This is a genomic window from Melghirimyces thermohalophilus, from assembly GCF_900102685.1.
GTDB classification, from domain to species: Bacteria; Bacillota; Bacilli; order Thermoactinomycetales; family DSM-45169; genus Melghirimyces; species Melghirimyces thermohalophilus.
In genome coordinates, this window is record NZ_FMZA01000006.1 from 1 (window position 1) to 179766 (window position 179766).

The 179766-nt window shown below is 52.8% G+C and carries 179 protein-coding genes, 9 tRNA genes, 2 rRNA genes, 3 pseudogenes, 1 riboswitch and 1 other annotated feature; of the genes and pseudogenes, 127 read left to right on the forward strand and 66 right to left on the reverse strand.

Features of this window, described 5'->3' with window-relative positions; translation table 11 throughout:
* The 6 genes from BLP91_RS05350 to BLP91_RS05375 all read left to right on the forward strand — a co-directional run.
* Window positions 1-150 (forward strand): 23S ribosomal RNA (locus BLP91_RS05350); the annotation flags it as partial.
* Between the two features lie 71 nt (window positions 151-221).
* Window positions 222-338, forward strand: a 5S ribosomal RNA gene (rrf, locus tag BLP91_RS05355).
* A 358-nt stretch (window positions 339-696) separates the two neighbouring features.
* A tRNA-Ser gene (locus tag BLP91_RS05360) sits at window positions 697-787 on the forward strand.
* A gap of 92 nt (window positions 788-879) precedes the next feature.
* Window positions 880-955, forward strand: a tRNA-Phe gene (locus BLP91_RS05365).
* Window positions 956-965: 10 nt separating this feature from the next.
* A tRNA-Thr gene (locus BLP91_RS05370) sits at window positions 966-1041 on the forward strand.
* Between the two features lie 10 nt (window positions 1042-1051).
* Window positions 1052-1125: transfer RNA gene (locus BLP91_RS05375), tRNA-Trp, on the forward strand.
* A gap of 7 nt (window positions 1126-1132) precedes the next feature.
* Here BLP91_RS05375 and BLP91_RS05380 read toward each other — a convergent pair.
* The gene (locus BLP91_RS05380) at window positions 1133-1561 is read right to left on the reverse strand and encodes a YugN family protein (protein ID WP_091567457.1); all 429 of its coding nucleotides are present in this window, start codon (window positions 1559-1561) and stop codon (window positions 1133-1135) included.
* A 62-nt stretch (window positions 1562-1623) separates the two neighbouring features.
* On the opposite strand from BLP91_RS05380, the gene BLP91_RS05385 reads away from it, so the two are divergent.
* The 5 genes from BLP91_RS05385 (at window position 1624) to BLP91_RS05405 (ending at window position 2188) form a co-directional block, all read left to right on the forward strand.
* Window positions 1624-1697 (forward strand) — tRNA-Cys (locus BLP91_RS05385).
* Between the two features lie 30 nt (window positions 1698-1727).
* Window positions 1728-1815 (forward strand) — tRNA-Leu (locus tag BLP91_RS05390).
* A gap of 6 nt (window positions 1816-1821) precedes the next feature.
* Window positions 1822-1898 (forward strand) — tRNA-Arg (locus BLP91_RS05395).
* A 119-nt stretch (window positions 1899-2017) separates the two neighbouring features.
* Window positions 2018-2105: transfer RNA gene (locus BLP91_RS05400), tRNA-Leu, on the forward strand.
* A gap of 6 nt (window positions 2106-2111) precedes the next feature.
* Window positions 2112-2188, forward strand: a tRNA-Arg gene (locus BLP91_RS05405).
* A 125-nt stretch (window positions 2189-2313) separates the two neighbouring features.
* On the opposite strand, the gene BLP91_RS05410 is transcribed toward BLP91_RS05405, so the two are convergent.
* Window positions 2314-3777, reverse strand: coding sequence for a glycosyl hydrolase family 18 protein (locus BLP91_RS05410; RefSeq protein ID WP_176757839.1), 1464 nt, complete (start codon window positions 3775-3777; stop codon window positions 2314-2316).
* 191 nt (window positions 3778-3968) lie between these two features.
* Window positions 3969-5054: a tRNA 2-thiouridine(34) synthase MnmA gene (mnmA, locus tag BLP91_RS05415; protein WP_143003469.1), complete on the reverse strand. Its 1086-nt coding sequence runs from the start codon at window positions 5052-5054 to the stop codon at window positions 3969-3971.
* 164 nt (window positions 5055-5218) lie between these two features.
* Here mnmA and BLP91_RS05420 point away from each other — a divergent pair, with 164 nt between their 5' ends.
* The 5 genes from BLP91_RS05420 to BLP91_RS05440 all read left to right on the forward strand — a co-directional run bounded on the left by BLP91_RS05420 (window position 5219) and on the right by BLP91_RS05440 (window position 10089).
* The gene (locus BLP91_RS05420) at window positions 5219-6568 is read left to right on the forward strand and encodes a TrkH family potassium uptake protein (protein ID WP_091567461.1); all 1350 of its coding nucleotides are present in this window, start codon (window positions 5219-5221) and stop codon (window positions 6566-6568) included.
* 288 nt (window positions 6569-6856) lie between these two features.
* The gene (locus tag BLP91_RS05425) at window positions 6857-7765 is read left to right on the forward strand and encodes a tetratricopeptide repeat protein (RefSeq protein WP_091567463.1); all 909 of its coding nucleotides are present in this window, start codon (window positions 6857-6859) and stop codon (window positions 7763-7765) included.
* A 102-nt stretch (window positions 7766-7867) separates the two neighbouring features.
* Window positions 7868-8194: a hypothetical protein gene (locus BLP91_RS05430; protein ID WP_091567465.1), complete on the forward strand. Its 327-nt coding sequence runs from the start codon at window positions 7868-7870 to the stop codon at window positions 8192-8194.
* A 289-nt stretch (window positions 8195-8483) separates the two neighbouring features.
* Window positions 8484-9104, forward strand: a complete 621-nt coding sequence (locus BLP91_RS05435; protein WP_091567467.1) for a DUF47 domain-containing protein — start codon at window positions 8484-8486, stop codon at window positions 9102-9104.
* Window positions 9097-10089 carry an inorganic phosphate transporter gene (locus tag BLP91_RS05440; protein WP_091567469.1) on the forward strand — a complete coding sequence of 331 codons (993 nt, stop codon included), beginning with the start codon at window positions 9097-9099 and terminating at the stop codon, window positions 10087-10089. The genes BLP91_RS05435 and BLP91_RS05440 overlap by 8 nt, the downstream gene beginning before the upstream one ends.
* 49 nt (window positions 10090-10138) lie before the next feature.
* Here BLP91_RS05440 and BLP91_RS05445 read toward each other — a convergent pair whose 3' ends face one another.
* A complete protein-coding gene (locus BLP91_RS05445) occupies window positions 10139-11044 on the reverse strand; it encodes a zinc dependent phospholipase C family protein (protein WP_176757840.1) in 906 nt (301 codons plus the stop codon).
* 178 nt (window positions 11045-11222) lie between these two features.
* Here BLP91_RS05445 and BLP91_RS05450 point away from each other — a divergent pair, with 178 nt between their 5' ends.
* The 4 genes from BLP91_RS05450 (at window position 11223) to BLP91_RS05460 (ending at window position 14760) form a co-directional block, all read left to right on the forward strand.
* Window positions 11223-12053 carry an inositol monophosphatase family protein gene (locus BLP91_RS05450; RefSeq protein WP_245662135.1) on the forward strand — a complete coding sequence of 277 codons (831 nt, stop codon included), beginning with the start codon at window positions 11223-11225 and terminating at the stop codon, window positions 12051-12053.
* Window positions 12054-12082: 29 nt separating this feature from the next.
* Entirely contained in the window at window positions 12083-13507 is a 1425-nt protein-coding gene (gene pepV, locus BLP91_RS05455; RefSeq protein ID WP_425412182.1) for a dipeptidase PepV, read from the forward strand.
* Window positions 13508-13800: 293 nt separating this feature from the next.
* Window positions 13801-13968 (forward strand): hypothetical protein, encoded by a 168-nt coding sequence (locus BLP91_RS16635; RefSeq protein ID WP_176757841.1) that lies wholly within the window; start codon window positions 13801-13803, stop codon window positions 13966-13968.
* A 150-nt stretch (window positions 13969-14118) separates the two neighbouring features.
* Window positions 14119-14760, forward strand: coding sequence for an NUDIX hydrolase (locus BLP91_RS05460; protein ID WP_176757842.1), 642 nt, complete (start codon window positions 14119-14121; stop codon window positions 14758-14760).
* A 502-nt stretch (window positions 14761-15262) separates the two neighbouring features.
* On the opposite strand, the gene BLP91_RS05465 is transcribed toward BLP91_RS05460, so the two are convergent.
* Genes BLP91_RS05465 through BLP91_RS05480 form a run of 4 tightly spaced genes read right to left on the reverse strand, consistent with a single transcriptional unit; the run spans window position 15263 to window position 18676 of the window.
* Window positions 15263-15916 carry an ABC transporter permease gene (locus BLP91_RS05465; RefSeq protein ID WP_091567477.1) on the reverse strand — a complete coding sequence of 218 codons (654 nt, stop codon included), beginning with the start codon at window positions 15914-15916 and terminating at the stop codon, window positions 15263-15265.
* On the reverse strand, window positions 15916-16842 hold the full coding sequence (locus tag BLP91_RS05470; protein WP_091567479.1) for an osmoprotectant ABC transporter substrate-binding protein: 927 nt from the start codon (window positions 16840-16842) through the stop codon (window positions 15916-15918). Before BLP91_RS05470 ends, BLP91_RS05465 begins: the two co-directional genes overlap by 1 nt.
* 18 nt (window positions 16843-16860) lie before the next feature.
* Complete coding sequence (locus BLP91_RS05475; RefSeq protein ID WP_091567481.1) at window positions 16861-17505, reverse strand: ABC transporter permease; 645 nt, start codon at window positions 17503-17505, stop codon at window positions 16861-16863.
* A gap of 13 nt (window positions 17506-17518) precedes the next feature.
* Complete coding sequence (locus BLP91_RS05480; RefSeq protein WP_091567483.1) at window positions 17519-18676, reverse strand: betaine/proline/choline family ABC transporter ATP-binding protein; 1158 nt, start codon at window positions 18674-18676, stop codon at window positions 17519-17521.
* A 256-nt stretch (window positions 18677-18932) separates the two neighbouring features.
* On the opposite strand from BLP91_RS05480, the gene BLP91_RS05485 reads away from it, so the two are divergent.
* The 4 genes from BLP91_RS05485 to BLP91_RS05500 are packed head-to-tail and all read left to right on the forward strand — an operon-like array spanning window position 18933 to window position 21847.
* Window positions 18933-19529 (forward strand): GbsR/MarR family transcriptional regulator, encoded by a 597-nt coding sequence (locus BLP91_RS05485; RefSeq protein WP_245662136.1) that lies wholly within the window; start codon window positions 18933-18935, stop codon window positions 19527-19529.
* The gene (locus BLP91_RS05490; protein ID WP_091567487.1) at window positions 19526-20407 is read left to right on the forward strand and encodes a beta-keto acid cleavage family enzyme; all 882 of its coding nucleotides are present in this window, start codon (window positions 19526-19528) and stop codon (window positions 20405-20407) included. The genes BLP91_RS05485 and BLP91_RS05490 overlap by 4 nt, the downstream gene beginning before the upstream one ends.
* Window positions 20408-20424: 17 nt before the next feature.
* Window positions 20425-21390 carry a 3-hydroxyacyl-CoA dehydrogenase NAD-binding domain-containing protein gene (locus tag BLP91_RS05495; protein WP_091567488.1) on the forward strand — a complete coding sequence of 322 codons (966 nt, stop codon included), beginning with the start codon at window positions 20425-20427 and terminating at the stop codon, window positions 21388-21390.
* Entirely contained in the window at window positions 21383-21847 is a 465-nt protein-coding gene (locus BLP91_RS05500; protein WP_091567490.1) for a thioesterase family protein, read from the forward strand. The genes BLP91_RS05495 and BLP91_RS05500 overlap by 8 nt, the downstream gene beginning before the upstream one ends.
* A 107-nt stretch (window positions 21848-21954) precedes the next feature.
* Here BLP91_RS05500 and BLP91_RS05505 read toward each other — a convergent pair whose 3' ends face one another.
* From BLP91_RS05505 to BLP91_RS05520, 4 genes are all read right to left on the reverse strand, one after another.
* The gene (locus tag BLP91_RS05505; protein ID WP_091567492.1) at window positions 21955-22266 is read right to left on the reverse strand and encodes a DMT family transporter; all 312 of its coding nucleotides are present in this window, start codon (window positions 22264-22266) and stop codon (window positions 21955-21957) included.
* A 318-nt stretch (window positions 22267-22584) separates the two neighbouring features.
* Window positions 22585-23682, reverse strand: coding sequence for an AI-2E family transporter (locus BLP91_RS05510; protein WP_091567494.1), 1098 nt, complete (start codon window positions 23680-23682; stop codon window positions 22585-22587).
* Between the two features lie 162 nt (window positions 23683-23844).
* On the reverse strand, window positions 23845-24525 hold the full coding sequence (locus BLP91_RS05515) for a hypothetical protein (protein ID WP_091567496.1): 681 nt from the start codon (window positions 24523-24525) through the stop codon (window positions 23845-23847).
* A 142-nt stretch (window positions 24526-24667) separates the two neighbouring features.
* The gene (locus BLP91_RS05520; protein WP_091567498.1) at window positions 24668-25822 is read right to left on the reverse strand and encodes a cysteine desulfurase family protein; all 1155 of its coding nucleotides are present in this window, start codon (window positions 25820-25822) and stop codon (window positions 24668-24670) included.
* Between the two features lie 162 nt (window positions 25823-25984).
* Between BLP91_RS05520 and BLP91_RS05525 the strand changes: the two genes are divergently transcribed.
* From BLP91_RS05525 to BLP91_RS05555, 7 genes are all read left to right on the forward strand, one after another.
* A complete protein-coding gene (locus tag BLP91_RS05525) occupies window positions 25985-27535 on the forward strand; it encodes an L-aspartate oxidase (RefSeq protein ID WP_091567500.1) in 1551 nt (516 codons plus the stop codon).
* Window positions 27501-28349 carry a carboxylating nicotinate-nucleotide diphosphorylase gene (gene nadC / locus BLP91_RS05530; protein WP_091567502.1) on the forward strand — a complete coding sequence of 283 codons (849 nt, stop codon included), beginning with the start codon at window positions 27501-27503 and terminating at the stop codon, window positions 28347-28349. The genes BLP91_RS05525 and nadC overlap by 35 nt, the downstream gene beginning before the upstream one ends.
* Window positions 28346-29452: a quinolinate synthase NadA gene (gene nadA, locus BLP91_RS05535; protein WP_091567504.1), complete on the forward strand. Its 1107-nt coding sequence runs from the start codon at window positions 28346-28348 to the stop codon at window positions 29450-29452. Before nadC ends, nadA begins: the two co-directional genes overlap by 4 nt.
* Window positions 29453-30022: 570 nt before the next feature.
* Complete coding sequence (gene pilM, locus BLP91_RS05540; RefSeq protein ID WP_091567506.1) at window positions 30023-31087, forward strand: type IV pilus biogenesis protein PilM; 1065 nt, start codon at window positions 30023-30025, stop codon at window positions 31085-31087.
* Window positions 31018-31719 (forward strand): hypothetical protein, encoded by a 702-nt coding sequence (locus BLP91_RS05545; RefSeq protein WP_143003470.1) that lies wholly within the window; start codon window positions 31018-31020, stop codon window positions 31717-31719. Before pilM ends, BLP91_RS05545 begins: the two co-directional genes overlap by 70 nt.
* Window positions 31706-32401: a hypothetical protein gene (locus tag BLP91_RS05550; protein WP_091567510.1), complete on the forward strand. Its 696-nt coding sequence runs from the start codon at window positions 31706-31708 to the stop codon at window positions 32399-32401. Before BLP91_RS05545 ends, BLP91_RS05550 begins: the two co-directional genes overlap by 14 nt.
* An 85-nt stretch (window positions 32402-32486) precedes the next feature.
* Entirely contained in the window at window positions 32487-32708 is a 222-nt protein-coding gene (locus tag BLP91_RS05555; RefSeq protein WP_091567512.1) for a YciI family protein, read from the forward strand.
* Here the strand turns inward: BLP91_RS05555 and BLP91_RS05560 are convergent, their stop codons facing one another.
* Together BLP91_RS05560 and BLP91_RS05565 are read right to left on the reverse strand one after the other, a co-directional pair.
* A complete protein-coding gene (locus tag BLP91_RS05560) occupies window positions 32709-33395 on the reverse strand; it encodes a DUF1295 domain-containing protein (protein ID WP_091567514.1) in 687 nt (228 codons plus the stop codon).
* A gap of 110 nt (window positions 33396-33505) precedes the next feature.
* Window positions 33506-34069, reverse strand: coding sequence for an N-acetylmuramoyl-L-alanine amidase family protein (locus BLP91_RS05565; protein WP_176757843.1), 564 nt, complete (start codon window positions 34067-34069; stop codon window positions 33506-33508).
* A 186-nt stretch (window positions 34070-34255) separates the two neighbouring features.
* Here BLP91_RS05565 and BLP91_RS05570 point away from each other — a divergent pair, with 186 nt between their 5' ends.
* The 4 genes from BLP91_RS05570 (at window position 34256) to BLP91_RS05585 (ending at window position 45066) form a co-directional block, all read left to right on the forward strand.
* Complete coding sequence (locus tag BLP91_RS05570; protein ID WP_091567517.1) at window positions 34256-35389, forward strand: metallophosphoesterase family protein; 1134 nt, start codon at window positions 34256-34258, stop codon at window positions 35387-35389.
* The gene (locus tag BLP91_RS05575) at window positions 35386-38154 is read left to right on the forward strand and encodes an AAA family ATPase (protein WP_091567519.1); all 2769 of its coding nucleotides are present in this window, start codon (window positions 35386-35388) and stop codon (window positions 38152-38154) included. Before BLP91_RS05570 ends, BLP91_RS05575 begins: the two co-directional genes overlap by 4 nt.
* 127 nt (window positions 38155-38281) lie before the next feature.
* Window positions 38282-41524, forward strand: a complete 3243-nt coding sequence (locus BLP91_RS05580) for a PD-(D/E)XK nuclease family protein (protein WP_143003471.1) — start codon at window positions 38282-38284, stop codon at window positions 41522-41524.
* The gene (locus tag BLP91_RS05585; protein WP_176757844.1) at window positions 41521-45066 is read left to right on the forward strand and encodes a UvrD-helicase domain-containing protein; all 3546 of its coding nucleotides are present in this window, start codon (window positions 41521-41523) and stop codon (window positions 45064-45066) included. The genes BLP91_RS05580 and BLP91_RS05585 overlap by 4 nt, the downstream gene beginning before the upstream one ends.
* Before the next feature lie 88 nt (window positions 45067-45154).
* Here BLP91_RS05585 and BLP91_RS16640 read toward each other — a convergent pair whose 3' ends face one another.
* Together BLP91_RS16640 and BLP91_RS05590 are read right to left on the reverse strand one after the other, a co-directional pair.
* The gene (locus tag BLP91_RS16640) at window positions 45155-45295 is read right to left on the reverse strand and encodes a hypothetical protein (RefSeq protein ID WP_176757845.1); all 141 of its coding nucleotides are present in this window, start codon (window positions 45293-45295) and stop codon (window positions 45155-45157) included.
* Window positions 45296-45589: 294 nt separating this feature from the next.
* Window positions 45590-46540, reverse strand: coding sequence for a helix-turn-helix domain-containing protein (locus tag BLP91_RS05590; protein WP_091567523.1), 951 nt, complete (start codon window positions 46538-46540; stop codon window positions 45590-45592).
* A 237-nt stretch (window positions 46541-46777) separates the two neighbouring features.
* Here BLP91_RS05590 and BLP91_RS05595 point away from each other — a divergent pair, with 237 nt between their 5' ends.
* The 9 genes from BLP91_RS05595 (at window position 46778) to BLP91_RS05630 (ending at window position 54735) form a co-directional block, all read left to right on the forward strand.
* Window positions 46778-47998, forward strand: coding sequence for a M15 family metallopeptidase (locus BLP91_RS05595; RefSeq protein ID WP_245662138.1), 1221 nt, complete (start codon window positions 46778-46780; stop codon window positions 47996-47998).
* Window positions 47999-48455: 457 nt separating this feature from the next.
* On the forward strand, window positions 48456-48917 hold the full coding sequence (locus BLP91_RS05600) for a hypothetical protein (protein ID WP_143003473.1): 462 nt from the start codon (window positions 48456-48458) through the stop codon (window positions 48915-48917).
* Window positions 48889-49038 (forward strand): hypothetical protein, encoded by a 150-nt coding sequence (locus BLP91_RS16645; RefSeq protein WP_176757846.1) that lies wholly within the window; start codon window positions 48889-48891, stop codon window positions 49036-49038. The genes BLP91_RS05600 and BLP91_RS16645 overlap by 29 nt, the downstream gene beginning before the upstream one ends.
* 127 nt (window positions 49039-49165) lie before the next feature.
* Window positions 49166-50356: an HAD family hydrolase gene (locus BLP91_RS05605; RefSeq protein WP_176757847.1), complete on the forward strand. Its 1191-nt coding sequence runs from the start codon at window positions 49166-49168 to the stop codon at window positions 50354-50356.
* A gap of 147 nt (window positions 50357-50503) precedes the next feature.
* A complete protein-coding gene (locus BLP91_RS05610; protein ID WP_091567529.1) occupies window positions 50504-51121 on the forward strand; it encodes a superoxide dismutase in 618 nt (205 codons plus the stop codon).
* A gap of 235 nt (window positions 51122-51356) precedes the next feature.
* Entirely contained in the window at window positions 51357-52055 is a 699-nt protein-coding gene (gene sleB, locus BLP91_RS05615; protein ID WP_091567819.1) for a spore cortex-lytic enzyme, read from the forward strand.
* Between the two features lie 67 nt (window positions 52056-52122).
* Window positions 52123-52410, forward strand: coding sequence for an alpha/beta-type small acid-soluble spore protein (locus BLP91_RS16650; RefSeq protein ID WP_091567531.1), 288 nt, complete (start codon window positions 52123-52125; stop codon window positions 52408-52410).
* Between the two features lie 82 nt (window positions 52411-52492).
* Window positions 52493-53614 carry an MGDG synthase family glycosyltransferase gene (locus tag BLP91_RS05625; protein WP_176757848.1) on the forward strand — a complete coding sequence of 374 codons (1122 nt, stop codon included), beginning with the start codon at window positions 52493-52495 and terminating at the stop codon, window positions 53612-53614.
* 98 nt (window positions 53615-53712) lie between these two features.
* A complete protein-coding gene (locus BLP91_RS05630) occupies window positions 53713-54735 on the forward strand; it encodes a fumarylacetoacetate hydrolase family protein (protein WP_425412179.1) in 1023 nt (340 codons plus the stop codon).
* Here BLP91_RS05630 and BLP91_RS05635 read toward each other — a convergent pair.
* Together BLP91_RS05635 and BLP91_RS05640 are read right to left on the reverse strand one after the other, a co-directional pair.
* Window positions 54729-54917: a hypothetical protein gene (locus tag BLP91_RS05635; RefSeq protein ID WP_091567535.1), complete on the reverse strand. Its 189-nt coding sequence runs from the start codon at window positions 54915-54917 to the stop codon at window positions 54729-54731. The genes BLP91_RS05630 and BLP91_RS05635 overlap by 7 nt on opposite strands.
* A 114-nt stretch (window positions 54918-55031) precedes the next feature.
* Window positions 55032-55250 (reverse strand): hypothetical protein, encoded by a 219-nt coding sequence (locus BLP91_RS05640; RefSeq protein WP_143003475.1) that lies wholly within the window; start codon window positions 55248-55250, stop codon window positions 55032-55034.
* 1792 nt (window positions 55251-57042) lie between these two features.
* Here BLP91_RS05640 and BLP91_RS16655 point away from each other — a divergent pair.
* From BLP91_RS16655 to BLP91_RS05665, 6 genes and pseudogenes are all read left to right on the forward strand, one after another.
* The gene (locus BLP91_RS16655; protein ID WP_176757849.1) at window positions 57043-57195 is read left to right on the forward strand and encodes a hypothetical protein; all 153 of its coding nucleotides are present in this window, start codon (window positions 57043-57045) and stop codon (window positions 57193-57195) included.
* 265 nt (window positions 57196-57460) lie between these two features.
* Complete coding sequence (locus BLP91_RS05645) at window positions 57461-57778, forward strand: hypothetical protein (RefSeq protein WP_091567539.1); 318 nt, start codon at window positions 57461-57463, stop codon at window positions 57776-57778.
* Between the two features lie 216 nt (window positions 57779-57994).
* Window positions 57995-58106: riboswitch (SAM riboswitch) on the forward strand.
* 86 nt (window positions 58107-58192) lie between these two features.
* Complete coding sequence (locus BLP91_RS05650; protein WP_091567541.1) at window positions 58193-59488, forward strand: homoserine dehydrogenase; 1296 nt, start codon at window positions 58193-58195, stop codon at window positions 59486-59488.
* A gap of 78 nt (window positions 59489-59566) precedes the next feature.
* Complete coding sequence (locus BLP91_RS05655; RefSeq protein WP_091567543.1) at window positions 59567-61165, forward strand: amidohydrolase; 1599 nt, start codon at window positions 59567-59569, stop codon at window positions 61163-61165.
* An 84-nt stretch (window positions 61166-61249) separates the two neighbouring features.
* Window positions 61250-61656, forward strand: a pseudogene (locus BLP91_RS05660) (cell wall hydrolase).
* A gap of 14 nt (window positions 61657-61670) precedes the next feature.
* A complete protein-coding gene (locus BLP91_RS05665) occupies window positions 61671-61850 on the forward strand; it encodes a spore coat protein GerQ (protein WP_091567546.1) in 180 nt (59 codons plus the stop codon).
* Window positions 61851-62032: 182 nt separating this feature from the next.
* Here the strand turns inward: BLP91_RS05665 and BLP91_RS05670 are convergent, their stop codons facing one another.
* The gene (locus tag BLP91_RS05670; RefSeq protein WP_091567548.1) at window positions 62033-62473 is read right to left on the reverse strand and encodes a YtoQ family protein; all 441 of its coding nucleotides are present in this window, start codon (window positions 62471-62473) and stop codon (window positions 62033-62035) included.
* A 191-nt stretch (window positions 62474-62664) separates the two neighbouring features.
* On the opposite strand from BLP91_RS05670, the gene yunB reads away from it, so the two are divergent.
* The 4 genes from yunB (at window position 62665) to BLP91_RS05690 (ending at window position 66521) form a co-directional block, all read left to right on the forward strand.
* A complete protein-coding gene (gene yunB / locus BLP91_RS05675) occupies window positions 62665-63381 on the forward strand; it encodes a sporulation protein YunB (protein WP_176757850.1) in 717 nt (238 codons plus the stop codon).
* Between the two features lie 173 nt (window positions 63382-63554).
* Window positions 63555-64316, forward strand: coding sequence for a phosphoadenylyl-sulfate reductase (locus BLP91_RS05680; RefSeq protein WP_091567554.1), 762 nt, complete (start codon window positions 63555-63557; stop codon window positions 64314-64316).
* On the forward strand, window positions 64313-65473 hold the full coding sequence (gene sat, locus BLP91_RS05685; protein ID WP_091567557.1) for a sulfate adenylyltransferase: 1161 nt from the start codon (window positions 64313-64315) through the stop codon (window positions 65471-65473). Before BLP91_RS05680 ends, sat begins: the two co-directional genes overlap by 4 nt.
* A 157-nt stretch (window positions 65474-65630) precedes the next feature.
* Complete coding sequence (locus tag BLP91_RS05690) at window positions 65631-66521, forward strand: R2-like ligand-binding oxidase (protein ID WP_091567560.1); 891 nt, start codon at window positions 65631-65633, stop codon at window positions 66519-66521.
* Between the two features lie 259 nt (window positions 66522-66780).
* On the opposite strand, the gene BLP91_RS05695 is transcribed toward BLP91_RS05690, so the two are convergent.
* Entirely contained in the window at window positions 66781-67497 is a 717-nt protein-coding gene (locus BLP91_RS05695) for a flavodoxin family protein (RefSeq protein ID WP_091567563.1), read from the reverse strand.
* Between the two features lie 273 nt (window positions 67498-67770).
* Between BLP91_RS05695 and BLP91_RS17245 the strand changes: the two are divergent.
* Window positions 67771-68016, forward strand: a pseudogene (locus BLP91_RS17245) (ATP-binding cassette domain-containing protein); the annotation flags it as partial.
* Between the two features lie 359 nt (window positions 68017-68375).
* Here BLP91_RS17245 and BLP91_RS05705 read toward each other — a convergent pair.
* Both BLP91_RS05705 and BLP91_RS05710 read right to left on the reverse strand, forming a co-directional pair.
* Entirely contained in the window at window positions 68376-70181 is a 1806-nt protein-coding gene (locus BLP91_RS05705) for a coiled-coil domain-containing protein (RefSeq protein WP_091567823.1), read from the reverse strand.
* Between the two features lie 5 nt (window positions 70182-70186).
* Complete coding sequence (locus BLP91_RS05710) at window positions 70187-72133, reverse strand: efflux RND transporter permease subunit (protein WP_091567826.1); 1947 nt, start codon at window positions 72131-72133, stop codon at window positions 70187-70189.
* Between the two features lie 272 nt (window positions 72134-72405).
* Here BLP91_RS05710 and BLP91_RS05715 point away from each other — a divergent pair, with 272 nt between their 5' ends.
* From BLP91_RS05715 to BLP91_RS05725, 3 genes are all read left to right on the forward strand, one after another.
* A complete protein-coding gene (locus tag BLP91_RS05715) occupies window positions 72406-72966 on the forward strand; it encodes a TetR/AcrR family transcriptional regulator (RefSeq protein ID WP_091567566.1) in 561 nt (186 codons plus the stop codon).
* A 192-nt stretch (window positions 72967-73158) separates the two neighbouring features.
* A complete protein-coding gene (locus tag BLP91_RS17495) occupies window positions 73159-73230 on the forward strand; it encodes an excalibur calcium-binding domain-containing protein (protein ID WP_425412183.1) in 72 nt (23 codons plus the stop codon).
* 268 nt (window positions 73231-73498) lie between these two features.
* Window positions 73499-73645, forward strand: coding sequence for a carboxymuconolactone decarboxylase family protein (locus BLP91_RS05725; RefSeq protein WP_245662139.1), 147 nt, complete (start codon window positions 73499-73501; stop codon window positions 73643-73645).
* A 216-nt stretch (window positions 73646-73861) separates the two neighbouring features.
* On the opposite strand, the gene BLP91_RS05730 is transcribed toward BLP91_RS05725, so the two are convergent.
* Together BLP91_RS05730 and BLP91_RS05735 are read right to left on the reverse strand one after the other, a co-directional pair.
* Window positions 73862-74887, reverse strand: coding sequence for a sensor histidine kinase (locus BLP91_RS05730; protein WP_091567568.1), 1026 nt, complete (start codon window positions 74885-74887; stop codon window positions 73862-73864).
* Window positions 74884-75555, reverse strand: coding sequence for a response regulator transcription factor (locus tag BLP91_RS05735; protein ID WP_077718520.1), 672 nt, complete (start codon window positions 75553-75555; stop codon window positions 74884-74886). Before BLP91_RS05735 ends, BLP91_RS05730 begins: the two co-directional genes overlap by 4 nt.
* Before the next feature lie 207 nt (window positions 75556-75762).
* On the opposite strand from BLP91_RS05735, the gene BLP91_RS05740 reads away from it, so the two are divergent.
* The 3 genes from BLP91_RS05740 to BLP91_RS05750 are packed head-to-tail and all read left to right on the forward strand — an operon-like array spanning window position 75763 to window position 78615.
* A complete protein-coding gene (locus tag BLP91_RS05740) occupies window positions 75763-76530 on the forward strand; it encodes an ABC transporter ATP-binding protein (RefSeq protein WP_077718519.1) in 768 nt (255 codons plus the stop codon).
* A complete protein-coding gene (locus BLP91_RS05745) occupies window positions 76517-78442 on the forward strand; it encodes an ABC transporter permease (protein ID WP_091567571.1) in 1926 nt (641 codons plus the stop codon). Before BLP91_RS05740 ends, BLP91_RS05745 begins: the two co-directional genes overlap by 14 nt.
* Window positions 78443-78471: 29 nt before the next feature.
* Complete coding sequence (locus tag BLP91_RS05750; protein WP_281220436.1) at window positions 78472-78615, forward strand: response regulator; 144 nt, start codon at window positions 78472-78474, stop codon at window positions 78613-78615.
* 169 nt (window positions 78616-78784) lie between these two features.
* On the opposite strand, the gene BLP91_RS05755 is transcribed toward BLP91_RS05750, so the two are convergent.
* Window positions 78785-79420 carry a response regulator gene (locus tag BLP91_RS05755; RefSeq protein ID WP_091567575.1) on the reverse strand — a complete coding sequence of 212 codons (636 nt, stop codon included), beginning with the start codon at window positions 79418-79420 and terminating at the stop codon, window positions 78785-78787.
* Between the two features lie 6 nt (window positions 79421-79426).
* Window positions 79427-80575, reverse strand: coding sequence for a GAF domain-containing sensor histidine kinase (locus BLP91_RS05760; RefSeq protein WP_176757851.1), 1149 nt, complete (start codon window positions 80573-80575; stop codon window positions 79427-79429).
* Window positions 80576-80892: 317 nt separating this feature from the next.
* Here BLP91_RS05760 and BLP91_RS05765 point away from each other — a divergent pair, with 317 nt between their 5' ends.
* From BLP91_RS05765 to BLP91_RS05795, 8 genes are all read left to right on the forward strand, one after another.
* The gene (locus BLP91_RS05765; RefSeq protein WP_091567579.1) at window positions 80893-81462 is read left to right on the forward strand and encodes an NADPH-dependent FMN reductase; all 570 of its coding nucleotides are present in this window, start codon (window positions 80893-80895) and stop codon (window positions 81460-81462) included.
* Window positions 81463-81611: 149 nt separating this feature from the next.
* The gene (locus tag BLP91_RS05770; RefSeq protein ID WP_091567581.1) at window positions 81612-83156 is read left to right on the forward strand and encodes an MFS transporter; all 1545 of its coding nucleotides are present in this window, start codon (window positions 81612-81614) and stop codon (window positions 83154-83156) included.
* 258 nt (window positions 83157-83414) lie between these two features.
* Window positions 83415-83534 (forward strand): TetR-like C-terminal domain-containing protein, encoded by a 120-nt coding sequence (locus tag BLP91_RS17500; protein WP_425412180.1) that lies wholly within the window; start codon window positions 83415-83417, stop codon window positions 83532-83534.
* Between the two features lie 192 nt (window positions 83535-83726).
* Window positions 83727-83798: an excalibur calcium-binding domain-containing protein gene (locus BLP91_RS17505; protein ID WP_425412183.1), complete on the forward strand. Its 72-nt coding sequence runs from the start codon at window positions 83727-83729 to the stop codon at window positions 83796-83798.
* Between the two features lie 308 nt (window positions 83799-84106).
* Window positions 84107-84688: a biotin transporter BioY gene (locus BLP91_RS05780; RefSeq protein ID WP_245662146.1), complete on the forward strand. Its 582-nt coding sequence runs from the start codon at window positions 84107-84109 to the stop codon at window positions 84686-84688.
* Between the two features lie 116 nt (window positions 84689-84804).
* A complete protein-coding gene (locus tag BLP91_RS05785) occupies window positions 84805-86382 on the forward strand; it encodes a spore germination protein (RefSeq protein WP_091567583.1) in 1578 nt (525 codons plus the stop codon).
* Complete coding sequence (locus tag BLP91_RS05790; protein WP_091567586.1) at window positions 86375-87580, forward strand: Ger(x)C family spore germination protein; 1206 nt, start codon at window positions 86375-86377, stop codon at window positions 87578-87580. The genes BLP91_RS05785 and BLP91_RS05790 overlap by 8 nt, the downstream gene beginning before the upstream one ends.
* Before the next feature lie 10 nt (window positions 87581-87590).
* Window positions 87591-88724, forward strand: a complete 1134-nt coding sequence (locus tag BLP91_RS05795) for a GerAB/ArcD/ProY family transporter (RefSeq protein WP_091567588.1) — start codon at window positions 87591-87593, stop codon at window positions 88722-88724.
* Window positions 88725-88905: 181 nt separating this feature from the next.
* On the opposite strand, the gene BLP91_RS05800 is transcribed toward BLP91_RS05795, so the two are convergent.
* A complete protein-coding gene (locus BLP91_RS05800; protein WP_091567590.1) occupies window positions 88906-89289 on the reverse strand; it encodes a hypothetical protein in 384 nt (127 codons plus the stop codon).
* Between the two features lie 105 nt (window positions 89290-89394).
* Here BLP91_RS05800 and BLP91_RS05805 point away from each other — a divergent pair, with 105 nt between their 5' ends.
* The gene (locus BLP91_RS05805; protein ID WP_245662148.1) at window positions 89395-89625 is read left to right on the forward strand and encodes a YqgQ family protein; all 231 of its coding nucleotides are present in this window, start codon (window positions 89395-89397) and stop codon (window positions 89623-89625) included.
* Window positions 89626-89920: 295 nt separating this feature from the next.
* Window positions 89921-91387, forward strand: a complete 1467-nt coding sequence (putP, locus tag BLP91_RS05810; protein ID WP_091567593.1) for a sodium/proline symporter PutP — start codon at window positions 89921-89923, stop codon at window positions 91385-91387.
* A gap of 115 nt (window positions 91388-91502) precedes the next feature.
* Here putP and BLP91_RS05815 read toward each other — a convergent pair whose 3' ends face one another.
* Window positions 91503-92036, reverse strand: a complete 534-nt coding sequence (locus BLP91_RS05815; protein ID WP_091567595.1) for a DUF84 family protein — start codon at window positions 92034-92036, stop codon at window positions 91503-91505.
* A gap of 32 nt (window positions 92037-92068) precedes the next feature.
* On the reverse strand, window positions 92069-92722 hold the full coding sequence (locus BLP91_RS05820; protein WP_176757853.1) for a LytR/AlgR family response regulator transcription factor: 654 nt from the start codon (window positions 92720-92722) through the stop codon (window positions 92069-92071).
* A gap of 208 nt (window positions 92723-92930) precedes the next feature.
* On the opposite strand from BLP91_RS05820, the gene scpC reads away from it, so the two are divergent.
* The gene (gene scpC, locus BLP91_RS05825; protein WP_091567601.1) at window positions 92931-94433 is read left to right on the forward strand and encodes a succinyl-CoA:acetate CoA-transferase ScpC; all 1503 of its coding nucleotides are present in this window, start codon (window positions 92931-92933) and stop codon (window positions 94431-94433) included.
* Between the two features lie 102 nt (window positions 94434-94535).
* On the opposite strand, the gene BLP91_RS05830 is transcribed toward scpC, so the two are convergent.
* Window positions 94536-95387: a dimethylarginine dimethylaminohydrolase family protein gene (locus tag BLP91_RS05830; protein WP_245662149.1), complete on the reverse strand. Its 852-nt coding sequence runs from the start codon at window positions 95385-95387 to the stop codon at window positions 94536-94538.
* A gap of 316 nt (window positions 95388-95703) precedes the next feature.
* On the opposite strand from BLP91_RS05830, the gene BLP91_RS05835 reads away from it, so the two are divergent.
* The 5 genes from BLP91_RS05835 to BLP91_RS05855 all read left to right on the forward strand — a co-directional run bounded on the left by BLP91_RS05835 (window position 95704) and on the right by BLP91_RS05855 (window position 100097).
* The gene (locus BLP91_RS05835; protein ID WP_281220420.1) at window positions 95704-96015 is read left to right on the forward strand and encodes a metal-sensing transcriptional repressor; all 312 of its coding nucleotides are present in this window, start codon (window positions 95704-95706) and stop codon (window positions 96013-96015) included.
* An 18-nt stretch (window positions 96016-96033) separates the two neighbouring features.
* Window positions 96034-98427 (forward strand): heavy metal translocating P-type ATPase, encoded by a 2394-nt coding sequence (locus BLP91_RS05840; protein ID WP_091567603.1) that lies wholly within the window; start codon window positions 96034-96036, stop codon window positions 98425-98427.
* 13 nt (window positions 98428-98440) lie between these two features.
* Window positions 98441-98650: a copper chaperone CopZ gene (gene copZ / locus BLP91_RS05845; protein ID WP_091567606.1), complete on the forward strand. Its 210-nt coding sequence runs from the start codon at window positions 98441-98443 to the stop codon at window positions 98648-98650.
* Between the two features lie 146 nt (window positions 98651-98796).
* Window positions 98797-99699, forward strand: a complete 903-nt coding sequence (locus tag BLP91_RS05850) for a class I SAM-dependent methyltransferase (RefSeq protein WP_091567609.1) — start codon at window positions 98797-98799, stop codon at window positions 99697-99699.
* Between the two features lie 14 nt (window positions 99700-99713).
* On the forward strand, window positions 99714-100097 hold the full coding sequence (locus tag BLP91_RS05855; RefSeq protein ID WP_091567612.1) for a VOC family protein: 384 nt from the start codon (window positions 99714-99716) through the stop codon (window positions 100095-100097).
* Between the two features lie 91 nt (window positions 100098-100188).
* On the opposite strand, the gene leuD is transcribed toward BLP91_RS05855, so the two are convergent.
* The 3 genes from leuD to BLP91_RS05870 all read right to left on the reverse strand — a co-directional run bounded on the left by leuD (window position 100189) and on the right by BLP91_RS05870 (window position 103102).
* A complete protein-coding gene (gene leuD, locus BLP91_RS05860) occupies window positions 100189-100809 on the reverse strand; it encodes a 3-isopropylmalate dehydratase small subunit (RefSeq protein ID WP_091567614.1) in 621 nt (206 codons plus the stop codon).
* A gap of 196 nt (window positions 100810-101005) precedes the next feature.
* A complete protein-coding gene (gene leuC / locus BLP91_RS05865) occupies window positions 101006-102418 on the reverse strand; it encodes a 3-isopropylmalate dehydratase large subunit (protein WP_091567617.1) in 1413 nt (470 codons plus the stop codon).
* A gap of 165 nt (window positions 102419-102583) precedes the next feature.
* Window positions 102584-103102 (reverse strand): YfiT family bacillithiol transferase, encoded by a 519-nt coding sequence (locus BLP91_RS05870; protein WP_091567620.1) that lies wholly within the window; start codon window positions 103100-103102, stop codon window positions 102584-102586.
* Window positions 103103-103285: 183 nt separating this feature from the next.
* Here BLP91_RS05870 and BLP91_RS05875 point away from each other — a divergent pair, with 183 nt between their 5' ends.
* Window positions 103286-104230, forward strand: a complete 945-nt coding sequence (locus BLP91_RS05875; protein ID WP_091567622.1) for an SPL family radical SAM protein — start codon at window positions 103286-103288, stop codon at window positions 104228-104230.
* A gap of 557 nt (window positions 104231-104787) precedes the next feature.
* Here the strand turns inward: BLP91_RS05875 and BLP91_RS05880 are convergent.
* Window positions 104788-105153 carry a hypothetical protein gene (locus tag BLP91_RS05880; protein ID WP_091567625.1) on the reverse strand — a complete coding sequence of 122 codons (366 nt, stop codon included), beginning with the start codon at window positions 105151-105153 and terminating at the stop codon, window positions 104788-104790.
* 177 nt (window positions 105154-105330) lie between these two features.
* Here BLP91_RS05880 and BLP91_RS05885 point away from each other — a divergent pair, with 177 nt between their 5' ends.
* The 6 genes from BLP91_RS05885 (at window position 105331) to BLP91_RS05910 (ending at window position 111474) form a co-directional block, all read left to right on the forward strand.
* Window positions 105331-105834, forward strand: coding sequence for a hypothetical protein (locus BLP91_RS05885; protein WP_091567628.1), 504 nt, complete (start codon window positions 105331-105333; stop codon window positions 105832-105834).
* 54 nt (window positions 105835-105888) lie between these two features.
* Window positions 105889-107223 carry a VWA domain-containing protein gene (locus tag BLP91_RS05890; protein ID WP_091567630.1) on the forward strand — a complete coding sequence of 445 codons (1335 nt, stop codon included), beginning with the start codon at window positions 105889-105891 and terminating at the stop codon, window positions 107221-107223.
* A 164-nt stretch (window positions 107224-107387) separates the two neighbouring features.
* Window positions 107388-109013 (forward strand): endonuclease/exonuclease/phosphatase family protein, encoded by a 1626-nt coding sequence (locus tag BLP91_RS05895; protein WP_091567633.1) that lies wholly within the window; start codon window positions 107388-107390, stop codon window positions 109011-109013.
* 470 nt (window positions 109014-109483) lie between these two features.
* On the forward strand, window positions 109484-109873 hold the full coding sequence (locus tag BLP91_RS05900) for a hypothetical protein (protein ID WP_091567636.1): 390 nt from the start codon (window positions 109484-109486) through the stop codon (window positions 109871-109873).
* Window positions 109874-109957: 84 nt separating this feature from the next.
* Complete coding sequence (locus BLP91_RS05905; protein ID WP_091567638.1) at window positions 109958-111247, forward strand: hypothetical protein; 1290 nt, start codon at window positions 109958-109960, stop codon at window positions 111245-111247.
* A gap of 23 nt (window positions 111248-111270) precedes the next feature.
* Window positions 111271-111474 (forward strand): hypothetical protein, encoded by a 204-nt coding sequence (locus tag BLP91_RS05910; protein WP_091567641.1) that lies wholly within the window; start codon window positions 111271-111273, stop codon window positions 111472-111474.
* Window positions 111475-111532: 58 nt separating this feature from the next.
* Here BLP91_RS05910 and BLP91_RS16675 read toward each other — a convergent pair whose 3' ends face one another.
* The 4 genes from BLP91_RS16675 to BLP91_RS05920 all read right to left on the reverse strand — a co-directional run bounded on the left by BLP91_RS16675 (window position 111533) and on the right by BLP91_RS05920 (window position 113861).
* Window positions 111533-111670 carry a hypothetical protein gene (locus BLP91_RS16675; RefSeq protein ID WP_176757854.1) on the reverse strand — a complete coding sequence of 46 codons (138 nt, stop codon included), beginning with the start codon at window positions 111668-111670 and terminating at the stop codon, window positions 111533-111535.
* Window positions 111671-111877: 207 nt separating this feature from the next.
* Window positions 111878-112924 (reverse strand): LCP family protein, encoded by a 1047-nt coding sequence (locus tag BLP91_RS05915; RefSeq protein ID WP_245662151.1) that lies wholly within the window; start codon window positions 112922-112924, stop codon window positions 111878-111880.
* Window positions 112921-113121, reverse strand: coding sequence for a hypothetical protein (locus BLP91_RS16680; protein WP_176757838.1), 201 nt, complete (start codon window positions 113119-113121; stop codon window positions 112921-112923). Before BLP91_RS16680 ends, BLP91_RS05915 begins: the two co-directional genes overlap by 4 nt.
* A 35-nt stretch (window positions 113122-113156) precedes the next feature.
* Entirely contained in the window at window positions 113157-113861 is a 705-nt protein-coding gene (locus BLP91_RS05920) for a DUF3153 domain-containing protein (RefSeq protein WP_091567646.1), read from the reverse strand.
* 330 nt (window positions 113862-114191) lie between these two features.
* Between BLP91_RS05920 and BLP91_RS05925 the strand changes: the two genes are divergently transcribed.
* From BLP91_RS05925 to mraY, 5 genes are all read left to right on the forward strand, one after another.
* The gene (locus BLP91_RS05925; protein WP_091567648.1) at window positions 114192-115160 is read left to right on the forward strand and encodes an alpha/beta hydrolase family protein; all 969 of its coding nucleotides are present in this window, start codon (window positions 114192-114194) and stop codon (window positions 115158-115160) included.
* A gap of 161 nt (window positions 115161-115321) precedes the next feature.
* Window positions 115322-116209 (forward strand): phosphate/phosphite/phosphonate ABC transporter substrate-binding protein, encoded by an 888-nt coding sequence (phnD, locus tag BLP91_RS05930; RefSeq protein WP_091567843.1) that lies wholly within the window; start codon window positions 115322-115324, stop codon window positions 116207-116209.
* 2 nt (window positions 116210-116211) lie between these two features.
* The gene (phnE, locus tag BLP91_RS05935) at window positions 116212-116967 is read left to right on the forward strand and encodes a phosphonate ABC transporter, permease protein PhnE (protein WP_091567650.1); all 756 of its coding nucleotides are present in this window, start codon (window positions 116212-116214) and stop codon (window positions 116965-116967) included.
* A gap of 1 nt (window position 116968) precedes the next feature.
* Window positions 116969-117712, forward strand: a complete 744-nt coding sequence (gene phnC, locus BLP91_RS05940; RefSeq protein WP_091567653.1) for a phosphonate ABC transporter ATP-binding protein — start codon at window positions 116969-116971, stop codon at window positions 117710-117712.
* A gap of 550 nt (window positions 117713-118262) precedes the next feature.
* Complete coding sequence (mraY, locus tag BLP91_RS05945) at window positions 118263-119255, forward strand: phospho-N-acetylmuramoyl-pentapeptide-transferase (RefSeq protein WP_091567656.1); 993 nt, start codon at window positions 118263-118265, stop codon at window positions 119253-119255.
* A 53-nt stretch (window positions 119256-119308) separates the two neighbouring features.
* On the opposite strand, the gene BLP91_RS05950 is transcribed toward mraY, so the two are convergent.
* Together BLP91_RS05950 and BLP91_RS05955 are read right to left on the reverse strand one after the other, a co-directional pair.
* A complete protein-coding gene (locus tag BLP91_RS05950; RefSeq protein WP_091567658.1) occupies window positions 119309-120985 on the reverse strand; it encodes an ABC1 kinase family protein in 1677 nt (558 codons plus the stop codon).
* Between the two features lie 67 nt (window positions 120986-121052).
* Window positions 121053-121397 carry a phasin family protein gene (locus BLP91_RS05955; protein ID WP_091567660.1) on the reverse strand — a complete coding sequence of 115 codons (345 nt, stop codon included), beginning with the start codon at window positions 121395-121397 and terminating at the stop codon, window positions 121053-121055.
* 381 nt (window positions 121398-121778) lie between these two features.
* On the opposite strand from BLP91_RS05955, the gene BLP91_RS05960 reads away from it, so the two are divergent.
* Both BLP91_RS05960 and BLP91_RS05965 read left to right on the forward strand, forming a co-directional pair.
* A complete protein-coding gene (locus BLP91_RS05960; RefSeq protein WP_091567663.1) occupies window positions 121779-122456 on the forward strand; it encodes a hypothetical protein in 678 nt (225 codons plus the stop codon).
* Between the two features lie 333 nt (window positions 122457-122789).
* Complete coding sequence (locus BLP91_RS05965) at window positions 122790-124406, forward strand: FMN-binding glutamate synthase family protein (RefSeq protein WP_091567665.1); 1617 nt, start codon at window positions 122790-122792, stop codon at window positions 124404-124406.
* A gap of 54 nt (window positions 124407-124460) precedes the next feature.
* Here the strand turns inward: BLP91_RS05965 and BLP91_RS05970 are convergent, their stop codons facing one another.
* Window positions 124461-124955 carry a superoxide dismutase family protein gene (locus BLP91_RS05970; protein WP_091567845.1) on the reverse strand — a complete coding sequence of 165 codons (495 nt, stop codon included), beginning with the start codon at window positions 124953-124955 and terminating at the stop codon, window positions 124461-124463.
* A 339-nt stretch (window positions 124956-125294) separates the two neighbouring features.
* On the opposite strand from BLP91_RS05970, the gene BLP91_RS05975 reads away from it, so the two are divergent.
* The 4 genes from BLP91_RS05975 to BLP91_RS05990 all read left to right on the forward strand — a co-directional run bounded on the left by BLP91_RS05975 (window position 125295) and on the right by BLP91_RS05990 (window position 127445).
* Window positions 125295-125516 carry a YaaL family protein gene (locus BLP91_RS05975; protein WP_176757855.1) on the forward strand — a complete coding sequence of 74 codons (222 nt, stop codon included), beginning with the start codon at window positions 125295-125297 and terminating at the stop codon, window positions 125514-125516.
* 236 nt (window positions 125517-125752) lie between these two features.
* A complete protein-coding gene (locus BLP91_RS05980) occupies window positions 125753-126178 on the forward strand; it encodes a CoA-binding protein (RefSeq protein WP_425412181.1) in 426 nt (141 codons plus the stop codon).
* A gap of 132 nt (window positions 126179-126310) precedes the next feature.
* Window positions 126311-126493: a hypothetical protein gene (locus BLP91_RS05985; protein ID WP_091567674.1), complete on the forward strand. Its 183-nt coding sequence runs from the start codon at window positions 126311-126313 to the stop codon at window positions 126491-126493.
* A 100-nt stretch (window positions 126494-126593) separates the two neighbouring features.
* Window positions 126594-127445: an endonuclease/exonuclease/phosphatase family protein gene (locus tag BLP91_RS05990; RefSeq protein ID WP_091567676.1), complete on the forward strand. Its 852-nt coding sequence runs from the start codon at window positions 126594-126596 to the stop codon at window positions 127443-127445.
* Window positions 127446-127609: 164 nt separating this feature from the next.
* On the opposite strand, the gene BLP91_RS17360 is transcribed toward BLP91_RS05990, so the two are convergent.
* On the reverse strand, window positions 127610-127750 hold the full coding sequence (locus BLP91_RS17360; RefSeq protein ID WP_176757856.1) for a hypothetical protein: 141 nt from the start codon (window positions 127748-127750) through the stop codon (window positions 127610-127612).
* Between the two features lie 115 nt (window positions 127751-127865).
* The gene (locus BLP91_RS17365; RefSeq protein ID WP_176757857.1) at window positions 127866-128033 is read right to left on the reverse strand and encodes a hypothetical protein; all 168 of its coding nucleotides are present in this window, start codon (window positions 128031-128033) and stop codon (window positions 127866-127868) included.
* Window positions 128034-128107: 74 nt separating this feature from the next.
* Here BLP91_RS17365 and BLP91_RS06000 point away from each other — a divergent pair, with 74 nt between their 5' ends.
* Window positions 128108-128620, forward strand: coding sequence for a DUF3907 family protein (locus BLP91_RS06000; RefSeq protein ID WP_091567679.1), 513 nt, complete (start codon window positions 128108-128110; stop codon window positions 128618-128620).
* Between the two features lie 50 nt (window positions 128621-128670).
* Here the strand turns inward: BLP91_RS06000 and BLP91_RS06005 are convergent, their stop codons facing one another.
* Window positions 128671-129729 (reverse strand): acyltransferase family protein, encoded by a 1059-nt coding sequence (locus BLP91_RS06005; RefSeq protein ID WP_176757858.1) that lies wholly within the window; start codon window positions 129727-129729, stop codon window positions 128671-128673.
* A 249-nt stretch (window positions 129730-129978) separates the two neighbouring features.
* Here BLP91_RS06005 and BLP91_RS06010 point away from each other — a divergent pair, with 249 nt between their 5' ends.
* The 5 genes from BLP91_RS06010 (at window position 129979) to ytxJ (ending at window position 134025) form a co-directional block, all read left to right on the forward strand.
* Entirely contained in the window at window positions 129979-130653 is a 675-nt protein-coding gene (locus BLP91_RS06010; RefSeq protein ID WP_091567684.1) for a tetratricopeptide repeat protein, read from the forward strand.
* A gap of 346 nt (window positions 130654-130999) precedes the next feature.
* Window positions 131000-132154: an N-acetylglucosamine-6-phosphate deacetylase gene (gene nagA, locus BLP91_RS06015; protein WP_143003478.1), complete on the forward strand. Its 1155-nt coding sequence runs from the start codon at window positions 131000-131002 to the stop codon at window positions 132152-132154.
* A gap of 387 nt (window positions 132155-132541) precedes the next feature.
* Complete coding sequence (locus BLP91_RS17250) at window positions 132542-133132, forward strand: Myb-like DNA-binding domain-containing protein (protein WP_091567692.1); 591 nt, start codon at window positions 132542-132544, stop codon at window positions 133130-133132.
* A 41-nt stretch (window positions 133133-133173) separates the two neighbouring features.
* Window positions 133174-133566 (forward strand): hypothetical protein, encoded by a 393-nt coding sequence (locus tag BLP91_RS16330; RefSeq protein WP_143003479.1) that lies wholly within the window; start codon window positions 133174-133176, stop codon window positions 133564-133566.
* 111 nt (window positions 133567-133677) lie between these two features.
* Entirely contained in the window at window positions 133678-134025 is a 348-nt protein-coding gene (ytxJ, locus tag BLP91_RS06035) for a bacillithiol system redox-active protein YtxJ (RefSeq protein ID WP_091567696.1), read from the forward strand.
* Between the two features lie 54 nt (window positions 134026-134079).
* Here the strand turns inward: ytxJ and BLP91_RS06040 are convergent, their stop codons facing one another.
* From BLP91_RS06040 to BLP91_RS06055, 4 genes are all read right to left on the reverse strand, one after another.
* Window positions 134080-134553: an acyl-CoA thioesterase gene (locus BLP91_RS06040; RefSeq protein ID WP_245662155.1), complete on the reverse strand. Its 474-nt coding sequence runs from the start codon at window positions 134551-134553 to the stop codon at window positions 134080-134082.
* 78 nt (window positions 134554-134631) lie between these two features.
* Complete coding sequence (locus BLP91_RS06045) at window positions 134632-136242, reverse strand: CgeB family protein (protein ID WP_091567701.1); 1611 nt, start codon at window positions 136240-136242, stop codon at window positions 134632-134634.
* Window positions 136243-136254: 12 nt separating this feature from the next.
* A complete protein-coding gene (locus BLP91_RS06050; protein ID WP_218119236.1) occupies window positions 136255-137400 on the reverse strand; it encodes an NAD-dependent epimerase/dehydratase family protein in 1146 nt (381 codons plus the stop codon).
* Entirely contained in the window at window positions 137397-138368 is a 972-nt protein-coding gene (locus BLP91_RS06055) for a Gfo/Idh/MocA family protein (RefSeq protein WP_091567705.1), read from the reverse strand. The genes BLP91_RS06050 and BLP91_RS06055 overlap by 4 nt, the downstream gene beginning before the upstream one ends.
* Window positions 138369-138437: 69 nt before the next feature.
* Between BLP91_RS06055 and BLP91_RS06060 the strand changes: the two genes are divergently transcribed.
* Window positions 138438-139547 carry a DegT/DnrJ/EryC1/StrS family aminotransferase gene (locus BLP91_RS06060; RefSeq protein WP_091567707.1) on the forward strand — a complete coding sequence of 370 codons (1110 nt, stop codon included), beginning with the start codon at window positions 138438-138440 and terminating at the stop codon, window positions 139545-139547.
* Window positions 139544-140272 (forward strand): acyltransferase, encoded by a 729-nt coding sequence (locus BLP91_RS06065; protein WP_091567710.1) that lies wholly within the window; start codon window positions 139544-139546, stop codon window positions 140270-140272. The genes BLP91_RS06060 and BLP91_RS06065 overlap by 4 nt, the downstream gene beginning before the upstream one ends.
* On the opposite strand, the gene BLP91_RS06070 is transcribed toward BLP91_RS06065, so the two are convergent.
* The 4 genes from BLP91_RS06070 to BLP91_RS16930 all read right to left on the reverse strand — a co-directional run bounded on the left by BLP91_RS06070 (window position 140269) and on the right by BLP91_RS16930 (window position 142427).
* Entirely contained in the window at window positions 140269-141177 is a 909-nt protein-coding gene (locus BLP91_RS06070; protein ID WP_091567712.1) for an NAD-dependent epimerase/dehydratase family protein, read from the reverse strand. The two genes, BLP91_RS06065 and BLP91_RS06070, sit on opposite strands and share 4 nt — an antisense overlap.
* Entirely contained in the window at window positions 141174-141395 is a 222-nt protein-coding gene (locus BLP91_RS06075) for an LSm family protein (protein WP_091567715.1), read from the reverse strand. Before BLP91_RS06075 ends, BLP91_RS06070 begins: the two co-directional genes overlap by 4 nt.
* Window position 141396: 1 nt before the next feature.
* Window positions 141397-141660 (reverse strand): DUF2642 domain-containing protein, encoded by a 264-nt coding sequence (locus BLP91_RS16695; RefSeq protein WP_176757859.1) that lies wholly within the window; start codon window positions 141658-141660, stop codon window positions 141397-141399.
* A 656-nt stretch (window positions 141661-142316) separates the two neighbouring features.
* Window positions 142317-142427 carry a sporulation protein YjcZ gene (locus BLP91_RS16930; protein ID WP_218119237.1) on the reverse strand — a complete coding sequence of 37 codons (111 nt, stop codon included), beginning with the start codon at window positions 142425-142427 and terminating at the stop codon, window positions 142317-142319.
* Between the two features lie 756 nt (window positions 142428-143183).
* On the opposite strand from BLP91_RS16930, the gene BLP91_RS06085 reads away from it, so the two are divergent.
* The 4 genes from BLP91_RS06085 (at window position 143184) to BLP91_RS06100 (ending at window position 145545) form a co-directional block, all read left to right on the forward strand.
* Entirely contained in the window at window positions 143184-143471 is a 288-nt protein-coding gene (locus BLP91_RS06085) for a hypothetical protein (protein WP_091567720.1), read from the forward strand.
* 75 nt (window positions 143472-143546) lie between these two features.
* Complete coding sequence (locus BLP91_RS06090; RefSeq protein WP_143003481.1) at window positions 143547-143774, forward strand: hypothetical protein; 228 nt, start codon at window positions 143547-143549, stop codon at window positions 143772-143774.
* Window positions 143775-143792: 18 nt separating this feature from the next.
* A complete protein-coding gene (locus tag BLP91_RS06095) occupies window positions 143793-144089 on the forward strand; it encodes a spore coat protein (RefSeq protein ID WP_176757860.1) in 297 nt (98 codons plus the stop codon).
* A 28-nt stretch (window positions 144090-144117) separates the two neighbouring features.
* Window positions 144118-145545, forward strand: a complete 1428-nt coding sequence (locus BLP91_RS06100) for an FMN-binding glutamate synthase family protein (RefSeq protein ID WP_091567727.1) — start codon at window positions 144118-144120, stop codon at window positions 145543-145545.
* 505 nt (window positions 145546-146050) lie between these two features.
* On the opposite strand, the gene BLP91_RS06105 is transcribed toward BLP91_RS06100, so the two are convergent.
* From BLP91_RS06105 to BLP91_RS06125, 5 genes and pseudogenes are all read right to left on the reverse strand, one after another.
* On the reverse strand, window positions 146051-147154 hold the full coding sequence (locus BLP91_RS06105) for a 5-methyltetrahydropteroyltriglutamate--homocysteine S-methyltransferase (protein WP_091567729.1): 1104 nt from the start codon (window positions 147152-147154) through the stop codon (window positions 146051-146053).
* A 108-nt stretch (window positions 147155-147262) separates the two neighbouring features.
* On the reverse strand, window positions 147263-147457 hold the full coding sequence (locus BLP91_RS17600) for a hypothetical protein (protein ID WP_483819093.1): 195 nt from the start codon (window positions 147455-147457) through the stop codon (window positions 147263-147265).
* 1 nt (window position 147458) lies between these two features.
* Window positions 147459-147668 (reverse strand): annotated as a pseudogene (locus tag BLP91_RS06110) (iron-containing alcohol dehydrogenase); the annotation flags it as partial.
* A gap of 97 nt (window positions 147669-147765) precedes the next feature.
* Window positions 147766-149034, reverse strand: a complete 1269-nt coding sequence (locus BLP91_RS06115; protein WP_091567731.1) for an LPXTG cell wall anchor domain-containing protein — start codon at window positions 149032-149034, stop codon at window positions 147766-147768.
* Between the two features lie 681 nt (window positions 149035-149715).
* Window positions 149716-150315: an alpha/beta fold hydrolase gene (locus tag BLP91_RS06125; protein WP_091567737.1), complete on the reverse strand. Its 600-nt coding sequence runs from the start codon at window positions 150313-150315 to the stop codon at window positions 149716-149718.
* A 189-nt stretch (window positions 150316-150504) separates the two neighbouring features.
* Between BLP91_RS06125 and BLP91_RS06130 the strand changes: the two genes are divergently transcribed.
* From BLP91_RS06130 to BLP91_RS06170, 9 genes are all read left to right on the forward strand, one after another.
* Window positions 150505-151809 (forward strand): acetamidase/formamidase family protein, encoded by a 1305-nt coding sequence (locus tag BLP91_RS06130; protein WP_091567739.1) that lies wholly within the window; start codon window positions 150505-150507, stop codon window positions 151807-151809.
* Window positions 151810-152586: 777 nt separating this feature from the next.
* Window positions 152587-153003 (forward strand): hypothetical protein, encoded by a 417-nt coding sequence (locus BLP91_RS06135; protein ID WP_091567743.1) that lies wholly within the window; start codon window positions 152587-152589, stop codon window positions 153001-153003.
* The gene (locus BLP91_RS06140) at window positions 152972-153337 is read left to right on the forward strand and encodes a DUF2620 domain-containing protein (protein WP_091567745.1); all 366 of its coding nucleotides are present in this window, start codon (window positions 152972-152974) and stop codon (window positions 153335-153337) included. The genes BLP91_RS06135 and BLP91_RS06140 overlap by 32 nt, the downstream gene beginning before the upstream one ends.
* Window positions 153338-153340: 3 nt before the next feature.
* Window positions 153341-154639 (forward strand): YhfT family protein, encoded by a 1299-nt coding sequence (locus tag BLP91_RS06145; RefSeq protein ID WP_091567748.1) that lies wholly within the window; start codon window positions 153341-153343, stop codon window positions 154637-154639.
* A 21-nt stretch (window positions 154640-154660) separates the two neighbouring features.
* Complete coding sequence (locus BLP91_RS06150; RefSeq protein WP_091567750.1) at window positions 154661-155584, forward strand: phosphotriesterase family protein; 924 nt, start codon at window positions 154661-154663, stop codon at window positions 155582-155584.
* Complete coding sequence (locus BLP91_RS06155) at window positions 155581-156702, forward strand: aminotransferase class V-fold PLP-dependent enzyme (RefSeq protein WP_091567753.1); 1122 nt, start codon at window positions 155581-155583, stop codon at window positions 156700-156702. Before BLP91_RS06150 ends, BLP91_RS06155 begins: the two co-directional genes overlap by 4 nt.
* 16 nt (window positions 156703-156718) lie before the next feature.
* Complete coding sequence (locus BLP91_RS06160; protein ID WP_091567756.1) at window positions 156719-157873, forward strand: alanine racemase; 1155 nt, start codon at window positions 156719-156721, stop codon at window positions 157871-157873.
* A 1-nt stretch (window position 157874) separates the two neighbouring features.
* The gene (locus BLP91_RS06165; protein WP_091567758.1) at window positions 157875-159065 is read left to right on the forward strand and encodes a phosphopentomutase; all 1191 of its coding nucleotides are present in this window, start codon (window positions 157875-157877) and stop codon (window positions 159063-159065) included.
* A 197-nt stretch (window positions 159066-159262) separates the two neighbouring features.
* The gene (locus tag BLP91_RS06170; RefSeq protein ID WP_091567761.1) at window positions 159263-159547 is read left to right on the forward strand and encodes a hypothetical protein; all 285 of its coding nucleotides are present in this window, start codon (window positions 159263-159265) and stop codon (window positions 159545-159547) included.
* Between the two features lie 57 nt (window positions 159548-159604).
* On the opposite strand, the gene BLP91_RS06175 is transcribed toward BLP91_RS06170, so the two are convergent.
* Window positions 159605-160309, reverse strand: coding sequence for a hypothetical protein (locus tag BLP91_RS06175; protein WP_091567764.1), 705 nt, complete (start codon window positions 160307-160309; stop codon window positions 159605-159607).
* Between the two features lie 110 nt (window positions 160310-160419).
* Window positions 160420-161535, reverse strand: a complete 1116-nt coding sequence (locus tag BLP91_RS06180; RefSeq protein WP_091567851.1) for an isocitrate/isopropylmalate family dehydrogenase — start codon at window positions 161533-161535, stop codon at window positions 160420-160422.
* Between the two features lie 130 nt (window positions 161536-161665).
* On the opposite strand from BLP91_RS06180, the gene nagZ reads away from it, so the two are divergent.
* From nagZ to ccpA, 8 genes are all read left to right on the forward strand, one after another.
* Window positions 161666-163423, forward strand: a complete 1758-nt coding sequence (gene nagZ, locus BLP91_RS06185; RefSeq protein WP_176757862.1) for a beta-N-acetylhexosaminidase — start codon at window positions 161666-161668, stop codon at window positions 163421-163423.
* A gap of 9 nt (window positions 163424-163432) precedes the next feature.
* Window positions 163433-163882 carry a DUF948 domain-containing protein gene (locus BLP91_RS06190; RefSeq protein ID WP_091567769.1) on the forward strand — a complete coding sequence of 150 codons (450 nt, stop codon included), beginning with the start codon at window positions 163433-163435 and terminating at the stop codon, window positions 163880-163882.
* Window positions 163883-163902: 20 nt separating this feature from the next.
* Window positions 163903-164199 carry a YtxH domain-containing protein gene (locus BLP91_RS06195; protein ID WP_091567772.1) on the forward strand — a complete coding sequence of 99 codons (297 nt, stop codon included), beginning with the start codon at window positions 163903-163905 and terminating at the stop codon, window positions 164197-164199.
* Between the two features lie 116 nt (window positions 164200-164315).
* Window positions 164316-164738 (forward strand): EamA family transporter, encoded by a 423-nt coding sequence (locus BLP91_RS06200; protein ID WP_091567776.1) that lies wholly within the window; start codon window positions 164316-164318, stop codon window positions 164736-164738.
* 285 nt (window positions 164739-165023) lie between these two features.
* Entirely contained in the window at window positions 165024-165557 is a 534-nt protein-coding gene (locus BLP91_RS06205) for an RNA polymerase sigma factor (RefSeq protein ID WP_176757863.1), read from the forward strand.
* A gap of 11 nt (window positions 165558-165568) precedes the next feature.
* Window positions 165569-166315, forward strand: a complete 747-nt coding sequence (locus BLP91_RS06210) for an anti-sigma factor family protein (protein ID WP_091567781.1) — start codon at window positions 165569-165571, stop codon at window positions 166313-166315.
* A 110-nt stretch (window positions 166316-166425) separates the two neighbouring features.
* Window positions 166426-167517 (forward strand): bifunctional 3-deoxy-7-phosphoheptulonate synthase/chorismate mutase, encoded by a 1092-nt coding sequence (locus BLP91_RS06215; protein WP_091567783.1) that lies wholly within the window; start codon window positions 166426-166428, stop codon window positions 167515-167517.
* Between the two features lie 224 nt (window positions 167518-167741).
* Entirely contained in the window at window positions 167742-168770 is a 1029-nt protein-coding gene (gene ccpA, locus BLP91_RS06220) for a catabolite control protein A (protein ID WP_091567785.1), read from the forward strand.
* 177 nt (window positions 168771-168947) lie between these two features.
* Here the strand turns inward: ccpA and BLP91_RS06225 are convergent, their stop codons facing one another.
* Window positions 168948-169343, reverse strand: coding sequence for an acyl-CoA thioesterase (locus tag BLP91_RS06225; RefSeq protein ID WP_091567788.1), 396 nt, complete (start codon window positions 169341-169343; stop codon window positions 168948-168950).
* A 118-nt stretch (window positions 169344-169461) separates the two neighbouring features.
* On the opposite strand from BLP91_RS06225, the gene BLP91_RS06230 reads away from it, so the two are divergent.
* Window positions 169462-169656 carry a hypothetical protein gene (locus BLP91_RS06230; RefSeq protein WP_091567790.1) on the forward strand — a complete coding sequence of 65 codons (195 nt, stop codon included), beginning with the start codon at window positions 169462-169464 and terminating at the stop codon, window positions 169654-169656.
* 64 nt (window positions 169657-169720) lie between these two features.
* Here the strand turns inward: BLP91_RS06230 and BLP91_RS06235 are convergent, their stop codons facing one another.
* The 3 genes from BLP91_RS06235 to BLP91_RS06245 all read right to left on the reverse strand — a co-directional run bounded on the left by BLP91_RS06235 (window position 169721) and on the right by BLP91_RS06245 (window position 171920).
* Complete coding sequence (locus tag BLP91_RS06235) at window positions 169721-170881, reverse strand: acetoin utilization protein AcuC (RefSeq protein WP_091567792.1); 1161 nt, start codon at window positions 170879-170881, stop codon at window positions 169721-169723.
* Between the two features lie 61 nt (window positions 170882-170942).
* On the reverse strand, window positions 170943-171575 hold the full coding sequence (locus BLP91_RS06240; protein ID WP_091567794.1) for a GNAT family N-acetyltransferase: 633 nt from the start codon (window positions 171573-171575) through the stop codon (window positions 170943-170945).
* Between the two features lie 147 nt (window positions 171576-171722).
* Window positions 171723-171920 (reverse strand): hypothetical protein, encoded by a 198-nt coding sequence (locus BLP91_RS06245; protein WP_091567796.1) that lies wholly within the window; start codon window positions 171918-171920, stop codon window positions 171723-171725.
* Window positions 171921-171964: 44 nt separating this feature from the next.
* Here BLP91_RS06245 and acsA point away from each other — a divergent pair, with 44 nt between their 5' ends.
* A complete protein-coding gene (gene acsA / locus BLP91_RS06250; RefSeq protein ID WP_091567853.1) occupies window positions 171965-173659 on the forward strand; it encodes an acetate--CoA ligase in 1695 nt (564 codons plus the stop codon).
* Between the two features lie 89 nt (window positions 173660-173748).
* Here the strand turns inward: acsA and BLP91_RS06255 are convergent, their stop codons facing one another.
* The gene (locus BLP91_RS06255; RefSeq protein ID WP_091567800.1) at window positions 173749-176379 is read right to left on the reverse strand and encodes a transglycosylase domain-containing protein; all 2631 of its coding nucleotides are present in this window, start codon (window positions 176377-176379) and stop codon (window positions 173749-173751) included.
* A 107-nt stretch (window positions 176380-176486) separates the two neighbouring features.
* Window positions 176487-176712 (forward strand) — a binding site (T-box leader).
* Between the two features lie 68 nt (window positions 176713-176780).
* Between BLP91_RS06255 and tyrS the strand changes: the two genes are divergently transcribed.
* Complete coding sequence (gene tyrS / locus BLP91_RS06265; protein WP_091567804.1) at window positions 176781-178037, forward strand: tyrosine--tRNA ligase; 1257 nt, start codon at window positions 176781-176783, stop codon at window positions 178035-178037.
* A gap of 63 nt (window positions 178038-178100) precedes the next feature.
* On the opposite strand, the gene rpsD is transcribed toward tyrS, so the two are convergent.
* A complete protein-coding gene (gene rpsD, locus BLP91_RS06270; protein WP_091567806.1) occupies window positions 178101-178700 on the reverse strand; it encodes a 30S ribosomal protein S4 in 600 nt (199 codons plus the stop codon).
* Window positions 178701-178958: 258 nt separating this feature from the next.
* Complete coding sequence (gene trmB / locus BLP91_RS06275; RefSeq protein ID WP_091567808.1) at window positions 178959-179600, reverse strand: tRNA (guanosine(46)-N7)-methyltransferase TrmB; 642 nt, start codon at window positions 179598-179600, stop codon at window positions 178959-178961.
* Window positions 179601-179766 lie beyond the last annotated feature (166 nt).

Here is a 179766-nt window from a genome sequence, read left to right on the forward strand (position 1 = left end):
GCATCTAAGCGCGAAGCCCCCCTCAAGATGAGATTTCCCACTGGCTAGACCAGGTAAGACCCCTTGTAGATGACAAGGTAGATCGGTCCGAGGTGTAAGCGTGGCAACACGTTCAGCTGACGGATACGAATCGGTCGAGGACTTCTCCTGAGTCGCTTCGACTGGTGACAGGTTCTCATTCCGCATCCGGTTTTCAGGGTGCAACCCTGAATGATATAGGGTCTGGTGATGATGGCGGAGGGGACCCACCCGTTCCCATCCCGAACACGGAAGTTAAGCCCTCCAGCGCCGATGGTACTTGGGGCGAGAGCCCCTGGGAGAGTAGGACATCGCCGGGCAGACCATTGTTTCCCTCGATCCCCACCGGACCGGGGGAAACGTTTTTTTAGGGTTATAAAACTCCTGCCAAATAGACAGGAAGGAGGAGGTTAATGGTCGGCGGCCCGTAATTGTTCCGGCGGTTGGATAAAGAACTGATCGACTGCCCCCTCCTTTTGAATGATATCCGATAGCTTTTGTTCAGCTGATGGGGTCACATGGATATTCAAACGATGTTCACTCCCCCGTATATCCCCGCCCGTATATGATAGCCGTTTTGATTGCAACGCCATAAAGAGAAGAAAAGTCCTTGACAGAAATGCTCATCCATCATATAATAAATGATGTCGCATTCGAAAGCGCTCTTTAAAAATTTATGGAGAGGTGTCCGAGAGGCCGAAGGAGCACGATTGGAAATCGTGTAGGCGGTATCCCCGTCTCGAGGGTTCGAATCCCTCCCTCTCCGCCATATTTACCTTTTTACCTTTTGCAGGTTGAGAGAATGGATCCAAAACAAATCTTGACTGATACGGACTTGTTTGATAAAATCATGGCTGCTGTGGTTCGGTAGCTCAGTCGGTAGAGCAGAGGACTGAAAATCCTCGTGTCGGCGGTTCGATTCCGTCCCGAACCACCACTTGTTTTTCGCCGGTGTAGCTCAACTGGTAGAGCAACTGACTTGTAATCAGTAGGTTGGGGGTTCAAGTCCTCTCGCCGGCACCAAAGAGCTTGTAGGGGCGTAGTTCAATGGTAGAACAGAGGTCTCCAAAACCTCAAATGCGGGTTCGATTCCTGCCGCCCCTGCCATTTATCTTTACCTTTGCTGTAATTCCTTTTGGAACCGCCGCTCCAATTGATTGATCTCGGATTGTGCCCGTTCTGTCCATTTCGCATTAACTTTTGCATCTTTATCGGCAGGTTCAGCAAACTGGTTGACAGAACCTGAAATCAAACCGGCTTGAGCTTGTTGATTGCCTCCATCTTGATAAATATGCTTTAGCACGAAGGGTTGACCGATGCGAAGGGTTGCTGATCGTGTGCCGATGCTTCCTTCAACAGCAGTGACGGGTATGCGGAGATAGATACGGTGTTCCCGGTCGTTTTCCCAATCAAGAGCCTTATCGTAGTAACCGTGATCGTACTCATAACCGCCTCCGAGAACAAACCCTTCTTCATTAAAAAGGCGGTCCAATGGAATGAAGTCACCTTCCTGGTTTTCCAGGCTGGATTGTAAAGGGATCATGTTGTTCACTCCTTTTTCAACTGACTTTATTGTTTGTCTCCTGACTGCATTTCATTCTTTATGGCGGCATAGCCAAGTGGTAAGGCAGAGGACTGCAAATCCTTTATCCCCGGTTCGAATCCGGGTGCCGCCTCCAATCCCTCTTACATTTTAAAATAAATACTGCGCGGACGTGGCGGAATCGGCAGACGCGCTAGATTCAGGATCTAGTGGTCATTGCGACCGTGGAGGTTCAAGTCCTCTCGTCCGCACCATTCTATGCGCCCTTAGCTCAGCTGGACAGAGCGTCTGACTACGGATCAGAAGGTCGGGAGTTCGAATCTTCCAGGGCGCACCAAAGCACCGGCCCATTTGGACCGGTGCTTTTTAGTTTTCCTTGTGTGTGTATAAAAAACCCTTGACTATTCAAGCTAAACATTATAGAATAAGATGTGTTGACGGAAAATAAATTGTTATGCGGACGTGGCGGAATCGGCAGACGCGCTAGATTCAGGATCTAGTGGTCATTGCGACCGTGGAGGTTCAAGTCCTCTCGTCCGCACCATTCTATGCGCCCTTAGCTCAGCTGGACAGAGCGTCTGACTACGGATCAGAAGGTCGGGAGTTCGAATCTTCCAGGGCGCACCAAAGCACCGGCCCATTTGGACCGGTGCTTTTTTGTGTAAGGTTCATGATAACGGGAGAAGGGATGTTTTATCGCTTGTGTAACCTGATCTTATTGGCCCGATCAGTCCTTAGGGGATGTCAGTATTTCATTTCTTTTTTGAAGGTTTTCTGTTTTCCTGTTCGATCATTCGCCAAATCTTCGGGTCTTCTGCACCCAGGTACCAATGGGTGATACCTCCGAGCTTAGGGTATTGCTTTTTAAGAAGTTGAAACTTGGTGCGGTAGCCGATGGCGTCTTGATAATACCCGATCCAGGTTTCCCCGTCATCGCGATAGCGGAACCAGGGCTCCCCGCTTTTACCCCTGTGGACATTCAATTGATGGTGACGAATCAAACGTTGTGCTTCGCTGTAGGATAGGGGGGCCAATTGATCAGGATCGGACCAGATGTATCCATGTCCGGAGAGGCTGACGTTGATTTTTTTCGCAGGGATGGTCTGCAGGGCATAATTGAGCACCTGTTCCATCCAAGAAAGCGGGGCGGAGGGGCCTTCCTTGTTCCAACTGTAGTGATAGGCCATGATTTTGACGCTGTCTGCTGCCTCTCCGAGACTTTTCCAGTCTTGGGCTTGTTGGACGGGGGAAATTCCGGCGTCATTGGTTTTCGGATGCACTGCGATGCTTAACCAGCGGTCCTTCTCGTGAAGATGTCTGGATAAATTTTGGACAAACTCAACGAAGGATTTTCGATCCTGTGGCAATAAGGGTTGAAATTGAATTTCAACTCCGTCGTATCCGTAATGTTCTACCCACCGCAGGATTTCCCGGGTCAGCATGTCCCTTTTCTTGGGATCCTGCAGTAACCGATGAATCTGTCCGGGTGCGTATTGGGAGCCGATTACCGGCAGTTGGCGCATGCGGTGTTTGTCGACGATGGAGCGGATACGTGCGGGAAGCTTTTCAGACCCGTGACGAAGCCGGAGCGTGCCATTGGCTTGTACATCCAGCCATGGGTAGTTGAGTTCATCGATCTGCTCAGCCATCTTCTCTAAGCGGTCCAAGGCTTTTTTTTCATCCCAGTAGGGAAAACGGACAGACAGCTGCATCTGACGATTGTTGGGGGAAGCTACAGGGGAAAGGTCGGGGGGATGCAGACGGGCTGGAATATGGTGTTCCGGTGATTTTCGGGGAGAAAAGCTGTGGTGACGGTTCATATCGGGGTTGTGCCAGTTGTTGTGGGGAATCCGGTGACTCGGCCCTGTCGCCGGGGGAGCTTGGATTTTCTGATCGCGAGGTGTTTCCTTTTCCGGATCCGCCTGAGCAGCGGTGTTAGGATCTGACGGATCCCACCAATCGGCTGGCTCCTCATCAGAGGAAGTGTCACGGCTCGGATGATGTTCCGTCCGCTTTTCAGCCCTTTGAAGTGTTTTTGACGTCTCCCTTTCTCCGTTCCAATGAAAGAAACCGTCCGCCCATCTTCCGCCGAGACCGACGAGCAAAAATAAAACGATGAGGACAGTCAGGATTCGTCGGTTCCGGCGGCGGCGACTGGATGGAGCCGGCACATCGGTTTCAGGTTTCGATCCTTGGAGATGGTATTGGTTTCGCAATGGGCCGGAACCCTCCCTTCTATTTTGTTCCATATTTTATAGCAAAGAACCAATCATTAACAGGTAAAAGCGGTTAAAAGCCACCTTTGGTTGGATTTAATTAGATCATAGGAACTATTTTCAATACAGGGATATGTTGAATAGCGTAAAAAACGGTTCCGGTGGCCCACCGGAACCGTTGGCTGCACATATTAAAATGTGGATTCAATCGTACCCCCGCCTAGGCAGACATCGCCATCGTAAAATACTACCGCTTGTCCAGGTGTGACCGCCCGCTGGGGTTGATCAAAGCGGACACGAAGAGTTCCATCTTCCGACGGCTCCACGGTGACCCCTTCATCTTTTTGCCGATAACGAACCTTGGCTGTGCAATGGAAAGAGTGGTTATGCTTTTCTTGATCCACCCAGGAAATATTACTGGCGATGAGACCATCAGAGAAAAGAGCCGGATGATCATGGCCTTGCTCCACCAGCAGCACATTGCGCTCCAGATCTTTGCCGACCACGAACCAAGGCTCTCCGGTGCCGCCACCGCCGATGCCCAAACCTTGACGCTGTCCGAGTGTATAATACATCAAGCCGTCGTGGCGACCTTTTACCTCCCCGGACAAGGTTTGCATTTCCCCGGGTTGGGCCGGCAGATATTGACTAAGAAATTCTTTGAAATCCCGTTCGCCGATAAAGCAGATCCCGGTGCTGTCCTTTTTGTTTGCAGTAGGCAATCCCGCCTCTTTGGCGATGCGGCGCAACTCGGGCTTATTCAGGTGTCCCACGGGAAAGATCGTTTTGGAGAGAGCCTCCTGTCCCAAGGTATACAGGAAATAGGTTTGATCTTTATTGGGGTCGGCCCCCCGGAGCAGTCGGTATCGCCCATTCACCCGATCCACCTGAGCGTAATGGCCGGTGGCTATATAATCAGCCCCCAATTGGAGGGCTTTCTCCAGAAACTCGCCAAATTTAATCTCTTTGTTGCACATGACGTCAGGGTTGGGAGTGCGGCCGTTTCGGTATTCGTCCAAAAAATAATTAAAAACCTTGTCCCGGTATTCCCGTTCAAAGTTGACGGAGAAATAGGGGATTCCGATGTGATCGGCAACGCGCCGTACGTCTTCAAAGTCCTCGGTGGCGGTACAGTTCCCCCATTCATCGGTATCATCCCAGTTTTTCATGAACAGGCCGACCACGTCATAGCCCTGTTGCTTCAGTAACAGAGCGGACACGGAGGAATCCACGCCGCCGGACATCCCCACCACAACCCGTGGCGCTGATTTAGTCAAACTGATCCACCTCCGTTTCTGATATTTGGTGATTTGGCATCCTTGTTATATGGGGGGCTCCGTTGTAATCTAGAAGATATTCATCCCAAAAGCGGAATGAATCCATCGAAGGGACTCCATTCTATATATTATAACATGTCCATTCGATGGAAGGGAATTTCGTCATGGCTACCAATAAGCGGCGAATCCGTTGGACGCCTCCGCGAGTTCTTGTGGTCAGTTTTATCATTACCATAGTGACTGGAACCCTTTTGCTCTCCCTTCCGATCGCTACCGAAGGGAAGGAGCCTCTTTCTTTGTTGGATGCTCTATTTACCGCTACTTCAGCGGTTTGTGTGACTGGACTGGTGGTGCAAGACACGGCGCGCACCTTCAGCACCTTTGGCGAAGTGGTGATCTTGGTATTGATCCAGGTTGGGGGATTAGGTGTGACGGGCTTCGCCACCTTTTTTGCGTTGCTGGTAGGGATGAAGGTAGGCGTCAAGGAACGGCTGGTCCTTTCAGAAACGTTTAATTTGGAGCAGCTCGGTGGAGTGGTGGAACTTTTAAAATCCATTTTGTTGATCTTTGTTATCTTTGAGGGAGCGGGTACCCTCATTTTGGCTACGCGCTTCATACCGATATGGGGATGGGGAAAGGGATGGTACTACGCCGTCTTTCACAGCATTTCTGCCTTTAACAACGGCGGTTTCGACCTGAACGGAGAGTTTGGCAAATTTAGCAGCCTGACCCCCTATGTGGAAGATCCTGTGATCAGCTTAACTGTGGCTGCGTTATTTATCGCAGGTGGTCTCGGGTTTATCGTCGTCGTGGAGCTTCTCCAGTATCGGTGGACTCAGCGACTGAGCCTCCATACCAAGCTGGTGTTACTGGCCAATGTGCTGTTAATTTTTTTGGGGGCTGGAGGGATCCTCCTCATTGAGTGGGGAAACCCGGATACGCTTGCCGGCCATTCCTTCGGAAACACCCTCGTCGCCGCTTTCTTTCAGGGAGTAACTCCGCGAAGCAGCGGACTCACAACGCTGGAACTGGATGGTCTTTATCCCGCATCCAAGTTTCTTATCATTTTGCTGATGTTTATCGGGGCTTCACCGGGTTCCACAGGGGGCGGGATTAAAACCACTACCTTTATCACCATTTTACTTGCAGTATGGAGCATGATGCGGGGGCGGGAGGATGTGATCACCTTTCGCAGAAGGGTGCCTCATTCTCAGGTATATCGGGCGTTGACAGTTACGGTGCTTACCATGGGACTGGTGGTCGTGGTCACGATGGTATTGACCATTACCGAATCTTCCGATGTGATGATCGTTCTTTTTGAAACGGTTTCCGCGGCGGCTACGGTAGGCCTTTCTCTTGGGATCACTCCCGAATTGTCCTCTTTAGGCAAAGTTCTGATCATCATCACTATGTTTCTCGGTCGATTAGGGCCAATGACAGTAGCATTTGCTATCGCCCGAAAAACTTTGCGCGAGCGTTATCGTCATCCAGAGGAGAAACCACTGATCGGTTAAATGAAAAAGGCCTCCGACCTCCAACTTATTGTGTATATCGGAGGCCCCCAATGGGCTGAAATCGGCTTTGTACTGAAGCGGTATTATCATAAAGGGGAGATTTGTCGTAAAATCAAAGAAGGAAAGAAGTTTTCGCGTTCTATGGGAAGATGAAAAGATGGGGTAGCTGTCGCTTCGACAAAACTTCGCATGACGACCTAAAATATCCCAAAAAATCACCTCGACCTGAAATGGCTATTGTTTTACAATTCTTTTAAGTTGACAAACAGTGAATAAGGAGGTTGGGGCATGGGACAGATTCCCTTATTCGACGAGTTGGGACATCTGATCTGGACCGACCGTGAAGAATTTCGCCATCATGTGATACCAGAAAATATAAAGGCCGATTGGGACAACGCGCAAAATTTGTACAGCTTTGTGGTTCAGTTATATAAAGACGGTTTTCTGGAGGAAGCGGAGCAGGGAGCCGATCGGTTGCTGGAACTGAGTAACCGTGAGGAGGAAGCCCTGCTGTTAAAGGTGCTGGTGTTGATGAAAAAAGAGGAGAATGAACAGGCCCAGGAATTGCTTCAGGAGTGTATCGACCGTTTCCCCGAGCGGGGGGTGGCCCATACTTATCTGGCCAGGCTTTATGCCCATCGATCCCAACGGGAACAGGTGATCGCTCATTTGCAGGAAGGTTTGAAAAAAGAGCCGAACCAGGAGACGGGCCTTCGCATGTTATCGGAATGGATGGGAGATTCGGAGAAAGTGATCGCCTTTTTAACCATGCTAACAGAGCAGGAGGAAGCTTGGTGGCCCTCGTTGGAACTGGGACGGCTGTTCCTTCTGGAAGGTCGATCCGAAGAAGCATTGGAGCAGTTTTCCCAGGCGATGATCCGGACCCGGGCGTATCGGGAAGATCCTGAGGGGTTGCCGGAGTGGGAGGAGGAAGTGGCGGCGATGACCGCCTCCGCCCTGTTGCGAAAAGAGGGGCGTTTTTCTGAAGTGCTGCGATTTTGCGAGCAATTTTGGACCCCGGCCTATGTAACCCCGTTCCATGGACTGGATTATGCTCATACCCTCGATGAATCGGGGCAAACCCAGAAAGCAGTGGAGGTACTGTCTCGGATGTTAGAATACCTCGATCCCGAATATACCAATGTGGTATCGATGCGGATCGAACAATTCAAAGGAAAAGCATTGAGCAAAACCTGAGGTTTTTCCCGTCTTCCCCATCCGGGAGGAGCATCCTCCCGCTTGTAACGGAATGGATGTCGGTTTTGATAAGGTTATGATGGACAGAGCGGGGTGAACGGTATGGGGCAGCCTTTTTCGTTTTTTTTCGATGAACGGTTGGAGGTGACGCGCCCGCTCCTCCACGTGGAATATGAATCGATGCCTACAGAAGTCCGCCACCAGTTTGAACTGAAATGCCAGCAGATCTGCGCCACCATTCCGGAAAAACTGAAGGAATGGGAGCGCCGCTATCTGGAGCGGTTTGAAGCGCTCAACCAGGCGGAGGACGAGGCAGAATTTGATCGACTCTGGGAAGAGATGGACCGGATATCCAGCCGCATCGCCGATTTGAATCTTCTGTATCTGCATATTGAGGGCAAAAACCTCGGAGCGAACGTTTTCGCATAGAAAAACCCCGCGAGTAACCGCGGGGTTTTTCTGATCACAACACCTGTACTAGGTGGGGGGACCTATTTGGTAAGTTAACCCAAGAATAAAAGAGATATACATGGCGACAGCATTGGCATGCAGTGGGAATTCGCATGATCGTCTATGGTTCCGGGTACGCTGACAGAAGAGAAATTAGCTAAACCGACACGAAAATTTCTTTTCTATCAACAGAAAAACGATTATCATAAGATGTGGTTGATTTGATTAGAAAGATGGGTCGTCGCCCGTCAATAAGGGGGTAACCGAATTGTTTTTCAATCGGTCAAAGGACTCCGTCTTCTACCAGACGCTGGTAGAAGCGGCCGGTAATATCGTGGAAGCGATGCAGCTTTTTCGACAAAATGTCGAGACGCTGGAACACAAAGAATCCTATGCGGAAAAGCTGAAAGACCTTGAAAACAAGGGGGATGAATACACCCATATTGTGATTCGTGAATTGAATCAAACCTTCGTGACACCGATGGATCGGGAAGATCTGCTTCAACTGGCTGTCAAGTTGGATGATGTGCTGGACGGAGTGGAAGCATGCGCCTCCCGCTTTGTTTATTGTCATGTGAATAAAACCACACCGCATTTGATGCAGTTTGCTGAAATGCTGGAGAAATGCGCCGAATATCTGCAGGAAGCCTTTATCTCCTTGGAGAAACGAGATTTTAACAGCATCCAAAAATATGTGGTGGAAATCAACCTCTTGGAAAACCAAGCGGATCGCCTGATGCGGGAATCGGTCGGCGGTCTCTTTGAAGAGCAGAAGGACCCCATCGAGTTGATCAAGATGAAGGAGCTCTACGAAACCTTGGAAGGTGTCACCGACAGCGCGGAGGATCTGGCTAACGTGCTGGAAAGCGTGGTTATGAAATATGCTTGACCCGACCGTGCTGATCGTTTTGGTCGTTGTCCTGGCCCTCATTTTTGATTTCACCAACGGTTGGAACGACTCGGCCAACGCGATCGCCACCGTGATCGGGACGCGGACCCTGACCCCGCTGAAAGCGGTTTTGTTGGCTGCCGTGCTCAATTTGGCTGGTGCCTTTTTTTCCACTGCCGTTGCCAAAACGATCGGGGAAGATATCGTCGACCCGAACCACGTGACCATGATGGTGATTGTCGCCACCCTTTTGGCGGCTATTATCTGGAATACAGTGATGACGCTGTTGGGACTTCCGGTTAGTGCTTCTCACGGTTTGATCGGCTCCTTGATCGGAGCGGCCATCGCTTACAAAGGTTTGGCTGTGATTAAAGCCAGCGGTGTCGGGATGATTTTACTCGCCCTCTTGATTTCTCCTTTGTTAGGGGGGGCTTTGGCGTGGCTTCTGATGAAACTGATTCGGGAAGTATTCCGCAACACCGCTCCCTCGAAAGTGAAACGGATTTTCCGTCCTCTTCAGATATTGTCTGCTTCCTTCATGGCCTTCAGTCACGGGACCTCTGATGCGCAGAAAGCAATGGGAATCATTACGCTGGCCCTTTTTGCCGGTGGGTTTGTAGACAGCATCGAGGTGCCCTTCTGGGTGATCCTGTCTGCCGGTTTGGCGATGGCCTTAGGAACGGCGATCGGCGGCTGGCGGGTGATTAAGACCTTGGGTATGCGTCTCAATCACCTGGAGACGCCTCACGGCTTCGCTGCGGAAACGGCAGCGGCTGCCCTTTTGGCCACCATCGCCAAAGTGGGAGTTCCGGTGAGTACCACCCATACCATTACCGGCTCCATCATCGGGGTTGGCGCAGCGGAACGGGTGAAAGGAATCCGCTGGGGTATTGCCGGGAAGATTTTGTATGCCTGGATCTTTACCCTTCCGGGTACAGCATTGATGGGTTGGCTCTTCTATCAGGTGCTCAAAGTGTTGGATTAACAGGGAAACGAACAGGAAAATCCCTCCCCTACGGGAGGGATTATTATGCTCAAACGAGAGGTTCGGCGAGATGATTCGTCAGATTGGCATCGCATGCTTTCCCCGTATCATAGGAGATGTTGCCGATGGTTCGCTCCAGGGTGGATAAAGGGAGCGTCCCTTTCCAGTAACTGTCGGCCTGTCGGAGGAAGAGGACGGCCTCGTCGAGAGCGGTTGCCCACAGGTCAAGGAAACTTTCTCGATGTTTCTCCCCAGGGATCGCAGGGTGGGACCACTCCCGACCTGATTCGTTTAGATAGTCGGTGTCGGTGCGAATGGGTCGATAACGGAAGGGGCCGATCTTTCCGAAAGTGAGCAGCCACTTGATGCCCAGAGGGTCGTGAAAGAGGCGGAGGGCTCGTTTCATATCCCGATAGGCTTGATTCCAATGGGTGGGCAAAACCATTTCTGTCTCTTGCGGAAAATGCTGTTGAGCGATTCCCGCCAAAACCTCCACCCATTGTCGGGGAAGGGATTCGCCCACATCGATGCGGGTGAAAGCGGGGGTTTTCCAGGTTTGAATGCCTTCCATTCGCTCGGCTAGCAGGGTGTCAATAATCACCTCCAGTTTTTGATGCTTATATCTGCGATAGCCGGCCCAGTAATGGATATAGGGATGGGTATTCCGGTCCAGCACGTGGTGTGTCAAAAAGCCGGCCACATAACTGCGCATGCCGGGGTGCTCGCCAACAGCCTGAATCAAGTCGACCAGAAACGGTCCACAGTGATTCCGGTGAATGGCGAAGCCCAGTCTTTTTACCGCATCATTCCGCTTCCAAGGCCAGAAGTTATGGTAGAGGAGAACATCTGGCCCTTGGCATCCCAGCTCAAAGGGGCCCCAGTGTTTGGGTTCGGAAAACCCTGCTTCACTCAGCGCCTCTCTGCCGAACAGAATGTGGCTCCACAGATAGGGCATGGGCATCACTCCTTTGTTGTAAAGGGTGGAACCTGCTTGGAGATGGTGCTGTAAAATTTCGACCCTTCAGTATTCGGTCCCTTTTTTCATAGGACCAAAAAGGGATGTCCGGTTGGGTCGAGTCTGCTAAGCATGGTATATTGATAAGGATATTCCAGTGACATGGGAGGGCATGCATGTGACAACGTTGGAGACGGCCATTAACGCAGCGCGAGAGGCTGGGGCGCTGATCCGGGAAAAAGCGGCAACAACCAAGCAGGTACAGTTTAAGTCATCTGCCCATGACCTGGTAACTCAAGTGGATCAAGCGGCGGAGGCGATGATTCGGAAGAGGATTCTGGAGAATCATCCCGAGCATGCCATCCTGGGAGAAGAAGGGGTCGCAGCCGGAGTGGATGCCTCCAAGGCCGCCCTGGAAGAAAATCGATCCCATGAACACTTGTGGATTGTAGATCCCATTGATGGGACAACCAATTTTGTCCATGGGTTTCCGATGTTTTGCGTGTCGATCGCCTATGCCCATCATCAAAAAGTGACCACAGCTGTCATCTACGATCCCATGCGAGATGAGCTGTTTACCGCAGAGAAAGGGAGGGGAGCTTTTCTCGGGAACCGTTCGATCCAGGTGAGTTCCGAGAAGGTACTGGAAGAAAGTTTAGTGGCGACTGGCTTTCCATCCGGTGATCGAGGAGTTCGGAGGCGGAATGTGGAGAGGATCCTGAAGATATCTCCCCGTTGCCGCAATCTGCGGGCCGGGGGATCGGCCGCTCTCCATCTCGCTTATGTGGCTTGCGGTCGGTTGAGTGCATTTTGGGAACTGGAGCTGAATGCCTGGGATCTGGCCGCCGGCAGTCTGTTGGTGGAAGAGGCCGGCGGAAAGGTGAGCGATACAGCGGGGAGCCCCTACGATATCGGTGTCCGCCATATACTTGCCAGCAACGGCCGTATCCATTCGCTGTTGTTAGATGAGTTGAAAGAAGCGGGTGCCACCGGGTTTGAAGAGCTATGAAGGATGAGAAGGAGGAACGGGATTTGTCGATCGCATGGTGGAAGGAGATCGAGGTGTACCGGGAGCAGATGATGGAGTGCCTGACAGAGTTGTGCTCCATCGAGAGTGTATTGGATGAATCCACCGCGGGTCCGGCTGCTCCCTTCGGAAAAGGGATCGCTCAAGCCTTGGAGGTTATGCTGCAACTAGGGGAGAAGGAAGGTTTTATCACCAAAAACCTGGACGGGTATGCTGGACATGTGGAGTACGGTCAGGGGGAGGAAATCGTCGGCGTCTTGGCCCACCTGGATGTAGTCCCGGCAGGGGATGGGTGGACTTCACCGCCTTTTGAGCCGGAGATTCGGGAAGGGAAGTTTTACGCCCGAGGAGCCCAAGACGACAAAGGGCCAGCGATGGCCGCTTTCTTCGCCCTGAAGTTGGTGAAGGATTTGGGACTCCCCCTTCATCGGAGAGTGCGCCTTATCCTGGGTACGGATGAGGAGAGTCGTTGGCGGGATATGGATCATTACTTCCAGCATGAACCGATGCCGGAGTTGGCCTTTACCCCAGACGGGGATTTTCCGATCATCCACGCGGAAAAAGGTTTGGTCGATCTGACCCTGTCCGGTCCGGTGGACAAGGTGTCCCAACTGGAGGAGGGTCAGTGGAAACTGGCCCGGTTGGAGGCCGGGCAGCGGGCGAACATGGTGCCTGATTTAGCAGCCGCCCGCCTGGAAGGGGAGGAAGATGTTTTTGGACTGAAAGAGGCCTTCCAGGACTATCTGATCACCCATCAGATCCGGGGGTATGCGGAAGAGGCGGACGATCACCTGAAGCTGATCGTGGAAGGGAAAGCCCACCACGGATCGGAGCCGGATCAGGGAGTCAACGCTGCTTGTCAGCTGGCCCGTTTCCTGGGACAACTCCATCTCGATGAAGCGGGTGCCCGCTATGTCTCTCTGATAAACGACTGCTTGGACGGTGGTTGGTTCGGAGAAAAGCTGGAGATCGCCCAGGAGGATGATCGGGTGGGGCGTCTGACCGTCAATCCGGGGGTTTTTCGCTATGAGCCCGGGGAAGGGCAGTATCTGGAGCTCAATATTCGTTATCCCATCGCCGCTGACATGGAGACGATCCGGAGAAAAGTGGAAGAAAAGCTAGATTCCTACGGGCTGTCTATCACCGATGTGGATCACAAGCCGGGTCACTATGTCGAGCCCGATCATCCCCTGATCCAGACGCTTCGCAAGGTGTATGAAGAACAGACAGGGGAATCAGGAGAACCCATCGCCATCGGCGGAGCCACCTACGCTCGGGCCCTTCGACCTGGTGTCGTGTTCGGCCCCCTGTTTCCGGGCCATCTGGAGCGGGCTCACCAAAAAGATGAGTTTATCGATGTGGAGCAACTGATGCAAGCAGCTGCTTTGTACGCCCAGGCCATTTATGAATTGGCTAATAGAGGGAAGAACGATTGAACGTGCACAGGGGAGCTGGTCTCCACTCAGGTGGTCACCCCCTGATCTTACTACTCCCTGGATAGCAACAAAGCTGGACTCGCGCGGTCTGCACAGCCGGCTTGAGTCCCGGTATGGCTGGGAACGACCAACCTGGAGGGGGATGAAGAGGCAGACCGCAAACATCACGGCGGCCCAGTCAAAGCGGTTCTCGTCTATGCCCTCCGTCACTGCGAAACATAGCGCGAAGAATGGAGCCGACCGGAGATAGGGATCGGCGGCTTTGGCGAAAGTTTCACTGGTGGACGGGCTGGATGAGGCGGTGGCTCGGTGACGCCTTGATGCAGGTGGCCCAGGCTCGTATTCCTTGTTGGAAGCTGGATCGCCGCTGGAGGTTGGATAACCTGGAGGTGTGGCAGACCACAGAAGTGGGGTATCAGCGACTGTTGGATGGAAGCCGGACTGCCGATCATACTCCTTGATCGCCCAGTGACGGTTCGGGCTGTCAACGTATCCTGCACAAACATCACCGGGAGCGTGAGGCGATGCGGATAGCGCCAAATCCTGCACGCCCGCCTGGGAGAAAATCATGCTTAAGTGATCGTCGTGGCACGGGAGGAGGTGGATATGTTTTGCCGGAAGATCCTGAAGGTCCGGTAGAAATGCTGGACATTGTTGACGCCGATTTAAATATCGTCGGCACCGCCGATCGGGAGCAGGTCCATCAGGAAGGATTTTGGCACCAGACCTTTCACTGTTGGCTCTTTCGCCGGGAGGAGGGAGCGATTCGCCTCCTGTTTCAGCTCAGACACCCCCATCGCATCGCCAACCCGGATCGCCTCGATGTGACCGCAGCCGGTCACATCGTTCACGGTGAGGAGCCGAGGGACGGTGTGCGGGAACTGGAGGAAGAGCTGGGCCTTCGTGTCGATCCCGATGAATTGATCTCCCTCGGTGTCTGGGCGGAGGAGATGGATCTGAACCAGGGGTGGATCGATCGGGAGTACCGTCACGTCCATCTGTATGAGTGCCGTCAGCCTCTTTCCACCTTCCATCTCCAACCGGAAGAGGTATCCGGTCTGTTCGAAGCGGATCTGGAGGAAGTCCGTCACCTGTTGACCGGGGAACAAAAGACGGTCGACCTTTCCGGCTGGGTACTGCGGGAAGACGGGAGCCGACAGGAAGAAACCAGGCGGGTGACTAGTCAGGATTTTGTCCCCCACTCGCCCGGTTATTACCGGATGGTGTTCGATGCTCTCCGCCGGTACGAATAAGGATTCCCACACAGACACCGTACGAGTCTCGAATGGTGTCTGTGCTTTATTTTCAGGATGGCGAGATCGGGAGTATGATTTTTGGATGGATAGTCGGTGCTGTGATAGTGGTTTCATGAGCGACGGGTCCGGTGGAGGCCGTCTTCGTCGTTTGCCCGTTATTCAAATTGACGTTAAATCAAGGAGCATTGTTGGCGGCGATGTTACGCGTCGTGGGTCCAGGGGCCGATCCACAACATCTTCGGTCCTCCGTAAGTGTGGTAGGCGTTCAACGTCCACCAGCCGGGGGACACTCAGGTACTCATCGTAATAACGAGGCGTCCGTTTATCATAGGTAAGCGAAGCATCAATATAGGGTATTTGCCATCTCTCTGGGGCCGGTAGACATCGGCACGGAGAAGGATGCCATCGGATAATCGACAATCGACATCGTATTCGACGAAAGCATCACGTTTGCCCCTGTTGTTAAGCACCTGGCAGAACGCCAGGTGCTTGATGATCGTCACACTTTGGAAGATTTGATGGGATGAAATTTGCGTTCCAGCCAGCCCATCAACAAATCGGCGATGATCGCCATCAAGGCAGTGGGGAAGGCTCCGGCTAAAATGATGGGGGTGCCGTCGGTGGCGTTGGTGCCGCGCATAATAATTTCCCCCAAACCGCCGGCACCGACGAAGGCACCGATGGCGGCAATCCCGATGCCGACGACCAGTGCGGTCCGCAGTCCAGCCATGATCACACTGATGGCCAGCGGTAGTTCAACCATCCGCAAGAGTTGAAAACGGGTCATTCCAGTGGCATATCCCGCCTCGATAACCGTTTTGTCCACTTCTTTCATACCGACGTAGGTGTTTTGCGTGATCGGCAGGATGGAGTACAGCATCAGCGTCACTACGACGGTGGTGGAGCCCAGCCCCATCACAATCATCAACACGGCCAGAGCACCCAGTGAGGGGATCGTTTGAATGATATTACCGAGAGACAGCACCCAGCCGCTCAACCGGCTGTATTTGGCAATCAAGATGCCCAGGGGAATGGAAATCAGGGCTGCAAAAAATACCCCGTATGCGGCCATGAGAAAGTGGCGGATAAATTGTTCCCCGATATATGCGCTGTTCTGTGAAACATAGATGATCAGTTGCTCCCAGGTTTCCATCAGGAATCTTCCCCCCTGCTGCCTTCAAAATAATCGTGTTCCTCCAGAAACTGCCGGGCCACTTTTTCTGGGCTCTGCAATTTCACATCGACGAGATAATTCAACTCCTGCATTTTTTCCGTGGAGATGGTGCCGGCCAGTTTTTCGGTGATGTCCCGAATCTGCGGATGCTCTTTGAGCACTTCGTTTCGGATCACAGGGGACGCGTCATAGGGCGGGAAAAACCGGCGGTCATCCTTCAACACTTTCAGGTCGTACTCATTGATGCGGCCATCGGAGGAATATGCGAGCACCGCATCCATGTGGCCGCTGGCCACCGCCTCATAAACCAACCCTACACTCATCGGGTACACTTCCCCGAAGGAAAAGTAGGTTTTCTTAAAGCCATCATAGCCATCCCCTTTTCGGTTCACCCAGGCATTATCCACCCCAAATCTCATTTCAACAGCATAGGGTTCCAGGTCGGAGATGGTTTCGATCCCTTTTTCTTTGGCAAATTCTTTGGTGACCGCCACTGAATAACTATTTTCAAACCCGTAGGATTTCGCCCATGTCTGGTCAAATCGTTGCTGGAACTCCCTCTGTACAATATTCATCGCCTTATCAGGGTCGGTGACCGGATCCATTCCCAGGGCACCGGCCAGATCAGTGCCCGTGTAACGGGTGGCGGTGATGTCGAGATCATCGGTGGTCATGCCCTGATGTTGGAGAATGGATGATCCCAATTGGGTGACCAGTTCTGTATTTAAATCGGTTTCCCGTTCGATCATGATCGACAACATTTCGCCGAGGATCTCCGATTCGGCTGTACCCAGGGTCCCGATCCGAATCGTATTTTCCGCGGAGCCGGCAAGTCCCGGAAGGGCACAGCCTGATGTGATCAACAAGGTGAAAGCGGTGAATAGATGGAGCAACTTCTTTTTCATAGATGTCAACTCCCGTTATCAAAGGGTTTGGTAGGTTTCTTTCCAACCTTTCGGAGTCAGTTTCTTTTCGATTACGGACAGAAGCCCGTTGGCCAACAGAGCCAAAATCGTCGCTGGCACGGTGCCTGCCACAATCAACTCCGGCTGGTAAAGGTTCATGCCGTCAAAGATAAAATCGCCGAGACCACCGCCGCCGATAAAGGCAGCGAGGGATGCCCAACCGATCAAATAGACGGTGGAAAGACGAATCCCAGCCATGATCACGGGGAGGGCCAGGGGAAGCTCGATTTTCACGATAGATTCCCATTGGTTCATGCCCATTCCTTTACCGGCTTCCAGCACATTTTGGTCCACATTTTTAACTCCGGTATAGGTGTTTCGCAAAATCGGAAGCAGGGAGTAGACGAACAAGGCGATGATCGCAGGAAATTTACCAACCCCCATGAGCGGAATAAAGAAAGCGAGAATGGCAAGGCTGGGGATTGTTTGCAAGATCCCGACCAAGGAGATGAGTCGATCAGCCAGTTTCGGTATCCTCGTAAAGAGAATGCCGAGCGGAACAGCTACAAGAACACCCAGGAGGATCGCTATGCCGGAGATGGTCAAGTGTTCCCAGGTTTTGATGAGCAGCTCCTGGCCATGTTTTGAGAAAAATTCCATCATGACAGCTTCCCTCCTATTCTGCAGCGGCAGCGATGGGTTCTTCGATTTCCAGCCCGTCGCCCCAAATGGTGTCATAAACGATATCGGCCAAGGATGCTCTTGTAACGATTCCGACGAGACGATGTTGATCATCGACGACCGGTACATACTTCAAGCTGCGGCGCAAAATCTTGTGCAGGGTATCCCGCAGCAGGCTATCCTGAGGCACGGAGAAGATCTCAGTTTCCATCACCTCAGATACATAAGTGGACTTTTTCCAGTTCCTATCGATCATTTCCACGTCGATGACGCCTTTGAGCCTTTTCTCTTCATCCACGACCAAAAGCGAGTCGACGCGGGATTTACGCATCATCGAAATCGCTTGTTTTAGCGATTCACCTGTCTCGACCGTGACCGGGGAGCTGCTCATAATCTGCTTGACGGTGGTGACATCGGGACGGGCCTGGATGAGGCGGTCCTTGCCGAGGAACTTTTCAACAAATTCATCGGCGGGGTTTCTCAGAATCTCTTCTGGGGTGTCGGCTTGTACAATCTCGCCGTCCCGCATGATAACGATTTTGTCAGCCAGCTTGAGGGCTTCGTCCATGTCGTGGGTGACAAAGATGATCGTTTTGTTTAGTTCCTTTTGCAGCTTTTTAAACTCTTCCTGTAAGGAATCCCGGGTGATCGGGTCGAGGGCGCCGAAGGGTTCGTCCATCAGAATCAACGGTGGGTTGGCCGCTAGAGCGCGGAGGACCCCGATCCGTTGTTGCTGTCCGCCGCTCAGTTCATGGGGGTACTTTTCCAGATACTCTTCCGGCAGATTGACCAACCGGATCAGTTCTTTGGCCCGTTCATCTTTTTTCTGCTGGGACCACTTCAACAGGGTACCGACGAGCACGATATTCTCTTTGATCGTCATGTGCGGCATCAGACCAATCTGTTGAATGACGTAGCCGATGGAGCGTCTCAAGGCCACCGGATCCTGTTTGGTGATATCCTTTCCGTCTACCAAAATGGTCCCTTCCGTGATATCGATCAAACGGTTCACCATTTTCATGGTGGTGGTTTTTCCGCATCCGCTCGGTCCGATAAAACAGACAAACTCTCCTTTATCGACCGTGAGATTCAAATCTTTTACCGCGGTTTTTCCGCCGGGATATCGTTTGGTCACATGCTGAAATTGCAACAAGTCAGCGCACCTCCGTGTTGAATCTTGTCGTAGGGAATAACTTGTCCGAGTATAAGTAAAATAACGGTGAAGCGAAAATAGCAAATATCGGCCTTAGGTTGTAAGCTTTGTGCAAAAAAAATTTCATGAAGTTTACGGTCCCTTTATCGTAGAATTCCTCGCTATATCTCACGTTAATAGGTTGGTCTGGTTTTTTATCTATCAGCTAGATGCATGTTAAAGTGACTTTCGAATGTTGGTTGAGGAGGGAGTGGGATTGAGTAAGCTTTCGGAAAAAGAAGTGCTGGCCGAACTGGAACGGGCGGAGGACCAGATCACCGATCGCATCGCAGACAATATGAAGACCTTTGGGGTCTCTTCGACTGTTGGTCGGTTATTGGGGATTATCTATATGAACCGGAAACCGATGACCCTGGACCAACTGGCGGAGGAGACCGGGATGAGCAAAACCCGGATGAGCCAAGTGATGCGGCAGATGATTGCGTTGAATATCGCGGAAAAAGAGTTTGTCAGAGGGAGTCGCAAAGAGCACTACAACGTGGAAAGCGATTATGTACAAACCTTTATTTCCCTGTTCACAACCAACTGGAAAGAAGTGGTCAGTAAAAACTCCCTGCTCGCTAGACGCCTTCAACATAAAATTGCCCATCTGGAACATCGGCAACATGGGGATTTTTCGCCCCGGGTACAGGAGAAGATCGATGAGTTAAAGCAGGAATTAGAGGAATGGATTCAATACTATGATTGGATTCGACGTTTAGTGGATTTTTTTGAGAGTGGGAAAATTCTGGACGCTGTGCCTGTGGCTTCGAAGGATCCCACAGACAGCAATAAAGGAGGCCGATCAGAATGAGGAAAAAGACCATCATCACCGCAGCCTTGACCGGGGCGGGAGATACCACCGCGAAGAGCCAACACGTTCCGGTCACACCGAAGGAGATCGCCGATTCAGCGATTGAGGCTGCCAAGGCCGGCGCCGCCATCGCCCACATTCATGTGCGGGATCCCGAAACCAGCGGGATCAGCCATGATGTGGAGCTGTTTCGGGAAGTGGTGGAACGGATCCGGGAACAGGAGACAGATGTGGTGATCAATATTACCTCCGGCGGCGGAGGAGATTTTGTCCCTTCCCTAGAAACCCCGGAAAGAGGCGGACCGGGTACCGATATACAAACACCGGCGGAGCGGCATGAACCGGTGGAGGAGCTGTTGCCGGAGCTTTGCACGCTGGATTGCGGCAGTCTCAACTTTGGTGATGAGGTGTATCTTGGCCCGGCACCGTGGCTGAGGGAACAGGCGAAGCTGATTCAGGCTAGCGGGGTGAAGCCGGAGTTGGAATGCTTTGATACCGGCCATCTGCGTATGGCCAATCAGCTGGTAAAGGAAGGGCTGATCGATGGGGATCCGATCTATCAATTTTGTCTCGGGATCCCCTGGGGAGCGGAAGCCGATGCGGAGACGATGATCTATATGCGGAATCATATCCCGCAAAACGCCCACTGGTCGGCCTTCGGCATCGGACGGATGCAGCTGCCGATGGTGGCGCAGGCGGCGCTCCTCGGCGGCAATGTTCGTGTGGGCTTGGAAGACAATCTGTACTTGGAAAAAGGGGTCTTGGGCACGAATGCGCAACTGGTCGACAAAGCCGTCAACCTGCTGGGAGGTCTCGGCATCGAACCGATGACACCGGTAGAAGCGAGAGAAGAACTTTCCCTAAAAACACCATGTTAAGACAACAGGAGGATAGGATGACCCAACAAAAAACATTGGCCGTGATCGGAACCGGTGTCATCGGAAACGGCTGGATCGCCCGCTTTTTGGCGGGCGGGCACCAGGTGATCGCCTTTGACCCGGCTCCGGGAGCAGAAGAGAATACTGTCAACTTTTTAAAAGAGATTTGGCCGATGCTGAAGACCCACGGATGTTTGGGAGCGTCTTCCATCGACAATCTCCGTTTTGCCTCCACAGCAAAGGAAGCGGTCCAGGATGCGTATCTGATCCAGGAAAACGTGCCGGAGCAAGAAGAGCTGAAAAAGAAGGTGATCGCGGAAGTAGATGCGGAAGCGCCGGCAGATGCGATCATCGCTTCCAGCACATCGGGCTATAAGCCTTCGGTCTTACAGGAAGGGTGTCACCATCATCCGGAACGGGTGATCGTCGCCCATCCCTTTAACCCGGTCTATCTGATCCCCTTGGTTGAGCTTGCGGGGGGGAAACAGACGGATCGCTCATTCCTCGAGCAAGCGGAAGCCTTTTACGGCTCCCTTCACATGAAGCCTTTGGTCATGTCCGGGGAGATTGACGGTCACATCGGCGACCGGTTGATGGAGGCGATCTGGCGGGAGGCGCTCCATATCGTCAACGACGGCGTGGCCACCACAGAGGAAGTGGATGCCGCCATTGTATACGGCCCAGGCCTTCGTTGGGCACTGATGGGGCCTTTTCTCACACTCCACCTGGCCGGAGGAAAACAGGGCATGAAACATATGCTGGAACAATTCGGCCCCGCGCTGAAACTACCTTGGACTCGGCTGGTTGCTCCAGAGCTCACTCCGGAACTGAGGGAAAAAGTGATCCAGGGAACGAAGGAGCAGTCGGGAGAGGTTCCCGTATCGGAATTGGAACAACGCCGCGACCGTTTCCTGATCAAACTGATGAAGCTCTTGGAGGAAGAAAACTTCTGGCCGGCGGAGCGGGTGGGCCACCATGGGTAATCCGGTGTGGCAGGGGACGGTTCCGCCGGATTGGGTCGACTACAACGGCCATATGAACGATGCCGCTTACGCAGCGGCCTTCAGCCGGGCTTTGGATGTATGGATGGAGCGTATCGGTATCAACGAATCCTTTCGCGCCGAACACCACTATACGGTGTTTACCTTGGAAACCCATCTGTTGTACCTGGCAGAAGTACATCAGGATGACGAGCTCACCATCTGCGTCGACTTGCTCGATCGGGATGCCAAACGCGTTCATCTGATGTTTGAGATGAAAAACCAAAAGGGAGATCTGGTCGCCACCAGTGAACAGATGACCATGGGCATCGATCAGAAACAGGGGAAGCCGGCCCCATTTCCGGAGGAAATTGAGCATCGTCTCAGCGCTCTGCCTCCGCTGGAACGGGATTATTGGCCTCGATATGCCGGTCGTACCATCGGCATCAAGAAAAAATGATCAAAGAAAGCCGCTTTTTCCTGTTCGGAAAAGGCGGCTTTCTAGTTTACGGGTTTCCTTCGATTGTCGTCACAACCACTGATATCGATGGTGTTTCCTCCTTTTGATCAAGCCAGTTTCAACCCTACCACACCGGCGATAATCAAGGCGAGGGAGACCAGTTTAGACGTGTTGAGCGGCTCCTGGAACCAGAGGATGCCCGCTGCGGTCACCAAGGCGGTCCCCACCCCGGCCCAGATCGCATAGGACAGACTGAGGTCGATCCGTTTCACCGCAAAGGTGAGGGCAGTCAGACTCAGTCCGTACATCACGAACATGACCAGTGTCGGCAGGAGACGGGTGAAGCCATGGGAAAACTTCATCGTGATCGTGCCGGTGACTTCCAGGACAATCGCAAGAATAAGGAACACCCAACCCATAGCGATCCCTCCTTATCCTAACGATATCCTTTTCCCAGTCTTTTGTTGAAGGAAAAAGGCCCTCCGCTGTCAGGGAGAGAACTTGTTTTTCCTCCGCTGGTGGATCAACTTCCGCAAGATATCCGCTTGGGCTTGGAACGAGGTTTTTCCCGCGGTCAAAGTACCGTTGCATCACCAGGCCGTTGATTACAACTAGGATGAAATCGACCCGTCATGGTCAATGACTTTGGGCATAGTTTTATTATAACAAACGTTCGATATAAAAATAATGAGCAGATGCGGTGAGTATAAAAAAAGCCGGGGTCTTCCGGCTTTTTTTCATTCGGTATCCGGCTGGTGGCTTTTGCGGTTCCTGAGGAGGAATAGGCGATAGGTGTGGCTCACCACCACCTTGAGGACGGCGTAAGTGGGGACAGCTAGAAGCAGGCCCAGAAAACCGCCGAGACTGCCTGCCACCAACAACAGCAGAATGATGGTGAGAGGATGGATATTGAGGGTGCGTCCCATCACTTGCGGAGAGATGACGTTTCCCTCCAGCTGTTGAGCGAACACAGTGACCAGCAGTACTTTCACCACCATAAAGGGGGTGTCGATAAAAGCGACAATCACCGCAGGGATGGTGCCGATCAGTGGTCCCACAAAGGGGATCAAATTGGTAAACATGGTGACTAAGGCCAACAACAAGGAGTAGTCCAAACCGATGATCAGATATCCGATGTAAACCAGCACGCCGACACAGATACTGACCAACACCTGACCCTGAATATAGGAGCTGATCGCCCGGTCCATATCGGAAAGAATCCGTCGACCCTCTGAACGCTGAGCGGCAGGTAGAAGCCGCAGCACCTGCTTGGGTGCGGCTTCCCCTTCTTTCAACATGTAGAAAAGAATGAAGGGAACGGTGACGAAGACGACGATGATGCTGGTCAGGATGCTGAAGAAGTTGGCGATATTGGTGACGATGGTCATGATGCTGCTGGAAAGGTAATCGGTGAAGTCCCGGGTTATCTTCTCCAGGTTTTGCTGCTCAAAATATTGTCCTACCCAAGGATTGTGCTGGAGCTGTACCAATTTTGTCTGCAGGCTAGCGATCAGGTCATCGAAATTTTCCACCAGGCGGGTGACCTGCTTTTGCAAGGGAGGGCCAGCCAGGAAGACGATGAGCACAGCCAGGCCGATAAATAACAGGTAGATGAGCAAAATGGAGATCACCCGCGGAACTCCTTTTTTCTCCAGGAACCGGACGACAGGGCGAAACAGATAGTAAAGCACCCCGGCGACCAGAAAGGGGAAAAACAGGGTTTGGACCAAGACCACCAAGGGTTTAAAAATAAAATCGATTTTAGTGCCTACGAGGATGATCAAAAACGCCAGTAAAATGCCGTACCCGATCCGAAAGGGTTTTGACTGTGGCAACGGGGCAAACCTCCTTTATCGGTGCTTTCCAGGCCGTTCCAAGAACTCCGGCATCAACAAAGTAACCAAGTCGGCCCCTCTCTAAACCTGACGGGACATGTGGCAGGGTACAAAAAACCCGTAAACCGAGGGTTTACGGGATCACCAGGTGTGGGGCCCCATTCAGTTCTTTGCCAAACCTCCAAACAACCGATCCAACAGGCAGGAGTTGGATTCTTCATCTTCTTCGGGCTTTTGGGAAGGCTTGTCCTGATCAGGAGTTTGCCCTCCTTCTGGTGAATCAGCGTCCTCTTCCGGTGAATCGGTGTCCTCTTTCGGTGGTTCGGCCGGTTCGCCTTCCTCAGGGACATTCTCTCCCTTCTCAGGAGGCTCCTCCGACGGCTGTTTGTCAGCATCTTCATCCGGCGTGGTTTCGGTTGGATCTTCTTCTTTTTGCTCTTTCTCTTCCTTCTCCTGCTTCTCCGAAGCTTCTTCTTCAGCCTTTTCCTCCGACTTGGGGTGGCTCATCTGTTGTTGGGTGGTGGTACGAGTATGTACGGCCTCGGAGGGGGTCGACTCCGGCTGTTTCAGTTCTCGGCTGTCAGCGACCGTATCCGTCTCTTCCTCAACCGTAGGCTCCTCGTCCTCTTCCTGATCACTTTTTGAAGCTAGGCGGGTCTCCTTTTTAGATTCCGCCTGGGTCTCATCCGATTGACCAGTCACTTTTCCCCACCAACTCCAACTGTCACCCTTGGGTGCTTGGGCCACCGGAGGCGTGATAAATTCGGAGACCATCAGTACGCCAACAAAACTGAACAGGGCCAGTTTTCGCATCTTTTGGGTTCGGTGAAATTTAAAGTGCATCTTCTCCCTCCCTTCTATCATGCCGCCCATAAATTAACCAACTTTAGTGTAACAAATATCCACAGGCTTGTCTGTATAAAGTTCGTCAATTCTACCTGATTAAAATAGAAAAGGATGCGAAAAAAGAGAAAAACCCCGGTCTTCAGGAGGCGGGCAAGCGAGAGCGCAGGTCGCGGATGGCGTCTTTGAGCCGCTCGACCAATTGGTCGATCTCCCATTCCGTTGTATGGTGCCCGAGGGTGATGCGCAGGCTTTGATACGCATCTTCAGCGGTTTGTCCCATGGCGACCAATACGTGGGAGGGTTGCTGTTTGCCAGCGCTGCAGGCAGAACCGCTGGAGACAGCTACATTTCGACGGTTCAATTCCAGCATCACCGCTTGTCCCTCCACCCGGTCGAAGCGGAGGTTCAAATTGTTGGGGAGGCGGTGGATGGGGTGTCCGTTTTGCTTTACCCCTCCGATTTCCCGTTGGATCCTCTCCCAGAGGTGGTCACGGAGGCGGGTGAGGCGCACTTCGGTTTCGGCGGCTTCCACGGCGGCGAGGCGACAGGCGGTACCCATGGCAGCGATTCCGGGCAGGTTGAGGGTTCCGGGGCGTAAGCCGCGCTCCTGGCCGCCACCGAATAAAATCGGTTCTAGGCGAACCCCTTTTCGTAGATAAAGAGCACCCACTCCCTTGGGTCCGCCGATCTTGTGTCCTCCGATGGAGAGGAGGTCGATGCCCAGCTTCTGTACATCGAGTGGCACTTGACCGAAGAGCTGGACAGCATCGGTATGGAAGAGGATGCCCCGCTTCCGTGTCAGCGCGGCAATCTCACGAATGGGCATACGGGTTCCCACCTCGTTATTGGCCGCCATTACGCTGACCAGCACTGTCTCTTCAGTAAGTGCCTCTTCTACATCCCGGGTCCGAATCAATCCGTGTTCGTCCACAGGGAGCTTGGTCACCTGGAACCCTTCCCGCTTCAATTGGCGGCAAGTTTCCAAGACCGAGGGGTGTTCCACCGGGGTGGTGATCACATGGTTTCCCTGTCTCCGCCGCTTACGGGCGGCGCCAAGAATAGCCAGGTTGTTGGATTCGGAACCGCTAGCGGTAAACAGGATTTCCCGTGGAGAAGCGCCCAGGGATTGGGCTACTTCCGCCCGGGCGTATTCTGTCCGATCCCGGGCTTGTCGTCCCGGGTCGTGCAGGCTGGCGGGGTTGGCCCACTCCTCCTCCATGATTTGCACCATCGTCTCTCGGGCCTCCGGGCGAAGTGGTGTGGTGGCCCCGTGATCAAAATAGAGGGCTTTCATCAGCAACCGACCTCCTTAGCTTTATCCCCCTCATTATAACGAAAGGAGTCTTTTTTTGTGATTTATTTCTCAGAAGAGAGAATTTGGCAGTTGACAAAGCACGGATTTTTGGGAAAATATAAGTGATTTCTCACTGACCACATTGTGAAAGGAATCACATTTATGAGAGAGCTGGAGACCGATTTTGCCGTCGTTGGAAGCGGTTTGGCTGGCTTGCAGACTGCCTGGTGGTTGGCATCATCTGGAGAGGTGTTGCTGTTTACCCGATCCGGGATGGAAGCGGGCAACTCTTTCCGTGCCCAGGGAGGGATCGCCGCTGCGGTAGGGGATGGAGATTCTCCCGACCTGCACCGTGCAGACACTCTCCGCGCCGGCGCTGGTCTGTGCAGGCCTGCTGCCGTCGATGTACTGGTCCGGGGAGGAGCGGATGCCGTCGATGACCTCATTGGGCTGGGTGCTCCCTTTGACCGAGTTGGGGAGGGTTGGGCTTTGGGAAAGGAAGGCTCCCACAGTGTGGCTCGCATCCTTCATGCGGCAGGGGATGCCACGGGGAAAGTGTTGGTCCGGACGCTGTGGTCCCAGGTGGAGCAGCATCCCCGGATCCATCTCCTTCCCTGGACCCGGGTTACCGGTCTGATCGCCGAGGAAGGGGAGTGTTACGGGCTGACGGCGGTGAGCGGGGGACATCCCGTCCACTGTCGAGCCCGGGCGGTGGTGCTGGCCACCGGGGGTTGCGGTCAGCTGTTTCGGTACACCACCAACGATCCCGCAGTGACTGGTGACGGGCTGGCTCTCGCCAGCCGGGCGGGTGCCACCTTGGCCGATATGGAGCTGGTCCAATTTCACCCCACGGCGCTGGCGGTGGAGCAAAACCCGATGTTTCTCATCTCCGAAGCCCTCCGGGGAGAGGGGGCCGTGCTCGTTAACGACCGCGGGGAAGCGTTTATGAGCCGATACCATGATTGGGAAGACCTCGCTCCCCGAGATGTGGTTTCCCGGGCGATCGACCGGGAGATGCGGGACGGGCGGCGGGTGTATCTGGATGCTCGCGGTTTGAAAGACCGCTTCGCTACTCGCTTTCCTACGATTGACGCTCGCTGTCGGGCGTATGGTATCCAACCCGGGAACGAGCTGATTCCGGTCATTCCGGCGGCCCATTTTCTGATGGGGGGCGTGCGAACGGATCTGTTCGGGCGCACCAGCCTCCGCCGACTGTTTGCCGTGGGAGAGGTGGCTTGTACCGGTGTACACGGGGCCAACCGGCTCGCCAGCAACTCCCTGCTGGAGGGGGCGGTTTTCGCCCGGCGGGTAGCTGGGGCAGCCGCATCCCTTCCCCCGCCGACGCGGCCGGCTCAGAGGGTGGTTGTCCCAAGGATGTGCAACGATGAACAAAAGGAGACAGCTATCATCGATGACCTGCGTCGGATCATGTGGGAACACGCGGGAATCATCCGGAATAAAGAAGGATTATTGACTGGTTTGGATGCGCTTACACGACTGCGAAAAAGGGTGCCGGAAAACGGTTTATCATGCCATTTCATGATCGAAGTTTCACAAATGATCCTAAAATCCGCTCTGATGCGGGAGGAGAGCCGGGGCGGCCATTATCGGTCCGACTTCCCGGAACCGCAAACTCGTTGGACTTATCGGCGGATTTATATCCAGAGGGGGGAGCCGGTTGAATCAGTTGCAACTGCAAACCACGGTACGTGAAGCATTGAACGAGGATTTGGGCTCAGGGGATGGAACCACCGAGGCCTTGGTATCGGAGAGGGATCGCACCAGCGCGGTTCTGCTGGCCAAACAGGAGGGAGTGGTAGCGGGATTGCTGGTGGCGGAGGCCGTGTATCAGCAGTTAGATCCCACCCTGCAGCTGCATAGAGAAGTGGAGGAAGGGGAGCGGGTGACACCGGGCACCGTTCTCGCCCAGTTGGAGGGAAGCACTCGGGCACTGCTCAGCGGAGAGCGGGTGGCCCTCAATTTCTTGCAGCGCTTGTCGGGGATCGCTACCGTTACCCGGCAGGTGGTGGATGCCTTGGCAGGATTGGACTGTCAGGTGCTGGACACCCGCAAGACGACACCGGGATTACGGATGTTGGAGAAGTACGCTGTTCGCATAGGCGGCGGCAGCAACCACCGCTTCGGTCTCAGCCATGCTGTTATGATCAAAGACAATCATATCGCCGTCGCCGGCAGCCTCGCCCGGGCGGTGGCCCGCGTACGGGAATACAACGGGCCCCTGGTGCCGGTGGAAGTGGAGGCGGATACCCTGGAGCAGGTGGAAGAGGCGGTCGCCTTGGACGTGGACGCGATTCTGCTGGACAACATGGACCCGGCCACTCTGCGCCAGGCGGTAGAACGGATTGACGGCAGGATCTGGACGGAGGCATCCGGAGGCATCACACCGGAAACCGCTCGGCAAGTGGCGGAGACCGGGGTCAACGGAATCTCCCTGGGCTGGCTGACCCATTCGGTGGACGCTTTGGATATCAGTCTGGACATCCAGCATAAGGAGGAATCCATATGAACGCGGAAGGTTTCACCTTGACCCATCCGGCACTGCCGGACACTTATCGGAACCTGTCCCATCGAGAGTTGGGTCAGCGCATCCAGCAGGCGAAGGAGCGACTGGGCCGTGATCTGGTCATCATGGGCCATCATTATCAACGGGATGATGTGATCCAGTTTGCCGACTTCACCGGGGACTCTCTGGAGCTGGCTCGGATCGCTGAACAGCAGCGGGATGCCCGTTCCATCGTCTTCTGTGGGGTTCATTTCATGGCGGAGACCGCCGATATTCTAACAGGGGAGGAGCAGATCGTCATCCTTCCCGACATGCAGGCGGGTTGTTCCATGGCTGACATGGCGGACATCGATGAGCTGGAGGAAGCCTGGGAGGTGATGCAGGAGGAGCTGGGCGATACGATCCTTCCCGTCACCTACGTCAATTCTACTGCCGCCATCAAAGCTTTTGTCGGCCGCCACGGCGGCACCACCTGCACTTCCTCCAACGCTCGCGGCGTGCTGGAGTGGGCCTTCGCTCGCAAGAAGCGGATCCTGTTTCTACCCGACCAGCACCTGGGTCGGAACACCGCCTACGCCATGGGCATCCCCCTGGAACAGATGGCGGTCTGGGATCCCATTGGCGGGGATTGGGAGGCGGTGCAGGGTCCGATGGAAGATCTCCGGGTACTCCTATGGAAAGGACACTGTTCCGTTCACACCAAATTTACCGTCGACCAGATTCGAGAGGTGCGGGAGCAAGATCCGGAGACCCGGGTGATCGTGCACCCCGAGTGCACCTTTGATGTGGTGCAGGCGGCGGATGAAGACGGCTCCACCAGCTACATCATCCGCCAGATCGAATCTGCCCCTGCCGGCAGTAAATGGGCCGTCGGCACCGAGGTCAACCTGGTGCAACGCCTCGCTCAAAACCATCCCGAGCAGGAGATTCGCCTGCTCAGCCGGACCATGTGCCCCTGTCTCACCATGAACCGGATCGACCGTCCTCACCTCCTGTGGGCTTTAGAAAGTCTCATCGAAGGGAAACCGGTCAATCGGGTAACCGTTGGCCCGGACACCGCCTACTGGGCCCGGACTGCGTTGGAGCGGATGTTAGCCATCGTGTGATAAGTAGAGAAGGATGGGAAGCAACCCGCCTCGAGGGTCAGAGGCGGGTTGCTTATGATCTGTATTTTGCCCCGAACAACCATCGAACCTTTTTCTCACGATGTGATTTCACTGGACAGTTGGATGCTTCGCCTGTAACCAGCGAATGCAATCCCGATAAATGTCCTCTTTGTTTATCTCAATGAGTATTTCGTGACGGCCATCCTTGTAAAATTTACCTTTTTAACCCTCATTAGATTTATTGAAAAAATGGGCCTCTATTGAACCGATTCACCGGAAAAGTAAAAAGCTTTTCCCACTGTCGGTAAATATCCTCACAGCTTTTGGATGGGCTTTCAGACAGAAGGTGAAATTGCGGCGGGAACATCCCGCGTATCCCCCCTGATTGACTGATTGTCGTTCTGGCACCCTTCGGAAAATATGTCCTCTGTCAATTATAACGACAAGATGGAGCAAAAGCTTCTATTCATCGATACGAGAAATTCTCATAAATAGACATGGGATGGAGAAGAAAGAAAATATAGAAAAGGATTTTTAACCAGACCCATCCAATTCATAAGAGGAAGGGCGATGGGCTCCCATTCGCCGATCGGATACGATGACGACGAGAAGGAGTTAAGGAGGATGCCCCTGTTTTCAAGATACGCATTGGGAATGGAATGGTCCGATTCGTTGTTTAAACTGGTGGAGATCAAAAAAGGATTTCGCAAGATTCGGCTGACCCAGTATACGGTCCACCCGCTGTTGTCAGCCTGGAGGGAAAATCCGTCGGCGATGGAACGAGAGGAGCTAATCTTGTCGGTCCGGGATGCCTTGGCCGGGCGTCGTCTAAAAACCAGGCGCGTCCACCTCGCTCTGGGCGCTCGGCACGTGGTGACCGGTATCTGGAAGATCCCCCGGATGCGCGCCTCCCGGATGCGGCGCTGGATCCGGGACAAGCTGATCCCTCGATGGAATCTCCCCTTTGACGACCCTTATTTTGATGTATTGCCGATTCCTTCGATGTGGCGGGAGGGGGATCATCAGGAAGTGGTGGTGGCTGTGGTCTCTCGTGCTTACTTGGACGAACAGGTGGATCTCGTCCGTTGCTGCGGCTTGGAACCGGTGCGGATCGACCTGTCGGCACTCAGCCTGCAGCGCTGGATCGATTTTGCTGAGGAAGGCTTTCCTCAACAGCCGGCCACCTTTCACTTTTCCCATAACGGGGTGGAAGTCAACCTTTTTCACCGAGGCGTTCTGCAGGGGGGTACCTATCTTCCGCTGCAGATGGATCGATTTTTGGAACCGGAGGATCGACCAGGGATGGAACCGCTCACTCCGGTGCTGACGGATTCGGACCCGATTCGTTCATATGGAACTGCGCTCCTGGAAGCGTTGAGAAAGGAGGGGCCGGAATGGCTGAATCGAGAGCTGTGGAAACGGGGTCGAATCTGGATACTGACCGGGGCCGGGATCGATCTGAGCCAGCTGATGCTGTGGATGCAGTCGCAACAGACGCCCCCGCTAAAGATGGGGACGGGGCCCCAGAAGCTGATGGAGGAGGATCTGAGCCTGCAGTCGTCCCGATGGCTGGGAAGTGCCTTGTCGATTCCCCTGGGGGCGGCATTGTCCGAGGTGCTGGACGAATCAACCTGATGCCCCCGGTTCCTTCAGGGAGACGGTACTTCCACTTTGCCCTCACCTTGATCATGTTGTGGTTGCTTCAGATGGTAGCCTTGGCCGGTTGGTATGTCTACGAGCAGGTCCAGGAAGTGAGCCGAGTGAAAGCGGCACACGAACAGCGAGAGGAAACTTACTTTGAAGCCCAGAAAAAAGTGGCCGACCACCAAGCGTTTATGAACCGTTATGGCCCCGATGTGCGCTATCGGGAGGCGGTACAGCAGCTGGAGGAAGGCCGTCTCCTCTGGTCCAATGGTTTGCAGGTGGTCAATCAAAAGCTGCCTGCTGGGACGGAGCTTTTCCGGGCGGAGGTGGATGCGCGCCGCATGGATGGATGGGCGGTATTTCCCTCGGGTGATGAAGCAGCGGCGTTTCTGGAATCATTGCAAAGCGATTCTCGGGTGAAGTCGGTCTTTCTCGACTGTCTTGGCGATTGCGGGGGGGACGATGCCCTGCTGGATCCCGATGCGGAAGGAGAAGAGGTGCTCCATTTTCATTTCACGCTGAAACCGAGCGATGATGGGTCGACGCCCCCGCCCTCCAGGGACTCACGTCCCCCATCGGAGGAGATGATGCAAGCGAAGGGGGATACCGATGCGATGGAGTAAACAACCGAAACCGATCCGCCCCCGCGGCCAATGGAAAAACGGCAAAACCCTGATCGGGGTTTGGGTTGGGGGGACCTTCCTGATCCTCTCGGTGACGCTGGCTGCCTTGTATCCGGTTCATTCCCAGCTGCGGGAAATGCAGGCGGAGGAAGCGGAAGCTCGGAAGTTCATGGAACAGCACCAACAGGTGTTGTCCCCAGAACGGGAACAGCCGGAAAAGCCCACTGAGGGGGAAACGGCCGCCCTTCGGGAAAAAGTGCCCGTCACTCCAGAGCCGGCCCGCCTAACCACCCAGCTGCAACAGGCCGTTGAAGACGCCGGTGCTCAGTGGATACAGCTGCGCATGGCGGAGACGTCTGCAGGATTGACCCCGTCGAAAGAGAAGGAGGAATCGAAGCCGGCGGAAAAAGAGCCGGAACTGATCCCCCGCACAGGGAAAGATTCCCGGCTGAAGCCCTATTGGGCGGATCTCCGCGTCAAAGGAACGGAAGATCAGCTCCTCTCCCTCTTTGGCAACCTGCACGGGATGAAGCCGATCGTTTCCGTCCAGGGATGGGAATATACGAGCAAACAGAAAAAAGCCGGCGACATCCGAATCCGCCTCGCATGGTTCGTCTACGACGATCCCGAGCTGAAAAAAACCGGCCAAAGGCCGGAATCGGCGGCTGATTCATCCTCGTGAAATACGGAGGCTGGAAAACAGCCCCGATTTTTATCTAAACTCTTTAGTTATGAGCGTTACGATTTGTACCCGGGTTGAAGTCGGGTTGGGTGAGCCATTTCTGGTCCAAACGAATGGCACTAACCTCGCGATCATCGGTTCATTCATAAAGTCGGCATACCTGCAGTCGCCCTTGCGATTCCGCTATCTGGCGGAGTCTCTGGAGGAGGCTCGAAAATATGCTGAAGCGGATCCCTTTGTAAAACAGGGCGCCCGTCGGATGGAGATCCACGAGTGGGGGATGGTTGACGGTCCATTGAATGGGTGATCATCTTTTGAAAGAGGGAAACAGTTTGTTGGTGGTGGCTGCATATACCTCAAATTCTTCTCCGTATCGTTGGCTGAGGTAACGGTCCAGGATGGGGATTTGGTAGAACTGAAACCCGAGCAGCATGATCAGCGGGATCAGGAAGGCCCACGGGCTGTGGGTGAGCAGGGCGAACCCGGTGGCCCAGACGAGGTCGCCAAAATAGTTGATGTGCATGCTGTACCGGAACCAGCCGTCGGTAAAAAGGCGGCCTTGATGTTCCGGTCTTTTTTTAAATCGATGGCGTTGCCATTCGGAAGCGGTGTTCAGATAAGATCCAAGCAAAAACAGCGCCAAAGCGACCCCGTCCACCCACCCCACTGGGCTCGATTCCTTGCCGCCGAGTAGGGCGAAGGTGAGGTGGATGATCCATAGCCAAATCGCTACCACCACCGCTTCATCCCAACCGAACTTGCGGCGGAGGAAGACAAAGCCGGTGATGATCATGCGGATGAATAATACCAGGGAGCAGCAAAAGAGCAACCAGCGGCGAAGGTGGTTTCCGGCCGCCGCATCGGGTTGCAGCCAGGCGGGTAGGTGGGCCAGACCCGATCCCAGGAGTAGCCAGCCGACGGTAAAGATGGCCAAGCTATGGAGAATCGTCCAGGCCCATTTGGCCATCGTCGATTTTGCATATACGCCATGCATGATTAAACCTCCTTTCTCTATCCTATCACAGGACCCCTTTTTTGGAGAGATTCGCCTTCCAATCTACATAAAAGGGGAGTACTCGTCTGGCGATGCACTCCCCTATAACGTTATTTCTTCAACCCATAGGCGTCGGCGATTCCGCGGGCATAAGCCTTGGCCAGGTCCCACAGGAAGTCGTCATCCTTTAACAACCCGTTCTCCTTGGAGTTAGTGATAAAGAGGTTTTCAAAGAGGATGGCCGACATCTCGGTATAGCGGAGGACGTAATAACCGGCTTCTTTTTTGCCCCGGTCCTGGATGCCGTGATCATTTAGGAGGCTCATCACGTGCTTGTGGATGACGTCCTGTCTTCGGGCGGCGTTGGTGTTATTGTCTCGGGCACCGTAAACGACGTAGGACTCGTAGCCGTGGGCATCGGGGTCGTCAAAGCTGTTGCAGTGCATGGAGATAAAGAGGTCGGCGTTTCGCTTATTGGCAAACTCACATCGTTGTTCTAGGCTCAGATAGCGGTCGTCCCAGCGAGTGAGGCTGACCTGAACCCCTTCATAGGGGCCGAGGGCTTTGTTAACCAGTTTGGACAGTTTCAGCGCTACATCTTTTTCTTCCAGTTCGTCAGATGATCCGCCGGCATCGTGTCCGCCGTGACCCGGATCGAAGATGATATAGACCAATCCAATCACTCCTTTTCATGATACCGAAAGATTCGGTCAATAGAAGAAACGGTGTCTGGACACCGGAGGTGTCGGAGTTGTTCCGTTTCCTGAATGATCGGGGGGAGCGGCAGGAATCGAGCGGTTGGTTGGTGAAAGATAAAAGGTTAGGATTGTAAAACCGAATGGTTGGTAAAGGAGGAAGGCATGGCATCGTCATTCACCTTGGTACATACAGCGGATCTGCACCTGGATCTGCCGGTGCAGGGTTGGAAGGATGCGGAGCGGCTGGCGGAGCGGCGGCTGGATTACCGTTCCACCTTCCGGCGGATCATTGATTTGGTCCAGGAGAGGGAGGCCGCTTTTTTGGTGATCGCCGGCGATTTTTTGGAACACGGCTATGTGGACCGGTCGACTCTGGATTTCGTCCAGGCCGAGTTGGATCGCATTCCCGATACTCGGGTGATCGTGGCCCCGGGAAACCATGATCCCTGGCGTCCCGACTCCTGTTACCGCACCATCCGCTGGCCGGAGTCGGTTCATATCCTGTCCGGGGAGTGGGAAGAACACGTTTTTCCCGAGTACGATTTGTATCTCTACGGTAAAGGCTTTACCGATTTTGTAGAGCGGGAAAAGAGCCTCCCTACCCTGCGGGGGGATGGCGGGCGGCGGTTGCTGGTTGCCCACGGGACCCTGCTGGAACAGGAGGCGGTGACGGATTATTTCCCGCTGCTGATGCCGGAGCTGGCCCCACTGGAGCTGGATTATGTCGCCCTGGGACACATCCACCAGCCGGCCACCCGCCGGCTGGATAACGAACGGCGGACCTGGATCCGTTATCCCGGATCTCCGGAGGCGTTGCGCTGGAAAGAGACCGGGGAGCGGACCGTCACTGTCACCACCTGGGACGAATCGGGGGTGCGGCTGGAGCAGGTGCCTGTTCACAGCCGCCGCTACGAGGTGGAAATGGTCGATGTGGAAGGATGTGAAACCGACCGGCAGGTGGCCGCCTTCATTGCCGGCAACATCCCGCCAGGACAGGAGCGTCACCAGTGTCTTCGCTTCATCCTCCAGGGTGAGCGGCCGCCCGAGACGGAATTTTCCCCGGATCGCATCGCAGCCGAGCTGAAGGCGGAAGGTTTTTTTTATGTGGAATGCCTGGATCGGTCCGTCCCGGGCTTTGATCTGGAGCGCCTGCAGGCGGGCGACGGGCTGGTGGCCGCCTACATTCGCCGGATGGAAAAAAAGATGGAGACGGCGTCACCGGAGGAACGCGATATCCTGCAGGCCGCTCTGCATAAGGGGTTGGCCTTGTTGATGGCGGAGGTGGAATCGGGATGAGACTACATCGCGTCCATTTTCGGGGATTTGGCCGCTTTCTGGATCGTGATTTCTTGTTAGGGGAGGGGTTCAACCTGATCGAAGCCCCCAACGAAGCAGGGAAATCCACTCTGATCCAGGGTTTGCTCGCCTTGATGTACGGTGGGAAAAAGGAAGGATTGCAGCAACGGAAAAAAGCGGACTGGTACGAGGATTATCGCCCTTGGCAAGGGACCGCGTACGGAGGCGAGCTGGACTTTTCCCTGGGAGAGAAGGAATACCGGCTGATCCGCTCCCTCCGATGGGAAGAGGAGCACGAGCAGTTGGTGGATCGGAAGACCGGCCGGGATCTGACACCGCTCTTTCCGATGGATCGGCGAAAGGACCGGCAACTGATTCCCCGCTTGACCGGCTTATCCCGGTCCCTGTTTTCTCGCATCTGCTGTTTTTCCTCCTCAGCCCGCGCCGGGGATCAAGAGATGCTGGAAAAGTTGCAGCAGCTGATGGGGAAAGAGGCTCGGGTGGAGCCGGTGCTGAAAAAGCTGAAGGCCGAGGTAGACGGGATCGGGGTGCGGGCTACCGGGCAGAAACCCTATGCCCTTGCTTTGGCTAAGCGAAAGCGTCTGCGGGAAGAGATGGAGCGAAAACGGGCCGAATACCGGCAGCTGCAGCAAGCGCGGCAAGAGCTAGCCCGGCTGGAGGCGGAGCGGGACCGGCTGGCGAGCCGCCTCCGCTCGGCCCGAAGTCAGGTGCAGCAGGTGAAAGAGCAAAAACAGGCGGCTCAGGAGCGGGCGGCTCTCTTGCGGGAGCAGGCTTATCTTCAGGGCCACTGGCAGCGGGGGGAGACGATACGGAAGCGTCTGGAGGCCCTGCGTGAGGAGAGGGAAGCTATCCTTCCGCCTGTACTTTTGTCTCCTGCCGAAGGGGAGAGCCTCCGGGAGTGGCTCCGTCGCCACAGCGATCTTTCTGAGACGAGGAAGCGGTTGGCGGAGGAGATCAGACAGGTGGATGAAGAGCTTCAGCGTTTTCAAAAAAAGGCCGGTCACCTGCTGGCACTACCCCTGGGCAGCATCTCTAGGGCGCAGGAGCAGTTGCGTCAGGCGGCGGAGCTGGAGGGGGAGTTGGCGTTTCCCACTCCGTTCCCTTCCAGTGAACGACAAATCTTGGGAGAGGATGTAGCACGCCTTCGTCGTCTCGGAACGGAGCGGGAGGCTGTGGAGCGGCAGCGGGAAGCCTTGGAAGGGGAGTGGAACCGACTGCACCTGGCGGAGACAGCAGAAAGACGTTCCGCTCCCGTTCTCCGGAGTGGGATATGGTGGGCAGCGGCTGGTATCAGCGGCTTTGGTTCCTTTTTTCTCTTGTTTGAGCAGCCATTGATCAGCGGGTTACTGCTGGCTGCTAGCGTTGCCGCCGCTTACCAAGGGACTCAAAGGTATCGACAGCCAACCGGTGAGAACCGGGACCGCTGGGAAACTGCCGCGTCGCATTTCCCCTATGAGGAGACGGAACGGACGTTAGAGGAGGTTCGGGAGGAGTGGCGTCGTATTCGGGACCGGGAGCGGGAGATTTTGGAACGGTGGCGGGCCGCTTCTGTCGCCGATCTATTCACCTTGTGGCAAGACCAGTCTGCCGATGCGGAGAGGCGGGGGGAGATCCGCCGCATCCATAGAGAGGTGCAGGAGTGGGCGGCTCCTCTCAAGGGGAGGCTGGGTTCTTTTGAACCTCGACGGTGGCAGATGGAACTGGAGCGGATTGAGGAAGAGGCGGAGAGGGCTCGGGAGACCCGCCGCACCTTGGAGATCCGCCTCGCCGCTTTGCGGGAAACCCTGGCGGAGAAGGAAGAGGAGAAGGGCCGGATCGATCAAGAGGGTGCGGCCTGGCGGCAACAGCTGGGCACCGAACACCCAGCCCTATGGGAGGAATGGATACGCAACAGCAACAGGGTCCACGAGTTGGACCGGCAGATTGCAGAATGGACTGAACGCATGGAAGAATGGGAGCGCAAGCGGCAGGAGGAAGACTGGGAGTGTCGCAAGGAGAAACTGGAAGTGAAGTTGGACCATGCGGAAAAGCTGCTTCAGGAGATCAAGCTTCCCGAGGATCCCGCGGCAGCCGCAAAGGAATTGGCGGATCGGTTGGCGGAAGCGGAAGCCGATAGCCGTCGATTAGAAGCCGACTACCACCAGGTGAAGGAACGAGTAGATCGTCTCACAGGTGAGTTGAGCCAGTCCGGGGATCTATCCCTGGGGGATGTGGAGACGATGCTGGAGGAAGCGGAACGGGAGGTGGAGGAACTGGATCGGAAACGGACCATTCTGGAGGAGGTGCGGGCGGGCATTGAGGAAGCTGCCCGGGAGATCCAGGATGATCTTGCACCCTGGCTGCGCCCCCAGGCGTCCACAGCGATCCGGGAAGTGACCGGGGGGCGCTATGGGGAATTGATGGTTAACCCGGCTCAGGACTTTGCCATGCGTGTTTTTGTGCCGGAAACCGGGGTGTCCCAACCGGTGGAACAATTGAGCCGGGGGACCATCGATCAGATGTACTTCGCGCTGCGTCTGGCTTTGATCCGCTTTTTTTCCGACCACGCCTCGCTTTTTCTCCCCTTAATTCTGGATGACAGCCTGGTTCACTTTGACGAAGACCGATTGCGGCAGGCGATCCGTATTCTGGGAAGCCTCTCCCGCTCCCATCAGGTGATTTTGTGCACTTGCCAGGATCGGGAGAGGCGGATGCTGGAAGACGAAGGGATCCCGTTTACCCGGATGCGGTTGGACCTATCGTGATATCATGAGCGGCGGCATATCAGGAAGTGTGGACCTTTTTCATCCAAGCCCGTAAAAGGGACTTGAAAAAAAGGGAGCGTTCATCAGAGGATGGAGAAGACAGGTTTGATGTAAGGAGGTGGTGCGGGTGTCTGGAACGGTTTACTTACATAACGTCTCCGATGGGGAAGTCGGCATCGGATTGGAACGGCTTCCCCGCGAGAGTGGAATCCCCTGTGTCGTGCCCAGTTCCCGATTGGTACGGGAGTTGAAGCGACGGTTTCATCAAGGGGCTGAGCGGTTTTTTACCTTTGACCAGTTTGTGCGTTGGCTACTCTCCCTGAGCTGGGAGGATCCGATGACGATGGTAGCCCAGGAGTTGCTGGTACAGCGGGCAGTTGCTCGGGTGGAAGAGAACGGCGGTTTTCACTATTTTCGTCGGATGACGGCACGGCGGGGGTGGCTCAAACAGGTGGAAGCCCGGATCGGAGAGCTAAAACGGGCAGGCGTGCGCCCCGAGCGCCTCGATCAATTGTGGGCGGACCGAGGGGAGAAGTACCGGGAGCTGATCCGGGTTTATCAGGCCTACCAAGAACTCCTACGCCGATATGGATGGGTCGATCAAGAAGAGCCCTATTTTCAGGTTTGTGAAGCGCTGCGTCGGGAGGCGGGGTGGAAATCGCTGCCGGAGCAGGTGGTGGTGGAGCAATTTACGGAACTCACTTTTATGCAGCAGCAGGTGCTGATCCAGCTGGTGACAGCCGGCGTCGATGTCTCTCTCCACCTGGTTTGGGATGAAAAGCGACCCCGCCTCTTTCGGGAGACGGCCCGAACCGTGGAGCGTCTAAGGCAGCGGGGTTTTTTTGTGCGAAAGATGCCGCAGAGGTTGCAAGTGACGGAAAAGGCGGCCCCTCTGAATCACTTGGAACAGCAGGCTTTCGCCACTTCCGCTGCCCCGGTGTCGGCGGAGGGAAAAGTAGAGGTGCTTGCGGCCTCCGATGTGGATCACGAAGTGGAACGGGTGACCGCCCGCTTGCGGGAATGGCTGCGGGACTCGGGAGCGGCGCTGTCGGAGGTGGCTCTGGTTTGCGCCGATCCGGAGCAGTATGAGTCCCGTTTGGTGTCTAAACTGCAAAGGGCCGGTCTCCCCTGTGAACGGGGACAGTCCATTTCTCTGTACGATCACCCCTTGATGCAAACTCTGCTGGGGGCACTGTCGGTGCGGCAGGGCCAGGAAGAAAAGCGGACCGCCTTGATGGAAAGCGCCTATCTTCCCTGGGTAGAGGATGGGACCATGCGGAGCCGCTGGCTTCGGGGGTACCGCCTGTTAGGCGAGCCCCGCAGTGAAGCTGATCTCCTTCGCCGCATGGAACAGACGGCGGCTTGGCGGGAGTGGACCGCCGCCGATGGGGAGGGTTTGCGCGCCTTATATCGCTGGGTAGAGGAAATCCCCAAGAAGCGTCGGTGGCGAGAGTGGGTAGAGTGGTTTGCCCGTTGGTCTAAGGTGTTAAAGCGGGAGGACGCCTGGGAAGAGATGGGTCGGGATACCGATCTTCTGCCGATGCTGGTCGGGGAAATTAACGCTTGGGAAGCCCTTGGCGAGGTACTGGAAGAGTGGAAAACGGTGTTCGATTCCACGGACCTGGGCGAAGGGGTGTGTGATCTCCGTTCCTTTATCCATGAGTTGGAACGGGCAGCGTCAGGGAAAGAGGTGGAGCTGACTCCGGGTCGCCGGGGCGGTATTCACCTTCTTATGCCCAACCAGATGGGAGGAAGACGGTATCGGGCCGTCTTTATGCTGGGGTGTGCTGAAGGGGACTGGCCCCGTCCCATTCGGGAAGATTGGTTGATTCCAGACAGGGAGCGTCTGCGGCTGCGTCGGGAGGGCGTGATACTGGCCACTTCGGCGGAACGGCGGGCGCAACGGCTGCTCCCCTTTTACCAGTCCGTCCAGGCGGCGACAGAGCACCTGGTCTTCTCGTATCCGTCGATGACAGCGGAAGGAAAGGGGAAACTGCCGTCTCCTTTCCTAGATGAGTTGCTGGGCCTTTTGACCCCGGATAGTGTGGTACAGACCTCGTCTCAAGCGGGCGACCTTTTGCCGACCCGTTGGGAGGATTGCTTATCCCTCGCTCACGGGGTGGAAAAAGCCGTCGATACGCTGCGCCGAGGTTCCGAGGAGGAGAGTGAAACCCGCCGGGCTCAGGAACTGCTTCACCGTTACCGCCGGGTCTATCCCGGGAAATATCGCTGTCTCCGGGAGCGGATTCAGGTGGAACGACTCCGCTGGAGCAGTCGTTACACCGCCTTTGACGGCGTGCTGGGCTCTGCCGGGTGGTTCGGAGAGCGGGCCCATGGACTGAAAGATCAGGTGTGGAGCGCCACGGCACTCAACGAGCTGGTCCAGTGCCGCTTTCACTACATGGCAGGGCGCGTGTGGGGAATTCAGCCCCGGGAAACGGCGGAGACCGGAGTCTCCTCCTTGGAGCAGGGGGAGATGTTTCACCGGATTTTGTCCCGCTTCTGGGACCGTTACCGGGATGGGGGTTTCGATCCCGACCGGGAGGAAGCGATGCGGGAGCATCTGATGCAGGTGGCGGAGCAGGTATTTCAGGAGGCAGAAGAAGTCGGCGGGTGGAAATGGCGGGATCCCTTCCGTGTCCGCATTGAGAAGAGTCGGATCCGCCAGCAGCTGATCCAGCTGTTGGCTCACGAATGTTTCTGGCGGCGAAAGGTGGAAAACCCGCCGGCGCCCCGCTTTTTGGAGCTGGGCTTTGGGATGGCGGCGGATCCTGCCTTGGTGCACCGGGGAGAGATCGACCCCCGGACCCGGACCTCTCCGGCGGAGTTAAAGCTGGCCGAGGACTGGACCTTGCGTTTGCGGGGAAAAGTGGACCGGGTCGACATGGATGCTGACGGATATTATGCCTTGTATGACTATAAATCGGGCGCCGCCCCTTCAATGGAAGCGATTCGGTCAGGAGACCAACTGCAGTTGCCCCTTTACTTGTGGGTATTGCAGGAAACCTTCGGCCTTCATCCGGACCAGGCGGTGGGTGCCGCTTATTACACGGCGGCAAAGCGCCCGGAAGAAGGGACTGCACCAACAGACAACCGAAACCGGGGACTGTGGCGCAAAGAGCGGGCGCCCCTGGCGGGAATCGGTTCCCGGGTGGGGAGCCTTCTGGAACAGCAAGAGTGGGATCAGGTGCAACAGAGGATCCGCCAGCGGATTCTGCAGCAGTTGGAACGGGCGGCCCAAGGGGATTTCGCCGTCGCTCCGGCCCGGGAGTGCCCTCTCTTCTGTCCCCACCGGACCGTCTGCCGGATCGACAGCCAGCGGATGGCGAGAAAAGTGAATTTGGAAGAAGAGGAGGAGGATCAGCGGTGAGCTTGGGGGAGATTCGCCTGACACCCTCCCAACAGCAGGCCGTCGATTCCCTGGATGTGGACTGCATCGTCTCCGCCGGAGCCGGTTCAGGGAAGACGCGGGTGTTGGTGGAACGGTTTCTCCACATCCTGGACCGAGAGGGGGATGAGCCGGATATTCTGGAGCGGATCGTCGCCATCACCTTTACGGAAAAGGCAGCTACGGAGATGAAGAATCGGATTCGTGACGGGATGAAGCGACGGCTGGAACAGGCCCAAAAGCAGGGGGACCCGGTGGAAGAACAGCGGTGGTACCGGCTGCTGACGGAGGCGGAGCGGAGTCGTATCACCACCATCCACTCCTTTTGCGCTCGTCTTTTGCGGGATCATCCGGTGGAAGCCGACGTGGATCCCGGTTTTTCCATCATGGATGAAGCGACGGCGCGTACCTTGCTCCGGGAGACAGTGGAGAAGGCATTGCCCCAGGTGGTTGGAGCCGGGGAGACGGATGAAGGTGCGGCGCTACAGCGGTGGATCACCGGTTGGGGAACGGAGGGTTGCCTGCCGTGGGTGGCTCACCTGTACACCCAGATGGCGGGAAACGGTTGGGAGCCGGAGGAGCTCTCCCGCCGGACACGGGCTCATCAGGAGCAAGTTGCCGAGCAGTTGCGGCGGGAATGGCAGGTGAAACTGGATCGTTTGCCGGGGCTGGCGCAACCTCTGTTGCAGCTTTCGGGCGGGAAAAGGGTGAAAGCGTTCCAGTCTGCCTGGCCGGAACTGGAACAGGAGTTGACTGCTGCCCGGGATCCCGAGGCGCTTCTTCCGCCCTTGCGGGCGATCAAGGAGTTGCTCAAAGGAAATTGGGGGCGCAAGGAAGAAATCACTGGACCTCGGGATCAGATGAAGGAGCAGGTAGACCGCCTCCTGCAGGTGACGACCAGTCTTCTTTTGCTGCCGGAGGAACGCCAGTTGACGGAAGGGTTGCTCTCCTTGCTGACGTTGGTTCACCACCGGTTGACCCGGACCAAAGGGGAACGAAACGCTGTCGACTTTGACGAACTGCAGACCCGGGCGGTCCGCCTGCTGCGGGACCACCCGGAGGTGTTGCAGCAGGTGCGGCAATCGATCCGTTACCTGATGGTGGATGAATTTCAGGATACCAACGATGCTCAGAAACAGCTGATCGATTGTTTGTGCAGTGGAGAGGAGGAACCGGGCAAATTATTTGTAGTGGGCGATGCCAAACAGTCCATCTATCGCTTTCGCGGGGCGGAGGTGAGCCTCTTCAGTCAAACCCGGGAAGAGATTCTCTCCCGAGGCGGGCAGGAAGTGGCCCTGGTGGACAATTTTCGCTCCGATCCCTTTCTGGTCGATTTTGTCAACGGGTTGTTCCAGCGGTTGATGTCCTCCGATCCGACATCGCCCAACCATTACCGGGAAACGGTGGCCCAGAAGGAACGGTTGGGTGAGGCGCGGGTGGAATTTTTGCCGGTGCCAAAAAAAGAGGCGCTGCCCGAAGGACAGGATCCTCGTGATGTGGAAGCGGAGAGGATCGCCTGCCGGATCGAAGAGCTTCTGAAGGCGGGGACGCCGCCAGGGGAGATCGTCTTGCTGTTTCAGGCGATGACCCATGTGAAGCGGTATGAGCAAGCATTGCTCCGTCGAAGGATTCCTTTCCACGTGGTCCGGGGGCGGGGCTTTTTTGATCGGCAGGAGGTGATCGATGTCCTCCACTACCTCCGCTGGCTGGTCGACCCGGGTGACACCCTGTCTCTGGTGGGTCTGTTGCGTTCTCCCTTTTGCGGCATCTCTGACGAAACCCTCCTGATGATGACCCAAGAGCCGGGCTGGGAAAAGGCGCCGGAGCGCTGGCTGGAGCTGGCGGGGCTAACCGTTGGGGAGTGGAGCAAGCTGGAAGGCTTTATTCGGCAACAAGCCTGGGCCCGCCGCCAGCTGGGCCGGGTCTCCGTCGCCCAGTTGGTGGAGGGATTGCTGGAAGACTCCGGCTATCTTCAGGTGTTGTGGGCTACTCCTCAGGGAAAACAAGCCCGGGCTAATCTGGACAAGCTAATCCATCGGATCCGAGAGGAACAAGGGGAGCTGAGCTACTCCTTGGATGCTTTTCTCCGCCGGGTGGATGAGTGGCAGCGGGTACAACAGGAAACGGAAGCGGCGGTGGAGCCGGCGGAGGGGAACAGTGTCAAGCTGATGACCATCCACCAATCCAAAGGATTGGAGTTTCCTGTGGTCATCCTCCCCGATCTGTCCCGCTCTCCCACTCCCCATAACGCCGATGTGGAGGTGGATCGGGAAGCGGGGCTGGTGGTCCGCCTGCGCGGCATGACCCCTATCCAAGGGGAGCCGATCCGTTGGCTGGAGTGGAAGGAACGGGAGAAGGAGCGGGAGCGGGAAGAGTTTGTCCGTCTCTTCTACGTGGCGGTTACTCGGGCCAAATACCGTCTGCTCCTGAGCGGGGTGCCGTTAGAACATAAGGGCGTGAAAAAAGGGGAAGGATTACTGTCCGCCGCCACCTGGAGTGAGTGGCTGGATGGGGTTTTCAGTTTCGACCGTATCGACGACGAGCAGGGGGTCTGGGAGCTGGAGGATCCGGAATTGACCATTCAGGTGAGGCTGCCTGCCGGAGAGGCAGCGGCGGTGATGCCGGAAGAGCCATCACTGTTGGATACCGGTGGGTGGGAGCCGCCATCGGACCCCCTGCTTTCTGAAAAGCCCCTGACTCCGCCGGCGGTGGCGGTGATGGAGCCACGGGGCTGGCTTCCCCTGGATCGAATGGAGATCAGCGTCAGCGATCTCATGTTGCTAAAAAATTGTCCTCGGAAATATTACTACGCCCGGGTGGCCGGTCTCTCCTTCCCGCTCACAGAAGAAGGCGACCCAAAGTCCCCTGCAAACTCCGAAGGGTTTACCCTGTCCCCTCAGCAGCGAGGAGAGATCGTCCACCGTTTGATCGAAACCTGTCCTGCTCCATGGGAGAAGACATCCATCGAATGGGGACGGATCCTGGACAACTTCGGCGTTCCCCGCTCCAGCCAGCTACAGGTGAAAAAACAGGTGCAGCCGCTGTTTGAGACTTACCTGAACAGCCGGCACCATCTGACGTTATCCCGACAGAGTGGAGTGAAGAGAGAAGCGCGCTGGCTTCAAGTTCTGTCGGGGTTGGAAGTGGAAGGGATCATCGACCGGATGCACCGAAACCCGGATGGCACCTGGGAACTGGTCGACTACAAAACCAATGAGGTGGAACCGGGACAGGTGGAGAAGACGGCGGAGGAGTATCTTCCCCAACTGCAACTTTATGTTTTGGCCGCCAAGGAGACCTGGGGGATCGCGGTCGATCGGGCCACCCTGTTTTTCCTTTCTCCTGGGGTGGAGAAGACCTGGGAAGTGGATGACGCATGGATCCATCGAGCACTGGGTGATCTGGAGGAAAGTGCGCGCATGCTCCATCAGGGAGAAGGTATCGACGATTATCCTCCCCGTCCCGGCTACCGCTGCGGTTATTGCGAATACCGCAAGATCTGCTCCGCGGCTGATCCAAGTTAAAACGGTACAAAAAGAAGCCGTTCTACCGGCTTCTTTTTATGGTGGCGGGAGGGAGGTTTCCCGGGATCAGTCTTTGATCAGTCTTTCATCAGCCGTGCGATTTTTCCCGTTCCCGTTTGATACGAAGGTCCAGTTCTAAGCGAGCTGGACCTTTTTCGATCGTTTCCCGTTCCTTTTTCAGCGCTTCGATATCGTCGATCAGCTCCTGGAGCCGCTGTGCTCGGGTCATATTCGATTCTCCTTTTTTCAAAATAACATTTCCTTATTCATCATATCTTTTCGTTTCTTTTTCACCGGGAAACAGCAGGTTTTTTCTCTCAAAACGGAGAAACGAAGACAGTGGACGCTCGCGAACCTAAAAAGCACCGAGGTGGTTCCATGTGGTTGAAAGGTTTTGGACTTTTTCTTTGTTTGTTGCTGTTAACCATGTGTACTCATGTGCCGAAGGTGTATGGATCCCCGGATACGCTTCTGTTCCTGTGAGGTCGTCAGCAAATAACCCCCACCGAGGGGGGATGCAGACTTACTCCCGGTCCTGATCCGAGGGATCAAAGCCTGGGGAAGCTTCATATTCGGCGGGGTCTTGCGAATAGGTAGCGGCTACTTCCTGCATGGCCATCGATGCTGTCTCCCAAGCATCCCACTCGTGGAGGGGAGGTACCCGGAAGTCTTCAGAGGCGGCCAGGTTGCGTGCCCGACGGGCTTCCCGTTCCAGACGGAAAGCGAGCTGGTTGAAACGGGCGCGGATATTCTGCTCCATAGAGCCGTTGGCTTGTTGTCGGCAGTAGTTTAAACAGTTGGGACACATCATCCATTTCAAGCTGCCTTCCACGTAGATATCAGCAAAGATGGCACCGGGGTAAAAATGGTCGTCGATTTCGCAAAAGTCACAAAACAATTCATTTTTTCCGGTCATAAAGCCCAGTTTGACGCTGACTTGACGGTCGACTTTCTCTTGCCGGACCTCGTCTCTCTTTTTCTCGTCAATCATTTGGAAAAATTGACCGATCCACTCCTTGAAGCGGAGCCGGGAGAGGGGCTTTTTCATCTTTTCCAGTTGAGCCGTCGCTTTTTCAAAGGCTTCTTTCCAGCGTTCCCCGATCTCGGATCCCCCGTCGTCTTCTTGCCGATGCTCCTGGTGGTGAATGGGGATCACGTCTCCCTTTGTCTCCTCTTCCGCAGTCGCTTCCACATGTGGAGGGTTTTCTGGGTCCGTCTCCCGAAGGATCTCCTTCCCCTCTCCATCCTGGGGGACAGCCTCCTTTTCGAGCAAATCCCGTGCTTGATCTAGCTCCTCCTCTCGAATCCAGAAAACCCCGTCCTGTTCCATCCCTTGCAGCTGTTCAGTCAGAACCAGGTCTTGCACCCTTTTCATCGGAACGCCGAACCGCTCGGCAACATCATCCACCGTGTACCAGCGCTCCCTTGGGTCCACTGGGGTGACACGATTTTCATCCATATGGGAAAACGGCATCCTATGGCCCCCTTTTTGGCTGAGTCGATTCGTATTGAGTACTCTTTCTCATAAGGAACCTATTTTCCTCCCTCTATTACAAAAATAGACAAAAGGTCAGCCTCCTCGACAAACCCGGTGCATCTTCCGGAGCAAATGATTTTTGAAATAGAAAACCCAAAATTTCACTGCTATAATGAAAAAGCAAAACAGGAATAGAAATCGGATGTTATCTAGTCCCGCCAAAAGGAGGAGGCCATGGGACATCGCCATTTCGCGGCTGGATTGCTTCTGATCGGACTGTTGCTGATGACGGCAGCCTGTTCAGGGGAGGAGGGAAAGCAAAAAGTGAGAGCGATGGACCCCTTTCAACAGGAGCAGGAAGAACAACCTCAGGATACCGGTGTGGAGTTGGAAACTTTTGTCCAAAGGATGAGTGCGGTATTGCCAGATGATGTTGACCTCGATCCTCAAGGGAATCAATATTCGGACATGAACGAGGGACGTGCGGTGTTGGATGCTCCACTTGGTGAAAAAGGACATTTTTACGCGGTAGTGGATCAGAAAAGTCATCATCTGGTAGAACTCAAAATCTCCTGCCGCGGATCCGTCGTTCCCTCTTGGGGAAAGGGCGTTCTTCGTGCTTTTCACCCGGATCGATCGGATCGGGAAATGGAAGGGGAAGTAAACCGTTTGTTCCCGGAAGATGGCGGGAATAACAGGGTTCATCACCGCTTGGGCCACATGAAGTATGTGGTGCATCGGTCGGCAGAGGGCTGGGCGCTGGTGGCCCGACCTCAGGGTTTGGCTCAGTCGGTACTGGATCTTGCGCTTCACCCCGAGGCGGAAGGGGATCCTTCCGGGAGGAAAGCTGATACCGGTGACGGCGGGGGGACAGTGGTATCCAATCCCGCGTCATTCACCGTTTTGGTCAATAAGTCCCATTCATTGCCTCCGGATTATGTTCCCCCGGACTTGGTGATTCCCCAGGTTCGTTTCTCCTTCAATGGATACTCACCGAAGAAAAACATGCGGCGCGAAGCGGCACAGGCTTTGGAACGCCTATTTGCGGCGGCGGATGATCGAGGTTTCAGGCTGTTTGCCCAATCCGGCTACCGCTCATACCAACGACAGCAGGCGATTTTTGCCTTAAAAGCCGACCAAGTAGGGAAGAAACGGGCCAACCAGGTGAGTGCTCGTCCCGGTCAAAGCGAACATCAGACTGGGCTCAGTATGGATATCACCAGCCAGTCGGTGGCCTTTCAATTGGTGGAGTCTTTCGGTCAAACTCCCGAAGGACGTTGGGTGGCGGAAAATGCTCATCGGTTCGGATTTATCATCCGTTACCCCAAAGGGAAGGAACAGGTGACCCGGTATCAATATGAACCTTGGCACCTCCGTTATGTCGGGGTTTCCGCCGCCGGCGAGATGTACCGCAAACAGCAGACGTTGGAAGAGTATCTGGGCAAGCGGGACTGATCCGTTCCGCGGCGAGCTTTTGTTGATGAACGAGAACTCCATGTTCTATTTATCCGTTGGAAAGGATGATACAGATAAAAGCGGGAGAAAGATGTGTGTTTGACGAAATCTTGTTTGACAGGGAGGACTTTCTAAAACGGGGAAGGCGTCTAAGGCGAGCCCCATCAAGAATCGCGGGGAGGAGGGTGACTTGGGGATCCACCATCCTCTGATGATTGATTGGATTTCGAAGCAACAACCGAAAGAATACCAGTCCGAAATCGAGGAAGGGTTCGGAAGATGACGGAAGCATGTGCGAGATGACTCCATATCGGAGTGTGGTTAAACATGCGGGCTCCGAGGGAACATCCCCGGAGTCCGTGGTTTGTTTTTGCTGGCTGCGGGTAAGAAACAGGTACGGACTCAAGGCCGGATCGGTCTTTTTATTTTGCACCGGGTTAAAGGGGGGCGCACCAGGATGATCGGACTACCAAAGATCCCGTCCAAAAAGGATGTGTTTGTGGTCAAACGAGCCCAGGAGAAGGAGTCGGGCCATCCCTTTGTAGCCAAATTAAAATTTGAAGATCGGAACCTCCGCTTTGAAATGTGTCTGACCGCGGAAGAGGCGGATATCTACCAAAACGCCCAGTCTACATACGAAAAAATCAAAGAATCTCACCCCGATCCGGCGGAAGTAAAACATTGGAAAGAACAGAAGTTTATCAGCTTGCACGAACATTTTGGGGAGAAGATCCGCCGTTACAGCAGCATGGCCCAATACGATCCCGCTTTGAGACAATCTGCGGTGGAAACTTGTCAATTGCAGATCCAATTTGCACCGGTGGCTAAAAACTCGTTTAAGAATGATCCCTATACCGATGAACTTCCGGAACACATGGGGTTACAGCTGTTTGATCCAATGGATGGAAGAAGAAGGTAAGTTTGGTGAGGCCCTCTACCTGACCCGCTTAGCACGGGATGAAGGCTGGCGTGGAAATTGGAAGGAAATTGAAGAGCGCCTCCGCAGGAAGATGGATGGATCCTTCATCGAATCGGATTGAGCCGTTCCCGAGTATGGTCGGGAACTTTTTTATGGGTGATACCTGGTTGGGATTCCTCTGTTCCTCTGGTAAAGTAAAAAAGGATATAATTGATTTTTTCACGGAGGACCAATGGGGAGGCGAGAACATGTACAATACCATTCTGTTTGATGTAGATGGCGTTTTACTGAGCGAAAAGCGCTGTTTTGATTCCACCTGTCTATCTGTGTGGGAGCTTTTATACAGTCCTCAAGCTCTGGGACTTGCCGGGGATCGATTCGATCCGGAACCGGATGATGAGACGATCGAACGGGTTCGTCAAGAGATATTTGATCAGGAACAGATCCTTCATTGGCTCAAAGCTAACGGAGTCAACTCCAACTGGGATATGGTGAGTCTCCTCTTCGGGTTCCAACTCCAGGAGCTGTTAAAAGAACAGATGAAGAAGCGTCCGGAGTGGGTGACTGCGGTGCTGAAAAAACCCGTGGACCGAAAAGCCCTGCAGCGGATCGGTGATATGATCCGGGACGAAGAACCGGCCTTTACCCCCCGTTTCGGGGAATTGAGGGAACGGCTCAAGGATGCATCTGCGGACGGGGGGGATCTGTCGGGGCAAGTCAACCGTTTAGCCGAAGAATGGTCCGGGGTACGGACTGATGTATTTACCCACGGCGGTCCCTTGTGGCAACTGGGCCGGGAAGTGTACCAGGAATGGTATTTGGGCCGGGAACGGTTTGAAAGCCAGGAGAAAAAGGCGGCCGTTCATCCGGAAAAGAAAGGTTTCTTGGAACAGGAGATCCCCTTGGTTGAACCGGAAGCCATCGGGTCGATGCTGAAAGAGCTGGCCAAACACGGGATCACCCTCGGTATCGGCACGGGACGGCCGGCATTGGAAACGGAGGTGCCCCTGACTGCCCTGGGGCTCTGGGACCTCTTCCATACCGATCGGATCGCGACGGCGAGTGACGTGCGGGCTGCGGAAAAGATTTACCCGGATCAGGCTCCCCTTGGCAAGCCGCATCCCTTTACCTATTTGAAAGCTTATTTTGGACGGGGGAGCTCCGATACGAAAAGTGTGGCGGCACGCCTTCCGCTTACCGGTGGGGACCGGATTCTCATCGTCGGGGACTCTGTGGCGGATCTGATGGCTGCCCGGCGGATGGGGTGCCGGTTTGCCGCCGTACTCACCGGCCCCACCGGTCAAGAGGCGCGTGGGAAATTTGAAGAGCTGGAAGCGGACTATATTTTGGACGACGTCACCGAGGTTCTTCCCCTGATCGAGCGGCTGGTGGCAGAAGAAACGGCTGAAACCGAAGAAAAGGTGGACGAAGCCAACTGAAGAAGCTTCTCCGGGTGCGGGTTCCTTGACATTGATAATATCCGGTGTTTTTTGCATAATAGAAACGGGTAAAGGTATAGATGAAAGGCGTTGTACGGTTTTCGCACCCGCCTTTATTCCCAAAGACTACATATAGGAGGTATACACATGGCAAAACACGAACTGCCGCAACTGCCGTATTCCGCTGATGCGCTGGAACCTCATATCGATGCGCAAACTATGGAAATCCATCACGGTCGTCACCACAAAACCTATGTGGATAAGCTGAACGCGGCTCTGGAAGGGCAAACGGCGCTGCAGGAAAAATCGATCGAGGACCTGCTCAAAAATATCGATCAAGTTCCGGAAAGCATTCGCACCGCTGTTCGCAATAACGGGGGTGGACATGCTAACCATACCTTGTTCTGGCAAATCATGAGCCCCAACGGCGGTGGCCGGCCGGAAGGCGAACTGGGCAAAGCGATCGATGAAACCTTTGGCAGCTTCGAAAAGTTCCAAGAAGAGTTTACCAATACCGCCGTCGGCCGTTTTGGCAGTGGCTGGGCTTGGCTGATCGTGAAAAATGACGGCTCTTTGGCTGTCATCAACACCCTCAACCAGGACAGCCCTTATATGGAAGGGCATACCCCGATCCTGGGCCTCGATGTGTGGGAGCACGCGTACTACCTGAAGTACCAAAACAAGCGTCCCGACTATATCAAAGCCTGGTGGAACGTGGTCAACTGGGAAGAGGTCAACAAACGTTACCAGGAAGCCAAAAAGTAACCTCCGTTTCTCTTTGCGCAACGGCACAGCCGTTGCGCTTCTTATTTGTGCGCCGTTTAAGGGTGTGGAATGGCGGATAATGGAATCGATTCTCTTGTATGGGAAACTTTGTTTATTGATTAAATACCAGATCCTCCGTATAATCCCCTGTGTGCAATCAGCGATGCACACGGGGACGGATTCTGTCCATCGAATCCAGTCCCGCATGATTCTGATGTGGGAGGAGGGAATTTCGATGATCAAAAAATGGTTTGCCATTGGTGTGGCAGCCGTCATCGGAGTCACCGGTTCCGTGATTCCCGCAGGAGCCCAAACCGCAGAGGCGGCAGCCCCGACCACGGTCTACTATGGCAGTGAAAACGGGGACGTTTGGGATCTGCAAGCCCGTCTGAACCAACTGGGATACAAAACCGAATTGGACGGAATCTATGGTTTGGAGACCGAATCAAAAGTGATCCGTTTCCAGACCGACCATGGTCTGCGGATTGACGGGATTGCAGGACCGGAAACCTGGTCCCATTTGAAAAAACAAACAGAAGGGACCACCGGGGAAACTTCTGACGCGGCGGGCCTTTCCTTGAGCAAAAAGGACAAGACGTTGATGGCCCGCGCCGTCTATGGTGAAGCCCGCGGTGAGCCTTATAAAGGGAAGGTCGCTGTAGCGGCTGTGATTTTAAATCGGATCCAATCGGATGAGTTTCCTGATACAGTAAGAGGGGTCATCATGGAAAGCGGCGCCTTTACTGCCGTGTCTGACGGACAAATTTGGTTGAAACCGGACGAACAGGCTTATAAAGCTGTTCAGGATGCCATAAATGGCTGGGATCCCAGCGGAGGAGCCACTTACTACTTCAATCCCGATACGGCTACCTCTGACTGGATCTGGAGCCGAACACAGATTGACAAAATTGGGAAACACATCTTTTCCAAATAAAAATGGTCCGTCCTGCGGGACGGCTTTTTTCTTTTGGGGAAACTACCTTCAAAGGAGGTGGTTCATCATGGCTCGCAGGCGTCGGAATCAATTGCTGGTTCCCGAAGCTCGTCAGGAGATGAAACGTCTCAAAAGCCGGATCATCAGCCAACAGTTGGGATGGCCGGTGCAAGGCGACCAACAGATGAAGGCGGAAATGGCCCGTCAGGCGGGCGTCCCCTATCAGCCCCAAGGTGACAATGGTGAGATGACCACGGCGGAAGCCGGCAAGATGGGCGGAGCGGTAGGCGGTCAGATGGTACGGGAATTGGTACAGATGGCTCAGGAGCAAATGACGCAGCGTAAGCAAAAATAAATATTTCGTTGAAATCCGGTGAATTCTTGGCCTCATAGGGGAATCATCCGTTATCATGATGGGGAGAATGGGGGTGCAGTCAATGGAACGGGTACTGCTTGTGACGATGGGCTTCGGCACCGGGCACAACGCTGCCGCCCAAGCCGTCGAGGAAGCGGTCCGCCAGCAAGGGACGATGGCCAAAACGGTGGATCTTTTGGAGATGGTCCCTGGGACTTTCCATCCTTTACTGCAATCCGGCTACAATCGGATGTTGACCCGCTTTCCGTCCTTTTATCATGTTCTTTACGATGGAACGTCCCAATCCCGTCTCCTTCGCTCCGTCTCCCATCAGCTAATTGAAAAGATGGGCTGGATGATCCGCAAAAAACTAAATCAGCTCTTATCCACCTTTCAACCGACCCGTCTCATCGCTACCCACCCCTTTTCCCTGTGGCTGATCCCGCCAGAGTGGAGACAGCTTCCCTCTACCGGGGTGGTAACCGATTATGATATCCATCCCCTGTGGCTGATTCGAATGCCAGATCTCCTCTGTCTGCCTCCCGGAGTGATGGATCGAGAGGGAAGAGAGCGCCTGCGACGGCAGACGGGGAGTCAGGTGCTGGAGACGGGAATCCCTTGTGGTACCCAGTTTCAAAAATGCACCTCCCGGCAGGAAGCGCGGACCCGATTGGGGTTGGATCCTGAGATCCCGATGTTGTTGGTAATGGGTGGCGGTCTGGGACACGGTCCCCTCTACGATATTGTCGGCGCCTTGTGTGAGATCTCTTTTCCCCTGCGCATCCAGGTGATGACCGGGAAAAATGAGAAAATGTATCAGGAGCTGACTTCAACCCCTTGGAAAGGGGATGTGCATGTGGAGGGGTACCGGAAAGATATTCATCTGTGGCTGGATGCGGCGGATCTCCTGGTGACCAAACCAGGCGGGATGAGCATCACGGAGGCGATGTTGAAACGGGTTCCTCTCCTGTTGTTTCAGGCATTGCCGGGTCAAGAATTCGCCAATCAGCAATATCTGGTGCGACAGGGCGGTGCCTTAGCCGTGCAGCCGGATACGGTGCAGCGGCTAGTGCGATACCTCTTCGCCTATCCCGATTTACGCCGTTGGATGGCCGATCGGTTGGGTCAATTGGCCACACCGGATGCCGCCCGCCGGATCGCAGAAGAATCGCTACAGGCGAAACCTTTTCCCTCAGCCCTTTGAAACGGGTCAGCACCCCTCGGAGACGGGGGTGCTTTTTTTAAAAAGGCTTGCTGAAATCAATCTATCGGAATATGCTGAAAAAAGGAGGGGTGATATGGATGAAACTGGTTACATACCTTGTCAAAGAGACGGAATTGACCATCCGTGAGCAGATGGCGGCGTCTCGGGTCGGGTGGCTGCAGGGTGGGTGGATTGTAGATATCGGCTTTGCCCAGGAATGGGCCACGTTGAATAAAGGGATCCCTATCACCCGTGTCCTTCCTGTGGATATGTTGGGCCTGTTGGAAGCGGAGACGGAAGGGAGGCAGATCCTCAACCAGGTGGCTGATGCCCTTCGGGGGGAACGTCCCGACTCCCTTCATGTGGAAGGTGAACCGGTCGCCCTGCCGTTGGCAGAGGCGAAGTTATCGGCTCCTTTACCAAACCCCCGCAGCTTTCGGGATTTTTACGCCTTTGAACAACATGTAAAAGCCACCCGCGGCCGCAGGGGACTGGATATGATCCCGGAATGGTACGAGATCCCGGTTTTCTATTTTTCCAACCCTCACTCCATTCACGGTCCCGACGTCGAGGTGGAGAAGCCGAAAGCGACCGAGGCGCTGGATTATGAACTGGAGGTGGGTTTTGTTATCGGTAAAGAGGGAAAAAATATTCCGGCGGAGCGGGCATTGGATCATATCGCGGGGCTCTGTATCTTAAATGATTGGAGTGCGCGGGATCTGCAGCAAAAAGAGATGAAGGTGGGGTTGGGTCCAGCGAAAGGGAAGGATTTTGCCACCTCCGTCGGCCCCTGGCTGGTCACGTTGGACGAATTGCAGCATCGCCGGGACGGCGATCGCTTTGATTTAACCATGACCGCCCGGGTCAATGGCCGAGAGCTATCCCGGGGAAACGTTGCCGATCTTCATTATACCTTTGCCCAGATGATTGAGCAGGCTTCCCGTCATTGTACCCTGAAACCTGGGGATCTGATCGGCTCTGGCACAGTGGGAACAGGGTGCATCCTGGAACTGGGGACGGAAACCCACCGCTGGCTGCAGCCGGAGGATGAGGTGGAGCTGGAAATTGAGGGTCTGGGTGTCTTGAAAAACCGGATCGTTGCGGAAAGAGATACTCAGTAGAGTTGGAAGATAATTGCCACCGCCAGAGCGCTGAAGGAGATACCGAGGACGTAAATCAGGACCAGGGCGCCGAAGTTATAGGAGTACTGCTTCGATTCCCGCTCCTGGTTCCGTCCCAGAACAATGGTTCCGATCAAGGAAAGAATGCAGACGATCAGTGGGATCACGATGTATAAGTTCATGATTTGCCCCTCCGTAGCTATGATTTGTCGAATAACTTTATCATATCGGCTCTCCTGAAAAATGTCCAGAAAACCTAGTAATCACAGGCTTCTCTGCTCTTCCCTCCCGTCTGTCTAAGAGGCCGGTGTGTGGAAAAAGGATGACAGGGGGTGCTGGTGGTACTGATTGCTGGTCCATGGCAACCGAAGCGCACCCTGCGTGTCCCAACGCTTTAAAAAGCTCCCCGACTCCGCCATTTCCGCTGTCTGAATGGATTGGATGCTGCGGGCTGCCTCATGGCCCGTCGGTTTCGACTCTTTGTGCCCATGGCTGGGGTACGTTCTTTCCCCCACCAAACCCATTTCTCTCCTTTCCCTCATCATTCGATTCGATGTCCACAGCGTGTACCTCCTCTCAAAAAAACAAATACGGGAACAAATGTTCTAAAACCGCTATCAAGGGTGGGAAAAATGTGGTAGGATAAGGGTGGCAGGAAAGAGCAAACCCCACCCTGCCTGGGTCGAGCTTTTCGACCAAGGGGGTGGGGCCTATTTGGGAAGCCATTTCTGCAATCGCGGCTTTGCTAAGCGTCATGGTGGCCTTTTTGAGGCTTTGTTGCGAATGGCAAAATAAGCGATAGTCCTCTCACCTGTTGTTGGCTAGGCCAGTATAAACCCTGTTGCGGATGGCGGTCCACAACAGGGCTTCGCCGACCCACGGCAGGGTGGGTTCCCTCGGCTCTTCCTGCCACCAGTATATACACGAAGGGAAACAAATATCAAGAAAAACACCAAAAAATGGACGTTCCATCTGAATAAAATGATAGAGGGATAAAAACACCCCTTCTTTCACGGAGGGGTTTTTTATGGTCTTAGGAGAACAGAAGGCCTATCGAACGTCGCCTAGAATGAGGGGTAATGCATCGTTCATAGTCCAATTGATCCTTTAGATAGAAAAATGATGTATAAAAAGCGGGCCCACGCAGGACTCTCGGTGTGGGTCGTTTCCGAAAAAAGCGGATCAAGTGAAAAAACGGTTTCAACAAGGGAAGTCTCCCAAAGAACTTGGCTTGATCCCTGCGGAAAAACACCAACGAGAAAGCAAACATTGAGTATCCGTCAGTATGCAGTGCGATGGGATTTCTGAATACCGGGACTGCCGGGGAGATGATTCCCCTGATACCCGAACCTTGGCCCATTGGCGAAATGATAGCGAAGGATCCACCCTCTTTGACTCAGAAGCTCCTCCGGTAACGGGTGGAAACAAAGATCAGGTAAGTTATTCAAAAGTGCACAAAAAAAGCTGCCCTTCGGGCAGCGGATACAGATCACTAAAGGAGGAATGCCTTCCAATCGAAGATGGGGTGTAGATATGAAAGGTTTGATCAACCGTCAAAGTCAAGTGGCGCCGGGCGGGATATGGTTATATTACACCGGGATTCCCCCTTTGACTATCGGGCGAAGGGAGCGTTTTCGGGATGGTACCCATGTGTTAAGCATAGTCGTAATGATAGGATGCAAGGTCAAACCTTCCCCCTAAACCGGCATTTTTTAAAGCCGTCCGATTGCGGGCGGCTTTTTTATGGAATCGATGATTTCATCCATACACCAACCGTTATATAGATTCCCCCGATAGGTTTTAATCCCCGCATGCTTCCTGGACTCCGTTTCGACAAAACGGGCTCGGCGAGATGGGGAAAACAAATTACTTCCTTGTTTAGTAATTAAATACCAAAAGGTCCTTTGTTTCAGGAAAGAGACTTACAAAAAGATAGTCCTTCCTGCCAATACACAAAAGACCCCTTTTCTTTTACAATCAAACTTGTCACATTCTTGAAAAAGGGTTTTGTTTTTGAAAGGACGGTTTAGTGAAGGCCAACAATTGATCGAGGATGGGGAGTCCAGGAGACAAGCCAACTCTCCTTAAGGAGACCACCGACGATAAAAAAAGCGGTCAATAGCCCGACACCGCTACCAGTTAACGATCCTGGCTGCTGATCGGTGCGGCTCTCTGGAAGTAGAAGAGGCGACGCAAAACAAACAATTAAAGTACTTCCGGAAAACCACTCCACGTGTCAGGGAGCGACGAGGCTCCCTTCTGTGCTGTTCAGTGTATATCCCCCACATTGTCAGGAGGGCATCCACTATGACCAACTTCGAAATGGACCTCTATTACTTGTACGGGATGAAAGAAGAGAAACAAACCCATGCTTCGCCTCAGCAAAAGCGTGACAAGGGGGGAGAGCATGATCCAGCCTACCGATCTGGAGAAAAATCTGAGACAGATGACTCCCGATGATGTCCTGCTCATTCCCCATCAGAGAAATTATCCGCAAATCATGGTTCGTTGTTATCAATGGAATCGATCTCGGCGTTGGAAGGTAGCACAAGGCTCGCACGAGACACCAGGATACTTTAGCGATGTGAAGACCCTCTCAGACTATCTATTTCGGATCCGTCCAAAAGAAAAGCTGTCGATTCTTTTTATGTGGCGGCCATCGGTCTATTGGCGTTCGAAAAGAAAAAAGAAGCCGATTTTATAGAACACCGGAGAGGTGAAACCATTGGACCATCGTCACCATCGCCAAGAATTGGTGGAAAAGCTGGATGAGATGGAAACGAACCAAATGCTCGTGTTTCCTCATCAACGCAATCAGCCTCGGGTCACGATCCACTGTAAAAGACGAGGTGAATATCGCCATTGGTGGGTGGTTAAAGGGTTGGAAGAAAATTATCAGTCGACCAACATCCAGGCGGTGATCGACCATCTGTTGCAAATCCGTCCGCTGGAGAGTTATCAGGCATCGATCACCTTGGCGCGGGAAGAGGTCTCGATGGGAAATGTGTTCGACCTTTATGAGACGGAAAATCCGCTTGCATAAAAGAAAGAAGCCACTCGGGTCAGGGTGGCTTTTCTTTACGGAATATATCATCGGATTTTCAGATGGTTATTCATGATCAAATGAATGACTTTTACTCTGAGGTACGCCGCACGTACTGTGTAGGAATGGAAACGAAGTTCTACTTGATCACTTGTTGACGCAAATTTTTGCCTTGTATATAATATGGGCTAATTACAATCGAACAGGTTGATCTGCTCGTTATCCAGAGAGGTGGAGGGACTGGCCCGATGAAGCCCGGCAACCCGCCTGAGAATGATCCAGGCACGGTGCCAAATCCTGCAACGCTTGGGGCGTTGAAAGATAAGGAGTGGGAGCTTTAGTGCGACGGATCGCATCAGATGGGCCCCCTCTTCACGAGGGGGCTTTTGATATAAAGATGGGGGGATTTAGGCAGTGAAAGGGATCGGAGTCGGGCTGTTGGGATTCGGTACCGTAGGTGCAGGGGTGTTTCATGCCTTGCGAAACCAGGAAGATGTGATCCTGAAGCGGACAGAATCCACCTTTGAAGTGCGGGCCGTCTTGGTGCAAAATGCCGACAAAAAGCGGGTGAAAGAGGTGGAGCCTCTGATCACGACCCGGTTTGACCAGGTGATGGACGCTGACGTTCAGGTGGTCGTGGAAGCGATCGGGGGGATTGAGCCGGCACGCACCTATATCGAACAGGCGATGGTTGCCGGCTGTCACATCGTCACCGCCAATAAGGAGCTGGTGGCCAAACACGGCCCGGAGTTGGAACGGCTGGCGCGGAACAACGGGGTTCAGTTTCTGTATGAGGCCAGTGTCGGGGGCGGGATTCCTGTGCTGGGCACTCTGCTCCATCTGCTAAAGAGCAATCGCATTTATCGGGTATCGGGGATTCTGAACGGGACCACCAACTATATTTTGACCCGGATGGCCGATGCTGGGGTTTCCTTTGACCAGATACTTGCGGAGGCGCAGGAAAAAGGCTATGCGGAAGCGGATCCTGCGGCCGATGTAGATGGATTCGATGCGGTTTACAAACTGTCGATCCTGGGACGGTTGGCCTTTGGAGCCCATATCCCGGTGCCGGAAGTGCGGCGAAAGGGGATTCGGGATGTGACGGCGGCAGAATTGGAGCTGATCGCCCGTTTGGGTTATCGGCTCAAGTTGCTCGCCGTCGGGGAGCAGTATGGGGAAATGGGCCCGATCAGCCTCGGTGTGGAACCCACCTTACTTCCATCCTCCCATCCATTGGCTTCGGTCAACGGTGTCCACAATGCGATCCACCTGGAGGGGGATCTCGTACAGGATGTAACCCTGGTGGGGCAGGGCGCTGGAGAGAAGCCGACTGCCAGTGCGGTGGTGGAAGATCTGTGCAACCTCTCTCTCCCGGTACCGCGGCGCTCCCTAGATGAGGATCCGCTGTTGTTGCCGGCGGCAGAGTCGGGAGGGACCCGCTTTGTCTTTTTGAATCCCCGAAATACGGGCATCCTGGATGCGGACACTCTCCGTCAGCGGCTGGAGTCGATCGGGCTGACTGTGGAAGGGACGGCGGTCTCTTCCCAGGGAGGAGCTGGCTTGATCCTGCGTCGCTGGGATCCCTCCTTTGCTTCCGTGCTGGTAGCGGAGTTAGGGCTGGATCTTTCCAACCTCACGACCCGTCCCGTTTTCGGCAGCCAAGGGGTGCAAGCGGACCAACAGCAGCAAGTGGGAAGCGGCGCGGTTTAACTGATCGGGATTTGTCGGTTTGCGGCGGGTTTCGGTACAATGAGTGCAAACCTTGCTGCGACAGAAAAGAGTGGACTTATGAAGAAACACATCTATTACAACGGTAACATCGTCACCCTGGACCCATCCCTCCCTCGGGCCGAAGCCCTGCTGGTGGAGGAGGGGCGGGTGGCCGCTGTCGGATCCACCGAGGAGATTCTGCTGCAGGCTGGCCAGGCCGGCGTTACCCGCACCGATCTGGAGGGAGCTTACGTCTACCCCGGTTTGACAGACAGCCATCTCCATCTGATGGGCCACGGGATAAAGTTGTCTTTGTTGGATCTTTCCGACATCCGCTCCAAGGAAGAGCTGCTTCGGGAAGTGGGGAAACGGGCCCGGGCCACCCCGGAAGGAAAATGGGTGCTGGGATTAAATTGGGACGAAAACCGGTTTCCCACTCCGGAGCCTCCCACCCGGCAGGAGTTGGATCGGATCGCGCCGCATCAGCCGGTGATGTTGACGCGGGTGTGTCACCACGTGCAGGCCGTCAACACGGCGGCTTTTGAAGCGGCGGGAATTTCCCGGGAAACGCCAGACCCCCCGGATGGAACCTTTGGCCGGGACGAAAGGGGCGAGCTTACTGGACTGGTTTATGAAAATGCCTCCCAAGTTTTCATGGCTGCCGTTCCGCCCCGGACCTTGGCGGAGCGAAAGGAATGGACCCGGGTTGCCGCCCGGGAGGCCTTAGCCAAAGGTTTGACCGGCGTTCATACCGAGGATCTACGCTCCGCTGAAAGCGTGGATGCTTTAATTCACATTTATCGGGGGCTGATCGAGGAGGGGATTCTGCTCCGCACGCACCATCTGGTCTACTATCCCTATCTCCCCTCGTTCCGGGAGGCGGGTCTGGCCTTTGGCTCCGGGGACCGTTGGTTCCGTTTTGGAGCGGTGAAGCTGTTTGCTGACGGTTCTTTTGGCGGCCGGACGGCCTTGCTCTCCCGCCCCTACGCCGATGATCCCTCCACCTGCGGGTTTGCCGTCCATGAACAGGAGAAGTTGGAGGCGTTGGTGCAGGAGGCAAGGGAAGCCGGGATGCCGGTAGCGGTTCATGCCATCGGGGATGGGGCGGCGGATCAGGTGCTCCAGGCTTTGGAAAAGCATCCGTTGCCGACGGGAGCCGCCCCGGACCGGTTGATCCACGGTCAGGTGCTCCGGCGGGACTTGCTGGACCGGATGGCCCGACTCCCCCTGGCCGTCGATGTACAGCCTCGGTTTGTGGCCAGCGATTTCCCCTGGGCGGCGGATCGCTTGCCCGCGGCGCTGCTTCCCACTTCCTATGCCTGGAAATCCATCGTTCAAAGGGGGATTCCCGCCGGCGGTGGCAGCGATGCTCCCATCGAACCGATCGATCCTTTGCTGGGGATTCATGCTGCGGTCACTCGCCGGCCGCCGGAAGCGGCGGACCATCCGGGCTATATACCGGAGCAGAAGCTGACTCCCTATGAAGCCCTGTGGATCTATACCGTCGGCAGCGCCCTCGCCGCCGGGGAAGAGACGGAACGGGGCCGTCTGCAACCGGGAAAATATGCCGATCTATCCGTCTTTGACCGGGACCTGTTGTCCGGGGATCCCGATGCCTTATTGGAAGCGAAGGCGCTGATGACGGTGGTCAACGGCACGGTCGCCTATCGTGTCTGAGTCCACGAGGATTGCTGGGAACCGATTCTATCGGTTCTTTTTTGTGTCTGCAGAATAAAGTGAATTCGAGGAGAGGTGGGTTGGATGGCACGGGTGAAAGCGACAAGCAAGGAAGAAAAATTGCTGGACCGCTTGATGCGGGCGGAATGGCGGGTATGGTCATGGTGGGCAATGTGGGCGTCAACCGAGTGAAGGCCTGCTGTCTCGATTTTGAGGATATCCGTCAGATCAAAGAGATGATTTTTTAATCGCCGGGAGGGTTTGAGGCGGTTCAGCAATCTTTTTTCTACCGACAGGCACGACAGAAGGAAAGGCGCCTCGCTCGACGGGTGATCAGAGGCGAGCGGCGGGATCCGGCTCCCCACACTCTCTGGTTTTACCGCCTGGAGGAAGATTGTCCTCTGACCTGGTTTGACCAGTCTCTCAGCGGGCGATACAAGTCCCACTGTTTCTACGCTCCGGAAGCGTTACAATGTCCGGCGATCTGTTGAGAGGAGGCGTGATGTTGTACTGGAATCCACAGCAAGCCTTTTACACATCTGCGGAAAGTGGGACCAACCAGCGGCAGACGCGATATTATACCGAGGATCTGCTTCACAACAACATCGGAAAAGAATTGACGATTCACCTCACCTATGAGGAAAACCCCCGCTGGAACGCCAAGGTGCTGACAGGAACCTTGTGACAGGTAGGAAGGGATTTTGTTCTGATCCGGGATCGATAAACCGGAAAAGATCATCTGTTGATGAACATCAACATTGATTACTACGTGTTTGAGAATCAGCCCGCTGAGCTGTTGCCGCAAGGGAGACGATAATACAGAACAAAAACCGGCCTTCACCAGGCCGGTTTTTGATCGGGATTTGTCTATTCCAGTACGTATGCCAGTGCATCCAAGGCTTGATCCGGGGTTTCCACAACGACTTGGGCCCGTTGAGACAGCTCTTTTAGAGGGTGAACGAGCCCTTCGGGACGGACCAGGATCAGGGGTTTGCCGGCTTCAATGGCGACGGCTGCATCCATGGCGGTGTTCCACTGCCGGTATTTTTCTCCGAACAGCGCGATCACCACATCCGCTTTGTTCATCCAGATCCGGGTTCGCAGGTTGTTAATTTCCGATGCAGCCTGGTCCCGATACACCTTGTTTGGTTGCTCCCCTTTGATCCGTTCACCGATATCATCGGAGAGATCATGATTTTCCTGCGGTCCCTTAAACACGAGAGGTAGCCCGCGCTCCTCGGCTTTTTTCCGCAGCTGGTCGCGCCAATCATCATGAATCTGTCCGGCCAGGTAAACAACCAGTTCCATATCCAGTCTCCTTTGTTTCATTATTTTGAGTATGCGATCCAATGCTATTGTAACAAAAAAGGACTGAAAAGACGCAATCGTTTCTCTGAAGTGGATCAGCGGGATTTGACGGTCTTGTATCAAGAATGGAGACATAGGATAAATCGATGGGTTATCCAAACACCACAGATCGAGATGACGAGGTGAAGAAGATGCTCAAAAGGCGTCCCCGTTTTCGCAGCCCTCGCAAGAAACGCTATTGGATCATCGCCCTCGTCGGTCTGCTCCTGTTTGCGGCGGTTTATCAGCTGGAAAACAGTGTGGAGAAAACCTTGCTGAAGCTAGCTAAAACCCGAGTGAAAAACATATCCCAGCAAGCGGTGTCGGAAGCGTTTGAAGAGGTGGAAGCCTCATTGGGCCCCGATTTGGATCAGTTGATGAACATCAAGCATAACGAAGATGGCTCGATTGCTTATATCCAAACCGATGCAGAAATTCAGGCCAAGGTCTATCAGGTAATCAGCAACCAGATTCAGCAGGAACTGCGAAAGTTAGAGCAGCAAGATAATGGAATTCCCTTGGGCGCCGTTTTGCAGAGCAGCCTATTTTCTGATGTGGGTCCCGATGTCCCCTTGCAAATCTGGCCGAAGGGTTCCACCAAAGTGGATGTGGTGGCTGCCGCCCAGGATAAGGGAATCAACACGGTGCTGGTTTCTTTCTATTTACGGGTAAAAAATGAGATGAGTATCATGGTGCCGATGAACTACGACGATGTCATCCCTGTCGAATACCATTATCCCCTCGACAGTGTCGTCATCAACGGCGAGGTGCCCGAGAATTATTACTACTACAACAATGAAGGCAAAGGAAAAGGGATGGAGGGGCCGATCCCAGTGGTGCCCGCCGATCCCGGCAAGAACAGTCGCTGACGTTTTCATGTCCTGCACCGGCCCATGGGGAGCCTGAATCAGCCTGTTGTCGATTGGATAGGGGGTAAATTGCGTCTCTCAGCGATTTCCATGTTTCATTGACAGAAATCCTACGGAAAGAGTGACCTTCCGAGGGGGGTTCGAATATGGAAAGAGGGGGAGGAGGTTTATCGATGTCTGATCAACACCACGACCGTCCCCCTTTGGACGGGGGTCAAGGTTTGACCGAAGAGGTGAAACAAGCGGCGAAGGATCTAAATGGGGCCGATCCGCAAGTGATCCTGGAGTGGGGGTCGAAACGCTTCGGCAGGGCCCTGGCGCTGGCCTGTAGCTTTGGCTATGAAGATGTGGCTTTGGTCCATATGATGCACCAGGTGGATGCCGATGCGAAGATCTTTTATTTGGATACGGATCTCTTGTTTGAAGAAACCTATCGCACTCGGGATCGATTGGCGGAAAAGTACGGGATCCGCTTTATCCGTGTCCGCCCGGCGTACACCCTGGATGAGCAGGCCAAACTTTGGGGGGATCAATTGTGGAAACGGGATCCCAACTCCTGTTGCATGGTACGGAAAGTGGAACCCCTGCGCCGGTTTTTGAAAGGGTATGACGCCTGGTGTACAGGGATCCGTCGGGAGCAGTCCCCCACCCGGGCCCACACCCAAGTGGTGGAATGGGATACCCAGTTTCAAATGGTCAAACTAAACCCGCTCGCCCACTGGAAAGAAGCCCAGATTTGGGATTACATCCACCAACACCAGATTCCTTATAACCCTATGCATGACAACCGTTATCCCAGCATCGGCTGCATCCCCTGCACCCGTCAGGTTCAACCGGGGGAAGATTCACGGGCGGGACGGTGGTCCGGCACCAACAAAACCGAGTGTGGTCTCCATCCCTCGTCCACCGGCGAGCAGGGAGGCGATCTCACATGAGTATCCTCCCCCATGGAGGGGTGTTGGTTCATCGAATCTGTGGAGCTGAGGAGAGACAAGAGTGGCTGGAACGGGCAAAGACCCTTCCCACCCTGACGATTTCCAGGCGCACACTCTCCGATCTGGAATGCATCGCCACCGGCGTCTTTTCACCGTTGACTGGATTTATGGGGGAAGAGGATTACCGATCGGTCCGGGATCAAATGCGATTAGCCGACGGGACCGTATGGAGCCTTCCGATCATCCTGCCGGTACCGGAGGAGGCAGAAGGAATCCGGGAAGGGAGCACCGTGGCGCTCCGGGGAGCGGATCAGCGTGTTTATGCGGTTATCGAGGTGGAAAGCTTATATCGGGTGGATCCGGAGCAGGAGGCGAGAGCGGTTTTCCAGACGACGGATCCCGCTCACCCGGGGGTGAGCCGGTTGTATCAAACATCGCCGCTCTACGCCGGGGGTCCGATTCGCCTGCTTTCGACTCCGGATCATGGCGTCTTTTCCGATGATTGGTATGAGCCGGCACAGACCCGAAAACTTTTTCGAGAACGGGGCTGGAAGCGGGTGGTGGGTTTTCAAACGCGCAACCCGGTGCACCGGGCCCATGAATATATTCAAAAATCCGCCTTGGAAACGGTGGATGGTCTGTTTTTAAATCCATTGGTGGGAGAGACGAAAGAAGACGATATTCCGGCAGAGGTCCGGCTGCAGAGTTACCGGGCGATCTTGGACCACTATTACCCGAAGGACCGGGTCTTTTTCGGAGTGTATCCGGCGGCGATGCGTTACGCGGGGCCGAGAGAGGCGCTCTTGCATGCTTTGGCACGGAAAAATTACGGTTGTACCCATTTTATCGTGGGCCGGGATCATGCCGGGGTGGGAGATTATTACGGAACCTATGATTCACAAAAAATATTTTCCCAATTTCGGGAGGAAGAGCTAGGGATCACCCCCCTCTTTTTCGAACATAGCTTTTTCTGCCGTCGTTGTGATGGGATGGCCTCCTTCAAGACCTGTCCCCATCCCGAAGAGGACCATGTTGTGCTGTCGGGGACCAAGGTGCGGAAAATGCTGAAGGAGGCGATCCAACCACCGCCTGAGTTTTCCCGGCCCGAAGTGGTTGACGTCTTGATTCGGGGATTGAAAAAACGGATCATAAATTAAATTCACATCCATAAGGCATCCTGCAAACCGGAGAGTGATCTCCGGTTTTTTTTGTGAAGTCCGTCCCCTTAAAAATAGGTGTTGGAAGTTTTCCCCTTTTCCGGTATGATGAGTGCGAAATCGATTTTGAGCCTACGGGCAGGGCGGGAGGGATAGGATGCGGAAGGAAATGGTTACTACCAGTGGACGGGGAATTCGGACAGACTCCTTACCGTACCGGTTGTTTAGAAAAGCGAAGGTTTTGGGAGTCTGGGATCCGGAGGCGATTGATTTTAGTCGGGACCTTCAGGACTGGAATTCATTGACCGAGGGGCAGCGCCAACAAACCTTGCGATTGATTACCCTGTTTCAAGGAGGAGAAGAGGCGGTCACCCTGGATCTGCTTCCGCTGATGATGACCATCGCCGAGGAAGGACGAATCGAAGAGGAGATGTTTTTGACTACCTTCTTATTTGAAGAAGCCAAACACACGGAGTTTTTCCGCCTCGTATTGAATGTATTGGGACAAACCCAAGATTTGTCCCACCTGCACAGCCCAACCTACCGCAAGATTTTTTATGAGATTTTGCCCGAGTCCATGAACCGACTCAAACGGGACCAGAGCCCGGAAGCGGTGGCGGAGGCATCCACTGTCTACAATATGTTTATCGAAGGCGTTCTGGCGGAGACGGGGTATCATTCCTTTTACCAGGGTCTTCACAAGGCGCAAAAAATGCCCGGCTTGATGGAGGGCATCGGTTACATCAAACGGGATGAATCCCGTCATATCGGCTATGGGACTTTTCTGCTGCAGCGGCTCATTTCCGAACGTCAGGAACTGTATGAACGGGTGGAAAAAAAGCTGGAAGAGTTGGCGCCTCTCGCCTTCGCCTTGAACCAGGAAGGGATGGAAGGCGAGACGGAGAGTCACTTCGGCGTTCCCCTGGCCGATACGCTTCAATTTACCGAAAGACAGTTGGCGGTTCGGATGGAGGTTCTTGCCCGTGCAAAACATAAAAGCGTCGACGAGATCTACAAGACGAGAGAATCGGCTCTCGGCGTTGAATGAAAGGTAGCGGCTGACCTTTAGGAAGGTCAGCCTTTTTGTGACGCTCCGTCCCAGTCGGACTCCAGGTATCTCATATGGATGGGGGAAACTACAACCGAATCGTCAACGATTTGGCACCTCCGCGATCAACCGATGGTGCTGAAGCGATACTTCTGTGGAGGTCCAAGGGTTACGGATCCCAAGCTGCGGTGGGACGCTTCCGGTAGTCTTCACGAAAAGAAGACCCGCCCCCGGGAAGATGGGGGCGGTATGTAGCTGCTTATCTGCCATTGCCTCCTCGGGTATTGCCTCCTCGGGTGAAGAGACTGCGAAACATGCCCGTTTTGCGTTGCCGTTCTGGCGCCGTCTGAGCGGGATCGGGGCGGTTTTCCGGTGCAGGGGGGCGCACGGCTGGAGTTGCAGAGGCTGGGGTCGTAGCGGTATGGGGTCTCGACACTCGTGAGCGGGATCGCAGGATATGGTTGAGGTGTTCTGCTTTGGACATCGCTTCCATGTCCTGACGCACTTCTCCCTGAGTGTTCCCCTCTCCGATCACGTAGTCAAAAAAGGTCATATCCATAAAGTCGCAGATCCAGTGGAACTGTTGGACGACAGTTAAGCCTTTGACCCGCGGGTTGTCGCCTCCGGTGATCACCAGGAGCACTTCTTTTTCCGCCATTCGTTCCTTGAAGTTGTGATCATCAAAATACATGGTCCACCGGTCGATAAAGTTTTTTACTTTCCCCGGGATACTGTACCAGTGAAGCGGTGTGGCAAAGACAATCATATCATGGTTGAGCATCTCTTGGACTAGTTGGGGATGGTCGTCGTTGATCGGTTGAAACCCTCCGGGTTCGTACCGCTGGTCTAGGATCGGTTCAATCGTGTAATCTTTCAGGTAGACCCGGGTACAGTTCAAACCGTCGGTGATGATGTTGGTCAACAAATCCGAATTCCCTTTTCCCCGACTGCTCCCGTATATTGCAAAGATACGCATAGTGTGACACTCCAGACTTTCACGTGAAAGTATTCAAGGATCCTATCCTTATTATAATAGATTACTTGAGTGAGAAAAGGACAAACACAAATAAAAATTTCTGAATGATAGACAGAAAATGGTTTCAACCGAATGTTGTCTTTTACCCAAAAAGCCCAAAGGATTCTTTCTTAGGCTTTTCGTATCTGTGTACATTCTGTAAAGCTCGCTTATAGCGGTTGCGTGCGTAAAAATACCTTTCCTATAAATTTGGACGGAAAAAAGGTTGGTTTTATATACCTAGTACCCTTCGAGGAAGAGACGCATTGCCGGAACCATTCCTTTGATATAAAAAAAGGAGAAGTCGTTTCCATTTTAGGTCAAAGCGGCTGTGACAAAAGTACAATTCTTAACTTGATTGGCGGCTTTGAAAAACCGACAGACGGTCAAGCAAGTAAAAGGTCCAGGAAGACATTGTGTGATGCTGTTTCAAGATTATGGTTTCTACCTTGGCGTTCTGTTCTCAAAAATGTGGAACTCGATTACCCCCTTCCAGTGAGGGGGCTTTGTGTTGAGAGAGCGGATTACGCTTTACGTACACTTTTTATCAGATGCTGGAAGAACTCCTAGAAGAGGGTCACCGGACCAATTGTACGGTAAGCCTTCCTGATCGGAAACTGGAGCAGTTAATTCCGTGATAAAAGGTCATCTGCGTGCCAGTTCAAATTTTCCCTTCCCATCGGAACGGACTTTTTCAGCGGAGTGATTCGGAGCCGCCATTGGTTCGAAAGACGTCACGACAACTGATTTTTCCCGGATTCCCCCCGATCTCTTCTGAAAAAAAGCCCCCGGCGGTTAGCATGGGGACTCCAACGTCTGTAAAAGGTCTTCTATCGGGTTCATCTAAACAAATCCAAGAACCGGTCCCAGAATCCCTTTTTCTCTTCTTCTTTTTGTTCATCATCCTGTTTGTCTTCCTCTTTTTTTATGCTTTCTGTTTTGATGACAAATTGTACGGACTCAACCTTTTTATTTTTGGAGGAAACAAATGAAACGGGGTCAAAATCCGATTTATCATATTCATCGATCATCTGGTCGATTTCGGTTTGCATTTGATCCGGTAGATCATTCGTCGATTGAGCCAACTGCGATGTACCATCATGGAGTTCATGGGCGCCAGTTTTTAATTCTTGTGTTCCATTTGTCAGGTCGGTGATGCCACCATGTAACTCCCCATATGATTTTGATAATCTGGCTACCCCGTCAGTATAATCGACCAACCCGGAATGGAAGGATTTATAATTGGATGATAAAGCATGTAATCCTTGCTGCAATTTCTTCATCGATTCATCCCAATTCGTTTGGTCCAGGCTTTTGTCTAATTGATCGGCGATGGTTTCTATATAGATTCTCATGCTATGAACGGAGCTTGTAACGTCTTTAAGCGCTGGGTCCACTGCTTGAAGGTTTTTTTTCACATCGGAATAGGTATCCTTGGTGGCACGGGCGGCCGTATAGGTTTTGACCAGTTCGTCGACAATCTTAGGATCTGCATCGCTTTCTTTTAATTCCTGTATCTCTTCATCGGAGATATCGTAAGCAGGAATGGCCGCGATTGATTTATCCAATGCATCGTAAGCGTCCGTATATCGATCCCGTAAATCAGCCAAGTGATTTTCTGTTTCTTTCAACCTGTTTGCCATGTCCGTCAGTCTTTTTTGTAGTTCCTGTAATTGGCTCACATTCATCTGATCCGAATGACTTCCTATAGACTGACTCAACTGTTCTAGCGACTCATCGATGGACTTAGATCCTTCAATCAGTTCTGCGGAGCCTTGATCGAGTTCATTGATTCCCTTCTTGTACTCCTGTGACCCTCCGTGCAAGCTCACGGCACCCTGATGCAATTCTGTGATCCCTTTATTCAGTTCATCAACGCCTTCATCAATGGCTTCCGTCGCATCGGATAGCGACTTCATATCGTCTGTCATGTCATCGGAATTGGGCGTGTCAATGGACATGGAGGCTGGTATGCCCGTTATTTCTATACTTTCCATTTCTAAATCCGTAACATCAGCTTTTACAACAAAGCTCTCTTCTTTTTCAGGCATGACGGTAAAGGTTACTTGTTTATTTTTACCTGCATTGGCGATCGTTCCGTCTGGAGCCTGGATATTTTGATAGATTTCTGAGCTTAAAGGAAGAGATATCTGCAACATATAGTTCTTGAAAAAGGGATTATCCTTTTCCTTCGCTTTGGTATCGATGTGAATCTCCAGTTTGCCGTCTTTACCCAACAATTGTTCAGGAGGTAAGGTTTCACCATTTAATTGATAGGAGACATCGATATCCCATGGTAATGATCGACCCTCTAGATTCCCTTGATAATAAAATGGATCTTCTGTAGCTGTAAACCCAACTTGATGATTATTTAATTTCATCTCTGTTAAGTCGGTTAAATTTTTAACTCCGGTGTAAGGTCCATAGTCGATAATTTTTCCAGGTTGATCGATTGAGAAATTGTTGACCACATACATTTCTTTTTGATCGCCATTGGCCTCTAATGTGGCATATACGACTTCACTTTTCTCTGAATAGGATCCTTCGCTCTGGAGTTTTTCTTCTTGTGTTGCCGCCGATACGAAATGCGTCGGTATCACAAGAAGGAAGGCCGTGAATATGGCGCCCGTCCGTTTAAACCTCATCAGCATCATGCTCCTTTTCCTTTATAAAAGTTGGCTCGAAACGTTGTTTTCTCAATCACTCGATCAAATATGACCAACATAGCTGGCAAGGCGAAGACGACCATCACAAACGCGAGTAACGCGCCTCTACCCAGCAATAATCCAATTGAAGACACAATGGGATTTGTTGATGTGAACGATAAAATAAACCCGACGCTGGATAAAATGGAAGCGGAAATCAATATCGCGAAGATCTTGTCGTCGATTGTTTTCTTAATCGCCTTCATGGCAGGCATTTTTTGACGAAGGTGTCGATAGGTTTCCGTAAATAAGATGCCGTAATCGACTGTGGCAGCCAGTTGCACTGTACTGATGATCAAATAACCGACGTATACCAATGACGAATCTGTGAAGTATGGGACGGATAAGTTTAGCCAGACCGCCGATTGAATCGTCAGTAATAGGACGATCGGTATCGAGATCGATCGGAAAGTGATGATAAGCACGATGGCGATCGAAATAACCGTCAGCATGTTCACAAGGGTGTTATCTTTTTCCACGGTATTTTTGATATCGTACAGTGTCACACTCTCACCAAGCAGATGGACCTCATCATAATAGGATTCAGCGGTCGTTCGAACTTCATCGATCAATGAAAAAGCTTTATCCCCCTCGGAATCGGTCTCGGTGTTCATCGTGATTCGCGTGTAGTTCTCTGAATAAAATGGTTCCGTCGCCGATTCCTCTAAATAGTCAGGCGGAATGGCCGAACTGACGGTGTTTACGTATGAAGTGACACTCGACACATGAGGGAGTTTCTCTAAGTGTTGAACCAGTTCTTCTTCCTTACCCGTATCTCCTTTTGGGACAAGTAGCACCATCGAAGTGTTCTTTCCGAACTCTTCCTGTATAGCGGCTGCATCAGCACCTGCCCGGGTTGTTTCCGGCTGTTCGCCAACTCCGTATATAAAGGAGGTTTGGCTCTGTGCTAAAAATGACGGCACGATCAAGAGCAAAAGCAAAAATAAACTTGGAATGCGAAGTTTCAATATCCGCTTTCCGACCCCATTGAAGCTCGGAAAGAATGGTTTATGTTGGGTACGATCGATCCATTTGTAAAACATCAGCGTTAAAGCGGGTAAAAAGACGATGACGCTGATAAAGCTGAGGGCAATTCCTTTGACAAGGTTTAAGCCTAAGTCAGCGCCGATCCCAAAGTTCATAAATGACAGTGCGATGAAACCGAAAAATGTTGTCGATGCACTGGCTGCAATAGCGGGGGATGACTGTTTGATGGCTCGACGCATCGCTTCTTCGGGATCCGATACTCGTTTGCGATAGTCTGAAAAACTATGAAGCAAAAAGATGGCGTAATCCAGTGATACAGCCAGTTGTAAGATCGGTGCCACCGACTGTGTCACAAAGGATATTTCACCGAGAAAAATATTCGTTCCCAAGTTAATTAGAACGGAAATTCCGATGGCCGTTAAAAAGAATAACGGTTCAATCCAAGATGTAGTGGATAGAATTAAAATGATGATAATGATGGGAACTAACAAAGCGGCAGCATTCAAAGACTCTTGACCAGCCATTTTTTGAGATGTTGCCGTATCGACTGCTTCGCCAGAAATGGCGTTTTCCTCACCGATCAAGTCATAAATTTGGTCGGTCGTCTTGACTTCATCACCCTCACGGATATTTAACGAGAATAACGCCTTTTCATCTTGGTAATAAGGTTCTACTGTATCCGGATCAGCCATCTCGAGGGGCTTTTTTAGATCGATGACATCATCCAACCAGGTTACTCCGGTGACGCCATCGATCGCTTCTAATTTCTCTTTGTATGCTAAAGCTTCGGTGATCGAGACATCACGAACCATCACTCTCGCATTGGGAATCGGTTCATCAAATTCGTCTTCCATTAAATCCATGGCTTGCATCGATGGTGCATCTTCGGGTAAATAATCAACCATATTGTAATTGACTGAGACAGCAAACTGCGCAATCGTGCTGATCAGTGCAAGAATCACAACGGTTATCACAATCGGTTTTTTATGTTTTATAATTTTTGCTGAGAAGTCAATAAGGCTTCATCCTCTCTTGATCATAACCTTTAGACACTTTATTATTTTAGTAGACACCGTGTCGGAAATACAACAAACAGTTTTGTAAAGTTTGTTTGCTTTTCAACATTTTTTTAGATGGTGTTGGATTTAACGAAATATTAGCAAAGGAGCTTATTGGATTGAGTAAGAAATTGGATCGACGCAAAAAATACACACGCAAAGTATTAAAAGAAAGTCTCGTTGCATTACTAGCCAATGGCAAACCGATATCCGCCATCACGGTAAAAGAAATTTGTGAAATGGCAGATATTAATCGCTCCACGTTCTACATGCATTATTCAGATCCGTATGACTTACTGGATAAGATCGAAGCGGAGATTATCGAGGATATGAATACGTATCTGAGCAGTTACAGATTTACAATTGAAGAAGAATCATTAAAGATGACCCAGAAATTATTAGAATATATCACAAACAACAAATTTCTTTTTCAAACCTTATTAACTAAAAATAGGGATCCTGCTTTTGAACAACGGCTGATGGATATCGCGCAACGTTTTATGATGAGTACCGTCCATCATTTAAAAGAAGTTAACTCACGGTATTTGAGTACGTTCGTGGTAAGTGGAGCGATCCATGTGATTAAGGATTGGATGAAAAATGAAATGGACCTCTCTCCAAAAGAAATGGCGATCATGATCAATCATTTCGCAAACTACGGGATGTCTAATTTAGACTGATGTTATCGGCTAAAAATGAACCTCGATCACTCCGTCAGGGCAGAGGGTAAACCAACATCATGGATCGGGCGGGAGCCAAGCGTGACCGGTGGGTTTCACTCCGAATTTTCCCGGTCTGGTATCAAATGGGTTCTTCAGACCAGTCGCTATATAATGTATTCGGGCCGGATCAGCTTCAGATAAAGGATCTATATACCGGGGGATCCGCATCGCCTAGACAGAAACGGCGATGGGGTCCCGTGTGAAAGTCTTCCAGCTAGTTAAAAACATAAAAACCACCCCTCCGGCCGCTGTTGGTGCTAGTGGGGTGTTTCCCATGATCCGAGGAGGCCATCGAACCGTTGCCGCGTACCTGGACCCACATGAGCGCCATGGTGTCGCATTGAGGTGTACCTGACGAACCGCGGCTACACAAAAAACGCTTCGTGAGTGCGCTAGGAAGAGAGAGTGCTCACGGGGCCTCAGGCTGTTTTAGAGACAGCTCGAAAAAAAGAATCGTTAACCCGGTAGGGAGGGTGGGGGGTTCCATGGAGTGCCTTTGGCTCGCCAGGAGGAGTACAAGAAAACAACAGGATTTGATAGCAAATTAATTGAATGGATTAAAATTCGTGCCTCTCAAATTATTGGTTGTGTACGCTGCTTGGATATGCACGCAAAAGGATGCTCGGGTAAATGGTGAAACTGAGCAATTACAACCATTTGGAAAACGGTGTACCGGATGATCTGTATGAGCGGGTTCGCAATCATTGGAATGAAAAACTAGCTCGTTACCATCATGGTCACAATCAACGCCTAGAACCGGTTAAACATTTCATGAAATTTATACCCGGAGAATACAAGCCTACTACACAAAAATAAAAACATCTTTAATTTGATACTTATTGTACCATTATACTTATAGATGATAATAATTTCTGATTTTCGGAAAGTGGATGATGACCCTCGTATATTTGCCTTCTTCCGATTGTATGGAGAGGTCATGTCCTAATTTAAGGGCCATTTGTTTTGCAAGGTAGAGGCCGATCCCGGTAGATTTGGCATGATTTCTCCCAATAGACCCTGTAAATCCCTTTTCAAATACGCGGCTGATATCCTCCGGCTTAATCCCAATGCCTGTATCTTGAATCAGTAACCGCTTTTCTTTTCGATCTGCCTCAAATTGTACGGAGATTCCCCCGCCTTCACCTGTATATTTTAAAGAATTTGAAAAAACTTGGTCTATAATAAAACCAAGCCATTTACTGTCGGTATGGACAATCTGTTCCATATCGTCCATATGAAAGCGAATTTGTTTGTTAATAAAGGATTTGGCGTGTTTCTTGACACTGTTCTTAACGATTTGATCCAACGCGACTTCGGTAATAAAGTAATCTTTGGAAAACGAATCAATGCGAGAATAGTAAAGGGCCTGTTCCACGTAATGTTCGATTTTATCCAACTCATCTTCAAACTTGTCCACAAGGGATTCAACCGTTCTACCACGACTGTTTTCCATAAGCAGGCGGGCAGCCGCAATCGGAACCTTGACTTCATGAATCCAAGAGGTAATAAAATCTTGATGGTCCCGTTTTTCGTTATACAACTTTTGTAGTTGATCGCCATGCACGCCATTTACTTTCTTTAATAAGTCAAGATATATCTGCTGTTCGTTGTTTCGCGGTTTAGGTAGCGTTGCGAGAAATTCTTCATGGCGACTTTCAACCAACTCATGAAGTGCGCGATAAAAATCCTTGTTGAAATAGTATTGGACGATGACGTAAAGTGCTACAATCATAAAGATCACGACATTGACATATACGATATCGTTGACAGCGTATCTGGAATCTGCACTCACCATCATCATCAAAGAAACGAAGCACATCACTATCACGTATAACAAGAAAAAGGAACGTTGATCTTTCAGATACTGTAAGAAACTCATTGGATAATGTAACCCTGTCCTTTCTTAGTCGTTATAAAGTGTTCCTTTCCGAGTTCGGCAAGCTTTTTACGCAGGCGAGCAATATTTACCGTCAGTGTATTTTCGTCCACGAAATTTTCGTCCTTCCAAAGGGTGCGCATCATTTTCTTTCGGCTGACGATCGTCCCTTTGTTTTGCATGAGAATTTTCAAAATCAGAAATTCTGTTTTCGTGAGTTCCGATTTTCGATCTCCATGTAAGGCCACTCCGTCCTCAAGGTTTAACACAATCCCATCGTGTTCGATCGTCTTAAACTGTGTTTCCATGTAAGAATACGTTCTGCGAAGGAGCGCCTTTATTTTCGCGATCAACACATCTGTGTGAAAAGGTTTTTGAATATAATCATCTCCCCCCATGTTCATCGACATGACGATGTCCATCGGTGTATCACGGGAAGAGAGAAAGATCATGGGGACCTTGGACACTTCTCTAATTTTGTGACACCAGTAAAATCCGTCAAACGATGGCAGATTGATATCCATGATGACAAGGTGCGGTTCATGGTGAAGAAATACCTGCATGATTTGGTCAAAGTCTTCGACCTTAACGGTTTCAAATCCCCATTTTTCTAATGCTTCCCCTACCATATTGCGAATGGTCACATCATCTTCCACAATCATCACTTTCATCCTCTTCCCTCCAAACATTCATCGTGCTTCATCATCATTTTAATTGAATCTCGACTAAACAAACAAAAACAACTTCACGTTTAAAGGTGTTTTTTGTCAATGTGACAAAAATGTAAGGTTGTACGATCAAGCTGTAAGTTTATATTAAGGGTCCCTATTGTACAATAAAGCCGTAAAACAAATCAGCACGAAACGGAGGATTTATACATGAAAACGGTCGTCGAAGCAAAACAAATAAAAAAAGTCTACGGTTCAAAGGGAAATGTTTTCTCAGCCTTGGAGGATATCGACTTAACTGTCATGGAAGGTGAATTCGTCGGCATTATGGGCCCCTCAGGTGCCGGTAAAACAACGTTACTAAATATTTTGGCAACGATTGACGAGCCAACTTCGGGTGACATCGTCATTGACGGAATCAATGTGACCAAGATGACGGAGGAACAACTGTCTGCCTTTCGCCGTGACAAACTAGGTTTCTTGTTCCAAGACTATCATTTATTAGACACCTTAACTGTGGAAGAAAATGTGATCTTGCCGTTAGCACTGGCCAAGATGAACGTCAAAGAATTGGAACGAAGGGTCGATGAAGTGGCAGATACGTTTGGGATTCGCGACATTTTAAAAAAGTATCCGTATCAAATTTCCGGGGGACAAAAGCAACGTACGGCAGCATCGCGCGCGATTATCTCAAACCCAAGCTTAATATTGGCAGACGAACCGACAGGTGCATTGGACTCAAAGTCCGCAACAGACTTGTTAGAATGTTTAAAGGATCTGAATGAACATGACAAGGCGACCATTTTAATGGTCACCCACGATGCTTATGCGGCAAGTTACTGTAATCGCGTCCTTTTTATTAAAGACGGCAACATCTTCACAGAACTTGTGAAAGGGGAAAGATCCCGCAAAGCCTTTTTCAACAAGGTGTTGGATGTGTTATCCGCGCTAGGGGGTGGTGCACATGACGTTATTTAGTTTAGCAAAGAAAAATATAAAGGGTAACTTCAACCATTATTTCGTCTACTTTGTGACGCTCGTCTTCAGCATGGTGATTTATTACACGTTTGCTGCCCTACAACACAGTGAAAACATTCAGGAAAGCATTGAATTGTCGGATACGATGCGGTTCATGTTTGGGGTATCATCGGTTATCCTCATTTTATTCGTAGCGGTCTTTGTTTTGTACTCCAACTCATTTTTCACAAGGAAAAGGAAGAAAGAAGTCGGATTGTACGCCATACTAGGTTTACGCAAGAAAACGATTGCAAAAATGTTGTTTTACGAAAACTTGATGATGGGCATCATCGCATTAGTCATTGGGATTATTCTGGGCACCTTGCTGTCCAAATTGTTTGCAATGATTTTGGTCAAACTCATGGGTTCTACTACTGAGGTGGATTTCGGAATATCGGCTATGGCGATTATTCAGACAGTCATTGTCTTTATGGTCATTATTTTGTTTACTTCCGTTCAAGGTTATCGCTTGATTTATCGTTTTAAACTAATCGAACTATTCCACGCTGAGAAAAAAGGAGAGCCCATTCCAAAGGTTTCACCTATTTCCGCTGTCATCGGCGTTGTATTGCTTGTCGGGAGTTACTGGCTCATATTGCGGCCACTTCCTGACGACTGGACGACGGAATATTTATTGAGAAATGACGGTGTTGCCTTTTTGGCTCTCGTTATCGGAACCCATTTGTTTTTCCGATCCGTCACGGTCTATTTACTGAAGTTATCGCAAAGAAACAAGTCACGCTATTACAGAGGAACAAAATTAATTGAAACATCCCAGTTACTGTATCGCATTAGAGGAAATGCCCGTACCTTTACAGTTATAGCATTGTTGAGTGCTGCAACGATCAGTTTTTTCGGTGCAACTTACGGTGGATACTACAGCAATGAAAAAAGCGCTAAGGAAGTTGTCCCGTTCAGCTACTCGTTTTTGTCAAAAGGCCCAGAATTTGATTCACAGGTGGAAAATATAATTGAAGCAGATGATCAACATCCGATACAAGCCCAACTGGAGATACCCGTAATTCAGATAGAAGGAACACTCTCATTTCAACTGGATTACGACATAAATCCTGTAAAATTAATCTCTGCAAGTACCTTTAATCAAGCAGCGAAGGCTTTAAACCGGGATGAAACGGTCTCACTTACCGGGGATGAAGCAGCCGTAATCCAACCAAGGTTTACGGAATACACGGAGGCGACGTTTAAAGGGGAAAGCGTGACGCTGCAATTGGATCGAGGAAGCCGTCAACTACGACTTGACCATATGGTTGAAGGAAACGTGCTCCCCTTCGATTATCCCGATTTCTATGTCGTGGTCAGCCATGACGTGTTTGCTGAGATAGCCAGACAAGAGGCACCACTCACTTATAACGTTTACGAAGTGGAAAATGAAACGACGGCACAAGCCACGTCGGAAAAAGTGAATAAACTGGTTGGAAACGATTTTCAGGTTTCTTCATCGTTTTATACGGAGTACAAGAAAGGAAAAGAAGGAAACGCCCTGACTCTCTTTATTTACGGATTTTTGGGGCTTGTGTTTTTAGCGGCGACCGGAAGTATCATTTACTTCAAACAGTTGACCGAAGCGAATGAAGCGACAGGGCACTACGAAATCCTCCGAAAAATCGGTGTCAGTAAAAGGGACATACGCAGATCAGTAAAAAAGCAGTCATTATTCGTGTTCGGATTGCCATTAACCGTAGGCATATTGCACAGTTGTGTGATACTGTACTTTATTAGCAATTTTATTTCAGATCTCATTGGAGTCAATCTTATGGTGCCGATTCTAACGGCCATAGCCGTTTTTATCATCATCTATACGGTCTATTATGCATGGACTGTGAATACGTATAATCGAATTGTGAATCGATAATCGAGAAACATCCCTCGACAGGGGAAGAAATTCTCGGAAAGGTTTCGTCAACTAGCTTGACTCCAGTTATTATTATTTCAGCAAAAAACACACAAAATACTAAAATGGATAACTTACGATCTGGCGCAGATGATTTTATTTTAAAGCCATTTGATGTGGATGATGGAAGTTAACGACTCATTTTCCTGATTGTGATCATTCTACATAACTCAGACTCTACAGGTTTCTATCGCCCCGGTAAATTCCTCGCTCTTTGATTGAAAAAGGATTCGAGTCTGGACAGATTGGGTTCATCCTCTGATGTCCGTATCTATAGCAATTTCCAACCAGGGTGGTACGTTGTTATCCTTCAAACCAGTGATGTTTCAAGGCATGAATCGCCGCTTGTGTGCGATCCTGTACCCCCATTTTACCGAGAATGTTTGTGATATGCGTTTTAACGGTTTTTTCAGTGATATGAAGTTCTGCAGCGATCTCCTTGTTGCTTTGCCCGTGCGTAATATGCTCTAAGATGATACGTTCTCTTGGCGTCAGATCATGGTAGCTGGAATGTTGCTCTTCTCCCCTAGCCACATGCGTCATTAACTGATTCGATATTTGTGGATGAAGGGAGGTTTCCCCACTCATGACGGCGTTCAAGGTTTCTTCCAGTAAGCGAGGATCGACATCCTTGAGTTGATAGCCGCTAGCTCCAGCACGGATTGCTGGTAAAACATGATCTTTGTCAGAGGAGCTAGTGAGGATGATGACCTGGACGTGAGGGTGCTTCTCTTTTATACGTCTGGTTGCTTCGATGCCATCCATGTTCGGCATCAGCACATCCATTAACACGACATCCGGCTGGCATTTTTCCACTTGCTGTAGCGCCTCTTCTCCATTTTGCGCCTCACCGACAATGTGAATATTGGGTCGTGTTTGCAAAAAGAAACGCAATCCTTTTAATACGACGGGGTGATCGTCTACAAGTAGGACGTTCAATGAACATCACCTGCCTTTCTCATGGAGTGGAACACGGACGGTAACCGTCGTGCCCTTACCGGCCTCACTATTAATATGTAAAGAACCCTGAAGTTCTTTGACACGTTCTTTCATGCTTGTAATGCCCAGTGATTGATCCGTCTCCAGGACACCTCCAGACCCTTTGTCTATAATGCGCATTGTCAGCTGATGACGATCCTCCTGCAACAGGATCGATGCTTTGGATGTCCCTGAATGTTTCCGAATATTGTTTAATGCTTCTTGGCCGATGCGCAATAAGGCTTCTTCATAGCAACGATTTAATGACAACTCTTTTGGTGCATGTATGGATAGATCAACCCCGATTTTTTGCGCATATTCGGCGAGTGAATGGGTCAGGCCTTGATCAAGGTCAACGGGACGCATCTGCCAGATCAGACTGCGCATGTCAGTGAGTGCTTCCTGGGAAAGATGTTGCAGATCCTGGATCGCCTCCCTGATGGTTTCCTCATTCTCAGTGACCATCGTTTGCAATCCTTGTGATGTTAAGGAGAGGGCAAACAATTTTTGATTGACGGAGTCATGCAAATCTCTCGCCAGTCGATTCCTTTCCCTTTCGATGAGCAACACTTCGGGTTGTTCATGCAGGCGAACGCGTTCCACGGCTAAACCTATTTGGTAAGCCACTGTTTCTAACAGAACGAGCTCATCATCTTCAAAGCGTCTGCGGCCGGGAGAAGCCAGATTGAGCAGGCCGATCTTTTTCCCACGGATCGTTAATGGGATACTGGCATGATGGGAAAGTCCCCACGTTTCACCCATAGCGAGTTCTACTGCCGCTTCAAGCCGGGCACATTGCATCTGATTGACGGCCTGTTTCATCTTTCCTGCCCAATAAAGCTGTAAACAGGAACAATCGGTACAACCTTCGTAACAATGCATCAATTCTTCCCGATTGTCATCCAGGGCAGGAGGGAGTTGCTGGTAAGCAACCAGTTCATAAGAGGTCGTATCCTTTATTAAAAAAATCCATCCCGTTTTCAATTCCATCAAGTCAAGCAGTCGTTCCAAGGTTTGCTGCAAAATATCATATAAATCCGTGCTCTTATTCAAAGTTTCAGAAATTTCCCTTTGTATCTGCAGGGCTTTCTGATATCTGGACTGATGGTCCAGCATCGGTTTCATCCTCCTGTACACGCTGTTGAAGCGACTGGGTCTGTAAAGGAATCATACATCTAAAAAAGACTATCTCTAGCGATTATCTTAACGGATGGAGAAAGGGTAGGGAAGAGAAAATCATAATAATTTTCCTAAATATCCTTAATCATCTTCAGACACCAAATACAGAGCCAAAAACGAAGGATCTCCGACCATAGTCGTAGCATGGGGTCTTAGTATCACTAAGGCCTTTTTTGTATACCAAGTTTATACAATAGATCAATTTATGCAGAAAAGGGACGTGGCACAATATGCATAAGGAGGGAGAATAGACAATGCAAAAATTAAACATCGGCGTTATCTTAGGAAGCACACGTTCAGGGCGTGTAAGTCCACAAGTAGGATACTGGATCAAAAAGGTGGCGGACAGACGAGGAGATGCAAACTATGAAATCGTAGATATAACCGACTTTAAATTGCCACTTTATGGGGAAGGAAGTGGGAAAGAACCAGGATTAAGGGCTTGGTCGGCAAAAATTGCCAACCTAGATGGATTCGTGTTTATTGTTCCCGAATACAACCACAGCATTCCTGCCGTATTAAAAAATGCATTAGATTCAGCGTACGAGGAATGGAACAACAAAGCAGCAGGTATCGTAAGTTACGGCTCAACAGGTGGGGCTCGTGCAGCCGAACATTTACGTGGCATCTTAGGAGAGTTAAAAGTGGCGAGTGTCCGTGACCACCCAACATTATCCATATTTACGGATTTTGAAAACTATACCACCTTTCATCCAGCTAAATTCCATCTGGACAGAGTCCAGTCGATGTTAAAACAAACGGTCGCTTGGAGTGGTGCATTAAAAACTTTGCGACAAACTGCACTCACTGACGATGATATTTAGGTTGTGCACACCAAAGAGGGGTGATTTTTCCCCCTCGGACAAAGCAAGGACTGATGTTGCTGATCCTTCATGGACCTTGTGTAAGAAAGGAGTTAGGAGATGAGTAATGTCAGTCGAGATAAACGTGTTGAGAAAGTCGCTAAAGCAACATGGCGGGAATGGTTGGGGTTGGGATCCTTGACTTTGGCGGTTTTCATGCTCTCTACAGATATGACTGTCCTGTTTCTCGCCATGCCATCCATTCTGCCGACTTAGCACCGAGCGCCTCACAAATGCTCTGGATTATTCATATTGGTGAATTGCTGGCCGTAGGGTTTGTATTAACGATGGGACGTCTGGGAGACAAAATTGGAAGAAGACGTCTGCTTGTGTTCGGAGTAACGGTATATGGAATCGCCTCTCTTATGGCGGCATTTTCAACCGCTGCCTGGATGTTGATTGCCGTACGGGCCTTCCTTGGTGTTGCCGCTGCCACAGTGATGCCGTCCACCATGTCATTATTGCGGAATCTGTTTCTCGATCCAAAGCAATTTTCAGTAGCTGTTGCTATTCATCTCAGCGCATTCTCTGCGGGTGCGGCCTTAGGCCCTACAATGGGTGGTTTACTCTTGGATCACTTTTGGTGGGGAGCGGTATTTCTCATCAATGTTCCGGTTGCCATCGTACTTTTAGCGACATCTCGGCTTCTGCCTGAGTTTCGAAATGCGGATGCCAAACGTTTGGATGTGATCAGTGTCTTGTTGTCCTCGCTAGCGTTGATAACCTTGATTTTCGGTTTACAGGAAATGGCTCATGATGGTTTCAACATGCTCTACGGTGGATCGGTAGTTATGGGCATAGCCACCGGGGGGCTGTTTATTCGTCGACAGATGAAATCGTTAGACCCACTGTTAGATTTGCGCATGTTTCGGATCCCCGTTTTTAATTTTTCATTGATTGCTTTAATGCTCATATTGCTTGTGACCAGTGGGGCAGAAATGCTTTTTGCTCAACATCTACAGGCGGTTGTGGGATTATCTCCGACCGAGGCTGGGTTCTTGCTGATCATCCCTGCACTCCTATCAATGGCCGGCACCTTAATGTCCCCCGTGCTTACTCGGTGGATGCGACAGGCTTATGCCATGGTATCCGGCCTTTTCGTTGCTGCAGGTGGGGCATTGCTAATCATGTTGACCGCACATGATGCGGGGCCATTGATCTTGATTATTGGTGCCTCCCTTCTAGCGTTTGGCGCTGGACCAACGCTGACGATCGCCAGTGAACAAATTATATCTAGCGTTCCGCAAGAACGTGCTGGTTCTGCTTCAGCCATGAACGATGTCAGCAGTGGACTTGGTTATGCACTGAGCATTGCATTCATTGGAAGCTTAGGAATGTATGTATACCGTCAGTCATTAGCAAATTCTATCCCAGCAGGAGTCCCCTCGGAAATAGTCAATTCGGCTATGGAAAGCATAGGTGCGGCCGTTGTAGCAGCAGAAGGGGTCCCGAAAATGCTTCAAGCGGTTCAATCGTCTTTCACAGTAGCCATTCAAACAATATATGGATTAGCTGCCATCGGTTTATTTGTTTTAATGACTATTATCATTTGGAAGCTCAGACATGTCAGGCAAGAAGATACAGTGCCTGCTGAAAAGGTAACGGTCGCTTTGAAAAGAGAGACACTTACAAAAGAATTTCAACGTTACAACTGAGGAAAATGACGGTACCATGTTTTCCTTTGATATGCTACTATCATCGGACTGATTCCGTTATGGACCGGATTTCTCATTCGGAGCTTCTTTCTTTGCCGGTGGTATGATGTGGGCAGAATTCAAATCTTTCCTCAGCCGCTTCTAACTTTTCAACTACAGTATGAAAGGGCACCACTCGGAAACTGGAGGAATCACTCACAACTGGACTCGCACAGCTCTGGATGAAGATTTACCATCCGAACGATTCAGACGCAAGGGATGTCAGGCGCGATCCATGTGATTAAGGATTGGATGAAAAATGAAATGGACCTCTCTCCAAAAGAAATGGCGATCATGATCAATCATTTCGCGAGCTATGGGATGTCTAATTTAGACTGATGTTATCGGCTAAAAATGAACCTCGATCACTCCATCAGGGCAGAGGGTAAACCAACATCATGGATCGGGCGGGAGCCAAGCGTGACCGGTGGGTTCCACTCCGAATTTTCTCGGTCTGGTATCGAATGAGTTCTTCAAACCAGTCGCCATATAATGTATTCGGGCCGGATCAGCTTCAGATAAAGGATCTATATACCGGGGGATCCGCATCGCCTAGACAGAAACGGCGATGGGGTTCCGTGTGAAAGTCTTCCAGCCAGTTAAAAACACGCCGCTGTTGGCGCTGGCGGGGTGTTTCCCATGATCCGAGGCTACCGAACCTTTGCCGCGTACCTGGACCCACATGAGCGCTATGGTGTCGCATTGAGGTACAGTTAAATGAGACGTTTCCTTAATCCTATGTGAAAGCACCCTAAGGGATTCTTGTTTACATGTTAGCGGGAGTGAAACATGCTGCTTTGTGTTTCACTTCCAATTGTAATGTTAACTATACAAAAATGTAGGTTGACAATAGTCAGCCTCTTTTTTATGCTGAAACCATTGCTTGAACTTATCGAATAGAGGTGGTTCCCGTGACCCGAGGAACAGCCCGCATACGAAACATGGCTTATGCGGCTCTATTTGCCGCCCTGTTGGCCGTGTCGGGGCAGATCGCGATTCCTCTGCCGCCGGTTCCGATCACCCTGCAGACGCTAGTGGTGATGCTGGCCGGATCGGTGCTTGGAGCGAGACGGGGTTTAATCAGTGTGCTTCTGTTTATTCTGTTGGCCGCATTTGGTGCTCCCGTGCTCTCCGGTGGCAAGGGCGGGTTGGCGCAATTGGTCGGGCCCACAGCGGGGTACATCTGGAGCTGGCCGGTGGCCGCCTATCTGATCGGGTGGATGACGGAGCGCTCTCTTCACCGCCTCCGTTTTTGGAAACTGCTGATCTACCATGTGGTGTGGGGAATCGGATGGATCTACCTTTGCGGAGGGCTGTGGTTGATGGTCGCCGTCGGCATGGACGGGCAGGCGGCGTTGATCGGGGGTGTGCTTCCCTTTCTTCCCGGGGATGCAGCCAAGGCGGTGGTCGCTTCCACAGTCGCCCTCACTCTTTCCCGAGCCTATCCCATCATCCGTCCCCGATCGGCCGAGAGCGTTCGAGCCGCCGAATAAGCGAAGGCGCCGCTTTCCAATACAGGAAAGCGGTTTTTTTTTGCTGTTTCTATATCAGTAATGGCTAGGTTGTAAATGGTACATATTAACTGAAAATAGATGTCCGGGGGTTCGCCATGTCCTATAAGCGATTGATGAATCGTCTGTTTAAAAGAAGAAATCAAGCCAAGCAGCAAGAAACGGATATCGATCTCATCCCTATTTATAAACGGTTGGATGACAATTTGGCCTTTTTGAAAAAAACCTTTGGCAACTCCATGGATTTAGCGATTTATCACGCACAGATCGGAAAGCCATCTGTCAAGCTGGCCGTTATCTACCTGGAAAGCATGGTGGAGGATCAATCGATCAACCGCTTGATGACGGACATCTACAATCAGGATAACGGCGAGGGGTTCACCTCCAAAGAGCATACCTTTGACTGGCTGAAAGAAAAAGTGGTCAGTGTCGGGGAGGCGGAGCGCTTATCTAATCTGGACGATATCTGTTCTAAAGTGACTTATGGCCATGTCGTCGTTTTAATGGACGGTGTGACCCACGCGATCAGCGGGGACACTTCAGCCCCTCCCCATCGGAGCATTTCAGAGCCGACCACGCAGCGGGTGACGCAGGGGCCGAAGGAAGGGTTTACGGAAGATATTGCAACCAACCTGTCACTGGTTCGGCGGCGGATTCCCTCTACCAACCTGCGGTTTGATGAAATGAAGGTGGGTCGAATCACCCGGACTCGAGTGGCGGTAACGTATGTCGATGGCATCGTTAACCCTCAATTGGTGGCGGGAGTGAAACGGCGACTGCAAAACATCAATACCGACAGCGTGCTGGACACCCGCGATATCGGCGATTGGATCGAGGATAACAAGTTTTCCGTTTTTCAGACGATGCTCTACTACGAGCGGCCTGACACAGTGGCGGCCAAGATATTGGAAGGAAGAGTGGCGATCCTGGTCGAGGGGACCCCCTTCGTACTGATTCTCCCGGTGACCGCTTTGGAGACGGTGCAAGCGCCGGAGGATTATTACCTCCGTTACGATATCGCCACTTTTTTGCGGGCCATACGGTTCATAGCCTTTTTCCTGGCCTTGCTATCCCCGTCCATTTATGTGGCGTTAGCCACCTTTCACCAGGATATGCTACCCACGGATATCGCCCTCAATATCGTGTCCCAACGGGAAGGAGTGCCCTTTCCCATTTTTGTGGAGGCCCTATTGATGGAGCTTACCTTTGAAGTGTTACGGGAAGCGGGAGTGCGGGCTCCTCGAATCCTGGGGGTGTCGATCACCATTGTTGGGGCGGTGATCATCGGACAGACAGCGGTGGATGCGGGGGTGGTTACACCGATCAAGGTGATCATCGTCTCGGTGACGGGAATCGCCAGTTTTGTGGCTCCAGAATTCTCCATCAGTGTCTCGGCCCGTTTGCTGCGCTTTGCCTTTCTGATATTGGCCAGCACCTATGGTTTTTTTGGGATCGGGATCGCCTTCATCATCATGGTCTTTCACGTACAGAGTCTCCGTTCCTTCGGGGTTCCTTACCTGGCCCCCTTATCCCCCTTCATTGGGTCGGATTTGAAAGACGTGATTTTTCGGGTTCCCCATTGGGCGATGACCAAGCGCCCCGCTTACCTCCAGTCCATGATGCCGCGGCGAATTCGCTTTCAGACCTCACAGGGAAAGGTTCGATACGATGATTAAAGGAAGAGTCGGATGGGTGTTCCTGTTGCTGATTCTTTTATGCGGGTGTGCGGACCGACAAGATATCGATACTCTGGCCTTTGTGAGCGGGGTGGCTATCGACCGTATGCCCGACGATGAGGAGTATCAGGTGACCTTTCAAATCATCAACCCCGCCCAGATTTCGACTCAAACGGGAAAAGGGGGATCCGGGAGAAAAAGCACGGTCACCTCGTATACCGGCAGGGGGTCCAGCTTGTCAGAGGCGCTACAAGAGGCCCAGTCCAAATCGCCGCGCAAACTTTTTTTTGCCCATCGTCAAATCTGGGTGATCGGGGAACGGGTGGCTCGGCAGGGGATTCAAAATCTGATTGATATCACGTCACGTTTGCAGGGGGGGCGGCTCAGCATGAGCATCGCCGTCGCTAAGGAAGCAATGGCCAGTGATGTGCTCGATGTACTGACGGCGATGGAACAGATCCCGGCTTTTAAGCTTCACAGAACCCTGGAAGAAAAGGCGAAACAAACCGGAATGGTGATCCGCACCGAGTTGGATGATGTGATTCACGGGCTTGTTGACGAGGGGGTGGAACCCGTCATCAGTGGCGTGGAGATTCTGGGACAGGCCAAGAAGGGGGAGACGGAGGAGAATGTGACACAAACGAAGCCGACCGCCGTTGTAAAAGCTGATGGGATGGCCCTGTTTCGCCAGGGGCGTCTCCGCACGTGGGTAGCCGGCAAGGAGGCACGGGGGGTCAATTTTATCAAGGACCGAATCGAAAACACCCTCATTCAACTCCCCTGTCAGAAAAATGAGGATGCGATCGGCATTCAGATTACGCAATCCAAAGCGAAGATCCGTCCATCCCTGAACAAAGGACAGCCGATGTTTACCATTCAGGTGGATACAGAAGGGAAGATAATTGAAGCGAACTGCCAGGTAAACCTGGAGGAAAATACAGAGATCCGGCGTTTGGAAAAGAAAACGTCCGACGAGATCGAAAAACAAATTCGAACGGCCATTGGAAGCGCCCAAAAGGTACGCGCGGATGTTTTCGGCTTTGGCCAGACGCTTCATCGTAAACATCCAAAAGAATGGACCCGAATGAAGCAGCGGTGGCCACAACTTTTTAAGAAAGCGCAAGTGCAGGTACAAGTGAAGACGGAGATCGAAAATACCGGCCTGCGCACCCAGCCATTATTGGAGCTGACTAGATAGGAGGGATCCGATGTCGCAGCGTCCGCAATTGGAGAGATACCAGGGGATCAAGGCCCATCAACTGTTCGGATTGGTGACCATGTTCATATTGGGCAGTGCCATCGTTTTTGGACTGGGTATCAAGGAAGCGAAACAGGATGCCTGGTTGGCCTTCCTGGTGGCGATGGGGGTAGGACTGCTCCTCTTTCAGATCTACGCATGGTTGTACCGGGCCTACCCGAAACTCACCTTGGTACAAATCCTGCAGCAAAACTTCGGGACATGGCTGGGTTGGTTCCTGGGGTTCCTTTATGTTTTGTATTTTTTTTACATCGCGGTGCGTGATGTCGGTGATTTTCTGGGATTGCTTAAAATCGCTTACTTTCCCCAATCCTCGCTGTGGATCACCGGAGCCTTGCTGATGGTGGGAATCCTGTATGCGGCGACGAAAGGGGTTGAAAATCTGGCCGGTGCGGCATTGGTTTTGTTTTTACTGACAGGGCTCCTTTTGGTATTAGTCGACCTGTTGATTGTCATCTCCGGAGAAGTGGTATGGAACCGACTGGAGCCTCTGTTAGAAGGGGGAGTTCGCCCCATTTTCCAAGCGGTGTTCCCCAATCTGCTAAGCTTTCCCTTCGGTGAGGTCATCGCTTTTACGATGTTGCTCTCTTTTTATACCGGGAAACCGCAACGGGCACTTCTCGCTTCCCGTCTTGGAATACTGGCCGGGGGGTTCGGTCTTACGATCGCCACTTTATTAAATATCGTGGTATTGGGTGATGACATCGCGGTCCGCTCCCCCTTCCCTTATCTGACGACCTTGTCAAAGGTGGAGTTAGGGAGGTTTTTGCAACGGTTGGATCTAGCTGCGATTATGGTATTGGTCACCTGTGGCTTTATCAAAATCAGTGTTTTTTTCCAAGCGGCGCTGATCGGGATCCGCCAGTTGTTCCAGATCAAAAAAAGAAACCATCTGTTGATTGTAGGGATGGGCATCATCATGTTGTACACTGCCGTCCAGTTATCACAAAACTATGTTCAACATATGGAGGTGGGTTTTCGCTGGGTTCCGCTGTATCTTCATGTGCCGTTTCAAATGGTAATCCCACCCCTTTTGCTCCTCGTCCATCTCCTGCGAAAGCGTTTATCCAAAAAAGGATCCTGACAGGATATCAGGGTGTGTATCATGTGGACGAAACAGGCTGTGTAAGTTCCGCTGCTGTTGGCAATCCTGTCCCTGATCCGGAGATGGGGAGGAACCGAAAACTAAGTTCTCCTATTAAAAAACGGGTACCGGTGCTCAGCGAGTGAAAACAGGTACCCGTTTCGATGGAATTCCTTGTTGATCAAGTAGGGATCGAGACTAAATCCGTGTGTCGCTTTACATGTTCAATAAAGCGGTCTGTCAGGGGGACCAACAGGTCAGTCGCTTCTCGTTCAAAGCGACCGTTTCGATTGATCAGGTAGATCCGATGGGCGGAAATGCGGTAGTATTGATTGGTGAAGAGTGGACGCACCTCCGTCTGGTCCAAAATCTGAACCCCCTGTACCCGTTCCGGCTGGAACGGGACGATCCCCATTGTATCGGAAAGCATGATTTGATAGGATGCGTGTGGCTTTTGAAAGATCAGTTCCCGGGTGGTCAGCGTGCACCCCAGACGGTTTCGCTTCTGGTACAGCAGGAGCTCGCCTTCCATCCCTTTCACTTGAATAAAATCCGATTCGGGCATGGGTCACACCCTTTATTTCATGATTGCCACCTATTGTATCACAGTTTTTGATCCCGTACGCAAGGGGGCTGTGACGATCGGTTAAAAAGCGGGAGGTGACCGTTGATGGAGAAAGATTCGATCCGGAATATGGCGGATGTCCGGAAGTTGCTCAAAAATTTTTCTTTTATGGTGTATACCGGTGATCGTCTGGGGGATTTGGAGTTGATGGAGGAGGAGTTGTCCGACCTGCGGCAGTCGGGGCTCTTGGAACAGAAGGCTTTCCTGCAAGCTCGGATGGTGATCCAGCAGGAAAAACAACGCGAGGGCTTGCATACGGAAAATTGCGACAGTTAGAATGAAAAGGGATCTTCCCAATTTCGATTTGGTCCGTGCCCCTTCAACAACTTTGTTCTACTTCTCTGTGCTGTTCGGGAGATGGGGTATCCCCCTTCTTCCGTTCCACCTATCTAAGTCTTCCTAAACGCCCTTGCATGTTGATTCCCCGTTGAGTGGGATGTCTTTATCTGCTGACGGGTGTCAGATCATGATAGGGGTACATGAGCGTCTTTTTGCATATGAGATGAACATTTACCGAAAGGAGCACAAAGCCGGGGAACGAAAACTTTGCCTAACTCAAGGGGGAAATGGGATGGAAGTGCAAGAGCTGATCTCCATCGGGATTTATCTGTTAGCGATGTTGACTATCGGTTATTACGCTTATGGAAAAACATCGGATCTGTCCGATTATATGCTGGGGGGACGGAAGCTGGGGCCGGCGGTGACAGCGCTCTCCGCCGGCGCTTCGGATATGAGCGGGTGGCTGTTGATGGGGTTGCCTGGAGCCATGTTCGCCACTGGTGTGGCGAGCGGTTGGATCGCAATCGGGTTAACATTGGGCGCCTATCTCAACTGGCTGTTCGTGGCGCCGAGATTGAGGACTTATACAGAGGTGGCCGACAATTCGATCACGATTCCTGATTATCTGGAAAACCGGTTTCACGACCGCTCCCGAATCTTACGGATTGTATCGGCACTGGTCATTTTTATCTTCTTCACCTTTTACACCTCATCGGGGATGGTGTCCGGCGGTGAGTTGTTCAGATCCTCCTTTCAGTTGGACTATACGTTGGGGGTCTGGCTGACCGCCGGAGTCGTCATCCTGTATACCCTGTTCGGCGGCTTTCTCGCTGTCAGCTGGACGGACTTTGTGCAGGGGACGATCATGTTTATCGCTCTGATCCTGGTCCCGGTTGTCACCATCATGGAAACGGGGGGCATCGGTCCCACATTTAACCGGATCGAGGCGATCGATCCTACACTGTTGCAGTTGTTTAAGGGGACCAGTGTGATCGGCCTCCTCTCCTTCCTGGCATGGGGATTGGGATATTTCGGCCAGCCCCACATCATTGTCCGCTTTATGGCGATCCAGTCCGTCAAAGAGGTGAAAAACGCGCGCCGCATCGGCATGGGATGGATGATTTTCTCCCTGATCGGCGCCATGTTTACCGGGTTGGTCGGAGTCGCCTTTTTCAACAAGGAAGGAATCAACTTGAAGAATCCGGAAACGGTCTTTATCGTGTTGGCGGATGTGTTGTTCCATCCGCTGATTACCGGGTTTCTGTTGGCGGCTATCCTGGCTGCAATCATGAGCACGATCTCGTCCCAGTTGCTGGTAACCGCCAGCGCCTTGACGGAGGATTTTTACAAGGCTTTTTTCCGCCGTTCCGCCTCAGACCGGGAATTGGTGTTGGTGGGGCGTCTGTCGCTGTTGGGTGTGGCTCTGATGGCCCTCTTGCTGGCTTTAAACCCTAATGAGACGATCTTGAACTTGGTGGGCTATGCCTGGGCTGGGTTTGGTTCCGCCTTTGGACCGGTGATCCTATTCAGCCTCTATTGGAAGCGGATGAACAAGTGGGGGGCACTGGCCGGGATGGTGGCCGGCACATTGACGGTTATCATCTGGGAGCAGATCAAGGCTCTGGAGGAAGTGTATGAGATCATACCCGGCTTTATCGCCTGCGCCCTGGCAATCGTCGCCGTCAGCCTCCTGACGGGGAAACCCGGCCGGGAGGTGGAAACCCAGTTTGACGAAGCGATCAAGCAGAGTGGAGCGTGACCGACTGACAACTGAAACAGACCGCTGACGGATCAGCGGTCTGTTTTTTTATGTTCCATTTTAAATCCAAGTCTGTCGGGATAGTATACCGCCGTTTTCTCCGACGCATCCATGTTCACGTGTTGTGTGACCGGTTTTCTTTCTGTGTATCGAAGCGGTACTGGCCGATAAGGAGTTTCGCCACGTGGAGGAACATCTCCCGACGGTTGACCAAGCCCGCTGTAAAGATCCCCACTGCTCCCTCATGACTGCGGACTCCGGTACGTGAAGTGAAAGCCTCCATCAATTCTCCCAGCTCCTTTCCCTCTTCAAGCGGAGTGGAAAAGGAGCTGGGTAGGGGGATGCGGGCGCCGCCGGCCACCCATTGTCGGCTGCTCTGATCGACGAGAGCCCCCCAATTGATCAAAAACAGACCGGCAGATGAGTCCACAACGCCTCCCTCCAGACCAATTCCCAGGTCCGCCGCTGCCTCTTCCCGAGCGCGGCGAGCCCGGTTGATTGCGCCTTGCAAGGTTTCTTCGTCGGATAAGGGTTGGGGCGAGACCCCGGAAGGGACGGGGACCGGATGAAGCACGGCACCCCATCCGATCAACGCGCTTTCAACAGCCCCCACTTTGGCCGCATTTTGTGAGCCGATTGCAACCTTCATTTTTACTACCACCTGTTTTACCCATTCAGATCTTAGAACCCTAACACCCAGCGGGTGTTTCTCACGTAGCTCTGGCCGACAGGAAGGATGCAACCAGCGGGTTCCTTGAGTTTGATCAGCAGGCGGGAAGAGACATCCCGGTAAATTTTTTCAATATAGCCGATGTTGATGATGTAGGATCGATGGATACGCAGGAAGCGTGGAGGGAGCCGATCTTCCAGGGATTGAAGGGTGAAGGCGGTACTGTATTGATGAGAGGCCGTGGTAAACCAGGTTTTCTTTTGGCTGCTCTCAAAGTAAGCGATCTCTTCTACAGGAATCGGCTGCCAAACATGTTCCCGGTAGCCCGTGACAAACTCCAGGTTGGTGACAGCTCGCTTATTGGGGGGGAGAATCACCGTTAATGCGCCTACACACCCTTCTTCCGTTTCCAGGGGATAACCTATGCCGTAATATGGCCGGCCAAAGACAGAGTTATCCACATTGCGGCCGATATGCCGTTTGTATTGGAAAACCAGGTTGGACACACTTCCCTGGGGAACCGGCTGTCCAGGTTGGATGTTGATATCATATTGCCCGGCAAGGTATTCGGTATACCGGGATTGTTCAGCGATTGCCACCGAGGCTTCGGAAGGAATCCAGTCCTTAAGAAGACTGGTCACAAGCGACAGCATCGATGATTTCATCATCAGCCCTCCACTGACGAAAATGGTTTCTGGTTCGTTGTTTAGTATAACAAAAACCGGCAAAGGGTGGATGGGACGTTGGGAATCATTATTTATGATTCGTCAGGAATAATAACCGTACATCTGTAAATGCGGACAAAAGAAGAAAGAGTCGTTAAAATAACTTCTGAAAGCGGTTTCGGATACCGGAAAGAGGAGGGAAACCTTCATGGAACACCGTATTCACAACCCTTCGCTGCGTTCGCGAATCGTATCAGCTGATGAAGCGCAGAAGTGGATCCGTGATGGAATGAACGTCGGTGTCAGTGGATTTACCCGAAGCGGGGATGTGAAAGCGATCCCCCGTGCCCTGGCTGAATATAAAAAGAAAATGGGAGATACCCGGCGAATCAACCTCTATTCTGGGGCGTCTCTGGGTGAAGCGGATTCTGACCTAAGTTCCCAACACCTAGTTGGACGGCGAGGCCCTTACCAAAGTGACCGTGACACCCGTGGGGCGATTAACCGAGGTGAGATTCAATATATCGAACAGCATCTCAGTCATACAGCAGAATGGGTCCGCAATGGGGAGCCCATCGATCTGGCCATTATTGAGGCGGTGGCGATTACGGAAGATGGAGGCATCGTTCCGACGACTTCCGTTGGGAATTCGCCTATTTTTGTACAACAGGCGGAACAGGTGATCGTGGAAATTAACATGGCCATGCCGGAAGAGCTGATCGGAGTCCACGACATCTATATTCCGGAAAAGCGGCCTGGCCGTAGCCCGATCAACATCACCCGCGTCGATGACCGGATCGGGAGAGCATCGATCCCTTGCGATCCGATGAAAATTGTCGGTATCGTTTTTAACGATGAACCTGATTCCCCCTCTACCATCGTTCCCCCGGACGGGGAAACGGAACAGATGGCCGGATATATTTTGGAATTGTTGGAACATGAGGTGAAACAGGGTCGCTTATCCGAGCGGCTGGCCCCGCTTCAAAGCGGTGTCGGTTCTGTTGCCAACGCAGTGTTTAACGGATTGGAGCAAGCTCCCTTCGACCAGTTGGAGATTTATACCGAAGTGATGCAGGACGCTGTGTTCCACTTATTCGATTCAGACAAGGTTTCCTTTGCATCCGGGTGCTCCTTTACCCTTTCCCGGGAGATGAGGGACCATGTCTTGTCCAACCTGTCTAAGTATCGGGATCGGATCGTATTGCGGCCGCAGGAAATCTCCAACCATCCGGAAGTGATCCGCCGACTCGGAGTGATTGCGATCAATGCCGCCCTCGAGGTGGACATTTACGGCAATGTCAACTCCACCCATGTGAGCGGAAGCCACATTATGAATGGTATTGGAGGCTCCGGCGACTTTGCTCGCAACGCTGGGCTGACCATTTTTGTGACGAAATCGACAGCCAAGGACGGCCGGATTTCCAGCGTGGTCCCCTTCGTTCCCCATGTCGACCATACGGAGCACGATGTGGATATCCTTGTAACGGAGCAGGGGATTGCTGATTTGAGGGGCTTGTCTCCCCGGGAGCGGGCTCGGGTGATCATCGAAAACCTGGCCCATCCCTATTATAAAGATGCTCTCCGCGACTATTTCAAACGGGCCTCGCAAGGAGGAGGTAACACGCCTCACCTGTTGCAGGAGGCCTTCAGCTGGCACAACCGGTACCAAGAGACAGGCGACATGCGCCAGCGAGAATTGGTTCTCCTGTAATGTATCCCTAACCCTGAAATGAACATCACTTTATCCCTATCCCTATCCGTATCAAGACCGCTGACTCTGTCAGCGGTCTTTTTTGATGTGGAAAAAGAAGAGTCATCTCCGTAGCAGGGGTAAGGTGCAGCAGCGAAAAGCACCTCCGGATTTGACGATCTCCGAGAAGTTGACTTCCAGTACGGTGAAATCATGACGGCGCAGCCTGGCGTTCACCTCTGGGTTGCTCGGTTGACTGATCAATTTTCGGTTTCCGATGGACAACACATTGGTTCCCAATTGAAACTGTTCCTCTTTGCTGACCTCGATCAAATGATAGCGGGCGGCCAAACGGGCGAGATCCGAATCGACAAAGGCGGGAGGATAGATCAGCGCTTCCCGGGGGGAGAGGGGATTGAAGATACAGTCTAAGTGAAGGTATTTTTCCGGAAAGGGGAGACTGATCACCTCCAGGTGGGGAAGCCTGCGACGGAGTTCGTCAATCGCTTTGTGGGACGTCCGGCCACCGTCCCCGATGTAGATCTTATCCCCATCCACGATCACATCGCCACCTTCGATATGTCCGGTGTCGACGGAAGTAAAGGGGATCCCCTCATCCTGGAGCCAGACCTCCAACCGGGTCTCTTCCCCTTGGCGGATCGGCTCATCCATGCGGGAGATAAACATCTGCGGCCCTAGAACAAAGCCGATATCCCGGGTGAATACCTGCTCGGGAAAACGGGAGTCAGGCTCCAGCAGCACCACATCCACCTGATGATCCCGCAAGGTATTGACCAGGTTCCGATGTTGGCGTTCCGCCTGTTCCCGATCGATATTTTTTCTGGCGAAGCGGCGTTGGGTTTGGTTGATCACCTCCCGGATCTCCATAAACCGAGGGGGGCAGAGAAGCACCCGCTGCAAGGTATCGTATTCACTCCAACAACGGGTGAGGGGAGGAGCCTGAGTCATTCCCATGATCATATAACACCTCTATTCATCGATCTCGGAGGGATCCTTTCCTATAACCTTTCCCCAAAACTGGAAACCATGTATTCACGGTTAGGGACCCATCGATTTCTCATTCATCCCAATACGGGTCACCTTGACAGGGGGGCGACTGTTGAGGGGGCCTTTTATTTGGAGGGATCAAGTGTCACTCATCTGGATGTTTAGGGAAGGATCGATTCAAGATATACCTATACAGGGTGTCAAACATACCTCATAGAGGGATGCTGTTTGACACAAAATACCTTAGGGGGGTATAGTAAAGTCGAAAGAGGGGTGAGGGTGGATGAGCGATGAGATGATGTCCCATAAAGAGCCCTTGGTTCCACGCTCGGATCGGGAGCGGACGGCTCTGCAAAACCGGTTGAAGCGGATTGAAGGGCAGATTCGTGGTTTGCAAAACATGGTGGAGGAAGATCGCTATTGTATGGACATTCTGGTCCAGATCACCGCGATCCAATCCGCGCTGAAACAGGTTGGCTTTTCTCTGTTGGAACGACACAGCCGCACTTGCCTGTCTCATGCGATTCAATCGGGGCAAGGGGAGGAATATATCGAAGAGCTGATGAAAGTGATCAAACAGTTTAGCAAATCATGAAGGAAGGTGGGCAGCAAGATGGGCCGGCAAAAAGAGTTGACGCTGGGAATCACCGGGATGACTTGCGCGGCCTGTTCCGCCCGCATTGAAAAAAGGCTTAATCAAATGGATGGTGTTGAGGCCCAGGTCAATCTGGCGACGGAAAAGGCGACGGTAAAATACGATGAAGACCGGATCGATCCCGGTCAGTTAATAGATAAGGTGGAAGACTTAGGCTACGGCGTGGAGCGGGAACGAGCGGAGCTGGATATTCAGGGAATGACCTGTGCCGCCTGCGCAACCCGGATCGAAAAGGGATTGAGCCGGATGGAGGGCATCCAATCCGCGGCGATCAACCTGGCTGCAGAATCGGGTTCGGTGGAGTACACCCCCGGTCGCGTCTCCATCGATGTCATTACGGACAAGATAAAAGACCTGGGTTACCAAGCCACGTTGAAAAAAGGAAGAGAGGTGAAGGAGAGCCGCAAAGAGGAGGAGCTTCGACGGAAAAAACGTCTTCTGGCCCTGTCGATCGTGCTTTCCCTTCCCCTTCTGTACACGATGGCCGCTCACTGGCAATTGAATCTGCCGATGCCGGAGATCCTGATGAACCCCTGGTTTCAGTTTCTGCTGGCGACGCCGGTTCAGTTTTATATCGGGGCTCCCTTTTATCGAGGTGCGTACCGTGCCTTGAAAAACGGGAGTGCCAATATGGATGTTCTCGTCGTCCTCGGCACCTCTGCCGCCTATTTTTACAGCGTGGCTGAAGGGATTCGGTGGTTGATGACTCCCGGTTATCAAGCCCAACTGTATTTTGAAACCAGTGCCATTTTGATCACCTTGATTCACGTGGGTAAGTTGATCGAAGGGATGGCCAAAGGGCGGACCACCGCCGCCCTCACGCAGTTGTTAAACTTACAGGCCAAGGAGGCCACTGTGGTTCGGAACGGGGAAGAGGTATCGATTCCTGTGGAAGAGGTGCGAGCAGGGGATACCCTGGTGGTGAAACCTGGTGAAAAAATCCCTGTGGACGGGTTCATCTTGACCGGAAATACAGCTGTGGATGAATCGATGATTACTGGGGAATCGATTCCGGTGGAGAAGAGTGCCGGGGACCCGGTAATCGGAGCGACGATCAATACTAACGGAACCTTCACCATGGAAGCGAAAAAGGTGGGTAAAGATACCACCCTGGCCGGTATTATCAAGATCGTGGAGGAGGCCCAAGGGTCCAAAGCCCCGATCCAACGGATGGCCGACGTCATCTCCGGAATCTTCGTTCCCATCGTGGTCGGGATTGCGGTGCTCACCTTTCTGCTCTGGTACCTGTTGGCAGGGGACTTGACCGCCGCCTTGGCAGCATCGATCGCCGTGTTGGTGATCGCTTGTCCCTGTGCCTTGGGATTGGCCACCCCGACCTCGATTATGGTCGGGACCGGCAAAGGGGCGGAAAACGGAATTCTGTTCAAAGGTGGAGAATACCTGGAACAAACCCAGCGCATCGATACGGTCCTGTTGGATAAGACCGGAACCATCACCAAGGGAAAACCGGAGGTGACTGATTTTGTCTCCTTCCAGGAGGATGAGCGGATGGTGTTCACCTACCTGGTGTCGGCGGAAAAACCCTCCGAACACCCTCTGGCCCAGGCTGTTGTGGCTTACGGAAAAGAACAGGGTGTCGAAGGGTGGGAGGCGGAAAATTTTGCGGCTATTCCGGGCCATGGGATCCAAGCGGTAGTGGGCGGCCGGCACGTGACTGTGGGGACCCGCCGATTGATGGACCGGGAAGGGATCGACTGCCGAGATCATCGTGAGAAGATGGATCGGTTGGAGGAAGAAGGAAAGACGGCGATGATGATTGCTATTGACGGAGAATTGGCCGGAATCGTCGCTGTTGCCGACACCGTGAAGGAGCACGCGAAGGAAGCGATCCGTACGCTGAAAAACCTCGGGGTCGAACCTGTGATGGTGACAGGGGACAACCGACGGACCGCCGCCGCTGTGGCCCGTGAAGTGGGGATCGACCGCGTCTTCGCCGAAGTTCTGCCCGAGGAAAAAGCGGATAAGGTGAAGGAACTGCAGGTACAAGGGAAACGGGTGGCTATGGTTGGGGACGGGATCAACGACGCCCCGGCGTTGGCCCAGGGTGATATCGGCATCGCCGTTGGAACGGGGACCGACGTTGCCATTGAAGCCGCCGATATCACCCTGGTGGGAGGCGACCTGACCCATCTGGCACAAGCGGTTGTCTTAAGTCGGAAGACGATGCGCAATATCCGGCAAAACCTCTTCTGGGCCCTGTTTTACAATACAGCAGGAATTCCGATTGCTGCCCTCGGGCTTTTGGCCCCATGGATCGCCGGTGCGGCCATGGCCTTCAGTTCCGTGTCGGTGGTGACGAATGCCCTGCGCCTGAAGCGCATCCGCCTGTAAAGGAGGTGATGATGTGGCAACCGTGACCCTGAAAGTGGAAGGCATGAGCTGCGGTCACTGCAAGAGCGCCGTGGAGGGTGCCTTGAATAAAGTGAAGGGTGTGGAGCAGGCCCAAGTCGATTTGGAAGCGGGGACCGCCACGGTGAAATATGATGAACAGAAAACCGATCTGGAGAAAATGAAACAAGCCGTGGAAGATCAGGGATATGATGTGGCCTCGTGATCGAACATGGGGCATTTCTGACACACATATAATGGAAGCGTCGAAAAACCAGCATCTGTGGAGGATGCTGGTTTTCAAATGGAAAAGGGTTTCGGTCTTTTATATCGAAAATTTATCGAGATCGGCTATAAAAGGAGGATATTTCCATGAAAGAAAAACAAGTTAGTCTTACCGCGATCATGACCGCCTACCTACGAGGCTACCATGCCACAAAGGATACCTCCAAAATTTTTGATGACTTTCTGGCCTATCCTTTGATACCGGAGGAGAGACGCAGACTTATTGAACAAGGCTTTTCCAAGGCTGTTGAGAAAATCGTTCCTGAAAGAGACTCCGCACGCTCTGAGCAGGTGACAAATTCTTTACCGTCCTTATTGCAAGCCATGGGGTTACCCCATGTTCTCAGCCGTTCAAGATATATGGAGGACAACCTTGATCAGGCTGTAAAACAAGGAGTGAAACAATATGTGATACTTGGAGCTGGACTGGACACCTTTGCTTTTCGTCGGCCGGACCTCCGTAGTCAGGTTCAGGTATTTGAAGTGGACCACCCGGCTACCCAAGCCTTCAAACTGGATCGACTGGCTGAATTGGAATGGGATATCCCATCAAATCTTCACTTTGTACCTATGGATTTCACCAAGGAGAATTTGGCTGATGCACTCAAAGGAACTGCCTATCACTTGCAGTCTAAAACTCTTTTCAGTTGGCTGGGCGTCACTATGTACTTAGCTAGAAACGAAGTGCTCGCAACGTTGCGTTCAATTGCCGATATGGCTCCCGTGGACAGTACGGTTATTTTTGATTATTTTGTACCGGAAGCAGTTACTTCATATTTGAAAGAGAACCAGGAAGATTTACAACGGATAGGCGAGCCGATTCAAACAGTCTTCGATCCATCAACATTAGCTTTTGAATTGGGGAATTCAGGGTTTCGTCTCGATGAGAACCTAAGTCCATCGGATATTGAGGAACGCTATTTCCAAGGTCGAAGGGACGACTATCATGCGAGTCAACATGTGCGCTTTGCCAGAGCAGTCGTAGAGTAAAGTGGAGGTATTCGATGAGACCGAGGATTAGCGTCATTACATTGGGTGTGGATGATTTGGAAAGGTCGTTGGCATTTTATCGGGATGGACTCGGACTCCCCACACAAGGTATCGTGGGGAAGGAGTTTGAACATGGAGCTGTGGCCTTCTTCGACTTACAAGCAGGTATCAAGCTCGCTATTTGGAATCGCAAAGATATCGTTCATGAGACGAAAAATCCTTTGACTGCACCCAATCCTGCTGAATTTACCATCGGCCACAATGTAAACAGCAAGAAGGAAGTGGATCAGGTCATGGAACAGGCAAAGAGAGCGGGAGCGAATATTACAGTTCCTGCTCACGAGACTTTTTGGGGTGGATACTCCGGCCATTTCCAGGATCCAGACGGACATTTGTAGGATGTTGTCTGGTATTCGCGTTGGGGATTGCTGTAAGATGAGGTGAAAAAGGAGACTGCCGGGGTGGCAGCCTCCATCCTGTGGGAAGGGCTCAGCTGTTTTGAGTTACTGTCGTCCGGTAGTAATCCGGGAGGCGTTCCTCATACTTCCTGATCAGGTCATCCTTTTGCAGGGTGATGGCGATATCATCCAGTCCGTTCAGGAGGCAGTAACGGCGATAAGGCTCCACCTCGAATTCGGCAGTAAAGTCGTTTTGATCATCGATCCGGTTGTTTTCCAGGTCGACGGACAGAGTTTGGGTGACACCGTCTTTTACCCGCCGAAATAAAGTGTCCACTTTCGCTTCCGGCAGCCGGATCGGCAGGATGCCGTTTTTAAAGCAGTTGTTATAAAAAATATCGGCGAAAGTGGGGGCGATCACCACCCGGAATCCGTAGTCCAACAGAGCCCAGGGAGCGTGTTCCCGGGAGGAACCGCAGCCGAAGTTAGTCCTGGCGAGCAGAATCGAACCGTCCCGATACGCCTCTTGATTTAGTTCAAAATCCGGGTTGGGATTTCCCTCAGTATCGTAGCGCCAATTGTAAAACAGGAATTGGCCGAACCCGGTCCGTTCCACCCGCTTCAGAAACTGTTTTGGAATAATCTGGTCGGTATCCACGTTGGCCCGGTCCAGAGGTACCACTTTCCCGCTGTGTTTGGTGAAAGCTTCCATCGCAATCCCTCCTTAGTTGGATCTAATTATGTCGCTTTAAGAGCGTACCAGCGATCTGATTTAATTGATATAAGGGTTCTCTTTCTGTTCCTGTGCTTCTAAAAGCCTTGTGAATGAATGGAAGGTCCTTGTGCGAGGGGGAGCGTTTATCCGAAAGAGCGATTATGCACCTAGGGCACGTCATTCACAACGCTCCTCAGTCGTCTAGGTTCCACTTGCGAATATCGACAAAGTGGCCTTCGATGGCGGCGGCTGCGGCCATCATCGGACTGACTAGGTGGGTGCGCCCGCCCCGACCCTGACGTCCTTCAAAGTTGCGGTTGGAGGTGGAGGCGCAACGTTCGCCGACGTTCAAGGTATCATCGTTCATCGCTAGACACATGCTGCAACCCGATTCTCTCCACTCGAAACCGGCATCCAGGAAGATTTGATCCAACCCTTCGCTCTCCGCTTGCCGCTTAACCTGCTGGGAGCCGGGAACGACCATGGCTTGGACACCTGGTGCCACCTTGCGGTTTTTGACCACACAGGCCGCCGCCCGCAGGTCTTCCAACCGAGAGTTGGTACAGGAGCCGATAAAGACGCGGTCCACTTTGATCTCCGTCATCGGCGTACCGGGGGTGAGATCCATATATTCCAAGGCGCGCCGAGCTGATTTTCTCTCCGTTTCCGTAGGGAGCGACTCGGGATCGGGCACCTGTTGATCAACAGCTGTGCCCATTCCGGGGCTGGTGCCCCAGGTGACCTGCGGCGCGATCTCAGAAGCATCCAGTTCCACCCGCTTGTCGTATACCGCACCTTCGTCGGTTCTAAGCTGCAGCCACTCCTGTTTGGCTTGTTCAAAAGCTTCTCCTTTGGGGGCGTGGGGACGCCCTTCCAGGTATCGGAAGGTCGTCTCATCGGGGGCGATCATGCCCGCACGGGCACCAGCCTCGATGGACATATTGCAGATCGTCATCCGTTCTTCCATGCTCAGATTACGGATCGCTTCACCGGTGTATTCGATGACGGTTCCGGTCGCCCCGTCGGTTCCAATTTTTGCGATAACGGCCAGAATGATATCCTTGGCGGTGACGCCGGGGGAGAGCTTTCCTTTCACATGCACTTCCATCGTTTTCGGTTTTAACTGTTGCAGACATTGGGTAGCCAACACGTGCTCCACCTCACTGGTGCCGATGCCGAAGGCGAGCGCACCGAAGGCGCCATGGGTAGAGGTATGGCTATCTCCACAGACGATGGTTTTGCCAGGGAGGGTCACCCCGAGTTCCGGTCCGATCACATGGACGATCCCCTGTCCGGGATCATGAAAATCGTAGAGTTTGATGCCAAAATCACGGCAGTTTTTCGTCAGTGTTTCCATCTGTTTGGCGGAGGTGCCATCGGTGACCGGAAGGCTGCGATTGACGGTGGGAACATTATGGTCCACCGTGGCCACGGTCAAGTCTGGCCGGCGAACCTTGCGCCCATTCAGTCTCAAGCCCTCAAACGCCTGAGGCGAGGTCACTTCGTGAACCAGGTGCAGGTCGATATACAGAATGGCCGGTTTTCCTTCTTCTTGTTCGATTACATGACGGTCCCACACTTTTTCAAACAGCGTGCGCGGTTTCACATCTCTCACCCCTTCGTAGTCCTGAGCTTGAGTGCCCGGTAAAAAAATATATTGTTGCTATTGTAGCAAAATTTCCGAAACCCGCAAGGGTGAGAAAAATTTATCGGAAGATTGGATAAAATAAACCGCCCGCCGTTTTTGGCAGGCGATGTTGAAATTTTCCCTTTACCAGCCCATCCGTTCTCGCAGATTGGCGATCTGCCCTAAGTGATGGCGGCTGTGCCAGGAGTAGAGGCGCAAGGAGTTGTCCAATGATACAAATCCATCCTCAGGGTGTACGTACCCCTTTTGAAACTGTTCGGGACGCATCGTTTCCAGCAGCCCCACCCAGCGTTGGTGTAGAGCATCCAGGAAATGGAGGGAAGGTTCCACCGGCATGTCCTGAGCATCCGGCAGCTGAGCCCACCGATCTTGGTCGTAAGCGATGATCCGAGGGCGCTCATCGGTTAGAGCCATTTTAAAACGAAGGTATCCGTTTAAGTGGCTATCTGACAGATGATGAACCACCTGTCGGATCGACCATCCCTTGGGTCGGTAGGGGGTATCCAGTTGTTCCTTGGTCAGATCGGAGACCGCCTCCCGCAGTCGATGGGGGGTTTCCGCCAGCATCCAGATGTGCCAATCCGTCGATTCTCTATGACGAGACACATCAAAACGACCGATCGGATAGCGCAAATTCTCCAAACCAAATCCCTCCTTGAAGATATTGTTCTTTTCTTCTTGACGCGAAATCGGATTGGTTAGGCTCCTTTTTTCATAATATTCCATAGATAGTGGCATGAAAAGGGAAATTGTTGCTTTGACATGTATTCGACATGGTTTTTATGGTAAAATCAGAACAAATGTTCTACTGCGGAGGTGGGCGGGATGAAAAACGGACAACTGCCGGATCGCTGGTTTCCAGTCCGGCCGAAGTCGGTTTTAAACCGGGTGACGGATAAGCGGATGCCCTTCGAATGGTCGATCAACCCTTACCGGGGTTGTGGCCACGGGTGTCACTTCTGTTACGCCCGAGCGACTCACAGCTGGCTGGGATTCCATGCCGATGACAGCTTTCGGAATAATATCTATGTCAAACGGGATGCCGCTTCCGTCCTCCGCTCCGAACTGAAACGGGGCAAATGGAAAGGTGGGGGCATCGCCATCGGGACGGCAACCGATCCCTATCAACAGCTAGAGGGGAAGCTTAAAATCACCCGTTCGATTTTAGAGGTGTTGCAGGAATATCAAATTCCTTGCAGTATCACCACCCGCTCTCCGCTGATCCTGAGAGATCTGGATCTACTTAAAAAGATGAAGATCATTTCTGTAAATATAAGCGTCAGCACTCTGGATCGTGAGATTTGGCGGAAGACGGAACCTTCTTCTCCCCATCCTCGGCAACGGATGAAAACCGTCCGGGAGTTGAATCATATGGGGGTATCCGCGGGTATTTTTCTCGCCCCGATCATCCCCTACCTGACCGATACAGAGGAACAATTGCAGCAAGTGGTGAATCAGGCGAAGCAGCACGGGGCTCTTTTTGTCGTCCCCTCGATCCTTCGCCTTTCCCCAGAGGTGAAAAGCTGGTTTTTCCGACAGGTGCAGCCGGCTTTTCCCCGTGTGTATCCTCATCTGGTTCGACTTTATGGAGAGAAGGCGATTGCTCCGGAGAGCTATCGACATTCATTGATGAAGCTGGTGGAGCGACTGACGGAAGAAGCGAGGCTTTCCGCCCGTACCCCACCTTACGAAAATCGGGAAGCCCATGCCGCCATCCGGGAGAGAGGATCCACATCACTAGAGCCGCTGGAACAGCTTCGTCTCTTTTGAATGGTTTTGGTCATACCTTAATTCCCCTGACACAAGTTTGGTGGTGGGGTTTAGGTGGATGAGACGGGAGCCGCTCTGTTTGAGCATCGGTTTTGGTTGCAGGTTTTAAGGATCACGCCAGGTTTATCCGCGATGCGCTAGCTCCAAAGGAGCAGGGGCGATCGATACAGCGAAGGGGTATGTGCGGACAGCCTGTTGGAGGTGGCCCACGGCCCTGTCTCCGATCAGCAGGCACTGATCGCCCTGGCCTCACAGGCTAATGAGGCGGCGGAGGAATTCGCCAGTTCAAATTGGACCGTTTAACTGGGATGTGGAATGGGAGATGGTCGTCCTGTTTCAGGGGTTTCTCCGGGAGTTGGAAAGCTACCGGATGGACAACGAAGTATTGGGGTGCTCCCCCCCTCTGATGGCCGATCACATGTTTCGGAGGAGTGCTATTACCTGACCAAACTGCTGTCCGCTCAGGAGTCCAGCCGCCTCCTTGCGATCCGGGCCAGCTTCGCGTGATGTCCTGAGTGAAAAAACCGCTTCCTTCCAGGAAAGCGGTTTTTCTGCTTTTACAATCGTCCCCCCATCTGTTCTAACAGTTGTTCCGCCTCGTCAAAGCGGCTGTCGTCGGTAATGACGGTGACGGACAGGTCTTCGGCCCCGAACTCATCGCTGCCGTCGGCTATGCCGCTGGAGTGGATGTCGGCTGCCTTCAGAATCCCAGGGTCCCGTCCGGTTACCGGTGCTCCGGTCAAGGTGGACAAAGAAGAGGGAGGCTCGGCGATGGGGTTATCCAGGTCGCTGGCATCCTCCTTGGGACTAAGGGAAAAACGGGACAGGTCAACCGTGTCAAACCCCCGTGCTTTCAACTGTTGAACAGCCTGCTGTGCCTGCCGTTCCGTACGGAAGAAAGCGATGACGTTTCGTTGCCCCATAGATGGTCCTCCTTATCAAAGATCTTTTTTAAGGTGAACCAGCCTGCCAGATTTATACTCAGTTGACCCGATCGATCTGGTTATCGGACTTTTATACTATTTTCAATATATTTTAGTGACTACCGTAAGAACTTTATATAAAATGAGATTATCATGGCTTATGAGGAGGTTGTATCGTTGAAGTCATTTCGAATTCTTCTTACCATTTTAGCCTTCACCCTGATCCTTACTGGTTGCGGCGATGCCAGCGGGGACGAAAAAGAAAAGGAAAAGGAGGAGAAAAAAGAGGATCTGGGGGCGGTGGAACCATCCAAAACTTATAAGGAAATCGAATTTACCGATATTAACTGGATTATGGGCGAGCCCGCATCGGAATCGGAGCCGGGCGTGTACATTTACAACAAGGAGAAGCATCCCTCCAGTCTGTCCGACCAGGATTGGGATCATAGCGATATGCTGTATGTGCAGGCCAATCCCGACAAGTATAAAGGGAAAAGTTTGTCTATCTCCAAGCTGCAAGTGATTCAAAAAGATGTGGTCAAAATTGTTGTCTCCCTCAACCAGAAATCAAATAGTGATGGAGATCCACCGGAGACATGGGTCGAAATAGAAGCCGGCGCCCTGGACGGGAAAAAGTTTATTGTGGAAACAAAAGACGGAGAGCGCGTCAAACTGAAATGACTGCACCGGCCCCCTGTGGGGGCTTTTTAGCTAGGGATAAAAGGAGGTTGGTCTATGAGAACCCGTGCCCTCTTGTCAGTACTGATCGTTTTGATGTTGGTGTTTTCAACTGGCTGCAGTACCTTGCTTGATGGGTTTGCTTCTGATTCGAACCAATCGGCCGCCGAAAAGAAAGAAAAGAAAAAGCCGAAGGTAAAAATCCCGGAGGAACTTCAACATATTCCGCTGCCGCCGGCAGGGAAGTACGCCGGGGATAGGTATGATTGGCAAAAGGTGAAACAAGAATTGAATGATATTCCGAAGGACGCCTCGGCGAAGGAAGTATTAAACCGCATGTACGAACTGGCTGCTGAAGATTATCGGCCGGTGATCCGGTATTACCAAAATTTCGATCCCTCCACCATTGAGGTGGAGCGAGGCCCGAATGGGGAGTTGCGGTTGAAGGAGTTACCCGGACAAAAGAAGGTGAATATTGCTATCCTGCTGGATGCCAGCGGCTCTATGGCTGGCAAGGTGGATGGCGGTGTCAAGATGAAGCTGGCCAAAAAAGCGGTGAAGGACTTCGCCAGCCAGATGCCTGAGGGGTCTGATGTCTCCCTGACCGTTTACGGCCACAAAGGATCCAACAACAAAAAGGATCAGGCGAAATCATGTAAGGGAATCGAAGAGGTTTACTCCCTTGGATCCTATCATGAAAAGAAATTTAACCAGGCTTTGGATCAATTTAAACCCACCGGTTGGACGCCACTCGCAGCCGCTATGGAAAAAACAGAGGACCGGCTCTCCTCCCAAACAGAGGCGGAAAACATCGTCTATGTGGTGAGTGATGGAAAAGAGACCTGTGGTGGCGATCCGGTTAAAGCGGCTCAAGCATTGCATGAATCGGACATGAAAGCGGTCGTCAATATCATCGGCTTCGATCTGGACAATGAAGGACAAAAGGCGTTGGAAGCGGTGGCGGAAGCGGGTGGAGGCGAGTACTCCTCTGTGGATGACGGCGCTTCCCTGGATCAATATTTTGCTGAGGAGAGAAGCCGACTCTATGATGCTTGGGCTGATTGGGCCAATGAGCACTATGACAAAGCAAGCGATTTGAGCAGTAAAAAATACGATCAGCTGCAGAAGAAATCAAATGAAGTCTACGATATCACCCAGCGAGAATTGAGACGATATGAGAAGATGACCGATTATCTGGAAAACGAGCGAGGATTTGAATTTGATTTTCTTCATGAAAAGGTAAATAAAAATTTTCGCTATCGGATCGATGTGATCCAAGAGTGGAATTTTGACGTGGTGGACCATTTGCAGGATAAAGTGTTGTACAACGCCGACAAAATACAGGATGAAGTGCTAGAGAAAAGCGACAAAGAGCAGGAGAAACTGTACTGACGATTAATACGCTCTGTAGTCCATCACCAGGCGATTGATCCTCGTTAGGCACCCTGAGGGGTGCTTTTTTTTTTGTCGATTAAAAAACTTAACCGTTCATTCGTCCTACGCTTCATTTTCGGTCCATAAAATGGGAAGGGAGAAAAGTTGAAAGGGGCGTTTTGATGGAACGACGTGTATGGGTGCTCTTCTTGATCACCGGTTTGCTGATCGCCTGCGTTCCTCCGGTATCCGCCAGTGCCAAGAAGGCCGATTGTTCCGGTGTTCAGCAGGAGGTAAGCCATGAAATTTATCAAATTCAGGGAGCGGGCACATCCTCTCCCATAGAGGGAGAGTCGGTGACCACCTGTGGGACTGTGATCGCCATATCGGATCAGGGATACTGGATGCAGGATACGACGGGAGACAAAGATGCGTCCACTTCAGAAGGCATCTTTGTCTATCACCCATCGGCGGATGTGGCACCAGGCCAAGTGGTGAAACAGCAGGGGACAGTCAAAGAGTACTACGGGTTGACGGAGTTATCCAGCCGCAGTGCGCCTGATACCATCGGTTCCGGCAGCCTTCCGGATCCGGTGGAATTAACCGCTTCGGTCGCTTATGATGATCTGGAAACTCTGGAAGGGATGCGGGTGACGCTGAAGGAAGCGACGGTAGTGGCGGGCAGCAATCAACACGGCGAAACTTTTGTCGTACCGGGAACCCGGACCACGCGTGTTCATCGAGAGGACACCACCACGCCACTCCTCAAATTGGATGATAAACTGGAAAAACGGGTGACAGGGGCATCCACCTTCGATAGGGTATCCGGGAACCTGACGGGGCCATTGGATTATGCATACGGTGCTTATGCCCTCCAGTGGAATCAGGGATCCGCCGATGTCGCTGATACCGGGAACACGGAAAACCGTCTCCCAGCCGACGACGGAAACCTGACGATCACGACGTTCAACGTGGAAAACTATTTTGGGGTTGGCTCGGAAATCTCTCCGGGAGATCCGGATTCTCGGGTCTCTGAGGAAGCGTTTAAAAAGAAAACGGCGAAATTGTCCATCGCAATTCGCAGGCACTTGGGCTCCCCTGATCTTTTGGCTGTGCAGGAAGTGGAGAAAAAAGAGGTGTTGGAGGCACTGGCGGACCGGGTGTCGGCTGATGGAGGCCCCCGTTACACCCCGTATCTGATGGAAGGGAATGATGGGCGCGGTATCGATGTGGCTTATCTGGTAAAAGAAGGTATCAAGGTGCGTTCGGTGGAACAGGTGGGGGAGTCGGCAACCACCAAGGTAGAGGATTGCGGTCCCTTGGATACCGACCTTCTCTTCAGCCGCCCACCCCTCGTCCTGCGTGTAGAGGACAGCGAAGGTCGGTCGATTTCTTTGATCAATAATCATTTCAAGTCGAAAGGCGGACCTGATTCTTGTCGCAATGCCCAGGCGGAGTTTGTGGCCGATGTGGCCAACCGAGAAGCAGACGAGGGCCATAGCATCGTCGTATTGGGCGATCTCAATGCTTTCCCGGATGAGCAGGCGGTTCAAATGTTGGAATCCCAGGCGAAGCTGACCAATTTGGTCGATCAAATTCCCGATCCCCGCGCCTTTAGTTATATCTACAGCGGAAAAACGCAGTTCCTCGATCACCTTCTGGTCAGCTCTGATTTGAGTCCGCGTACGGTGGAAGTCGATTCCGCCAAGATGAATCCCGACTTCCCCGTCTCCGATGAACAGGATGATAGCACCGCCCTCCGCGTCTCCGATCACGATCCCCTTCGAGTGGAGTTTGGACGGAAATAGGGAGGAACAACCCGGCTCATGGCCGGGTTTTTTTTGACCAGAGGTTTGCTGGAGAAGGGGTTCGGCAGAAGACAGGCCGGGGCTTCCAGCGTTTTCAGCAGAAAGTAGCAAGGATCCCACCATCACCTGCAGCCAGAAAGGGCCGTCAAAAATATGTTAGGCAAACTCGCCGCTTGATGTCTGTTCAAGGTCCATTGGGATTTCGAAGCAGATGATGCTTAAACACAGGAGGGATGCATCGCAAAATTCCTTTCTTTCCAAATATGAATAACTAATCCCCCCATAAAGGGCGGGGGGATCTATTCCTGGCTTGGCGGATTCTCGTCTACCGGATAGACATCTTTTGACTTTCATATCGGATTATTTTATACAATCCCATTGTCTGTGTGCCTGATGTTGAATAGAATAATATAAGAAAAGGCACTTATTTTTCGTTCGTCCAGTTCGGGAGAAAAAGGAGGGATCTGGAGATGGATCGACTCTGTTTACCCAATATCGGACCGAAGGGTCGCCGCTGGCGTTACTGGGCGACTGGGATCAACTTTGTGATGGTGGCTTTTACACTGATCGCCTCGGCTTCCGCTGACTGGGGTTTTTGGACCAATCTGACTTTGGCCGTGCCCATCTGGCTGGGCTTCCTCGGCTTTTTTCAAGCTCGGGAAAAGACCTGTGTCTTCCTGGCTGCCCGAGGTTTGCGCTCTGTCGATGACCGAAGTCTCCCCTTCATGTCCGAGACAGAACAGATTGAAGACAAACAGGAACGGGCTCAGATCAAACGACAAGCTAATCGAGTCCACCTCCGGACGTTGGGTGCAACCTGTGTCCTGATGACCATCGTTATCACCATTACAATCCTCTAATAGGGGCCTTTCTTTATCTGTTTTATTCTCCGATGTGCTTGAACCGGTAAGTAGCAGCAAACGAGAAGATGGAAAGGGAAATCTATGCGTTATGAACGGTTTCAAGTGGAAGATGTCCTGACTTTTATCTCCCACCAACTGGTGCAGGCCAAGACAGTGGATGGCAAAGAAGTGTACATGCAGGAGCTGGTCTCCACACGGCCGTTGCCACCGTATACGCAAGAACTTCTGTTGAATATGAGACTCCCCCATGTTCCGCCGGTAGTCGATGTGATGGTGCAGGGAAACCGGATTACATTGATCCATCCGCCTTTCTCAGGGGACCCGCTTCCCCTTGTTGTCAGCCGAAAGGATCCGATGAAGCCGGAAGAAGGACTCAAGTTATTTCAAAAATTGTTGCAAACGATGGAAGCTTTGGAGCAACTCTCCCTCCCGTTGACCACGACCTTGGATCCACGGAATATCTGTATAGCAGATGAACCCTACATACTTTTCTACTGGTTGATGGATGAAGAAGAGAATCAACCCGATGAAAAATGGCGGGAACTGCTGTTTTATGTGTGGACCGGTTCAGCACCGGGCAACCGGGTAGAGCGAAAGCAACGGCTTAAAAAAAATAAAAAGCTTCCACCGGAATATCAACAACTGGCATTGGAGTGTTTCGATCCGGAAAAAAGCCGCTCTGAGATTTTGCAACAAGTGAATCAGCTGTTGGATCAAAGGGCGTTTTCCCGCAAAAAAAAAAAAGAAACCTCCCTTCGAAGACGGGCGATCCGCTGGACGGTTTCCTCTCTTCTTCTCTTTTTAGCCGGGGGAGGGATCGGGTATGCTGCCGCCTATATCCAGCACTGGATAGGCGAAGAAGGGAAATTTCGTCCCACTGCATCGGCGGAGGTTCTCCGGAATATGGACCGCGACAAAGTGTTGCCGGCATCCAAGGTGGAATTTTCCACATCTCAACCCACCTATCAGCTGCCGGCACTTCAACAAGGAGCATCTCGCCTCCAGACGGAATTCACCCTGGCCGATCGACAACCCTTTTCCATCTCCTTTCAGGCGGAAAACCGGAAGGATTTTTACGAGGTTCGAATTGACAACGAGGGGCAGGTGTTGGTGATCCAGTATACGGAACATCAGCATCAAGTCGTATCTCAAAGCTCCCCTTACCGCGTTGATCCCGACCGAAAGTACCGTGTTGAAGTGGAGTACCTGCCGGGTCGATCCTTTCAGTTGTCGATTCATGGAGAGGGGGAATCGAGGCCGTGGCGAGTCGTCGGACCGGCGCCGCCAGAGGCTTCTTACCAGGTTGCGTTCCGGGGGAGTACCGGAACGGTTTTGTATCACCCAGTTTTGATCCCCCCGAAAGAGGGATGATCGGCTGGAAAGGAGGTCATTCCATGTATGAAGCAAAAACGTTGTGGCTGTACGGATCGGTGATCTTATCCATTCCACAATTTTTTAACTGGCTGATATTTGAGATGCATCCGTCTATTCTCGTCTCGGTGGTGCTCGCCGTTTCTGTTGGAATGTATTTTTTGACCAGTTTGTTCGACTGGATGGATCAACGGAAACAGTCTCGTTTTGTATCGGAAAGAGAATGACAGATATGACAAGCCCCGCCTGCAGCAGGCGGGGCTTGAGGTGTCGAGACGTTTCTGGTCAGTGAATCTTTTTCTGTGTGACGGCTTCGTTGTTGGAACGGGCCGTTTTTTTCTTACGCTTCAGCAGGAAAAAGGGAATGATCCCCGCGGGTACCGGAAGTTCTTCTGTTACAGGCAGTGGTTTCTTCCTACGCATCCGCAACCCCTCCTTCAGCAGGTTGTTGACCATAGGACCAACGTTAGAAGGAGTTATACTCCCTAACCTAAAGATAACGCGTTTTATACAGTTGTCAATAGAGTAATTTAACCGAATAAGGTGGATTATGCTCCAATTTGCCAGAAAAATGGAGAGTGACGAGGGGGATCAATGAAAAAACCTCCCGGGTTGGGAGGTTTTACGTTCTTATGGAGTCGTCTCCGGATTGCCGGTTGTGCCATTCGGCGCTTGGTTCTCTTGGGAGGGAACACCATCGGAACCTTCGGTCTCGGAATCCGAAGAGGGAGGTGGATCATAGGGCTGGCCGTCCAGGGTTTGGGTGGGGAGATCCAACTGCTGGCGGATCACATTGCTGACTCGCAGGCGTTCCTGGTCGGTAACGATATAATACCAGATCCCTTGCACATTATTGTTGCTGTTTTCCCCGTTAAGCTTGATGGTTTCGATTTGATCTTTGGGGATGTTGCGGTATAGCTCCTGAAGAGCGATAAACTGTTTCATCTTCATATTGTGCGTCACATTGTTGCCGACGGATTTTAAGATATCGTCGATTCTGGTGACAGAATTGATGCTGACGATTTGGTCCATCAAGCTCTGGATCACTTCACGCTGCCGCATATTGCGGCCGAGGTCCCCCCGGGGGTCAGATTTTCGCATCCGAACGTAGCCAAGAGCCCGTCTGCCGTCCAGATGAGCCGGCCCCTTTTCGTAATGTTCCATTTTGTTGAAGAGACGCATCGTAAAATCGAAAGGAATATTGACATCGACACCGCCGACAGCGTCTACCACTTCAATAAAGCCATTAAAATTGACTTTCACGTAATAATCGATCGGTATATTTAAAAAGTCCTCTACAGTGGTGATCGTGTTTGTCATCGGTCCGACTTCGGCTTGTTTCCCGTAGTAAGGAGCCGAATTGATCTTGGTTCGAACCCCGTTGCTGTTGGAAATTAATACTTTGGTATCCCGAGGGATACTCACCATCTTGATCGACTTGTCGTGGGGATTGACGGCGGCGATGATAAGCACGTCGGAGCGCCAATTCGTATCATCCGCACTGCGCACATCGGTTCCTACGAACATGATGGTGAAGGGGTCCTTCATGGTCACTTGTTCCTGCCGTTTATCCGATCCTTGGCGGTTGAGAGGATCGTAGGATGAGTCCATAGCGCCCCAGACCTGATAAATAAAATAGCTGGAGGCACCGATAATTCCCACAGAAAATAAAATCAAAACCCGAAACCACCATTTTCGGCGTTTCTTCTTTCTGACGTGTTCCAATCTGGATTCGATAAGCCATACCCCGCTTTTGTATCCAGTACATTACTTGACTTGGTTTTTTTCATCCGTTGATCCCTGTTTATATCTTTGTAGGGTCGGATGATAATATATTTGATATCAGGGCTCATACCCCACTCCGGAATAAGCAAACGGTGAAACCCCCTCTTTCTGTTTCAAGTCTTTGTTACGATCCTTTCGCACGGGAACGGCGGTATCGCCATAAAAGCAAGGCCATCACCAAAATCCCCGTTCCGGTGATTCCCCATCCGACGGGATTGGGAAATTCAATCTCAACATAAATCGGATTGGTAGTACCTGGTTTTAAATGCCAACCCAAGGTTTTCCCATTCTGAGAAAGGCGATCGGCATTGTGTTGGTCCGTTTTTATTGGAAGGCTCAATTTTAAGTTGAGATCCAACTCGTCCACCCAGACCTGTTCCAAAGGGTTATCTGCCTTCAACTGAGTGAGGTCAGCCTCGGTGTCGAGAGTGATCCGGTAAAAAAACCAACTTTTGTTGACTTGAACAGGACCGGTGGTGCGTTCTTCCGGAAGGGGGATGAGTCCCGCCGATTTCCCGGCAGGGGTCAACGCCTTTTTTAAATCTTCACCGGGGGGTTCCTCGACCACGTTGTCCACTTGTTTTTCAGCGATCCACCCGATCTGATCGCCCTCTTCTGTTTTTCGGATCTGATAACCGCTCTTTTTGATCTGAGCCCGAAGCGGGTCCAATTCCCTCAGTAACAGCGGTTGGGTCAGGACCTTCAAACGGTAAAGGCCCGATCCGTCCGGGTTGACGGATATGTGGTAATCCCCATGGACGCAACCGGTTAACAGAATCAGCACAAAGAGGACCATCGTGGCTGCCCTCCGTCTAACAGGCCTTCGCATCCTCCCTCCTCCTTAGGGTCCACCCGATGAACCACGAAAATCTAACATTCCATCATAACACGTTCATAAGTTCCATGATAGGTTTTTGTATGATATAAGGGATGTAATATCAGATTAACGTATAAGAAGTCGGAATGGAAAGAAAAAAATCGAATCAGGAGAAAAACCGGTATAATGGATAGGGGAAATAAACCCAATTGACTAATCCCTTGGTTCGGTTGTATTTTCAGGGCTATCAATTTAACATGGATTATCATAAGTGCTTGGACAAAATGTAGCGGCCGGAGGTTCGGTCGTCTCTTTCCTAAACGAAAAGCGGGGGAACGTGAGTTGAAACGCTTATGGATAGGTCTCGTCTTTTTTATGTTCCTGGCCGCTCTCTCCGCTTATGTCTTTATAGATCATGATTCCGAGGCGGATGCCGATAAGCTGGGCCATCCCCAGGTAGGGGAAACGGCTGCCGGGGAGAGCAAACCGAAGGATCCCTTTCAAAGTACTGACGGCAAAATCATCGATAAACGACAGATTTCTACAGATGCAGCATTCCGGAAAAAGGTGGAGTTGTTCCAGATCCGCTATATGAGTGAAGGCGTAGAAGTGGCGGGATTTCTGGCGAAACCAAGGAAGGTGAAACAGCCGCTTCCAGTGATTATCTATAATCGCGGCGGGATCGTAGACAGCAGTCAGATCGGGGAGAAAACACTGAAACATATCGTCAAGCTCTCTTCCCGGGGATATGTGGTGGCAGCCTCCCAGTACAGAGGTTACGGAAGCAGCGCCGGCACGCGGGATATTGCCGGAAAAGATGTCCAGGACGTGATCAATTTGATTACGCTGGTGGAGAGCTTGCCTTATGCGGCTGGAGACCAAAAGGTGATGCTCGGGTTCTCTCGAGGCGGGATGATGACTTATATGGCCATCCGGGAGGGAGCGGATATACGGGCAGCTGCGGTAGTAGGCGGCGTCACGGATTTAACGGACCTGTACAAACATAGTGGGGACGCCTTTCAAAACCCGCTGAACCGGTGGGTCGGAGATCCACTGCTGGATGAGGAGGAGTACATAAAACGTTCCGCAGTGGAATGGCCGGAAAAGCTGAAGGTTCCCCTTCTCCTCATGCACGGGTTGGGAGACCGGACGGTATCGCCGGAGCAATCGCAACGGTTGGCCGAGCAGTTGACGCGACTGGGTTATGAACATCGTCTCGTGTTAATCCCCGGGGGCAGCCACTATCTGTACTCCCACCCGGATAGACGGGATCAGGAGATTCTTAATTGGTTCGCCCAGTATCTTCCCTAGATGCCACGTATGATGCCGGGGTCAAGGAATGGCCTCCGCCCTTTCCTGCAGCAGATATTTGGCACAAAGTCCCGTGGATCAGCATGGAAGTGGAAGAGTTCGGGTAAAATACCATCGCTTTTATGATAGGAGTAAGATGGAAGGGAGTGAACGCAATGAAGATGAGGCGCCTGATTCTCTTGTTAAGCGCACTGACGTTGATCGTCTCTATAGCTGGGTGTGGCAACGGCGAGGAAGAAGAGCCATTTCAAGTGGGGGTGGTTCCTGCTCAGAATAAAGGCGACATGAAACAGGCGATGGACAAGCTGGAGAAAAAGCTTTCTGACGGAATCAACCGGCCGGTGGAGATCAAGATCCATTCCGATTATCAGGCCGTGGTGGAAGCTTTAAAATATAAGAAGATGGATATGGCCTTCCTCGGTCCGCTCACCTTCGTCCAGGCCCGGAATGCCACGGGGGTGAACGCCATCGTCACGCAGTTGATCGACGGCAAACCCTACTACCACTCGTATATCATCGTTCCGGAGGATTCTGAGCTGGACTCGATGGAGGAACTGGTGAAGAACAGTGAAAACGTGCGGTTTGCCTTTGGCGATCCCAACTCCACATCCGGCTCCTTGATACCCAGTATCGCACTGAAAGAGCGCGGGGTGTTTCAAAGCAACCAAAAGCATCAATTTCAGGAGCTCACCTTTACCGGATCCCATGATGTGACCGCCCTGTCGATCCAGAACAAAAAATACGATGCCGGGGCCATCGACAGTGCCATTTACGACCAATTGGCAGAGAGCGGAAAAATCGATAAAGATCGCATCCGGATCATCTGGAAATCGGAAAAGCTATTCCAGTATCCCTGGGCGGTTCAAAAAGAGGTGGATCAACAGACCGTCGACCAGCTGCGAAAAACCTTTCTCTCGATTAAAGATCCGGAGATTTTAAATGTCTTCGGTGCCAGCGCCTTTACCAAAGCGGAAAACAGCGACTATGAAACGATCCGAAAGGCGGCGAAGGAAGCGGGGCGCCTTGAGGTAGGCAGCACGGGTGAGTGATGATGGCCGTGCGTAGAAAAGTGCTTCTGACGTTGCTGTTGGTGCTGGTTGCCGTTATTTTCAGTGTGCAGGATGCAGAGCTGAACTTCGGAGAGATCGGGGAATTATCTAATTCCGCCGATTTTTTGGCTCAGATGTGGCCCCTCGATTTTTCCATGCTGGGTCATTCTCTGGAGGAAACCCTGATCACCGTGGAGATCGCCTTCCTGGGTACTTTGGCAGGATTGGTGGTCTCTTTTCCGCTAGCTTTTCTTGCCGCCAGAAACACCTCTCCCCATCCCACGGTGTACAATGGTGTGCGCTCTTTTCTCACCTTTCTTCGCTCGGTTCCGGAATTAGTGCTGGCTTTGATCTTCGTTCCCACCTTTGGGCTGGAGCCGTTGACGGTGATCATGGCCCTCTTTTTGCATAATGGGGCCGTATTGGGCAAACTGTTGTCCGAACTGGTGGAGGCGGCGGAACCAGGCCCCCAGGAAGCGGTCGCCTCTACTGGAGCCCGGGGTGTTTTGGTTGCTCTTTACGGGATCGTGCCCCAGATCTTTCCCAACATCCTCTCCCATTCTTTTTACCGTTTTGAAGTCGGGGTCCGTTCCTCCCTCTTGTTCGGGGCGATCGGGGCCGGAGGGATCGGGGATGTGTTGTATCTCCACTTTAAAACCTTTGAGTATGCTGCGATGGCGGTGGATGTGCTGTTGATCATGGTCCTGATCTGGTTTTTGGATTATATGGGTTCTTACTTCCGGGCAAAGGTGATCTGAGATGCTGCAATTTGTTGATGTCAGCAAACGATACGCCCATGGTGCTCCCCTCGCTCTGTCGCAGGTTTCCCTGGACGTGGCAGAAGGGGAGTTTGTGGTGGTGTTGGGGCGGAGCGGGGCCGGAAAATCGACGCTGATCCGATGCGCCAACGGCTTGGTTTCACCCTCTTCCGGGGAGGTACGCTGGAACGGACGCAGCGTCACCGCAGCGCGCCATCGGGAGTTGTTGGACCTCCGCTCGGAAATGGGCATGATCTTTCAGCAGTTCCACCTGATCGACCGCCTCGATGTGCAGACCAACGTTATGGTGGGCCGGTTTCACGACCTCCCCTTGTGGCGCGTGCTGATCGGTTCTTTTCCGGCGGAGGTACGGGAACAGGCCCGGCAAGCCCTGGCTCGGGTGGGGATCGATCACCTGGCGGAACAACGGGCCGACGGCCTGAGCGGCGGACAGCAACAGCGAGTGGCCATCGCCCGGGTGCTGATGCAGCGGCCAAAGCTGCTGTTGGGAGACGAGCCGGTGGCCAGCCTCGATCCGGTCACCGCCGATGTGATCCTGAAGCTCTTGAAAGAGATCCACCAGCAGGAGCGGATGACCACGCTGCTCAACCTTCACGACGTCCGCCTTGCCAAACAGGTGGCCACCCGCATCGTCGGCATCCGCTCCGGCCGGGTTGTTTTTGACGGCCCCCCCGACCAAGTGGATGACGCCCGCATCCGGGAGATCTATGGCGCCGCGGAATGAGTGAATGGTAGATATAGCGAAAACCCGCCAAATGGCGGGTTTTTATATGGAAACGTTTTTGTGGATTTAAAATAAAACGCTTTCTCCACTAAAGGGGGTGGTTTTAAATGGAAACTTACAAATTGTATCCAGCGGAAGAATATCAGTCTTTGTTGTTTGCGAAGGATGAGGTTCAATAAATGGTATGATTCATACTGGGGAATACCCGTCAATAATTTATGGACTCCATATATGCTTTTGTTGAGGAAGGATCAGAGTTGGATCAATTCGATGATGGGGTGATCACCTCCATCGATAAACACGAGTGTATTGATGAGCGGGTTAAGAAGCAATAGAAAAAATAGAAGTTCAGTAGGATCTATTCCTTTCGCAGAAGACCTTCCAGCTGAACTCATCATCCCGATACTTCCCCCTTCCGACTAAATTAGATAAAAGGTCCGGTGTTCATCGGCTGGCGGGTTTGATACATTGGGTCATGTATTGATTCTCGTCATAACATAGGGGCTCCCGCACCGAGAAACCTGTGGATGGTAAAAGGAGCGAATGGGTGATGTTGGATTCGATTATATTGATTCCTCTGGCGGTTTCCTTCGGACTGGGGTTGATACTGGGCCCCCTGGTGATCCCGATTCTGCGCCGGCTGAAGTTTGGGCAAGCGATCCGGGCGGAAGGGCCTCAAGGACATCAAAAAAAGGCCGGTACGCCTACGATGGGCGGAGTCATTTTTATGATGGCCCTGGTGCTGACGTCGATCCCTATTGGGAACGCCGTTCACGCCGGCTTGTCCGATCTATTTTTTCTGCTGTTTGCCATGCTGGGATACGGCATCCTGGGCTTTATGGATGATTACATCAAGGCTGTCATGCGCCGAAATCTAGGCTTGACTGCCGGACAGAAGCTGTTGGGACAGGTGTTTATCGGAGTGGTGCTGTTCTGGATCCTGTGGCAGGTTCGGGTGGTAAGGGGCAGCCAGGAGGCGATCTCCAGCATCGGGATTCCTGGTACCGACCTCTCCTTGGAATTAAATTGGTTGTATTTTCCTTTGTTGGTGCTGATCATGATCGCCGCCTCCAATGCAGTCAACCTGACAGATGGACTGGACGGGCTGGTGGCAGGGACCGCGGCGATTGCTTATGGGGCTTACGCCATCATCGGCATGGTTCAAAACAACGTGGGCGTGGTCATCTTTTCCACCTGTGTCTCCGGTACTCTTCTCGCCTTTCTGGTGTTTAACGCCAATCCGGCCAAGGTGTTTATGGGGGATACCGGCTCCCTCGCTTTGGGAGGCGGGCTGGCGGCACTGGCGGTGGTTACCAAAACGGAGCTGCTCCTCTTGATTGTCGGCGGGGTGTTTGTCGTCGAAACCTTGTCGGTCATGATCCAGGTGATCGCTTTCAAATTTCGGGGGAAGCGGATCTTTCGTATGAGCCCGCTTCACCATCATTTTGAACTGAAAGGTTGGTCGGAATGGCGGGTAGTGGCTACCTTTTGGTTCGCCGGTTTTCTGTGCGCCGTCTTGGGGATCATTCTATTTATTATCTGAACATCGAAAAAGAGTTTCGGCCTCGGTGGCGAAACTCTTTTTTTAAAAGGGACCTACAACCGGCCCGATTTGTAGATGGAATAGATCAGCCACATCAGCATAAATACAGCGATCACAAAGCCGATTTCGATGGCGGGTACTTTCCACAGCAGGGTTTGTTGCCGGGTCAGTGAGGAACCGATGATTAGTCCACACATGATGATACTGAATGAGAGGAGAACGATACTGTAGGACAGCCGGTTGACGATTTGGTCTAGTTTTTGCAGGAAGAGATTGAGCCGGGGAACGCCTACGTCTACCTGTACCCGCCCTTTTTTCATGTTTTCCGCTAGCTGGCGCAAGTGCTTGGGAAGTTCCAGCAAGCTTTCACCGAAATCGAAGGCATGTTTCCAGGTTTCCTGAGTGATTCGCCGGGGATGGAACCGTTGTTTGATTAGCTGTTCACCAAAGGGGCGGGTGATCCGGGTGATATTGATTTCCGGGTCTAGCCTCTTCACAAGGCCTTCCAGGGAGAGGATGGTTTTTCCCAACAGGGTCAAGTCGGCAGGGATCTGGATCCGGTAGCGATAAGCTAGATCAAACAAATCCTTCACCGCTTCCCCGATACTGATGTCGGAGAGAGTGATGTCGTAGTATTTATCGCCTAATTCGTCCACGTCGAGCCAAAATTGTTCCCGGTCGATGTCATCAGGCACGATGCCCATCCGCAGCATGGCGCGAACCGCGCCTTCGGTGTTGCGGTGCATCATGGCGATCACCATTGACGAAAAGTGGCGTTTCATCTCCGGGCTGAGGCGACCGACCATACCGAAATCGATAAAGGCAATGCGGTTTCCCGGAAGGGCGAACAGGTTGCCCGGATGGGGATCCCCGTGAAAAAAACCTTCCAACAGGATCTGGCGGAAGATGGCCTGCACCAACCGTTCGGAAAGAACTTTTCGATCTAAACCGGCTTCCTCCAACCCCTCTGGGGAGCTGAGCCGGATGCCGTGCACATATTCCATGGTTAGAATGCGGTGGGTGGTCAGCTCCCAGTCCACCTGAGGAACCACCACTGGATCCTCTTCTCTGAACTGGTTACGAATCTTTTCCATGTGGCGGGCTTCCGCAGTAAAGTCCAACTCCTGCCGGACGGCTTTACTCAGCTCCTCCACCATTTTTCCGATCTGATAATGCTCTCCCCATTCCAGTCGCTGTTCGGCAATGGAAGCCAACTCCCGTAGAATCGCCAGATCCCGTTGGACCAGGCCGGCGATCCCAGGCCGTTGAATTTTAACGGCGACGGCTTCTCCGCTGTGCAGTACAGCACGATGGACTTGGCCGATGGATGCGGCAGCGATCGCTTCTTCGTCGAAGGTGGAAAAGAACTGGGTGTAGTCTCCCAACTCCTGCTCCAGTACCTTTTGAACCTCTTCAAAGGGTAGAGGGCGAACCTCATCGTGCAGCTTTTCCAATTGGGCGATCACATGGCTGGGCAAAAGATCGGATCGGGTGCTAGCCACCTGGCCCAGCTTCACGAAGGCCGGGCCAAGTTCTTCCAGCGCTTCCCGGACGTGCTTACCCACCGAAACGGGGTCTTGGTTGACAGGTTCTGATGCGGCGGGTCTTTTAGGGATGGACAGTTTGGAGAACAGTCCCATCTCGTCCAGGAGAAAACCGAACCCATGCCGGGCGAAGGTGTAGACGATTTCCCGGTATCGATTGAGGTTCCGCATTTTATTCCTGAGCATCTCTCGCACTCCTTAGCAGCAAGGTGATATCGTTTAACAGGTCATCGCCTCACGTATCCAATTTTAATTAGTCGCCGCGGGTCTCCCTCTCATCCGAGGAACGAACGAGTGGAGATAACTTGTCGAGGCGGTGTTCCAGTATCCGAATATGTTGCTCCAGCTGTTCCAGGTCTTCCTGCGTGGCGACCTCCATTTCGTTCAGAATTTTTTTCATCCGTTCCCGCAGCTGTCGATCCAGTTGTTCTGATTCCTGTTCCCCACGGGTGATCAGTTTGTCCAGGAGTTCCCGGGAGGCTTGGGGGCTGATCTCTCCCCGTTTCACCAGATCCTTCATCGTTTTTTCCGCACGCTCTTTACTGATCACGGCCAATCCGAGTCCAGCGGTAAACCCTTTTTTCACAAAGTCTCTCATGGCTCGTTCCTCCTTTATGGTACCATTCACCATGGTCCGCTTGATCCCCTTTTTCCCGGCTTTTCCTGGGAATAATCTCATCACGGAAAAAGTGAGAGATGACAGGCGCATAGAATGGGAGAGACCGGTTTAGTCTTTTTTCATACCTGTGTGGATTCCCGGGACCAGCGTTGCGCATCCGTAGGTCGAGGCGTACCGGTGGTTCCTTTTCTGTTTTGGATCGGCATCTCACGGTCTTTCCCTCGATTGACATGGCGCGTCCCGCGAAGTATATTGGTGACGACCCGCTCCGATCCGAGGGGCCCGATAAGGACGCCGGAGTGACGGGCCTTTACTCTGGGTAAAGGCCTCTTTTCCTCGATATATATAAGGGGGCGCTTCATGTTTTGGCAGCCGATCAAACCGCTGATCGAAAAAATTGAGATCCAACCCAACCCCGGTAACCAGTTAGTGACGATTCAATACATCCCGGAAGAACTGGAGAAAATCGGTGTCGGCACCGACGCGGTTGTCGTCCGTCATCCCGCCCATCCCGGGGTCGTCTTTAAAAGGTATGTGAAGGAAAGGGATCAAGTCCGGCAAGACGAGGAGGAGGTTTATCGCCGTTTGGGCGATTCGCCTTATTTTCCCATCTTCTATGGGTCGGAGGATCATTTTCTCGCTCTCAGTTATGAACAGGGACCGACCCTGTATGAATGTCTAGTGGAAGGGATCCCGATTCCGGACCGTGTGATCACCGATGTTGAGGAAGCCCGCCAATACGTGCGAAATCAGGGACTCAATCCCCGGGATATCCATCTGAAAAATGTCTTATTGCAAAATGGCCGCGCCAAGCTATTGGACGTATCCGAATACATGAAACCCGGGGATGATGGCCGGTGGGATCATTTGGTGCAGGGTTATCGGTTGTTCTACCCGCTGATCGAGGGACGAAAAATTCCGGTGGATTTGATTGAACAGGTTAAACAGGCGTACTACGACCAAGTGAAAGGGGATGTTTCCCTGCTCGAGTTCGGCCGCCAGTTTCTTCAATTATGGCGAAACCGAAAACAATCATAAAAACGCCTCGATGGGCGTTTGCATCACATTTGGTGCACGAGTAAAGCTATAAGTAAAGCTTCGAGGGAGTGGCGGGAGATCGACAAACATCAGGTCAGCCCCCGCATTAAACGGAACATATTGCAGGACATGATATTCTCTACGCGGAGTACGAGAAAAGAATCGAAAAAATTGGAAGCGGAAAAAGTCCCGTGAGGATGAATACGAAAAAGCGAAACGAGTGGAAAAAGATGCACGAGATGAATGAAACCGTTGCCGTAAGGGACGGTTTTCTTTGTGTACATTTGTTTTTCCCTTGCTATGATAGAGGGGGAGGTAAGATCAAAGGGGGAAATGGTTTTGGAATCCGTTAAAGAGTTTATTTTGGGGCTCGATGTGTTGTTGATTGCGGCGATGGTTTTACCGGTTCTGTTTGTTGTTTATCTGTTTTTTTACGATCGTCGGCAATCGGAACATTCGGTGCTGCGAAATTATCCGATCTTAGGAAAAGTTCGGTATTTCCTGGAAAAAATTGGACCTGAATTACGGCAGTACCTTTTCGATAACGACAGTGAAGGACGCCCTTTTTCCCGCAGGCAGTTTGAGAATATCGTCAAACGGGGCAAGTATCTTCATGACTTAATCGGATTTGGCTCTCAGCGGGACTTTGAAGAGAGTGGTTTCTACATTAAGAATACTCTTTTTCCCAAGCAACTGGAAGAGCTCGATGTAGACGAGGAACCGAAGGTGAAGACGAAGGCGTATACCATCTACCATGATGGGCTCTTCTATCGAAAAGAGAAGCGGGGCGACGTGGAGGAATCTCCCTGGCTGCTGCGGGACGAGGATGCGGTGGTGATCGGTGAAGGGTTGGCGCATCCTTTTCGAGTCAAAGGGCTGATCGGCATGTCGGCGATGAGTTACGGTTCCCTGGGAGAGCGGGCGATTACCGCTTTGTCTCAGGGACTCGGCCGGGCAAAAGGCGCCTGGATGAACACCGGTGAAGGGGGGCTTTCCCCTTATCATCTGAAGGGGGACGTGGATCTGATCGTTCAGATCGGTCCAGGTTTGTTCGGGGTTCGTGACGAAGACGGGAACTTTGATTGGCAGGAGCTGGGTCGTAAGGCAGAGATTCCGCAGGTACGCGCCTTCGAGTTGAAGTTGGGGCAAGGCGCCAAACTGCGAGGGGGCCATGTGGAAGGAAGTAAGGTAACCCCGGACATCGCGGAAATCCGGGGCGTCAGACCTTATCAGTCCGTCGACAGTCCGAACCGATTTCGGCAGTTTGACGATGTGCCGTCGATGATCAACTGGGTGGAGCGCATTCGCTCCTATACGGGGAAACCGGTCGGCATCAAGATCGTCGTAGGCGGATATGAATCGGTGGAGCCGCTGGCCCGTTATATGGCGGAATCGGGACAGGGTCCAGATTTTATCACAGTAGACGGGGGAGAAGGCGGTACCGGCGCCTCTTTTCAGGAGTTGGCCGATTCCGTCGGTTTACCGAATAAAACCGCGCTGATGTTGACCGATACCATCCTGCGAAAACACGGCGTTCGGGATCGGGTGAAACTGATCGCTTCCGGAAAGCTGGTCACTCCCGATCAGGCGGCGATCGCTCTCGGCATGGGAGCCGATCTGATCAATATCGCCCGAGGGTTTATGATCAGTGTCGGCTGTATTCAGGCTCTCCGCTGTCACAGCAACGAATGTCCAGTAGGGGTGGCCACCACTGATCCCGATCTGCAGCGGGCGCTTGTGGTGGAGGAAAAGGAGTACCGTGTAACCAATTACGTCTTGTCTCTCCGCAGAGGGCTATTCCGGCTCGCAGGCGCCGCCGGGTTGAGCTCCCCGGTAAAGTTGGGTCATGAACATATCATTTACAAGGACCGGTCAGGCGCGATCGTTCCCTTGCATAGGATCATTCAAAACCTGGAACAGGAAACACTGTCGGAAAAGGCTGCGATCTGACTTTTTCCGTCCACAACCCTTTTATAACCGGACACGCATGTGTCCGGTTTTTGTTTATGCCGGTTGAATCACGCCGCATCCCAGGCGTTTCCCCGCATCACCGGCCGGCTGCGTCCGGTAGTCATCGGGATATTGGTGGATGATCACCGCTTTACCGATGACGTCCTGGGGCCGGAAACGGTTGTTGAAAAAACACATCCGGGCATATCCGTCGTTGGAAAACAAGACGGGGAAGTCACCGGCATGGTTGCCGTGAGGCTGCTGATCAGGGTTCCAGTGCTCACCGGCATCTTGAAAGGGGTCCTGAGGATTTCCCACTTGGCAAGAGCCGTTTTCATGAATATGAAAACCGTGGGGACCGATGGGGTTTTTTCCTTCCTGTCCCGGTTGATAGCGAGGAAGACCAGTCACCTCGGCACATACCTCGGTCCCGCCCTGGACTTCCTGAAACCAGACGGTTCCTCTAAGTTGACGGGCTAAAGGTCCCCCGGTGATGTGAGCGACAGCCGCCCGCCCCTGGCCGGGGTAGGCGGGAGTAGTCGGCTGCATCGGATAGGGCTCTTGTTGAATTTGCGCAGGAAAAGGCAGAGACCAAATATTTCCTATAAACATAAGCGATTTCCTCCCTAGGTTGAATGCTGGAATCAGTATATGAGAAAGGCCCATAGGCGGTGATCAGGGGAGGACCGGGGAGACTGTTTCCGTCTAGGGGGAAAGGCTGAAAAACGACGGATCCGCTTTTTACCATAGCTGCTCCGTCGTTTTACTAAATTAGGTCTGTTCTTGCGAAAAAGGACATAGGGTTAATAAACGGAATCTTTAAAAAATAGGCTTGGGTTGGAGAGAAGAGGGTAGTTTTTTCTAAACCAGGTGAGGGAAGGTGATGATGTGGGTTTATTCCCTAAGGGAAAAGAGAGGAAATCCTCTTATGAAAAAATCTGTCATGAAGTGGATCAAATCCATCAGGAGTGGGAATACGCGAAAAGGCAGTTGGACGATGTGACCGATCCCGATTTGGTGGACAGCGCCATCTATCACTTAAAAGCAGTGGAAAAACGATACATATTTTTAATCAAAGAATTGAAAGCGTACAAAAGCCAAGCGATGTAAATCATCCACACCACAAAAAGGGCTGCCAACCAGCAAGACCGCATGTCAGACCGAGGAGAGGTAAAAGAAGGGTTGGCAGCCGTTGTATGAAGACGATTGATATATTCAATGATATATCTAATTTCATTATAATAATCTGCTACAAGAAATAAAGAGCTTGTTTTTTCCAGCATTTTTGCCGCTCCTTTCTTCCGCCGCAAACTTGCGATATATTATGGAAAAAGGAGTGGATGTCCTTGCATCAGAATCCGGATCAAAAGACGATTCGCCGTCTGCTGAAAGAAGCGAAACATATTGCCGTGGTGGGCCTTTCAGACAAACCCGATCGAACCAGTCACATGATCGCCAAAGCGTTGCAACAGGCCGGGTATCGTATTTTCCCGGTCAATCCCATGCTGGATGGTCCGGTTCTCGGGGAGCGACCGTACGCTTCTGTTCAGGAGATTGAAGACGAGGTGGATATCGTCGATGTCTTCCGCAGAAGCGAACACTGTGTGCCTGTCGCAGAGGATGCCGTCGCTGCAGGAGCCGGTGCTATTTGGTTTCAGGAGGGGGTTATCAACGAAGAGGCGGCGGAGATCGCCGAAGAGGCCGGTTTGACGGTAGTGATGGACCGCTGCATCAAGGTGGATCACGCCCTCTTGTTGGGGGGGAAGGGTTGAGACTGGACTGGGGGAGAAAGTGGCCGATTACGGGCTTATCATTGACAACCCAACAGGAGTTGGCGTCATAATATAAAGATAAACAAACACCGTCAGCTGCTTGCACCAGAACGCTCCTAAGAGGTGATGGCTGTGCAAACCATTAAGTTGTCTGCTCTGATACTGACGGTTTCACCAGAACTGTATGATCTGCTCCGGCAAGAAGAGCTGGAGTCGGAAGTGATCGTCAGCGATCTTCGTTCTCTGAACCAGGAGGATGTCAGCGAAATTATTGAACAGGCTATAACGCACCACCATCGGGCTCCTTACCATTAATCCAGGTTTTGACTCTCCCCTTCACCGTCGTGAAGGGGTTTTTTAAACCAAGCTGTAAAACCTTTGCGTCAAGCAGGATTTTGGAAAGGAGGAATCACCCATGCGGAAAAGTACGTGGTGGTGGTCAGGGATAGTGCTGGCATTACTGTTATGGGTGCCGTTTTCTGTTTGCGGAATGGGGGTGGACCAGGAACGGAAGGTGAGCGTGCTCACCTGGAACATTCATCACGGCACCGATCACCAAGGCCGTCTCGATCTGGAGCGGACAGCAGAGGTGATTCGGGAAAGTGGAGCGGAGCTGGTGGCATTGCAGGAGGTGGATCGACATTGGTCGGACCGAAGCCGCTTTACCGATCAGGCTCGGATCCTGGGGGAGAAGTTGGATATGTGGGTCTGCTTTGCCCCGATTTATTCTCTGGATCCCCAAAAAGAAGGCGAGCCTCGGCGGGAGTACGGGCTGGCCATACTTAGCCGCTATCCGATCACATCCTTTAAAAATCACGAACTGTCCCGGATCAGTTCGCTAGAGCCGGAACGAGGAATTCAATCCCTGCCGGGATTCCCCGAGGCGGTGATCAATCTCAAGGGGCAAAAGGTGCATCTGTTTAATACTCATCTCTCCTGGATGGATGCTGATCTCAGGCTAAAGGAAGCGGAAGAGATGTTGGACATTATGGCAAAGGCGGATCATCCCGTGATTTTGACCGGTGACATGAATGCCCTCCCCGGCACACGGGAGATCCATCGGTTGGAGCAAGAGATGACGGACACCTTCGAGGCAGCTGGGGAGGGGGACGGGTTTACGTATCCGGTGTTGGATCCCCGACGGCGGATTGATTTCATTTTCTCCAGTAGAGAGATAAGGGCGCTGGACAGCCGGGTGATCCAGGATGTTGGTTCCGACCATTACCCCGTGCTCTCAGTGCTGGAGGTGCCGAAGCAAATCCACTGACTCGGCGGAAACCTTACGGCTTCAGGATCACCGCAACCGTTCTTTTTTTGTGAAGATTTCATGGGCGTGTTCCGCCTGGTCCAAGGGGAGAACGTGGGTCATGATATCGGTTGGATCGAAGGCTCCTTTTTCGATCATCCGGGACAACTCCGGCATATAATGGATCACCGGTGCTTGTCCCAATTCCGTGTGATATTGCGGGAGAAGAAATCACCCAGCGGAAAGGCGTTGTAATGCATTCCATACACTCCGACCAGGTTGACCGTCCCCCCTTTGCGAACCGCCTGGGTGGCATTCTGGATCATTCCCATGGAGCCCCCTGCAGTTTGAGAGCGGTTTGGACCAACTCCAGGCCGGTCCTTTTGCCATCCATCCCTACACAGTCGATCACGACATTGGCCTCGCCCTGGGTTATCTCCTTCAGAAGAGCCTCCACATTTTCGTGCCAGGTGAAGTCGATGGTTTCCTACGGTTGCTCTTTTTGGTACGGTCGAGTCGGTAGGAGATGTAATCGACGGCGATCACCGCTCCGCTCCCTTCATCCAGGCGAAGATGGAGCAAGATATTGATCTTGAGGAGGTGTTGCACCGGTCAAAACATGCTATACTGGGGCAAGCTGAATGATTGTAAGCATGTACCATCTCAAGGGGGTAACAAAAGGTATGTCTCGGGAGCAGACCAAGGAGCTGTGCCGACTCACCCGGGAACGTCTCAAGATGGCCAACAGCTTGTTACGCGATTTTTTGGACTTTCACCATCTTCCGCTGCTGCGGGAGGATCGGGGGAGTGAACGGAAGGATGACCTCTATTTGCGTGAATGTCTGGAAGATTTGAGGCATCTGTCGGTCTATTGTGATCTGGGGTATGAACGAGTGAGTCTAGCTCTGCGGCGTGCCCGGTTTAACGAGCCGTTTGCTGAGAGGGTGCTGACTGAAGTCGTCCACACGTGCATCGACAAGTTTTATCATCCCCGCAACGAGGTGTATGAAGAAGAGCCTCATTATATCTACACCAACCGGGATAAAATTCGGTTTCGGGAAGAACCGCCCGCGTCCGTGAAGGAGTTGACTCTTCGCCTGGCCGGGATCTTCGAGGAGTTGCGGATGGAACTGGAAGCGTTCGATTCGGATATCCCCACCCGAATTCCGGTTCGTTCCCACAGCGCCACATCATAAACGCAAAAAGGCCCGCTGCGGAAAGCGGGCCTTTGATATTGTTTTCTCAATCAGCTGGTTTGGCGGTTTTCCTTCCGATGATCTTCTTCATCCCGAGAGAAGAGCAAGGCGCCCAATTTAGGCTGGACGAGGGGACGAGTCCAGCGATAGACCCAGTTTGAGGAGAGGAAGAAGGTGAGACCGATCGCCGCCAGAATGACCAACAGATGGTCGAAGAAGGACAAAAACTGCTGCTGGGGGTTCAACGCTTTAAAGGTATGGATAAAAAAGCCGTGCCACAGATAGACATACAGGGAACGGGTTCCCAGGCGGCTGATCAAAAGTTTCCGTCGGGGAACTAGCGCCAGAAAACAGACTGAGGCAGCCACGGCCAGGACATAGGTGATCAAGCGGTACACAGCGGCATACCATTCAGTGTGGCCCAGCTCCGCATAGGGAAAGGAGTAGTACAACCACCGGCGCCAGTCGAGATCCAGCACCACGGAATGGTATTCCAACCAATACATCAGGGCAAATATGGCACCGGCGCCCACGACGGCCCATACCCGTCGTCCCTTGGACAAGAGGAGATCAAAATGATGTCGTTTCAAATAGAAACCGGCAATAAAAAAAGGGAAAAAGGCCGCTGTTCGAGCCAGACTCAAAAAGCTGTCCATATCCTCCATATAACCGGCCAGCAGCGCCAGCACTACAGAGGTGATGATCGGGTATTTTAACGGAACGAAATAAGGAAGAATCATTTTCCAGGTAAAAAGGCTGAGCAAGAACCACATCAGCCAGTAAGGATCCAGAATCGACAGGCTGAAGTCTTCAAATTCCCGCGGCAGGGCATCAAACACGGAGTAGAAAACCTGGAACAGCAGGTAGGGCACCAAAAGGGATGTGATCGTCTTTTTCGATTGGCCCTCTTTTTGGTAGTTTTTGGAGAAATAGCCGGATATTAGAATGAAAAGTGGCATGTGAAAAGTGAAGAAGGTGAGATAAAGGGTCATCATCAAAGGGCTTTGGTTGACAAAGGGTCGGATGGCGTGACTGACCACCACCAACAAAATCAAGAGAAACTTCGCATTATCAAAATAAACATCCCGTTGTTTTCCGTTTGTGCCCAATAAAAAAACTCCTTGTTCCTTGCTGTTTTTCTCAGTGGTTTGGTTTAACTCTCCTTTAAAATTTACAATACCCTCGAGCTCAAATAAAACCCCCGATTTGGATTAATTTTGGAGGGATGAATGGGAAGAGTTTGTCGAAATTACGTGACAAAATATGTCGAATGCGATAAAATCAAAGCGTTGTTATAGAACACCGGTAAGGTGCTGACGGAACAAAGGATCCAAATTTGGGAGAAAGGGGAGTCCGAAATGCCTGGAATCACAGCGGCGAATGATGACCCAATCATGGACACCGGGAATTCGAGGAATGCGGAAGCTGATCGCCAATGTGAAATGGCTCGGATCAAAGTGAGGAAGAAAAGGTATTCCGAAGCTTTGGATGCCCTGGAAGGGGTGCTGAAGGCGGACCCGTTTCACGCCGAAGGTCTCCTGCTCCGGGCCCGGGCTCTGGAAGACATGGGTCAGTTAACAGATGCCCGGCTTTCCCTGGAAAAGGTTCTGAGCCAATATCCGCAATATAGCCCGGCTCATCGGGAATACGGCCGATTTCTGCTCCGCGAAGGCTCCCCTAGGTCGGCGGAGACCGAGTTGTTGCGGGCACTGACTATCAACCCACAGGACGCATATGCCCATGCTCTTCTGGCTGAAGTGTATGTATGTACTGGTAGAAAGCAACAAGGCTTGCTTCACCTGGAGATCGCCTCGCGTTTCCGGACAGAGGAGATTCGCTATTACGAGGTGTGCGCCAGGGTCCTCACCCGTTTGGGGGATACGTCGGAGAAAGTTCGGTTTCTGAAGCAAACCGTCTTTTCCCATGCCGATAACCGGGCGGCCAAAGCTCGATTTCGCAGGGCGATTCGGGCGGAGCGCCGGGGAAAAGACCGGCCGGCTTTCCGTCGGTATTTCCGCAGAGTCTGGTCGTAAATTTGTTTCAAAAAAATGCAGAAAATATCCGAAACAAACATCGACAAATTTCGCCGATTATGGTAAAGTAACAGTGTAAGCGAGGTTGACCTCCTTGCTTATGCTACCACGCTTCTTAACTCCTTAATCTTGACCCTCTTTCATGTGGCCAGGGATTATCCTGGTCTTTTTCTCTGTTTTCATTCTCTTTTATACATTCCACCTTCCGAAACACTTTAACCCCCTCCTTCGGCGGAAAGGGGGATTTTTTGTCCGCTTTTGGTTTCATTGACGAATTCACCTGCTAACGGTAAGCTGGGAGAGGAATGGAGAACAGCCGCAACCGGCTGAGCGCGAGGTGAACACGGTGTCTGTGAAGGTATTTCGGGGCCGATTGGTCCTTGCGGACGGGATGATGGAGGATGGGATGGTGATCACTGAAGGGGATCAGATCCGTTATGTGGGTGAGCCGATCCATGTGGAGTCCCCTGAGGAGGAAATCACATCATCCGGCTATATCTGGCCCGGCCTGATCGATCTCCACGTGCATGGTGCGGGAGGCGCCGACGTGATGGACGGAACCCCTCAAGCCCTACAAAGGATTTCCCATACCTTGGCTTCCTATGGGGTGACCGGGTTTTTGGCTACCACTGTCACCATGGACAAACCCCACTTGGAAAAGGCTCTGGCCAATGTGAGCGATACCTCGTCGTCCCTGACTGGAGCCCGCACCCTGGGCGTCCATCTGGAAGGACCCTGGATCTGTCCGGCAAAACGAGGTGCTCAAAATCCGGAATATATTCAAGACCCTCAACCGACAGACGCCGACTGGGCGATGGAAGCTTCTCGGGGAAAATTGCGCCTCGTTACAATGGCCCCGGAGCGTTCCGGCGCTGCAGCTCTGATAGAAAACCTCCACCGGCAGGGGGTCGTGGTTTCCGCCGGACATACTTCGGCCTCCTTTGAGCAGCTGATGTCGGCGGTGGAGGCGGGCGTCTCCCATATCACCCATGTCTTCAACGGCATGACTGGCTTGCATCATCGGGAGCCGGGGGTTGCGGGAGCGGCGATGGCAGATGATCGTGTCACCGTGGAAGTGATTGGAGACGGCCTTCATGTTCATCCGGCAGTGATCCGTCTCTTGTGCCGTACCAAGCCCGAGGACGGTCTGATCCTGATCTCCGACGGCATGCGAGCCGTCGGGCAGCCGGATGGTGTATATGATCTCGGGGGATTGGCTGTCACCGCTCAGCAAGGAAAAGCCACCTTGGAGGACGGCAGTCTGGCCGGGAGTTTGTTGACGCTGGATCAGGCGGTCCGCAACACCGCAGATTATGCTGATATTCCGCTGTGGAAGGCGGTGCGGATGGCGTCACTGGCACCGGCCAAACGGCTTGGACTGGCTGATGAGCTAGGAAGCCTCCAAGCGGGAAAACGGGCGGACCTCTCCCTCACCGATGAAAGAGGTCACATCCTGCGTGTCTTTTCTGGCGGCAGAGAGATTGCGTCAGCACGGGAATGACAGAGAGATAAACAAGGGGATTCACTTCAGAGCGAGGTGGCTATCCTCTTGTTTTTTTATTTTTTGCATCACACCAACGGTACCGGCTCCTGACGCCGTTCTATCAGAGGTTTATCCAGGTGATTGCGTGAACCCTGATGGGGAAAGGGTCGATGGTTTTCGAAGGATCAGCTATTTTAACGCTCTAGAGCCGAATCATGGTCATCTGGACTCAATGAAACCCGTCGTCGTGGGAGAGATCAGGGTGGAGAGTATTCGGCTGAAGAAAAGGTTTGGCAGGTTCCAAGCCTTTTTTCTTGCAATTTTAAAGCAGAATGTCACCTTCCTCCTGTCCGCCCAATAATATATATACCGATAGAATGCTGTGTAACAAAAGGAGGTTTTGACATGAAAGGGCGGCATTGGACGGAGGAAGAAGACCGCTTGCTGGCGGATACGGTTCTCCGGCACGTCCGGGAGGGAGGCAATCAGCTGAACGCTTTTGAAGAAGTGGCTCAAAAAGTAAACCGAACTCCAGGGGCTTGTGGTTTTCGTTGGAACGCCGTCATCCGCAAAAAAGAGGCCGATGCCTTTCACAAGGCCAAACAGGAACGGATCGCCAAGCAGCTGCGAAGAAAGCAGAATTCCACTCTATCATTAAAAGATGTTATCCGGCACTTGCGAGAATTTGAATCGGAATATCGAATGGCGTGGGACCGCGTGTCGGAGTTGGAACAAGAGCTGGCGGAAAAGAAAAAGAGATTGCGGGAAGCTGAGGCAGAACACAGACGCCTGACCGAGGAATGGAAAGCCTTCGAAAACTTTCAGCATGAAATCGAAGATCGCTACACCAGCCTGCTCCGCTTGTTTCGAACCGCCCGTCGGTGGGAGGAGCAGGGTGTAGATGCACAGCAAGAACCCCTGGATGCCTCCGTAGAAAAACCCGAATACAAACCGATCGGGTCAGATGCGGGGTCGGAAAAGGAAGCCAACTCATAACATGGACATATAAGACGGCACAAAAGAAAGAGGTGCGAGTCTTGGCAGGTCCCTGGAATGGGGAGGAAGATCGGCTGTTGTTGCAGTGGATTGCCCAGTGTCAGCGATGGGGATGGAAACGTGCTGACTCCTTCTCTTGGATTGCTGAGCGATTGCGAAGAAGTGAGAGCGCCTGCTATGAGAGGAGGAATACCTTGCGAAGAACCGCCTATACCCATGCCCGCCGCACCGATGCGCGATACCTGACGGAACGGATCAAAAAGTTGGAAGAGAAGTTGGAAACCAGCCAAGACGAGATAAAAAAGCTGATCGTGGAAAATCGGAAAATCCGCGAGGAGATGCGATTTTTCGAAACGATGTTGTTGGAGGAATACCGACTGCTCAACTCTCTTATGGACAAAAGAAGACCAAAATCGAGGATTCATCGGTTATAAATACCGTAACGACTGAGGGAACCTATCGGGGTTCCTTATTTGTTTGACCGGATGATCCGCGGTGCAAAATAGGGTATGATCGAGAGAAAGAGATGAAAGGAGTAGAAGGGTTTGGCACAATGGACAGAGATCACGGGACTGGATGAGTGGAACCGGGTATTGGAAAAGTCCAACCAGCATCCGGTGTTGGTGATGAAGCACAGTACCCGCTGCCCCATCAGCGCCGATGCATGGGAAGAGTTTCAGCAATTTGTCGCTGCCCATGAGCCGGATGCGGCAGAGTTTGTGATGGTGAAGGTGATCGAATCCCGGGAGGTTTCCGACCGCATCGCCGAAGAGTTGGATGTGCAACACCAGTCTCCGCAGGTTATCCTTGTTCGCGATGGTCGAGCGGTGTGGAACACCTCCCACTGGCATATCAAAAAACCGGCTTTGGAAGAAGCGATGCAAGCCGTCTGATGATTTTTCTACAGCAAACCCGTTGACGAATCGGTCAACGGGTTTTTCATGAGATCAAACATATCCTTTTTTGCGCTTTTTGCGATGGGCTGCCCGTTCCTTTCCTCGTTCAAATTGGAAGTGTTCTTCCTCTGTGCTAAGCTTCATCGGGGGAACCTCGACCGCTTTCCCTTCTTGATCGACAGCCACCATGGACACGAAACAGATCCCGGTCACATGTCGGTCTCCGTTTAAAAGATCTTCCCCCTCCACAATCACTTGGACTTCCATGGAGGATTTGCCCACCCAGCGCAAAATTGCGGTCAGAATGATGCATTCTCCCACTTTGAGGGGAGAGATAAAATCCATGCTGTCGAAGGAAGCGGTAACCACTGGCCTGTGGGCGTGGCGGGTGGCACAAATGACGGCGACGCGGTCGATGTAAGACATCACCTCGCCGCCGAAGATAGTGCCATGATGGTTGGTTTGGGGAGGCAAAATGATATCGGTCAAAACGGTCTGTGATTCAGCCGGAGATTTTGGTTCCACATCGATCACCTCACCTCCCATTCATTGCCGATTTGGTAGACGGCTATACCTCGCGCCGGAGACGTTCCCAGCGTGTTGCTAATCGACAAATGGAATCCATGGGTGGATCCGATTTTTTTGTCGATTTCGATAGGTGATTTCCAATCGTGGGATAAAGCGTTGGTAATAGACCAATCCCGACAAAGCGTGATTCTTAGGTTTTTGTCTTCCTAAAAATTGAATCGCCCCATCATGAGGATCCGGGATGGATAGGTAGACCCCCATGGTTTTTTTCTCTTGTTTGATTAAACGGCTTATCAGCGAAGTGACCGTAAGGGTAATAGGAGTTTGAAACACCCGTTCTCGACGGGATTTGGTGATGGGAATCATTTGAGGTTCACTTTCCAAGATGAGGGTTGGATCTACAGGATTGGTTGGCGGCTCCTTGCGGCTGAAAAATTGGCACATCATCTGAGTGGACTTGGTGGGGCAGACGGCCAGGAATAACTTCAACTGTGCTTCATATACCTCCAACCCCTTCAACAGGCTGGATTCCAGTGAAAATAACAAACCGCTGCGATATTCCTTCTTTTGGAGAGCACCCGGCTTTCTTTTGACGATCAGATAGGGAGCTTTAATGAGATGTCCATTGGGAAAGGTGGTGGAGAAGGTGGAATGGGCGCGAATTTCCTGTCTTGGGAATGGAGCGAGAAACGAGAAGCTTTTCCTTTTTTTTCGTTTAGGCCGCAAGTGCTCAGAAGCGATACTCACCATCTCCCGGACCCGATGTGCGTAGGTGTGGTTTTGATGCACCCATTTTTGACCCTTTGTCGCTATCCGTTGTCGCGCCAGTCTATTTTGAAGCAGGAACTGAGTTCGGGCGAGGGTCTCGGCTGGTTGATGGCTGGTTAGCAGATGAAGGCCGGGTTGAAAATGGCGCAGAACCGCGGGGGTATGATTGGTGATCAGCAACCCACCTGAGGCTATACATTCCCATGTTCTGCGGGTTAATAGCTGCTGATGGTTTTGGATTCCCAGGACGATTTTTGAAGCAGCATACACGTAAGGGACACGATTATAGGGAATCGATCCCCGTATGGCGCGATCCGGAATGGGAAAGGGCAGGTACTGCCTTCCGTGTTCCCAACCTTTTCCCCAGATGGATATCGCATAATTTTTTCGCAACAAAGGTTCCAACAGAAATTTGAGGCTGTTGATTCGCCAGCTGTCCATGGTCGCGTTGGAAAAATTGGCTACCAGGGCGATGTCGGACTGATATTGGGGCAATGAAGGGAGTTGGCGATGAATGGCCGGATTGCAGGCAAAGGGCAGATAGTAGGAGGGGGTGCCCCTCTCTTGGTACATGGGCGGCGCATCGTAGGCATGAGTCAAGACGACATCTGGCCGGCCGGTTTCCAGGACATACATCCCCCAGTAATCTGTATGAAGGGGATCTTCTGTGGACCAGAACACATGGAGGCTGTTGGTCTCTTCACAGTACTGCCGAACCGCCCGGAAGTAGGGCTCCCGATGAAAAGGGGTCCAGCCGTTGGTCAAGATCACATCGGGGCGGTACTGCTTCAGTTGTTGCACCAATTGATGAGGCGTCAGGTCAGGTGGAGGTATCATCAGCGGAATTTGATTCTCTTTAAATCCTGTAGGAACCGTCTGAATATAGTTGGGGATATTTTCGAGATAGTACCATTTCACAGGATCCCCCCCTTATAAAAAACGATCTTTGTATTCATGGAACACGGATCGATAAGGCATCAAATCCTTCACCATCCGGGATATCCCCTCCCGAAGTGAAACCGGCTGATCGGCGAGGAAGTGGTGTTGGAATCCTTTGTTCTCCATCTTCATTTGATGCGTTTCATTCTCTTTGCGCGGATTGGCAATGTGGGTCACCTCAGTTTTGAGGCCTTGCTCTCGTCCCGCTTGTTGAACCTCTTCCGCTAGTTGTTTGGGGCTGGCTAACAAAGTCATCTGGTTAAATACTTGGAACGTTTGCGGCGGAGAGTAGGAAGCGGCTTTGGCTAACGAATCGACGGCATCTTCCAAAGCGATCATCGGTTTCTTTTGCGCGCCTTTGCCGTATAAGGTGATGGGATGGCCGGCCAACATCTGAGCGCAGAAACGGTTGGCGACCACACCGAAGTAAAAATCGAAATCGAATCGAGTCGTCAGGTCCGGATGCAACCGGGTCTCTTCCGTGCCGGTTCCAAATACAATAGCGGTCCGTAGATCGGTGATCGTCAATCCCCACATCTTTGATGAGAGGTAGAGGTTGTTGATGTCGCCCACTTTGCTCATGTGGTACCAGGACGTGGCCATTCCGGGATAAGGGATTGTATCCGAGCCGGTGGCTGTTTCAACCTCGATGAAACCTTCGGGGATGGTGAAGTTGGGAGCGCCGTAAACCCCAGTCGTGGTCGTTTCCACTAAATGAGTTTCCCGCTCCAACCCGCATTCCTTGATCCCCCAGACCAGGTTGCGGCACATTTGGTTGTTGTTTTCTTGTGTGTAGTGCGCCAGCGGGGCGTGGAGGTGGGAATAGGGAGCGGCTGGTTGTGCAGCCATATGGAGGATGACCCGAGGTTGAAAGGTTTTTAACAACTGTAAAACCCTCTGATAGTTTGTGAGATCGGCTTCGATAAAAGATAAGTTGCGCATGCCAAAGGATCGGGCCGTCTTCAATCGTCTGTCCATCGAGGCGATCGGAATCGCGCTGACGCTGCCGATCTCCTCTACCCATCGCCGCCGTCCAAAATGGTCAACTCCGACCACCCTTTCTTCCGGAAAAGTCCGGCTCAGTTTTAACATCAATGGCCATCCGATATATCCGTCCGCTCCAGTCACCAAAATCACTTGTTGTCACTCCTTTTTACCATCTGTGATCGAATGCGATCGACCCATTTCATCACCCTCAACCCATCATGTTGCGATACTTCCGGTGGGCGGCCTGTTTTAACGACTGTGACGAACTCTTTGATCTCTTCCGATAAGGGGGAAATGTTGGGTACTTCGATCCTTTGTGTGTCGACGTGATGGGTGTACCGCCCCGATCGGGTGAAGCGATCAAGGCGTTGATGCAACAGATCGGCGACCCAGGTTTGATCCGTCTCCGTAAGAATGATCTCCCGCCGGTGTAATCCCCCGGTGCGCACCGCATGTATCGCCGCTTGAAAGGGTCCGTCGAAGGGGATATGGACCATGGCGTTATCGATGAGCTCCCGGTTCATCTCCTTTGGATAAATCACTTGGCCCGACGCCTGGATCTTGCGGGGTGAAACCTTGATTCGATTGGCGATGTGTAGCAGGAGATCGAGATCGTGGACCATTAACGTCAGCAACACATCGGCATCGATGTTTTTTCTCAACGGGGCGTACCGATAAAACTCTCCCATCACTAGCCGTTCGTATTGAACCGATCGCAACAGGGTGCGCACGACGGGATTGAATCGCTCCACATGTCCCACCTGCACGTGAACCCCATGGAGATCGGCGAGTCGACACAGTGCCGTAGCTTCCGAAACCGTATGGGTAAATGGTTTTTCCACAAACACGTGGCAGTTTTGGCGGATCGCTTCAGCGGCGACCTCATAGTGAGCGGTCGTTGGAACACAGATGACGACAGCCGCTGCTTCTTCCAACATCTTGCGCAGTTGGGGGGCCTGAGGCACTTTATATTTTGCAGCCAGGGTGTGGGCCTTGGCTTGGATCGGGTCAAACACACCGACGACATCCACATCGGGCAGGGATGTGAGATGGCGCAGGTGTTTTTCTCCCATATATCCAGCTCCAATAAGGCCGATGGCAATGTTTTTTGGGGACAATGATTCATCCTCCTTCTGGTCTTAAGGGATACCGATACGTCATAGGATGGAAGGTGAAGGAGGGAGCCGATGATACCGTTAATCGATATGGAACGTCAGCATCGATCGCTCAAAGACGAGATCCACCGGGAGATCCGTGATGTGTTGGATCGCGGACAATTTATCATGGGACGTGCCAGTAAAGCGTTGGAAGAAGAGATCGCCCGTTGCTGTCACACCCGGTATGGGATCGGTGTCAACAGCGGAACCGATGCTCTTTTCTTGGCCTTGTACGCTTTGGGTATCGGTGAAGGGGATGAAGTGATTACCAGCCCTTACACCTTTTTCGCTACTGTGGAAGCGATTGTCCACACGGGTGCACGGCCGGTTTTAGCCGATATTGAAACCGATACCTATCAATTGGATCCCGCTCAGGTGGAACAGGCGATCACCCCCCGTACCAAAGCGATCCTCCCGGTTCACCTCTTTGGCCATCCCGCCGATATGAGCACCCTTACCTCTATCGCCCGACGCCATCGGCTGGCTGTGGTGGAGGATGCCTGCCAGGCGATCGGTGCCGAAATCGATGGTAAGCCCGTCGGATCTTGGGGAGACGTCGGTTGTTTCTCCTTCTACCCCACCAAAAACTTAGGGGGAATCGGGGACGGAGGAATGATCACCACGTCGGATTCGGATCTGTACGAGAAGCTCCAATCGTTGCGGGCCCATGGAACGTATCGCAAATATCACCATTCGCGCTTCGGTTTTAACAGCCGTCTGGATGAAGTGCAAGCCGCTGTCCTGCGCGTCAAGTTACCATATTTAAAGCATTGGAATCGGCGACGAGGCCTGTTGGCAAGCCGTTACCGTAAGGCTTTTCAGTCGCTGCCGCTTAAACTGCCAGTGGAATCGACCTCGGTAAAGTCGGTCTATCACTTGTATATCGTGAGAACTTCCCGCAGCGCCTCGTTGAAGCGCTGGCTCCAGCAACATGGAATCGGATGCGCAATCTATTACCCGATGCCCATTCATCATCAAAAGGCCTGGCAGAATCGGTTTTCGGTCCCATCACTTCCTCGGTCCGAAGCGGTTGCGGGGTCCACCTTAGCCTTGCCCGTCTATCCGGAACTGACCGATGCGGAACAGGAAACGGTGATCGAGAAAGTGGCGCAATTTTTTAAGGAGGAGAAATCCCGTTGAAACCCTTTGTTCACCCGCAGGCGAAACTGGGAAAAGACGTACACATCGGTCCCTCGAGCACGATCGGTCCGCAAGTGACCATCGGAAATCACGTACGGATCGGTTCCCATGTGATCATCCACGATCGGGTTGAGATTGGCGATCAGGTGGAAATCGGAGATCATACGATCATAGGGAAACAACCGATGAAGCAATCTATATCCGATCCTGTCAAACTGGAAAAAAAGGTGCGGGTAGGGAGCAACAGCATCCTGTATCGCGGTTCGACGATCGGCCGGGGCTGTTTTATCGCCGATCTCGCCACCATCCGGGAGCATGTGACCATCGGAGAAAATGGAGTGGTGGGAAGAGGGGTCACATTGGAAAATCACATCATCATCGGCGATCGGGTCAAATTGGAAACCAATGTTTATCTGACGGCCTTTTCCCGATTGGATGATGATGTATTTGTAGCCCCCTGTGTGGTGACTTCCAACGATCCTTTTGCGGCTCGCGCTCCCCACCCGATCACCTTCCAGGGTGTTCATGTAAAAAAGGGCGGGAGGATTGGAGCCGGAGCGGTACTGCTGCCGGGAATCACGATTGATGAAGAGGGGTTTGTGGCGGCGGGCAGTGTCGTGACCCGAGATGTCCCCTGCAAAACCATCGTGAAGGGGGCGCCGGCGAAACCGTTCCGTCCCGTGCCGGAAGAACAATGGCTCTCCAATCTCCCACCCAGAACCTAGACAGGCGAAGAAAAATATGCTTCGATCCCCGCTTGGACGCTTTTCAGCTGCCGGTTCTGAAACAGCGTTTTGATTTTTTGCGTATCCAATGCGGTGAAGTGGGTTTTTTTCTCAGGGATCGTCCGCTCCTTCCGGAGGATGGGTACCGAACGGCCGAGGCATCGCTTTCCAGTTCGGTTGACTAAACAGGCCAAATCGAGGATCGAGTAAGTTTCCTCGCCGCCGAGATTGTAGATCCCTCGGACAGGGGTTGACAACGCCTGGTAGTAAGCCCAAGTGACATCGTCCAAATGAATGAAATTGCGCGTCTGCTGACCGGACCCGTAGATGGTGATTTCACGGTTGTGGAGTAAGGCGTGACAAAAGCTTTCAATCACCGTTTGTTTCGATACCTGTCCCCGGCCGTATACGTTGGATTGGCGAAAGATGACGATATCCAGGGTTCCCTTGGCTTGCTCGGCGAGAAGAAGCTCTTCTCCCCACTTCTTTAGATGGCCGTAAAAATTGCTGGGATTGAGCTTCGTCTGTTCGGTGATCACTTCCGCCTCCGGATCGTAGACGGCAAAGGAGGAAGGAAAGATGATTTTTCTTACTCCAGCTTGAATGGATTCCTGGATCAAATACTGGAGGGAGAGGAGGTTGATTTGTACCGCCTCTTTGTTATTTTTTTCGCATTGGGCGACATCGCTGATCGCACCCAGATGGATGATGGTATCGACACCGGACACCATCTGCTTCACATCATGAGGTTGGGTGAGATCCATGGAGTGAATAGGTACCCCGTCGACCTGAGACAAGCGATGGACGCTGAAGTTATCGATCGCTCGAATCGCCAGATGCTGGTTTGACAGAAAACGGACCAATTGGGAACCGATATATCCTGCGGCTCCGGTGACCAGAATCATCCGAGGACTCTCACATAGCCGATGTTTTGCATGACATAAGTGACCAAATTGGGAGATCCATAACCGGGTGGCGGAGCGGTCTGAATGGTAAATGCCGCCTCCGACACACCGACAAGCTGTCCCTGCACGGTTTCTCCTTCCGAGACGGCGACTTGAACCGTTCTACCAACGAACTGACGCAGTCGATTATCCATGTCCGTCCAATAATTCCAAACCATCTTACACTGCACCTCCTTGCGGGTCGATTGAGATGATGCTTTCGTGGTGAACCAGTGTGATGACACCTGCGGACAGCAATTCGATATAATCCGTTCCCACAGCGGTCAACTGTCCGGATATCGTTCCGGCGGTTGTCTCTACGGTGACGATTTGATTCAGATAATCTCGAAACCGTTGACTGATCGCACCGTATTCATTTCCTCCCAGGGGGCTGAAGATGGTATTGAGAATCCCCCCGACAAATTGAAAGATGTTGTTTAACACTCTTTCATCACCTCCTGGATTAATATGGTATGTTAAAAGAAAAGAAACGCTCGGGCGGCTGTTTATATTTGAGAAAAAAATTGTAATTGTGATAGAAACCATCATCTCATTAGGAGGGGGGCAGGGGGCCGAAGATACTTCCCAGTAACGACTCCACAAAGTCGAATACCCTTCGGAGGATGTTGCCGATCATTGGATTTCTCCTCACCTCCTTTCGATATCAATATGTCTTGGAAAATTTAGAGGAAAGGCAAAGGGGAAATAGCAGATCATTTGTGTGGACATCCTGTGATACATAGAAATGGGGAAGCGATCAGCGGCAGGTTCTTTAAGCGGGAGGTGCAAGGGTGAAATTCGTAAAAAAGCACCGTTTTTGGGCTCCTTTCATACCATGAAAAAAGAACCCCTGTTATGGAGTTCCTAGGAAGGGAGAGCTTGTCCAGAGAGGGATGGGACGGGGTTGCACATAAAAATGGACCCCCGGTTGGCCGGGGGTTGACTTCACCTGATCAGTAGCCCCAAATACCGACCAGGCCAAAGATAGTGGCGATGACCAGCAGGTAGAGAAGAAGTCGACGCAGGCCAAATCCGTAACTGTAACCGTAGCCCATGATTTCACCTCCTTTCACGAAGGGATCAGGGGGTCCGGTCCATCCTCAGTATCCCCCCCAGATTCCGACGAGGCCGAAGATGGTCGCAATAACCAGGAGGTAAAGCAACAGTCGACGGAGACCAAATCCGTAACCATATCCATAACCGCCACTCATGTTTCCACCTCCTTTCGAGAGAAACCTGAGATTGCGGTTTCTTTAGAATCCGAAGCAAACCAGACCGAAGATGGTGGCGATGATCAACAAATACAGCAACAGACGACGCAGGCCAAAGCCATAACCAGAACTGTATCCGGACATTGAGATAACCTCCTTTTCACGTTTTTCCTCACTCTATTAAATCTTCAAATTGACTTTTGTCCGGCGAACCGCTCAGAGCGCGATCCAGTTTCAGGGTTAACACCACCCCACCAAAATAAAAATGGTGGCGATGATTAACAGATAGAGGAGAAGACAACCCAAACCAAGACCGTAGGCACGACCGGACATGAACTTGTTCCCTCCTTCTTGGTTTTGCTACACCCTATGCGCCCTGGTTCAGTTGTGTACAGGCGGGTATCCCGATGGAGAGAAAAATTACGTGACGGATGTCATAAAGCGCCAACAAACCAAAAGATCACCGGAACAATCAGCAGGAACAACAGGAGTCGCTGTAGATCACTCCCGTAATATTGGCCATAACCGTAATAGCCGTAAGGATTCGACATATCCGCTTCCTCCTTTCGCATCTCCGTCCCCTCTAAAATAGGGACTTATTGCTTCACTTTATGAGGCACGAATCGAATCTGTTTCAGCTGTGTATAGACAATTACGTTCTCACCCGCCCAAATGAGGGAGAATTGGACGTGCGCCCGCGCCCTGGTGCCCCTAAAGGCATATGGTGAAGAGATCAACAGCCAACGGAGGGATAATATGGCGGGAAATTCTCCTTCAACGAGGGAAATGGTCCAATTGATCAACAATGTGTTGGGCCAACATGTCTTGTCGGAACAACAGTTGAATCAGATCATGAAAGGGGCAAAAAAAGCCCATGAACGGGGCGGCATGGAATCGGTACTGGAGTACCTGATGAAGGTAACCCAGGCGGATGTGGAAAAAGGTGAAGTGGAACAATTTGCCAAATCGGTTCAGAAGGATCCCCAAAAGGGGATGGATATTCTCCAGGGGAAACGAAAAGCGCCTAGAAACAGAAAGAAGTAGATGACGGCCGATGGGCCGATTTTTTTTGGCCGATTCCAGCCATACTATTCAGGAACATGGGAAGGAGGGGTGGTTTTGGAACAGTTGACGCAAATGGAATTGTTGCATCTCCAGGACCTGATCAGCGCAGAAGCCCTGGCGGTCCGTAAATACAACATGTACGAGTCGCATTGTGACAGCCAGGAAATGAAAAAGTGGTGCCGGGATGCCGCCGATCTTCATAGTCGACGGATGGAAAGGATCATGGAACAGCTCCGCCTTCATGATGGTCGGGAGCCAAGGGACGCGGAGAGAAAACACTGAATGACGGGAGGATCGATCATGGATCTGACAGAAAGAGAAATCGCCCAGGATCTTCTGATGATGGAGAAGCAGCTGAACCAATCCTATGACCAAACGGAGTCCTACTGTGCCAATCGCCAGCTGCGTCAGGCGATCCGCCGCATGCATGCCGAGGGAGATGAGCTGTACAGCCGCCTGTTTCACACCATGCATCAAAAGGGGTGGATTCAGACGCCGGTGGCGGGCCAACAGGAGATCGAAAGTGCCATCCTTTACTGGGAGCAGCAAACTGTGAAACAGCCGGAATTGGGTGGGGAGCACCCCCATGAACCATGAGTGGAACGGATTGGAAGGAGGGTAAGACATGCTGTCATGGCTGGTCAAACGGGTGACCAACGGCGTGGCGGATGCCATATTGAACCGGGTCATCCAGGACCCCTATACGGAAAATCTCTTCTCCTTCGTCACCATTGCCCAGAAACTGACGCCGCGGGCGATCGTGGAAGCGGGAATGCGGGCGGAGTCGGGAAAACCGATTCCGCGGCCCCTGGGCAGTCCCCTTGTACGGTCTCCCTGGGACCAGCTGATGTTTAACCCCGTACACCTCTACCGGATGCCCACCCAGGACGGCGTGCCGATCCGGACCGGGGTCACTATCGGTCCCCGGGCGCAAAAGCCTTTGCATTTGGAGATCCCCATCCTGATCTCCGGTATGTCTTACGGAGGAGCGCTGGGGTTAAAGGCGAAGATGGGATTGGCCCGGGGTGCGTCGCTGGCCGGGACAGCGACCAACTCCGGAGAGGCGCCGCTGGTGCCGGAAGAGCGGCGGGAGGCGAAATACTTTATCGGTCAGTACAACCGAGGCGGATGGATGAATGATCCCCACTCCCTGAGCCAACTGGATGCCATCGAGATTCAGCTGGGGCAGGGAGCCCAGGGAGCAGCGCCGATGGGAAGCGCCTCCTGGCAAATGGATGATTCCTTTCGGAAGCGGTTTCATATCCCCGAAGGGGAAGACGCTCCTATCCACAGCCGCCTGGAGGGAGTGGACCGGCCTGAGGATTTCCCGCCTCTTGTCCGCAACCTGCGGGAGACCTACGGGGTGCCGGTGGGCTTAAAAACCTGTGCCGGCCATTATTTGGAGCGGGAGTTGGACATCGCCCTGGAAGGGGAAATCGATTATATCGTGGTGGATGGAGCGGAGGCGGGAACCCACGGCGGCCCCACCATCCTGCAGGATGATCTCGGCCTGCCTACTCTACATGCACTGGCCCGGACCATCCGTCATCTGGAAAAAAGAGGGGTGAAAAGGGACGTCTCTGTGATTGCCGCCGGCGGACTGACCACACCGGGCCACTATCTGAAAGCGATGGCGCTGGGGGCCGATGCGGTCTACATCGGCTCGATCGCTCTGGTGGGAATGCTCCACACCCAATTTAACATCGGCTCTCCCATGGAACCTCCGGTACAGGTTCTCCTCTACCACGGAAAGTTCAAAGAGGATTTCAACGTGGAGCAGGGCGCCGAACACCTGGCCAAGTTCCTCAAATCCTGTGTCGAAGAGATGAGGGTGATGGCCTATGCACTTGGCAGGACAGATCTCAATCAGGTGGACCGCAGCGATCTCGTCTCTCTGGACCGGGAGCTGGCCCGCCTATTGGGCGTCGATTACGCCGGTCATCCGCGGGAAGAGCAAGCCTTCGCCTGGTCGGAAGAAGAGAATCCGTGGCGGTTTGCCGCCGAATCCCTCCCCCGCCACCCGGAAGAACCGCCGCCGCCTGCCTATCATTGATGTAAAAAGGATGGCCTGCCAGCCGTCCTTTTGGCAAAGGAACATAGAAGCATACACTTCAGGAGCGTTGTATTTGCAATTGTTTTCCAGCGGGAATATAATAAAAGCGAGGAAACGTCCCAGCGACTGTCGTCCCGCCCCAGGGCCGGCAGACCGGGTGAAAGCGGCCACTTTTACCCGGTTATAGAACATCAGCGACATCCTGAGGGATCATTGACAGCGCCGCCCGCTACCGGGTCGGCGTTTTGTTTTGTGCCAATCCAGCAACAGACGGAAGAAGCTGATCAGGACGGCGAGCGCCGCCAACAAAACCTTCACCAGCTCCAGTAGGCCCCACCCCCTTTTCGAAACGAGCTCGGTGCCGAGGGAGGGACCACGGAACGTTTCCCCGCAACTCTTATTCTAGCAAATTTTATACAATTTTGTGAGGATTGATTCCGATCCAGCCTGCGTAAAAAACCCTCCTATTCCTGTCGGATGCGGAGGGTTGGGTATCGAAGTGGACTCACTTCCAGATCTCCCGGGCCAGGTTTACCACATGGCTTAGTTTGGCCCACTGTTCTTCTTCCGTAAGCAGGTTGCCTTCTTCGGTGGAAGCAAAGCCGCACTGAGGACTTAAGTTCAACTGGTCTCCGTCGACAAAACGGGAGGCTTCGTCGATGCGCCGTTTGATATCATCGGGGTTTTCCAGCTCTCCGAATTTGGATGTGACCAGTCCCAGTACGATCTGCAGATCCCGCCGGTTGACAAAGCGAAGGGGCTCAAAGCCGCCGGCCCGGTCGCTGTCATATTCCAGGAAAAAGCGGTCCACATGGAGGCGTTGGAACAGGGTTTCCGCGACGGGTTCGTAACCGCCGGAAGCGATCCAGGTGGAGCGGAAGTTGCCCCGGCAAATGTGGATTGACAGCTCCAGGTCATCGGGACGATCCGTCACCGCTTCATTGATGGTGTTGGCATACCACGTGACTAGTTGCTCGGGGTCGTGCCCTTTTTCCTTCAATTGTTCCCGCTGTTCCCCAGAGCAGAGATAAGCCCAGGCGGTATCATCCAGCTGCAAATAACGGCAACCGGCGTCATAGAAGGCACGGATCGCTTTTTTGTAGGTTTGGGCCAAATCGTGGAAGAATTCTTCCGGATCGCTGTATGCCTCCTTGTCGATCTCTCCCCGAAAATGGAGCATACTCGGGCTGGGAATGGTCATCTTCGCCGTGTGGGAGCCGGCGATGTCATGCAAAAACTGAAAGTCTGATACCATCGGATGCTCGGTGAAATCCAGTCGATCTGTCACTTTGATGGCACGTGCCTTCGTCTGTTTCTGTTGAAATTGGATGCCGCCGCTCTCTTTCTCGTAACCTATGACCCCGTCCAGTTGTTCGAGGAAATCGAAGTGCCACCAGGCCCGGCGAAACTCGCCGTCGGTAACAGCCTGGAGCCCGATTTCCTTTTGTTTTTCCACGACCCGGGTGATCTCTTCGTTTTCGATCGACCGCAACTCTCCCGGTGTGATCTCACCGTTTGCTTTTTGTAAGCGCGCCTTTTTGATGCGTTTCGGTCGCAATAAGCTGCCTACGTGATCGGCGCGAAGGAGGTGTCTGTTCTCAGATGCCACTTTAAATTCCCTCTTTCTGTAAAAATTGGTACAGCGACTGCTTTCGACTGTGAGTGTAGCATTATTTACAGGTTTCCCAGATGGGTTGTTAAGCGTATGGAGGCTTTGCTATATATTAACGAAAAAAGAGGACCCACGTTTCAGATTGACGTGGGTCCCTTTTGTTGGGAGATACAGCGACATGCGCAAAATCTCTAATACATCTTTCCGGTTCAGCTTCTTAAAACGGCCAAAGGGGCCGTTGGCCATGGCTCGGTCTGCAATCTGTTCCAGATGGCTGTCATCGATGTCGTAATCCGCCAGCGGTGGCGGCCGAGGTGAGAACGGTTCCGAAGGGGAGGGCGTCGGTCACTTCCCCTTTGTGGGTGATAATATTCCAGATGTCCGCCTCTGATGCGGCACCAGAATCGCTTTGGTGCAGTCGATCACGCTGCCGCCGCCGACGGCCAAAAGAAAATCGATTCCATCCCTGATGACAGATCTCGATTTGCTTATTATTTGCCGACAAAACCCTTGAGAAAAGGACTGGAGGTAGATGATGAAGTAAAAGCCCCGCCAAACGCAAAAAGCAGCCTGCCGATGGATGGTGGGCTGCTTTTTTTAGAGAGTTGTTACTGGAAGCGACGTCTATACCACAACATGAGGATCACACCCAGAAGGAGAATACCGACTCCGATCCAGAGGTAAAAGGGGTAGGATACGGAGGTATCCGGCAGAGTGCCGCCGTTGTTATTATCCTTTTCCGGGGGATCCGAAGGGTTGGAACCGTTGTTGTTCCCGTTATTGTTCCCGTTGTTGTTTCCGTCGTTGTTTCCGTCGTCATCCGATGGGTCGGCAGGGACGCAGGCGTCGTTTTGTTGCAGGGTGACCTTCTGTGTCTTGTGTTTCAGAAGGGAAGTCACCCCGTCCAGGGTTCCGCCGAAGGTGACGCGGATGGTATAGCTTCCGGGGGTCAGTTTCTTTTCAGGAATGGTATAGCTGTATTGGGCTCCGCTGGGGGCCCCGGAATAATGCTTTCCTTTTATTCCGTTGTCGCCTTCATACTGAATGGTCCAGCCGCCGCGGGCGGTTTGGACTCCGTCCAGACGGGTGTCGATTTTCAGCCCTTTGTCCACGCAGGCGGTGTTGAATGCGACAACGGGATCGACGAAGGTTTGGCTGCCTCTTAATTTCACTCTCTTGCCGTCGACCATCCCTTTGAAGTGAACGGAAGCCGTGTATGATTTGCCGGGCTCGGGATCATCGATTCGGAGTTTGGCCTTGCGCATGGTTCCTTTGACGTTCTTTATGATTTTCTCCTTGCCGTCCACCCGGAAGGTCCAGGTTCCCTGCGTCTTTTCCCCTTCCGGAATCGAGCTCGTTACGACAACGACTCCCCCATCCTTGAGCCGGGGGCCAACGAACAATTTCCCCTGTTCTTCTTTTTTCGGTACCTTAAAATCGTAGGTTTGGGTTTGGGTTACTTCCACATTCCCGCTGGAGACGTGGAATTCACCGACGAAGTTGACGGTGACCTGATGATGGCCGGGAGAGACCCCTTCGAAGAAGCCTTCCGCTTCGATCGTGCTGATCGAATGGACTTTCGCATGGGTCTCACCATCCAGAATGAATTCAAACACGCCCTTGTCAAACTCCGTCGGCTTGACATCGGCGATTTGCGTGTGGAAGGTGACGTTCCGTGCTTCGTCAATGGACCACTCCGTATGAAATTCGGGGCTGTATCCGGAGTCATCATCATCTTTCGACGAAACCGTGGCAGAGCCCCCATCGCCGGGTACGGGATCCGTTACCGCCGATTGGTTGGCTGCCACTCCGGCGGGAATCAGGGTCACCGTCAGCATAACAGCCATCATCAAAGAAAAGACTTTACGCCAAAACATCTTTTTTTCCTCCCTTATTCATTTACTCTAGAACATTATTCGTACTGTACTTCAAATTTGGGTCAACAAACGAAGCCCGGTCGTTAAACGCGACCGGGCTTCACTCCGTCCTTGTTCTTGTACGGTCAACACTTGGCTTTTCTACTCACATGATAATCTAAGTCAAACGTCCACATAACGGCGAGGGGGATAACGTCATGGGTTGGTAATCACGGAGGTGGGGAAAATCATCAGTCGGCGAACCTCCAAACTGTCCTCGATTATCTGTTGCAGATCCGTCCGCTGGAGACGTATTACGCGTGGATCATCCTGGCCCGGGGAGAGGTTTCGATGGGCAATGTATTTGACCTGTATGAACAGGAGAACCCGTTCTCATAAAGGAATTAGCCACCTGCTTTCACGTTTAACGTAAGGCTATCCGCATCAGAATACATTCACTTTTGTTCCCTATTCAGCACGTCCCTTAAGACCGAAGCCCACTTCTCGGGCATATCCATGAATGATCCATGATGACCAGGGAAGGTTACAATGTCACAACCTATCCTTTCTGCCAAGATACCTGCCGCCCGTGCCAACCAAGTTTTATGTTTTAAAGCCCATTCCCCCACCCCGATAAACATGCTTACGTCATTTTCCTTCATTCTGTCGGTGTCCGGCAGATAATTTGTTACAGGAAGAAGTTCATTTTAGACGGGGCTGATCCGGTTGTATACGCTGGTTTTTTGCATACGCTTCTGCCTGTTTCTGTGCCTTTGCCAACTGCCTCACAGGAACATTGATTCCTATAACAAACCGTAATGCTGCGATGTAAGGGCCACCTATCCCGTATCCAGTCTTATAAACACTTGCAAAAAATCGCTTCCATTTTTTAGATTTAGGAAGAATGCCGGGAATAGGTGGTTCGTGTGGGATAACCACTCGACAAGCGTGTGGCTGTGTTTTTGCCATGTCCAGTGCTATGTTTGCACCACTACTGTTACCAAGGACATATGCCGAAGTTTCACCTGCCGCTTTGATGACTGCTACAGCATCACGGCTCTGTTGGCTAATCTCGAAATTTTGTGGATGGTTCATAGTACTTCGTGCATTTGAACGGCGGTCATATGTCATTACCTTAAATTCGTCACTGAGAATGTCTGCCAGTTGCATAAAATGATCAGCATCACCACCACCAGGTGAAATCAATAGTAATGGATCTCCCTGCCCACGCACCTCGAAGTATAGCGTGTCACCCTCATTCGTAATATGACCGATCTGAACATTGGTCTTGTAAATAGACATATCCGTTTCCCCTTAATTCTTTAAATTATCATGTTGGCTAATCTCGATGAAGTTTGTTGTCCTGTATATCTATGCGAGGCTTTTATCGATTTCCGCATACTATAATAAGGGTGAGGGACACACCCGAGATGGCGCAACCTTCATCAGCAAAGGCTGCGGTCCATACGACTCACAAAGGGGGAGAGTGGGATGGAGGAAAACCAATCGTGTGAGACTGTCTATGTCAATACGTTTACAAACGGTGTACTGGATCCAGCACAACCGATGCTCGGTCCTGTTCGCGATGGGGGCCATATTGTCGCGAACACGACTCCCGGATGTTGGGGGCCGATGATCACACCCAGTTTGCACGGTGGCCACGAAGTGACCCAACCGGTTTACGTAGAAGGAGCGAAGGTGGGCGACGCCATCGCCATCCGCATTAAATCGATCCGTCCGACATCACGAGTCACATCATCCGGCAACGATAAAACGATAGAAGGGCGGTTTCTGGGAGACCCGTTCGTCGCAGCGAAATGCCCGGAATGCGGCACATCCCATCCGGAGACGCGAATCGAGGGGATCGGGCAAGAGGCGATCCGGTGCATAGAGTGTGGTGCCGACGTGACACCGTTTACTTTTACGAACGGTTACACGATGGCTTTCGACAGTACCGGGGAGATCGGTGTTACTTTGAATAAAGAAGCGACTGAGAAGGTGGCGCACGACGGACGGAACTATATGGCGATCCCTGAACACTCGGTGCAAAACCCGATCGTCACGTTTGCCCCATACGATATTGTCGGTGCTGTCGCCAGAATGAGGGCCTTCTTGGGACAGTTAGGGACGACTCCGTCCCGTCCTTTTCCTGACTCGCACAACGCCGGTGATTTCGGCTCATTTTTGGTCGATGCACCGCATGAGTATGCGCTGACGAAGGAGCAATTGAAAGACCGGACAGACGGCCATATTGATGTGAACCGCGTTCGCGAAGGTGCTATTTTGATTTGCCCGGTAAAGGTTCCTGGAGGTGGTGTGTACCTGGGGGACATGCACGCCATGCAGGGGGACGGTGAAATCGCCGGACACACGACCGATGTGTCAGGGATCGTAACGCTGCAAGTACATGTGATTAAAGGTCTCAATACGGACGGTCCGATTTTGTTGCCTGTTGAGGAAGATCTTCCTTACCTCGCCAAACCGATTACGGAAAAAGAAAAGGCTAAAGCGCTAAAGCTTGCCCGGCAGTGGGGTATGGAGAAATTAGAGGAGACACTCCCTGTTTCTTTTATCGGCACAGGTGCCAACTTGAACGAAGCGACAGACAACGGGCTGCAGCGTGCCGCCGACATATTGGGCATGACTGTACCCGAAGTGATGAATAGAGCAACCGTAACAGGTTCCATTGAAATCGGACGCCACCCGGGTGTCGTCACCGTTACCTTTTTAGCACCTGTCGAGCGATTGGAGACAATCGGGATCGCCTCGTTCGTCCGCGAACAATACGCCATTTAGTGATAATAAAGCAAATGAACGCCCTGTGGTCTAAAGCCGCAGGGCGTTTTTTCCGCTGGCGTTGCAGCGGCGTCCGCACTTGAATGGCGGTCACTTGGTCATCGATGCCGTTTTTCTTGAGGCTGCCTCCGCCGTAGACGAGCAGCACCTCCTTCCCGAAAACACACTATTCCATCTCGGCAGGAATCAGAGAAGCAAAGCAGCCCGCAGACAGGGCTGCTTTTTGTGTGGACTTGTGAAAAACGCTTTACTGACGAAGGCGCCACCATCTGCCACCGAGGTATCCGTTATTTCAGCTGGTTTCTTCCGTTTGGGGGCTACGTTCTGATGGGATGGCCTTCACCCCGATGGATCTCAGGCGTATATGACGAATACTCCAAACTCGTTTTCATCAATACAACCAACCATTTGATCGTCGTAGGGCCATCCTTGGAGACTATCCCATGTGAGTCGCTATCACTCCCTGCAGCTTTGTCCCTCTCCATGCTTCCGGAAATAAAGGGGTCGACGAGGTGCTAAGGGGCGGGACTGCCAGGATACAAGGGTCAACGGGTCTCGATCCTGTCGCATGGAAGGTGAGGGTGGCGATTATCAAGCGTATTTCTCAGGTTTGACTAGGCCAAATCGGATGATCATGGACGTCCTTATTTTTCCCGGCACGCGGTGAGCTGGTTTTTTAGTATGCCATCCCGTTCCCTCTCTATTAAGGCTTGGACGAATAAGCGCTGCCCGAAGTCATACAATTACAAATATACAGGTTGTTGGAGGTGAGGGTGTGTGGTTCAGCAGACGAAGAGACGGATGGAGCGGTTGGTTCAGAGTGGGGTGGTGGACTCGGAGGCGGCAGAACTGACAGTGGAGGCGATCGAGCGTTTCCCGGATCCGTTGACCGAATCAGCCGCGTCGATGGTGGAGCAGATGACGACCCATCTGGTGATGGCCCTCACTCGGGTGTTTCGAGGGGAGGCGTTGACCGAACCCCACCTGAGTGAAGCGATGAGGGCAGAAGTCGCCTCCTCGCCCCATCGGGAAGAAGCCCGACGGCAGGTGGCGTGGCTGAATCGCCGTTGTGGGCGGGCTCTCCCGCAATCGGAACAGGACTTTTTATATCTCTACTATGTTCTGTTGCTGCAGGAAACACGCGGGAAAAGGAGGGGTAGCGATGAAAATCGTGATCGGCGGACAGGTGGATAAGCAGGAGGTGGAGCGGTTGGTGCGGATGCATAGCGGCGGGCGGGTGACGACGGAAGTGATGAGTGATTTGGATGCGGCTGTCGCTTTAAAAAACGGGGAGGCGGACTATTACCTGGGGGCGTGTCATACGGGAGGCGGGGGCGCTCTGGCCATGGCGATGGCGGTGCTGGGCGCATGGAGGTGCGAGACGGTATCAATGCCGGGGAAAAAGCCGGATGCCCAACGGATTGTGAAAGCGATGGAGTCTGGGAAAAAAGCCTTCGGTTTTACTGCCGATCACAAAGAGGCCGCTGTGGGGTCCATTATGGATGCCCTGGTGGGAAAAGGGAGATAACCGATGGAGATGATCCTGGTCATGCTGGTGGGCGCTGTGGCTGCAGTCCTGGCCAACCGAGGCATTGCTGTCTTTAACGATGGCTTGCGACCGATCATGCCGGAGCACATCGAGGGGCGGATGGACCGCCGGAGCTTGGCCCTCACCTCCTTGGCCATGAGCTTCGGGTTGGTATTGGGATTCGGCATCCCCATCTCCTTGACCGCCAGCATTTTATTGATCCACAGCATCCTCTTGGGCACAGATATCATTGGGCTGTCCGTCCCCGGTAACCGTTGGGGGACGCCGGCGGCCGCTGTCATCGGCGGAGCATATGGGGCCGGGTTGCTCTTGGGGTTGGAGGGATTTGTCCGGGTCTTTGAAGCGCTGCCGGTGGATCTGTTGCAGCCTCTGGAACAGGTGGGGGCGCCAGTGGTAGTCGCCTTTATCGCCTTTCCCGCCCTCGCTGTCGCTATCCAGTTCGGAATCGGCAAAGGGGTCTGGACTTTTGCCGCCTCAGCCTTTGTCCGCCAGTTGGTGGTTTGGGCCAATGAGCAGCAGCTGTTCAGCTTCGGGACTGTCACGATAACAGTCAATCCCGAAGGGCTGGCGCTGGTGACCGGAATGGCCTTTTTGCTGGTGTTTGCGATGGGAGAGAGCTCTTCGAAACAAGACGGGACTAAAATGGATTTAACGGCTCTGTTTAGCCACCGCGTGCAGCGAATTCGGAAGAATTTGATCTCCTTTATGGTGATGGGCGGTTTAATCGCTGCCTCCACCCATCTGCTGGTGATGGCGGGGGACCCGATCTCCCTGCAGCTTGCGGCGGAGGGAAAGCAGATGGAAGCCGGGCTCGCCGCCGCGGCCCGGGCTCTCGGCTTTCTGCCTTTGGTGGCCAGCACGGCGATCGCCACCGGCGTTTATGGCCCCGTCGGATTTACCTTTATTTTTGCGGTGGGGTTGCTCCTGCCCCAGGCCTGGTTGGCAGGGGTGGCCGGTGCGGGGATCATGATGTTAGAGGTTTTGCTTTTGAGCCGCCTGGCCCGGTTTCTCGACCGATATCCCGGGGTGCGGGAGGCTGGATCCAACATCCGCACAGCCATGACCCGGGTGCTTGAAGTGGCGCTGTTGATCGGCGGGGCCAACGCAGCCCACGCGATGGCACCTGGGCTTGGTTTTTTTCTAATCGCCGGATTTTATGTGTTGAATGAAGCGGCCGGCCGTCCGGTGGTACGGATGGCGGTAGGGCCCATCGGTGCCATCGCTGTCGGCGTCATCGCCAACCTGCTCGTCTTTGCCGGTATCATGGCCGTGCCGCAATAGCCGCATTAAGGAGGTGTTCGGGTGATTCAAACGGTGACGGGAATGATCCATCCCTCGGAACTGGGGATCTGTGCCGCTCATGAGCACCTGTCGATCGACCGTTCTCACCGGCAACAGGACCCCGATGCGGTGCTGGGGGCGGGGGATCCGTTACGGGAGGAATTGGCCGCCTACCGGCAGGCGGGAGGCGCTTCCCTGGTGGAAGTGAGCAACGTGGGCATGGGGCGGAATGTGCGGGTCTTGGAAAAGCTGAGTCGGGCCAGCGGGATCCGCATCATCGCCGCTACTGGGTTTTATAAGGAGCCGTATCTGCCGGAGTGGACGAGAGGGTGGGATCGGGAGCGATTCGCCTGCCATATGGTCGAGGAGGTGGAGCGGGGGATCGATGGAAGGGGGATTTGGCCCGGGGTAATCGGGGAGGTGGGCAGTAGCTGCGACCAGATCACCGACCGGGAACAAGCGGTGTTGGAAGGGGCGGCGTTGGCAGGGCGACAGACGGGGTTGCCGGTGACGACCCACACCACCCTGGGTACGATGGCGGTGGAGCAGGTTCGTCTCTTCGAAGGGATGGGGCTGCCGCCGGATCAGCTGATTATCGGCCATCAGGATTTGAACCGGAACCGGAATCACCTAATGGAAGTGGTCCGATCCGGGGCTTATGTGGGATTTGATACTGTGGGCAAGGAGCGCTACCGCAGCGATCATCGCCGTATAGAGGAGCTTTGTTTTCTCTTTGGCAAAGGATACGGTTTTCAAATCCTGTTATCGGCGGATCTTACCCGAAAATCCCACCTGCGACAAAATGGGGGTCCCGGCTATGATTACCTGCTTCGGGTCTTCGTCCCCGCCTTGCGGGCAGCCGGATTCAGCGAACAGGAACTGGAGCTGATGTTGAAGGAAAATCCCGCCCGAGCCTTCGCCCGGCGAAAGGGGGAGTCGGCATGAACCGGGAGACGAGGGCGACCCACCTGTTGCCGCTGATGGATCTGGCGGAAGCGCAGCAGCGACAATTTCATCTGGTGGAAGTGATCGCCCGGCACTTTCAGGGGGAGGAGATGTTCCAGCGGGGGGATGTGGGTCTTCATCCGGCGGAAAAGCGTCCCCGCTTCACCGCCAGGGTGGAAAAAGTGCTGGCGGAGGTGTTCGGGGCCGAAGACGCGGTGTTGGTGCGAGGGGCGGGTAGCGGAGCGATCCGTTCCTTGCTGGGAGCCCTACTTACCCCCGGGGCTTCCCTGTTTTTGCACCGGGCGCCGGTCTATACCACCACCGAGGAGACGCTGCGCCTCTTCCAGCTGCGGCCGGTTTACATCGATTACAACGATCGGAAAGAAGTGCGGCAGGCGATCAAAGAGCACCCGGAATGCCGGCTCTTTTACATCCAACATGCTCGACAGCAGCCCGCCGATGTATACGATCCAGGTGGGCTGATCCGGGAGGTGCGCCGGGTTCGGCCGGAGATGATCCTGGTAACCGATGACAACTACTGTGTGTTTAAAGTCCCCCGGATCGGCGTGGAACTGGGGGCGGATTACACCGCTTTCTCGGGGTTTAAGCTGTTGGGCCCCGAAGGGGTCGGCGTGGTGGTGGGCCGGGAAGCGAACGTGTCGGAAATTCGTCGGCGCAATTACTCCGGCGGCGGTCAAGTCCAGGGGTGGGAGGCGATGGATTTGCTTCGGTCCCTGGTGTGGGCTCCGGTCTCCCTGGCGGTTCAAAACAAGCAGACGGATCAGTTGTGCCGCCGCCTAGAAACAGGGGAGGTTCCCGGGGTGGCCCGTGTCTGGATGTCCAACTCCCAGTCTAAAAACGTGATTGTGGAATGGAAAGCCCCAGTGGCTTCCCAGGTGATTGCAGCCAGTGAAAAGTACGGAGCCGCCGTTTATCCGGTGGGGGCCGAATCCCGATATGAAATCCTGCCGATGATCTACCGGGTGTCGGGCAGTTTCCTTCAGGCGCGGCCGGAACTGGCGGAGCGGGGGATTCGGATCAACCCGATGAAAGCGGGGGCGGATACCGTGATTCGCATCCTGCGCCAGGCGGTGGCTGAGGTGTCGGCGATCTTTTGAAGGAAGGGAGAGGGAGATGTTTCTCGATGCTTTGCGCCGTCGCAATCCGGCACTGGTGGAAGCTTGTGTCCATTTGCATCAGCAGGGACGGATTCCCCCTAATACCGTGGTGATCGATGTGGATACAGTACGGGAAAATGCCCGACACTTGGTGGAGACAGCGGCAGAGCAGGGGATGGCACTCTATTTTATGACTAAGCAGTTTGGACGGGATTCCGAGCTTTCCCGGGAGATTGCCGCACAGGGACTCACTCGGGCGGTAGCTGTCGATCTGCAGGAAGCGCGGCGTCTTTCTCAGGCCGGGATCCGAGTGGGACATGTCGGTCATCTGGTGCAGCCGGGTAAACATGAGTGGCCTCAGGTGCTTCAGATGGAGCCGGAAGTGGTGACACTGTTCAGTTTGGAACGGGCCCGGCAGCTGTCTCAGGCCGCCCAGCGCATGGGGCGGGTGCAAGGGGTGATGCTTCGGGTGGTCAAGGAAGGGGATCGGTTTTACCCCGGGCAGCGGGGAGGATTTTCCCTGGCCGACCTTCACGCTTGTCTCCCGGAACTACTGGATCTCGCCGGTATCCGTGTGGAAGGAGTGACTTCATTTCCGGTAGCAGAGGCGGCAGCGGGTAAGGGCGGTTTCCGATGGACCCCCAATCTGCAGACGTTGTTGGAGGGAAAAGCGATCCTGGAACAGGCGGGAGTGGAGGTGAAGCAGGTGAACGGGCCCGGGATGACTTCCTGTGCGCTGCTCCCCTTCCTAAAACAGAGAGGGGTGACCCACGGAGAGCCGGGCCACGCGTTGACCGGCACAACACCGCTCCATGCCGGGACGCAAAATCTTCCCGAGCGGCCAGCCCTGGCCTATGTGACCGAAATTTCTCACCGGGACGGGGAGCATCTCTATGTGATCGGCGGCGGGTTTTACTCCCGGTCGCGGGCGGAGGGGGCTTGGGTCGGTTCCACGGCTTATGCCGCCCTGAAATGTCGCATCGCCTATCACCCTGTACCACCGGGCACGATCGATTATTACGGAGCTCTACAAGAGACGGAGGGGGTCCAGATCGGCGATACCGCCGTTTTCTGTTTCCGGACCCAGGTTTTTGTCACTCGGGCCCATCTGGCGTTGCTCTACGGGGTGGGTCGCCATCCGATACGCATCCGTCTGCTGAGGAGGGGTTGAGGTGGGAAAGGCGATTCTGCTGGTGTTAGACGGCTTCGGCATCGGAGCGATGGAGGATTGCGTCGCCTGTCGTCCGGAGGATGTGGGTGCTGACACCTACGGGCATCTTCGGAAGCGAGGCGGGCTTGATATTCCTGTGTTGGAGCGGCTGGGTCTTGCCTGGCTGACCGGAGGGAAGGGGAAGCCGGAAGGCGCGGTGGGCCGGACGGCTCTGGCCCACGCAGGAGCGGATACCTACATGGGGCACCAGGAGCTTGTCGGCAGCCGCTTGAGCACGCCGGTTCCTCGATTGATGGCCGAGGTGTACCCGCATGTGGAAGCGGGGCTGAGGCGGAAAGGCTACCGTTTTCGCCGTCCCTGGCCGGAGCGGTCGCTGTTGTTGGTGGAGGAAGCGGTGATCATCGCCGATAACATCGAAACCGATCCGGGCAATATCCTAAATGTGACCGCCGACCTGAGCCGGATCTCCTTTCCTCAAGCGGTGGCCATCGCCAAAGCTGTGCGGAGTGAGGTGGATGTCAGCCGGGTGATCGCCCTCGGAAACGCCCGTGTCTCCATCCAAGATTTGTTGGCAGCAGTAAAAGAGCGAAACCCCGGGCAATGGGGGGTGGACAGCCCCGAGGCTGGGGTTTATGGATCCGGATATCAGGTCAGGCACCTGGGATGGGGGATCGATCTGAGCCGTCAGTTTCCCGCCCTGGCAGAGAAAGAAGGACTCCCGGTTTATCGCATCGGGAAAACCGCCGACGTGATTGAAGGAACCGGCTGGGCCGCGCCGCTGGTGGAGACAGAGCAGGTGTTGGCGGAGCTGGAGAGAAACTACCACCGTGCACCGAGGGAGGCAGCCTTTCTCATCAATGTGCAGGAGACAGACTTGGCTGGCCATCAGCAGGATGCAAACTGGTATGCTTCGATTCTCAATCAAGTGGATCGCTGGCTAAAGGGTTTTCTTCCCGCGATGACTGCCGGAGATCTTTTATTGGTGACAGCCGACCACGGCAACGATCCGACCATCGGTCATCCTCGCCATACCCGGGAGTACACCCCGGTGCTGGCGGCTGGTGCCGGGGTGCGTCCCACCTTTCTGGGAACCCGGACCACCCTGGCCGATCTGGGCGCCACTTTGGCCGATTATTTCCGGTTGGATCGGCCAGAAGCCGGTAGCAGTTTCCTCAAAAAGCTGTATGGATAAGGATTGCGAATAGGTTACACACCGCCTTTGCTACAAAAATTTCGTAAATCGGACAAAAACCCTTCTCATTTTTGGAATCTCGTTTAAAATAAAGAGATAGACGATGAACATAGCAATTTTTATCCTTGATTCTGTTTCTTTCCTGTTGTTTACGGGAAGCGATTGATGGACACCGGCTCGAAAGGAAGGTAAGACCGATGGATGATCAGAAGCGAAATATGATGGCTATTGTCCTCCGCATGATTAAAGAGGTGTATCACACGACCGTCAAACTGGAAGAGGTGCTCGGTTCCAGCAGTGTACAGATTTTGTCCCGGGACTTCGATCCCTTGAATGAATTGCTGGAGGCAATGGAATATCCGCAGGAAAAGACCGATTTGGTCTATGAGCTGATCCAGGTGTACCTGGAAAATGAGATGACCCTGGAAGAAGTGGTGATGGGCATCGAAAGCGGTATGAAAGAAGTGTCTGCCGTCAACTGATTCGTACAGCCGGGGACCAACCCGGCCATTTTTATGTCCGAATTCCTCGGGTCCCTATCAGCGGTGAATCGTCAACGGTCCTACTTCTTGCCGAGAAAAAGAGAGTTTTCCATTGAGATCGGATTCCAGGTGGACAAAGCGGTAAGCAGGCCGGATGCGACTGTTTTCCCTCTCGAGGGGGGCGACGACCAGCGAATCCTTGTATGTATCGACCACCACCAGCGGTTGCCCCTGGTTGGAGACAAGAAAGTGTTCCCGGTTTTTGGCGATCATCGATCCGCTGCTATAGGAGACAGAGACCATCATCAGAGCCAGCAGGACGACGGCGATCAAGTTGGTGATCCGCTTCTGTTTTTGAGCCAGGTGGAAGAAAATGAATAACAACACCGCATGGAACAAGAACAGAAAAACGACGGTCAAAAAATATTCCCGGTTGAGGGAAAAGTTTAATTTCATGCCCACGATGACAGCAATCATCAGTGGAATCAACACCGCAAACAGGTGAGGACCGTATTTGCGGAATTGGGGTATCGTGATGCAGAGGGCGGCGATAAATAAGGTGAAGATGATCACACAGATGGACAAAACCACAGAGGTTAGATGAATTTCTACGAACATCGAGGGAATACCGAAGTGGGTTTTATAACCCAGGTCGCTCAGGTAAGAGGAAAAATAGCCTAATCCAGTGATTCCGGCCAAAAATACCCCTTCGGGAGTGTGTGAGAGCAGTTTCTGAAGCGTTTGATTCCCTTTATCGGACAATCCGATCGATCCTCCTTGTGAGATGGTGATATACAACGATTATAGACAAGATGGGTATTCTTTGAAATAAAAATAACCCCGTCCTGAAGACGGGGGGGTGACAGGAACGGTCACATTTGCAGGTTGTTCCAGACCTCCAGCTTGGTCTGTATCTTTTGGATCACTTCGTTGGTAAATTCGGTCGTGGTGGCGCTGCCGCCCAGGTCCGCCGTCCGGTGACCTTCCTTTACCGTTTCGATAGTCGCTTCATAGACGGCCCGGGAAGCGACGGTGGCCCGTTCGGTGTCGAGATGGGAGAGCAGAGAAGCGGCAGCCAAAATCATGGCCATCGGGTTGGCCAAATTTTTCCCGTACAGGGTAGGCGCCGTCCCGTGGGGCGCTTCCGCCATCACTACCCGCGGATTAAATTCCTCGTCAAAGCTCATCAGAATCGATTCTGCACCGGCGATGGAACCGAAAAGCTGCAGAACCATGTCGCTCAAGCAGTCGCCGTCGCGGTTGAGGGCGGGGATGACCAGAGAGTCACCGGTGTTGTTGAGGAGAAGGGCGTAGGTGGCATCGATCAGTTGCGGCTCGTAGGCAACTTCCGGATAGCGCTTGCTGACGGCGTCCATCTCTTCCTTCAGCATGCCCTCGTAGATGGGGCTGACGGTATATTTGGGTCCGCCGAACACTTTGGCCCGGGTCCGCTTCGCGTGGCGGAAGGCATATTGGGCGACTGCCCGGCAGGTTTTGCGGTCAATGGCCTCGGTGCGGTAGGAGATTTCGTTGATTCCTTCTCCTTCCCGCCACTCCTTGGCACCATAGGCATCACCGACAGCCATCCGGATGACAGAGATGGGGGCGAAGGCACCGGCTACGGGGCGCACACCTGGGATCCGGCGGCCGGTGCGGACAATCACCTTTCCGTCGATCTCTTTACGAAGGATGGCGTTGGGGCTGCCCACATCCCCCTTTTCTTCCGGGGTGACGGTGGCAGCTTTTAGCCCGTAGCCTGCTTCCTTCATGGCACGAGCTGCTTCATACACCACTTCGTTTTTGGTTTTGCGGCGGTTTTCCAGGCTGAGATCAAAATGTTGCAGCCGGATGTCCAGGCCGATCACTTCCGGGTCCAACACCCGCAAAGCTTCTTCCAACAATTCCTGACCGGTCTGGTCCCCTTCTAGGACGACGATCGTTTTGGTTTCTTCCAACGAGATCACCTCTTCTATTATATCCTTTCCCATTATAACCGCCTGTTGTTTCCGGTTCCACACCGCTGAAGATTCGGAATAAAAGGGGATGTTCTCCTTTATAGGAAAGGAACCCCGGGATATAATGGGAGCAGGCGGCACAACGTTAAAGGGGTGGTACAGTTTGGCCCCAATTTTGCGGGGTTTGTTGGTATTCGTGTTGGCTTTATCCGTGCTTTTGTTGCCCGCTTCCCGCCCGTTGGAAACCGGTGTGAGGTTGGATCCCTCTGTTCTCTCCGCAGGCGAAGGGGCGTCCATGAAACAAGAGATTGATAGTATGATTGGTGAAATGTCCCTTAAGGAAAAAGTGGGACAGATGTTTATGGTCGGTTTCCAAAATGGGGAAGAGCCGGCCTATGAGATCAACCGCCAAATCCGGACCTTGATCCGGAAAGAAAAGGCGGGAGGTGTGATCCTGTTCGATCGGAACATCCACTCCCCGTCAGGAGTAGGGAGATTGACCAATCAATTGCAGCAATTGGCTTTGTTGGATTCGTCGCGGATCCCCCTGTTGATTTCCATCGATCAGGAGGGGGGAAAAGTGGCTCGGATGCGCGAAGGGGTGACGCAGTTTCCCGGGGCGATGGCCTTGGGGGCGACTGAAGATCCCCGCCTTTCCTACCGTGTCGGCCGGGTGACCGGTTCCGAGCTGCGGGCGATGGGGATCCATATGAATCTGGCCCCGGTGCTGGATGTGAATAACAACCCGAGCAATCCGATCATCGGTGTCCGCTCCTTCTCCAGTAACCCTGATCAGGTGGCCAGGATGGGATTGGCCCAGATTCGGGGATATCATGACGGGCAGGTGTTGACGGCGGTCAAACATTTCCCGGGACACGGCGATACATCCGTTGATACCCATGTCAACCTGCCTGCTATCCCGCATTCCTTGGAGCGGTTAAACCAGGTGGAGCTGGTGCCCTTTAAGCGGGTGCTCGATCAGACGGACGCTGTCATGTCGGCTCACATCACCTTTCCCAAGCTGGTGGAAACCCCGGGGCTTCCAGGCACGTTGTCCAAAAAAGTGCTGACTGGACTGTTGCGGGAGCGTCTCGGCTTTGCCGGGGTGATCATGACCGATGACTTGGAGATGGGAGCGATCGTGGAACACTTTGGCCCGGAGGAAGCAGCGGTCCGGGCGGTAAAAGCCGGTGCTGACATCCTGTTGGTTTCCCACAATCTCGACCATCAACAAGCGTCGATGGCGGCAGTGCGGCAAGCGGTGAAAAAGGGAGAGATTTCCGAGGAAAGGATCGATCAATCCCTAAGGCGCATCCTCCGACTAAAGTTGAAGCGGACCGGGGGCGTCTCCATCGCCGGAAAGCCGCTGGTCCCCGTAAGTCAGGTGAAGGAAAGGGTCGGAACAAAAGAACATGCCGCGGTGGCTCGTCGAGTGGCGCAGGAGGCCCTAACCCTGGTTCAAGATCGGGAGCAGCGAGTGCCCCTCGATCGGAAGCAGGTGGAAGATGTGTTGCTGATCTCCCCCGAAGGGACCGAGAAGCTGGGGCGTTCCCTCACTTCTCGCGGCTTCTCCGTTCGGGAAGTGGCCTTTGACTCGGATGCCCGGGAGGTTGGGGAGGTGATCGCTGAAGCGCGCCAAGCCGATGTGGTCATTATCGGCACCCAGGCGGATACCCCTGCACAAACCCGATTGATCCGAACCTTAGAAGCCAGAGGGATCCCGGTGATTGCACTGGGTTTGGACACCCCCTACGAAGTGTCGACACTGCCTGACCAAACCACGTATCTCGCTTTATACAGCACCGGTGAGCTCAGCCTGGAAGCAGCTGCTGACGCTCTGGCCGGCCGTCTGACTCCCCGGGGAGATCTGCCGGTAGACATCCCGGGAGCGCATGATCGGGGTAGTGAAGAGGAGCAGTGACCGCTTCACATGGCTATCAAACTGCAAAAAGGAGGAGAGGCGGACTTGGTGATACAAATCAGTGCCGCCGTCGCTGCAACTGCTTTTGTTGTACTGGTGGTTGCGGTGGTGGTTTCTCTCCGTAAGTTGAACCAAACGTTGGATTCCGTAGATACCACCCTGAACGAAGTGCGACCCAAGGTGGAGGCTTTGGCCGATGACTCCAGGAAAACCCTGGAGGAAGCGAGACAACTCATCAACGGGGTAAACAGAAAGACCGAGCAGACCGAGCCCTTATTTGAAAGCATTCAAAGCATGGGGGAAGGACTTCGGGAATTATCCTCCAGTATTACCCGCACCGCCTCCACTCAGAAAGAGCGACTGGGAAACGTGACCGCCCTCGTCAGTTCAGGAATGGACCTCTTGCGAAAATGGCGTTTGGACAAGCCGGTTAGAAAAAAGGGTAAACGGGTGAAATAAAGGATAAAGGAGATGATCCTATGGCCAAAAGCGGCAAACTTTTTTTCGGTGCGGTGATCGGCGGAATGGTCGGAGCGGCAACCGCCCTGCTGTTGGCGCCTAAAACCGGCCGTGAAACCCGTGAGGAACTGTGGAAAAGCTTGGATGAGGCTCGTCAGTTTCTGCGGGATCAATCGGAGGAGGCTGTCCGAAAAACCGGTGAAGGGGCGGAGACCTCGGACAAATGGATTGAGTTGCGAGAAGAACAACCTACCGCCGACGCGAATGAAAGCTGGGAAAAGGAATCCATGGTAGAAATCGGCGGGGCGAGGAACTGAATCGTCGAAGGGGCGCCTCCTGTCGGGGGTGCCCCTTTATGTTGATCGGCATGTCTATCTTCCTATTTCACCGCATATACATGGGACAAACCTGTGGACGGTGAACGGAGGTAGACATGAACAGAGAACTGCTCTTTGCCCTGTTGGCGGCGTTTAGTTTCGGTGTGGCCCCGATCTTTGAAAAGCTGGGTTTGGCTCGGACGGAACCCTCTGTCGCTCTGTTTATACGGGCGGGGGTGACGACTTTGGGCATCTCCGTCTATCTTTTCTTCCTGGCCAAAGGGGGAAAAGTTGAATTCCCCGATTTTCACAGTATCGTCCATATCTTGCTGGGGGGCGTTTTTGGTGTCCTTTTCGCCCAGTTTTTCTATTTTAAAGCTCTTCAGTATGGGGAAGTAGGGCGGGTGATGCCGGTGGTCGGCAGTTTCCCGGTGCTTGCCTTCCTGTTGTCGGTGATCGTGTTTGGAGAAACGGTAACATTCACCAAGATGATTGGAAGCATCCTGGTGGTCGCCGGTGTGATCCTTCTAGGTGATTAAATGCATATCGGTCCATATAAAGAAGAAATTGATAGGAAATGATGCTGTGAGTCCATCTATTCTATCTGGAGTGGGTTGTGCTTTTCGGTGGAAAATGTTCTCCTGTAACTGAAACCGAGGTGGACATCTGTCATTGTTATTTTTATTGCTCGAGACTCTCTGGGGAGTCACTGTCTCTGGAGTGTCATCTTTTGGCGGTTGGCAGCCCCAGGATGACTTGTTACGATCAAAAATATTGACACCGAAGATAAAAATAAGTACCGAATGGGAAGCGGGAGGATCACCATGAATGCTGATAATACACAGCGAAAATCCGTGACGGACGAGTTCCTGGAACGCTTGCAAGAACATCGGCGCTATCTGTATCATATCGCCTACCGGCTGACGGGAAACACCGAGGATGCCAAGGACCTGATGCAGGAAACCCTTTGGCAGGCCCATCGCAAATCGAATAAGTACGTCTATGAGAAGTCGCTCAAAGCTTGGCTCCGCACGATGATGACCAATCGCTTCAGAGACCAAAAAAGGAAAAAAAGTTTGAAGCTGGTTGCGTTGGAAGACGCGTTTATACAATCAGAGCCGCCTCATTCCGTGAATGTCTCTGTAGAGGAACAGGTGGAGCAGCGGATGATGTTGGAGCAGGTGAAAGAAGAAATCCAGAACCTGCCCGAGATTTACCGTCGGGTGGTAGTACTCCGACACTTCCGCAACTACTCCTATGCCGAAATATCTGAGGCTCTGGACATCCCGGAAGGGACGGTAAAAACACAGTTATTCCGTGCGCGGAAGATGCTGAAAGACCGACTCTCCAAAAAGTAAGGGGATCTTGGATGTCTTCTTCTTGCAAAGATATGGATCGCCTGATTCAGCTGTATGTGGACAGGGAGATCGGGGAGGAAGAGCATCAGCGATTAAAAGAGCACGTGCAAGGTTGTCATTCCTGTCGGAGGAATCTCCAGGAGATGATCACTCTCGTTCAATCCCTGGAGGAGATTCGGAATCACCGGGAAAAACCTTCTCCCACCGTTACCGCCTTCAATCATGCGATCAAGTGGACGGCGGTCTATACGGCCATCGCTTTTTTGGTCGCTTTTGTTCCAGGGATGATGCAGCATCGGAACGCTCAGATGAACGAGATGGCCGGTGCGCCCACTCTTCCTTCCACTAACGGTCCGCAGCAGTTGATGGTGCTGGCGACGCAGGCAGAACAGGTGCATATTCCGGAAAGCGATTACATTCGGGTGATTCGTCCCCGCAAAGTGAGTGAAGGATCGCGAATGGATACGGCCTTGATCTACCCCAGTGCTATGCCGCTGTTTAAACAAGGAAAACCGGACTGGTTGAAGAGAGTGAGGCGTTGCGTCTTTGTTCAAGTTCCAGATTACGAAACGCTGCAAATGATTCTAAAAAGTTCGGGTCTCTCTTTGGATCGAAAAGTAAACCCGTCCAACTTTCCCGTATCGCTGATCCTGACTACAGGGAAAAAACCCACTCTCAAGCTCTTTTCCTTCCCTCGGAATGAAAAGAAGATCTCCCATTGGTTCGAAGAAATCGCCGCCACCCCCGCCGCACCGTAAGCCGGCTGATCCGCCGGTTTTTTCTTTTGCCTTAAATCCATATTTAACCCATGACAGAAGAATGGCTTTTCGATATAATGGACCATAAAAATTCAGAGGGGAGTATGAAGATGAGCCACGAACTGGATCGACTGCGGCAAGAAGTCGACGAGGTAAACGTGAAACTGCTGGAATTGTTGAGCAAGCGGGCCGAATTGGCCCAAGCCATTGGAGAGGTAAAAAAGGCGCAAGGAATTCACCGTTTCGATCCCGAGCGTGAGCGTGATATGCTGAACTGGGTGTCGGAGGCAAATCCTGGCCCTTTTGATGATAAGACCATCCGGCATCTGTTTAAACAGATCTTCAAAGCTTCCCTCGATTTGCAACAGGAGGACCACAAAAAAGCGCTTTTGGTCAGCCGCAAACGGAAACCTGAGGACACAGTGGTCCACGTGGGGGATCTCCCCGTCGGCAATGAACAAAAAACCGTCATCGCCGGCCCGTGTTCGGTGGAATCGGAAGAACAGGTCAGGGAAGTGGCGCAAGCCCTCAGCAAGCAAGGAGTGGCCTTGCTTCGCGGGGGTGCCTTTAAACCCCGTACGTCCCCCTATGATTTTCAGGGATTAGGTGTGGAAGGACTGCGCATCCTGCGCCGGGTCGCCGACGAATTCGGGATGAAGGTGATCAGTGAAATCGTCAATCCCTCCGATATTGAAAAAGCGGAACAGTATATTGATGTCGTCCAGATCGGAGCGCGGAACATGCAAAATTTTGAGCTTTTGAAAGCGGCGGGATCATCTCAGCTTCCCGTTTTCTTGAAGCGCGGCATGTCCGCTACGGTGGAAGAGTTTCTATTCGCTGCGGAATACATCGTCTCTGGAGGAAATGATCAGGTGATGTTGTGTGAGCGGGGGATCCGCACCTATGAGAAATGGACCCGGAACACCCTGGACATTTCCGCCGTTCCTCTTTTGAAACAAGAGAGCCATCTGCCGGTCTTCGTCGATATCACCCACTCGACGGGGCGGCGCGATATTCAGTTGCCGGTGGCGAAGGCTGCATTAGCCGCAGGAGCAGACGGGCTCATGTTGGAGGTCCATCCGGACCCCGCCGTGGCACTGTCGGACGCCAACCAGCAGATCAATATTCCGCAGTTTGAGGCGTTTATGGATGAGATTCGGCAACATGGACGAATCCAGCGGAGCGAACCAGTGCTGGGATGAGATTTTATACAGGGATTTTACGATGATGCTTGCCTTTCGCCGGCCGAAATGGCCGGTTTTTTTCTTTTTTCGGCGGGCAGACTAGGCATATAGACTCTGGGGAAACCAAAGATTGCTGAAATTGTCAAGAATACCAGTCCGTTTCCCTTTGCACGGCTAAAAATTTATCGTATTCTTATACAAATAGATCGGAAAAACCATCAAAGCAAAATTGGGTGTGAAAAATGGCAAGGAAAAAGGAGACCATCACCATCTACGATGTAGCCCGTGAAGCGGGGGTCTCGATGGCCACCGTATCCCGGGTTGTCAACGGAAATCCCAACGTCAAACCGGTAACCCGGAAAAAAGTGTTGGATACCATCCGAAGGATGGGTTACCGCCCGAATGCGGTCGCCCGGGGATTGGCCAGCAAGAAGACCACGACGGTGGGAGTGGTGATCCCGGATATTTCAAATGCGTTTTTCGCTGAATTGACCCGGGGGATTGAAGACATCGCCACGATGTATCATTACAATATTATCCTGTGTAACTCTGACCTGAAGAAAGAAAAAGAGCTGCAACTGACAGAAGCTCTGCTGGAGAAGCAGGTGGACGGACTCTTGTTCCTCGGCGGAGAAGTGACGGAGGAACACCGGGAGGTTTTTTCCGGCTCCCATGTGCCGATTGTGTTGGCAGCGACCCAGGATCAGAGAGAAGAACGTCCTTCAGTCATCACGGACCAAGTGGGATCGGCTCAAGAGGCGACGGAAGTCTTGATTCGGGAAGGCCATGAGCGGATCGGTTTTCTGGGAGGCCCTTTGACGGATCCGATCATTGGTTATCCTCGTTATCAGGGGTATAGACAAGCGTTGGAGGAGGCGGGGCGAGCCCTCGATGAATCCCAGATCCGCCTCGGCAACTATCGCTACGATTCCGGGTACGAGCTGGCGATGGAACTGCTGAAGGGGGATGCGGCGCCCACAGCCTTGTTTGGTGTGAATGACGAAATGGCGGTGGGAGCGATCCACGCAGTGCAGGATCTTGGCAAGCGGGTCCCGGAAGATGTATCCGTCATCGGATTTGACAATGTTCCGCTGGCTACCCAGGTCCGCCCGCTTCTGTCCACTGTGGCCGTTCCCATGTATGACATCGGCGCCGTTGCGATGCGTCTGTTAACCAAATATATGAATGATGAGACCGTGGAACAGAATCAGGTGGTGCTGCAAAACCAATTACAATTGCGGGATTCAACTCGTTTGCAAGAAGCCGAATAATCGGGGCGAAATGAGAAGCCCACATGGGTCCTTGTTTGGGATAAATCCCACCGGTGTCCCATGAGAAAATCCCCCGTGTGTGCGGGGGATTTTCCTTTGTTATACGGGGTAAACAGATGTTCAGGGCTGAGTCATCATCGTTCTTCCAAACCCCATGACTCGCCTCGGCCGGTCTTTTTAACGCTGTTTTTGGTGCTGTTTCAGTTGCGAGCGGAGGTCCGGCGGGATCGGTTCCGGTTTTTGGGTCGTCTGATTAAAATTGATGTAGGTGGCGGTTCCTTTGGCGCAGGTCCGCCCTTCCTGAGTCAGCTCTTCTTCCAGAACAAAACTGGTGTTACCGATTTTTTTCACCCAGGTAACAATCTCGACCGGCTTTCCGTAATAAACCTGGGCCAGGTAATCCACATTCATATTGACGATGATCATGCGCCAATCGTTAAAGGAAAGGTTCGGCATAAACAGTCTGAAGATCGGTTCGCGGGCGGCTTCAAACCAGACAGGGATCGTTGTATTGTTGATGTGACCCACCCCGTCCGTCTCGGACACCCGCGGCTGTATAGTCGTGTGAAACATCAAAACCCCCCCTATCTTTTGAAAAATGATAAACCTAAACCACTCAAGTGAAGGCACGTGTATCGAAAGATTCTTCTTTTCGCATCCTATCTCCCAAAAGGAGTGGGGGCGATGCGGGATGTTTACATTTGAGTTTTGGGGACCGGGAGAGGAAGACTTGGCCAGAAAGCTAAAGGCTGACGGCGTTGAGGTACAATCCAGCGGGCAGGTGTACCGGGCGTCGTTTCAGGATAAGAGTTCCTTTGAAAACTGCCTTTGCAATATGGAGAAGTTGACCGATCAAAGGGTCTATGTGCAGGAAGCCGATCGATGAGGTGATCTCCCTCGTTGTGTGCAGTCATTATGAGCAAACCGGCTGTCTTCGGTCGGTTTTGCTTTTAGCAATGGTTCAGGTTGTAAAAGCGCAAAATTTGCTGCACCGTGGCTTCGTTGGTGCGGGTGATCTCCTTCCGACGGGGGATCGGCGGAAACAGATCCTCGGGGTCGTCTAGAGTAAGCGGGAGGGGGACCGGGCTTTCCCCCTGCCATCGGTCTCTCCATGCGTAAGGGATTCCCTTATTCTCCAGGACGATCCCCGCCATCTCCGCCCACAGATAGGTCCAAGCCCGGGGGACGACCCGCCAGATGTCGTATCCACCCCCGCCCAGGGCGACCCAGCGGCCATCACAAAGTTGGTGAGCCCATTCATGGATCAGCCGGGGAATTTCCCGGTAAATCATCATGGTGGTGGAGAGGTGGGTCATCGGGTCCCAACGATGGGCATCACAACCGTGCTGGGACAGAATGATGTCGGGTTGAAAGGATCGGGCCACTTGGGGCACCACCCGTCGGAAGGCGTCCAGCCAAGAGTCATCCTCGGTGAAGGCATCCAAGGGGATGTTGATACTGGTTCCCCAACCGGCTTGACCCCCCCGTTCGTACAGATGACCTGTTCCGGGAAACAGATAGCGGCCCGTCTCGTGGATGGAAAGTGTACATACATCGGGGTCATGGTAAAAGGACCACTGGACCCCGTCGCCGTGATGGGCATCGGTGTCGATGTACAAAACCCGAGCATCGTATTTCTCCCGTAGGTGGGCGATGGCCACGGAAGCATCATTATAAATGCAAAAACCTGAAGCTTTGCCTCGAAGGGCGTGATGAAGGCCGCCAGCGAGGTTGAGGGCGTGATCGAAACGCCGTTTCATCACCCCGTCAACGGCTTCCAGGGTGCCGCCGGCGATCAGGGAAGCCGCTTCGTGAATCCCGGGAAAGAGGGGGTTGTCCCCTGTGCCGAGGCCGTAGGCTTCTAGCCGCTCCCGGGGGATATTTCCGCTGTCGGCCCCTTTCACCGTTTCGATATAGCCCAGGTCATGGATCCGGTTCAACTCCTCATCGGAGGCGATACGCGGCGGGCGAAGGAAGTGAGGATGCCCGATATCAAAGGAACGGATCAGGTCAAGAGTCAGCTCCAGCCGTTTGTTGTTGAACGGGTGTCCATTTCCGAAGTGATACCGTAAATACTGGTCGCTATAGATGAAACAGGCTGTATCCTTCATCGATCACCCCTCCGTCACAGCCGGGGGTTTTGTCTTGTTACAGGTCCCCCTTCTGATCGCATCAATAAAAAATACGGTTTCGGAAGCGAAGGCGGTCAAACTTGGCTAGGGAGTCCAAGGGGACCCTGTTGCCAATTCGGACCATCAAACAATTGGCGGGGTGGGACGTGATCTCCTGATCATCGGTGGAAAAGCGCTCCATCCCCACCGTGGACATCAACTTTTCCATCATCTGCCGATATTCCCAGATGGAAAGACCGGTTCCTTTAAGATCCCAATGCCAGTAATATTCCGTTGAAATCACGATGTAGTTCTCCATGTAAGAATCAGAAAAGGCGGTTCGAAGAAGGGCCCGGGCCACCCCGTCCTTTCGGTAAGGGGCTGCCACTTCGATTGCCCCCAGCTCCATTAAATCCTCCATGTTTCCGCTGGACCAGTGCTCTAAGGGATCGGGATGGAGAAAAGTGACGTATCCGATTACTTCCGTCTCTGTTCGGGCAATGAGGACACGTCCTTCGGTCAACTGCGCGATCCCGATCAGAGCTGCACGTTGTTCTTCCGGGGGACGGAAAGCGATCAAACCGGCGTGAAAGGGGTACCGCTTCAAGGTGTTGGGGAAAAGGGGCCCTTCCACAATCAGTTCGCCCGAATCCGTTTGTAAACAGGTTCGATGGTATTCCTTCCGGTGTTCCATCAGGGATTTCGCCACCTCCATGGGGGCTGTCAGCAGAGTATAACGCTTATATGAGCAATTTTTGGCATATTTGTTTTCATATTAACACAAACAACTTTTTTGGAGTGGAGTTGATTCTTTCGGCGTTACAAACCTCTCGCATGATGTTCACTTTTTTGATAAAATTTGAGGCGTAAAAACTGCAAAAACACGAAAAAGAGGGAAGTAACGAACAATTTCCGGTGACGGGGAAACGGGCCCGGTGATGGATGCTTTAATTGAATGCGCTTCCAAATCTGCCAAACTATCGACCAAGATCCATTTGCTGACCGGGTAACGGTCCGTGGCCGGATGAAATTCCAGCAAAGAGGAGGGCATCCGAAGTGAAGCAAGGAGAACCGATCAAAGTCATGACGGAAGGAAACAACTTAAAATCCTACGAAGAAGCCCGGAAAAACTTTGACTGGAAAGAGGTTGAGAAGGCCTTTTCCTGGTATGAGACCGGTAAAGTCAACGCAGCCTACGAGGCGATCGACCGCCATGCGGAGTCGGGACGCCGTGACCAGGTTGCCCTGATATACAGCGACAACGACCGGGAAGAGAAATACACCTTCCAACAGATGAAAGAACAGTCCAACCGCTTCGGAAACGTCCTGAAAAAGGTCGGTGTCAACAAGGGAGACCGCGTATTTGTCTTTTTGCCCCGGTCCCCGGAGCTTTACTTCAGCCTGTTGGGGATCATCAAAGTAGGTGCCATCGTCGGCCCGTTGTTTGAAGCCTTTTTTGAAGCGGCTGTAAAAGATCGCCTTGAAGATAGTGGAGCCGTCGCCCTGGTGACCACCCGAGAGCTTCTGGAGAGGGTGCCTGTTGATGAGTTACCTGATCTGAAGCACGTGATCCTGATCGGAGCGGAAGAGAGCGACCTCAAAGACGGTGTCTTAAGCTACGAAAAGGAAATGGAAGCCGCTTCCCCCGAGCTGGATATCCAGTGGGTGGATCGGGAAGACGGGATGATCATGCATTACACCTCTGGATCGACCGGAAAACCCAAAGGGGTGTACCATGTCCACAACGCCATGATTCAACACTATATAACCGGGAAGTGGATTCTGGACCTGCAGGAGGGGGATGTCTACTGGTGTACCGCCGATCCTGGCTGGGTGACGGGAACGTCTTACGGCATATTCTCCCCCTGGCTCAACGGGGTGACCAATGTAGTCCGCGGCGGCCGGTTTGGTCCGGAAGACTGGTACGAAACCTTGGAGAAATACGGGGTGACCGTCTGGTACAGTGCACCCACCGCTTTCCGCATGCTGATGGGGGCCGGTGCCGATCTGGTGAAAAAATACGATCTGTCCAAAGTTCGTCATATCATGAGCGTCGGTGAGCCTCTCAACCCCGAGGTGATTCGTTGGGGTCTGGAAACCTACAACCGCCGTATCCATGACAACTGGTGGATGACGGAGACCGGCGCGATCCTGATCTCCAACTACCCGTCCATGGAGATCAAACCGGGATCGATGGGAAAACCATTCCCGGGCATTGAAGCGGCCATTCTGGATGATGAGGGGAACAAGCTGCCTCCGTACCAGATGGGAAATCTGGCGATCAAGGCCCCGTGGCCGGCGATGATGCGCAAGATCTGGAACAACGACGCCAAATACCAGGAGTACTTCCGGATCAAAGGCTGGTATATCTCCGGCGACTCCGCTTATCAGGATGAGGATGGCTACTTCTGGTTTCAGGGTCGCATCGACGATGTGATCAACACCTCTGGTGAACGGGTGGGTCCCTTCGAAGTGGAGAGCAAGTTGGTGGAACACCCGGCGGTGGCGGAAGCTGGGGTCATCGGGAAACCGGATCCGCTCCGGGGAGAGATCATCAAAGCTTTCATCGCCCTGCGTGCCGGTTATCACCCCTCCGACGAGCTGAAGGAGGAGATTCGCGCATTCGTCAAAAAAGGGCTGGCTGCTCACGCCGCCCCTCGTGAAATCGAATTTAAGGATAAACTGCCAAAAACACGCTCCGGAAAGATCATGCGCCGGGTACTGAAAGCCTGGGAACTGGATCTGCCCACCGGAGACCTGTCTACCATGGAAGGCTGAGTCGAAGACAGCCGTAAAAAGCCATGCGTTCCCCGTTGGAGGGGTCGCATGGCTTTTTCGATGGGGGATGACGGACTGCCAAGGAAGGATCAAAACCAAGGAGATCCTTTTTGTTCCGGTGAATTCGGCAAAATCGGCGGAACGGCGTCGTCGGATTCCAGACCGGCCACATCGACGGCGCGGACGGTGTAGTGGTCAGGAGGTCCTTGATAAACCGGAGCTTCGCCTAGGCGGATGCTGGCTACATGCGTTCCGTTCCGATAGACGCGGTAACCGGCGAGGGTCGGGTCCGATGGACCGGTCCAGCTCAATCGGAGTTCACCTTCCGTCAGAGTCGACTGCACTTGAGGCGGCGCCGGTTGGCCGGTGCTGCTCCGGGGGTCCCTCTCTGTGGGTAGCTGTGCCCCTTGATAATATTGATAGCGTTCCTGTTCCTCTTCGGGAATCCGGATTCCTGTTCTTTTTTCCGTCAAATCCTCCGGGGTGTCCGGGTTGGCCAAATAGGTTTTACCGTTTACCTGCACCACCCGCTCCTCCCAGTGATGGAGACAGACTTCATCGGGAACCGCCTCCTCAGGGAGGATCTCCTTCACGGCGCTCTTCGCGGCGTGGCACTCCCGGGTGGCGATGTTTCCGGTCACATTGCAGATCTCCACCTCTTCCAACCCCTCGGGTCGAGAAAAGTCGATTCCCTTGGGAGATAGTTCCGGGCGGGCATCTATAGCCCTTCGAAACACTTGGGACCAGACCCGTTTCGCCCTGCGATCATTGGCGAGGGGATGGTTTAAATCATAACCCACCCAAACGCCGAGGGCGATGCGAGGTGTGTAGCCCATAAACCAGACATCGTGTCCGTTTTGAGTGGTGCCGGTTTTCCCGGCCAGGTGGTGTCCCGGAGCACGAGCGCCCACCCAGCGACCGGTTCCGCTCTTTATCACATCCTGCAGGATGTTGGTGGTGAGATAGGAGGTGCGCGGGGAGAAAACAGCTTGTGGTTGAGGGTGATGCTGGTAAATCAAATGCCCCTTTGCATCTTCAATTCGCTGGATCAAGTGGGGTTTGTGGTAAATGCCTTCGTTGGCCAACATGGCATAACCAGCCGTCATTTCCTCCACCGTAAACCCTCGGGTGAAACCGCCGATCGCCGACGCTTCCCCGTCCATGGGGTGAATGGGGAAGTCCATCTGCTTCAGATAGGAAAATCCCTGTTGGATGCCGGTTTCCCGCAACAATTTGATCGCCGGGATGTTGAGAGACCATTTGAGAGCTTCCCGGGCGGTGACCGGTCCCCGGTACCGGTCATTGTAGTTTTTGTAAGTCTTCTTTTCATGACCGTTCCCTTCGGCTTCCAGCGGCTCATCCACCAAGACGGTGCCGGGCGTTACCTCCCCCTGGTCCAAAGCGGGTCCGTAGTCCAACAGGGGTTTAATCGTGGAGCCGGGTTGTCGTCGGGACTGGAGGGCGTGGTTGGTCTGCCCCTGATTGAAATCGCGGCCGCCGACCAAAGCGAGGATTCCGCCGGTCTTGACATCCATCAGGGTGACGCCCACCTCCTCTTCTGCATTGTTAACCCTCTTCTTTTTTCCGCCTATGGTGACGGTGTAGGAGATCGGAGAGCCGTATAGTTTTTTATCGGTGGCTGCTTTGTTGACGGCTCGGTGCACTCGGGAGTCCAGTGTGGTGTAGATTTTGTAACCGCCGGTCAGCACTCGTTTTCGGTACTGCTCCAAGGTGGAGCGGTAAACCCCTTCTCGGCTTAATGCGGCAGCGTCCAACCCGTTAACTTTCATCAACACTTGGGCCGCTCGTTCCTCCACCGCCGACATCAGAAAGGGGTCCCGGGAGTAGGCGGATTGGGCGTCCTGTTTGGTCAAGGAATTCTTCAGGTCAAAGCGGGCCGCCTCGGCACGGGCTTCCGGCGTGATTTTCCCCGTCTCTTCCATCCGGGAAAGCACCGTCAGCATCCGTTTGCGACCGGAGTTGAAAGTCTCTTCCCGAAAGGGGTTAAAGGCGGTGGGTCGCTGGATCATTCCCGCCAGGTAGGCTGCTTGGGCCAGGTTGAGCTCCCTGGCATCTACACCGAAAATGCCCTTGGACGCCGCCTGCACGCCTAACAGGTTTCGGTTGTGGGCTCCTTTGCCGAAGAACAGGCTGTTCAAATAAAAGGTGAGGATTTCGTCCTTGGCAAACAACCGCTCCAACCGGAGGGCGAGTCCCAATTCCTTCACCTTTCGCTCCAGTACCTTCTCCCGGTTTTCCAGGATCACGTTTTTCACCAACTGCTGGGTGATCGTGCTACCTCCACTGGTTACCGCCTGTCGGGTCATGTTTTGGTATACAGCCCGCAGGATCCCTTGGGGAGACACTCCGTGATGCTCATAAAAGCGATGATCCTCCGTCGCGATCAAAGCGTCGATCAACCAGGGGCTGACCTCTTCTTTCTTCACCCATTTCCGGTCGGCGTCGGTCCGCATCGCTCCGATGGAGCTTTTATCGTTAAAATAAGCGTAACTGGTCTGAGTCCAGTTGTTCATCTGTTGACGAAGCTCCTCCTGGCTGCGGACCGGTTCATCCTTAAGGATAGCGGCGAAATAACCGGTCATCATTCCCACCGTCGCAAAGGCGAACAGGGTCAGGATGGATAGGAGGAGGACGACGGTGGTGACCACGCGTCGGAGCAGGCGGAAAAAGGTGGATCGCGGCGGTCTTTGTTGTCTCATATTGATAACCCCCGTATTTTTGGGTAAGATGGATTTATCCAATGCGTTTGTGCGGATACCGTATGCCTTTGCCTATTGGAGGGCCAGGCCAGTACAAACCGAACATAAATAGAGTGTGGAACAAGCCGCAGTAGCCGGGTATGTGGGCCCCTCAGAGAGCTGGTGGATGGTGCAAACCAGCGGCCCCGATCCGAGTGAAATACAGCTTGGGAGCTTTCGTCTTTCTGGAAATGAAGGAAGGCGACGGGTTGGATCGACCCGTTATCTGTCGAGAGGAAAACCGGGTTTCGGTTTTCAACAAGGGTGGTACCGCGAGCCAACCTCGTCCCTTGCCAAGGGGGGCGAGGTTTATTTTGTGGAAAAACATCCTTTTTTAACAAAGGACAGCGAGGTGAGTGAAGTTGGAACAGGAACAACAGTTGACCCCGGAACAGGAGCGACGGCTGGAAGAGCAGCTGGCTGTTATCCGCCGGGGAACATCGGAAATGATTCCTGCGGCGGATCTGGAGAAAAAAGTGCGCAAATCCCTGCAGACGGGAAAACCGCTTAAGGTGAAGTTGGGTCTCGATCCCTCGGCACCGGATATCCATATCGGCCACACGGTCGTATTAAACAAGCTGCGTCAATTTCAGGAACTGGGCCATGTCGTTCAGTTGGTAATCGGGGATTTTACCGGCCGGATCGGGGATCCGACGGGGAAGTCGGAAACCCGGAAGCAACTGACGGAGGATGAGGTAAAGGAGAACGCGAAAACTTACGCGGAACAGCTGTTTTTGATCCTGGACCGGGATAAGACGGAGATCCATTTCAACAGCAAATGGCTCAGCTCCTTGGATTTTGCGGCGGTGATCGATTTGGCGGCCAAATCGACTGTGGCCCGGATGCTGGAACGGGATGACTTCGCCAAGCGTTACAACAGCGGGCAGGCGATCAGCATCCATGAATTTTTCTACCCGCTGATGCAGGGCTATGATTCCGTCGCATTGGAAAGTGACATCGAACTGGGAGGAACGGATCAGACCTTCAATCTCCTGATGGGGCGGCAATTGCAGTACCAGTATGGGCAGGAAGAACAGGTGATTCTGACGATGCCGCTGTTGGAAGGCTTGGACGGGGTCAAAAAGATGTCCAAAAGCTTGGGGAACTACATCGGCATCGATGAGACCCCTAAAGATATGTATGGAAAAGCGATGTCGATCCCTGATGAGTTGATGCTGAAGTATTTTGAACTGGTGACGGACTTCACCTTGGAAGAGCTGGAGGAAGTGAAGAAAGGTGTCGAGGGAGGGCAGATTCACCCCCGGGATGCTAAGATGAAACTGGCCCGTCGTCTGGTGGAAATGTACCATACACCGGAAGCGGCGGATGAAGCGGAAGCTGAGTTCCGTCGGGTGTTTCAGCAAGGTGCCCTGCCCGAGGACCTTCCGGAGAAGACGGTGCCCGAGGCGGAACTCGAGGACGGGAAAATTTGGGTGGTTCGTCTGCTCAGCCTGCTGGAACTGGTCTCCTCCAACGGGGAAGCCCGCCGGATGATCAAACAGGGAGCGGTCAAGTTGGATGGAGAAAAGGTTTCCGACCCTGATGCCCAGGTTCCCGTCGCAGACGGGATGGTGGTCCGCGTGGGCAAGCGTCGGTTCGCCAAAGTGGTCAAAAAATAAATCCGGATCCATATCAAAAAGCCCTTCGCGCTCAGGCGAAGGGCTTTTTGATAATGGTCCCGATTAACGGGAGTAGTATTCAACGATCAGACGCTCGTTGACTTCGGCAGGCAGTTCATCCCGTTCCGGCAGGCGGGTAAGGGTGCCTTGCATTTTGTTTTCGTCAAAGCTGACATACTCCGGCAGGAAGCTCCGCTCTTCCAACGCTTCCTTGACAATGCCGAGGTTGGCACTCTTTTCCCGCAGGCCGATCACTTCGCCGGGCTTGACCCGGTAGGAAGGACGGTCCATTTTGCGGCCGTCGATGGTGATATGACCGTGAACCACCAGCTGACGAGCTTGGGCACGGCTGCGGGCCAGCCCCAACCGGTACACTAGGTTGTCCAGACGGCACTCCAACAGTTTCATGAAGTTCTCGCCGTGAACCCCTTTTAGTTTACCGGCTTCATTAAAGAGGGCGCGGAACTGCTTTTCGTTCAGGCCGTACATGTAGCGCAGCTTCTGCTTCTCCTGCAGCTGGAGGCCGTATTCTGAGATTTTCCGCCGCTGATTGGGGCCGTGTTCCCCCGGCGGGTACGGGCGCTTCATTTCTTTGCCGGTACCGGAGAGGGAGATCCCCAGGCGACGGCTTTTTTTCCAACGAGGTCCTGTATAACGTGCCATGTTAGACGTGCTCCTTTCTTTTCCATGCATTTGTGATGCAGCAAAGACAGGGGATGCCGATCCGCTGGAATTGCCCGGTCTTTCCGGATAGCGGCGAAAAGGGGGCACCTTCAGGCATTGACAGCCGCGGTCCCGAAGGGCGAACCGGTGAGGGTGACATTTCATCACCTGGTTTTTGCTGAGCTATCCTCAAGGTCCCTTGATGAAAGGAACAGTTTGAGCCATACAGAACCATACTATATCGAATAAGAACCGTTGTCAATGTGGGCGACGGGCCAACAAGTAGTAGATAGGCAAACCTTTGGCACTAAATTTCTGTTCGTACTCTGTGAGGATATTGCCATAGGCATAGGGACTGTGATGAAGATCCCGGGAAACCTCCACTATCTGATACCCGGCTTCTTCCATCTCTTCCATAGAAAATTGAAACAGCGCTTGGTTGTCTGTCTTGAGCAGAACCTCCCCATCAGGCCGGAGCACCTTCCGATATTGATCGAGAAAGGTGCGGTAGGTCAGGCGCCGTTTGGCATGCCGCTTTTTAGGCCAAGGGTCACTAAAATGAAGGTAGATTCGGTCGACTTCTCCTTCTCCGAAGGCTTCTTCCAACCGATTGACATCCATCCACAGAAAGCACAGGTTTTCACATTCGGTTTCGTCTGCTTTGATGAGGGCCTGGAGGAGCACTTCTTCCACCCGTTCCACTCCGATCCAGTTGACCTCCGGGGAGATTTCGCAAACCCGGGACAAAAACCGCCCTTTTCCTGTGCCCAGCTCCAAGTGAAGCGGGTGGTTGTTCCCGAAGTGGGTGCGCCATCTTCCAGCGTAGCGCTGCGGCTCCATCACCACCCGAGGGTGTTCCCGTACCCGTTCTTTAGCATGAGGATTTCGTCTTAGCCGCATGATGGTCTTCTCCTTTGTCCTTGCCCCTTCAGGTAACTTTGCTGCTGGTTCTGTCTGGGGGAGGCGTGTACCCCCACGTTCCCCGTTGTACCCATAGGGCACAAGTCTCGCCAAGTCACTCCGCTCCCGGGTCTCGCTATGTACCCATAGGGCACAAGTCTCGCCA

Excerpts from the sequence above, each read along its gene's own strand:
- BLP91_RS05380 (WP_091567457.1), bottom strand. The coding sequence starts at position 1,561 with ATGATCCCTTTACAATCCAGCCTGGAAAACCAGGAAGGTGACTTCATT.
- BLP91_RS05420 (WP_091567461.1), top strand. The coding sequence starts at position 5,219 with ATGGCTACCAATAAGCGGCGAATCCGTTGGACGCCTCCGCGAGTTCTT.
- BLP91_RS05425 (WP_091567463.1), top strand. The coding sequence starts at position 6,857 with ATGGGACAGATTCCCTTATTCGACGAGTTGGGACATCTGATCTGGACC.
- BLP91_RS05430 (WP_091567465.1), top strand. The coding sequence starts at position 7,868 with ATGGGGCAGCCTTTTTCGTTTTTTTTCGATGAACGGTTGGAGGTGACG.
- BLP91_RS05440 (WP_091567469.1), top strand. The coding sequence starts at position 9,097 with ATGCTTGACCCGACCGTGCTGATCGTTTTGGTCGTTGTCCTGGCCCTC.
- BLP91_RS05445 (WP_176757840.1), bottom strand. The coding sequence starts at position 11,044 with ATGCCCTATCTGTGGAGCCACATTCTGTTCGGCAGAGAGGCGCTGAGT.
- BLP91_RS16635 (WP_176757841.1), top strand. The coding sequence starts at position 13,801 with ATGAGGCGGTGGCTCGGTGACGCCTTGATGCAGGTGGCCCAGGCTCGT.
- BLP91_RS05465 (WP_091567477.1), bottom strand. The coding sequence starts at position 15,916 with ATGGAAACCTGGGAGCAACTGATCATCTATGTTTCACAGAACAGCGCA.
- BLP91_RS05470 (WP_091567479.1), bottom strand. The coding sequence starts at position 16,842 with ATGAAAAAGAAGTTGCTCCATCTATTCACCGCTTTCACCTTGTTGATC.
- BLP91_RS05475 (WP_091567481.1), bottom strand. The coding sequence starts at position 17,505 with ATGATGGAATTTTTCTCAAAACATGGCCAGGAGCTGCTCATCAAAACC.
- BLP91_RS05490 (WP_091567487.1), top strand. The coding sequence starts at position 19,526 with ATGAGGAAAAAGACCATCATCACCGCAGCCTTGACCGGGGCGGGAGAT.
- BLP91_RS05495 (WP_091567488.1), top strand. The coding sequence starts at position 20,425 with ATGACCCAACAAAAAACATTGGCCGTGATCGGAACCGGTGTCATCGGA.
- BLP91_RS05500 (WP_091567490.1), top strand. The coding sequence starts at position 21,383 with ATGGGTAATCCGGTGTGGCAGGGGACGGTTCCGCCGGATTGGGTCGAC.
- BLP91_RS05505 (WP_091567492.1), bottom strand. The coding sequence starts at position 22,266 with ATGGGTTGGGTGTTCCTTATTCTTGCGATTGTCCTGGAAGTCACCGGC.
- BLP91_RS05515 (WP_091567496.1), bottom strand. The coding sequence starts at position 24,525 with ATGCACTTTAAATTTCACCGAACCCAAAAGATGCGAAAACTGGCCCTG.
- BLP91_RS05520 (WP_091567498.1), bottom strand. The coding sequence starts at position 25,822 with ATGAAAGCCCTCTATTTTGATCACGGGGCCACCACACCACTTCGCCCG.
- BLP91_RS05525 (WP_091567500.1), top strand. The coding sequence starts at position 25,985 with ATGAGAGAGCTGGAGACCGATTTTGCCGTCGTTGGAAGCGGTTTGGCT.
- nadA (WP_091567504.1), top strand. The coding sequence starts at position 28,346 with ATGAACGCGGAAGGTTTCACCTTGACCCATCCGGCACTGCCGGACACT.
- pilM (WP_091567506.1), top strand. The coding sequence starts at position 30,023 with ATGGGCTCCCATTCGCCGATCGGATACGATGACGACGAGAAGGAGTTA.
- BLP91_RS05545 (WP_143003470.1), top strand. The coding sequence starts at position 31,018 with ATGGCTGGGAAGTGCCTTGTCGATTCCCCTGGGGGCGGCATTGTCCGA.
- BLP91_RS05550 (WP_091567510.1), top strand. The coding sequence starts at position 31,706 with ATGCGATGGAGTAAACAACCGAAACCGATCCGCCCCCGCGGCCAATGG.
- BLP91_RS05560 (WP_091567514.1), bottom strand. The coding sequence starts at position 33,395 with ATGCATGGCGTATATGCAAAATCGACGATGGCCAAATGGGCCTGGACG.
- BLP91_RS05570 (WP_091567517.1), top strand. The coding sequence starts at position 34,256 with ATGGCATCGTCATTCACCTTGGTACATACAGCGGATCTGCACCTGGAT.
- BLP91_RS05575 (WP_091567519.1), top strand. The coding sequence starts at position 35,386 with ATGAGACTACATCGCGTCCATTTTCGGGGATTTGGCCGCTTTCTGGAT.
- BLP91_RS16640 (WP_176757845.1), bottom strand. The coding sequence starts at position 45,295 with ATGACCCGAGCACAGCGGCTCCAGGAGCTGATCGACGATATCGAAGCG.
- BLP91_RS05590 (WP_091567523.1), bottom strand. The coding sequence starts at position 46,540 with ATGCCGTTTTCCCATATGGATGAAAATCGTGTCACCCCAGTGGACCCA.
- BLP91_RS05595 (WP_245662138.1), top strand. The coding sequence starts at position 46,778 with ATGGGACATCGCCATTTCGCGGCTGGATTGCTTCTGATCGGACTGTTG.
- BLP91_RS05600 (WP_143003473.1), top strand. The coding sequence starts at position 48,456 with ATGATCGGACTACCAAAGATCCCGTCCAAAAAGGATGTGTTTGTGGTC.
- BLP91_RS05605 (WP_176757847.1), top strand. The coding sequence starts at position 49,166 with ATGTACAATACCATTCTGTTTGATGTAGATGGCGTTTTACTGAGCGAA.
- BLP91_RS05610 (WP_091567529.1), top strand. The coding sequence starts at position 50,504 with ATGGCAAAACACGAACTGCCGCAACTGCCGTATTCCGCTGATGCGCTG.
- sleB (WP_091567819.1), top strand. The coding sequence starts at position 51,357 with ATGATCAAAAAATGGTTTGCCATTGGTGTGGCAGCCGTCATCGGAGTC.
- BLP91_RS16650 (WP_091567531.1), top strand. The coding sequence starts at position 52,123 with ATGGCTCGCAGGCGTCGGAATCAATTGCTGGTTCCCGAAGCTCGTCAG.
- BLP91_RS05625 (WP_176757848.1), top strand. The coding sequence starts at position 52,493 with ATGGAACGGGTACTGCTTGTGACGATGGGCTTCGGCACCGGGCACAAC.
- BLP91_RS05630 (WP_425412179.1), top strand. The coding sequence starts at position 53,713 with ATGAAACTGGTTACATACCTTGTCAAAGAGACGGAATTGACCATCCGT.
- BLP91_RS05635 (WP_091567535.1), bottom strand. The coding sequence starts at position 54,917 with ATGAACTTATACATCGTGATCCCACTGATCGTCTGCATTCTTTCCTTG.
- BLP91_RS16655 (WP_176757849.1), top strand. The coding sequence starts at position 57,043 with ATGACCAACTTCGAAATGGACCTCTATTACTTGTACGGGATGAAAGAA.
- BLP91_RS05655 (WP_091567543.1), top strand. The coding sequence starts at position 59,567 with ATGAAGAAACACATCTATTACAACGGTAACATCGTCACCCTGGACCCA.
- BLP91_RS05670 (WP_091567548.1), bottom strand. The coding sequence starts at position 62,473 with ATGGAACTGGTTGTTTACCTGGCCGGACAGATTCATGATGATTGGCGC.
- yunB (WP_176757850.1), top strand. The coding sequence starts at position 62,665 with ATGCTCAAAAGGCGTCCCCGTTTTCGCAGCCCTCGCAAGAAACGCTAT.
- BLP91_RS05680 (WP_091567554.1), top strand. The coding sequence starts at position 63,555 with ATGTCTGATCAACACCACGACCGTCCCCCTTTGGACGGGGGTCAAGGT.
- sat (WP_091567557.1), top strand. The coding sequence starts at position 64,313 with ATGAGTATCCTCCCCCATGGAGGGGTGTTGGTTCATCGAATCTGTGGA.
- BLP91_RS05690 (WP_091567560.1), top strand. The coding sequence starts at position 65,631 with ATGCGGAAGGAAATGGTTACTACCAGTGGACGGGGAATTCGGACAGAC.
- BLP91_RS05695 (WP_091567563.1), bottom strand. The coding sequence starts at position 67,497 with ATGCGTATCTTTGCAATATACGGGAGCAGTCGGGGAAAAGGGAATTCG.
- BLP91_RS05705 (WP_091567823.1), bottom strand. The coding sequence starts at position 70,181 with ATGAGGTTTAAACGGACGGGCGCCATATTCACGGCCTTCCTTCTTGTG.
- BLP91_RS05710 (WP_091567826.1), bottom strand. The coding sequence starts at position 72,133 with ATGGTTGATTATTTACCCGAAGATGCACCATCGATGCAAGCCATGGAT.
- BLP91_RS05730 (WP_091567568.1), bottom strand. The coding sequence starts at position 74,887 with ATGAGTTTCTTACAGTATCTGAAAGATCAACGTTCCTTTTTCTTGTTA.
- BLP91_RS05735 (WP_077718520.1), bottom strand. The coding sequence starts at position 75,555 with ATGAAAGTGATGATTGTGGAAGATGATGTGACCATTCGCAATATGGTA.
- BLP91_RS05740 (WP_077718519.1), top strand. The coding sequence starts at position 75,763 with ATGAAAACGGTCGTCGAAGCAAAACAAATAAAAAAAGTCTACGGTTCA.
- BLP91_RS05745 (WP_091567571.1), top strand. The coding sequence starts at position 76,517 with ATGACGTTATTTAGTTTAGCAAAGAAAAATATAAAGGGTAACTTCAAC.
- BLP91_RS05760 (WP_176757851.1), bottom strand. The coding sequence starts at position 80,575 with ATGCTGGACCATCAGTCCAGATATCAGAAAGCCCTGCAGATACAAAGG.
- BLP91_RS05765 (WP_091567579.1), top strand. The coding sequence starts at position 80,893 with ATGCAAAAATTAAACATCGGCGTTATCTTAGGAAGCACACGTTCAGGG.
- BLP91_RS05770 (WP_091567581.1), top strand. The coding sequence starts at position 81,612 with ATGGCGGGAATGGTTGGGGTTGGGATCCTTGACTTTGGCGGTTTTCAT.
- BLP91_RS17500 (WP_425412180.1), top strand. The coding sequence starts at position 83,415 with ATGTCAGGCGCGATCCATGTGATTAAGGATTGGATGAAAAATGAAATG.
- BLP91_RS05785 (WP_091567583.1), top strand. The coding sequence starts at position 84,805 with ATGTCCTATAAGCGATTGATGAATCGTCTGTTTAAAAGAAGAAATCAA.
- BLP91_RS05790 (WP_091567586.1), top strand. The coding sequence starts at position 86,375 with ATGATTAAAGGAAGAGTCGGATGGGTGTTCCTGTTGCTGATTCTTTTA.
- BLP91_RS05795 (WP_091567588.1), top strand. The coding sequence starts at position 87,591 with ATGTCGCAGCGTCCGCAATTGGAGAGATACCAGGGGATCAAGGCCCAT.
- BLP91_RS05800 (WP_091567590.1), bottom strand. The coding sequence starts at position 89,289 with ATGCCCGAATCGGATTTTATTCAAGTGAAAGGGATGGAAGGCGAGCTC.
- BLP91_RS05805 (WP_245662148.1), top strand. The coding sequence starts at position 89,395 with ATGGAGAAAGATTCGATCCGGAATATGGCGGATGTCCGGAAGTTGCTC.
- putP (WP_091567593.1), top strand. The coding sequence starts at position 89,921 with ATGGAAGTGCAAGAGCTGATCTCCATCGGGATTTATCTGTTAGCGATG.
- BLP91_RS05815 (WP_091567595.1), bottom strand. The coding sequence starts at position 92,036 with ATGAAGGTTGCAATCGGCTCACAAAATGCGGCCAAAGTGGGGGCTGTT.
- BLP91_RS05820 (WP_176757853.1), bottom strand. The coding sequence starts at position 92,722 with ATGAAATCATCGATGCTGTCGCTTGTGACCAGTCTTCTTAAGGACTGG.
- scpC (WP_091567601.1), top strand. The coding sequence starts at position 92,931 with ATGGAACACCGTATTCACAACCCTTCGCTGCGTTCGCGAATCGTATCA.
- BLP91_RS05830 (WP_245662149.1), bottom strand. The coding sequence starts at position 95,387 with ATGGGAATGACTCAGGCTCCTCCCCTCACCCGTTGTTGGAGTGAATAC.
- BLP91_RS05835 (WP_281220420.1), top strand. The coding sequence starts at position 95,704 with ATGAGCGATGAGATGATGTCCCATAAAGAGCCCTTGGTTCCACGCTCG.
- BLP91_RS05840 (WP_091567603.1), top strand. The coding sequence starts at position 96,034 with ATGGGCCGGCAAAAAGAGTTGACGCTGGGAATCACCGGGATGACTTGC.
- BLP91_RS05850 (WP_091567609.1), top strand. The coding sequence starts at position 98,797 with ATGAAAGAAAAACAAGTTAGTCTTACCGCGATCATGACCGCCTACCTA.
- BLP91_RS05855 (WP_091567612.1), top strand. The coding sequence starts at position 99,714 with ATGAGACCGAGGATTAGCGTCATTACATTGGGTGTGGATGATTTGGAA.
- leuD (WP_091567614.1), bottom strand. The coding sequence starts at position 100,809 with ATGGAAGCTTTCACCAAACACAGCGGGAAAGTGGTACCTCTGGACCGG.
- BLP91_RS05875 (WP_091567622.1), top strand. The coding sequence starts at position 103,286 with ATGAAAAACGGACAACTGCCGGATCGCTGGTTTCCAGTCCGGCCGAAG.
- BLP91_RS05880 (WP_091567625.1), bottom strand. The coding sequence starts at position 105,153 with ATGGGGCAACGAAACGTCATCGCTTTCTTCCGTACGGAACGGCAGGCA.
- BLP91_RS05890 (WP_091567630.1), top strand. The coding sequence starts at position 105,889 with ATGAGAACCCGTGCCCTCTTGTCAGTACTGATCGTTTTGATGTTGGTG.
- BLP91_RS05895 (WP_091567633.1), top strand. The coding sequence starts at position 107,388 with ATGGAACGACGTGTATGGGTGCTCTTCTTGATCACCGGTTTGCTGATC.
- BLP91_RS05900 (WP_091567636.1), top strand. The coding sequence starts at position 109,484 with ATGGATCGACTCTGTTTACCCAATATCGGACCGAAGGGTCGCCGCTGG.
- BLP91_RS05905 (WP_091567638.1), top strand. The coding sequence starts at position 109,958 with ATGCGTTATGAACGGTTTCAAGTGGAAGATGTCCTGACTTTTATCTCC.
- BLP91_RS05910 (WP_091567641.1), top strand. The coding sequence starts at position 111,271 with ATGTATGAAGCAAAAACGTTGTGGCTGTACGGATCGGTGATCTTATCC.
- BLP91_RS16675 (WP_176757854.1), bottom strand. The coding sequence starts at position 111,670 with ATGCGTAGGAAGAAACCACTGCCTGTAACAGAAGAACTTCCGGTACCC.
- BLP91_RS05920 (WP_091567646.1), bottom strand. The coding sequence starts at position 113,861 with ATGCGAAGGCCTGTTAGACGGAGGGCAGCCACGATGGTCCTCTTTGTG.
- phnD (WP_091567843.1), top strand. The coding sequence starts at position 115,322 with ATGAGGCGCCTGATTCTCTTGTTAAGCGCACTGACGTTGATCGTCTCT.
- phnE (WP_091567650.1), top strand. The coding sequence starts at position 116,212 with ATGGCCGTGCGTAGAAAAGTGCTTCTGACGTTGCTGTTGGTGCTGGTT.
- phnC (WP_091567653.1), top strand. The coding sequence starts at position 116,969 with ATGCTGCAATTTGTTGATGTCAGCAAACGATACGCCCATGGTGCTCCC.
- mraY (WP_091567656.1), top strand. The coding sequence starts at position 118,263 with ATGTTGGATTCGATTATATTGATTCCTCTGGCGGTTTCCTTCGGACTG.
- BLP91_RS05950 (WP_091567658.1), bottom strand. The coding sequence starts at position 120,985 with ATGCTCAGGAATAAAATGCGGAACCTCAATCGATACCGGGAAATCGTC.
- BLP91_RS05955 (WP_091567660.1), bottom strand. The coding sequence starts at position 121,397 with ATGAGAGACTTTGTGAAAAAAGGGTTTACCGCTGGACTCGGATTGGCC.
- BLP91_RS05960 (WP_091567663.1), top strand. The coding sequence starts at position 121,779 with ATGTTTTGGCAGCCGATCAAACCGCTGATCGAAAAAATTGAGATCCAA.
- BLP91_RS05965 (WP_091567665.1), top strand. The coding sequence starts at position 122,790 with ATGGTTTTGGAATCCGTTAAAGAGTTTATTTTGGGGCTCGATGTGTTG.
- BLP91_RS05970 (WP_091567845.1), bottom strand. The coding sequence starts at position 124,955 with ATGCAGCCGACTACTCCCGCCTACCCCGGCCAGGGGCGGGCGGCTGTC.
- BLP91_RS05990 (WP_091567676.1), top strand. The coding sequence starts at position 126,594 with ATGCGGAAAAGTACGTGGTGGTGGTCAGGGATAGTGCTGGCATTACTG.
- BLP91_RS17360 (WP_176757856.1), bottom strand. The coding sequence starts at position 127,750 with ATGATCCAGAATGCCACCCAGGCGGTTCGCAAAGGGGGGACGGTCAAC.
- BLP91_RS06000 (WP_091567679.1), top strand. The coding sequence starts at position 128,108 with ATGTCTCGGGAGCAGACCAAGGAGCTGTGCCGACTCACCCGGGAACGT.
- BLP91_RS06010 (WP_091567684.1), top strand. The coding sequence starts at position 129,979 with ATGCCTGGAATCACAGCGGCGAATGATGACCCAATCATGGACACCGGG.
- BLP91_RS17250 (WP_091567692.1), top strand. The coding sequence starts at position 132,542 with ATGAAAGGGCGGCATTGGACGGAGGAAGAAGACCGCTTGCTGGCGGAT.
- BLP91_RS06060 (WP_091567707.1), top strand. The coding sequence starts at position 138,438 with ATGATACCGTTAATCGATATGGAACGTCAGCATCGATCGCTCAAAGAC.
- BLP91_RS06070 (WP_091567712.1), bottom strand. The coding sequence starts at position 141,177 with ATGATTCTGGTCACCGGAGCCGCAGGATATATCGGTTCCCAATTGGTC.
- BLP91_RS06075 (WP_091567715.1), bottom strand. The coding sequence starts at position 141,395 with ATGGTTTGGAATTATTGGACGGACATGGATAATCGACTGCGTCAGTTC.
- BLP91_RS16930 (WP_218119237.1), bottom strand. The coding sequence starts at position 142,427 with ATGAGTGGCGGTTATGGATATGGTTACGGATTTGGTCTCCGTCGACTG.
- BLP91_RS06085 (WP_091567720.1), top strand. The coding sequence starts at position 143,184 with ATGGCGGGAAATTCTCCTTCAACGAGGGAAATGGTCCAATTGATCAAC.
- BLP91_RS06095 (WP_176757860.1), top strand. The coding sequence starts at position 143,793 with ATGGATCTGACAGAAAGAGAAATCGCCCAGGATCTTCTGATGATGGAG.
- BLP91_RS06100 (WP_091567727.1), top strand. The coding sequence starts at position 144,118 with ATGCTGTCATGGCTGGTCAAACGGGTGACCAACGGCGTGGCGGATGCC.
- BLP91_RS06115 (WP_091567731.1), bottom strand. The coding sequence starts at position 149,034 with ATGTTTTGGCGTAAAGTCTTTTCTTTGATGATGGCTGTTATGCTGACG.
- BLP91_RS06125 (WP_091567737.1), bottom strand. The coding sequence starts at position 150,315 with ATGTCTATTTACAAGACCAATGTTCAGATCGGTCATATTACGAATGAG.
- BLP91_RS06130 (WP_091567739.1), top strand. The coding sequence starts at position 150,505 with ATGGAGGAAAACCAATCGTGTGAGACTGTCTATGTCAATACGTTTACA.
- BLP91_RS06140 (WP_091567745.1), top strand. The coding sequence starts at position 152,972 with ATGAAAATCGTGATCGGCGGACAGGTGGATAAGCAGGAGGTGGAGCGG.
- BLP91_RS06145 (WP_091567748.1), top strand. The coding sequence starts at position 153,341 with ATGGAGATGATCCTGGTCATGCTGGTGGGCGCTGTGGCTGCAGTCCTG.
- BLP91_RS06155 (WP_091567753.1), top strand. The coding sequence starts at position 155,581 with ATGAACCGGGAGACGAGGGCGACCCACCTGTTGCCGCTGATGGATCTG.
- BLP91_RS06160 (WP_091567756.1), top strand. The coding sequence starts at position 156,719 with ATGTTTCTCGATGCTTTGCGCCGTCGCAATCCGGCACTGGTGGAAGCT.
- BLP91_RS06170 (WP_091567761.1), top strand. The coding sequence starts at position 159,263 with ATGGATGATCAGAAGCGAAATATGATGGCTATTGTCCTCCGCATGATT.
- BLP91_RS06180 (WP_091567851.1), bottom strand. The coding sequence starts at position 161,535 with ATGGGAAAGGATATAATAGAAGAGGTGATCTCGTTGGAAGAAACCAAA.
- BLP91_RS06190 (WP_091567769.1), top strand. The coding sequence starts at position 163,433 with ATGGCTATCAAACTGCAAAAAGGAGGAGAGGCGGACTTGGTGATACAA.
- BLP91_RS06195 (WP_091567772.1), top strand. The coding sequence starts at position 163,903 with ATGGCCAAAAGCGGCAAACTTTTTTTCGGTGCGGTGATCGGCGGAATG.
- BLP91_RS06200 (WP_091567776.1), top strand. The coding sequence starts at position 164,316 with ATGAACAGAGAACTGCTCTTTGCCCTGTTGGCGGCGTTTAGTTTCGGT.
- BLP91_RS06205 (WP_176757863.1), top strand. The coding sequence starts at position 165,024 with ATGAATGCTGATAATACACAGCGAAAATCCGTGACGGACGAGTTCCTG.
- BLP91_RS06210 (WP_091567781.1), top strand. The coding sequence starts at position 165,569 with ATGTCTTCTTCTTGCAAAGATATGGATCGCCTGATTCAGCTGTATGTG.
- BLP91_RS06215 (WP_091567783.1), top strand. The coding sequence starts at position 166,426 with ATGAGCCACGAACTGGATCGACTGCGGCAAGAAGTCGACGAGGTAAAC.
- ccpA (WP_091567785.1), top strand. The coding sequence starts at position 167,742 with ATGGCAAGGAAAAAGGAGACCATCACCATCTACGATGTAGCCCGTGAA.
- BLP91_RS06225 (WP_091567788.1), bottom strand. The coding sequence starts at position 169,343 with ATGTTTCACACGACTATACAGCCGCGGGTGTCCGAGACGGACGGGGTG.
- BLP91_RS06230 (WP_091567790.1), top strand. The coding sequence starts at position 169,462 with ATGTTTACATTTGAGTTTTGGGGACCGGGAGAGGAAGACTTGGCCAGA.
- BLP91_RS06235 (WP_091567792.1), bottom strand. The coding sequence starts at position 170,881 with ATGAAGGATACAGCCTGTTTCATCTATAGCGACCAGTATTTACGGTAT.
- BLP91_RS06240 (WP_091567794.1), bottom strand. The coding sequence starts at position 171,575 with ATGGAACACCGGAAGGAATACCATCGAACCTGTTTACAAACGGATTCG.
- acsA (WP_091567853.1), top strand. The coding sequence starts at position 171,965 with ATGACGGAAGGAAACAACTTAAAATCCTACGAAGAAGCCCGGAAAAAC.
- BLP91_RS06255 (WP_091567800.1), bottom strand. The coding sequence starts at position 176,379 with ATGAGACAACAAAGACCGCCGCGATCCACCTTTTTCCGCCTGCTCCGA.
- rpsD (WP_091567806.1), bottom strand. The coding sequence starts at position 178,700 with ATGGCACGTTATACAGGACCTCGTTGGAAAAAAAGCCGTCGCCTGGGG.
- trmB (WP_091567808.1), bottom strand. The coding sequence starts at position 179,600 with ATGCGGCTAAGACGAAATCCTCATGCTAAAGAACGGGTACGGGAACAC.